We start from the raw sequence: 167,978 nt of genomic DNA on the forward strand, positions 1-167,978 counted from the left end.
TAGCGCCTTGTTCTACGAATAATTTAGCATGTGCGGCACCCATACCTTGAGCTGCACCTGTGATGATTGCGATTTTACCTGATAATCTTGCCATGTTAAAACACTCCTTAAGTTGAATTACTGATGTATTTTTCTTGAAAGATGTATGTGTTGTTTAGCATGTGCTTCTTCTGCAAATTTTATATCGGTATGGAAGCACGATTGTTTAATTAGTAGAGCATGATCGAACCACCGTCAACCATGAAGGTTTGACCAGTGATATACTTGGAATCTTCAGAAGCTAGGAATACGGCAACGCGACCGATATCTTGTTCTGGGTCACCAAATTTGCCCATCGGGATACCTGCTAATACTTCGTTGTAGTATTCTGGTTGAGCTTTAGCCCAAGCCTGCACTCCTTCTGAATTGGCAATTGGGGAAATTATGTTGGCAGTGATGCCTTCTGCACCGAACTCGTTAGCCACTACACGTGTAACGCCACGGATCGCTTCTTTTGCGGCAGCATAAGCAGCTTGTGTTTTGTGTCCTTTTATACCTGCGCCTGATGCAAAGTTGATGATGTTTCCTTTCGTCTCTTTCAAGTGAGGGATTGCCGCTTGCATCAAGTACCATGTTGGGTAGAAACCTGTATCCATGCATAGAGCTAGATTCTCTGGAGTTGTTTCTAAGAATGGCACTTGTTTAGCAGCCTGTGCATTGTTTACTAAAACGTCTAGACGGCCATATTTGGCAACGACTTTTTCCACTATGTTCTTCAAGTTCGCATGATCCGTTAAATCTGCTTGAATGAACATGGATTTTGGAGTAATTTGTTGTAATTCTTCAGCGACCTTTGCACCTGTTTCAGGGTTTACGTCCACTGCTACGATGATAGCGCCTTCTTTTGCCATCGCTCGTCCCATACCTGCACCAATACCACCGGCACCACCAGTGATGATAACTACTTTATCTTGTAATTTCATCGTTCATCCACACTCCTTAGTTTGGTTTCATTTTTCCGTCTAACGACTTCAAACGCATAGCTTTTACTCTTTGTGATTCATTGAGCTAACGACTTTACTACTTACAAGATAATCCTTTGTTTATAAAAAGGCAACTACAAAGGGTCCCGCATGCGACATGTTTTTCTAGAACAAGTTAGACACGCTATCTTCAGCCCTTGTCCCCACCCCTTCCGAACTAGTTGAAGAGGGAGTCTACCCACCACAAAAGAAATAACCAAAACATAATATACAATATTTTTTTGGTTAATGATACCTTAAAACGAAAATTCGCTTTTTTATGTAGAAATATTATATATCATTCGAATTGAAATAAAAGATTCCCATTTTGAAACTTTTGTTGCATAATAATCTTGTCTCTAATTGTTATGCGCCAAAAGTAATAAAGATATAACTATTTGTGCATATTACTCTTGTCACTCATTATGCGCCAATAGCTATTTAATATAACTGTTGTCATTGATGCGAATGACGAACCATTATATTCGCTTTAACTCTAAAACCTTAAGCCGGTTTTAATACTTGACGTTGCATACATCTAGAAGAAAACAAAAGGGGTTTTACGAAGATGACAAACAAGTCAAAAAAGGGAATTCATTATGCTTGGGTCGTATTGTTAGGTGTTGCGATTATGATGGGCTTTGCTCGTGGTGGTCTTAACAACGCAACAGGTTTATTTTTAACGCCTGTTTCAGATGATCTTGGCATGAGCTTATCCAGCTTATCTCTATATGTATCCATCATGTCGATCGTCACAATGGTTTTCTTGCCGTTTGCTGGTAAGTTGATTGCAAAAGCGGATATCCGCATTATTCTAATCGTAGGGGTTATTTTACATGCTGGCGCATTCGCGGCAATGGGATACATGAACAATGTGTGGGGCTGGTACGTTCTTGCGGTTCCGTGTGCAATTGGTTACGTGGTCGTTGCCCAAATCACCGGTCCTGTTATCATTAACAACTGGTTCAAGAAGTCAAAAGGGTTAGCCCTCGGGATCATGATGGCGACAGTTGGTGCATTCGGAGCATTCATCTCCCCATGGATTGGGAATTTGATCGCGAATAAAGGCTGGCGTTCGGCTTATACTACGTCTGGTTTAACATTAGGTGTAGGTGCCATTATCGTGATTCTGTTATTCGTCCGTTTTGCTCCAGGTAAAAAAGGTGCGTACGGGTCTGATGAAATAAACGCAGAAGACACAGAAGCTACAACTGTAAATGCAGATGCACAAAAGGGGATTGCATCTTCCATTGCAAAAAAATCACCGGCGTTCTTTGCCTTGATGGCGTTCTTCTTCTTCTTGACATCCGTTGCTGCGTTCGCACAGCACGTACCGACTTTTGCCATTACCAAAGGCTTTGATACAGCATTTGGTGGTACGTTAATGGGATTATTCATGGTTGGTTTATTGATTGGTTCGTTAACATTCGGCTTCTTGGCTGATAAGATCGGGGCAAAAGGTACGACATTTGTCGCCTTGATTTCCGGTTTAGTCACGTTCGTATTGTTCCTGTTATTCGGTGAGGTTAAAGCCATGATCATGCTTGGGGCCATCATTTTTGGTTTCTTATCATCATCGATCGGTACATTGGGACCTCTCCTTACCATTTCATTATTCGGTAACAAAAACTATGCAGACATTTACGCAACCGCATCTGTAGGTTTAGCGGTTGCAGGTATCGTCGCGTTACCACTTTACTCAGTCATTAAGGATTTAACGAATTCTTATAACATCGTATTGATTGCCATCATCGTTATGATCGTTATCTCCATGTTATTAGTGACAGTTGCCTTTAAGCAAAAAGATAAATTAGTGAAAGCTGGTCATTGGAACTAATGGGCTAGAGTCACGCAAAAAAAGGTTGTACACAGACATTTCTTCGTCTCTGTACAACCTTTTTGTTTATTTACTAAGAAGCTTATGTAAAAGACGGTTAAAGGTCTCCACTTCTTCTTGAGTCAATTTACTTGTATGAACCTGACCTCTCTCGTTCACTTCTTTCGATAGGACCTTAAGTAATTCGACCCCTGAATCCGCTAAGTTCACTAACACTAAGCGACGGTCCAGTGGTTTATACGAACGAAAAACGAGCCCTTTTTTTTCAAGTGTATTGGTTAAGCTGGTTACCGACGAAGGAGCTAATTGCAATCGTTGTGCGATAATTCTTGTTTCACTCGGTCCGAAAACCCACAGTATATACATCATTAGCATGGCCGTCCAAGATAGCTTGTGCTTCATTAAAAGTTCTTTTTCAATATCATGGCGTACAAGTAAAGAGGCGCTATACAAATCGGAAATGAGCAAACTTGATGAAGCATCAAATGCGTTTCCATGTTGTTTAGCTAAAAATTCTTGTACTTCGCCAGCGTTTTTTACATACTTCTCCAAAAACGTCCCTCCAAAAATCTATTTACCTATAGTATACAGCAAATATTAGAAAAGAGCGCCAATCTCTTGGGTAACACACCTGCGGACATACTTTTAACATCTTACATATTTCCGTTTGAAATTTTATCTCTTATTTTGTTTAAAATTTTTTGCCCTGTGTTTGCCTCTGTAAGAGTAATATCCCAAATCACAGCATTTGTAATGGGATTGGGGTTTTTGTTAGTTATTTTTATGGTAAGATCATGTATGCCATCTAAAGGGATTTGAAAATCCTCCACACCTGTAAATGATAACCCTAATGAATAAATGACTGTTCCTCCACTGATGAATTCTATGTCACTACCTTCTGTGCTTGCAGCGTTAATTACATCGTCCGGTATGGCGACATATCCAGTTATGTTTTTATATTTGCCATCTAAGTGATACGTGAATGTATTGTTTTTCGTATTATTTCTACTATACAGATTTATTTGAGGCGTAACCTCTTTTCGATTTACGGTAAAGCTGGACAAGCTTTCATCCCACTGTACAGACCCATCTTTTAAGATCAGTTCATTCAGAGATACAGTTTCCCCTTCTCCTTCTTCTAAATAATTATTAATACCGCCAATTATTATAATAGTGCCAAGTGCAAGAACAATAGCCATTAATAATATTCGGACCATTCCTCTTGGTTTATCTCGGTCAATGGTGACGATTCGCTGTGCCGCAAATCCTACCGAAGCACCTAATGAATTAATGATGATATCGTCTATATCAAAAATTCCCCAACCAGAAAACATTTGTAGGGTTTCAAGTATTGTTATAGATAAAATAAAAAAGGTTATAAAGCGTCTAAAACTACATCGAAACAGGAGTGGAATGATAATCCCGAAAGGTATGAACGCTCCAAAATTCCCGAACTGAAAAAACCAATTTTGAAAGTCTCTTCCCATTGGATAACGCAGTTGAATTCCTCCAGGTATTACGTTAAATCGTAAGCTAGAGTCTTGCCCTAGAGAACCTCTATTAAAACCAAGATACAAGAAATATAAGATCAAAGCTGTATATAATGTTAACAACACAATCGTTGTTTTTCGTAACTTTCCTTGATACATAATGATAACCCTTTCTTTTCTTAAGAATAAGTCTCGTTTACTATTTGCTAACCAACGACTTCTCCCTCAGGAAAACTCGAATCTTTAGAGGAACTTCAAATCCTCCTAACGCCACCATGACTAAAAGCAAATTTAAACTCAATAACCTTTATTGCTCTCACATTTTCCAATTATACCATTAATAAACATCTCCACTTGATAAAGTTATTTCATTAAAGGGCCAAATTGTGGAGTAACTTTAGGTAAGTAATGCATATACCCTTATATCACATAGTAAACAGGATTTCTTAACACAAATATTGAATATATAACTAGAATTTTTAAAAAATAAAGACTGGTTAACTAGAATGGGGATAATATTTAAACCCAAAAGTAGAAGACTTATAATTCTCTCAAGAACAAGGAATTGATTATGCATTGAACAAGTGCTATTGCCTTCCCTTCATATATGGGTCAACAATTAGTGCTAAAGCTGGATATCCATCCATAGCTGTACCAGCTGGGTATATGGAAAAGTGGAAGACCTTTTGGTATAACTTTTGCAGGTACTGCTTTTAGTGAAGGAATCTTAATAAAACTTGCTTTTGCTTTTGAACAGGCAACCAAGCTCCGGAAAGCCCCGAAGTTCTATAAAAAGTAAAAATTTCTTATTCAACAATCGAGCTCTTTAATGGAATAAGAATCACAGAAATGATCAAACCTTTTTATAAAAGTAACACTGGAGGGAGACTAATGATTAAATTAGTGTTAACGGATATGGACGGTACATTCTTAAATAACAGTGGGGACTTTAACAGAGAGCTATATCAGAGTGTAAAGAAGATAATGAAAGATAAAGGCGTTGTATGTGCACCTGTCACTGGAAAGCAATGTGAACGTGTAGAAGAATTATTCGGTGAGGATGCTGATGATTTATGGATATTAGGAGATAGTGCAACTAGGATTAAACACAACAAAGAGTTTATTTACGAATCTCTCCTAAGTAATAATCTAGGCTTGGAAATTATTCAATTCCTTGAAAAAATCAGCCCAGAACACACCATCATTGCTTGTACAAAAGACGGTGCAGTCATAAAAGATAATCTGTCGAGCGAAGAAGCTAATATTGTAAGAAGGTCTTATGCAAAAGTAAAGCAAGTTTCCACTTTTGATGAAATGACAGAAGATTTTATCAAAATTACAGTTCACGACCCCATGCTGAGATGCATCGAAACAAGAGAAAAATTAGCACCCTTTTTTCAATCAGCTTATATTGTTGCTTCGGAAATGGCTTGGATTGATATAACGAATGCGAATGTACATAAAGGGACGACCGTTAAACATTTACAAAGTTTATTGAATATTACTCCTGAAGAAACGATGGTATTTGGAGATTCATATAATGATATAGAACTTATGGCTTGTGGTATCTATAACTTTGCTGTCCGAAATGCAGTCAAAGAGGTAAAAGATGCAGCAAATTATATTACACGTTCCAATGAGGAAGATGGCGTATCGAATACAATTATTCATCTTTTATCTTTGCAATAAAGGTTAAAAGTAGGAATAATGTTCGTGTGATTATATTTTAATACAAGAATGCGAGGGGAATAAGAATGAAAATAGAACATATTGCCATGTACGTAAATGACTTAGAAGCTACAAAAGATTTCTTTGTCAAATTTTTCGGTGCTTCATCTAATGCCAAATATCATAATCACAAAACGGGTTTAGAAACGTATTTCTTATCCTTCGAAGATCGTACAAGACTTGAGATCATGACGCGTCCTGATCTGGTTTCTTCCGAAAAATCCCTAATGGCAACTGGATACATACATCTAGCATTTAGCGTAGGAAGTAAAGAAAGAGTAGACGCATTGACAAGTCAATTGGAACAAGAAGGATATAGGATTTTAAGTGGTCCGCGTACAACAGGTGATGGTTATTATGAAAGTTGTATATTGGGACCTGAAGGTAATCAAATAGAAATAACTGTATAAATAACTTTTTTCAAATTTATCTTTTTTTCTCGTCTTCCGTTCACGTGATGATTGCACAAAATTCCGAATAAAACTACTATTTTCCCCTTTAGAAGAGCCAATATATTTAGAACAATCATAGAGGAGACACATTAAAAGGATGGCTTTGTCATTTTCATTTAAACTATGTGCCAATTCTCCAATGTGTCTTATGAATCTTTCAAATGAGGTGAAACTGCTTCCTTCCTTAGTTTCAATATGTTCCTTAACCTCAACCTGCAATCGTGTGTATTAGCACCATCATAAAATCTTTAAGCTTGGTATTGTTTTTCTGGAATTTCTTTATGAACGTTAATTCTTCTCACGATAAAGATGAGGACAATAGCACCCAATAAACATGTTGCTCCTCCTGCTCCTATCAAGACGAAAGAAACTCCAAGCCACTTGGCAAGAAGTGATCCCAGTGCAGGTGCAATAAGCATAGAGAAGTTTTGTAATGATGTGGCAGCAGCAGATACTCTTCCCATCATCTGCTTGGGTGTCTCGGATTGTAAGACAAATCCATAGGGGACTGACTCACCGGAGCCCAAGAAACCAAGGAAAAATGCGCTAATCATCCAGGCTAATGCAGGTAGAGTTATAATTTCCATACCCCCAAGTCCCATTACAATAATTAGTGAACCACTAAACAGTAAGGCACTTGACATAAAATGAATAGGTTTTCTTTTCCAACGGGTCCAGTTACCCATTAAAACCGATCCTGCCAAGCTTCCCAGTCCTACAGCACTAATCAGTAATCCAAAATCCCCTTCCCTAAATCCAAGGTTTTGAGCAATAAACACAAATAAACCATCGTAAAGGAAAATGATAAAAAAGGCGACAGATGCTAGAATAACTGAGCTTTTTAATAATGGGGTAAACACAATGTGCTTAATACCATCCGATAGCTCTTTCCAATATTTTTCATTATTCCTATGTTTCTTATCAGTATTCATTTCTTTTTCATCCATGTTAGGAAGAGAAATTAAAATTAATATAGAGATTAAAAAACCTGCAGTTTCAAATAAAAATGGACTTTTTGCTCCAAATATAGCTATTACACTTCCTCCAAATGCAGGACCAATAATTTTCATCGTATTAACCGAAAGTTGGCTAAGTGTTACCGCCTCTGGAAGGTGGTTATCAGGGACTGTAAACCTAAGCATACTTTGTCTCGCTGGGTCGTAAATTGCTGCGACTGTTCCCTTCAAAAACACAAATAATAATAAGATATAGAGGTTAGGAGCAAGGAACAGCCCTCCTACAAATATAATTTTTAAAAATAAACAAATGATCATAATTTGCTTTTTTGGAAGTCGATCCACGAATACACTTGCAAATGGACCTATGATGACCCAAGGTAACCCTAATACAATAATCACTGAGGCAATGGCTGTTTCATCTAACCCCCAGTGATAAGCAACAATAACTTGCAAAGCGATAAAATCTAGCCAATTACCCAAATCAGAAAATAGTTGAGCGCCAAATAATGAACGATATGGACGGAACTTTAAAGGCACAAATATTCCAGCTTTCATGGATTAGTTCTCCTTTTCTCCTTGAATTGCCTCTCTTCGTCTCGCTAGCAATCTTTCTGTATTCCCATTTGGATCCTGGCCTTTTGGAAGTTGATTATTTTCTAATGCATTAATAGACTCTTCAATCCACATTAACTCAGCTTCCATTCGTAATTCGCCATAACGTATGGCTAGCATACCTACATTACTGATATAAGAACTTCCGTTTACTGGCCAGACTTTTACAAATTCTAATAACTCTTTGGTTGTCTCTTTTCTCTTTAATAGATGACTGATTAATACTGAGCTATCCATATCTTCATGCCAAGTGGACATCTTCATTAATAATTCGTCTCTAATAATTGGATAGGCAGGAGGAAGTAAAAGCCAGTTTTCAAATTCCTCCCACCCTTTTGGGGTAAGTTCATAAAGTTTCTTTTTACGTCCCTCTCCCTCTTGTTCAGTAGGATAAATAAGACCTTCTTCTTCAAGCTTCTTTAATTTCGGATAAATACTCCCATAGCTCATACCCCAGTATAAGCCGGCAGCTTTATGCTCAAACTCAGCTTTAATATCGTATCCTGTACTGGGCCAAAAGCTTAAAATTGCAAGAATAGAACTTTCATTTGACAATGTAAGAATCCCCCTTATATATCAACTTGATATATCAACATGATACGTTTTGTAACAAATAAAAACAACCATAAAATTCATTTTATTACATATTTTGTAATAGTTTTAAAAAGCTCACTATATCTCAGTAAATATGGATAAAAAAAAGAGGATACATGTCATAATTTCAACATCTTATCCCCTTATTCGTGGTTTCATTCCTCGATTATTAATTTATACTTCTTTAAAATGTTCATGGTGATGGCTTTAGCGTCCGTGCTGGTTCCAGCGATATTCGTAGCAAAACTATATGAACCATTATCTGTTTCAATGAAACCGACATACCAGCCAATGCCTGACCCTTGCCCTGTTTTTCCGTAAAGGGTGAAGGTATCCCCTTCTTGTTGAATCATCATCCGTTTTACGGTATTCATGACATTCTTATCAAAAGGAAGGTTCTCTTCATACAATGTTTCCATAAAGTCCACTTGCTCCATTGGGGAGATCTCAAGGGAACTGCTTAACCAAAACTGATCAATGCCTCCACTAATATCTTGGTTGCCATATGAAATGTTTTGAATCCATTCCTCCATTCGCTCTTCTCCAATGTCACGTGCCATCGCTTGATAATACCAAACGACGGAGTTTCTCATCGCAGACCCAAGCGTATGATCTCGGTTCCAGGCCTCGATTTCCCGCTCAACGCCATCCCAATATTTAATGTCGTACTCATCTTCTACTGCGCCTACCTGTAATCCAATCAATGAATTGGGCACTTTAAAAGTCGATTGAGGTGCAAACCGTTGATACGCGCGTTGCTGATTATAGACGAATGTTTTTCCCTTTTTCAACTCACGTAATATGAAGGTTCCATCACGGTTCGTAAAGAATTCATCGACTTCGAGCTTTTTAAGATTCTGGTTCCCCTTGGCAGCATCCGCTTCATTTGGTAGTTGGACACTTGTAATGAATAAAACCGCTACACCAATGACCGCTAAAAAAAGCGCCAAACTCTTTCGTTTTCTCATATTCGTTTCCTCCTATTAAAATTGTTTAAGTACAACTAATCACCATATTTCATCTAATTTATCAGAATAAAAATGAATGGCCTTTTTATAATCCAATATTTCCGTGTCTGTGGTGGTTTCTATCAAGCATTTCAATAAAATCTCCATGGCTTTGTTATGCTCACCTAGATTATACAAGGTCATTGAATGAAACACCTGAATGGCCCGATTGGTAGGAAATAACTCGATTCCCTTTTCGAACGTACGATTCGATTTTTCATATTCTCCTAGTGTTCGATACGTACTTCCAAGCCCCAATATGGCCCCTTCTAAATCCTTACCCGACAAGCCTAGCTCAATAGCCCGTTCATAGTAGGGTATGGCTTTTAATTCTTCTCCCAAAACATCAAAACTCCATGCACATTGGTAGTTAATCACCGCATCATCAGGATATTCCTCTACCAATTTTAACAGGATGCAGTTTGATTCTATCAACTTGTCATTTTTTCGTAATTCAAGTGCTCTTTCAAGTTGTTCTTCATTCAATGTGAATGTCCCCTTTTTAATCTAGTAATAACAAATTAAAAATCCTTCCTGAAAGGGTGTATAAATCATGTAATTCAACCACGATTCGCGATAATTCAACCACAGACCGGAATAATTCAACCACGCATCGAATTAATTCGACCACGAACCAGATTAATTCAACCACGCCAGGTTCTCTCAACTTATGTTTAAACTAAAACGGCGCAGGATCATACCGATATTATTTAGATTCAATCTGAAAATCGCGTTTGCTTTCATTCATGAACTTTGGCTCCCGAAAAATACTGTTTTTATCTTGAAGACTTTTCTTTTTATAGGCAGAGAACCCTATGATCTCTTCCGTTTTCCATATCCAACGTGCTTCTTTCTCTCCCCTATTTAGATAATAGATGTTGTTATCTATTTTATTCCCTTCGTTTTGCTTGAAAGGGTTGCTGATAAGGAGATTGGAATGACCCGCGACCATGATGTTTTTTTCGATTCGATTATTTTTTGTATGCGATTGGAGCAAGATTTGTCCGCCATCTTGATATTTTGTATCATTTTTATATAGGACGTTGTCGGTGATTATACTATTTACCGTGCTGCCTCTTTTGCTGTCATACCCACCTATTGCAATGCCAGCACTTCTATTTTCATAAATCGAATTGTTTCGTATCGTGATAGAACTTGTCACTTTGCCCTTATGCTCACTAGCCGCTTCTATTCCAATATCGTTTTTATATACCCTATTCTTTTCAATAACGATATCTTTACCACCGTCGACATAGATTCCCCCAGCCGCATACTGGTTTCCATAGGCTGGATTTCCGTAACTGGATATATCATAAACCGTGTTGTTGCTGATGAGACCGTTTCTTGCCTGATCAAATTTTTCAACAGGAGACACGTCTTCAAACCCAATGATATCGATGCCGATATTGTCATTTCTCTTTACAATGTTATTGGTAACCTGGAATTTCGATACATTCCCATTCAGCACCAACGTTTCACTGGCACCCAGTTTCATCTCTTCTAGTTTATTGCCTGAAATGATGATGTCTTCAATAGCCTGAGGTGCTTTGGTGCCATAAACGGCAATCCCATGAGCATTCCCGTTTTTGTGATGTGTTTCAATATGATGTATATGATTGCGCAAAATACGGATGCCCTTTCCGCTCCCGCTCACGGAAATCCCAATTGGCACTACATCTTCTTGTTCGGTTTTGTAGTTTTTGATTTCTAATCCATCGATGGTGACAAAGCTTTGATTATGAATCGATACCAAGCCCTGGTTGTCCCACGAAACCTTAAGGCCCTTTCCATCGATGATTGCCTTTTCTTTTGGATAAGCCTTAATGATGATCGGGGCGTTTTCTTTTCCAGACTTTTGTATAACTACTTGTTCATTGTAGATTCCTTTTCTTACAAAGACAGTTGTACCGGGTTTCGCTAAAGTGACGGCTTTCTGTATGCTCCTTAAAGGCTCTTTCTTACTTCCCACATTTTCGTCATCCCCAACAGGAGACACATACAGATTATTTTTCGGAGCAGCCTGATTTGCCATTCCAAACAGGACAAGCCCTACACACAAGGCCAACAAAATAACCATCGAGGTTCTCATTTTTTTGTTCATAGACGTTCCCCCCTTTTGTTTATTTCGGTTCAGAACATAACTTTTTCAGTTTCCTCTTTTTAGTTCCCTAAAAAAAGAATCGCCGGAGCAACCCCTTCTCTCACAATAGATAGAATCTTCGAATAATACAAGCTACACCTTCACCTGCTCATCGCTCACTTACGTTCCAAGCTGAATAAATTCTCTCAAAAACACTTTTAAGGATTTCCATATTCATGTACATAAAAAAAGAAGGAAAACAGGGAATTCCCTTATCCTTCTTTAATGGGTGTTTATGTTTTTAATGTACTAAATCATCTAAATCCGGTTGCAATTTATTCCGCAGAATATACAGCATGAAGGCACCCACAAGAAATGTGATGGCATCAGCAATGACAATGGACCAGACCACCCCTTGGAAGCCGTTCATTTGATTGGCGATAAACAACACAGGAATCAGGGTAATCCCTTGAATAATTGACATAATGAACGCGGCAGTTCCTTGCGCTGTTGCTTGGAAAATCCCGGTAAACAATGAGGTCATTCCTGTAATGAATAAGGATAAAAACGTCACATGTAGAATGTAGCTACCCATTTCAATTAATTGCGGGTTATTTGTAAATAAGCCAATTAAGTGGTCAGAAATCAAATAGACGATGATGCCGAACAAGACTGCTAACGCCATAATCGCTTTGATTGTAAAACCAACGGTATTCTTCATGCGTAATTTATTCGCTGTAAATGAGAAGGCAATCAACGGCACGACACCCTCACATAAACCCATCAGAATAAACTCAGGAAATTGCAATAATCGTGATGATATTCCGAATGCCGCTACAGCCTGATCTCCATATTCAACAAGAAAATGGTTAAAAATGAGCGACATTGCACCCATAAAAACACTCATAATAAAGATGGGAATACCGATTTTTAATACATTACTCAGAATGTCCTTAGTAGCCTTGAACCATTTTACGGAGACGGTTAAGAATTGACTCTTATATCCCATATGGAAGGCGTAAAAGATACTTCCAACCGCGTTGGAAATGACCGTTGCAGTCGCAACGCCGATTACGTCCAAATGTAATACGAAGATGACAAACGAATCAAGAATAATATTTACAACAACACTGAGAATCATTCCGATCATCGACGTGATTGCTGCACCCTCGGAGCGTACGATGTTCTCCAGCGTGAAGAATAATACGAGGAATGGTGAACCAATAAGCATAATCGTGACATATTCCTTCGTGAAGCCGAAGGACTCAGGTGTTGCTCCCAGCCCATGAACGATTGAATCGATCAAAGGAAGTCCGACGGCCATCACGATAAGACCGAGAACTAAACTACTGTAAAAGGCGAATGAAGACACATGCTTTACATCATCATATTTTTTCTCACCAAGCAGGCGGGAGATGAATGTACCGCTACCCATGCCAATCAAGTTGCCTAACGCCATAATGATCGCAAATAACGGCAAGGTCAGTGCGAGTGCGGTTAACATGGCAGTATTGTGTAGTGTACCAAGAAAATAGGCATTCAAGATTGAATATATGACACTCATTGACGTGCCTATCATCATCGGTACAGCGAAGTGGGTTACAGCTTTTGCTACCGGTGCTTTTTCAAAGTAATAGAGGTTTTCTGCATCCATGTGGGTCACCACTTTCATCATTTATTATAGCCATAAGTCTAACAGTGTTAGTTTGCCCCTAACAGTATTAGATGCTATCATAAACCTATGAACCTGTAAAGTATAAACTTACACTGTTAGTTACAAGGAGGCATACCGATGAAAAAGCAGCATCCACAGATTTCGGAAGATAAAATCTTAGAGGCTTCATGGGAGCTTCTGGGGGAAGAGGGGATTGAGAAATTCAGCTTGAGACGATTAGCAACCAGGCTTGGTATTCAGGCGCCATCTCTGTACTGGTACTTCAAGAGCAAGCAGAATCTCTACCAGCGACTGGCCAACCATGTATCCAAAATCATCCTAGAGGAGTTTCACTCCGAGGGGGACTGGAAGGAGCAACTGACGACGCTTGCGGTAACGATACGGAGTGTGCTTAGCCGATATCCCTGCTCTGCGCAACTCATGATGATGACGTTGCCCCACGAACCGGACATTATCCGGTTTACCAACCGTATGCTGGTTTGTGTGGAATCGACCACGCTTGAGCAAGAGCAGAAAATCCAAGTCGTTACTACGCTTGTAAATTATGTTTATTACTTCGTTCTAGATGATTATCAGCATGAGCGCAATGTTTCTGCTGTTATAAAGGACCAGGATATGGAGCCGGGTGAGGAGTTGAATCGCCTTCTGAACTCCATGAGCGAGACTGATGCAGGACTGTTCCGGAGGATGTTCGAAAATGGGCTGTTCGACCTGATGGGGACCGATAGTTCGTTTGAGTTCGGTTTGAAACTGATTCTCTCAGGGATTGAGCAAGTGATAAAGGATCAGGAGAATTAAAATATAAAACAACGTTCAGTCGGTTATCGGATAGCCGGTTTCAATGATGTTTACCAGTTACCCTAATGGAGAAATAATGTGGATTCTTGACTGAATTTTTCACAAGGCAATATAAACGCCTTGGATATAATGGGGAATCTATTTTAAAATTATCATCTTATCAAAAGCTATTAACCGTACATAAAAAGTGGACAACTAAAAATCTGATCATCATGTAAATATTAAGAAACCCATCTAATCTTCTCATGTGAAGATAGCTGGGTTTCTTAAAGTTGAATGTGCAAAAAAGGCACTTAAAGTAAGCGCAAATTTTCGCCTAAAGTGACTTTCAAGTAAACTACCCTATGAACATAACTTCGTTAACATAGAACGAATCCACCTTACTTCCCTTCACTTATTATCTTTACCTGATCATTTTCTCCAATGATCCCACTTTCGGGACCCTTCTTAAATTCACATTACCTTTAAAATTAAACAACAATTAAGATTCACGCAGGCGTTTTATATCACTTTTAGGTGGCAGGCCGAACATGCGGGCATATTCACGACTAAATTGAGATGGACTCTCATACCCTACATGGAATCCAGCATCTGCAGCATCCGCTGACTTAGAAAACATGAGATGACGAGCCTCTTGCAACCTTAATTGTTTTTGATATTGTATGGGGCTTGATCCGGTAACTTGTTTAAAATGATGGTGCAAGGAAGAAGAACTCATGTTTACGGTCCCAGCTAGTTCTTCAATACGTAAAGGCTTGTCAAAGTCCTGCTTTATTAGATGAATCACTTGGGCAATTCGTTGTGCATGACTCCCAATCATGGCTATCTGTTTTACGGATCCCCCCTGTTCATCTTGTAAAATCCGGTAAAGGATTTCACGGATAACTAATGGTGCGAGCAAAGAAACATCGTCTGGTGTATCTAAAAGACGAACAAGCCTCAATACCGCATCAAGAAGGGATGCGTTCATTTTACTTACAAATAAACCTCTGTGGGTTTCTTCCTCTTTATCATTAGCTGCCTCAGATTCCATCAGAATGTCGAAGATTTGCTTTGGACTGAAATCCAATCGTAAGCACAAGTACGGAGACTCGATATCCGCCTGTATGATTTCTCCTGAAATGGGTAGATCAACAGACACGACGAGATAATGAGCAGGATCATATTGATAACGATCCTGTGCTAACATAACTAGTTTTTTTCCTTGAGCGACAATACATAGAGCTGGCTCATGAATGGAATGTATGGGTGCTGATTTATAAGAAGCGCGGATAAAATGCAATGATGAAATAGCAGTAGAGTGGACCCCATCCTCTTGACAATATCTTTCCATGTATCGAGCTAATTCATTTTGGTGCTCCAAGACTTGATTGTCCATCATAATAAGGCGACCTCCTTATCTATGTATTTTCTAAAATTTTCTATTTAGATAACCTGATTTTATGAAACCTTGGAGGATTAGGCAAGAATCTCTCAGGATTTTTCTACCAGATTTAGTGCTTATTATCGGATAATTATACAAAAGGAGGAGAAATATATGGCAAATCAAACAAGCAAAAATCAACCTTCCTATATCGGTATGTGGGTTACACAAGACGGCTACATCCGTCATGAACTACAGCCTAACAACCGGTATGATGAGGCTCGCGGCAACAGAAAAAGCGCTTATCAAGGCAGTTACAAAATCACAGGCAATCATATAGATTATGTCGATGATACTGGTTTTACTGCGGATGGTGATTTCCGAGAAGGCATTCTCTATCATGGAGGAATGGTTCTCTATAAAGAAGAAAAAAAGTAGATTACTTGGTTAAGTTCTTGGAGAAAATTCGTGAAAAAATAAAGGGGGAAAATCATGTCTAACATTGCAGAGAAAGTCGTGATCATTACAGGTGCAAGCAGTGGAATCGGAGAAGCTACATCACGTCTTCTTGCCGAAAGTGGTGCCCATGTCATTTTAGGTGCAAGAAGAACAGAAAGATTAGAGGTTATTACATCCGACATTCGTTCAGAAGGCGGTTCATCTGAATATAGGGCAGTAGACGTAACGAAAAGAGAGCAAGTTGAAGAGCTCGTCAACTATGCGAAAAATACTTTTGGAAAAGTGGATGTGATTGTCAACAACGCAGGTGTAATGCCCTTGTCCAAACTGGAAGCTCTGAAAACGGATGAATGGGACCGGATGATTGACGTGAATATTCGCGGCGTTCTTCATGGTATTGCAGCAGGGCTCCCGATTATGAAGAAACAAGGATTTGGTCAATTTATTAATATATCCTCAATTGGGGGACACGAAGTTACCCCTACTGCGGCTGTGTATTGCGCCACTAAATTTGCTGTCCGGGCTATATCTGAAGGCCTTCGTATGGAGGTGGGCAAGCATATTCGTGTCACGACGGTTTCACCGGGTGTAACTCAATCCGAACTAGCCGACAGTATTTCAGATGAAGAAGCCATTGAGTTTATGAAAGAATATAGGAAAACCGCTATTTCACCCGATTCCATTGCCCGTACCATCCTTTTTGCGATTGAACAACCTGAGGATGTTGCTGTAAATGAAATCATTGTAAGACCAACTGGTACTTGATTAAAATTCATATGATACCGAGTATAAAGGCATTAACCATTTTTCCCTTTCAAAATGGTTAATGCCTTTGCCTTGGTAAGACGGTCATTTATAAGATCCTTATCTAACTTGCTTGATTTCCATCAAAGCTTCCTGATCAGCAATAATCATCACATTATCATGTTGTTTTAAAATGGAGGCTGGGACTTGTTCATTTGTTGGTTCAGTTAGTAGCTTATATAAAATATGTGCCTTTTGCTTTCCGGAAACAAGAAGCACGATTTGTTTACTCTTCATAATGGTCGAAATCCCCATCGTCACAGCATGTGTGGGTACGTCGAAAGGGTTATCAAAGTAACAGGCATTCTTTTCCCGCGTTGAGGCTGTTAATTCCACTACATTCGTCGTGGACGCAAAAGAAGTACCTGGCTCATTGAAACCAATATGCCCATTGACCCCAATCCCCAAGAGTTGAAGGTCTACCCCACCAAGCTTTTCAATAAGCTCCTCATATTTTTGACATTCTGCTTGTAAGTCTGTTGCCATGGCATTTGGCAAATGAGTTTGTTGGCTTGGGATATCAATATGTTGAAAGAGATGTTCGTTCATATAGGTATGATAACTAGTTGGATTTTCTTTTTCGACTCCGACATATTCATCCAGATTCACTGTATGAACATGCTGATAGGAGGTTCGATGTTCTTGATAATCTTTCACCAAGTGTTGATACGTCCCTACCGGCGTTCCTCCAGTAGCGAGACCTAACACAACAGAATGTGTCTGTTTTACTTTGGCCAGAATAAGTTGTGCCGCTTTCTCGCTCATTTCATCGTAGTTTTTCGCTTCAATGATTTCCATACTCAACCTCCATTCTGCTAAATGCAATCTGTCCTCTACAGATGGTCATGACCACTTCATTTCCTTCGTTTAAGATGACTAAATCCGCATCTTTCCCTACTTTAATGCTTCCTTTTTTATCATCAAGATGAAGCTGTTTGGCTGGATTCAGGGATGCCATTTCAACTGCTTCTTCAAGTGAACAACTTGCATAGTCTAATAGGTTCTTAAACGCCTGCCCCATCTTCAATATGCTTCCTGCCAGTGTTCCGTCGCTAAGTACCGCCTTACCATCTTTCACCGTTACTTCTTGGCCTCCTAAATCGTAGGTACCATTTTTCAAACACTTTGCCCGCATGGAATCTGTGATCAGAATCAATCCGGTCTGCGTTTTCTGTTTATAGGCAAGCTTGACGATTTCCGGGCGGACATGAATGCCATCTATGATCAATTCGGCTTTTAACTCATCCCGTAAAAGGGCAGCTCCCACAACTCCCGGTTCACGGTGATGCAGCCCTCTCATCTGATTAAAAAGATGTGTAACTTGAGATGCACCATCCGCAATGGCTAGATCCACTTCATCGTAAGTGGCATCCGAATGTCCAATGGAAGCGACAATTCCATGTTCTTTTAGATATTTGATGAGTTCACTTCCTCCCGGCTGTTCCGGTGCAAGCGTCACGACTTTGACCGTATTCTTGGATAATACGTTCCATTTTTCGAAGATATGTGGATCTGGATTCATCATATATTGTTCGGGTTGTGCTCCTGCCATCTTCGGATTGACGAAAGGACCTTCCAGATGAACGCCAAGTATTTCGGCTAATCCTGGTGGCTGATGATCATGAATATACTGACCGGCATTGATTAACGCATTTTCGATGGCTTGAGGTGCCTGCGTCATGGTGGTAGCTAGAAAGCTTGTTGTTCCTTCTCTTGGAAGAGCCTTCGCCATAGTATGTAATGCATCCTGTGTGGCATCCATCGTATCGGCTCCGTCTACACCATGTATATGAATATCAATCATTCCCGGTATGACTTTATAACCTGGAAGGGAGGAAAAATCGATGACCTTACCTTCTTCATGTATGTCATTTAAGTCTTCCATTGGCCCAAAGGCCACGATTTTTTCATCATTAGTAAGTAAATATCCACGTTCGATGATCTTTTCTTCGCTATAAATTGTAATATTCTTAAGAATCATGAACATATTCCTTTCCCTATCTATGTATTTTCACTACCGAGGATAAAAACCCTTTATTGATTTCCATTATGACAAGTAATGCTAGCCTTATCCATACAATAACTTGCTTTTCTTGAAAAAGTATGGAAATAGCCAATCATCTTAAATGACTGGCTCTCTCCTTTATATAATTCCGACACCTTATATTGCTTTAGACTTAGAGTGGGTAGACTGTACCTGAGGCTTTACATATTCTTCGTTCTTCGTATATATAGTCAGCCCTGTTGTATTCTTGTTGAACTTAGGGAATAGCAAACTTATAAAATACCCGAATCCAAAAGAAGTGAAGAATGAAACGATACTAACGATGAATGGAGTCAAATCCGTTTGTTGCACAAAATAAGACGTAACGGCACTTAATAGTAATCCGATCAATACTCCAGGTGTATTGGCCCGTTTTGTGAAGATCCCAAGAGCAAAGATGCCGGCAATCGGAACACCGAATAATCCCGTTATGGCCAAGAACAAGTTCCATGTCTCATCCTGATTGCTTGATATGAGGTATAAAGCAGCACCCATGCCTAGCACACCAGAAATAATAATGACAAGCCTAGCCAATAATACATCGCTTTTTTCATTTGATCCTAAGAATCTTTGTTTAAAGTCGACAGTTACACAAGCCGAAATACTATTCAAACTTGACGAGATGGTCGATTGGCAGGCTGCGAAGATTGCGGCGATCAGTAAACCCGCCACCCCTGCCGGTAAACTCGATACAATGAAATACGGCACAATGGCTGAAGTGTTGAATCCTTCTGGAAGGGCTTCAACATTCGTATAGTAACTATAAAGGACGGTACCGAATCCAAAAAAGACGGGTATCGTGATAAGAGCCAGGATTCCATTAGTCCATAAAGACTTATTGGTCTCTTTAATGGAACTAGTCGTTTGATAACGTTGAACAACGTCTTGACTGGCTGTATATTGATGTAGATTATTGAAGATGGATCCTAAGAAGATGATCGGGATGGCTGCCGTGACAGCACTGAATTTAAAACTGTCTGCCGTTACCAATTTTTTGTTTTGAATCGCATCATCGATTACGGTAGAAAGTCCGCCATCAATCGCACCAATTCCTAGAATGACAAGTAAAATGGCACCGCCTAAAAGGATGATTCCTTGAATGACGTCGCTCCAAATGACGCCTTCAATACCTCCTAGGAACGTATAAACTATACATAAACCTCCAACTGCAAGAGCGATGATGAAAGGATTTATATCGGAAACGAGTGTAATCGCAAGAGTTGGCAAGTAGATGACAATGGCAGTACGGCCAATGTGGAATAGTGTAAATAGTAAACTTCCTATAACACGAAGGGACACACCAAAACGTTCTTCCAAATACTCGTAAGCCGTCGTTACATTTAGCTTTCTGAAGAAAGGAATATAAAAATAGATCAAGACTGGTATAATGGCTAAAATTGATAGATTACCTGCTGCATAGGTCCAATTAGATAAAAATGCTTGTTCAGGCGTCGACATGTACGTAATCGCGCTTAACGTTGTAGCATAGATACTGAAACCAGCTGCCCAAGCGGGAATTTTACCGCCTGCGGTAAAAAATGCATCTGTATTTTTGCTAGATTTCTTTGTAAAATAAAGTCCCACTGCTAGCATTGCTAGTAGATAGACCACCATTACCGCCCAGTTAGCCATGCCAAAACTAATCTTTTCCATATATACACCCCTCATCATAAAATCTAATCAAAAGCGCTTTCTTAAAGATACTAAAGGTGACTGTACCCCACATCTCGGGGCACAGCCTTTTCTTCACAGAAAATTCAGATAGTTAATCGTGCAATTCATTCAGATACGTATGATCTATCTTATAAATTAAACTCTTTTACGAGTTGTTCCACTTCTTCCCTTTTGCTTGCATCAAATGATGACATTGGTTTTTTAACAGTGCCAGCTTGTATGCCTTTTACATTCAATACTTCTTTCAATGTTTGATATAATCCGAGATTCAGCACTTTTTCAATCAGGTCATTCGTAACATGCTGGATTTCATAAGCCTCTGCTACTTTGCCTGCTTGAGCCAATTCTAGAATTTGTCTCGACCGTTGGCCATTGATGTTATATGTACTACCTATCGCCCCATCCACTCCGGAAATCGCTCCATAAATCAGCATTTCATCGAATCCGGAATATATCAATTTATCTGGGAATCTCTTACGAAGTCGTTCCAATAGATAGAAGTCCCCATCTGTATATTTAACGCCGATGATTTTCTCATTTTGGAAGAGTTCCTCGAATTGATCCATGTTCATGGATACACCCGTTAGGAATGGTATCGCATAAATGATCATATTATTGCCCGTATTATCAATGATTGTTTCATAGTAATGCTTGATCTCTTCAAAATTGAACTTATAGTAAAATGGCGTGACGGCAGATAGACTATCATAGCCAAGCTCTGTCGCATACTGCCCAAGTTCAACGGCTTCATCGAGGTTGATTGACCCTACCTGGGCAATGAGCTTCACTTGACCTTTGTTTTCATCACTGACAATTTCGAATATTCGCTTTTTTTGATCGGTAGATAGCATGAAGTTTTCACCTGAGCTACCGTTGACGTATAACCCGTCCACTTTTTGAACATCAATATTTTGTCTAACAATCTCACGTAACCCTTGCTCGATGATCTTTCCATTTTCGTCAAATGGGATGAGTAACGCTGAAAATAACCCCTTCATATCTTAACCCCCTACTATGATTTGAAAAATTCAGATAATAAAGATATAATATTGTCAGACCAATTTAATTTACAAACTCATCATAAAATCCTTTCTTAAAAATGTCAACAAAATTTAGTAATGTCTTTCCTTCATTCCCTCAATATGGTAGACATAGATAAAGGAGTGGTTACGTGGCAATACATAAGACCTCACTGGTCACAATCGCGATGGAAAGAATCAAGAACCATATCGTAGAAAATAAGTTGAAGCCGAATGATAAGTTTCTCACTGAAAAGGAACTTGTCGAACAGTTGCAAGTGAGCCGGACGGTTGTAAGAGAGGCATTAATCTCCCTCCAAACGGTTGGGATCTTGACTATAAAGCCAGGAGGCGGAGTTTACATCGCTGAACCTACATTTGATTCCATCCATACGATAGTTAAACATTATTACGACACGTATGGCGTGAAAATGAAAGAGTTAATGGAAATCCGGGAAGTCATCGAGTTGGGGGCCTTGAGATTAATCATAGAGAAACAAGTCGACGTGGATACTGGTCACCTCCACGCCCTCAATGAATCCTATCATGAAGCGATCTTGAAAAAGCAAGACACGAAAAACTCCGACCGCTTATTTCATCAAGCCATCATTAAAGCAACGAATAATGAGACCTATTTTAAGTTTAGCGAAGTAATCAGTGAGTATTTCGCACTTGCTATAATCGATTTCTTGGAAAAAGAGGATACACTTATCGATTCATATAAACAGCATGAACAAATCATTGACGGAATTATCCAGAAAGATTTGCCACAAGCACAACGGGTATTGAAGGAACATTTCCAACCCATTTTTCGTTTTATCAATACTTTGGAGGAAACAAATGGAACCCATTAATACGGCTGAAAAAAAGCCACTAAAGAAAACGGTCATCCAGGAAATTAAACATTATATTATTTCGCAAAACTTAAAAGCAGGCGATCAACTCCCTACTGAGCGCAAGTTCACGGAAATGTTCGGCGTAAGCCGGTCTGTAGTCAGAGAAGCATTGAGTTATCTGGAAAATACGGATGTCATTCGCATCAGGCAAGGTCAGGGTGCGTTTTTAAATGAATCCAACATCGAAAACCTTTTAGATAATTTCTTCTTTTTATGGCAAATAAATAGCGGGAATATCCGTGATATCCTCGGTTTGAGAGCTATATTTGAATCAAGTGCCATCGATGAAATCATCAAGCATCACAAAATGGACGACTTGACACGTTTAAAGGAAATGGTTGAAGAAAGTAAAAACGCCACAACCCAAGATGAATTTAAAGAAGCTGATGCCTTATTTCACAAACAGCTTCTGCAAGCAACCAATAATGACTTATTCATTCAAATGACAAACATGATCACCAGTTATTTCTTCCAAATTCAACATCACAATATAACACTCGAAGAATATCAATTGTTAATCAATGAACATAGAAACATTGTCGAAGCACTCCTTAACGGGAACGGTGAGCAAGCCAAAACACTACTCATTAACCATATTAGACAAACGAAAGTGTAGGGTGATAAAATGGCTGATTATTTATCGATTGATATCGGCGGTACTTTTATTAAATATGCCCTCTTGAATGATCAGAAACAGTTGCATGGGCACCAAAAGATAGCCACGAAAGAAAATGATGATCACGCCATCCTTAAACAAGTGGAATCCATCATTTCCTCTGTTTCCGAACATACGGACATTAGCGGCGTAGGCATTAGTACAGCTGGGATCGTCGACCGAGAAAAAGGGGAAATCATCTATGCTGGTCCAACGATAAAAAACTATAAAGGCACCGCCTTTAAAGCTCATTTATCTCGACTATTCCATTTACCCGTTTCTGTCGAAAACGATGTGAATGCAGCTTTGATCGGTGAGCTTTGGCAAGGTGCTGCCCAAAACGAAAACGATGTCTTTTGCATCACGTTAGGAACAGGGATCGGCGGGGCCTATTATCATAATAAGATCATCGACGGGGCACATCATCTAGCACACTCCGTCGGTTATCTTTTATATAATCCGAATACACAAACCAACTATGAATCGAGGGCATCCACTTCTGCTTTAAATAGAATGATAGAAGGAGAACTCGGTGAAGGTATTTCAACAAAGAAAGTCTTTGAGAAAGCGAAGCTCGGTGAAGATCAATCTCTTGCCATTATTGAAGCTTGGAGTAAGGAAGTGGCCAAAGGATTGGCGCAAATCATCCTTATGGTGGACCCCACCTGTATCCTAATAGGCGGAGGAATCTCTCGCCAAGGTACCTATTTACTAGACCATATCCAGAAACAGCTGCCCATTTTTCTACCTAATGGGTTTGTAAAGACAGAATTGAAAATCGCTCAATTATATAATGACGCCTCCCTATACGGGGCGGTCTATCCATTTTTTCAAGGGGGAAACAGTTCATGTTAAATGAAGTTAAAGGTGGTTTAATCGTATCCTGTCAGGCCTTACCAAATGAGCCTCTACATAGTCCTTTCATCATGTCCAAAATGGCATTGGCCGCTAAACAAGGCGGTGCTAAAGGAATACGCGCAAACTCCAATGTAGATATTTTGGCGATAAAAAAAGAAGTGGATTTGCCTGTAATCGGTATCGTTAAACGGGATTATGACAATAGCTCCGTGTTTATAACCGCCACTTTTGCGGAAATCGATGAGTTGCTAGAAAGCGGCTGTGAAATGATCGCCATGGATGCCACAAATCGAGTCCGACCAGAAAACATTCCTCTACGTGACTTAGTGAAATACGCTAGAGAAAAAAATCCTTCCATTCAACTCATGGCAGATATAGCTACTTTAGAGGACGCCATCCAATCTGAAAAATTGGGATTTGATTGTATTTCCACTACATTATATGGCTACACGGAAGAAACGTCTGGAAGAAAACTCTATGACGATGATTTTGAATTTTTAAAGCAGGTCCTCCAGCATGTGAACATCCCGGTCATTGCGGAAGGAAATGTCATGACACCCGACATGTATAAAAGATGCATGGATCTAGGTGCTCATTCGAGCGTCGTCGGCGGGGCGATCACACGGCCAAAGGACATTACGCAACTTTTCGTCAATCAATTAGAAGCCTGACTTTTGATGTACTCGCACATTCACGGAATGTGCGAGTTTTATTGTTTCGGTTCCTTTTTCAGTCGAACTTGATAGGAACGCATATCCCTTGTATCACCGGTGTAGTCAAAAACTCCATTTTTGATCAACATACGTAAACGGTAATCAATCCAAGTATCACTTATGTCATGCTGACTCCACCCTAAAACATGGCCAATCAAACGGGTTGCGTTATAAAATTCGTCCACCCCATATTTAGATTGAAATTCGTTTGCATATTGGATGATGCTTTCATCATCTCTCGATTCTATATCCTCTATCATTCTTCCTCTAACCCATGTCCGAACAGTGGAATGTCCCTCCATTAATTGGAGCGCTTCGTTCTTTAATAGAGCTATCTTACCTTCAGTAAGTTGCTCTAATTCATTCAGCTTTAACATTTGCTTCATTTGGTCAGGGCTAACCTCACCGGAATGGCGGATATCAAATTGTGCATGTTTATCTTCATGGAAATACAGCATGGGGAAATATGTGTTACATACAGAAATCGCACATTTTTTCCCTGACAATAGATGACTTACTAAGCGTAAGCCAAATTGTTCCGCCGCATTTTCACAAGTCCAAATAATCACCGAATCCCCTTCTTCTATCTGTTGAATGCGGATTATCGCATCATGAAACAAAGCCACATACTGTTGACTCATCTTTTCATCGAAACGGTAGGCTTTCTGTAGCCATTCCAGCCTTTCTGTAATACCTTCTTCCGTCAATAAACGATGTATGGGCCCTGCACCCAAGGAGTCCGGAAAAGCAATGATGTCTACACGTTCACCTTTTAATGCATGCTTTAATGAGCCAGATGCTGCTTGGTTAAATAAGATATGTTTCACTGGGACTCCCCCTTCCGTTTTACTATTCTTAAGCATGAACTCAGCCATCTTATCTGCCTCTGTTGGAAGTCTTTTCGACCAGTAAATCCGCCCGTTAAAGACTATTAAAGAAATTCTTGTCATTTAGTTTTCGGTGCTATAATATCACCCTTTACTGGCATTGAACTACCACTTATCTCTTCAAAAAACAAAGGAAGTCCTTCTGCCAATACAGGATGAATAGTCTTAGATGGATTTTGTCTTTGATGGTGGATGTGCAAATGCGGCTCCGAAGACGAACCACTATTCCCTACACGCCCCAATAAATCACCTGGCTTCACTTTATCTCCTACCTTAACTACGACACTATCTTTCTTCAAATGGTTCAGTAGTAGATAGGTACCTGTCTCTTCTAATTCTATGTATACGTAATTCCCTTCTAGTGAATGAAAGTCTTCTGAACCTGGCGTAATATCCCCCTCACCATCATATGTGGCACTGATTACACCAGAAACGGGTGAATGAACTTCTTTATTCCAAATACCGTAATCTTCATTGTTATCACTGTTCATATTGAATGGTTCCATCACTAAGTCATATGCCCATCTCTCAGATGACCATATGGCATGCGGTAAATTATCTTTTACATATTGCCCACCCCAACCAATTACTGTCTGTTCCTTTAAAGGGAAATTTACAGTGACCGCTGGTTGCGCTTGTTCAACTGTATTAGGATAAGCAAAAGGAATGATGTTCATCGTCATTAATATAGGGAAAAACATCAATAGATTTACCATCGCATTAAAAACAACCTTTACTCCTTTCCTTTTTCTTGATAGTAGAATGATAAAAATGACTACATTTATTAGCAAACCAATTGCCCCTATAAAGGGTAGAATTAGTTTGAGTAGGGTCCATGAATAGGCGCCCACTATCCCTCCAATTAAAAAGACACCGATCCATAAAAATAAAAGGAATCCTATTACTATACAATTTATGTAACCAATTTTTTGAATGACTGCTTTCAAAATAAGCTCTCCCTTTATTAAAAGATGAGTAGAAAAAAAGCGCTAACCTTCAACTTGGATTTTAGGTCCTTGAGATGCATGTAAGTTTCTTTCCAACAAGTCAATAATTCTCACGTTTGAAAAGGTGGATGGAGCGTTTTCAAGGGGTAGCAACAAAATACTTGGATAATTACCTCTGCTGGTTCGGTTGGCTTCATTTAGGTAAAAAAATAGCATTGATGAACTGTCAAACAAATGCTGGTTTCTGCCTGTCGAAATTCAAATCATACAACGGTTGAAATGCTAAGATGTGCTTAACTAATTATTAGAAGTATATTTATTACTTCCAGGAAGTTTCTTGATTTCATTCCAGGCTTCAACCGCATCTTCTCGACTTTGCCCTTGGTTTTTCGAGTCAGCAAAAAAGTCACGAATGAATTGATTATATTGAAATTGAGGTGCAATATTTTTCTTGTACGAAGGGTCTTTCTTCCGTTCTTCTTCCTCATACCAAACATCTACAACATCACGATACGTTTTTCCTACGTTATTTTTAAAGTAGGTTTGTATATACGTAGAAAAATGAAATTTCGGGATAATCGTCTTAAAAAAGGCTCTCACATCTTGGCTACAACGATGGTTACCCGTAATGACTGTATCAAGGCTCATATCTAATTGAGATTCCAGCTTCTTAATAGGTTTTGATTTTCTGATAGGTTTCTGTATCTCGCCTGTCCGAAGAAATGTTTCAATCCTATTTGAAATCTCTATTTTAGAACCAGAAGCACTTATTCCATTTTTCCTACAAAAAGTTTGCAATTCTTCCTTTAACCAATAGAAATCTTTAAAACTTTTTACACTTATATCTTTCGTTAGGTTGGGTCTCATTAATTACACCTCCACACTTACTTATATTACATATTATAGAACAATTGTTCTTTTTTTACAAAAATACAAACAAAAACAACAAAGTTTACGAAAACAGCCATTCTCAATGATTTCCATTTCTCTATTGAACGAAAATGAGTTTTTACCACAAAAAACCTCATGATAGGATGAATTGTACTCTGCTCAACAGCAAAAGGACAAATCCATCATAAACATGAGGTCAATTATGACAGGTAACTAAACAAGTAAAGTAATCATTAGAATTAATGGGTCGTCCCGCCTACGGTATGGATATCCGATTCATATTTAGCAGCTGTGACAGCAGCTATTTTTATGCCTTTAACAATTGTCGCAAGGCTTAAACTAGGCGCTTCTTTATGAATGGTTTGCTCCAGAATGAAAGGAATATGGATAAATCCACCCCGGATGTCTGATTTGGTTCGTGTGATATGGTCCATTAATCTATAGAAGATATGATTGCATACAAAGGTTCCGGCAGTATGGGATACCGATGCAGGAATGTTGCTTTCCTTCATGTTTTCGACCATTCTTTTGATGGGAATCGTAGACCAATAGCCTACTGGTCCATTGTCTACAATCGGCTCATCAATAGGCTGGTTTCCCTGATTGTCTGGGATTCTAGCATCATTCATATTGATTGCCACTCGTTCAGGTGTAATGTGTTGCCGCCCCCCGGCTTGTCCTACACAGATCACGATGTCAGGATCATGCTTCTGGATGAGGTGCTCCAATACTGCAACTGATTTCCCGAATACCGTTGGAATTTGTTCAGCAACTAGAGCCACATCATCAATAACTTCTCCATGTAACTGTTTTACCGCTTCCCAGGAAGGGTTCAGACTCTCTCCGCCAAAGGGATCAAAACCGGTTAATAACACTTTTTGCTTCATGCCGTCCCCTCCTATACTTCTAATGAAACAAGTATGTACATAAGTAAGATATTGAACGCTAATACTGCTAAAGCTGTTGGAACTTGAACTTTTATGACATGGTTCTTATCTTTCAAGTCCAGCAAGGCTGCCGGCACAATATTAAAGTTGGCCGCCATCGGTGTCATCAAGGTTCCACAATAACCTGCAAACATAGATATGGCCGCTATATGATTGGGATTAGCGTCAAATTGATTGATCAAAAAAGGAATGGCGATTCCTGCAGCCATGACTGGGAAGGCAGCAAAGGCATTTCCCATGATCATCGTGAATATAGTCATCCCGAGACAGAAAATGATGACTATTAAAAATAGCGAATCTTCTGGAATGATGGCTGTCACCACTTTGGACACGACCGTACCAACCCCTGCATTCATGTAAATGGTTCCCAAAGTTGCAAGTAGCTGTGGCAGCAATACAGCCCAACCAATGGATTCAAGTAGGCGACGTGATTCTTTCACAGCTCCTGTAGGTGTTCCTCGAGTCATCCACATCGCAACAATAATGGCAATCAAACACGCCAGGCCTAATGCAACCATCGTTACATTAGATGGATCCAGCAATGCCTTACCACCAATTTCAACTCCGCTTAGTAGCTTAGAACCAGCCAAAGTTAAAATAGGAATCAAGATGGCAGGCAGAAAAAGCCGGCCGCCAAGTCGTTTTCTTCGCTCTTCCTTTACAGTAATGCTTTCTTCAACATGTTCGCTTTTCTTTAACCCGCCACCTACAATAATTAAAACCATAAAAATAACCATAAGCCCAATATAAAATGGTGGAATTACTTTACCGAACATTAATGTAATGGAATAAATCAAGTAAAAACTTCCCGTAGTCAACCGGCGACTGTTCGTCCGATCAGTGAAAATATATAGGGAGCAACCTAGAACAATGATGCCCATCAATATGTAAATCATTTCAACTGAGAATATCATAAACGATGCTCACTCTCTCTTCTGGCTGTTTTTTGTTATTTATCCCGACTGCCCAAACGCTTGTCCAGCCTTTTATCAAACATACGGAGGCGAATGGCATGTACTATAAAAGCGAATATGGCCGTAGGAATTCCCCATAATGCCATGGATATTGGGTCAGCAGGGATATTGTTCTGTTCAAAGAATCCATTCATCAATAAAATGGCACCAACCGCCACGAAAATATCTTCTCCGAAAAACAAGCCGATATTATCGGTAGCCGCTGCGTGTGCACGGATTTCCTGTTGCTCTTTCTCAGGTAGCTTCCCGTATTTTGTTAGGGCAGCCCCTTCTGCCATCGGGGCAATCAGCGGACGTACAGTCTGGGGATGACCTCCAAGACTGTTCAAACCAAGAGCAGCTCCGACTTCCCTGATCAATAAATACATGGTCAATACACGACCAACCGTGATAGCTTTAATTTTTGATACAATCCTTGAAGCTTGCTGCTGGAGACCATTCTTCTCAAGCAGCCCAATAACCGGAAGTGTGACTATGAGGATAGACATGTACCTGTTAGTTGTAAAAGCTTCACCAAATTGCGTAATAATACTGGTAATGGGAATACCGGCAATCATCCCTGTTACAAGTGCGGAAATCGTTACCACCACTGCCGAATTGATTCTAAGTAAGAATCCGATCATGATTAATAGAACACCAATGAGTACCATACATATCCCCTTTCTTCTTATTAATACTACTCTACAAAAATATTAACTACATGTATTGTACATTAAATTAAGAATTTTATAAATATTTACTATATACACAAGTGAATATTTATTCAAAAATATCAGTCTATTATTGGATTAACAAGCCCTTCAAATTAATTTTCAAAGCATAATCCCCTGAAGAATCATTTACCTGCATTTCATATGTAGCCTCTTTATATCTTATTTCACTATATTGTATGGATGGATATCACCATACTTATCCATACAAGAACTTAAAGGACATTATCATTCCGATGCTATTGAGAAAATACTTCAATGAAATAAAGCGTATCCCAGTTAGCAGGATACGCTTCCTATTTTGGTGCATTCTATGACACTCACATCGAATCCAGAACCAATGAGACGAGCAGGCCTGCCGCAGCGAAAATCCCCGTGATGGGACCTGAGTCTTCATACGCTTCGGGCATCATGGTGGAAGCAATCATGGCGATAATCCCGCCACCTGCAAAGGCTGCCATCCCTGCCATCATAGCTTCCGATGCATGATCGAGAAAAAGATAGCCTCCCATTGATGAGACCGCCGAAATCAACAATACAGAAAACCAGAGAGCCATGATTTTCTTCTTCGAATAGTCGCTATTCACTAACCCCGTTGTGCTGGAAAGTCCTTCTGGAATGTTGCTGATAAAAATGGCGATGACAAGCAACCAACTAACAGATCCTCCACTAATCATGCTCGCTCCGATCATGATCGACTCTGGTATCGCATCCATCACGGTCCCTATGAAGATTGCCATGCCTGCTTCCTTCGAAGAAGAATGATTGGAGCGTTTCCTTTTAGATGCCCCCTTCTTTGAAACAAGAAAATCCAAGACAGTAAACATCGCTGCACCGGCTATAAAACCAATCGATGTCGCTAGGATTCCCCCATCACGAACGGAATCGCCTAATAACTCATAGGCCGCTGCACCGATTAAAACACCTGTCCCAAATGCCATAATGTACCCAATTATCTGCTTCTTGATTGGAACGAAAAGAGCCACAAGGGCCCCGAGCAAAACGGCCGAACCTGAAATCCCACCCCATAAGACCGCGTTCCACATGAATTTTCCTCATTTCCTTTTTATAGGATAATACCCGTTACTGCCCTTGATAAAACGAGACCCGACCCTAAATGCCCATACGAGCGCTCACGAAGCTGTTTTACTTTTGACATCGAGTGGGATTGGTTATATCCATTTGACCATTCACACCCTCATTGTTTATCAATCTTAGTTTAACTATTCATTCTTTACTACCATTTTCAAATATCACGTATAAGAAAAGTTCTTTTGACACTCGTAAAATAGCATATTTTTTCTATGAATGACTACATTTGTTCGAAAAAGAGAAGGTATTATTCCTTATTTTACCAAATAAAACTTTCCTACAATCTATTCATTTTTAATCATGCAAGTTTACCGTCCCATAATACGACAATTTTCTCATTTAACGATTTGCTATCATTGGGGAGAACATCAGTGTTGTACATACTGGCCATCTATAAAGAATGGAGGTGGATTCTATCTGTAGACCGGCCAACGTTTTTGTTCTTTGAAAATAGAATAGGGGGGAATAATTTGCGAAAAAAAAGAAGAACAAAGTGGCTAGCGATGGGATTCGCTATCATGCTTACTGGGTCACTGATCATGCCAACAAACTCCAACGCTGTATCTTCCATCAAGCTCCATACCTCAGCTAAAGATGAAATAGCGGGGAAAAATCAAAAAAAAATTGCCTCTAAAGTCCTTAAACAGTTTGAAGAAAAAGAAAAGGTAACCTTTCTCGTTAAACTCAAAGAACAAGTGGACACCAAGGACATTTCCTCAAAAGCCGCAAAAACTGCCAAATCACAAAAGTTATCTGCAAATAATTCAAAGTTACTGAAGCGATCAAGCGTTGTCTCCGAGCTTCGTGCTACGGCGCTTCATACGCAAGGCAATATTAAGAGCTATATAGCAAAGCAAGAAAAAGCCGGTAATGCAAAGGACTTTCAATCTTTTTATATCGTGAACGCCATTGCCGTGACAGCCACGAAGGATGTCATGGAGCAAATTGCCGTGTTTCCAGAAGTAGAGAAAATCATGCCAAATGAAACAAGACAGCTTATTACACCGGCAAGCAAGACGCTTGAATCGAAAGCCTCTATGGGCTCAAGCGTGAGTAAACCGAAAGCCGAAACGTCTTCCATTGAGTGGAACATCGAAAAAGTCGGGGCCCCTGCTGTATGGGACATGGGCATTGATGGTGCAGGAACCGTTATTGCTTCGATCGATACAGGTGTCCAGTGGAACCACCCGGCATTAAAAACCAAATACCGTGGCTATAACCCGGCCAACCCAGATGTCGCAAACAATGAATACAACTGGTTTGATGCGGTAAGCGGGCAAGCTTCCGCATATGACGATTTAGGTCATGGAACCCACACAATCGGAACAATGGTAGGATCTGAACCGAATGGTGCCAATCAAATCGGTGTGGCTCCAGGCGCTAAGTTCATTGCAGTTAAAGCATTTTCTGCAAGTGGAGGTTCAGATATCGATTTATTGGAAGCCGGTGAATGGATAATCGCCCCAAAAGATGCGGCGGGTAATCCTCATCCTGAGAAAGCACCGGATGTTGTCAATAACTCTTGGGGAGGCGGAGCTGGTCTTGACGAGTGGTACCGTCCAATGGTACAAGCTTGGAAAGCAGCTGAAATCTTCCCTGAATTTTCTGCAGGAAATACGACATTAACAAATCCCGGCGGAGCTGGTTCGGTAGCTAACCCAGCCAACTATCCAGAATCCTTTGCCACTGGTGCAACAGACATTAACAACAGAGTCGGAAGTTTCTCTTTACGCGGTCCCTCTCCATATGGAGAAATCAAACCGGATATTTCGGCACCTGGCGTTAACATTCGGTCTGCCGTTCCTGGTGGTGCATATGAAGGCGGATGGAATGGAACATCGATGGCCGGCCCTCATGTCACAGCAGTTGCTGCGCTGTTAAGACAAGTGAGTGCAAGCTTAACCGTTGAACAACTTGAAGAAATCTTACTGACAACCGCTACTCCTTTGACAGACAGCAATTATCCAGAAACGCCTAATCATGCATATGGCTATGGCCTAGTAAACGCATTTGACGCCGTTTCTTCCGTTATAAGCGGACTAGGGAAAATTGAAGGTACAGTCACTAAGGCTGGAGATGACACCGAAGCAGCTGTCATTACTCATAAAGCACCAGAAAGCTCCTATCAAAAAATGAATCTCAAGCTCCAAGCTGAAGTGTCGGATAACGTAAGTGTCACCGCCGTTAAGCTTAGCTACAAAAAGGCAGACGGAAGCTGGGCTGAAGTCAAAGCCGAGAGAACGAATGGTGATTATAAATCAGGAACGTATGAAGCGACGATTCCTGGTTCCGAGCTGACTGGAGAAACCGCTACGTATAAATGGATCGCAACAGACTTCGGAGGCACAATTACAACTAGCGATGCTTATTCCACTGAACTATTGCCTGGTATCAGTGTAGGCTATACGCAGGATTTTGAAGAAAACCCAACTGGATGGACCTCTTACGGAACGAACAACAGCTGGGAATGGGGCGTTCCAACCTCTGGTCCGGGATCTGCAGCATCCGGCCAGAAAGTCTATGCCACAAACCTTGCAGGGAACTATGCGAATAGTGCCAACATGACTCTATCTATGCCGCCGGTAGATGTTCCAGAAGGCACGAGCTATTTACAATTTAAACAATGGTTTGAACTTGAAAAGAACTATGATTTCGGTCATGTATTCATCTCCACAGACGAAACGAACTGGGTACAAGCTGCCCGCCTTAACGAAAAATCAGATAGTTGGATCGATGGTGAAGTCAACCTAAGCGAATATGCTGGAGAACGAATCTATATTGCCTTTAACGTGACATCCGATGGTTCAGTCAATAAACCTGGCTGGTATATCGATGATGTTAAACTGGCCGATACTTCGATTCTACCGACGACAAAAGCAAAAACGGGATTAAGCGTCAATAAGTCTGACTCTTCGGTATCAGCTAAACCGCAAGTTAATCCTGATAAAATCAAGCCAGTTATGGAAAAAGAGCAAAAAGAACCTGAAAAAGAACAACCTGCTCCAGTGCTTCTTCCATTACAAGCACAGGTGAGTGTTTTGGAAACGGGTAGATCTGTATATGCAAACCCGCAAGATGGATCCTACACACTGACACATGCAACAGGTTCATTTACATTGCAAGCGGAAACATACGGCTATCAATCTCAAACAAAACGAGTCAACATCGAACAGGATGCAACATCAACAGCCAACTTCACGCTTCAGGAAATTCCTAAAGGAACCATCACTGGCACCATTACCAATAAAGTAACTGGCGAACCAGTCTCTGGTGCGACCGTTTACCTTCTTGAGGATGCCGCCATTCAACCAGTAACAACAAATGCAGACGGTGAATACTCACTAACTGCCTATGAAGGAACATATACGTTGAAAGTCATGGCTCCTTCTTATTACGGGAACGAGGCATCCGTGACCATTTCTGAAGGAACTAGCACGAAAAATATCGAACTCAAACCGTTCATCGGGTATCCTGATGAGATCAAGTATGACGACGGTACAGCAGAAAACGCCCGTGCCTATAATGCGGCCGGCAACAGCTGGGCTGTGAAAATGTCTTTAGCTTCAGGAAATAAAACGGCCAATGTAACCGGCGCTCTTTTACGCTTCTGGGATACAACATGGCCTGCCCCAGGTGGGACTGAGTTCCAAGTTTCCGTCTATGATGCTTCAGGAACAGACGGATCACCTGGCAAGAAAATCGCTGGACCTTTCAACAAAACAGCCTTACGTAACGGTCAATGGACACATGTTGATCTGAACGAACATGGAATCATGGTTGAAGGCGATTTCTTTATCGTTTATACCCAAACAAAAGCCAATCCAAATGCCCCTGGTCTAGCTACAGATGAAAATGGACCGAATGCAGGACGAAGCTGGCAGGGTGTAAGTGGCGCTTGGACTCAAACGCCAACTGAGGAAGGAAATTACATGATTCGGGCAACTGTCGATTACGAAGTAAAAGAACCTGTCATCACCTCTCCTAAAGACGGTGCTTATTCGAATCAAAAAGAAGTAACGGTTGAAGGTACATCCGCACCTACAACGACAGTAGATATCTTTAACAAGGACGAGAAAGTAGCCACTACAGATTCTACCAATGAAGGAACATTCTCCGTTCCTGTCACATTAAACAACGGGGAAAACACGTTGACAGCAAAAGCGCGGACTAGCCAAGGCTCAACCGAGGCATCTGCACCTGTAACGGTGATAGTGGATACCAAAAAGCCAACACTCGCCATTACTTCACCAACTGATGCTAGCAAAGTGAACCGCGAAACGGTAACCGTGAAGGGTACCATCTCGGATGAAAACCTGGATTCTGTTAAAGTGAACGGGAAGAAGGCCGATGTGAAAGAAAACACCTTCTCCTATCGCCTTCTACTTGACGAAGGAATCAATAAAATCAAGGTAGTCGCCCTAGATAAGGCAGGCAATACAGTCACTAAATCCATCTCCATCGATGTGAAATTCACAGCTCCAGAAATCTCTGGTTTAGTGCCAAATCAGGATAAGGTCTTAAAAAATGGGGAATCCGTCAAAATCGAATTTGACAGTGAACCAGGTCTATCCGCAGACTTCTCCATCTTGTTGCCGTTGACAAATGCCGGTGGCCTTGCCAATGCAACGGAATTACCAATGAAAGAAACATCTTCCGGACACTATGTCGGCTACTACACCGCCACAACGAATGTAAAAGCACCGGGTGCCGTCGTTGAGGTAAAAGTCGAAGATCATTATGGAAATGTTACAACACAAAGAGCAACAGGCAAGCTTTGGATTAACGCTCAAAAGTAAACATAAAAGCCATGCCTTCCAGTCTTACGGCTGGGAGCATGGCTTTTTTTACATGATCTTATCAATCTATTAACCTTTCAATACCTCAGAGCGAGATTTCTTGGCAAACAAATCTGTGTATATACATTTGCCCAGAAAAAGCAGTACAGCTGCGTCATCAACCTGTCCAAAACCTACTATAAAATCGGGAATGAGATCCGTCGGTACAATCACATATAAGATGGAAGCTACTAGAGCTACCTTTGTTTTCTTCGTTAATCTATTAAACACGGGCTGGTCAATCTCCTTTAAGACGAGTTTCATTCAGTATAACGCACAATTCATTCAAAATCGATTCTCAAACAGAGCTGAAATCGGTGGAATTCAACCACGGATAGGATTAATTCGACCACACAAGCTGATAATTCAACCATGAACGCCAATAATTCAACCGATACTCGCATTAATTCGACCGTCAGTCTAAAAAGCCGCCAATTGGCAGCCTTCTTATGGAGCTAGCGCCCCCGTTATTTCTATAAGAAACTTATGATTGATACATATAAAATAAATATAAATGCACATATACTTAACCAGCCGTACCCTTTGTGCCCCTTTTGAAATTCTCTTAATCCCATTACGAGCATCGATAAACTTAAAAATAACATCATATATGGTTGAATCGTATAATCATCAGTAATCAATGCATACCCTGCAAGTGACATGACAGTTATTGCAAATATAATATGCAAAAGCTTTAGCAATTATAAAACCCCCTTTACCCAAACTGATTGTTTAAGAAGGGTATTTTTTTACTTAAATTCAAATGTATGATTTTTGTAAGAATCATACGTTGAAATGGCCGCCTTCTTATGACGTTAACGCTCCTATTAGCCATCCATGAAGCGCGAAAAATCAGCGCGAACCTTTACCCATTCTTCACATCCACTAATTTAAAACGCTCACACACAAGGAGCATATCTTCCGAAAATTCACGTCCGACTGTGTTTAACTCATTTCTGAAGAACTTTTCATGAGCTTCCCACCAATATTTGTAGGTACTATCTCCTTCACCTTCTGCTATAGCAAACTCTTCAGTGACTTCATTCATAGGAGTTAGCGTAACTTCTACTGTCTTAATAATTGCTACAGGTTGATCTTCACTGTTTAAAATAATGCTATAATCCTCTTTTGTTGGTAGTGGTTCATTCTCCAATTCATAAAAAATATATCCTGAGCATGTTGCAGTTTTAATTCCATCTATCACTAATTGTGCGAGATAATCAGGATCTGCCCCGAATTTGCCATGCACTAACAGACTGAGGTTGATTTTGATTCTTCCAATATTCATTCCAGTATTTCTGAGTCGCCTGATTCATAATATTCCTCCATATACGTCTATGTCTTTTATTTTAGTAACATTCTATCAACAATAGTTTAAGTAATATAAAATCTATTCCATTAATTGGATCAAACATTGAATAAAACTCAATCTTGAACTAACCTTTCTATAGTTGAATAAGGGTATTTTTTTACCTAATTTTGAATATATGATTATTGTAAGAATCATACATTCAAATTGCTGCCAATTGGCAACCTTTTGATGGTGCTACGCACCCGTTAAGTTTTAAGAAGAAAAAGCTGTTTATTCATATAATTTTGAGCTAGACATTCTTTTATTCAATATGAACAAATATGAAATTAGCAATAAATTAACCACTAAGACGATAATACTGCCTTCAAGTTTATAGATACCACCTGATAATAATGGATTTCCTTGAAACGTACTTTTTAAGAGAGTTGGATAATCACTTGGCAAAGAAACACCACCAAATATAATCGCTCCAATAGTATTCCAAATGAAATGAGCAATTATTGGAGCTAATATTGTACCTGTGTATTCTAATAGTAATGTTACAAATATACTCATTGAGACAACATTAAGCACTGGGATAATACCTTCTTCAAATACTCCACCATGCATAGCAGTGAACAAAATAGTAGTTATAATGGTCGCTGTTATTACATTAAACTTATGCTTCCATAACTGATATAAATAACCTCTCACCAGCAATTCTTGCATTGCAACATTTAATAGTGATGCTAACATCCAAATCCATATGTAATCAATATTATTGTGACCTTTTACATCCATTGTTTTTGTAAGTAAAAGGACACCAACCACGCTACCCAACCATAAGACACTTATTCCAACACCTATTAGAGAATTTTTAAAGATTCTTGAAGCTATGGGGATCCTAATTTTCCCCATCTCTATTACTGAAACAAAAATAACAGTAAATAAAACCACTACAGCAAGTGGTGTAATTTCCCACCATAATCGTAATAATGACTGATTATTTGTTTCTATATCGGGGGTAAAAGAAATTAAAATTGCCCATCCAATAAAAAAGATAACTGTTTTTAACATTGTACTTATTAACCTTTTCATTATTGATTCCCCTATAGCTAGCATTGTAGACTCTCTCGTTTCTCTGTTTTCATATTTTAGCATTCTCCTCCTCTAGCATCTTACATGCTAAATTATACCATTTAGAAAAGGAGAACCACATATTTTCCAAAGCAACTAAACTAGCCCTTTAGTTCATTAATGGGAGTTTTTTTACATGAAATTGAATGTATGATTATTGTAATTATCATACATTCAAAACGTTGATTTCATTGACTTTTTCTAATTTCTCTCTTTATACTGAAAAAAGAGAAAAAATCGTACATTCAAATCCTTGATACATAAGGGTTCAGGAGGCCGATTTTAAGACGTGATAGAAAGGTCGATGAATCATGACAAAACAAAAAGATGTGCAGCCGATCCGGGATCAGCAGCAACTTGAAGATATGAAATGGGCGCTGAAGCGCCACTGTTCGGAGCGTGATTATATCCTGTTTGTCGTAGGGTGCGAGACCGGCCTGCGTGTCGGGGACCTACTCAAGCTCACCACGAAACAGATCCTGGACCTCAAAGGCAAACAACACAAGATCCTTCGGGTCAAAGAAGGCAAAACGCAAAAAATCCGCGACATGTATATCGCGAATTGCTTCGAGGAGGTCTTTGCGTACGCCAAAAACGTCCAGAGTCCCTATTTATTCCCGTCCAGGAAGGGCGAAGACCCCATTACCCCTACGCAGGCCTACAGGCAGCTAAACAAGGCCGCAGAGTTTGCAGGAGTGGAACATGTCGGCAACCATACGTTACGGAAAACGTTTGGGTACTGGTTTTATAAAGCCACAAAGGATATTGCCATGTTGCAACGGGTCCTACATCATTCCCATCCTTCCGTTACCCTGCGTTATATCGGTATTACGGAAGAAGAAACGAATAACGTCTTGAAAACATTTAGTGTCTTTCACTAAGAATATGTTCACAATCGCACTTATTAGTGGAAAGTTGACACATACCATGCAGTAAATAATTTCATTTTTTATTGAAGAAAATCATTATCCTTTTTTATTAAAGGAAAATGTTGTATTAGGTCGAAAGTAATATATTATACAAATATTTGGAGGATAAAGATGAAAAAAATACCTATTTTACTTGTATTCCTATTATTATTTTCTAGTGTATCAACCGTTACATATGCAAAAGAAGATTCACTTACTGCATTAAAAGCACAAATCACTTCACTTCAAAAGCAGGTTAAGGAATTAACCACCAAGGTAAAATCTTATTCAAGTGATAATAGTAAATTAAAAAACGATTTAAAGAAAACTAAAAAAGATAATGCTAGGTTAACAGATCAATTAAAGAAAGCTAAAAAAGATAATGCTAGGTTAACAGATCAATTAAAAGATGTAACAAGTCAATTAGATAAAGAAACAAAATCTAATATAACAGCAGAGAATGTATATAAAAAAATGATTGCCCTAAAGGAACAATATCCAGAGGGAATGAGATGGACCAACGATAATTATTACGAATGGAAGGGAGGTATTTATAGCGCCGGCTATGGCTGTGCGGGGTTTGCTTTTATATTAAGTGATAAGGCGTTCGGCAGTTTACCTGCTCGCAATCATAAGAACTTTGACAATATTCAAGTTGGAGACATTATACGTATCAATAATAATACCCATTCTGTCGTCATCCTCAGCATAGATGAGGCAACAGTCACTCTTGCTGAAGGAAATTATAATTCATCTATTCATTGGGGACGCGTGCTTACATTAAAGCAACTAAAAGATGCAGGCGATTACATTATGACGAGATACCCTAAGTAGAAATAAGGACGACTCCGCATAGGTGTCGGCCTTTCACCTCATATTCTGATAAAGTTCATAAAATAACATTGATGGCTGCACAGTCCGTTTAAACTGTGCTTCTCTATTAACCAGTTAAATATTAGCATCTAGTTTACATAAACCTCGATTATCGGTATTACCGAAGAAGAAACGAATAATGTCTTGTAAACCTTTAGTGTCTTTCACTAAGACTCTAATTCATTCATGAGGTCGTTAACAAAGAGAAAAGGACCACTTTTTGGTCCTTTAAGATGTCTCCTGTTCAACTAACGCCCCTGTTAGTTCAACAAGTAATTTGAAACCAGTCTGTTTCTAGTAGGAAATCTTTTCTAGTGAGACTTTGACCAGAAATCATTTGACGATAGGAAGTAATGGTACCGTCGTGTGACACTATATAAATCTTTTCTTTTTGTAGTTGCTTACAATTCACAATGAATTCTTCAGCTAGTTTTATGAATTGGTTTTCAGGCAAAGTATTTATACCATCAGACCATATATTTAGAGGAACCTTATTATCAATCTCAAAAGTTGGATAAACATTTTTAATTATTTCTAAATCAATTATTTTATCACAAGGCAATGAATGCCATTCTGAACAAACGGGAAACATCCTAGGAGACACTAATGGGCTTACAATCTTGCGACAGTCTATATTTTCACTCCAAATGAATGCTGTTTCCAACGTTCTTCTAATAGGGCTTATAATAATAATATCTTTTTTAGTTAAAGGAATTTGATTTCTTAATAATATTGCTTGTTCTACCCCTTTAGTAGTTAATGAAGGGTCTTTTATTTGCAGGCTACTAGGTATATCTAATGTATGTTCTCCTTGACCGTGACGAATAAATACCAACTCCATTTAGACTCTCCTTTTCGCTTATTATCATCAAAAAAAGTTACTACCTTTTTTAGTTAATTCCCCATTGATTCAGGATAATCCTTGTTGAACCATCCTGCCCCCGTTAGTGGAAGAGAGGGAAAAATGTCCGTCTAGTTAACATAATTCAACTTATAGGAACGAAAAATAGATAGTGTACTTGAACATAGCGTAAAAACATAGATGTGTTGTAGACCATAACTTTCTCGAAGCTGATTCTACATCCGAATATAGAATCATCTCGTTTTGTACAGTAAGTGAATTTGATTGGCAATATAATCTGTACTAAAATGAAGACCTTTCTTAATCCACCACATGATGATTCCAACCAATGAGGCTGTTTTAATATCAATCGTAACATAATCATCAGGGACATCTTTTGTAGTATTCTTCCTTCTTGTTTCTATGAGTTGCTTTATTAATAAAAACAATTGTTCCTCGAATTGATTTGTTTTAAATAAAGCGAGTAAATAATTTCGATGGATATATAAATAATCAAGTAACTCTGTTAGTTGTTGTTTTTCCGATAAATCTTTTGCATGTATTAAATCGACAATTTTAATAGAGAGGTCATGTACAATTTCATCGGTGATATGTGTTAGTAAATCTTGAATATCCTGATAATGCAAGTAAAAGGTTGTTCGATTTAATCCTGCTTTAGCTGCGACCTTTTGAACCGTCAAATTAGAAATTGCGTTGTCTTCAGAAAGAAGAGAAAAGACGGCTTTTTTAAACATGTCTCTTGAACGTATTGTACGAGGATCTTCTTTTTTAAGTGTAGACATTTTAAACTCCTTTATCGATATTACTTACACTTTCTCTACGCACCTATTATCTATGTCGAGTAGTGAACATTTTCAAAAAAACTGTTCATGGTCATAAACATATAGTTTTGTTACTATATATTTTATCGACACGACGTCGATAATGCAAATTTGGATTAAAGGGGTTTAGGAATGACTAAGGAAATAACAGAAAGAAATAAAACAATCTTATTAATCGTCCTGATTGCAGGCTGTTTTTTATCAACCTTGAATCAAACTCTATTAAATGTTGCATTGAGTAGTTTCATGGATATATTTCATGTAACCGCAGCAACAGTACAATGGTTATCAACAGGTTTTATGCTAGTAAACGGTGTGTTGGTACCCATTACGGCGTTTCTAATGAAACGATTTTCTACAAGACAGCTTTTTATTAGCTCGATGTTGTTTTTGTTAATCGGGTCTGTACTTTGTGCATGTGCGACGAATTTCGGCATGCTGTTAACAGGAAGAATGATTCAAGCTATCGGTGCTGGGATTATCATCCCTTTATTGATGACAGTTATTTTATATTTGTATCCTAGCGAAAAGCGTGGAAGTGTTATGGGGACGATTGGCTTTGCCATGATATTCGCACCAGCCATAGCTCCTACACTGTCTGGTTTTGTCATTGAATATTTATCATGGAGATGGCTATTTATTGGGTTAGCTCCATTCATAGTAATCGTCATTGTTCTTGCGTTTAAATATTTAATGAATGTTGTAGAAACAAAAAAAGCAAAATTAGACATCACCAGTGTCATTTTATCATCGATTGGTTTTGGATGTATTTTATTTGGATTCAGTAGTGCAGGAAGCAAGGGATGGGATGATTCCATTGTTATGACAACGATCATCGCCGGAATAATCGTTACGACTTTATTCTGTTTACGTCAGTTAAAATCAAACGACCCCTTATTAAATTTAACCGTTTTCAAGTATAAAATTTTCACTCTTACATCTTTCATTAATATCCTCATTACGATGATTATGTATGCAGATTTAATCCTTTTACCTATTTACTTACAGGATGGAAGAGGTTTTTCAGCTTTTGAGGCTGGACTGCTTTTATTACCAGGAGCAGTGATTAATGCCTTCTTATCACCTATCACAGGTAGGATGTTTGACAAATACGGTGCTAAACCACTCTTCATTACAGGTTTAATATTCATCATCATTTCCATGTGGGGAATGATTGATTTAACTGAATCCACACCTTATATATATTTAATGGTTCGGACCTGTATTTTACGAATAGGATTAAGCTTCATTACCATGCCTTTAAATACAGCTGGTTTGAATGCTTTGCCAAGGGAATTGGGTTCACATGGTTCAGCGGTAAATAATACCGTTCGCCAATTAGCAGGGGCGATTGGAACAGCAGTTGTCATCACTGCGTACACCATTCAAGCGACTTCCCATGCCTCTGAGTTATCTATCGAAAACACAAACATGACCGCTACACAACTCAATACATTAGCTTCAATCTTTGGCTCAAGTGATGCCTATCTATTTATGTTAGTTTTATCTTTTGTGGCGTTAATCGTTACATTCTTTATGCCTAAAAAAATGGTCACACAAAAAAGGCAAAGGTAAGAAATGGACTGTTTCATATATAAATCAATACAAACTAGAAGAGGCAAAAATGTTATTTCAACAACATTTCTGCCTCTTCATTATTTATAAGATTTCATTTTTCTTCTATACCCTACCAATTTGTGATAATCACGATAATATATAAAACAAACCAGATACACTGTAACAGAAGTGCAGCACTGAACAACCGGCTTTTCGTGTAGTCATCCCTGATGAAAAGCCTCCAGCTCAGCATCAGAACGACCGATACACCTGGAATCAAAATCGCGGTCATCATGAAATAGCTGGATGCAACATTCCACACAAGCTGAAAGACAATAATGATAATAGCGAGCAAATAATGAACCTTTTCCTTCCGTGCCCGGATGACCCAAAGTAAGGTAAGCGCCACTGTCGCGAGCAGAATGACTTCCGTTGCCACAATAAAGAAAATGTCATATAACGTTACTCCGTCCAAAGCAATCCTCCTTCTTATTACAAGATCGCTTCTATGTATATGCCACTTGGACGGAAGAGTTGACATGACTTCCCAAGTGAATCCATGCTAAAAAAGACCCTTTCGCTAAGCGAAAAAGATCTTCTATTACTACCGCTCAATAGTAAGAAAACGACCAAGTACCCGACCTCTTCCGTTTTCATAATATCCACTGTAAAAATTGTCAGAACGAAATAAAGGAACACGAAAAGTCTTCTTTAAGAGAAAACGCTTATTCATCTCCTGACCATTCTTTAATTTCATCTATTTCTTGTAGCACAATATCATTAGATATTCCAAATTCAGCTTTTTTCTTTGTAAAACTAGTACCATCTAAAGGTCCAGTCACTTCGCCTGTAGCCACTTCCAGTATCCAAAAGTTCACGTTTTTTTCATCAGGGATTTGATAGCCGTTGTTGCTAGCCTCGTCATCCTTCAAGCCAAGTTGCTTTGCGAGAATATAATGGTCATCCCAAGCAACTTCGGTAACTTTCGTGGGAATGACGGCGGTTCCCCAACTACCTTCACTTTCTTTTGGCGCAATCTTGACTTCGTGGGCTGATGTTCTTATTACAGAATATCCTCCAGGTAGGTCCTTATCAAAGTCAGATAGGCCTGGACAACCTGTTAAGAATAAGAGTGAAAGCAAGCTTAATAATAAATAACGCCATATTTTAATATGCATTACATTCTCCTATCCACAATAGATCAAAAAGATATCTTAAACGACGTTATATCTACATCTGCTAGAACAGTTGTAGTAGTTGGGTGATCAGGAAAATCAAGAACGATAATAGTAAAAATAATCCTATGAGAAGAAGTCAAATCATATCCCTAATTTTCCTACAAACATAGACCATCCCATAACTATCATTCGTTACAGGTGTTTCATTCCAATCCTCGAAGATATGGACGATTTCCAGTCCGTTAATCAATAGAATGCGTTCCATTTCTTTAGGAAAAACGTATCGTATCCGTATGTTCGTTCTTTCTTCATCTATTATTGTACCTTCGTCATCTACATACTTTCTGATCGTCGTGTAATGTTGGACCTGATTGAGTGAGTCATAGGTACTTTTTGTATAAACATCGATTTTTTTTGAAGTATCCTCATCCTCAATGGTTCTCCAATATTCTTCTGTGTCAGGTTGAAGTAATTCTTCTGTGCTTGGAAACCTCGTATCAAAAATGAATAACCCATCAAGTTCTAAATGTTTATTAACAGATGATAAGAATCCGTCCTGGTCTTCATTGGTAAGAAAATGCTGAAAGGAGTTCCCGACTGAAAAGATCAATGGACTTCTTACATTCAAGTTCAGCATTCTAGCATCCTGTTCGATCCATTCAATATGTACATTCAGGTCTGACGACTTCCTTTTGGCTTGTTCTAGCATTCCTTTATGAACATCCACTCCTATCATTGTATATCCTTTCCTCGCTAAAGGAATGGTCGCCCTCCCTGTCCCACAAGCTAAATCAAGAATGGGCCCTTCGGTTTTTGAAGCCCATTTCAATAGATAAGGAAGGTCTTGCCTATATGATTCATTTTCCTTATCATATAAAATCGGATCATCGTACTCTTCTGAATTTTCCTTAATGTTCTCCATGCATACCTCCTTTAACGAAATGATAGATCGCTGCTATTTAATAATTTTACCACATTACCCATAAATTGTCGTTATTGAACACTACTCCCTCAACAAGAAAAGGGCTACCGAAGTAGTCCCTTATTTCAGAATAACTAGATTGTAAAATAATTCATTCCAAACACCATAACCAACGCAAATATTAAGTATGTGAGTGTTATCAAATACTGTTTGGAAGGTTTCAAGTACTTCCACTCCAGAACTGATTGAAAACCAATTAATACGTTTAAGAATAATACCCAATACCACTTAAGTATATTTTCATATTCTAATACCATGGGAAGTGCACACAAAAAAATGCATAGGATGATCCCTCTTCCCCATCGGTCCATATTCTTACCAGGAGTTTCTGATATACTTTCTTTTTTTTCTACACCAAGCCATTTCGTTAGATACTTATTTATAAAGAGTGCAACAATAAAAATAAGAAAAAAAACCACTAAAAATGACACTAAGAATCTCATGAAAACACAACCCTTTTCAATCCACTCAATCCAGATATAGTGGCTTTACTCCACCAAAATATATACTTCCTACCCTCATGAATAAGCCCTGGTATTCATGAATCGCTCATATCTTACTCTCTTTTTTCCTTTTCAAGCAACTCGATGATTTTATCAAGTTTTTGTTCTACGGGATTAGAATTGCGAGATCTTGTGACGAGGGCCCGGACAAAAAAGTAAATGGCAAAGATTATGCCAAACAATAAAATAAACATAATTATTTGAAAAAGTATATCACCGAAAACACCCAAAAAATCCACCTCTTCCTTATTTATCAATGATAACATATGATGGTTGGCAATCATTTCATTGATTCATATAACATTTTCGCTATCATCTCTACTCCCACCCTACAAGCGAGTTATAAAAGTTTTGCCATATAGTACTCATTATAAGATTTTCCTTCTATATTAAATCTCTCTAAATAAAAAGAGCGCACGAAAAATCCGTACGCCCATCATTATTCACTTTGGTTGAGCTATCGGAAATGCTTTTTTCAAAAAGTGATACAGACCATCTTCTCGATAAGAGTACTCCGTCACTTCATCCGCCTGTTCCTTTACCAATTCGAGCGCATTTTTCATGGCTACGCAGTGGCCGGAGAGCTTGAATAGAGGAAGGTCATTTTCTCCGTCTCCTACGGCCAGAATATCTTCCGGTGATAGAGTAAAATGATCAAGTAAGACTTGGACGGCTGTTGCTTTCGAGACACCGTCCACGGTCACTTCCACATTATGATCTGTGGAGGATGCGGTCGTGAAGGCCGTTTTCTTCTTGAACTGTTCGAGATCTGCGATCCAATCTTTAATGGCCTTCATTTCTTTACTGAAAAAATAAATCTTGGCCACACTTAATTCTTCGAGCTCATCGACCCAGTTGATTTTGCTCTCGACTGCGACCTTTCTGGATAACCATTCGTTTTCATCAACCGTCTCCGGTTTTGTCCCCATCATTTGTTTAACCATATAGTCTTTATCTTTTTGCAAGGACATTCTGACGCCATCATTTGGATGAACTTCGTAAAATATCTCTCTTGCTGCCGCTTTATCAATCATGTCGTCCACAAGTTCAGACGGCAGTGCATGTTCGAATATCTTCTCCGCTCCAATAAAGGCGGACATGCCATTGGCCGTTACCATCCCGTCGACAATCAAATCCTCTGGCAGGACATCTCTTAATTCTTTGATCGTTCTTCCGGTTGCAATGAACACCTTCATTCCACTATTTCTAAGTTCGATTAAGTAGTTTTTCAGCGTATCGTTCACCGTGTTCACTTCATTCAATGTTGTGCCATCCATATCGAGCACGATTGCTTTGTATCCCATGTTTCCACCTCATCCGTTCGAATTTTGTAATAAAAATGCCAACAGCCTATGATCTATAAGATTGTAGGCTGTTGGCGAATCTATTTTTCTAGTAGATTAAGAAAATCCTAACATTTTCAAAATACTTAATATGAATAGACCTACCACACCGAAATCTGAGTCACCGAATGTCGTGCCTTCAAATCCTATATTACCTAATGATATCAGTAAAATGGCTGGTAGGAAACTAATCAAGATTCCATTGGCAAAAGAACCGAGCATGGCTCCGCGACGACCACCCGTCGCATTTCCGAACACCCCCGCGGCAGCTCCTGTGAAGAAATGCGGGACAAGTCCCGGAACAATAACCTTCAATCCTAATACCGGCAAGAGGAACATCGATAAGATTCCCGCGATGAAACTAAATAAAAAGCCGATAATCACTGCGTTTGGAGCAAAAGGAAAAATCGTCGGACAATCTAGTGCAGGCTTCGTATTGGGCGCAATTTTGTCTGCAATCCCTTTGAAGGCTGGCACGATCTCGGCAATCAACATCCGTACCCCAGCTAGAATGATATATACACCAGCGGCAAACGTAATGGCTTGTATAAACGAAAATACAAGGAAGTTGGAACCACCGGAAAGTGTCGATTCAATATAATCTTGTCCTGCAAACAGAGCGACAATCAAAAAGAAAATCGTCATTGTCAGCGATACAGCAACGGATGTGTCCCGTAAAAACCCTAAAGATTTAGGTACCTTAATTTGTTCCGTTGTCTTTTCCTTGTTTCCGAACCATTTCCCGATCGTAGCGGAAACGAAATACCCGATTGTCCCAAAGTGACCGATGGCAAAATCATCACTTCCGGTAATCTGTCTTACAAAAGGCTGCAGAATGGCAGGAAATACGACCATACATAGCCCTAATAAAATGGAGCCAATAAGGATAAGCGGGAAACCGTTCAGTCCACCAACCGATAAAGCGACAGCTAGTAGACAGGCCATGAATAATGTATGGTGACCCGTTAAAAAGATATATTTCAATGGAGTGAAGCGTGCCAATAAAATATTCACAATCATACCGAAGACCATAATCAGCGCCGTTGACGTCCCAAAATCACTTTGCGCAGCAGCTACGATGGCTTCGTTATTCGGAATGACGCCCTCTACATGAAACGCCTGGTCGAACATTTGACTAAATATGTTAAGGGCACCTGTAAGGACGGCTGCTCCTGCTCCAATGATAATGAACCCCATAACCGTTTTCAGCGTTCCTGACACAACATCGGCACTGGACTTTTTCTGTAACAGTAAGCCAATCAGAGCGAATAACCCCACGAGTATGGAAGGTGTGCCTAAAATATCGTTCATAATGATATCCAACATAGTCTTGCCCCCTTTTACCGAGCTTTAGTTAGACAAGTGATTCCAATTTGGATGTAATTTCAGGAATGCTCATCATATTTTCCAATGTAACAATCGTACGGGTTCCATCATCTAGCTGGCCAACAATATCTGCTGCCCCTAGGAAAATGTCCGCTTGGGCCGATTTAGCAGAAGTTAAATCCGTATGATCTACCTCAGCCGTTTTCCCCATTTCTGTTAAAGCCTTTTTCACATTCATCTCCATAATAAAACTACTGCCCAATCCATTTCCGCAAACTACCATGATTTTTTTCATTCTGTTTCCTCCTTAGAATATTTATGTACGTAACCCATAAGTATGGATGGATCCGTTGTCTCTAAAATCGCTTCAATATTAGCTCGTTCATTCAATAATTGAGTCAGCTGAATTAACGCCCGTAAATGTGAATCGTTATCTACGGCAGCCAGAACAATGATCAACCTGACGGGTTTATCGGGTGCAAATTCCACCGGCTCATCCAATTTCAATAGACTCATGGATAAGGAGCGAACACCTTGCTCTGGACGTGCATGAGGAATGGCCACATCAGGCGTGATCACCACATAGGGACCATTCGTTTCGATTCCTTCAATCATTGCATCCACATATCTCTCTTCGACCGTTCCTAAATCAACAAGAGGCTGGGATGCAACTCGAATCGCTTCTCTCCACTCTGAAACACGCGGCAGGATTTGAATCGTTTGTAGGTTGAGTAATTCATCTAACACTGGTTTCTCTGCCTCCTTTAAGGAATATTTATTGACCTTGGGTGCATATATGTACATCAGGGATTCAAGGGCCTTTTCAAGTTGATCAGGTTCATGGATGGTTGCATATTTTGAAATCACTTTTAACAGAGCGGAACCATCAACATTTTGTGTCGTATACCCATACAATTCCTGCATGACTTGCAGACGCAGCTTATGTTTGTCCTGCCTTTCCAAAATGGGCGGTACCACAAATAACGGAACTTTGGTTCTCATATGTACCGTTGAAAAAACGAGATCGTACGCTAATGGATACTCGGACGCATTTCGAACGGATAATACATCCAAAAACAATATATCCGGAAATAATTCCTTCAACGTGTAGATGAGAATATTGCTGATGCCAATCCCATTCGGACAAACCACGATGGCTCTTTTGCGGTCATCTAAAGTTGTCCCTTGCCTTCGCAGCCAGCCTCCAAAGTAAATCGTAAAGTATGCCACTTCCTCTTCAGGTACAGGACGCCCAATCTCTTTCTCTAGTACTCCTAAAGATTTAGTGGTCAGGTGATGCAGTTCAGGATAGACTTTTTGTACCTTTTCCGTCATCGGATTCATGGATGAAAGCCCGTATCTTAGACGATGATAAGCCGGTTTAAAATGAACATACAATTGCTGGCATAGCTGGTCTTTATCATGTAAATGAACAAAGGCTAATTTTTCGAACTCTTTTACAATCTCCTGCAAAAGCGTTTCGATCACTTCATCCTCCTTGAGCGGAGATAGATCCTTTGTCCGGTTCATGCTTAGCAGGTGGAGGGTTACATATAAATTTTCGGTTTCGCTCCAAACCGATTCGAACGCATCGGTTTTCGTCATTTGTTCCATCGCTTTAAATTCATCTGTTGCCACAAAAGGTAACCAACTCTGATTGACTTGCAATTCCTCTCCTTTTCCAATGAGCTGATCTGTACTCAAAAATAAATAGGTCAATTCATACAGCCTCTCATCCGTAAAGGTGATCCCCAATTTACGTTCAATCTGCTCCAGCTGATGCCGGATGGATTGAATGTTTGTGTGCTGACCTCCCCAAATACACTCAATAATCAGATTATTATTCGGACGATTAAGGACATCATGCACCAGCTGTTCAATCATGTAGCGCTTGACTCTGCTTTCTCCCTTTATCACGTAACCCTCTTGCTTGGAGTATTGAATCTTAAGGTTGACTTCTTGCGCTTTCTCCTTGAGCTGTTTCAAATCCTTTAATACGGTATTACGCGATAGCCCCGTGATTGATTGAAAATGATAGACAGATAACGCTTCAGGACTAAGCAAAATCATGAGATAGAACAATTGCTCTCTATCTGTCTCGGAAAATACATAATTACGTTTGGTTAGTTTTACGTTCAATTCATCCTCTTGAACTTCGACAGGAAGGGAATACCCTAATTCTTTATGATAGAGAATGGCTGGATACCCATGATCGTGAAGCCAATCATTCACTTTGCTAAAAGCATATTGGATTTGTCTTCGCGTCAAACCGGTTTGTTCTTCGATATCTTTCATTTTTGAAATGGGTGAGTGCTGTAATATTTTTATTAGCTTTGCGCTTCTTTCATCTAGAAACATCGTTTCTCCCTCTCCCTAATACCACGATACCTTACTTTTCATTTGATATATATGGTTTCTCAGTCCGATTGTTGTCCATATGCCTGCACAAAAATATATTGTACAAATGATGTGCACCTTGGTTTTTGAATCAGTGTACCACACCTCGTCCCTGTTTCATTTAAAAAAGCGGGAATATCCACCTCAGTGAACATTCCCGCTTTTTTTCACTCTTGTATCTTCAAAAAACTCAATCTCTTCTATCCTTTTCAAGCAGCTCAATGATTTTATCAAGTTTTTGTTCTACGGAGTTAGTATTACGAGATCTTGTTACGAGAGCCTGGACAAAAAAATAAATGGCAAAGATCAAGCCAAACAATAAGATGAAACTGACCAGTTGAAATATCATGTCCCCTATATTAAAACCCAAAGAATCCACCTAACCTTTTATAATATTTTTGCCATATAATATTCATTATAAGATTTCCCGTGTATGACAAGGGAGTTTCTCTTCGTGCCCTCGATCTCAAAGCCAACCTTCTTATATAGTGCTACCCCTGCCTCCATCAGCATAAAGTCAGATGAAGCTTCTACCTCTTTTACAATATGGGTAAATTCCTTGGCATCATCCACCCTTATTTCTCTTACTTTCACGCTAATCCCCCTTCGATATTTCCACCTAATTTTAACATTATTTCCACACATATGGTTTGCGGTGTTGTAATGAGCACAAAAAAACTGCCAACTATGTTGACAGCCCTTGCATTTAAAAAACCGCTTTATAAATTTCTTTCATCATAAAAATAATTATGTACACCGAGCCAATGATACAAAAAATGGACCAAACGATATTGATTAAATATTTTATAATGCTTTTTTCTTCCAAACTTTTCAACTCATTTTCTATGTATTTTGCATGCTGAAATAGGTTCCTAAGGATTCCACAAATAGGTTTAGAATAACCAACGTAAAGTGACAACTATTCCTATAATTCCGGTTATAAAGTTAAATAGCTTTGGCGCGAAGTCATCCAATGCCTTTGAGACGCGTTTTAGCTTTTTATTGAAGATTTGTATCTTTTCTGTCGCTTTTTCTAAATAATACAGCATCATTTAACCTCCTTCCATTGAAATAATTATACTAAAATAATAAGAATGTATATAAAACAATGTTATTTTCTTTCACAAATACGAATGGATGCCCACACATAGAGAAATAAAAAAGCGACAACATCACCTCAGTGAATATTGCCGCTTCTATCTATCTATCTATTTATTTCTTATCGACTACAATATAAGGTTGCAATTGGAATGGTTTTGGTGCGATGTTGCGGTCATTCCATTGTCCAAACCAACGCTCTAATGGATAGAAGTAATAGCCATCTTGCGAATGATCTGATGTATCGTAAGGATCAGCGAAGATTAGCGTATCATCGCCAATGCCTGGTGTACCGTTATTGTCATAGCCAATAATCGATTGCCAGTGGCCATCCCAGTCTCCCCATTCAACCATGATTGGACGATCGTTTTTCAGATGGTTCGTTAGCCATTTCACGAAGTAGCTATCTTTCGCATCTTTTACAAATGCATCTGTCGTATCGCTATTTTCCGAAGCATATAAGCTGTTCCATGTGAACGTTGCTGGCAGGTTGCCTACGTTATTCTCCGTCACTTCTTTACTCGCTTGAATTAAATCTTTGTCCTTGTAATCTTCGCGATAGCTTGATTCAACCACCTCGAAGCCTTTCAAGTTCGTGAAGAAATCATAGATTTGAGCAACATTCGTGCCGTATTCCGGGAAGTTATTCGCGGTTCCTGGTAATGCATCCTTCACATCTAAGTCCGTCATTGACTTCATTTGCTTCGCAATATCCATCTCCGATAATTCATCGTACCCGAAATGATTCGCAACCATCAAAGCTGTGGCAGGTCCACAAGACCATTCCGTCGTTTGTTGCATCGTTTGATAGTTTTCGATCAGGGTTAACTGGTCATCCGACTTCATATTGAAGAAGTCAGGTGCTTTATAGTAACGTGAATCGGCATGATCTCCCTTAGAGGCATAGGCATCCGCACCGCCGTTTTCATCGTAATCTTTTCCTTTAATCGTTGCCGCTTCATTCGTTTCAGCTGACACTTTCTTATCCGTCTTGATAACTTCCGCTTCTTTTTTAGTTGTCTCTTCAGCGCACGCAGATAATAATAGCATGGATGATGCTAAAGCTGCCGTAAGAATTCTTTTCATTAATCCCCATCCTTTTACTGTTTTTTTCACACAAGAATTGATTATAGTAGATGGGGGTGTAGCCGTCAAGAAGTTTTATAGATAACAAACTTCTCGGAAAATGAAAGGGTCATTAAACCTTGAGATATCAAGAAAATTCATTATTATTTCTATTAGTCTTTCTCCTTTTTCTAACAAAAAAAAAGAGAGGTTCCCCCCCCTCTTTTTTAATATTTATCATCTACAATTTTAAATTTGTTATGTTCTACCGATGGTTTATAAAGGTAGTCGTTTGGTTTGATGATGTCTGGTACCCTCCACCCTTTAATAGATGCAACAGGTACTTTAAATGTAACTCCAGCTTTGTAGTAGGAATACCATACTAATTCACTGCAATATGTGTTCGGGTCGATATCTTTAGGATTTTCAGTTACCTTATATTTAATTTTCTTATTATCTTTAAAATACTTCACAGCCATATCTGCCGCTTTTTCTGCTTTCTTAGAATCATTATATCTGACTACTTTGACTCTTTTCTTATATCGATTTGTCCAATCTTTTAATGACATAACAAAAGGATAAGGCTCCTTTTTCCAACCGGAAGTATGTAAAACTTTATTATCGCCGATGTAAATGGCAGAATGACCAAGTACTCCTTTAGATGAGGTAGTATCGGTTATCAGGATATCTCCTTTCTTATACTTAAAAGCGGCTTCAGTTTCACTAGCACTTAAAGGGTAAAACAAGCTAATGACTAGGACAAAGGACAACAAAAACTTAACAGTTCTTTTCACTTAGGCACCTCCCAATAATTTATTAATTATGGAATATTATCTCAATTTTATCTATTATTTTCATGGGTAATTTGTCGTAAATCCTGTCATTTAAATGTAATATTACAGGAGACATCTCACACTAGTAGACTTAAAAACATGGTATATCCAGTACAAATTCACTAGATTTGGTGAACTTCCCCCGTTTGTTTTCTAAGAAGAATTACACAGCTCTCGGTGATTTAGTACCGTCCTTCATAAGACCATGTATCCCGTGAATGAATCATTCCACACATGGGAAAGTGTCACGATGTTGAAAGAAATAAGGCAGTCAGCCCCTTTTGGAGGCGCTACCTTATTTACCTAACTGGAAAATACAGTAATCAAATTATGATACAATTTTAATGAAACGTGTAGAGGAGGTAGAGGAGAATTGACCATCAAAAAAGTTTCTATTATTGGGCTAGGTGCATTGGGGATTTTGTTTGGACATCATTTATCTAAGAAGATGAGACCAGAAGATTTAAGAATGATAGCTGATCAAGATCGTATATTGCGATATGAAAACGAAAAGCTCTATAGTAATGGGGAACTGTGCAAGTTTCATTATGTAACACCTGAAGAAGACTGTGGCCCAGCTGATTTGTTGATTGTTTCAGTTAAATTTAACGGGTTAGAAGACGCCATTCAATCGGTAAAGAAACACGTCGGAGAACGTACAATCATTATTTCCCTACTGAATGGTATAACAAGTGAAGACATTATTGGGGAAACGTATGGAATGGATAAAGTACTGTATTGCGTGGCACAAGGTATGGACGCAGTAAAGGTAGGCAATGAACTTACCTATGATCATATGGGTATGCTCTGCATTGGTTCAAAAGAGCCTGGTTTCGTTTCACCACAAGCAAAAAGAGTGGCGGAATTTTTCGAACAAATGGATGTACCTTTTGAGTTGGATACGGATATGTATAGAAGACAATGGGGAAAATTCATGCTGAATGTAGGGGTGAATCAAACGGTTGCTATCCACAAAAGTAATTATGGAGAAATTCAAAGAGAAGGAAAACCCAGAGAAATGATGATTGCAGCCATGAGAGAGGTTCTTGCTTTATCAGAAAAAGAAGGCGTTCATTTAACGGAAGAAAATCTGGATTATTGGCTGAAAGTCTTAGCGACATTAAGTCCAAAAGGGAAACCTTCAATGGCTCAAGATATAGAAGCCCAACGATTCAGTGAAGTCGAATTATTTGCCGGAACGGTTATTGAACTAGGAAAAAAGCATCAAATACCTACCCCTATCAATCAAGAACTGTACGACAAGATTAAATGGATTGAAAGACAATATTCTGTTCAGTGATGGTGAAGTTGTATAGTCGAATAAAGAATGAGAGAGGTTCTTGATATTCCTACGTATTCTGCACATTTTAAAAGTGTTGCACAGCTATATTAGAATAGGGCAGTGATACCTCTTGGGACGTGCTGCCTTATTCTAATAGCTAATCGGTTATTACTTATCAAATAAAACTCAGAAGTACAACGATTACACTCAAACCCTTCCTTAAAACGGGCCTCTCATAACTGATTAGACGACTACCAACAGCGGATGCCGCTTCGAAATAGCATTTCATCCATCGATACACTCGTTCATTTTTTGTATGCAATTGTTTGTCGGTGCTAATACAGAATGTATTGTCTTGGCTGGATATTGTCTTTGATGATACAAACGTGGCTCTGAAGTTGCAGAAGTATTATATTGTAGTTGATGGTATCCAGAAGAAATTATTAGATAGTGAAGTGTGCAAAGTCTTTCCCGAAGAAATAAAATAATCCAACTATTCAATAATTGATAATAGAGATGAAAATTGCGTTGAAAACGTTAAAACATACACTCCCTTGATGCAGCTTATTTGTAGAGTTCCACCGCCCCCTCCAAGAATTTCACATATTTCATGATAAAAACTTTCGGCTCCAAAATCTTAACCTTATTACCAAATCCGGCTAAAAATTGAAAGGCATATTGATTCTCAGGCAATTCAATTGTTGCGAGGTACCGTCTTGCAGTTTCCTTTATAACGGCATTTTTTCCGTACCTTTCGATAAATTGATCTCTTATAGAAACGTCTATCGATAGCTGTACATTAACCAAATTTTTTTGTTCATCGTGTTGTTTTACTTGTTTCAATTCTGGATCAGTCCTGGGAACAAAGGAACCGTCTTTTTGGAATCACCACAGGGAATACCGTCATAATCAGTATTATTGATGCGGAGCCAGAAATGAATAAGCAAATTTTTGAAGGGCTTTCTGAAGGTGGTACAGTGCTCATGCCGTTATACTCTACCCCATGGTCAGCAAGTTTTGGAATGTTAGTCGATAAGTTTGGTGTTATGTGGAAATTCAACAGTGAGGCAAGAAAATTCCTGGATAGCTTCGAAGATTGATTTTGCATGAGTAGTGTCTCAGTCTCTACCGTCCTTTTGACAGAACTAAAGTATCATTGAGAGATGTCAGGTCTGTTCAATATGGATGTTTTATAACAAGGACCTTATTGCTAGAGCCATGAAATTTTATATCAAAGAAGACCATAAAAGCCGATTCTTTCTTAACGTAGGAATAATCGGCTTTCTTTTTATCGTATTTGGCTTTAGAAACGGCTCGCCATCTTTATAAAAAATTTAGACTATCTGTAGAAAAACGTTTGACTGCTGATTTTATATGGACACCGTTAATTAGGAGCCGTTGTGATTAGTTTTTAAGTGAAGAAATGTTGAAAAAGATGGACGGTCAAAATGGTTGTTAACAGGCATGCAAAGGTAGTGAATACGATTATTTTTCTATGGTCGTGCTTTTCTTCAGGTTTAATGAATTCATACGTGAGAATAATACATACCGCCATAGTTATAAGAGCAAGAATCCCTATGGACAAACCAATCACCTCCGAAAAGACCATTTTTAATGTATAGATAGAAACCTACAACATTCCCCCAAATAAATTGGACTGAGCGGTAACGAAGCAAAGAAGCAATCCTATGGTAATCACTTTGATTATTTGTTTTGGAGACTGATATAAAACAAAAATCGTGGCTATCCAGAGTAACAATTCCAAAATATTTATAATATAAAAATACCAAAATCCAAATGCAAAAGCCTGTCTTGAAATAAACATAAAGATTATAGATGAAATAGAAATAGCAATTATGCCTTTTCCTTTTACATACCAGCATACAAAAGCAATAAATGGTGAAATAACAGTCATGACAATCCAAATCATCATATATGATTTAGGAAAAAAACCAGCTATCATAACGGTATATAGGTAATAGCTACCTACCATGCCTACAAAAAACAAAAAAACATTTATTGCAGACCTAATTGCTGATTTACTATACACAGATATTAGCACCGCAATGAAAATCCAAACTCCCATACGAGAAAAGAAGTTTCTTAAATCCAACACCTCAAGAAAATGCGGTAATAAATTACTAGCGGTTTCATCAAGTACCTTGGAAAGTACGCCTAAAATAACCCCTGCGATAACTATTAAAGATGAATATAAAAATTTTCTTGATAGCGAAATATTTATTGGTCTTCGAATTTCATTCAAAAAGTCTTTCATTAATTCCCCCCAAATAAATAATCTTTATTTCACACTTTCTACTAATGTACATTTCCCCCCCTGGTTTTTTGTTTTATTTTCTGGACACCAAACATTGATATGTGTAATTATATCTTACAATAAAAGAACATTCCTATTGTGACTTCTTGTTGAACTAAACTACCCCTTTACTTCCATAAGAATTCAACACAAAAAGGCATTAATCCTTCTTAGATCAATGCCTCTGTTTGTTGAAGCGTCATCTTTTTCATTTTCTTCTTTAATTTAACTCCAAACCTAGTAGATCATGATGAGTGTGTTAGCTTTGTAATATCATATCGACGTGAGGGATATTATCTTCTAAATATGTTTCGGATATAGGTTGAAAACCAAAGGAATTATAGAATTTTCTTAAATGATCTTGAGCTTGAATTTTAACCTTTGTTTCTTTTAATTCGTTTTGGATAAAATCTAGTCCTTTCTTCAAAAGTTCCCCTGCAATTCCTTGTCCTCTGTATTCTTTCTTTACTAAGACTCTTCCAATAGAAGCTTCTTGATAAGAAACACCAGCGGGTACAATTCTTAAATAGGCAACAATTTCTCCATTCTCTTCTTTAAAAAGATGATAGGATAAAGGATCTTTGCCATCAACTTCAAGATAGGGACAATTTTGTTCCACCACAAAAACCAAAGTTCTTTCTTTTAAAAGCGTATATAGTTCTAAATTTGTTAACTCATCAAATTTTTTGAGATTCCAATTCATAGTTTTCCACCTCTTATTTTTACTATCCATTTAAATCCATATGTTAAAAGTAATGGAACCCCGGCGTGGTTGCAACAAAAATCCTAGTTCTCCATAAAAAATAGATTGAATCTACGTGATGCTTATCTAATTCATCACATCTGATCCCATTTCCTTCTTTACCAAATTCCCCATTAGCTCCATAAAGAAAAAGAGCTACGAATGCAACTCCCTTTTTGAAGTAACGCCCCCGTTAACAGTACTAGTATTAGGTACTGGTGGCGTATCTGTTTTTGCGCTTCAAATGGCCTCCGCATTAGGTGCACGCGTTATTGTTACAACTCTGTTCAGTAATGGTGAATTTTTATAGTGGAATTAAGAATGAGAAAGGTACTTGATATTCCTACTTACTCTGCACATTTTGAAAATGTTGCGCAGCATATATTAGAATAGGGTAGTCAGCCCTCTTGGGGAGTGCTGTCTTATTCTAATAGCTAATTGGTTATTACTTATCAAATACAAATAATACGAATACCCAATAGAGTAGTTTTTCACTTGAATGTATGCTTATGCTTAATTAGCATACAGTCAAAGAGCCGCCAATTGGCAGCACTTTTCTTTCCATAGAGTCCTATTCGATCAAACTTACCAGGATGGAGTCCCTGTCATTTTAGATGATGGCTGTTCTTTTGGTCTCTTTTCGATTACTAAAATACTATCGTAATAACTAATCGACCAGACGGATGTAGTGAACTCGTTGACTGAAAACTGAGGTTCCCTCGAATACCATGCATTTAGATCATCAATCATTTTTTTGGAGTATTCAATGAAGTTATTCGGGACGCCATGCCCCCCTCCGTACTCCTCCCAGTAACTCGTATGCAAATCTTCTATAAGATAAACGCCATGGGGAGAAAGTTCAGGATACATCTCCTCGAACGTAACCTTTTGCTGACTCATGTGATGACCGCCGTCATCAATGATTATGTCGAACTTCGGAAGGGAAGGCTTGATCGTTTTCCAAAAGTCCCGATTTCCTTGGTCGCCGATGATGATCTTAATTTGATCCCCCTCAAATGACTTGCAGGCCGGTTCAACATCGATCCCATAGATCGTAGCTTTGTCTCCAAAATAATCCTTCCACATCTGAAGCGACCCGCCATGGGAAACGCCAATCTCCAGTATATTGATTTCTTTCCCGATAAACCGCTCGAAATGACGTTCATAAATATCGAAATAGTGCATCCATTTATGAATTAAGCGTCCATTATTCGATTCAAAAATATCTTGTAATTTACCCAAGTTACCCTTCCTTTCCTAGATGATTTTATATACTATGTGCAAGACATAAAAATGATTATCCATGGGACTGAATACGGCAGCCCGCTTCCCCGACTTGAAAAATGAAGTAAACTTATTGAAAAAGAAAACCTTCTTCTAGGCTCGGTCGTCTATATCTCTAGGAAAGGAAGTGCGAGCTGTTTTGGAGGAGTTTGTGTTGAAGTGTACTCAAATGAATGACGTTGACGCCTTATTTGATGAAATGATGACCCTTTATGGTCAGGATATCCTGCAGTTGGTCTATTCCTATGTAAAAGATGCTGTTGTCGCAGAGGACTTGACACAGGAAATTTTCATCAAATCTTATAAAGCGTTGCCTACATATAACCAACAAGCTAGTATACGGACCTGGCTTTGGAAAATCGCCAGTAATCACTGTAAGGATTATCAGAAAAGCTGGTACTTCCGAAACGTTTCGACTGCGGATAAGGAACATGAATGGACTTCTACCGACAATGTGGAAGACGTGGTCATTCAGCAGGATGAAGATAGGAAGCTTGCTGATGCAGTGATGGCCCTGTCCATTCAGTACCGAGAGCTGATATATCTTCATTATTTTCAGGAGATGAAGCTTAAGGAAATCTCCGAAATTACCGGGGTCAAGCTGGGAACGGTGAAGACCCGTATGCGCCAGGCAAAAAAACGATTAAAAACCTATTGGGAGGAATGCACCGATGGAAGATAAATTAACACGCTTGAAGTCGGCGATGAATAAGCATACATTTCCTGAATTGAAGTTCACCGAAAGTCATAAAAGGTCCATTCATGCATCTATTAAAAAGCAGGATGCGAGCAAGGATGACATCATGATGGCCATCTTTAGATCATTGGATACGGAGAAAAGTGGTTACCAAATTAATGAAGCACTCTACCAAAAAGGGATTCAGAATTTCGAAGGAAACGAAGGCTCCTTATATGCCACCTTGCATGAGCTCGAGAAGGAAGGCTGGCTCCAGACTGTTTGGGAAACGGACGAAAGGAAACTCTATTCTTTGGATGAACGTGGGAAAAAGTGGCTAAAGAAAAAGGAAGTGAAAAGTCGTTCTGCCTCTGCTCATTGGAGGACGGCCTTTGAAGGAGGAAGAATCGATTGAGAAGCACCCAATTCTTAGAACAGGTTTCATCGTATATTCGATCAAAAGAAGCCAAGAAATATATCGAAGCAGAATTAAAGAACCATTTGCATCTATCTAAACAACAATGGACCAAAAAAGGATACCATGAGGATGAAGCGGAGGAAATGGCGGTCAGGAATATGGGTAACCCCTCTGAAATCGGCCCGAAGTTGGACAAGCTGCACAGACCAAAGATTGATTGGAAGCTCTTGAGCATGTTTCTGTTCATGTCCGCTATGGGGCTATTTTTACTATCCTTCTTATTTAAGGATGGTCATACCTTTTCCGTGCAGAAGCATGTATTATCTGTCACAGGAAGTGTCATTTTCGCCTGCCTCCTCCTGTTTTTTGATTATCGTAAATTACAAAGATGGGGTTGGGTCATCTTTACGATAGGATGCCTGATTCTGGTTCAGTTTCAATATTCCCATATATATGTGTACGGGCGTCCTCAAATGAATATTATGGGGTTAATGTCGGTCGATTCTCTGATAGCTCTGCCCATCTTTCTGCTTGCCTGGGCCGGAATGCTGCAATCCAAGAAGATGAATGTGTATTTGGCCACCTTTTTATACATTTGTTCTGTCTTTTTGTTTATGAATACCGTCAACGTGCAAGCAGTGGGGCTGTATACATTGATGGTTGCTGTAATGGTCTGGCGAAGCGGCCTAAGTAAAAAGAAACTCCTGATCACGGCCGGGGTTCTGTTTACTACATGTGTTTCACTTCTACTAATCTCAATATCCTTGAATGATATAAAGACCTATCAATTTGAAAGGATACTAGCCTTCGTTACGCCTGAGAAATTTAGTAGGACTTCAGGATATACCTATCTGAAGTTAGAAAGGCTCATAGCGGATGCCGGATGGTTTGGTCATTTGGGTTCGCTCGGGTCGTTTGATTTTTCTAATGATATGATGACGGATTTTATCTTTGTTACGATTACCTATACATTTGGTTGGGCTGGGTCTCTGCTCATTGGTCTGCTGTTTTTATGGATGATTTGGCGAATTTCCCATATATTCAAAACGGTGAAAGACCCTTTTGGAAAAATCCTGATTTCTGGCTGTTTTGCCATATTCACTGCACAAGTATCCATCAGCATCGGAATGTCTCTTGGCTTATTACCGATCATAAACCTATCCCTTCCATTTATGAGCTATGGTGCATTATCTGCCATGATCAACGCCTTCCTGTTCGGTTTAATTTTAAGTGTGTATCACAAAAAAAATCTCATACGGATAAAGGCATGAAGTTTTGGAACCTTAATCAACGATTATAGTAGCCTCAATGAAAAGAAACCCATTTTGAAGATTGATTCCAATGGGTTTCTTTTTATGTAATTAAGTGAAGTAAAGCCCCAGCTCGTATTAATTTCGCTATTGAATAATTCACAATTAATAATTGATTAAGATATCCCTTTAAACATATAAGCAATAGCAATCTAAAACTATAAGCTAAACGGTTTCCAATTAGAATCTTTTGTATCTTTGTCATTTGGCTTTCTTACAAACTCACTAAAGCGTTTCTCGGATACCCCAAATTCAGTGAAGTTTTTTTGTGCTTGTCTTAATGAAACTTCATTAGCCCCACCTTCGTAATCAGGTTTTCGAAATTGAAGGCCGTCATCTTCCCAAAAGCATATTTTACAAATTTCATATGTATCGGTTGGTTCTTCATCCAATGTTTTATACCCACAACAAGGACAAGTATACTTTATGCAATCCACCTCAACCAAAGGTCCCATCATAAGCAATAGATAACCGGGGCTATCCATCCAGTTATAAAAAAGTTCATCATGGTGATAATCACCATCCCAACAAGAAAAATCCACGATATATTGGACCTCACCATTCATCTCAAAAGGATAAGTGGCTTCTTCCACCGGCACAGTTATGATTTCCTCGGGAGGGAAGTAGCTTATTTCAACCTTCATGTCATTCACCTCTCTCCAAAGGTTTTAATCGTTCATATTAATATATATAAAAAGGAGTCCTACACATGCCAATCCCCTTGGCGAATGATAGAGACCTAGCACTAAAATATTCGTTCACACAAATACAATTTTCGGATTATTATACTTAAACAATGGGTGCTTTAGTTCAATAACCCGAGACAGCAAAAAAAGAGCAGTCTCTTTTTCATACGAATTTCAACCAAACCGATGTTTATTAAAAGTCCTATTCAAAAGGATTAACTGTATACCAATGGGAAATTCTAATGTTAAGAAAACTTTCACATGACATTTCAGTTTAAGAAAGGAGTGAAAGGGATGGATTCAATATGGCTCGAGTATGCTTGGACATTGTTGATTCTAATCGGGTTAGAAGGGTTATTATCTGCTGACAATGCCCTTGTAATAGCAGTAATGGCCAAACATTTACCCGAAGAACAGAAAAAAAGTGCTATTAATTACGGAATTATTATAGCTTTCGTTTTCAGATTTGGTGCACTTTTTGCCATTTCTTTCATTGCAAATGTCTGGCAGGTACAAGCAATAGGAGCCCTTTATCTTCTGTACTTAGGTTTAAAGCATGTCATCAAGGCACGGTTTGGAAAAGAAAATGAGAAAATTCATAAGGACGATGAAAAGGCTACTGCTGGTAAAGGGTTCTGGCCAACAGTAGGGAAGATCGCATTAGCCGACCTTGCTTTTGCAATTGATTCAATTTTAGCTGCAGTTGCTCTTGCCCTTGGTCTTCCAGATTCACCACTTAACAATTTTGGTGGTATGGATGGAGGACAATTTATAGTTGTTGTTCTCGGTGGTATTGCTGGCCTTGTTTTAATTAAGTATGCAGCCACTTGGTTTGTGAAACTTCTTGAAAAACGTCCGGCATTGGAAACCACAGCATATGCCATTGTTGCTTGGGTCGGTGTCAAACTTGCGATGATTACCCTTGCCCATGAGGATGTCGGTATCATAGATCATGATTTCCCCCACAGCACCACTTGGACTCTAATCTTCTATGGAGTATTGGTCAGTATCGCTCTCATTGGTTGGTTTGCATCGGGTAATAAAACAGAAAAAAGTGGGAATAATCAACTCTGATAAAATCAAAATTAAAGAGGCAGAAACGTTGTTAAATAAACCTTTCTGCCTCTCACTATTTGTGGACTATGCATACTCCTCCATAAACTCGACTCTTGCATGAAGGATTGGCTTTTTTACGAAGTTCACTTCATTCTTTTATGCCTTTACAAATACGGTTTTAATAGACGTATAAAACTCTTTTGCCGCTTCCCCTTGCTCACGGGAATGGGAGCTGGATTGCTTCATTCCCCCGAACGGAGCTTGCAGTTCAACTCCGGCAGATTCAGCGTTTATGCGTACGAGTCCAGCATCCATCTCATTAATGAAGGAAAGCATGTGACCGATATTTTTAGTGAAAATAGAAGCACTAAGTCCAAACTTCACATCGTTTGCAATGTCGACGGCTTCTTCTAACGTATCCACTTTGATCAGGGCAAGCACGGGTCCGAAGATTTCCTCTTGGGCGATGGTCATGCTGTTACTAACGTTATCAAAGACAGTGGGTTCCATAAAGAATCCATCGGCTAATTCCCCATCCTCTATACGTTTACCGCCATGGATCAATGTTGCGCCTTCTTCGATTCCTTTCTCCACATACGAAAGGACGGTATTAAGCTGATTTTCACTGGCACATGGCCCCATCCATACATCGTCCTTCATGCCGTTGCCAACTGTTATTTCCTTTATCTTTTCAATCAGTTTATGTTTAAACTCCTCATACACTTCACTTTGCACGATAACCCGGCTTGTAGCTGTACATTTCTGCCCCGTAGATCGGAGGCCTCCGCTAATCGTTGCTTCTACGGCCTGGTCCAAATCGGCGTCATTCGCCACGATAACAGGGTTCTTCCCACCCATTTCTAACTGGTATTTGGCACCACGCTTGAGAGCCCCTAATCCAATCGTTTTACCGACCGAGTCAGATCCCGTGAATGTAATGGCTTGAATATCCGGATGATCGGTAATCGCCTGACCAATGACAGAACCCGGTCCTGTTACCATATTAATCGTACCCATCGGAAGCCCGGCCTCGTCAAAACACTCCATGACTTTGGCTGCGGTTACCGTAGCTTCTTGTGCTGGTTTCAAAATCACGGCATTTCCATAGATGAGTGCCGGCGCTATTTTCCAGATAGGGATAGCCACAGGGAAATTCCAAGGTGTGATGACCCCTACGACGCCAAGTGGAACACGAGTGGTGAACATCAGGGCTTCGGAATCCGATGGAGGGATTACATCTCCTACTTTTCTCATTCCCTCTCCTGCATAATAACGAAGGATTGCCACGCCTCTAGCTGTTTCCCCTTTCGCTTCAGGAAACGTTTTTCCCATTTCACGCGTCATCGTTTCAGCGATCTCATCCATACGTCGCTCGATTGCATTCGCGACCTTATACAGATACTCTCCACGGGCAGCACCGGATAGTTTCCTCCAGTACACTTGTGCCTCTTTCGCAGCAAGGACCGCATCATCCAAATCTTCTTTCCCAGACTGTTGTACATAGCCGACGACTTCATGACGATTGGCCGGATTGATACTCGTGTCGACCTTTTGGATAGAAGCAGATACCCATTTGCCATTGATATAGTTTAAATACGTTTTTTCATCAGTTTTTATGTTCATCTTACATACCCCCATATTCTTGTAATGGTTTAATCGTGAAATCAATTGCATGAATAGTTAGATTATTATGGTTGCACCGGTGTTCTCTGTTTCACTCAAACTAGAATGTTATTCGGTAACTTTACACTGTTTTTCAAGATACCAATGCCAGAGATTTCAATTTCAATCTGATCGCCATCCAATAAGGTAAAATCATTTTCCGGAATGATGCACGTGCCCGTCAACAATACTGTACCGTCAAAAATTTCATTGTCACGAGTGAGGAACGATACTAATTCATGATACTTTCTTTTTAACTGGTTGGTATTCGCTTTTCCCTCGACTTTAAGCTCGTCATTTCGGTAGATCCTACATGTGATGTCAAAGTCATAAGGATCCTCCACGGACTCGGCAAGGAGGATGGCTGGTCCAATGGAACACGAATTCTTCCATATTTTCGCTTGTGGTAGATAAAGAGGATTCTCCCCTTCTATATCACGACAGCTCATATCATTCCCTATCGTATATCCAAGGATGTCACCTTCCCGATTGATAACAAGGCCAAGTTCAGGCTCGGGTATTTGCCAATTGGAATCATTGCGTAAATAGACTTCCTGCCCAGGTCCAACTGTACGAGCAGCCGTTGACTTAAAGAAAATTTCTGGACGTTCTGCTTCATAGATCTTGTCATAGAAAGTGGTGGCATCAAGCTTTCCAGCTGTCGCTTCATAGTTACGGGCATCGAGACTACGTTCATATGTAACGCCAGATGCCCATACTTCTTCCGCCACAATGGGAACGAGTAACGATAAATCTTCTAAAGAGTTTTGAATGGGCATGGATTTAGAAAGGAAATTCTCTACGAAAGAGAGCGGGGACACGTTTTGTTCGTTTGCTTGTTGAATTAATTCAATCAACCCGTCTTGAGGAAGGGGGTATATTTCCCCCTCATTAGTAACAGCTGCTAGCGTTGCTTTTGAATGTTCATTGATATATCGGATAATACGCATTAAATAGCCTCCTTTTGTTTTATAATATAAAACACAGTTTCTATATATAGACAATAGAGAAGGGAACCACTCTATGAAATTGGTATCCCATTCCCCATTTGTTCTGATAATTCATAAGTTGCCTGTTTCAGTTGTTCAATGAAAACTTCCAGCTGGGCGTCATTTATACGACCGACCAGTGTCGAAAGGCTAATCGCTGCAATCACTTTGTTCTCATGATTTCGAATCGGTGCTGCAATACAGCGAACTCCAGGCTCGTTTTCCTGATTGTCAATCGCATACCCTTGAGATCGAACCTCATGTAGCTCACGCATGAATTCAGATTCATTTGCAATGGTGAACTCCGTTTGCTTTAAATAACTATATTCATGGAGAATCTTTTTTATTTCTTCCGGATCTTTAAATGCGATTAACGCTTTACCAACCGCGGAGCAGTGAAGTGGAATTCGTTTTCCTATTTTTGAATAAAGAATCACAGCCATAGGGCCTTCCACTTTATCAATATAGACTCCTTCTTTGCCGTCCAATATAACCAAGTGGGTCGTCTGTCCGGTTTTTGCCGATAAATCCATTAAGTATTTTTTGGATAAATCCCTGACGTCCAAAGACTGGATGACATAGTTCCCTCTTTCAAAAAGCTTCATTCCCAAACCATATTTCCCATTCTCGGGATTTTGACTGATATAGCCATGGTTTAAAAGCGTTTTCAATAAAGAATGAATCGTACTCTTGTGAAGTCCCATTTGATTGCTGATATCTGTTATCTTCAATTCTGTTGTATGTTCATCGAACAGATCGAGAATGCGAAGAGCTCGATCCACTGATTGAATAACAGGCATGAATGTCACCTACTTGTTTTAAATTATGAAACTCGATTTTATAATGACGAAATTTTCCTACAATTCAATATAATACTAGTTTTTTTAAAAAGTCAAGACTCATTACCAAATACAGAAAAATCTATAATGGGAGATAACTGAATAACAATAAACCTATCTCGGTTCACCCTCCCCTGTTTACCTCCATTTAGAAAACTAATTAGTATCATGGTAAAATGTCTTCTGAATAACATGATTTCTCATCAATCATTACTATTATAAAATTGATTGACTTTCATGTAAATATATGGTTATTTTAGATTACAACTTAAGTTCTTTATATATGAACGTTGTTTTATATTATAAAACAAAGGGGGTTTTCAGAGAACTTCATAGATTCATATAGGTCTTGGTTCTCAGATGACTGAATATTTTGTTTTTATAGAAAGTGAAAATCTTATTACGGAGGTAAATATATGTCATTTCAATCGATATTTGGCGAAGAGGATGTCTCTCTTTACAAAATTCAAACACATGCAAAAGGGGCAGATGGTTCACTCCCGCTTACCCCAGACATGTTGTTGGAATCACCCAGTGGTGACCTTTTTGGATTATCTCAAAATGTTGGAATGGGATGGTCAGCTTCAAACCTCCTTGGAAAACAAGTCCTCATCCTCGGTACACAAGGGGGCATTAGGGATCATGATGGTTCGCCCATTGCATTAGGCTATCATACCGGTCATTGGGAAATCGGTTTATTAATGAAGGCCTCAGCCGAAGAGATCAGTAAACAAGGAGGCGTTCCCTTTGCAGGATTCGTAAGCGATCCATGTGATGGCCGTACGCAAGGAACGACTGGCATGTTCGATTCCCTACCGTATCGAAACGACGCAGCCATCGTTTACCGGAGATTAATACGATCATTGCCAACGGGCCGGGCAGTTATTGGGGTCGCTACATGTGACAAAGGCCTTCCAGCCATGATGGTCGCTTTAGCATCCATGCACGATTTGCCGACTGTAATCGTTCCTGGAGGGGTGACGCTACCACCAACCAATGGAGAAGACGCAGGAAAGATTCAAACCATCGGGGCACGATATGCCAATAACGAAATCACGTTACAAGAAGCTGCCGATCTCGGATGTCGTGCGTGCGCTACACCAGGGGGCGGTTGCCAATTCCTTGGTACAGCTGGTACCTCCCAAGTCGTGGCAGAAGCCCTTGGAATGGCATTACCTCACTCGGCACTAGCTCCTTCAGGCCAACCAGTATGGGTAGAGATGGCTAAGCAATCAGCACGTGCAGCTTTAGTGATGGAGAAGAAAAAGATATCCACCAAGGATATTCTAACGGATAAAGCGATTGAAAATGCGATGGTGATTCACGCAGCCTTCGGAGGTTCAACGAACTTATTACTTCATATCCCAGCCATTGCCTATGCAGCTAAATGCAAGTTACCAACTGTTGAAGACTGGACTAGGATCAATAAGAAAGTCCCCCGCTTAGTCGACGTACTGCCAAATGGTCCGACTGGCCATACAACCGTCAAGGTATTCCTGGCAGGTGGCGTCCCGGAAGTGATGCTTCATTTAAGAAGATTAGGTGTCTTGCATGAAGATGTACTGACCGTCACAGGCGAAACTCTTGGTGCCAATCTCGACTGGTGGGAACAATCGGAGAGACGTACACTGATGAAAAAACAATTGATGGAAAATGACGGAATCAATCCTGATGATATTATCATGGACCCAGTCACAGCAAAAGAAAAAGGTCTAACTTCCACCGTTACATTCCCGAAAGGAAATATTGCTCCTGAAGGATCCGTCATTAAGTCGACTTCCATTGATTCATCTGTAGTGGGAGAAGATGGCGTATATCGCCACACCGGAATAGCTAAAGTGTTCACATCAGAAAAATCAGCAATTAAAGCGATCAAAACGGGAGGCATCCAAGCAGGGGATATCATGGTCGTCATGGGCGGTGGTCCATCGGGAACCGGCATGGAGGAAACCTATCAACTAACCTCGGCATTAAAACATCTGTCTTACGGAAAACATGTCTCCTTACTTACAGATGCACGTTTTTCGGGAGTTTCTACTGGGGCATGCATTGGACATATTGGACCAGAGGCCTTGGCTGGCGGAGCCATTGGAAAATTGCGTGACGGAGATATCATTGAAATCATTGTCGATCGGGTTCAATTGGCCGGTTCGGTCAATTTCGTTGGAACGGAGAATAAACGACTTCCTTTAGAAGAAGCAACGGCAGTCTTAGAAGGACGTGATTCTCATCCGGACCTTAGACCGGATCCTAAACTTCCAGATGATACTCGTTTATGGGCTGCCCTTCAAGCAGTAAGTGGAGGAACTTGGCGCGGGAACATCTATGATACCGATCGAATCATTGAAGTTCTACAAGCCGGAGTTAAAGCATTAGGTGAAGAAAAACCGCTCGTTCAAAATTAATAACTCTCCCAATCAGGAGATGTGTTATGTGTGCAGACTGAATTTTCATAGGTTAGAATGAAAGCGTTTTCTATCCTTTTGAACAACTACATGTCATGACTAGTAAACAAGACAGCATAAGCCATCCTAGAGTCACTGCCTATAGAAGTAAGTAGAGCAAACGGAAATAATTCAATTATTTTATGGGGGGTTTATTATGCCATTACTTATCGTAGCGTTTGGGATTATCTTGTTGCTCATTCTGATTACTGGTTTCAAGTTAAATACATTTGTTTCATTGATCGTTGTCTCTTTCGTTGTCTCTTTAGCACTAGGGACGCCTTTAAAAGATATCGTTACAACCATTGAAGGCGGATTAGGCGGTACACTTGGTCACATCGCTTTAATCTTTGGGCTTGGAGCCATGCTCGGTAGGCTAATTGCTGATGCAGGAGGAGCCCAGCGGATTGCCATGACCTTAATTAACAAATTTGGCGAAGATAAAATTCAGTGGGCTGTTGTGGTTGCCTCTTTTATCGTCGGGATTGCCCTATTCTTTGAAGTAGGATTGGTGTTATTGATTCCGATTGTATTCACCATGGCCAAAGAACTAAAAGTTTCGATTCTACACCTAGGTATTCCCATGGCTGCAGCCTTATTGGCGACACATAGTTTCTTACCCCCGCATCCAGGGCCGACCGTCATAGCTGGTGAATATGGTGCAGATATTGGATTGGTTTTACTTTACGGAATCATTGTTGCCATACCGACCGTCATCCTTGCCGGTCCCCTATACACGAAGTTCGCTAAAAAAATTGTTCCGGATGCATTCAAGAAAACGGGTAATATCGCTTCTTTAGGCGAACAAAAAACATTCAAGCTGGAAGAAACGCCTGGTTTCGGAATAAGTGTTTTGACTGCCATGTTCCCTGTTTTATTAATGGCCATCGCTACCATCCTTGATATGGTTCAAAAATCAGTAGGATTTGAAGATAATACATTAATAGAAATCGTTCGTCTGGTAGGAAACGCTTCGACTGCCATGTTATTATCTTTATTCCTTGCCTTCTATACAATGGGAATCGCAAGAAAGACTCCAATCAAAGATGTAATGGCTTCCTGTACTTCATCCATTGCAGCAATCGGGATGATGCTATTGATCATTGGAGGCGGCGGTGCCTTCAAGCAAGTACTCATTACTGGGGGAGTAGGAGATTACGTAGCAGAACTATTTAAAGGCAGTGCCATGTCACCGATCATCCTTGCCTGGTTAGTTGCCGCAATATTACGGGTTTCCTTAGGATCAGCCACAGTTGCCGCTATCTCCACCGCAGGATTAGTCATCCCCATCTTGGCGCAATACGATGTGAATCTAGCCTTGGTAACGCTTGCAACTGGAGCCGGCAGTGCCATTTGCTCCCATGTGAATGACGCAGGCTTTTGGATGATTAAAGAATATTTCGGACTAAGCATGAAAGAAACATTCTCCACATGGACCGTACTATCCACGATCGCTTCCGTATCAGGATTAGGATTCATTTTATTATTAAACTCATCCGTGATTATCGCAGGAATCATCATCGTTCTCATTATAATCGGAGCCGTCTATTTCAGTATGACGGACCGAACTAAAGACAAACGAAACACGGTCGGAATCTAAAGGAAAGAAGTGGATCCCCTATTAATGCGTAGGGGGTCCACTTCTTTGTTGTAAAAAAATGTAAATATATATTAAAATAAAAGTCTAGGAAAATATAAACCAAGGCAGGAGGTGCTTATAATGGAGAAAAGCGACCAAACAATTTCAAACGTAACATGGGGCATAGTTGGTGCAGCGATTGGTTCAACGATCGGGGCGATTTTAGGAATAATAGCTTACAATCATCAATGGCTAGGCTGAGATGCTAGTGAGCCCTAAAATCATCCATGTACAATGAACAATCCTGTCCTATTAGTAACATAACTTCATCGCTTAATCAATACCGACAATTCACCTGTAAATACCTTTTCTTTTTTGTCATTGTAAGTGGATAATAATACAGTAAGAATTCCCGATTCTTCTTTTATCGCTTTTTTATCTAGAACTTCAACAATCGTATATAATTCATCATCTGGATACACGGGTTTTATAAATTTAATATGATTCATCCCAGTTCCAGCAATAACATCCTCTCCATACATACCTTGTTCAATCCAAAGTTTAAACGAAATGCTCATCGTATGTATTCCAGAAGCAATAATTCCATTAAATCTCCCTTGATTCGCTTTTTTCTCATCCAAATGCATATACTGAGGATCAAATTCCCCTGCAAATTTCATAATATCCTCTTGTGTTAATTTCATGGACTTCGTTTCAAACACCTGTCCAATTGTAAACTCATCTAACTTCATACATACACCTCTTATATAGAAATCTTTGCGCTTGTTTATAATAGAAGAACATCACTTACTTAGCAAATGTTTATAAACTTACTTTACTACCCCGTTAGTCTTGTAATCCGGATACATAACAAAAAAGCCAACAGATTTTCTATCGACTTTATTTTTTCTATTAAGCTAAAACTCCTGTTAGTTGAACAATAAAAAAGAACGTATTATTCATTAAATCTACCCATTATTACAGTATTATAATAATTCCCATCCGATAGTAGTTTATCCTTCCTTAAGACTCCCTCATGTTCAAAACCATATTTTTCATAGAGCATGATGGCTTTTTTATTGGTTTCGAGTACGCTCAAAGTAATTTTCTTAATTCCTATTGTATCTGCCCATCTAATCGTTTCCTTTAATAAGTTCGTACCCATGCTATGGCCCCAGAACTCCTTCAATACACACACTCCAAACTCAACTTGATGGGCCTTTCTTTTCAACTGATTACCTTCACACCTGGAGAAACCAACAATCCTTTCGTTTACTTCGCAAACCAAAAAAAGATTATGAGGACTATCTGTATCCCTTTTGATTAATTTTTTAAAACCACCTTCATCTATATATCCTTCCCCCTTTTCTCTATCCATATTTTCTGTTTCACCGTCTATTTGCACCCGTACTTCAGCCAACTTTTTCGCATCGTTCTCTCTTGCTGCCCTAATCATATAGTTTACATCACGAATATGAAATTCTAGTGGATCTACTTTTATTTCAAACTCCTCCTTTCTTAAATGTAACCATCAAAAATTCGAGGAATGCCCCAGTTAGGTATTTGATGACTAACCCCTTCACCAAAAGTTCATGTATTTGCGGTTATACGGAGAGAGGATTAGTTTGTATTGGTTCACTACAAGACCTCTTCATGATCCAAGACGGAAAAAATCCTTGTCCGCATTTTACCAAGACAAGGGTTCTTCTACGAAAAACGATTATTCAGGGATTTCCTCATACGCCAGTTTCATGATTACTTCCTTATGTTGAGGATATTTCGACAATAGCTCTTCTTGGGTGAACAACTCAAAGTCTTGAAACTCAAAACCCGGCGAGACCATGCACCCAACCAATGAGAACGTATCCTCATCCCTGACGGAAGAGCCGAAGATGGAGTTTTTCGGAACCAATACTTGTGGGATTTCCCCATCGTCCAGGTTAATCCCCAGTTTACTTTCTTTATAGTGTCCATTCTCATCAATCACAGAAATCGTCAAAGGACTTCCAGCATGATAATACCATAATTCATCGGATTTCAGACGATGTAGATGGGAGATGTCATTCGAACCTAATAGAAAGTAGATGCTTGTATAAAGCTTTCTCTTCCCTTCAAACTCTACTGATAATTCTTGATCTGAAGTACGTTCCGAGGATTCAAATGTCCGCTTATAAAACCCACCCTCAGGATGTGGTTCCATCCCAAGCTTTGTCACATAATAGTTCGCATCACGCATAACAAATACCTCCAAGGCAATAAGTCCGCTCCATAATAAGAATAGCGTTGATATAATCATATCATATCTAGTCTGTAAGCTTATCCAACCCTTCTTCCTCGATAATCTGGTCTAATGAAATGCCACGTGGCATATCGAGTGGATAATCATTTTCCTCAAACGTATCACCGCATTGTGTCTGTGTAACAAAAAAGTAAGAACTGGAGTATTCATATTCTCCGTTCCCGAAACCTTCCGTACCTCCATAATTGATGCAACTCTCATCAATCTTTTCCCTATGGCCTTCTGTATCTACATAATAATATTGATTATGGATGATGCCTTCGCTTTCAGGAAACGGACTGAGTGTATAGCCTTTATTATTAATTCGATACACATCAAAGCCATCACTTTTCTCAGGTGGCGGCGCATCTTTAATATTGCGCACCACCCTTACTTCACCCTCATACCCTTTTGGAATGAGGAGCAATTCATTGGTCTGCTCTTCAAACAACGAACTCGGGATGGACATGGCCCCCCATGCAGCTAAAGAGAACAGAAGTATGGTAGATAGCGCATTCACGAAGAGCATCTTATTCGCAGGCTTTTGCCCCCTCCCGTTTCCTCTCGCTCTCTGCCATTCTTCTAGTAGGAAGAAAAGCAAAGAGCAGACAACGGCACATGCTCCAATTTCTCCCAATAAGGGAAAGGGTAGAAACCCAAACACCGAATAGATCAACGAAGCCAAAACAAAACGATACGGTCCGGCCTTTTTCGTGACAACATCCGATAAAAACGAAACCGGTATCCCATACACCGCACACCCGATGAAAGCATAGATCAACACGATTATAGAAATCCAGGGCTCCAGAAGAAGAAAGAAACCGCCGAGGATAACGCTGACAACTAGGACAGATTTGATTTTTCTACTGAGGATTTCTTGCATGGTATCCCTCCCTGGGAATGGATCATAAACATAAGTATTTCACTTTCATTCGTAATCTATTGATATGCGCAAACAGCAAATCAATCAATCAATCCATTCAGCTGCCTATTTTGCTCCTTTAGAGATAACCATATAATACCTATAATTGTAAATAAAACAAAGAAAAAGATAGGTAACTGAAAGAAGTCCCAATTAGTAGGTCCATAATATTTTAACTGATGTTGCCTTTCAACAGTACTTTCATAAGAACTCTTATATTCGTATTGAACAACCAAGTCTTCATTCGCCTTCACTACAGTTCCTAAATCATAATCACTTGGGGTAATTTGTTCTTTTCTCTCGATGACCCCCTCGCTTCCAATAACAAGCGTTGCCTTCTGGTAGTCAACTGGATAAATGGCAGTCGGTTTACTTCTTACCGCTTTATTCTCTTGAATCCAATCTTCTATATCTCTTGCTGGGAAAATAGCCAAGTACCTGAGTTTGTCTTCGTACGTATCAAAGAGTTGTAGAAGTTGTTCCTCTTCTTTTTTAGACACCTTATTCGTAGAACCAAGGATATGGAATACATCAGTCATAATCCCTTCTTTTTCTTTATCTACTACATCAAGCTTACTCAATTCTTGGTGATAAGCCTTCACGTCTGCCATCGAACGAGTTAGAAAGAAAATCCCTAACACTAATGTAATCATGGCGAGTAACAGAATATAGGAAGTTAGTTGATTCTGTCTCTTTAAAAATTCTGATAATCTCTTAAATGGCTTCTTCTCTTTCAATCTTTCCATTTGATTTAGCTCCTCGGGAATAGCAACTTCTGATTTCATAGTAACTAGTATATTTCTGCAAGAATCACACGATCCTACATGTTCCTCGACAAACTGTCTGCTCTCTTCACTACAGATATCATCTATGTAAGATGGCAACAAATCTCTTACGATCGCACAGGTATGATTAGTCATTACCTATCTCGCCCCTCTCCTTTAATTTCAGTTTAGCTCGATAAAACGTAACCCTAGCCCAGTTCTCATTCTTAAACAGAATTTCCCCAATTTCTTTGAAACTCAGATCACCTAAAATTCTAAGAAGTAAGACCTCTTTATAAGGATCTTCAAGTAGGTGTATGCTCCGGTATAATGCAATCTTATCCTCCGAATGAATCAATTCAATTTCAGGTGAAGTATGTAAAATATAGTCTTGAACAACATCTCCTTGTTCCTTTTTATTCTTTTCCAGGTACTTATAATAGGAGTGCTTCGCGATCTGGCATAACCAAACGGACATTTTACATTCGCCATTATATCGATCAATCGATTTCACAGCTTGATAGAATGTTTCTTGTGTTAATTCTTCTGCTAAATCGGCATTACGACAAAGACACATGAGATATTTAAAGACGTCTTGTTCATACCTATCATACATTTCATGGAGATCCCCCAAGGCATTTCCCCCTTTCGCTCTATATATCCGAAATTTCTTGAATTCGTTACAAAGAATAATGAAAAAATGTAAATTTCCCTACCAATATCAAAAAAACAGCTGCCAACTTTGTCGACAGCCTGAAACTACTAATTATCTAGCCTTCCGCTCAAAATGATAATGTAGCCGATATTCACATATATCTTTAGTCATATCAAATAAAAGCGACTGATCCTCTGCTGCAATATTGAAATTCAGCTTAAAGATATCATCTTCATACGAAATGAGCCCCTTAGAACTTCCACTCCACTTGGTCATCGGCATCGTTGCTATTAACCTACTAACTCCAGCTTCATCATACTGCCATAGTTTCTTAGAAGAGTTGTCCGCAAAATCGATTTGTTTACGATATTCGGTTTCAGTTAAGTAACCATGGAAGAAAGGAGCCGCTTGCCTAGATGTAATGGGTTTGGACCAATCATTCTGTCCGAGCTCCAACATCGCTAGTAGAACCACCATCTTATAACTCTTCGCCATACCTGTCTTTTCCACTTCCACCAACCATTGTTCATATTTATGAAAAACGGCTGATTCACTTTCTGAAAGCTCTCCCGCCCATTCTAAAAATCTATAATAAGAAGAGAACTCCTGCCGGTACTGCGGAGAGTCAGAGGCCCCTTTTAGATGCAATTCCAAATACGTCGGTCTTCTACCTAATTCCTGCTTTAATACTTGATAATCGCTCAGTAGTTTTTCCCGTCTAGGTTGCTTCTTCCTCGTCATTTCGTTTAAGAGATTGATAACTTGAACATCCAATTCCATTTCACATAATTCAGGAACGACTGGCTCAATGACCTTGTTTTTCTTTTTGCCGCTGAAGTCTTTATCAAACAAACTCAACTTAACATCTGCATTACGATAGTTGCCTATCAAATCAATGATTACGCAATGTTCCTTGGTATTATGGAGCCGTAGCCCCCTGCCAATTTGTTGGGTAAAGACCGTTAAAGATTCAGTCGGTCTTACAAATAAAAGCGTATCTACAGCCGGAATATCGACTCCCTCATTGAAGAGATTAACCGTAAAAATAATATCCAGAGTGCCCTCTGCAAGCTGACTTATAGCGTCATCTCGGTTAAGGCCCGCGGGCTTGGAATGAAGGCTAACCGTTCGATATCCCTTCCTATTAAAATAGGTAGAAAGAAAATCTGCCTGCTTAATTGATGAACAGAAGCCTATTGTTCGCGTTTGCTTTTTGTCTGTCCAAGCCTTCAGTACCTTTTCCGCCATTTCATCTCGTAATTGAAGCTGAAGCAATTCGGCTTCATCATACCGATTCCCAAGCCATGTAATCTGACTATAATCTGTCTCATCATATACCCCATAATACTTAAATGGTGATAGCCAGTTCCGCTCAATCGCCTCCAAGAAATCCAGTCGGAATGCAACATTCCCACCGCAAATCGCATACACATCCTTGTTATCGTTTCGATCCGGTGTGGCGGTTATCCCCAGCATGAATTTCGGCTTAAAGTACTCCAGTACCCGTTGGTAAGAATCAGCCGCTGCATGATGGAATTCATCGACCACAATCAAATCAAACTCTTCAGGATCGAACACTTGGAGATGCCGTTGCATGCTTAATGTGTAAATCGAGGCAAAAGTGGTGTGTCCGTTCGTTTCCTTCACCTTGCCATTATAGATTGAAAACTCCTGATCAGGCATGACAGTCTGGAATGATTTCTTTGCCTGATGCAGGATTTCTTCAAGATGGGCAATAAACAACACCCGTTTAAAGTTACGGGCAAAGAAACCAGCAAGATACGTTTTTCCTAATCCGGTCGCCATCACGACTAGTGCCTTATCATAATCTTCTTCCAGTGTTTTATTCAGTTCCTCAAGCGCCTCGATTTGTGCAAATCGTGGATAGATTTCTCCATACGAAGCCGGTGGATCATGAATGACCTCCGTGGTTGGAATGGGTTCTGTCTCGCTTGGAAGCATTAAATCCATTTCTTCTGTCTCTGTCCATTTTTGTGCAAGATTTGGCGTATGGATATGAAACTTCTCATACCGATCTTCGTACTCCTTCAGTGTTTCTTGATTCAATGGAATCGTCTGGTGGGCATAAAAGGTTTCTAAAAATAGATGCAAGCCTTCAGAAAACACTTCCTCATCATCACTAACAGAAAGACTCCACTCCACCCCATGACTTAAAGCCGACCTTGATAGATTGGAAGAACCAACAAACAAGCAATCCTGCTTCTCCGTTTGGAAAAGGTAGGCTTTTGGATGAAAGGACACGCCATTACTCTTCCACAGCCTGACCTCAATCCGAGGATCAATCTCTAAAAACATTCGCAATGCTTCTGGCTGCGTCACAAATAAATAATCCCCTGTACATACCTTAATCTCTGCCCCTCGTTCAGCTGCCATTTTCAAGGCCTCTCTCAGATACTGAACACCGGACTTCATGACAAAGGAAGTCAAAATACATATCGAAGAGGCAGACTGAATCTGTTCCAATAAGTGTGTGCCAAGTTGACGGGTGATTAACTGAACCTTACTCATCTTCAACCTCAATCAGATAAATCTTCTCCTTAAAACCACCACGTTTAGCAGCCTTACTTCTCCGCACTTCTTCCACTTCTTCAATAGAAGATCCATGATACTCAGCTAATGCATGCATGATTTCCAACACATCTGCCAATTCCTCAATCGCATCTTCTTTATTATCCGTCTCTACATATTCCTGAAGCTCCTCAAAGCTTTTCTTTTTCAATTCATCTATATATTCTTTATCGCTTAATAGTCGGGTTGAATATTTCTTACCGGTGGCTTCGATTATTTCTGGGATGCGATCACGGACTAGTTTGTTGTGGACTGGCATAAAATTGCCTCCTTCTAGGTTTATATCTTGATTATAGCAAAAGAACTTGTTTATTTTTGTCATTTTCACACAGACTCATAATCATGATATTATTTAAACATAGCTAAACCTTAGGAGGAGACCATGAAGAAGCTAGTGAAAGTAGTTGCAGCCATTATCGAAAACGAGAAAAATGAAATACTATGTGCGTTACGCTCTCCAGACATGAGCATCCCGAATATGTGGGAGTTTCCTGGTGGAAAAGTAGAAAAAGGTGAAGACGTTTTTTCTGCTTTAATAAGAGAGATTGATGAAGAATTGCAGTGTAAAGTTGAAACAGAAGGGGCGGTATTTAATGATAATACGCATGAATACGAAACCTTCATTATCAACTTATTATCAATAAAATGTAAAATCATTGAAGGTACCCCAACCGCAAGTGAACATTCCAAGTTTATCTGGTTAAAGCGAGAAAATTTAAACTCGCTAAAATGGGCACCCGCTGATATTCCAGCAGTTGAACAACTGATGAACGAAAAAAGTAGTCTTCTCAAATGAGAAGACTACACTCTTTTCGTGAATTCCGTATATAAACTTGCAGGAATTTCATTTTCCAATTCCATTTTAACGGTTATCGGCTTTTCTCCTTCATACTCTACGGTATTACCCTTGCCTATATAAATATAAGGTTCTACCTTCCCGTCTATTTCTTTATACTTTCTCACAAATAGGTGTAGATGAACTCCTCTGTCCTGGTTGAATACGATATTTTTTCCTCTATCAGAGCTTGGAGCTGTACTATTTGGAGTCTGCCATTGGAAATATCGCTCATTTATAAATTCATCATGATAGTTAATACTTTCTTTAATGTCGTCTTCCTTATGCAAATCAATAAATAAGAAATACTCATTCCCATTCGCAAGCAACCCTGATCCCCTAAAGGCACTATGGCTTTTACGATAATTTGAAAGAAGGGCGACATCCCCCATTTGGTATTGTTCATATAATTTCAAATGTGGCACACCATAGTACTCTTCCTTAAACTCTTTCTCGTATCTAAAAACCCCGTATATAATGAGATCTTCGATATATTTTCTATACTCTTCATTCTGAAGAACTGTTTCATATACAGGTGTCTTCGATAATAAACTATCCTGAAGTGTAAACAGTTTAAGATTTCTTTTCTTCTGACCAGGATCATAGAAATTCTGATTTAGACATTCTAAGGCGTGCAACACACTATCTTCATCCACTTCTTTAACCCACTTCAATATCTCATGTTTTGCGGTTTCTAAAGAGATCACATCATGATCTAATAAGTATTTAGCAATCACAAATTCGTATACCCTCTTAAGTGGCAACTTACTTGATAATTCTTTTAATGCTCCTTCAAATGCTTCATCTACTAATAAACTTTTTAAGTGATCATTTTTCTCTACTTTTGCAACGAATTGCAAATACGTTTTATCACGATTAATAAATTTAATAGGATCAGGAGCACCGTCGAATTTCATATAGTCCATTAAAAGCAATGGGATTTTCCCTTGATTCATCTTCTTAAATTCATAATACTCTTCCTTCAAGTATTTCAAAGAGTTAAAGTTCTCTTTATCAATTTGAGATAGAATTCGTTCTTCGGATATTTTATCCATTTGAATATGTGTACAACCTGGTATATTGGCAAAGCCAGTCGCGATTGCCACCTTCAAACTTTCTTTATCATAATAACGAGTCCCATTTAAAGCGATCGCAATCAAAAATGTTTTACTATGATTTCCGATAAAATCAAGAACGGTAAGGAAACTTTTATCTTTGTGCTTACGAAGACCACGGCCCAACTGCTGGATAAAAACAATCGGTGAATTAGTAGGCCTAAGCATCAACACCGTGTTAACAGAGGGAATATCTACACCTTCATTAAAGATATCGACCGTAAAGATAAACTCTAACTCATCCGCATCATCTTCTAGCTTATTCATATAATAAGCTCTCCGCTCGACTGAATCCTCTCCAGATAAACAGATACTATGATAGCCTCTATTATTAAACTCTTGGGCCATATATTGAGCGTGTTCAATCGTTACACAAAAGCCAAGACCTTTTCTTTTATCGCCGTCATGTCCATAGAAGTTCATATTCTTAATAATAAAGTCTACTCGCTCGTTAACCTTTAATCTCTTTGTTATCTCCGCTACATCGTCTATATCAACATCACTTAAATCGATACCTTCAATGTCGGTAATACCAAAATAATGAAAAGGAATAACAAGCTCGTCTTCTAAGGCTTCATGTAGTCGAACTTCTAAAGCTACGTTATTATCAAATAAATCAAAAACATTTTGCTGATCACTTCGTTCAGGTGTGGCTGTCATTCCTAAAGTAAATTGCGGTTTAAAGTAGTCCAACACTGCTTGATAACTTGGGCTTGTAGCATGGTGGGCTTCATCAAAAATTATATAATCAAATGTATCTCGTTCGAATTCCCCGAAGTATTTAGACATGGTTTGTATGGTTGAGAAAATATAATCCTTATCCTTTTGCTTATGGTTCCCTGTTAGTAATCCAAATGATCGTTTTTCATTAGGAAGAAGCTTTTCAAAGGTCTCTTTTGCCTTTTTTAATATTTCTTCTCTATGTACAATAAATAATAACCTTTTAGGTTTAACAGCCTTTACATCAAAAGCCGACATATATGTTTTACCTGTACCTGTTGCGGCGATCACCAGCGCTTTATTTTCCCCAATTGACCTAATTCTTTCAAGGTTTTCTACCGCTTGCCTCTGCATCTTATTCGGGACAATATATTCGGAGCTTTCATAAATAAATTGCTGTGTATTTGTATAACCACTTAATTTATTTAAGAACTCTTCATATTTACTAATAAAGGCGTCATCCGCTTTAACACTACTATTCCACAAGCTATCATATTCTTTTAAAACATCTTTAAGGAACTGTGCGTCCTCTTTAGCAATGATCTCTACATTCCATTCAATATTACTTTTGAGAGCACTCTGTGTAATATTTGAAGAACCAATAATCACTTTATACGAGTCCTTAAATTCAAAAATATAAGCCTTCGTATGGAAACCAACCGATTTTTCTGATTCAAAAACTTTTAAATCGATATGATTAAATTCATTTATTTTCTTAAGTGCCTTAGCTTCGGTGAAATTCAGATAAGTAGAAGTAATAATCTTCCCCTCTACGCCTCTTTTGCCTGCTTCCTTAAAGGTATCCAATAAAAGCTGCAGCCCACTATAATTAATAAAGGCAACACTGAAATAAAACCGTTCACATTCGTTTATAGATAGGATTAATTCATTTAATAGATTACCCTTTTCTGAATTAACGATTAATTTTTTCTCTATATTCATCACGCACTCCCTGACTACACAATATCTTACATGTCTGTAAAGTTAATGATAGCATATAATCCAAAAGAAAAAACAGCCAACCCAAAGGTCGACTGCTCTCCAATTTATTCTTTTTTTTCTTCCTTTTCCCTCACTCTATAATTAAGATCACCAGGCTCCTTACATAATGTAAATCCACTTTCCGGTTCATATAAAAACTTCTTAATCCCTTCCCAGCGTGCCACGAAGGTTGTGTGCAGGAAGGCTGATTGGTTTTTCTTGAGATCGATATGGTTGAGGCTCATGGGGACGGGTATACGATGCCCATTGCTTGTTATGACCATGGTTTCTTTTTTACTGATGGGTGATAATTTATGGATGTGTTTATAGGCTAACCAGATGCCTCCGCTTTTCCTGAAGGAGTTGGAGGAGAACCAGACCATTCCGAGTTCTGCGTTGATGCAGACTGGCACCATGTATTTTCCTCCAAGTACGGTTTTAGCTCCTTTGAGGGCTCCTTCCAGATCAAAGCCCAAGTGGATGAAGGTGTTGTTTAAGATAGCAAAGGGCGTTTCGTTCACTAGGAACATCTCTTTTCCTTCTATTACTCTCGTCATTTCTTCTCCGTTATGTTGGTATTCCCCTACCATTGCTTCTGTGTTCTGGTTGATTATATAGCTGGTTCGTATACTCATCTCATTGGCCTCCTATTTTGTTTTTTCTATAATAGGAGTATACTGGACATAGAGTCAGGTATACTCCTGATCGCAAGCCCTTAGGTGACGGTCCTCCAGACTTTCTCGCCTAAGGGTTTTTCCTGTTTGTACACATCACATTGCACTCACCTCCTTCCCTCTACGTTTGGTATAGCCATCTAACTAAATCTTGAATGTTCTTTTTGTCGTTGGTGATATGAAAGAGCAGTGGTCTCCCTTTGTAGGTACCCTTGAACTCTTTCCAATCTGGATTGGATGGACTCCAGTCCACTTCTTTTAAATGGGCCATTCTGGTTGTGATTCGTTCTTTTCTTTGTTCAAAACGCTGATTTTCCATTTTGTCATTGGCGTAAAGTGCGACAGACACGAAAACGGGATAGCTTGCGAGCATGCTTTGAGTGTAGTCCCCCATCGACTCCGCTGGATATAGTTTAAATAGTTCGTTGAGCCATAGATGAATGAGTGCTATATACTCACTGTTTGTTAGTGGACTGGATGAGACTTTTTCTTCTATATTCACATAGAGCTTTCCGGTCATGAATATCCCGATTATTTGCCTAAGTTGGGATAGAGATAGCAGTTTTTTGTTGGCTGGTCGGTTGATGGAGCGCTTTTCAAGTTCTACCCCGGCCGTTTTTAACAATGGATGGGTATGTAGCACCTGATTGGTAATGACGTTTAAATTGTTACGTGAGTCGAAGGATATTCGTTTCGATAGGGCCACTTTCTTGCCTTTTAGATTTAGGTCCAAGTAGAGTTGAGATTCTTCCGTTTCCGTTAGGTTTTCGAAGATCTGGATGGCCACTTGAGAATCCTTCATAAAGGAATCAAGCTTATAGGCCTGTTTCATTTTTTCCTCATCCCTCTTTAAGGCGTTAAGGATCGTGTCCTCTAATTGCATAAAGGCAGCTACTCGTTGTGATCCGTCAATAATATTCAATTGGATCGTTTCCGGTTGGTGTAGAGAGCCTTCTTTCAAAGAACCTACAAGGGGAGGCAAGTAGATATTTTCCGTTAGGGCATTTTCGAGAATGTAGTTTTTAATAGACCGAACCCGTACTTGGTTGATTTCACGAATGGAGATTTGCTGATTATGAAACATGTTAATTAATTCGTTTATCGAAAGGGAGGTCATGGTCCTTCTTTTTCTATCCAGTTCACTTAGTATCAAGCATCTGCACTCCTTCTTGTTCTTCTATTTTCCGCTTGAATCCCAAGGCCGTTCTTTGCATGGCATTTGTCGTGGAATGATTGATGATTCTTTTTTTAACCGGATCGTACATATGGGCATATAAGGGATCGTCATGCTTCCAAGAACAGGCGACCTTTAACAGCAACAGTTGGTTGATCGCTTCTTCATACGATACGTCGTAATGCTTGTGGATCTGATAGACCGTTTGGGCAAGGGCGATCTGGATACCTGTGTACCCTGCTGTGAACTTCTTTCGATCGGTCATTTTCTTCGGGAAAATGTCGAGCCATGATTCGAAAAACATCTTGGCAACGCTTACAACCTGCTCTCTCGTGAGCTCCCCGTAGTTCACTTTATTGTCATTGGAAGTTAAACTTCCTTCCAATAAGGCGATGAGGCAGCGGCGCATAACCGTTAAAGAAGTCAAAGCCGAGTTGTTGACCGTAATCCGGGAAAGCTTCGATTCAATTTCCATCACGTTTTCTAGTTGCCTGGCGATCAACCGTGTTAGCTCAGCGTACTCATCTCGTTGGTCGTATTGCATCACTAAGCCGACGTGCGGCTCTTTCCGCTTGGTGTTGATATCGTTGAATAGCTGCTTCTCATCCTTCGTTTCTAAGTCTAGATAGATCTGGATCGAGACTGGGTACGTTTTTAACTTATCAATCAGACTTTGCAGTTGCTCGGCTTCTTTGAAATTCCCAATCTCTTCTTCCGTCTCCTTGCGTGCCCTTAAATGGCTGACCGCCGATAACAGAGCATATGTTCGGTGCTGCCCGTCCAAAATATAGATCTTGCAGCCTGCTGGCAACTCTCCGCCCTCCGGAACTTCCCGGATATTCCCCCTGCTTGAAAAGATGAACGGTGAAAAGTAAAAATCCCCTTCCGCAACGGATTCGATGATGAACTCCCTGATCTCCGACCGCCGTTTAAGGTCCAGCTTCCTTTGAACCGCATCATCGACTTCGAATATGGCTTCCAGTGTTGAGAACTGGATTTGTGAGATTAAGATTTTCTTCCCAAATTGAGTAAACGTCTTACCTGGGATCGTCACTTTCATTTCTTGATATGTCATATCATCACCCCTTTGGATATTATCCTATTTTATGTAATATTTGTAAAACTCCTCTCATTCAGCATTCCTTCAAAACACTCATTCTTTTTGATTCTGATACATGTCCATTTGGCTTACTATTTACAAAAAGGAATGAACAGGGTAAACTATTTAGTTTCCTGAATAAATGCTTCACTTTTCCTAGTTATTTCGCTTCTAAGTTGTGACGTTTACTAGAACATATCGTTTTAAACTCCTCAAACATGACAAATTCATGAACCTTCACACATCACGCTAAAAAAAATTCTAGATGCATGGAAACTTTTCATTTTCACGATAAAAAAAAGCAACCCTAATGGCCGCTTTCCAACTTTCGTATATCTCGTTCCTCGTTCGTGTTGTTGCGTTAGTCTTCGTCATCTCACACGGTTAAGCCGCTTAAGAACGTATTCATAATTCTATCTATCCATCTTCTACGGTTTTTATTAAGCGTTCAGAGAGGTTTTCGATATGTTCTTCCATTGTATATAACTGCTCTATTTTAAATTATCCCCACCTCAAATTACGTTCAAAAGGCCACCAATTGGCAGCCTACTTATGACAAAGAACAAAATGAATAGAGGAATGAATAAATTCAGATGTCTTTTAACTTTTTCTCATAACAATTACATTCGTATACTCTTTTAAATCTTTTCTTTATTTGTTCCTTTTCTTCTCCAATGTAATGAGCAAAAGCTTGAACGGGTAATAGGTCAGGTAACTCACTCTTAATTGCACCTTTTAGTTCACTATTGCCATCAATAAACACTTGTAAGTATGATTCTACGTTCATAAATCCACTATTAACATACCATTTATTCACCCACTCATCATCTCGTGTCCAAGCTTCAAAACGATTTAGCCCTTTCATTTTAGCTATTTTTTCTGCTACTTTTAAAAGTTGCGTACCAATCCCATTTCTCCTGAAATCAGGATGAACGGCAATATGCCATATCATTCCTCCGAGACCAGTCCCCCTAGAACAAACTGTTCTCTCCCTCACTTCATATTCAATATCCAATAAGCCTACTATTTGATCGTTCTCAACAGCTACTAATTCTATCGCGGGATTTTCGTATACTTCTTTTTTCGGAAATACATTGTCGAAGTAGGCACTGTCTAAAAAAGATAGCACTCTACATCTAACCCATCCTATTTCATCTTCAGCTCGATATTCTCTAATTTCCATGCATTTAGCTCCTTAAATTTGTACGAGAATTTTTAAATAAAAAAATAAAGACCTCCGCAAGTATGGAAATCTTATTGCAAACATGAACAATCTATTTTCTGCAATTTAGGGGATGATAGAACAGTCACAACTTCACTTTTCTGTATAAATTTTGATTTAGTCATATACATCCCCTCACAACACGAATTATTTTTTATTCCAAATTATATTGAAATTTACTACGAATGTAAATCTCTTAAATCACTGACCTGTACCGATAGATAGTTGAACCATTTCAAGAATTGAACGTATGATTATTGTAAGAAATAAATTAATTATTAAGTATTTATCAATTTGCTAAATGAGGAAATAAACTAATGTTGCCAGAGCTGACCAATGCATGCGGGACCTTATAATCAAACCAGAGAGGGAATTCTTTTCTCTGCTTTTAAATGTTCTCTTACTATATTAGTCAAATCTTCTAATCCGGTTAGTTGCAAGCTGCTTGAAAAATCATTAAAAAACATAGTAAGGATAATTTTCAAAGTCCTATTTGGTAGTTGAATATTTGCTTCATAGTAACGTTTCCCGTTGGAAAACGTTTGCTTAGTAAATACAGGGTTATACTCATTAAAGACAGTCTTTATTGCCTTCATTTTGTCTTCAGGTGCTCCTATACCAAGCATAATAGGAAAATCAAAAGTCTCTATAACTTTTCTTAACAACAGTATTCTTTTGTACAACATCTTTAGATAAATATCTTCTTTGAAAATATCGGTTGTTATTTCACCACTTAACAATTTCTCGATTCGTTTTTGGTAATTGGATTTAAGATTGAATGCTTTGATATATTGTTTTTGATCTAATCCTTCAAATGGCCATACCTTTTCATCAAAGCGAGGAAGCGGTCTCCAATCTATTAGTGCCGCCTTAACTTTATGATTATTTTCATACAGTCCTTCTCTAACATAATCATTTATTGTATCCCACAATCCTTTATATTCTGGGGTACTAGTGTAATAATTGCGACGTTCAAACCAAGGATTTTCTGGTTGCTCTAATGCTAAAAGCATCCTAGAAGTAAAGGTTAAAAAAGGACCCCTATATCTTTTTTCATTCTTTTCATCCAAGTCTTGTCCTTGTTGCAATAGTAACCGTTTAGTTGCCTCTTTAAGTTGTTTTGTTCCTTCAACACCTGTTTCGTCCCAATATCCATCTTCCCAATTGTTTGAATTGATCCATGTCTCCTGATTTTTCCCATACACTTCACACCTTGCTATGGCGGCTTCCTTAGGTAAACCTCCTAATCCTTCTTCATTTCCCCAAAAGACCACATCGGCCTCTTTAAAATAGCCATACCCAAACCAAGCTAACAATTTATTAATTTGTTGATGATTTATCATACTTAATAACTCCTTCTAAAAACTTTCTTCTGTTTTCTCTGCTTAAGCGGAATAAAAGAAATGTACTTATGTTGATGATATTTTTTTAACTTTCTTTTTGGTGAAAAAAACATCTAAATAACCAACAATATTGGTTTTATTCTCTTTTATCCCAATTCCTGCAGCTAATTCAGTGGCCCTTAGAATTCGGCCATCTTTGGTTGTAAGGTTTTTAAAATATTCATCTTTTTCTAATAAATTATAAAACTTTTGTATTTTTATCTTTTTTTCTTTTTCTCTATATTCCTCTATTTCATTTAATAACTCTTGCTCTCTTTCCATTTTACGAAAATACATTTCGTCTAAATATTCCCTAGTGAGATTACTTAGTGCACTCTCTCCATCCTCTTCAATCTGCTCTACTAAGTCACTTTCCACAGCGACACTGAGAAGGATGCCATTATGAAATGTGAAGAAATTTGCAGTGATTAAATTTCCAATATTTCTTTTTACTAATTGGTTATATTCAATTGCATTTTTTTTGAAATTTTCAGCTTTAATTCCATAATCATCTTCAGTTATCCATTCAAGCTCTATTAAAGCATCTTCAGTAACGTTAGATGAGTAATAAAAAACATTTTTAATATTATTAAAAGTCAAATACTCAACAAATTCCCTTAAATCATTATCACCACTAAATAAAATTTCTTTACTGCTATATGTACTGTCAGCGGCAGAAAATAACTTAATATTTTCCTCTTCAAATATTTTCTTAATTTCTAATAACGTTTTCATTTTGCTGCCCTCCTTAATTGTAAATATGTAAATAATTTCATATTACCATATAACTATACTTTCAACTTGTATTAATTAGGAAGTCTATGGGGAAGAGCCGAAGTGGTTACTATCATTGGCTATAGGCTGCACTTAAGGCAGACAAAAACTTTGTATGAATTTATTACCAATTATAGAGGAACGCATGTCTTTTACCAACAAAACAGGCTTTTGTACTTGTAACGTTATACGGAACATTAGCTTGCATTCTATTGTGATTGAAAGGACATACGATGCTTCATCTGGAATATGTAAGTAAAGCCTGAACAGAGCATTATATTAGTAAAGGGTAGAGGGATGGATAAGTTATTACAAGAGGTCATAAATTGGGTCAGAACGACAGATGAACGGATTGTAATTGGCATTTCAGGACATGGTGCTGCTGGAAAAACGACGTTTGCCAATAGGCTCGCCATCCTACTAAATCAAAATGAAGTGAATTACATGAATACAGATCCATATCTTATTAGTTCTGAAGTTCGAAAGCATGCAGTTATTGACTATACATATCGAAACGAAAATCATCGTTATAAAATGACGGCCTGCCATCCGGCCGCTCATCATGTGGAATTGTTAGAAAGAGATGTTCGGATGGTTAGAGATGGTTTAGATTTCTATACAATTGATATGCCTTATATGAAAAGTGAAATAATTTCTTCCCAAAACCAAGTCACGATTGTAGAAGGAATGACTGTCGCCTTTATCAATCCAGAGTTATTTGATTTAAAAATTTACTTCTATACAGATGGTCAAACGGAATTAATAAGAAGGTCGGGCCGTGATATTGTTGAAAGAGGGACCAATATTCATGAGTTAAGGCAGTCTCATGATGAACGTCGGATTCAGTACGATGTATTCATGCATCCATAAAGTCAGCATTTTTATATCATGATCCAAACTGTTGATGTAGCAATATCTATAGAAAAAATACATTTGAATTTAAATGTGAATAAGTTATAAGTAGAGAGCTTATTCAGCATAGTAAAAGAATATGGAAGGATAAAAGTTATATGTCATTTGAACAATGTCAAAGAATGACTTCTTTCATGTCAGGATTCAATAAGCCGTGGTTCTTTGCAGGAGGCTGGGCCATTGACCTTTTTATTGGTCGAGAAACAAGACCACATCAAGATATGGAGATTGCCTTATTCCGGAGTGATCAATTAATCTTGAAAGAATATCTTAAAGATTGGGATTTTAAAAAGGTTGTTAAAGGTAGGTTCTATCCTTGGGGAAATGAGTTTTTAGAGTTACCTATCCACGAACTATACGCATTGAATACGACAAATGGAGATGAATTAGAAGTTCTTCTAAATGAAGAAAAGGATGGCGCTTGGACATTCAGAAGGGATCGAACGATTACGCACCCCCTTAAGTCCGTTTGGAGTTATTCTGATACAGGCATTCCTTATCTAAATCCAGAAATTGTCCTTCTATATAAAGTGAAAAACACAAGAGAAAAAGACCATCAAGACTTCATGTCGATAGTAGACCTTTTAGATGATGAGAGGAAACAATGGCTTCGGAATGCAATACAATTACACGAACCAGAACATACATGGCTTCGGTTCTTACTGTAACCTAGGCCAATCCTCAACGATAATGGTCTTATTACGGCCAGATCATTAAGAAACCCAGCTAATAGGAAGGTAGCTGGGTTTTGATATTGACAATATTTTCAGTTAAAAGACCTTCTTATTATAGATGCGGATTGACAGAAGCCATGACCCAGCGTACAAAAGCAAAATGATAATTGTTGCTGATCCGTACAGCTGAAGATCAGGTAATGCAGCTATCCACTGAACCAATTTTGCGAAAGCATCCCGGAAAACATAAAGAATAGTCTTGTAGGTGAACATGAATAGTCCTGTCAAAAATCCGAAAGCAATCAACAGAAATTGTTGCTTGAATTTATAAAAGAATGGAAAGATTACCGCGGTCAAGGTCATCGTCATGCCAAAGGTGAAAAGCACGTCCTTCAATGAAAACGGAACATCCTTTCCATTCACGATTAGGTTACTAATATAGACGACACCGATGATAACGGTCGTATAAAAAAGGGTACCGACATATCTGGAACTGACGATTTCTTTTCTCGTATATGGCAAGGAGTTGAACAAAACATGACTATTTCCTTTTTCCTCATAATAAAAGGCATTCATCATAAGCGATATGCTTAAGAGAAAAATAAGGAACGAAAGCGGCGTTCCCAAAAATAAATATACGAGTACAATAGCAAGATACAAGGGAATCAGTGACTTTTGGACCAATGCGTCCTTTTTAATCAGATTGAACATGTCATTGCCACCCCTGTTTTGTGTAATACATAATATGTTCGAGAGTAGGTTTTTCGATGATGACCGTATCTCCAAATAGGTCTGAAATGCGATTTTTGCAGGCCGCCAATGCCTCGAAGCCGCTGTTCGCCTTGCGAATCCCGATGAATTCCTTCTCTATGTCTCGGTCCAACAGATCGAGCGTTCCTTTCACAAGGGCGTATTCTTCCTCGATTTCATACAGCTCCTTCGTGAAAATCAATTCCCCTCGATGTATGAAGCTAATATAGTCGGCAATTTGGTCGAGATCTGTGGTGATGTGCGTTGAAAAGAATATCGTCTTATTTTCTTCCTGCATGATATCCTGCAATACACCCAGCAATTCCTTGCGGGAAATTGGGTCGAGGCCGGATGTCGGCTCATCCATAATAATCAATTCGGCATGATGGGAAAAAGCGATCGCCAAGGAGGCCTTCATCTTCATCCCTTTCGAAAACGTCTTGACCTTTTTCTTGAGTGGCAGCTCGAAATAGTCCACATATTGTTCAAAGACGGCATCATCCCAGTTATCGTAGGCAGGTTTGATAATGTTTTTCATTTCCTTCAGAGTCAAATGCCCATAAAAGATGTTTTCATCATAAACAAAGCCTATCCGCTGCTTAATCTCTCTTTCATGCTCCTTGTAATTCAGTCCGAATATCGAAATCGTTCCACACTCCTGCTTCAATAAATTCATAATTAGTTTGATCGTGGTCGATTTTCCAGCCCCGTTTCCACCTATGAAACCTGTTATGAATCCCTTCTTGACTGAAAGAGAAAAATCTTTCATTTGAAAATCCTTAAAGTTCTTTTCGATGCTCTGCAACTCTATCACATGTTCCATCATCATTCATCCTCCGTAAATAATAATGTAAGCATTTCCTTCAATTCCTTTAGGCTGAAACCTATTTCTTTCCCATTTTGGACCGCAATCATCAAATGCTCTTCTATGACCGCTATCTTCCTCTCCCTCATCATCTCCTTATTTTGTTCGGATACGAAAGAGCCTTTTCCGACAATCGAATAAATGAACCCGCTCTTTTCCAGTTCTTCATAGGCCCGTTTCGTGGTGATGATGCTGACCTGGAGATCCTTCGCTAGCTGACGCATCGACGGGAGGGAATCCCCTTCCTGCAAGTCCCCGCTTAAGATCAACTTTTTGATTTGATAATAAATTTGTTCATAAATTGGCTCCTTGGAGCCGTTCGAAATCATAATTTTCATGGTTTACCTCTTTACTCATTGTATATATACGTTATATACAATATATACTATATAACATTATTTTACAAGGTAATATTTTCTAAATATTTGAATTTCAAAAAAAGGTTTTCCTAATTTTTATTAAAAAACTCAATCACGTAAAAAGGAGATGCTCCATAACCGAAGCATCTCCCTCTCGTCTCATTTTTCCCTTTCAAATACGACCCTTCCCGCCACGACTGTTTTCAGGGCTTTGGCCGTAAGCAACTCGTCTGTCGTGCCATCGAATAGGTCACAATTTATCCTTTGGTCTGCTACATAGATGAGCGCCACCATTATCGTGCTCAAAAAAGGTAGCTTCTACTGATTCAATCGAATTGCCCCCAAATTTGATGCTGACTTTAGATTTTTAGTAACTATTGAATTGAACGAATTCCCCAACAGGCTTGCGGTAACCACGTGGGCGTTCTTTGTCGACACTTTTACCAATGGCAATCATCATAACTGGTTCTAAATTGGCTGGAATATTAAACTCTTTGCGAAGTGATTCAATATTATGCACGTGCATAGGGCATGTGTCGAAGCCGAAATTTTTGGCACTCAGCATAAATAACATCGCATGTAAACCTGCATTTCTCATAATCTCAACGTCGAAGTTAGCTGGATTTTTTTGCAATTCAGCATTAAAATTTTCGATTGTTTTCATCGTCGTATCATAATCAACCTCATCCATCATTTTTAACATTTTCATTGGACCGTAAATTTTTTCTGCATTTTCTCTATTTGCACCCTCTCGGTCACCCATAACAATAACGACCGCACTCGCAGTATGAATTTTATATTGGTTGAAGTTAAGTTCGCGTACACGTTCTTTCTTGCCTTCATCCATAATGACTAAGTAATTTGTATATTGTAAGTTGAAGGCACTTGGAGCCGTTTTCGTTAAGTCAAAAATATTTTTGAAATCTTCCTCGGTCATGACAAAATCTTTGATGAAATTTACTGCCGAGTGACGTGCTGTAACTAGTTGTTGAAAGTTCATAATATATACCTCATTTAAAATTTATTTTATCTCGAATTTGAGATATTTTAACTTAGTATATACTATTCACCTATAAAATCAACTAGTAATAAAGGCATAAATAGATTTATATTTAAGCGCATTATATAAACCGCATTTAGCTATGTTACGGAGAACCGTATCACAAGTTAAAGGGCGCGATTATTGAATAAGTGCCTCTTTTTCTTCTTCAACTAACGGAGGCGTTAGTTCAATAAGCCAATCAAATCAACACCTGATTTTACCAGATTCTATTACTTTAACATGTAAAAATTGCTCGCAATCTTGTCAAAAGGAGATGCTCGATAACCGAAGCATCTCCCTCTTGTCTCATTCTTCCCTTTCAAATACGACCCTTCCCGCCACGACTGTTTTCAGAGCTTTGGCTGTAAGCATCTCGTCTGTCGTGCCATCGAATAGGTCCCGGTCAAATATCGTGAAGTCTGCGACGTAGCCTAGTTTGATGTAGCCACGCTCATGCTCTTTGTTGATTGCCTGGCTGCTTCCGATCGTGTACAGTTGGATGGCTTCGAAACGGGATAGCTTTTGTTCAGGTATGTAGCCTTCATGCTTGGCGTCTGGCCTTTTCCGTTCGACTGCTGCATAGATGGTTAGAAGTGGATTGATGTCCTCCACTGGTGCATCCGTTCCTGCTGCACACATGATGCCCCGGTCCAGTAGCGTTTTCCATGGAAAGGCTAGGCGTACCCTTTCTTCACCAAGGCGGTCGATGATCCACGGGAAATCGGATGGGACGAATGCCGGCTGGATGTCCACGACAAGCGGTAGCTTCGCCATTCTTTCGACGAGGTCCTCACGCAGTAAAGAGCAGTGGATGAAGCGGTCCCGCTTGCCACTTGGTGCCGGGTATTTTTCAATGACCCGAAGAACTTGTTCCGTCGCTGCGTCTCCAATCATATGGACGGCAACGGCTTCGTTAAACTTGCGTGCCAGTTTCACCAACGCCTCCAGTTCTTCATCAGTCTGGATGAAGAGCCCATTGTTATCCGGTTGGTCGGCATAGGGCTCGGACAAGGCCGCCGTCGAACCGCCAAGGGCCCCGTCGGCGAAGATCTTCATCGCACCCGCTTCTATATAGGGCTCGGCAAACTCTGCTTTGTCTTCGATCATTTTTTCAAACACGACGTTGTGTCGTAATATATTCACGCGGAAATGCTTCTTCTCGCCAACGACGCGGTGAAACGCCGTGAGTGGGTTCCTGAAGTCACCGAAATAGTTCATTTCCTCCGTATGCCCACCCGTCAGGCCATAAGAAAGCATGTTATCCACAGCAAGGTTCAATGTGTTCGTCAGGGTATCAATGTACGCTTCCCCAACTTTAGGCACAGCATCTGTAACGGCGTTTATCGCTTGGTCGTAAAGCAGGCCATTCAACGTACCAGACGCATCTCTCCCGATTGCCCCGCCCGCTGGAGGTTCGCTGTCTGATGTGATACCGCCTGCTGCAAGGGCTGCTGAATTACCCAACACGACGTGATGGCAAACGCGCGTCAACAGGATCGGTTCACTTCGAATGGCATCCAGTTCGGCGATTGTCGGAATGCGCTGGTCTGGGAAATTGTTTTCGTTCCACCCTTCCCCGTATAACCAGCTGTCTGTAGGTGTCGTTTTCGCTGCCTCGCTCACCATGTCCAGCATCTCGGTTGCCGAATGGGCTTTCGTTAAATCGAGGCGAATTAACTTTTCGCCTTGGAACAGCATATGAAGATGGCTGTCAACGAACCCCGGATACATGGTGGACCCTTTCAAATCCACTAATTCGTCTGCCTGGACGCTCAGTTCATCGAATGACCCTGTAGCGAGTATGTTGTCGCCCTCGACAAGGACGGCTTCTACCGTTTCATGTTCTTTCTCCATTGTGTAAATTGTGCCGCCATACCAAAGTTTCTTCATTGGAAAGATCCCTTTCTCTCTGTGTGTTTTCCTATATTCTACAGTTACTTTCGCCACTTTTCTCGTTTTTACCTTTTTTAAAGGGCATTATTTTAGCTTCGAAATCATATAGCGCCGATGGGGGTAACCCTTTATTTTAGGAAATGATTAAAGGTATAATGGATATTATTACCTATTTTTGAAGATTGGAGGATAGTTATTTGAAGTTTATTACATTAGAAGACAACATTAGAAAAATGAAAACAGTATACAAAATGTCAGATGAAGTAATAGATAAGATTTTATATACGAACCACAACTTGTATCACACGCATCCAATAGAAATGAGTACCCTTTTAACAGCGATTGATTATGATGAAGAACAAAGATTGTGCATGATTATAGAAGGATTGCATAGAGACATAGGCTTAAGTTATGAGACGATAGCTGCATATTGTGAAATACCTACGGAAAAATTGGAAGAATTCTTGAGAAATCAAGAATCCTTGCCCGACAAGCAAAAATTTATAATAGCTGTGAGAATAATGTTTCTGCATCATGTTTTAAAGGAAAAATATCAGACTGAGGGCACTGTCGATGAGTAACCATTCTCCATTTATTTACGCATCAAAGCACCAAATCTACCTGTCCACCGGATGATACAAAATAGAACCATCGCAAAAACATTTGATGAGAGAGGAGAAAATACAATGAGTTTACAATCCACTATATTTCCGATGAGTGCAGATACTTTACAAACGGTTTTACAAGAAATGAAAATGGGCATCAGACCTTGGGATGAAGAATCGAAATATATAATAGTCAAATCCATGATCAAACATATTGGTACCACTAATGATGAACTGAGAGACCATTTGATATATGGCACTTTTTATTGGTTAATCGAGAATGATTACCTTGAGCATGCGTTGTTAGTTGACCTCCTAGATACTTGTTTAAACGACTTATTGTTTCTAGGAATCGGTGAAAAAGGAACGGATAGTGTTTTTACTAGAGCTTTTACCACGCTTTTAATGGCTCTTATCTTATACAAGGATAACAAAGATGATTTTTTAACAAAAAGCAAGGTGATGGAAATAAAAGAAAAGTTAATACTTTATATCAATCTTGAACAGGATTTAAGGGGATATGTCTCAGAAAAAGGATGGGCACATAGTGTTGCACATGTAGCTGACACCTTTAATGAACTGATTGAAAGTCCGAAAGTCGATCAAGAGTCTTATCCGGACATTCTCCATGCCCTTTGGTCAAAAGTATTCATTTCTGATAGTGTCTATGTCCACGGTGAAGATGAAAGACTCATAGTCCCTATTAAAGAAATGTTAGAAAGAGGATTGGATCAAAAGGAAATAATCGCTTTGATACAACACATACCTGTCGAATTAAACATTCAAAAAGATCAACTGGATCCAGAAGAGTATTGGTTCTTAGTATTCAACTGCAAGACATTCTTAAAAAGTCTTCATATAAAAATCAATGGAATACCTCAATTTGTATCCCTTCAAAAAAGGATTGAGGCATGCCTCACAGCAATGTAGAGCTATATGTATTCTTGAATGTTTTTTTGCTCTAAGGTCATCATAAGCTAACTTCCCAAAGCGACCTACAGCTTAATTGGATGATGCAAAAAGTAATCACGGATCATTTCTTGCATCTGTTCTTTATTCTCCGCGAATTGTCGGTGCCTGTGTCCATTGCCTCCTGAAGGATGCGGGAACCCTAGTAGCAGATTGTCGGCATCAAGGTAATTCTGTTCCGCCAAGTAGGTGAGGACCTTGGAGACGTTGACGCCCAGTGGAATGATGAGCGGCTGATCCATGTTGCTGATTTCGGTCGCAAACCCTTCCATGATATGTTTCCGTAGGAGATCCGTCTTTAAGATATCCGGCGTCGTCCCGCTATAGTTTTTTCCCTTATAAAACACCGGATAGTTCAGAACGGAGCCGGTATGGACCAAGGAATTGGCGTCGTCGAATAGCTCGATCGTGGAGGACAAACCTAGGTATTCGTGTAAACCTAGCTCGTCTAGCATCTTGACCAGGTTTTTCCGCATCGGCCCTTCAAAGCTGGACCGTTTCTTCACTTCATGCAGAATTTCTTCCTCGTTTAGTCGATCCTTCGTTTCGATGACGGTCGAAAAGGACTTCTTCATTTGATGTAATCCTGGTGTGATCCCGACGATCACGACTTTGGCGCGTTCATTCACATATTCAAAAGGTGCATAATAGATTTCGATTTTTTTCTTATCATCCCGATCAAGCAGGAAGTGCTTGTTTCTGATCATGTCCACAGTATATGAAGCCGGCAAGGCATATAGGAGATCCTTGTATTGCCGGAATTTCGAAAATCGTACGATACCCATGAATGTCATCCCTCCTTCTTGTAGTTGGTTGCCGCTAGAGTATTGATGTTCATGAATTAGGCTATCATCGAATATTTCCATATTCATCGCAACTAAATTCGACAGTGAAGGCTTTCTTTGTCGCTATCCGATTAAGAGTATACACCCCTTCAATAAGAAGGCTATATGTACGGCCATTATCCATCAGTTTGGCCTCAGAAAATGTTTGCTTCCATACTCCATTAGAGGAACTGGCTATGTGTGAAGTAATCTGGTCTACCTTTGAAAATACTTGGCCTTTGCGGTATTCACTGAATTGCGTATCAAATTCACCCGAAACCTCGACTGAAAAGATCTTATCACTAACATAAAGATACGCTGTTTTCTTCTTTTCTCCATTCGAACCTATAACGACTTCAGACATAGGTGAGGATAGATTGCTTAATGCCTCACGTTCACTTGCCAAGAAGGAATCGATATGTTCCTGAATTCTCTGTTCATATTCTTCCGGCTCAGCCCAATCTTCCGGTTCAAACTCCTCAATCGAAGGTACGCCTAGATTAATCCCTATTTTTGTATCGTTCGCCTGATTCACAATTTCCTCATACTGCTTGTGATACTCTTTCTTTTGTTCCTGCGTTAATTGCAGAGGACTTTTTGTTTCAACCACAGCATTAGTAGGCACAGGCACACTTTCTTTAGTTTGTTCATTAGCTAACACTTTAGACACTTCATCACTCTTTGTTTGAGCTCTCGTCTCCTCATTTGCACTACACCCTGCTAACACGACGGTTCCAAGTAAAACGCCTATGTATAAAGCCTGTTTCATATTGCCTCACCCCATATCTTTTGTCTTTAATAGATGCTCCAATTGTAAACTTTTGTAAAAATAATTAGAATAGATAATTTTTATATAATGAAATTCACAAGTCTCTTGCCGTCTGGATAGGAAATAGGCAGGATTTAAAGGATAGGACAAAGAACTTAATCATTACAAAGGTTTTTAAAGGAGGAATTGTAGATGGACGAGAGATATCCCATTGGTCATTTTGAATTGGATGGGGAGATGACTCCTAGTCTGATTGAGAGTTGGATATATGAGATTGAAGCGTTACCTAGATTATTACGGGAAGCTGTTCAAGACTTGGATGATGAACAACTTGATACGGCTTACCGTGTCGGAGGATGGACGGTTCGACAAGTGGTGCACCACATTGCGGATAGCCACATGAATGCCTATATCCGTTTTAGGCTGGCTCTTACGGAACACCAGCCAGTAATCAAGCCATATGAAGAAGCGAAATGGGCTGAACTTCCGGATTACACATTACCAGTTGATATTTCTTTATCGCTGCTAGGGACATTGCACCGACGTTGGAGCACACTTTTACATAGCCTAAGTCCTTCTGATATGAAAAAGACATTTATCCATCCGGATTCGGGCGAAGTTTCAGTCGGTGAAAATATAGGCATCTACGCTTGGCATGGTCGACACCATCTTGCCCATATTACTACTTTACGTGATCGTAAGGACTGGTAAAGGATCATAACCATTTAGCAAGAAACGGCTGGAGGTCATTGACATGATCAAAAGGATACGAGTGATTATTGGATTAATAAGTTGCCTTGTTATATGTATTTGGGGAGGCTATCGTTTGATAACTGGCTATCCCCAATCTAGTTCTTTATTTATTCCTCTATTATTTATCGTTGGTGGCTTTATCGGGTTTATTAGTAACATGATAGAACTAAAAAAAAATAATGTTTCCTGACTAACAGACGCATTCTTTGTTTAAAGCTCGTTAGTGGGAAGTAAAAAAACGCCAAGTGGCGTTTTTTTGTAAAACAGATTTCACCTGTTTCTTCCTATTAAATGGACTATTATTTTTTGTTTGAAATATCCAGCCATACAGCAAATATCAAAATCAACCCTTTAACGATGTATTGCCAAAACGTCTCGATATTCATCATGCTCATTCCATTATCAATGCTGGCCATGATAAGTGCACCAATAATCGCACCCACGATTTTTCCTTTTCCACCCATTAAACTGGTTCCACCGATGACACAGGCGGCGATTACATCTAATTCAAGCATGTTACCTGCACTCACTGTTGCCGCATTTAACCTGCTTGTTAAAAGCACGCCAGCCAACCCCACAAGTGCCCCCATTAAGATAAAGACGTACAAGACATTACGTTTAATGTTAATCCCTGAAAGTGCTGCTGCCTCAACGTTCCCACCGATCGCATATACATATCGTCCAAAAGACGTCTTCAGGGATACGAAAAGAAATAATCCGGCAAATGAAACAGCAATTAACATTGCAATCGGGATTCCTAAATAACGATTCAGCATATATGTAATGAATAGAGTGAAGAAGGAATAGACGGTCATTTTTCCATAGTCAACTAGAGTAGAAGGAACAGATAAGCCCATGCTTTGGCGTTTCGCTCTCGTTCGTGCTGTTAACACAAAAAGGAGGACAATGCCGATTGCCGCAATCAAATACCCCCAAATATATGGTATGTAGCTGTTACCAATGTGTTTAAAGCTATCATTCAACGGGGCAACTGTCTGACCTTCACTAATTCCGATCAGAATTCCACGGAAAATCAACATACCGCCCAGTGTGACAATAAAAGCTGGTACATTACGATAGGCGACCCACCAGCCTTGCCATAAGCCTGCAATGGCCCCAACTACAATGGCAGCAAGGACGACAACACCTGTACTCATCCCAAACCAAACTTGGAGAATGGCTGCGATACCACCCGTTAAACCAACTAGAGATCCAATGGATAAATCAATATGGCCGGAGACGATAACAAGCGTCATGCCAATCGCAAGGACGGCAACAACAGACATCTGCGTGAACAAATTGGATAAATTACGCGAAGATAAAAATTCGCCATTTGTAAAAAAACCGAAAATGACGGCGATTAAAATGAGTGCAATGATTAATGTATACGCTTGAAAATCCAGTTTAAAGCTCAATTTTTTGCTTTCTTTTGGCACTACATTGCTATTAGTCGGCAATGGACTGTTCACTAAACTTCCCTCCCGTGGCACATGCCATGATTTTTTCCTGTGTCGCTTCTTTTCTTGTGAATTCACCACTGATTCTTCCTTCTGTCATGACTAATACTCGATCCGACATCCCAAGAATCTCTGGTAATTCAGATGATATAAGGACAATGCCTACTCCTTGGTCTGCGAGCTCATTAATAATTTTATAGATTTCATATTTGGCGCCTACGTCAATTCCTCTTGTCGGTTCATCTAAAATAAGGATTTTGGGATTATTCAATATCCACTTACTGAGGACAACCTTTTGCTGATTCCCACCGCTCAACTGACCGACCTTAGTTTCAAGGTTAGGGGCCTTTAATTTCATTTTTCTTGTGATTTCATCCGCACGCTTCACCTCAAGAGCATCATCAATGATATTGAATTTCATGACTTTGTTTAATGCAACAAGTGTCGTGTTCTTCGCAATGTCCATCCCTAGGATAAGGCCGTACCTTTTTCGATCTTCCGAAACATAAGCTAAGCCTTCTTTAATGGCATCGGCCGGCTTTTGAATAGTGACTTCTTTTCCATCAATCATCACTTTTCCTTGCTTCTTCTCATTAGTTCCTCCAAAAAGGCCAGTGAATAGCTCGCTTCTTCCGGCACCCATCAATCCAGAAAAGCCAAGAATTTCTCCTTTTTTCAATCGGAATGACACATCTTTGATGACTGCTTTCCCAGTATGCGCTTCAAAGGAAGAATAGTTCTCCACTTCCAAGACTGGTTCTCCTATTGGTCGAGTTTTGTAGGGGAAAAGCTCCGTTAGTTCCCTTCCCACCATTTTGGTTACTATTTTGTCCTCTGACATATCAATAATGGAATCGGTGCTGATTGTTTTGCCATCACGCAAGATTGTTACGGTATCAGCTAGTTTCATGACTTCTCCAAGTTTATGAGAGATATAAATACATGTAACACCCTTCGATTTCAAATCCTTTAATAGCCCTATTAAAATCTCCACATCACTTTCTGTTAAAGCAGCAGTCGGTTCATCTAGAATTAAAATATCCGTTTTATTGGTAAGAGCCTTCGCAATTTCGATTAATTGCTGTTTTCCTACCGTTAACTCCCCAACCTTTGTGTGCGGATCAATCGACAATCCAATGTGGGTAAGCCACTTCTGCGCTTGTGCATCAATCTTGTTCCAATTAATCACTTTTTGTCTCATCAGGTCATGACTAAGAAATAGATTCTCGGCAACCGTCATTTCATTTACAAGGGCAAGTTCTTGGTGAATAATGGATACACCGCTCTCTCTCGACTCCTTTATTGATTTAAAGGATACTTCTTTTCCATTAATCACAATCTGACCACTATACGTACCTGCCGGGTATACACCACTTAAAATTTTCATTAACGTTGATTTCCCAGCTCCGTTTTCACCACACAACGCATGAATTTCACCCTTACGCACGGAAAAAGTCACGTTATCTAACGCCTTTACACCTGGAAATACTTTTGTAATGCCTTCCATTTGAAGCGCGAAAGTACCCATGTCGATTGATAACCTCCTTAGTAAGAATAGGGGAAGACTCTGCTCCCCCACATTCCTTGTTACGCTTTCACTTTTACGGTTTTTTGGGACGCTCGCTCTCAGGAACATTTTTATAAACATCTTCGTATGAATGGAAGCCGTCTTTCACAACTGTATCCATGATATTCTCTTGATCTACCATAATTGGATCAAGCTTAATGAACGGAACATCCATTTTCCCATTGTTAATGGATCCTTCCGCTTCAACCTTCTCTCCATTTGCAAGTTTAACCGCTACTTCTGCACTCGTTGTCGCAATCGTTTTAATTGGCTTATAAACCGTCATGGATTGCGTACCTTCTGCAATACGCTGAACCCCAGTGACATCTGCATCTTGCCCCGAGATCACTACTTTTCCATCCAAGTTTTGTCCTGATAAGGCCTGAATAGCTCCACCAGCCGTGTTGTCGTTTGAAGCAACAACCGCATCAATTTTATTTTTATTAGCTGTAAGTGCATTCTCCATAATTTTCAGTGCTTCGTTTGCATCCCAGTTCTTAGCCCATTGATCTCCTACGACTTCAATGTCGCCTTTATCTACAAGAGGTTGGATAATATTCATCTGTCCCTCTCTAAACATCTTTGCATTGTTATCCGTAGGTGAGCCACCCATTAGGAAGTACTTCCCTTTAGGCATTTTTTTCACTAAGTATTCTGCCTGCATCTCTCCAACGCGGATATTATCGAAGGAAACATAGGCATCGATTTCTGAGTTATTGATTAAACGGTCATAGGCTAATACAGGAATATCTTCCGCTTTAGCTTGATCCACAACAGGTGTTAGGGAATCAGAATTGATTGGAATGATAACCAGTGCATCAATTCCCTGTGAAAGCATATTCTGAATCTGCGACAATTGTTTCGCTTCGTCACCATCTGCTGATTGAACGACTACTTCCGCACCTAGTTCTTCCGCCTTCTTCACAAATAAATCTCTATCATGCTGCCATCTTTCTAAAGATAAGTCTGAAACGGAAAGACCGATTTTAATCGCCTTATCCACTTTCTTCTCTTTGGTACCGCTTACATTTTTACCTGTATCCTGCCCACAGGCTGCCAGGATAAATACTAATAAAGATACCATTAAAACATTTAGTAACCCCTTACGTGTACCCATTTAGTTAACCTCCCTTTTTTATCTAAAAAAATACCCAAATATTCCAAATATTTCAATTGATTATAGCATGGCGAATTTAGTTTGTCTATCCGATGAACAAACTTATTTTGGTTAAATCCCCACTGTCTGATTCCCTTCTTCAAGAAAAATTTACACAGAATTGAATAAATAACAAAAGGCAGAAACGTTGATATGACAACATTTCTGCCTCTTTTTAAATATACACTAGAACTTACGGACTTTTAGACAGTTATTCCTTTACTCAACTTACTCTTCACTTCATCAAGGAAAGCGTATCGCATTCAAATCAATGTTTATAGCACTTGATGTCGATATACTTAAAGCCGTCGTGAAGGCAATCCTAACATCATAGGTTGTGGTACCAGTGACCGTAGCCGGATTAACATTGGTGGACGAAACTGGAAATCTCGCCGTTTCAGCAACATTTAAACTCCTTTGAACCGAACGCGTGTCGATTAACGTTCCATTACGGTATAGACGAGTCTGCACGGTTAAATTGGCATTTGCCAATGTATTTACATCAATGGATACGGCATAGTCCACTTTGACGTTCTGTCCAACAGTAGTTGGTACATTCAGCGTAGCCACTGTTGTTTCACCTGTTAACGGAAGAGCGATTGGACCAGCTACCTCAGTAAAAAATACTTGTGGTCCTGTTCCGGTGGCCCCGGTTGCACCTGTTGCTCCTGTAACACCTGCTCCCGTCACTCCGGTCGCGCCTGTTACTCCAGTAAGGCCTGTCGCCCCAGTAACTCCTGTGGCTCCCGTGATTCCTGTTGATCCCGTTACACCCGTTGCTCCAGTAAGCCCTGTGGCCCCTGTTAGACCTGTCGCTCCAGTAACACCCGTGGCTCCGGTAATTCCTGTGGCTCCTGTTAAGCCCGTGGCTCCGGTAATTCCTGTCGCTCCCGTTAAGCCCGTGGCTCCGGTTAAGCCCGTGGCTCCGGCGAGACCAGTTGCTCCAGTAATTCCTGTGGCTCCTGTCGCTCCTGTTACTCCAGTAAGGCCTGTTGCTCCGGTAACACCCGTGGCTCCGGTGAGACCTGTCGCTCCTGTTAAGCCCGTGGCTCCGGTAACACCAGTTACTCCCGTGAGACCTGTCGCTCCAGTAACACCCGTGGCTCCTGTAATTCCTGTTGACCCTGTTAAGCCCGTTGACCCTGTTAGACCTGTTGATCCCGTAACCCCTGTTGATCCTGTTAAGCCCGTTGCTCCAGTAAGCCCTGTGGCCCCGGTTACTCCCGTTACACCCGTTGCTCCTGTTAATCCTGTTGCCCCTGTTAAGCCCGTTGCTCCCGTGAGACCAGTTGCTCCAGTAATTCCTGTAGCTCCTGTTAGACCCGTTGATCCGGTAATTCCTGTGGCTCCCGTGAGACCTGTTGCTCCGGTAACTCCCGTGGCTCCGGTAACTCCCGTGGCTCCGGTAACTCCTGTCGCTCCTGTTAAGCCCGTTGATCCGGTGAGACCTGTCGCTCCGGTTACTCCTGTCGCTCCTGTTACTCCTGTTACTCCAGTAAGGCCTGTCGCCCCAGTAACTCCTGTGGCTCCAGTAATACCCGTTATTCCCGTGAGACCTGTCGCTCCTGTTAAGCCCGTTGATCCGGTAATTCCTGTTGAACCTGTGAGACCTGTGGCTCCGGTAATTCCTGTCGCTCCCGTTAAGCCCGTTGCTCCGGTGAGACCAGTTGCTCCTGTTAAGCCCGTTGATCCGGTAACTCCTGTCGCTCCCGTGAGACCCGTTGCTCCAGTAATTCCTGTGGCTCCTGTTAGACCCGTTGATCCGATAATTCCTGTGGCTCCCGTGAGACCTGTTGATCCGGTAACACCCGTTGATCCGGTTACTCCCGTGGCTCCAGTATCACCTGTCGCTCCCGTTAAGCCCGTTGATCCGGTAACCCCTGTTGATCCTGTTAGACCTGTTGCACCAGTAACACCCGTGGCTCCTGTAATTCCTGTTGATCCCGTTAAGCCTGTTGCCCCTATTAGACCTGTGGCTCCCGTGAAACCTGTCGCTCCAGTAACACCCGTTGCTCCGGTAATTCCTGTCGCTCCTGTTATGCCCGTTGCTCCGGTTACTCCTGTCGCTCCCGTGAGACCCGTGGCTCCAGTAATTCCCGTTGATCCCGTTAAGCCCGTTGCTCCAGTAATTCCCATTGATCCCGTTAAGCCCGTTGCTCCAGTAATTCCTGTGGCTCCTGTTAGACCCGTTGCTCCGGTAATTCCTGTGGCTCCTGTTAGACCCGTTGATCCGGTAATTCCTGTGGCTCCCGTTAAGCCCGTTGATCCGGTGAGACCAGTTGCTCCAGTAATTCCTGTAGCTCCTGTTAGACCCGTTGATCCGGTAATTCCTGTGGCTCCCGTGAGACCTGTGGCTCCGGTAACACCCGTGGCTCCGGTTACTCCTGTCGCTCCTGTTACTCCTGTTACTCCAGTAAGGCCTGTGGCTCCGGTAACACCCGTGGCTCCGGTGAGACCTGTCGCTCCTGTTAAGCCCGTTGCTCCGGTTACTCCTGTCGCTCCCGTGAGACCCGTTGCTCCAGTAATTCCTGTGGCTCCCGTGAGACCTGTTGCTCCGGTAATTCCTGTGGCTCCCGTGAGACCTGTTGCTCCGGTAACACCCGTTGATCCGGTTACTCCCGTGGCACCAGTATCACCTGTCGCTCCCGTTAAGCCCGTTGATCCGGTAAGGCCTGTGGCTCCGGTTACTCCCGTGGCTCCTGTTAACCCTGTAGCCCCTGTTAAGCCCGTTGATCCGGTAATTCCTGTGGCTCCCGTGAGACCTGTTGCTCCGGTAACACCTGTTGATCCTGTTAGACCTGTTGCACCAGTAACACCTGTTACTCCGGTAATTCCTGCGGCTCCTGTTAAGCCCGTTGCTCCGGTAACTCCTGTCGCTCCCGCGAGACCCGTTGATCCGGTAATTCCTGTTGATCCCGTTAAGCCAGTTGCACCAGTATCACCTGTCGCTCCTGTTAAGCCTGTTGCTCCGGTAACTCCTGTCGCTCCCGTGAGACCCGTTGCTCCAGTAATTCCTGTGGCTCCTGTTAGACCCGTTGATCCGGTAATTCCTGTGGCTCCCGTGAGACCTGTTGATCCGGTAACACCCGTGGCACCAGTATCACCTGTCGCTCCCGTTAAGCCTGTTGCTCCGGTAAGGCCTGTGGCTCCGGTTACTCCCGTGGCTCCGGTTACTCCCGTGGCTCCTGTTAACCCTGTAGCCCCTGTTAAGCCCGTTGCTCCAGTAAGCCCTGTGGCCCCTGTTAAACCTGTTGATCCGGTTAAGCCCTTTGACCCTGTTAGACCTGTTGATCCGGTAACACCCGTTGATCCCGTGAGGCCTGTTGATCCTGTAATTCCTGTGGCTCCAGTAACACCAGTTACTCCCGTGAGACCTGTCGCTCCCGTTAAGCCCGTTGACCCTGTTAGACCTGTTGATCCGGTAACTCCGGTAACTCCTGTTGCACCGGTAACACCCGTTGATCCCGTGAGGCCTGTTGCTCCGGTAATTCCTGTCGCTCCAGTAACACCAGTTATTCCCGTGATTCCTGTTGCACCAGTAACACCCGTGGCTCCCGTTAAGCCTGTCGCTCCAATTAAGCCGGTGGCTCCGGTTAGACCTGTTGCACCGGTAACACCCGTTGATCCGGTAATTCCTGTTGCCCCCGTTACACCAGTTGGTCCTGTTTCACCAGTAGCTCCTGTAATCCCTGTTTCTCCCGTCGGTCCAGTGACTCCCGTTGCGCCGCTTGATACAAGCAAGGTATAATCTGCCGATTGGCCAGGAATTCCTGTAGGACTTGCTACATTCGCTCGATAGAGACTTCCCTCATATTCTACAATCTGGCCTGCCGGATAACCTGGTGCTGCAGCTGGATCAAATGCTACTGCATCATCTAAACCTGCTCCCGTCGCTCCGGTCGTACCTGTGGCTCCCGCATCTCCAGTTGCCCCTGTTGGGCCAATATCTCCTGTAGCTCCTGTTGCACCAGGTGATCCTGTTTCACCAGTGGCTCCTGTAATCCCTGTTTCTCCCGTCGGTCCAGTGACTCCCGTTGCGCCGCTTGATACAAGCAAGGTATAATCTGCCGATTGACCAGGAATTCCTGTAGGACTTGCTACATTCGCTCGATAGAGACTTCCTTCATATTCTACAATCTGACCTTCTGGGTAACCTGGGGCTGCAGCTGGGTTAAAAGCTACTGCATCACCTAGACCTGATCCTGTTGCTCCGGTCGTCCCTGTTATTCCTGTGGCTCCTGTGGCTCCTGTCTCTCCTGTAGCTCCTGTCTCTCCTGTAGCTCCAGTTACGCCCGTACCTCCACTTGACACAAGGAGTGTATAATCTGCGGACTGACCTGGGATTCCTGTCGGACCTGCCACATTCGCTCGATAAAGGCTTCCTTCATACACTACAATTTGACCTGCGGGATAACCCGGGGCTTCTGCTGGATCAAAAGCTACAAGATCATCCAAACCTGCTCCCGTTGCTCCTGTAGATCCAGTTATACCTGGTACTCCCGTTTCTCCCGTAGCACCTGTTTCACCACTCGGTCCTGTTGCTCCTATTTCGCCAGTTGCTCCAGTCGGTCCTACTATTCCCGTAGCTCCCGTTTCTCCAGTCGGTCCCGTTGGCCCGTTCGATACAAGTAATGTATAATCTGCCGATTGACCGGGAATTCCCGTAGGACCCGCTACATTCGCTCGATAAAGGCTTCCTTCATACACTACAATTTGACCTGCGGGATAACCCGGGGCTTCTGCCGGATTAAAAGTTACCGCATCCTCTAACCCTGATCCCGTCGCACCAGTAGAGCCAGTTACTCCTGTCGCTCCCGTTTCTCCCGTAGCACCTGTTACACCACTCGGTCCTGTTACACCCGTTGACCCACCCGATACCAGTAATGTATAATCTGCCGATTGACCGGGAATTCCCGTCGGGCCCGCTACATTCGCTCGATAAAGGCTTCCTTCATACACTACAATTTGACCTGCGGGATAGCCTGGTGCTGCAGCTGGATCAAAAACTACTGCATCATCCAAACCTGCTCCCGTAGCACCGGTAGAGCCTGTTATTCCTGTTGCTCCCGTTTCTCCAGTCGGTCCCGTTGGCCCGCCCGATACAAGTAATGTATAATCTGGCGATTGACCGGGGATTCCTGTAGGACCCGCAACATTTGCTCGATAAAGGCTTCCTTCATATTCTACAATCTGGCCTGCGGGATAACCCGGGGCTTCTGCCGGATTAAAAGTTACCGCATCCTCTAACCCTGATCCCGTTGCACCAGTAGATCCAGTTATACCTGGTGCTCCTGTTTCTCCAGTTGGTCCAGTTACCCCTGTTGCTCCCGTTTCTCCAGTTGGCCCTGATACTCCAGTAGATCCTGTTTCACCAGTCGATCCAGTTGTTCCTGTTGGTCCAGTAATTCCGGTGACTCCCGTAAGTCCCGTGGATCCAGTTGGACTTATCGGTTCACTTCCTCCAGGTAATCTTATATCCACTTTTACTTCTTGCCTTACATCATTTTGATTACTCTTTTTATGTTTACGGTTAGATTCACACTGACATTTTTTATGTCCACAATGCTTACACTTTTTATGTTTTTTATCTTTATGCAATTCATTTCCTCCTTAATTCACCTGTCTGTATACTATGAATCTGGCTAATAAAAAGAGTAGACGATTATCCAAGGTGCGGATTCCAAAGCCGAATATATCCTGTTTGTCTTAGACTGCAAGACATAGCTTCAGTGTTTGTTAAAGTGAACATATTTGCTCAATTTACAAAAGAGATCTTGCTTAGCTTATCCCCTATCCCTCAAGTAACTTTCGCTAAAATCTGGATAATGAATATAAATTATATCAGAATAGGTATTTACACCCACTTACTTAAGTAGTAGTATGTATTTATATTAATTGATATTTTTACCAGGAGGAACGGATGAAAAATAACAAATCATTAAAAATTATTATTGCTTCCTTATTACTATTGACTCTAATATTCAGCTTCTCTCCTCGATTAGAGGTTCAAGCTGCCAGTGGGAAAACAGCTTATGTTGATATTAAATCAGGGTACTTAAATGTCAGAAGCGGTCCAGGTAGCAAGCATAAATCAGTTGGAAAATTGTACAATAAAGATAAACTCAACGTTCTTTCTGTAAAGAATGGTTGGGCGAAATTCACCTACAAAGGAAAGTCGAGCTATACCTCGAATGATTATTTACGCTACTATAAAACAATGTCAAAGACAGAAGCAAAAAAGCTCACCGACAAGGCGATAAAATTACAGGATAGCCTTGATAAGTCGTATACAAAAAAACAGATTAAAGCGAAGTTGTCACCAGCCTTTACAGATGCCTTTATTAATAAGTTTATTAAATATGACTTTTGGAAATCTGGAAAAGATAAATCTGGAAACACCCTCTATCAAGTTATACCAACTGACTTTCCTTATTACTATATTATGTATGGATTCATCTGGGACGATGCCAAAGCTTACGAAAGAGCTCAGCCAGTGAAAGTCACATACTATAAGAAAAAAGGCAAAGAGTACTTATTAGTTTCCCAAAAGTATTATCCAGATGAACTGTACAGCAATGTCGAACAAAAAGTCTATTTCTCAAGATCCAGTTCGAACGCGAAATGGAGAGTATATAATACAAGATGGTAAATGGTCTATCGGCAAAGAATAACCTCTCAGTCTAGATACTAGCCATTTTTCAATCACGAAATGGATTCATCAAAAAAGCCGATTCACGTTCAAAATTTGAATGTGAATCGGCTTTTTTAATAGAAGGGCTTTATACTTTACTTTCTTTCAAAAATGTATCAATTTCCACAAATCATCTTCTGATACGAAAATACATACAGATAGGTGAATTGAATTTTTATATAACATTTCACCTTCACAATATGCTTTTAATGATGATTCATTTTCCTTGATAGAGAGGATTATTTTGGATAGATTCACTTTGTTCGCAACCCCCATGCTAAAATAGAGATAGTGTCAAATGCTTTTATACCGGAAAGTTTTATTATTGAAATGGGGATGAGAGGAATCAAACAGCTGCGGCAGATTGTAAAACGTAATAGAACGCCATTAGAGATGATCTTGGATATCATTTCTCTCTTATTTCTGATTGCTAGTCTCCTATACATAATTACGGAATGGTCGTCTTTACCAAGTCGGATTCCCTTTCAATTTAATTTCGGGGAAGTGAAAATTTGGGGCTCGAAAGGAAGCGTAATTGCTCTTCCGCTTTTTGGGGTAATCATTTGGATTGGATTAAGTATCCTTGAAAAATTCCCGCAGCACATTAACCTCCCTTTTTTTGTTCAAGAAAACAAGGAAATGGAGCATAGAAATAACCGGATCTTGTTAAATATGACCAAAAATGTAGTGGTCATCTTTTTTACTTATACAAATTGGACGAGCATCCAATTAGCTTTAATCTAGTATTGGATGGTATTCTAGTTAATTCGCACAATGTTAGTTTTTTTGATAATAGATGCTTACTAGATAAAAAACCCGGATATATATTAAACTGTAAGCAATACAAAAACTTTTATAGGCGTGATTAACATGGCTAACGATAACAAGATGAGTCGAGAAGAAGCTGGTCGTACAGGTGGAGAAGTCACTTCGAAAAATCACGACAAAGAGTTTTATCAAGAGATCGGTAAAAAGGGCGGAGAGGCCCTTAACAACAATGACAACAACTAAATGATTACATATAATGAATAATTGCCTACGCGGCAATTATTCTTTTTTTATCCATCGGAAGATATATCGGTCAATTTGTGGTTTTTATCGGTCCATTTCAATGATATATCGGTCAATATTCATTTTTATCGGTCTATGAACAGACCCTTCAAAACTATCAACATCCAGGCAACATGGTATACCGTGACTGCCGCATAAGTTGCCAAACAAAACACTGCTCCCCCGTTCACCATTTTCCGGTGCTCCAACCTCGGATAGATCCACAATAGAAGCAAAGGAAGGAAAAGCTTGCATCCGTAGAAAAAGATTCGGCTCCATTGATACACCTCTTTCATGAGGGGATTCAATTCTCTTATGTACCCTGCCTGGATACCAAAATCGGTTACCACAGCATCGAACAGACATAGTATGAAAATCCATACGAGCAGCTTCTTCATTTTTTCTTCAGAAATTCTTGCTTCTCTCACATGATCTCCTCCTACCTCTATCCTTTCAAAATACGATAGGAACATACCTTTTCAAGATGGAATGAAAATGCAGAGCTATCGAATGGTTAGTTCATTATAACGAACAATCACTTAAGAAGCATTGCATACATAGCACCCGATTATTTTCACATAGCTAAATCATCGGGTTTATCCACATAAGAACCAAGGATGTATCCACAATTTGAACAATAGTAATAGGGGATCCTAGACGGCTTTTTATTTTTTCCCCTCATTCTTCATAAGCTCTTCATCTATTTCTTTGACATTTTCTTCGCTGCCATCTTCCTTTACCGCTTTCACTTTAACGTTTTGTACATCGCTAATGGCATACCAAAACCTTTTCCCTTCCTCTACTTCAATGATTTCGGCTGGTTCATCACCTGCAAACACATTTGTAATAGAGTCGTCGGTAAGCGTACCTGAGTATATGTATGGTTCTTCGCTCATTGAAGACCATTGAACAGCGCTATCCCACTCGGCTCCCCGTGTTTGCTTCCACTCCCACTTCCCATTTTCTTTTTCAAAATAAGCAATGAAAATTTGATCTCCATTTGGATTATGCTCAGTGAAGATGGCTATGCTATCTTGATGTTGGTTCAACTTATGGACATTCGTATATACGAGGGAATAGGAATAATTAAACTCCTTTCCATACTCTTCCTTCGTTTTCTCCATCTCCGCGTGAAAAAAATCCTCGAATGTCGGTTCTTTCGACTTCGAACAGCCGATTAGAAAGAGTAAGCACAGGATGGTCATACCTATCATTCTTTTTTTCAATTTAATCCCTCCATCGGTCCAGTTATGTATCATCACCTTAATTTTACCATTTATAGAAGTCTAGGAAATGTTATTTTGCCACTCCACTTACTAATGAATTTTCACCCTTGAGCCGATATATAAAGTGGATAGGGGGTATTCGATGAAAATTTCTTTTGGAACGGAATCTGTTCCGTTATATAAACAACCTGAGCACCAACAAGTAAAGGCAGCGGCATCAGAAAGTTCATTTGCCAAAAAGGATACAGTCACGATTAGCGGCAGTTCGCTCCAATTATTCGGGCAAATGCAACAAAAGCAAACCTCCATGATTGAAGGTCTCATGAAGCAACGTGAAGGCATTCAAGAAATGAAAAGCAACTTAACCGAACGAACATTGGAAAAAGGACAAGACATTTCTTCCATTGAAGACCAACTTAAACAATTCGAGCTACAAATTACGGAAATCGATCAGCAAATAGCCGATATGGAAATGGAAGAGCGTCAAAAGGCACTAGGGAAAGAAAAGAAAACCGAAGAAGAGGAATTGACGGGAACTGACACACAGGCTTCCCTAATCAAATCTTCACAATCCTTGGACCGTATCGAAAATGTGTATCAAGTGAAGAACTCCATGGAACGTGAACATAGAAGCATAGCAAGTGAAATGAAAATGGACGCTTCACGGGGCGTGTTTAGCGAAGCGAAGTCTGAACGCTTAAACGAACTGGAAAACCGAATGGAAGATGTCGAACAAAACATGATGAAAGATATGAATGCGATTCATGAACCGTCAGAAGATGAGGAAGAAAATGAGCTAACAGATCAACAAGAAGACATACATAACAGCTAGTAACTTAAAAATGAGCTTGGCAAATCACTTCCAAGCTCATTCTTATCTCTCAATAAGGAATTCTTTCTTTTGGAGAAAAATAGAATCTGCTATCCAAAAAACAAGGGCGGTAAAAATTACTCGTCACTTCCCTGGCGTGATTTCAACCACGATAGGCAATAATTCAACCACAGAATCCATTAATTCGACCACGCAATGCGTTAATTCAACCACACTCCCCTTTACATGGAATCCCGTTTGGTCCCGAATAGGCTTGGAAAGAGCATCAACCCAGCTACAATTGGTATGATCTTGAAACCATCCCTAGAAAGCAGCCAATAGGGGTCGGGTAAGTGTTCTACGTTTGGGAAAAAGGTATAAACGCTTGGTACATATAATGAAAGAAGTAGACAGGGAATGGTCACGCATAAAAAAAGAGGCATATGGACTTTGAACGCCCACCCCTTCACGAAAAGCAGCGACAGGTAGACACCACACACAATTGGTGCAATGGTATCGAACCAAAATAGTGGCTCGATTACAAACGTTTCATCGACTTTCTTTTGAATGCTCCCATCAATTTTAGAGCTACTAATGATCAAGGCGAATAAGCCCGCTAACCAAAGTAATTTCCAGAAATACGATGACAAATGGTGACGCATTTACAAAACCTCCCCCGCTAAATATAGACCCTTTCCATCAGTTCCATTCATTAGCCAACAGTCCATAAATAACGTGATCTTCATAATGGTCATATAACCACTCTGCTTGTCTTATTCGTCCTTCTTCCATAAAACCGAACCTCTCAGGAAGCGCTCTACTTTTTCTATTTTCAACGGCGACCCTCACTTCAATTCGATTTAGCTGTAAGTCGATAAATCCGTAATCGATCAATGCTTTAAATGCTTTAGACATTATACCTTTACCTTGAAATTCTTCGCCTAACCAATAACCCACAACACCCATTTTATTAGCCTTGTTTATTGTATTAAATCCGATTGTACCTGCAATTCTTCCATTATAAATAATGGCAAACGATTGTGGATATCCCCCATTATCAATCAGCTCTCTATATCTTGATTGAATATTTTGGGCAGTATCTTCTACACGCTTTGTATGATCGAGCCATCCAAGCCACTCTTTTAAATAGGATTTAGATTGAATGATCAGGTTGTAGAACTCGACAGCATCATCTTTATTAAACATTCTCAAAGATACTTCTTCATCTATCTTATGTACTAACATAATCCCCACACCACTTTCTTTTTCTTATAGTTATAAAATATTTATCTAAATATTACCATAATTTAAAAACACTGCCTATCCTTGGTAGTAGGCAGTATTCCTATTTTCAGTCTAGTAGAACAACTTCATCTCCGACACATATTTCCCCGGTTCGAATGACAGAAACATATACGCCAAAATGATTATCTCGATTCTGTAGAACGTTTTTTTGCAAGGACGGATCTCGGTTGGCATTGTCATGATCCACCGTGCTGATCATGCACCTTTCACAGTGTCTTTTCATTTCGATTTCGACGCTTTTTCCTATCTTTAATCGTTTGCCGAACCATGTTTCTTCTATAAATGGGATGGGGTTTTTTAAGGAGATGAGGAAGTTGGGGCGAAAGCGTCTATAATCGAGAGTCGATTTTCCCCATATCGTTTGCAATTCATTCAGGGACGCATCCGTAACCAGTTGAATATGTTCAACTTCGATTGACCCTAAAGGTACTTGGGTAGGCAAATATTCAATGAGGGAAATCTTCCGTTTGGATTCGATTTCCATGTCCCTCATTAAGTCCACATCTCCCCAATCGACTACCTTCCCTTCCGGTGTGGTAATTTCAACTTTTGGATAAGCCTCCATCGACTCTTCCCCTACAAATCATGCTTGATACTTGAGTGATTGTTAAAAATTTACCTGGTCTGGTTTCATCCAAAAATGCATGACTACGATCTCCATAGATCCCATAATCGTTCTCCCCACGAAACGATTTAACAGGATGTTGCACAACTTCCTTGATATGACCCACTAACATGTTATTCCCGCTACTTACTTTCCATGGAAATCTTAATATATTATCAAGGTTGTTTATTGGAATCAAAAAGAACGGATTCTACCTAGCCGTAGAATCCGTTCTTTTTAAATATTCATTATTCTTACTTTATAGAACCCTTGTTTTTTTCATGATGAGAGAAATTGTTACAGAGAGTATGAATAGGAGCATGTTTTCCTAGTATGAACATGATGAGGGAGCGTATTAGATGATGAATTTTATAAAAGTGCACCAGTAAACCATAGATAAGTCCACGGAAGTTTTCAATTCAATTATTGAAGTAAGAACCTTGTTGTTCGAGGTCAGCAATCAGCCCAAGTTGCAAAGGCTTCCAATTCAAGAGTTCCTGAGTTGACGTGCTTGATTTTGGAATATCGAGTGCGGCAAGTGTGCCAAGGAATCCGAAGTGGTCATTTGCCTCTTCTCTTGAAATACTGACTACTGGAAGGTTCAGTTGTTGCCCGATTACCTGTGCAATGTCACGAAAGGGTATCCCTTCATCTGCAACCCCATTTAGCCTTGAACCGGCGGGGGCATTTTCTAAGGCGAGACGATATAAATGCGCGGCGTCAAGCCGGTGAACTGCGGGCCAGCGATTGGTTCCCTCTTCCACATAAGCTGAGAAGCCCTTTGTTTTGGCAATTTGGATTAATCTAGGCACAAATCCCGTGTCACCCTCACCATGTACCGAAGGACAAAGCTCGACAATCGATGTTCGCACTCCGCTCTCAGCTAGCGATACCATTACTTTTTCTGCTGCCAATCCGTTGTTATGGGTGGTGATGACGAACGGTTTACCGGACCCTTCCAGAGCCGACCCCATCGCCTCAACAGCGTGCAAATCTGCGGTGAGTGCCCCGTCGAAGTTTGAAAAGTCGTGATTAAATGCTAGATGAATGACGCCATCTGCAGTAGCTGCACCCCTGCGAAGACTGTCAAGATCATCGATATCGCCGCGGTGACTATCTACCCCAACCTCTTTTAGCTTCGCAGCACTATCGTCTGAGCGCGCAAGACCAACAACCTGATGACCGGCGTTTTTGAGTTCGCAGAGGACCGCAGAACCGATGTACCCGGTTGCTCCTGTTAAGAAAACACGCATTGAGCTCTCCCCCTTACCATGATATCCATCGTTTTATAAACGTTCATTACCATGCAACCGCACCATCCTCATCAGAGAACGTCCCCGTTGGGCCATCCGCATCAAGCATCGCCAGCCGGACTGCTTCACGTGCTCCTTGCTCGACACTACGAGCTCCGGAAAAATTATTAAGTGCAGTCGAAGTATGACCCGGACATGCTGCATTGACCTTGATATTTGTTGATTCAAGCGCAAAAGCAAAGGCAAGTGTCACCGCATGAACAGCCGATTTTGACGCTGAATAGGCTCCAAACATCGCACGGTGAGGATTTTCTGGAAGAGAATTCCAGCTAAGAGAGCCACCGGAGCTGCCCATGTTGACGATCCGAGCTGATGGGGCTTCACGTAAAAGTGGCAACATGGCCTGTGTGACAGCTATGACTCCAAAAACGTTCGTTTCATAAACTGCACGGATGTCTTCAAGCGAAGCAACAGTCATAAGCCCACTTGCCGGGCCACTGCTCGGAAACGGATCTCCAGGTTTGCCTGCATGTGAGATGCCTGCATTGTTCACAAGCACGTCGAGCCGACCAAATTCGTTCCGAATACGCTCTGCCGCAGCAAAGATTGATTCCTGATTTGTCACATCGAGCTGGAGAGCATGCGCATCAGGACCAATGCTAGCAGAGGCCGACTTTCCGTTCTCTAAGCTACGAGAGCCGATGAGTACAGTGTAGTCGTTTGCTGCCAGATCCTTTGCGATTTGTAATCCTATTCCTTTATTAGCTCCTGTAATCAACGCGACGGGCTTGTTCTGCATGGTTTTAATCTCCTTTGTTTTTGGAATAGTATCTATAATTTTCCCATCCGTTGTGGGATAATGATATTAAACCACACAATTACGGAACTGTAAAGTTCCGAAACTAACAAGTTTCTTATTTTGTTTAAAAGGGGTTAAATCTATGAAGAAAATAAGTGCAGAAACATCCGAGCGAAGCGAAGAAGCTGTGGTATTGACTGAAAAGCCTGCGCGAACATTAGGCCGTAAGCGCGACCACACAAAGGACGCAAAAATTCTTGAAGCAGCCATAGATATTCTTGCCGATGCTGGTTTCGACGGTATGACAATGGATATGGTTGCCACTAAAGCGAAGGCCGGAAAAGCGACAGTATACCGCCGCTGGTCTTCCAAAACAGAACTCGTCCAGGAAGCCTTGGCATGGATGAACAAAAGTCATCTTGAGTTGGAGCATTTGCCTGATACTGGTACACTACGTGGTGATCTTCTCGCCCTTCTGAAGCCGCAATCGATCGAAGAAGGAGAGAAAAAGCTTCGAGTCCTCATGGGGCTGGGATCTTTCTTGCAACAGATGGAAGTATCAGAGGGTGGGGGAATCGAGATTTTCGAGTCTTGGGATACCCGAAATCACGAACTCATTCACCGAGCTATAACCAGTGGTGAAATTCCCGCTCATGCGGATGTGGAGTTGGCATGCCAGGTTATTATATCCATGGCTGCTTATCAGGGACTTGTTCAACGGCGGACGTTCGACCCGGATTCTTACGCGGCTCTTATTGATGGGATTCTGTTGCCGGCTCTCAAGAACCCTCAAACGGCTTCACATAAGAAATGAACCTTGACTGGCTTCCAGCCTTTCAAGGTTTTTTTGCTCAATTGTTGAGCAAAAAAGAGACATTAGGTAAAAATGGGGTAGATTGATTTGGTGAAATTGATGTTTTATTACATATCGTGGCAATGGAATTTTTGGTGTTATGAGTTCGATTCGGATGAGCAAACTCGATGCAACCAAGTTTGCAGTTGAAGGTTTTTCTGAAGCATGAATACTTGAATTGTCAGGGTAAAATTGTTTTCAACCAGGTAAGTTACAAACCACAGAATTCTATCCTGTTACAGAGGAGAATTACCATTTAAATTGAATTTTTTCAAATAGGAGTCTTGAAAAAAATATATTAAAAGGAGATAATATTTAAATCAGTGTGTAGAGATATTGGCCATGATTATTGGCCAAAAATATATGTCTCACGATACGTCTGCCATCTGAAATATTTTTAATATGGAGATGGTCTCAATATGCACGAAGAAACAAGATTACCACGGAATGGAAAAGAATTTATATTATTCTTGGCGATCATATCCATTCTTTCAGTCAACATCATCGGACCACTTATTATGGGTTTCGAATTCGGATTCAATAAAGATGTGTATTTTGATACCTTACAAGTCATTCCAATCGTATGGGTTTGTGTCGTTATATTGGTAACCTTCGTTGCCAATCCACTCGTTACTAAACTCGTACCAAAGTTTGTTAAACCAACGGACAGCTTTAATGCCAGGGTGTTATTCACGATATTATTTAGCGTAACCATCCTGTCCATTCTACTGACAATTATGGGGTCTTGGATTGGCATGGGGGAAATCAGTTGGGAACCGTTTCAAAGGTTCTTTTATAGCTGGCCTCGTAACTTTTTCATCGCATTTTGGGTTGAAACGTTAATTGCACAGCCTATTGCTAGATTGGCCATGAAAAAATTACATGCAAGCCAAGTACGAAAAACGGTAAAAGCATAACGATTAAATATAGGAACGTCCATATAGCCGATTGGTTTAAATAAAACCAATCGGCTTTTTATTGTGGCTGTGCCCGCAATATTTTTGAAAATTAAATTAGACAGCATTTCTGCTGTCCTAGACTGTAGACAAATTCGATGAAAAGTGTGTTTGTCAATGTGAACGTTGATTTCCACTACAGGCACTCGCTTTCCGCGGGCGGTCGGGGAGCCCCGTCTGCTTCGCCTTCGGTGTCTCCCCTAGACGCGCATGTCCCGCAGGAGTCTCGTACCTTCCGTTCCAATCAACATTGCGTTATCAACAAGTGAAATCTATATATTCGAAGTGTTTCGCGGGCAAAAGAGTAGAGGTTGGATGACTAATCTAAGGGAATTTTTTTAAAAAGGTCGGTGCTCCTTTTGTCGACAAACTGAGACAGCATTTCTGCTGTCCATTTAACATCTACCTAATTTTAACTATATCAGTATATATTTTATCGTTAAGCTCCCAAACTACGGATACAGTTGTGCCTTTTGGTGGCTTAGGTCCTAAGTAAAAATCATCTGAAAAGGGATGCAGATCAGTAACTTTTCCATCTTCTGACCTGCCTTCTTCAAAACTATCGATACGTGTATTAATTGTATCATTTTCTTCGACTATAATAGATTTTACAGTTACGCTGTCGTTATTTCTTTGATGTAAATGACCCTCCCATCCATATGGTTCACTGGCATCTTTATTTTTTGAATACGTTACCTTCCACACTCCATTTTCTGAAGTTCCTGATATTACCTTATTAGAGAAATACCAATAAACGCAGATTACAATAAGAGCTAACGGTATTATAACTTTCAAATATTTGTTTCTAGTCATACTTCTTTTATCCTCTCAACATTTATTCATTTTAAATCCCGTCTACATTTTCCTATAAATCGGAAAAAGAAGGTTTATTATACAAATATTTTTGTTGTGCATGTACTATTATCAAAACAACATTCTTTACAAACAGCCTTTTGATAACACACAAGGAAAAAACCGAAAACCAAGATCGTTTTCGGTTTTTTCCTTGTATGACTGACCCATCATGACTGTACCTGTTGATTTTTCTTTAACTCACCCGTCGCTTTTTGATCAATCTTGATAAATATACGTTCTACCTCCCTTTTATCTTGAAGTAAATGGTTCCGGTTTTCTTTAAGCAGTTGATCAAAAGATATTCTTTTTCTCGGCATTCTTCATTCACCTCTTAGCTGATTGAATTCTTTTTGGAGGACCACAAATGGTAGTTCGTATAGTTGTTTATTATATTTTTTAAAAATACCAAATTTCAGTAGTTCTTGGATTATCTGATCTTTATTGACTTCTCCCTTTTTATCTATTTGGGTTCTCATGAAAACCCTCCTTCATAAATAAGCAGACCCATCGTATTTTGGAAAAAGTAACATTCCATTCAACGATAAAAATCTCCATTTTCTCTTTTTTCTCCCCCATATAAGAACATGATCTGCAAACTCTTCGCATTTCTTCACTTGATCATATATAGTAGGTTCTTGATGGACTTTTAAGATAGAATCATACACTTGAAATCCCCGTTCTTTCATTTTTTCTGAAAGAATATGTATCGCGGCACAAGGATTTTCATCATTTAAGTTACCTGAACCAAAATAGGCAACCTTCACGTTGGGAGGATGTATTTGTTCAATCTCTTCATAAAATTCCTTCGCTTCATAAGGTACTTCATCTTTATTCCATGTATATAAACCGATAAAGGCCAAATCATATTCCTTTAAGGTGTCTACTTCAACGGTATCCAATCTTTCCATATAGACTTTACAGCCAGCAGCCGCCAATCTATTCTTCATGATGATTGCCATTTTCTCGGTATTACCGGATAAACTAACATAGCCAATAAATACCTTCATCTACTCACCTACCTAATTGAGAATTGTTTTCATTACTTCTCTAATATAAATGAAAATGATTCTCAATGTCAATTATATATCCAAACTAATTCTTTGCAGGAGGTACCCAAAAGATACTTAGTCTAATTCATTTGTGAAAAGGCTCTGGAGACCACCAGTTACCCGATACGACCATCATGGTTAGTAATTTAACGACTGATTTATTTCATTGAAAAAAAGATAGTCGATCGACCCTTTACTTCCCCCCTGCTGATCAGCTCATAACAATGCATGTGCAATGTCCATATCTCCATCCGTTGCTAAATCTGCATCTCCTGGCGTATTGATAATCGCGTCCGTTTTATTTTCAGTAGAAAAAACTCGCTAAGTCTTAAAGCGAGTTTCCTAGTAATGAAAGGTAGCCTTTAAAATGAAACATGATGCGGGTTTATAACATAAGGAAGAGAACTTTTTATAAATAGACAATCATGCAGAAATTTGTATAGATTTCAAAATAATTCTCTTCTTTCTATTCATTCCTTACGTTCTTTACGTATATCAGAAGCAATTTTCTTTAAAGCTTTTTTAGATCCCCGTTTGAGATCGTGCTGTAATTTCCGTTCTTCATACCTGACAAATAGTGAATCTAGATCATAGACCTCTGGATATAGGTCGCTTGCTTTTAATGTAAGTTCTAGTCTTTTCGCTTGGATCTCTATAAAGGTATCTTCGAAAAACACCACGACATGGTTGTGGGCATCTTTTTTCTTATATACAATAGCCTCCCCGTTCAGTTCGTTTACCTTTACTCTATCTCCCACTTCAAATTCATACACGTCTTCTTTTGTTGGCGATTGGACCTTCGTTTTTTTGATTTTATGTGCTTCGACGCGGTCTAAATCATAGTCTTTATTGTCGATATAACGCCTTGCCTTTTGCAAGACCGTTTCACGAACATTCATTTTTCTAGCAATGTAAAGGGCGTTACTATCCCCCGATTCACCAATCAACAGTTTATACATGGGCTCTAATGTTTCATTATTGAACTGCATCGCCGCATTCATGAAATCACTATGTCTTTCCGAATGACGTTTGATTTCTCCATAATGAGTGGTTGCAACCGTCAGGCAGCCCATTTTATAAAACTCCTCCAGTATCGCAATGGCTAACGCCGCTCCTTCATTTGGTTCAGTCCCACTTCCTATTTCATCGAATAGAAGTAAAGTATGATTGGAAGCTGCACTCATAATATCCGAGATGTTTTTCATATGTGACGAAAAAGTACTGAGCGCGTTTTCGATGCTTTGATTATCGCCGATATCTACAAATACGTGATCAAAGACAGCGAGTTCTGTTCCTTCTTCTCCTGGGATGTGAAACCCCGACATCATGGCCAGTGTGAGGATCCCGATGGTTTTCAGGACCACCGTTTTACCGCCAGCATTAGGACCCGTGATAATGAGACTGCGATAATCCTTACCCAACTCGAAATCTAATGGAACACTATCTTGAGGCAAAAGAGGATGCCTGCAACCCTTTAACAGGATATATCCATGATGATTGATTTTTGGTTCGATGGCATCCATGCTTTTGCTGAACTTGGCTTTTGCGAAAATCATGTCGTATTGACTGATGAGTTCGATATTTACCTTGATCGGTTTTAGTTGCTCATAAATCGTACCGGAAAGGGTCGCCAATAATTGGTACACTTCCATTGATTCTTCAGCTTTTAAACTGGTTAATTCTACATTTAACTTCGTCACGGCAGCTGGTTCCATGAATACGGTGGCCCCTTTAGATGAAACTTCTACAATGGTTCCAGCCACCTGGTTTTTATAAGATGCTTTAATCGGAATCGTAAAGCGATCATCCTTTTTACTAATGAAAAACTCCTGAATGAACTCTTTATTCGCTCCACTTTTTAAGAATTTATTCAAGCGCTCCTCTATCTTGCTCTCGGTTTTACCGATTTGGTTTCGGATACGTTTCAATTCCTTACTCGCCTCGGAAACGACCATATTCCCCTTTATAACGAACTGAATCTCTTCTTCGATGCTCCTGAATTCAGTCATGGAATGGGCATAGGCATGCAGGGTGGGGGCGAAAAACTCTTTATCTTCCATGAACTTTTTAATATTCCGGCAACCTCTTAAGAAATCAGCGATGGCAACCAATTCAGCGGGTTCTAAAATCATTCCTTTTTCTAGCTTCACAATGAAGTTCCCCACATTCGTTATTCCTTTTAGAGGAATATGGTTGTCGGCATTCAATAACTGCCTGGCTTCGGTTGTTTCATTTAATCGAATCTTCACAACATTGAACAGGGAACTTGGCTGAAGTTGATCCAACAGCGCTTTACCTAACCCACTAACGCAATGGCTTTTGACTCGTTCTTTCAGTTCGCTATATTGTAATTTATCAAATGTCGTTGTATTCATGACATCATCCTCCTTGACTAAGTGAAATTCCAACCTCGATTTCAAAAAAAAATGCCCGCAAATGACCTCCTACCTATACAAATGAACAACTGTTCATTTGAGTAGAAAGCTCCTGCGGGCATCGGTCTTATCTATAATAAGGACCTTCATCACGAACATAATAGGCAGATCAAAGAGACTCATGTACAACAAAAAAGCATGGCAGGACAAATCCCACCATACTTTTCGCCGTAACACCTTCATGTTACACGATTATGGAAAAGGAAGCAGTCTTAAGGTAGGTATCTACAGTGCAGAATAACACTGTAAAAAAGGCACACTTAATACACTAATAAAAACAGTGATTAAACACCTTATTCAACTAAATTAGTTGATACCTACTCCCGACATAAAACACCACACCTTTTCTTAGATTGGAATAAATATACCACTTCAAAAAAAGAGAGTCAACGAAAAAATGTTAATTTTTACTAAAAAAAGTCGATCAGCTTTTTTTAAAAGCTAACCGACTCTCCATGCTATTTTTTTGATATCTTACGTAATAAATATAAACCGTATATAATTGCAGGAATAGCCAACACAGTAAGAACTATCTCCAATATCCCAAAAATAGCATACATAGGTGAAACACTTACATCCATGCTCATTTTTTGATTCTCTCCTTGCTCTAAAAATAGCTTAACATAAGCATTTTTCTTAGTTTTGTTCAGCTTAACCAATTTAATAGTACTTGTTATTCCTACATATCCATTATTTAAAGTACCTGTAAGTTTATATGTTCCTTCTCCGTTAATACTTTCCGCAAACGCAGTATTATATTACCATAGTAGATTCTAGGAAAGGATAATATTATCAAAAATGGATATTTAGTAACAATATTGGAGTTAGGAACTTAGGTGTGTGATGTGGGTGCTATTTATCAAAAACTTTACCATGTTAAACTAATTTTCTATAAGTCTTTATTCGGTATACTAGAAAATTTAAAAACCCTCAATCACATGGATGATTAAGGGTTTTAACTTCACGTACTTCAGAACTACATTTCCCTTCGCCGTTATCTTCTGAGCAAGATCCTTTAACGGTGTCTTATCCACACCTTAAGTATTTCCAGTTGTATCCGCTACTTCCCTAACCTTAACTCCTATTGGCACTTCCACTTTACCGATAGCCTTGCCTATATCCTTGATCGACCTTTAGCTTTCTGGACTTTAATTGTTTCATGGAAAGAACTGACTCAAGCCAATTATATAAAAAGGGGTTGCCCCTAAAGCCATTAACCTGGCTTTTGGGACACCCCCTTCCTATCTAACTGTATCAGGTTTGATTAATTGATTCCTACTGCTGTGAAAGCATTTGTTACGGCTGTCTTTTCTGCACTATTTGATCCATAAAGGTCAACAGCCGCTTGTATTGCTGCAGCTTTTGCTTGTGAGAAAGTGGCAGATGACGTCAGATAAACCGTGTTGGTACGATAGAAAATGGCTCCTAATTTATCAATGCCGACTCCATTAACTGTCACACCATGGAACGTGCCGCCAGCCGCTATCAGGTAGGCCGCTTTATTAATGATTCCGCTATTGGTATGGACACCGCCATTATCCGCTGTGCCTGTGTAACGGTTTGGATAGTAATCTGGATCGCCGGAAGCAGTCGGATTGGACATCGAACGAAGGGCATCGCCTGATACGCTAGGTGTGTAAATATCTTCACCAATTAGATAATCCGCTTTGGATGGCTGATATTTATATTCCACGACTGTTCCGAAGATATCAGAAATCGCTTCATTTAGTGCACCTGATTCTCCCTGATAAACCAGATTGGACTCAGATGACGTCACAGCATGTGTTAATTCATGGGCGACAACATCCAATCCGCCTGATAGAGGGATGAAAGTAGAGCCGTCTCCGTCTCCGTATACCATTTGTGAGCCGTTCCAGAAAGCATTATTATAATTTCTTCCATAATGGACGGTTGATTTTAACGCTGAGCCGTTGTCATCATAAGAGTTTCTATTGAAAGTAGATTTATAATAATCATATGTGTTGCCAGCATAATAGTGGGCATCTACCGCAGGAGCATCACTGGTTGCGCTGAATACGTTGTCCGCATCGGACCATAGAGTTCCCGGTAAGCTTGATGAGTTGTTTGCATTGTATGTAAAAATACCTTTGCCTCTCGTATTATCCTGTAAATAGTATTTTCCGCTTGATAGAGTTGTATTAAGTGAGACCGTATTTTTAAGAACTCCTGTACCTGTTCCAACAGAGTTTGTGCCGGAGACTTCATCCAGGGTATTATATTTATTTAGGATTTCCCCTGTTTTCACTGAGATAAAGTAATAGTAGTTTCCTGGTTCTGGGTCCAAAAAGTTTAAATTCACTTTATAGGCGAATTCAGCGTTATCATCTTCTGTAAACACTACCAATTCAGTATCTGGCTTTTGCTCATATTTTATAGTGAAGCCTAGGTCGCTTTCAGCTATTTCGACCGCTTGTGAAGCCTTCATGCCTTTTTTGTCTTTTTTATCAAGCTTTGTGTCAAGATCAGATACAACTGTACCGGACACTACATTCAAAACACCATCATCTTTCAGGACAACCGCCTGTGTGGATCCAAAAACAGGGACACCCTCAAATGTTTGCTGAAGCTTAAGCACTGTATTTCCAAACTCGTCCTTGCTTTTTTTCAGTACTTTGAAAGAATCCTTCGCTTTCTTACTGCCAAGTTTATAAGATTGTTTATTTTTATCTAAGAAGTTATATAAAATTGTTTCAGGTGCTTCGCTTGATGGAGAAGTCAGATTTCCTGACTTGAATTCAATAGAATCCTTTTCTTTATTGTATTTCTCTGAGCTCAATACATTCTTAGAAGCAGCCCATGTCTCAGATTGCGGAAGAACGGAGACCATCAACCCAAGTGATAACACAATGCCTGTAACAATTTTACCTTTCATATAACCCAACTCCTTTAATGTAATAAAATCAATGTAATATAAAATTATTAATTATGAAAATTCAAAAAACTTAAATTTTTCCAGTTTTATTAAATAATTCTCAGTTTAATTGAACTCTAATAATATTTTTTGAGCTTGAATATTCTTTTAGTTATATTGTTATAATAGATAGTGTCAATATTTTTGTGTATATGAATGTTAACGTTTTGGTTGTATTCATTTTTAGTGTGTTCAGAGTACTAATGGTGTTGTCCCCTCAGTCTTATTTCGAATAAATCAAAGAGGCAGAAATGTTGTTAAACCAACCTCTCTGCCTCTCTATGTATTCAGTTTAACTTCCCTTTTTGAGAAACCCGTACATTAAATTGTATTTTTAAAGTACATAAACACCGTAACGAATGGTTCTTATAAAATTTTTATAGTATATTATTTTTGTAATCTTAAACTAGTAATCAACTCATCTAATCGATTAAACGAACCTCATTCAGAATCATGGGACTACCTTCATGAGCTATGAATTTCACGAAGCATAGTCCAATGTTTCCTAAATTTAACGATTTTCCACACATAACAAAAACACCTGTTTCCAACTAAGACAAACAAGTGCTTGAATTCTAAAAAATAATCCTCAATACATCTTCGCCGTAATCTTCTGCGCAAGATCCTTTATCGGTGTCTTATCCAATCCAATAGCTTTATAAGTATTTCCAGTTGTATCGGCTACTGTCCTAACCTTCACTCCTGTTGGCACTTCCACTTTCCCGATGGCCTTGCCCATATCCTTGATTGACCTTTTAGCTTTCTGGACTTTATTATGTACATATTCTTTGCTGTAGGGGATGAACTTCGTTCCGCTTGCCATTTTGTCTGCGGCCTTGGCTGCGCCTGCTATACCGGTGATGCCGAGGGCGGTCATCAGGCTGGTTTGGCGCTGTTCTTCTGTGAGTTCGTTGCCAAACATGTCCTTGCCGGTGACGGCTTCGCCGAGTCCGTTGGCGGCGGTTAGTCCATAGAGGCCGGTTTCGGTTTGCTTGAGGATGTCCATGGCTTTTGTCGATTTATAGGCATCCAATGCATGGTCCGCAGCGTTGATTCCCTTTAATCAGCTGAAACCGGTAGAGGCCGCATTCTTCTTTTGCTTTAAAAAATATTTAATTTCATATATTTCATTTCCATTTAAAAAGGTGCTGTCTCATAAGTACTTATCAAAGTAAATTAACCCCAAAATTAAAGGGCAGAAATGCTGTTAAAAAAACAACGTTTCTGCCCTTGATTATTTATTCAATTCCTACTTATTTTCCCCTTGGAACAGTCTCATATATAACCTAATTATTGAAAAGCATTACTCTACATCTTCACTTTTCTTTTTTAGATATTCTTCTAAAATACTCTTATCATATTCAGACTCAGGTAAAAGATTCAAACGATTATATTCCCAAATGATTCTTCTTTCATGATCATCTGCTTCAGATAAATCTTCATAATCATAGTCAATTTTAAACTTCCCGGTACTCTCTAGAGTAAATGTTAAATTGGTCCATAGTTCTTGATTATTATTTTTAAATTCTTCCGATAACTCTTTTAAGCATTTTATTAATTTTCTCCACATATCTCTATATTCCAACCTACTAATGCTATATATTTCCGGTATATCGTGGCTATATATTAGCTGCTCATTATTATGAGTACTATAAAAAAAGAACGCTGTCCCTGTACCTTCACCTATTTCTCCATATAAAAATACTTTTGACCATTCTTCTGGAATAATCTCATTTATAGTTTTAGCTAGTTTTTGATAAAACTCATTTAATTTATCTTCATTCAATTCTATTATCCCCCTGGTTTATTTTCAAATTCCCTGATCTCCCAACGACCATTATCCACTTTATACTCAATATCAAAACTTGTAGGTCGAATAGAATTCCCTTCATACACCGGATATATTTTTACCTCAACTGTTTTCGGAGGATTACTATCTAAAGCTTTAGCCCAAGAACTTTCAAGCTTCTTCCATTCTCCCATATTTAGATTTGCATTCATAGGGACAAGGTTATCTAGTTGTCCTGATCCTTTGAATATACTAGCAATCAAGTGTCCCCCTTGATCATCAGGTAAACGATCTTCTCTTCCAGCAATGCGTTGCGCATACTTATTACGTTTACCACTGCCTAAGTCAAGCGAACCTTCGACACTTGATATCCGTCCTTTTTCGTCCGTTTTATATACGTGACCTCCAGGTGATGTATATTCAATATTCGGTTTTAGTACTTTCTTCATTTTATCTCTTGTATAATGCTGTCCATATTTCACTTTTATAATTTCTTGGGGTCCTTTAACAGGTAGTAACGACCCCTTACTTCCTTCACCCTTCGCCGTAATCTTCTGCGCAAGATCCTTTATCGGCGTCTTATCCAATCTAATAGCTTTATAAGTATTTCCAGTCGTATCGGCTACTGTCCTAACCTTAACGCCAGTTGGCACTTCCACTTTCCCGATGGCCTTGCCCATATCCTTGATCGAGTCTTGGGCTTTCTGGACTTGGTTTTGTACATATTCCTTGCTGTAGGGGATGAGTTTTGTCCCGTTTGCCATTTTGTCTACGGCCTTGGCTGCTCCGGCTATACCGGTGATGCCAAGTGCGGTCATCAGGCTGGTTTGGCGCTGTTCTTCCGTGAGTTCGTTGCCAAACATGTCCTTGCCGGTGATGGCATCGCCTATAATTGTTTTTTAATACTACCTAATTAAACCAATTCTATAATGGTACACCTTCATGAGATTTTGATTCAAAAAAAGCAACCATTCATGTTGTCTATACTTATAACGCCTAGTAAACAAAAAACACCTGTTGTCTAATGACAATCAAGTGCTTTAAGTTCATTTGATATTCACTACTCCTTGATATATTCCAAAATCGAGCATATTAATTGGAAATCTCCTCAAACCACTCATTAAAAATATGAGTGGCCGTTTTAATCTCATCGTGCGTATAAACTAAATCATACTTGTATTCTGCTTTGAAGTTTCTACTCTTAACATCATATATTAATTTCATCTCAGTTGGCATGTCTCTTTCGTATTCTTTGCACAATACTTGGATTTTTTCAATATTATCATTTATTATATCTAATACCATAAACCCTCGTTCGGCAGACACATCGTACCTTTCCTCCCCAATCTCCACTGCATCATTTAATTTATGAGACTTTACGTATTTATTGTTAATCAAATAAAAGAACCTGCTCGCAATAACTCCTTCTTCACATGAAGCATAAACATATACTTTATCAGCTCTATCTTCAACATATTCCATACATATGGATATCATATCTGCTTGCAATTCACTAAATTTATCTTCAAATTCTTTCATATTATTTTCCCTCCTTTGATTAATTTTTAAAACTTTCAGAACCAAATTCACCATCAATAGTATATCTAACTTTAAATCTATCTGGACGCATATCGTTACTAGAGTAAATTATTTCAACATCAACTGTTACTTTTTTGGGAGGTATTTCCTTTAAAGCCGCAGCCCACATATCTTCAATCTTCTTATATTGCTTCAAATTAACATCAGATAATTGCGAAACCAAATTATCAATTTTAGGTGAGCCTCCAAACCTATCACCTGCCAAATGCCCTGCATGGTCCTGACCTTTCACTTTACCTGGTGTATTTTTGCTGTGTGACAATCTATCTTTTCTCTCTGTTAATTGTAAATTTTCTGTTTCAAACTTTGAAATCCTACCTACATTATCTGTTTCATAAAAGTAATCATACTCTCCTGTTTTATACCTGATATCAGGCTTCAACCTATTTTTTCTACCATTCGTAAACTGTTGCCCTTTGTCCACAATTTTTTTGACTTCACTTACTCCAGAACTACCTTTACTAGCACCCTTACTACCCTCACCCTTCGCCGTAATCTTCTGCGCAAGATCCTTTAACGGTGTCTTATCCAATCCAATAGATTTATAAGTATTTCCGGTCGTATCGGCTACTTCCCTTACCTTAACTCCAGTTGGCACTTCCACTTTCCCTAGGGCCTTGCCCATATCCTTAATCGATTCTTGGACTTTCTGGACTTTATTTTGTACATATTCTTTGCTGTAGGGGATGAATTTCGTTCCGCTTGCCATTTTGTCTGCGGCCTTGGCTGCGCCGGCTATACCGGTGATGCCAAGGGCTGTCATCAGGCTGGTTTGGCGCTGTTCGTCTGTGAGTTCGTTACCAAACATGTCCTTGCCGGTGACGGCTTCGCCGAGTCCGTTGGCGGCGGTTAGTCCATAAAGGCCGGTTTCGGTTTGCTTGAGGATGGCCATGGCTTTTGTCGATTTATAGGCATCCAATGCATGGTCCGCAGCATTGAGTCCCTTTGTTGCTTTGTAGGCGACCACACCTGCTTTCGCAGCTTTTGCTCCCCAACCGAATACTGGGATGATACCGGCCGCGGCCATCGCAGCTGCGGCGATTCGTTCGGCTTTGGAAAGCTTGCGGCCCGTGACGGGATCGATGCCCGTTGTGGCTCTTAGGAAATCATAATATCCCGTCATTTCTCCTGCAAGTGTTTTAGTTGTATCCAAGGTTTTTTCTAAAGCTGACCGGTTTTCGAGTTCTTTCATTTCCTTTTCGAGTTTCCGCGCCTCTGCCTCTTGTTTCTTGAATTCCCGGTAGCCTTTCATGTTGGCAGCCACTTCGTCCTTCACTTGATAAGCAGCACTCGCTTGAAAGGCGCTTTGGTTGAAGTTCATCGGGGAAATGGTACCGTCCTGACTGGTGGCTTCAATGAGGGCCTGTACAAGGCCAATGGCCACTTTTTCCTGACCCTCGCTCACTTCGTATTCCTCGACCAGCTTGCTGTCAACTTCCTTCACTTTCTTGATGGTCGTATTCTTTTCCTTTTCAGCTTTTTCCATTTTCTCATGGAAATCATCTTGTTTGAACACCGTAAGCGGAAGAATATCATCAATGTTCTGAAATATCTTCTGAAGATCGTTCGCCTGCTGGTTCACCATGGACTTGGCGTTGGAGAGACCGTGGGTCACTTCCCCCTCTAAAAACGGCACCTCGACCACGGTCTCACCGGATAGGTCCGCTTCTTCCAATATGGCCGGAATGCCTTTTAGAAAGCTAATCTGTGTCGTGAATAATTCGATCCAGGCATTGGCCACGGTAACCTGTGCCCGGTAAAAGTTCTTGATGGCCGTCGCCCCGGCTCCCGCCAATTCTTCATCAAAGTCGACGATTCCCTGAAATTCCTTTTTCAGTGTCTCTACCTGCCCCTTGAGATCCTCATATTGCTTGGCCCGTGACTTGACGGCCGACTTCAGGGGCTTTGCTTCCAAGATGGTCATATTGGCTGATACCCCTGTGCAGTATGGGTGATGGCTTCATCCTGCTCTTTCAGTAAATCCACGTTCGCCTGGGTGTCTTCCAGATTCTTTTTGACGATCGTCAGGTATTGATTGAAGGTCTTTTCCAGATTGGTCTCCCGTTCTTCCCATTTCGAAGTGAAGTTCAGATCATTATTGCCGAGCTGGTCGGCCGGCAGTGCCCCAATTGCCGTCCCATCCACGGCCGTTTTCACCTGGCTTACTTGCTTTGTCACAACTGCATGTTTCAGTTTAATTGTCGTCATTTACAACACCAACTTCTTTAAATCGGATACTTTATTTTCTACTTGGTCAAGGAAGGCTTCCCCTTTAGCCAAAAGCTCACTCGCTTCTCGGGCAGCTGCAGCCGCTGCTTCCAACGTTGCTTTTTGAATCTCCAGGAAAATGATTTTCTCTTCAATTTTCACTTGATAGTCATCGTACTCATCCTGAACGATTGTCAACATGACCTTGTATGCTCCACTTCTTGACTCTTTAAAATCCGTTGCACGATTTCCGGTCCAACTTTTTCCTAACTCGGGTTTTTTAATTTCTTTGATTTCTACAAGGCTTGCTTCCTGTTCATTGTTGATCTGTGTTTTCGCCAGCTTCAATCGGCTAATTTGCTCCTCTAAATTAGCTATTCCACTAGAAAAGGACGAGCTATAATCGCTTAATACTTCTACAAGTCCCAAAAGGATCACCTCATCATTTGGTATCTGTTTTACCATTTGTCATATTTTTCATATTTTCTTATTATAAGGAATATAGTCCGAGAGATAAATAGGGATAAGTATGCTATTTATCTCCCTTGTTAGGAAATTGGACATACTTACTCCTTTAAGTAGTTCAGTCTTTTTACCCTAACTTTTCCAATATTAAACATTTATGCACAAAAAGAGAATATGGGCTGCATTCTCGTAATCTATTATCTGGACATCATTCACTGGAAGCAGCCTTTTCTTGTGCAGTTCTTCATCTTCCTTGAAAACTTGTCCAAACCAATTTGCACAATCTACATAGAATGATTACACGTACACTTTTATCGAAAGGGATGTAACCATTGATGGATAAAAATCTTCATGATTCTCCCACTGGGCCGAAAGGTAGACTCATAACAGGTCATACAAAGGAGTTTCAATCAGACACAATCGGTTTTCTTACACGGTTAGCTAGAGAATATGGGGAAGTTGCAAATTTTCGCTTGGGACCTTTCCAAAATGTTTTCCTGATTTCAGAACCGGATTTAATCAAACAGATCCTAGTAACCAAGCAAAAGTCGTTTTTGAAATCGAAAGACTTCGATAGCTTAAAGCCGCTCATTGGCGAAGGGCTCATTACGAGTGATAAAGATTTTCACATGCGCCAGAGAAGGCTCATTCAACCATCTTTCAAAAAGACCCACATTAATAATTACGCACAAGATATGATTGATCTAACCAAGGAATATATCTCAACCTGGAAAAACGGGGAAGAAAGAATCATCACTGAGGACACGATGAGCCTTGCTCTTGGTATAGTCAGCAAGACGATGTTCAGCACGGAACTCAAGGATGGGTATAACCTGATTGGGGAGCCGATAGATGAAGTGATGAAGGTTGTTCTTAAAAGAATGAGGAATCTCTTTCAATTGCCTCTATGGATTCCAACAAAAAGCAACCGGGAATATAAAAAGGTGCTCGAACGACTGGATACCGTGATATATAGCATCATTGAAGGACGTAGGAAAGATACAAAGAGCCATGAAGATATGTTGGGAATCCTGATGGAGGCCCGAGATGAAGTGGATAGTTTAGGGATGTCCGATCAGCAAGTACGCGATGAAGTGATGACGATCTTCCTTGCCGGCCACGATACGACCGCTACCTTACTTTCCTGGACACTCTACTTACTATCGCAGAATCCTGAAGTGGAAGCTAAGCTTTTCCATGAAATAGATACCGTAATCGGAAACCGCACCCCCACTCCTGATGATTTCATGAAATTACCATACACTCAGAATATTATCTGGGAATCGCTTCGCATCTATCCACCACTCTACGTCATATCACGGAAAGCGGCAGAAGATGTGTCCATCGGAAACTACCATTTCAAAAAAGGCGAGATGTTTTTGTTAAGTTCCTATGTCATGCATCATAATCCAGAGTATTTCGACCAACCCGAATCTTTCATTCCTGAGCGATTTGAAAACAACTATCTGAAGACCATCCCTCCATTTGCTTACTTTCCGTTTGGTGGTGGCCCGAGAGTGTGTATCGGCAATCATTTTGCTGTGATGGAAGCCGTGCTGGTCCTAGCCTGCATTGCCCAGCAATATCGAATCAAGCTCGCACCTGACCATCATGAAGTAAAACCCCTGCCCTTGCTTACACTCAGGGCGAAGAGTGGATTGCGTATGATAGTAGAGGAAAGGAATAATGGATAAGGAATTAGGCTTGTCATCGACAGTGGATACCATTGTCGTTGACAAGCCTTTTGTATGGACTGCTCCTTTTTCTTCGGATTGATCGTTTATTGTCGAAAAATCGATATATTGCCGATATCCGCAGATAAAAGTCCTATTAAAGGAGATAAATCACAGATTCCGCAGATATAAGTTCGTTTCGCATAGATAAAACTTAGAAATGCGCAGAAAATGATTTTCGTCACCAAAGTATAGTAGTAAAAAATCTACTACCTTCTACTTCAAATTCAGCTGTTCCCATTCACTTAGGTACATTTGCTTCGTGATTCCATGGGGATTTTCCATCTTACAAATAAACTCCAAGCTGTTTCCATCAGGGTCATTGAAATGAATCTTGGCATGGGCATAATCTTTGTGAGGCATCACAAAAGGTTCGATGGGCTCAAACCCAAAGGCTTCCCTCGCCTCCAATCCCTTATTCTTCAACCAAGCAACCGATCCTTTTAATCCATCTAAGGATACCTCAAAAGCGATATGCCTTAAGGAAGGATGGTACTCCACTTCCACCTTCTCGGTTTCCCATAACCCCAACCAGCTTTTATCCTTTTCAATCCATAAAAATGCCAAGCTGTCTTCAACTTTATGATCTAACTCCAAACCTAGCCCTTTATAAAATTCAATGGAACGATTCAAATCACGAACGGGTAAATGTGCTTCATATAAACCTTTGATCATCGGCAAATGCTCCTTATTATGTATGTCCCGTGTTTCATTCGACTCTAAAATAAGAAATCCTGCATACTCGCATGTGAAAGATGGACAAATTGCTCATGAAAAAGGCGCTCCCCATTGGAAACGCCCCTCATCGATCCTATTGAATTATTTAAAGCTACGTTTCAGGAATGCTTTAGTCCGGTCATGCTGTGGATTCGTCAAGACGTCGTCCGGGTGTCCGGATTCGATGATTTCCCCATTGTCCATGAAGATGACCCGATTGGCCACTTCTTTGGCGAATTCCATTTCGTGTGTGACGACGACCATCGTCATGTGCTCTTCAGCCAGGTCCTTCATTACTTTCAACACTTCGCCTGTCAATTCCGGATCCAAGGCGGAAGTCGGTTCGTCGAACAGCAGGATTTCAGGATTCATCATCAGAGCCCGGGCAATCGCTACCCTTTGTTTTTGACCACCGGAAAGCTGGGCCGGAAGTGCCGATGATCGATTCGAGAGCCCCACTTTCCCCAATAACTCGGTGCTTCGTTGCTGGATGACGTCATAAGATTCCTTTTTGGCCATTTTTGGAGCGATTTCAAGATTTTCTTTGACCGTTAAGTGCGGGAACAGGTTGAAATGCTGGAACACCATCCCCATTTTGGAGGTGATTTGCTTGAGTTCTTTCGGATTCGAGTAAACCCCATCCTTCACCATATATTCGCCGGAGACAGCAATGCTGCCACCATTTATTTCTTCAAGATGGACGAGGCTGCGGAGCATCGTGCTTTTCCCGGATCCCGAAGGACCGATCACGGCGACTACATCGTTCTTATTCACATCCAATGTTATCCGTTTTAGTACATCTAGCTTGCCATATGACTTTTTGAGGTTGGACACTTCAAGGATAGCCACATTCACCACTCCTTCTATTCGATTTTGTATCGTTTTTCGAGCCATTTAAAGAACATCGTTAATACGAGTGTAATCAACAGATAAATGATTCCTGCCAAGAAGAACGGAACGATCGTAAAGTCACGGTTCACCGCCGTCTGGGCAAAGTGTAACAATTCCGGTACAGCCACGGCATAAAGCAACGCGGTATCCTTGACCAGTGTGACAGATTCGTTCGACACCGCAGGAAGTGCGACACGGAACATTTGCGGCAGGATGATTTTTCTCATCGTTTGCCATTTATTCAAACCGAGCACTTGAGCCGCTTCGTACTGACCTTTCTCAACAGCCAACAGACCGCCGCGGAAGATTTCGGCATAATACGCTGCGTAGTTCAAGATGAAGCCTAAACAAGCAGCGACGAAACGATCCAATACCATGTATTCGCCAATCACGGGAATCATCGGCAATCCGAAGCAGATGAATAACAATTGTAGCAATAGCGGCGTACCGCGCATCAAGTATATGTACGCCTCAGCAAGCCAGGCGACAGGCTTGAATTTACTTCTAACCAGTAGGGTTAATAGAAAGCCCAGTGGGATGGAAACGACAATGGCGATCAAAAACAAGAGGACCGTTATTTGGGCCCCTTCCAGCATGGGCTTCAGAATGGAAGTAAGATAATCTATAGACATGAATCGATTCCCCCAAAAACAAAACAGGGTTCCCAAAAGGAAATCCTGTTTGCCTAATATTTGTTCGTTCTTATTTTAATACCTTATTTTCGCCAAACCACTTTTCAGAGATTTTGGCAGCTGTGCCATCTTCGTTCATTTCATCCAGTGCTTTTTGAAGGTCTTTCAGAAGATCTTCATTCCCTTTTTTCACACCCACTCCATATTGCTCCGGAGAAAGTGATTCATCCAGTACCTTGAATGTAGCTTCTTCTTTGGACATATAATAATCAATGACCACTTCATCAATGACGACGGCATCCAAACGGCCAGCCTTCAGGTCACTTAGGGCCAAGACGTTATCGGAGTATTCCGTGATCGTCTTGACCTCGGATTTAATCGGATTAGCATTCAATGCATCTGATGCGGAAGAAAGCGATTGAAGACCGACCACTTTACCTTTTAAATCATCAAGCTTAGTCAACTTGGAATCTTCAAGCGTCACGACCACCTGTGCATTTTCCAAGTACGGTTTTGTGAAAAGGACCTTTTCCTTACGCTCATCCGTAATGGTGTACCCGTTCCAGATAAGATCGATACGTCCACTACTTAACTCGGATTCTTTCGTTTTCCAGTCAATTGGTTGAAATTCAGCTTCTACACCCATTTTTTCAGTGGCGGCTTTGGCATAATCGATGTCAAAACCAGTAATTTCATTATCCTCGTCACGGAATCCCATCGGGGCAAATTTATCATCAATTCCAATCACTAACTTGTCCTCTTTTTCCCCATCATTGGAGGAACAGGCTGCAAGAAGTGAAAACATGGCTACTATAGTCAGAAGAAATATACTCGAACGTTTCATTTCAAAAAAACCACCTTTGGCTGATTGTTGTTCTTTTCACTTTACCTTGCTAATGTATTAAAGTTAACACACACTAAAACTGATTGTCAACGGAATTTTTTAGGATGTTAGTCCCACCTCGAAACCAAGACCATTCCCCCACTTCTGCCTGATTTCATTGTACCTTCACAATCAAAATTTCAAACTTCTTGCAAAAAGTATGGAAAAACGGCAACAAGAGTTTTACTATTATTCTTGGGTAGATATTCAATACCTACTTTGATTGAGCTAGATAGGAGAAGAGTGAGCATGAACAGACGCGAAATAATCGTGAAGGAATTTAAAAATAAGCCGTATAATAAGCAGTATCTCCTTTCTTTTCTAGAATCGTTGGGTTACAAAGACATAGAGGTTACGTTGACGGATGATAAGAAGTATCTGAGATACTATATGAAAGAATCGGAAGAGGACAGGACCTTATTCATCAAGCGTGACCCGGATGGAACGATCAACCAGATATCTTTATATAAAGGAAATCTTAAACAGTTTAAATCCGCTCCACTCGGCTACGGGTTATTATTACTCGCCATTGTCGTTGTAGCCATCGGCACATGGCTCTTGATGACCAGATTTTAACCATAATAAAAAGGCAGGCACCGATTGAGGCGCCTGCCTTTCTTTTGCATCAATCCACATCCCGGCCACGAGAGCTGACCCAAATTTCATACCATTGCTGCCTGTCGAGCTTAAGCGATAGGCTATTAACCGCTGATTGAATGCGTTCAATCCGTCCAGATCCCACGATTGGCATGATGCCAGCCGGATGCTTCATCAGCCATGCGTACAGGACTTCGTCAATATCGTTCGCCCCGATTTCAGCTGCGGTTTTCTTCAGGGCGTTTCGCACCCGGATTGCCTTTTCCGTTTCACTGGTGAAGACAAGTCCCTGATTGAGCGGCGACCAGGCCATTGGCGGCATCTTCTTCTCGATGCACTGGTCCAGTACACCATTCTCGAAGTTGTCTCGGTACATGACGGAAAGCTCTACCTGGTTCGTCACAAGCGGCATGTCCAGGGATGCCTGAAGCATGTTCACCTGTGATGGAAGATAGTTGGATACGCCAAAATGCTTGACTTTCCCTTGTTTTTTCAAAAGTGTAAAGGCTTCCGCTACTTCATCGGGATCGAGGAGCACATCCGGGCGGTGCAACAAGAGGACATCAATATAGTCCGTGTTCAGTTCCTTTAAGGATCGCTCGGCCGATTCGATGATATGCTCCTTGCTTGAATCATAGTGATTGAGCGAGAAGTCATTTTTGCCATTGGCGAGCTTAATGCCGCACTTCGTCACGATTTCCATTCGGTCCCGAAGGTCGGGTTTCGCTTTCAGCACCTTGCCGAAAAGTCCTTCGCATGTGTAATCACCGTAAATATTCGCGTTATCGAAGGTAGTGATTCCCAACTCGAGACATTGCTCGGTCAGAGTTAAGAATTCCTGTGTGGACTTATTCCAGTCCGCCGCCCTCCAGTGCCCGTGGACGATCCTTGAAAAAGACAATCCTTCTTGCAGTGTAACTCGTTCCATAACCGACACCTCTTCCTATTTATTAACCTTTCACCGCTCCGGCCGTCATGCCGGCGATGAAGTACTTTTGCAAAAATACATAGATAATGACCATTGGCGCTGAAGCAATGATGACTCCCGTAAACAGAAGCGGATAATTCGTCATGTATTCACCCTGGAATTCCAGTAAGGCAAGCGGCAGGGTCTTGTACTCGTCTTGCGTGATGAACAGAAGCGGATACAAGAGATCGTTCCAGTGCATCACGAACAGGAAGATGGCCGTTGCCGATAAGGACGGCAGGGATAGCGGCAAGACAATGCGGGTATACATCTGCCAGTTGCCGGCACCGTCCATGATGGCTGCCTCGAATATCGTCTTCGGCAGGGACTTCATGAATCCGGTCAGGATGAACACCCCAACTGGCATCGTCACCGCTATATTGACAATCATCAACCCGACAAGGCTGTTCGTCAATCCTAAATCATACATGAGCTGATAAAGCGGAATCATGTTCGTTTGGGCCGGGACCATCATTCCGAGTGCGAAGAAACTGAACAATAGTCCACCAGCCCAGCCACCCATCCTCACAATTGAAAAGGCAATCAGGCTGGCAAAGAACAAGGTCAGGATGACGGAGACCAACGTGACGGTCAAGCTGTTCTTAAAGTAGGTTCCCATCGACTGGTCGATGAACACATTGACATAATTATCGAACTGAAAGGATTCCGGCAATCCCAGCACATTGCTGTACATTTCAGAAATTGGCTTGAACGTCGACAGGAGAATCGTCAGGACCGGAATGATGATCAATGACGCATAGAGAAGCATCAGTACCGTTTTTGAAAGTTTCATAGCTGTGGTCTCCCCTCCCTAATAGTTTACTCGATCGGCCCGTAAGGCTTTGAATTGTATATATGTAATAACTGCCATCAGAATCATGAACAGTACCGATTCAGCTGAAGCGTAACCGAACTTGAAGCTACGAAACGCCGTGGTATAGATGAAGGTGGCCAGAATTTCCGTCGAGTAGTTTGGCCCCCCTTTGGTCATCGCGAAGATCAAATCGAACGCCTTGAACGACTGAATCGTCGTATAGGCAATGACGATCGTCGCTGCCGGTGCCACAAGAGGCCAGGTGACAGTACGGAACGTCTGCAAGCGGCTGGCCCCTTCAATTCTCGCCACCTCATACAATTCACTTGGAATCGCCTGAAGTCCGGCGACGAAGATGATCAGCATCTGTCCCGTATGGAACCAAACTTGAACGGCTGCAATCGAGAAGATGGCGATGTCCTCATCCCCCAGCCAATTCTGTGAAAGAGACTCGAGGTTCAGGCCAGAAAGCAGGCTGGATAATAACCCCATGTTCGGGTCATAAATGAAGGTCCAGATGAACGCGACCGATACCGAGGAAAGAATCGTCGGGAAAAAGTATAACGCCCGGAGAAACACATTGACCTTCGTATTCTTGATTAAAAACAAAGCGAACAGCAGCGACAGGACTGTCTGGAAAATCACGACGAACAGCATGAACTTGATGTTATTCGTAAAAGCCTTCGCAAAAATGCTGTCCTCCGTCACTAGCTTCACATAGTTATCAAACCCGACGAACTGATAATCGGGTGTGATGCCATCCCAATCGGTGAAGGAATAGAAAAGCGCGCTAAGCGTAGGATAGATGAAAAAGATGAGATACAGAAGTAAACCTGGTGCAATAAACAGGAACAATCGTTTATTCTTCAGCACGATGCATAACCTCCCCTAACAGACAAAAGAAAGAAAGAAAGAGAGAGAGAAAGATTCCCCCCCCTCCGTACGCTTTTCATTCATCGATATTTTGTTTAACGATTTTCTGGGCGTCACTTGCCGCTTTATCTGGTTCCGTTCCGCCGATGACTGCCTGGATGGAAGACAGGACGGCTTTTTCCACGTTCGCGTTGGTAATCGTATACCTCGGCTGGAACCTTGTATTTTTATCCATCCATTCCGTTGAATCTTTCAGAATATCGGACTTATACTCCACATCGTTCAATGTTAAAAGCTGACCCGTTTCATTGGCGTAGGCCGACGCGTTTTCCGGCTCTGTCAAGAAATTGATGAACTTCTTGGCTGCTTCTTGTTTCTTCGATTTGCTGTTCACCGCAAGCATGAAGGTTGTCGTATGGACCCCTTCGTACTTTGCCTCACCCTCGGAAACGGTAATTGGTGCCAGCATCTTCAGCTTGATATCCGGATTGATTGCCTGGATATTCGCCATCGCAAAGGATCCAGTCGCCAGCATCGCCGCTTTTTCCTGGGCTACCAAGGCAATTGCACCGTCATGCTTCACGCTTAAGGAGTCTTTGGAAATATAGCCTTTATCGACAAGCTGCTTAAATTGTGAAAGGGTTTTGACCCACCATTCTTCCGTCAGCTCTGTCTTGCCATTTACTAACTTTGTGAAAACTTCCTCGTCCGGCGCATTGTTCATGACCATCGAATTGATCAGCTGACCTGGTCCAATATCCGCTCCAGGGAAGGCGATGGGAAGGTAGCCTGCCTTTTTCAATTTTTCACACATGTCAAGGAAGCCATCCCAATCCTTTGCAGGTTCTAGTCCCAATTTTTCGAAAAGGCCGGCATTGTAAACGGGCTGGTTGAAGACGAGCTGAAGTGGAAGTGCCAATTGCTTCCCGTCATCCTTACCGACTTCGATCAGGCTTTCATTGAACTTCCCAACAAAGTCTTCACCACTAAGATCCGTGAACAGACCGGCTTTCTTCAGAATCTCGAATTGCGATCCCGGGAACGCCGCGAACACATCTCCCGTCGAACCGTCCTTCAAGATAGTCTGGGCAGTCGATTGGTATTCCTCGGACGGGTATACCGTCATATTGACTTTGATATCCGGGTTTTCTTTTTCGAATTTAGAAATTTGCTCCTTGAAGGCCTTGTTGTCTTCCCCACGCCAGTGGATGAAGCTGATTGTCGTTTTCCCGCCGTCATCTGTAGAACTTTTCGAAGAACATCCGATGACAAGCACCGCCATCATCATACAAACCAATAAAACCGAAAACTTTCTTTTCATGTGATTCCCCCCTATCTTTCTTCTCATTTCAATTCTTTAATTTTGGAAAAAGCAATTCCGCTACCCTATATGATTCTTCCAAGTGGGGATAACCAGATAGAATGAAAGTGTCTACACCCGCTTCCTGGTACTTTTTCATATTGCTAGCTACCTGGTCGGGATTTCCCACCAAAGCCGTTCCTGCCCCTTCCCGGGCCAAACCAATTCCTGCCCAAAGTCCAGGACTGATTTCAAGCGAATCCCTGTTTTTGTACGAGATATCGCTCATCCTGTTCTGCGCATTAGAATCGAAGCCAGCCATCTTCTTTCTCATTTCATCAATTGTATGTTGATCTACATACTTGATTAGTTCATCCGCTGCGGACCAGGCTTCCTCCTCCGTCTCCCTGACGATAACATGAAGCCTTATGCCAAACTTCACCTCTCGCCCTTGTTGTTTTGCCAACTCCCTTACAGTGTCGATTCTGTTTTTGACCACATCGACCGGTTCACCCCATGTCAGATAATGATCGACATGCTTCGCCGCCACTTCATAAGCAGAAGCTGATGTCCCGCCAATGTATAAGGCCGGAGATTGCTTTGGAGTGGAAGGGTGGAGTCGACTATTCTCAATATTAAAATAATTCCCTTTAAAGGTTACAGATTCCTGCTTGAATAATTGATTCCATATAGATAAAAACTCGCCACTCATTTCATAACGTTGATCATGAGTCAAATGGAGTCCGTCCCCGGCCAATTCTTTTGGGTCCCCACCCTGCACGATATTCAGCAGGAGACGGCCTCCGGAAATTTTATTCAAAGTGGCCGCCATCCGCGCAGCTACAGGCGGAGCGACGAATCCAGGGCGGACCGCAACCAGGAATTTCATCCGTTTCGTCAATGGGACAAGACTCGACGCAATCACCCAGGAATCTTCACAAGCAACCCCCGTAGGCAATAGCGCCCCGTCGAACCCGAGCGTGTCGACGGCTTTCGCCACCTGCTCAAGATAATCAATCGTGACCTCACGCTTACCATGCTCCGTACCCAAATACCTGCCTTCTCCCGCCGTCGGTAAAAACCAAAAAACCTCCATGCCTATATCCCCCTTTTACAATAAAAAAAACCAAACGCAAATCGCCCATAGATATGGGTCGATGCCTTTGGTTTTCCAATCAGCTGATTATTCTTATTTGTTTAGTGTGTTTTGTAATTACTAGCTAGTATAGTTGGATTATCCTACTGTGTCAAACCTTTTCTCAATTAGGCATCTCCCTATTATTTAATGCTCGGGATAAGGTTTGGTGAAGATGTTTTGCCAGGAAAAACGTGACTCCATGTACTAATTAAGAAAACAGTTCATCAGCGGATTTTTCGATAGGCAGATGGATTAGAGTTCCTAAAAAAAGGGTATTTTCATGGTAAGGTTTAAGTTGAGTTAGATAAATACTAAAGAAAAGAGGGATTATGCTGAAATATCTATTCGTTTTAACCTTCATGATGGTGACGATGACTGCTTGCGGAAATGAAGATAAAGAGGCGGTACAAAAACAAAATCCTGAACAAACGGTAGATGTTGAAACAGATAAGAGCCAGACGGAAGAGGTAAAGACAGAAACAAAAGAAGCGGATAAACCGAATACGAATGTAGCAAGTGATAGCAAAGCTGAAAAAGCCGATTTCCAGAGTATCATTCCAAGTGACTGGGGCGTTAAGCTACCAACAGATTTCCCTGTGAACAAAGGAAAACATGTAACGGCTATCGCGTCTTCAACACAGAATAAAGCGACTTTTACATTTTATAATACAGACAAACAACTAGAGATCAACGATCCAAAGATAAAAGAAACCGGGCAATTAGTTGGCAAGTTGGTCATTACTCAATATGAAACGGAAAAAGCGGCAAGTGAGGAAATCGATCAAACCGTTTTCACAGATGGTAAAGCTGTTGATTTAGGGCATGGCCTAACGGGGTATCAAGATGCAGGAGCAGGATCATTATTTACAAGTTGGAATGAAGGTCGCTGGGCCCTTATAGCCCGTTCCACTACGGAAAAGTCAGAAGAAAGCTTAGCGACAGCGAAGCAAACTGTCGAATTTTTGGAAACGCATATGATGCCAGTTCCTAAGAAGTATGGGCAATTGCATATCGATGCAAACGAAACAGGCAGCCTTGCAAAATGGCAAAAACAAAAGTTTGTTTATACACTAACTGATTTTGGTGACAACACGCTAAATTGGCTTGTAACCTTTCAATGAAAACATCCTGTCTCCATTAGAAGAAAAATAAGAACTACACTATTGAACTATAGCGTCTTAAGAAGGCCAATTGGCGGCCATTTTGTACAATTCCAATGGCCACTTTTGCAAATATCCGCAACAACAAATGAAGATATTTTCTCTTCTCCTATGTATGAAAAAAGGAACTGTTTCCAGTTCCTTAAACGAAAGAATAGACTCTTTATCTCAAGCAAGATTATGCAAGCTGTTCAATTACCATGGATGCACTCACAACAGCCGCAGATCCTGGGCCGCTTATCGTATTGTTCAGTACAGTAGCGCCGTCGAGATTCCGTAAAGTCAGAACAGTACCAGCAGCTAATGTCACGATAACTTGCCCGCTAAACGTTTGGTTACCAGATGTACTGCCATAATTGGAACCAGCGATTTGAATCCCATTGGCGAATAATGCGAATGCAGACGTACCTTGTTGTGGAAATACTTCATAAGTGATGAGGTACGTGCCTGTTTGTGAAATCGTAATGTCTGTAGATCCTGCAGTATGAACTACGAACCCTGGTGGTACAATTGGTCCGTTTGTGTTAAACGTGACGGATGCACCCGCTGCAAGAGTTTGAGAAGTTGTGTCATAAATATAAGCGAAACCAGGAATTCCACCTGTTGCCCCTGTTGCTCCTGTTCCTCCTGTTGCTCCTGTTGCTCCTGTTGCCCCTGTTGCTCCTGTTCCTCCCGTTCCTCCACCAGTTGGACCTGTTGGACCTGGTGCTCCCGTGGCTCCCGTGGCTCCTCTTACTCCTGCCGGTGCGTTCACTCTCACTCTAACTTTTTGATTAACATTTTGTTGTGATTTTCCTTCGCAACGGCACTTTTTGTGCCCGCAATCACGGCACTTCTTTGATTTGCATCGACAATCTTTATGCTTATTACATTTACCGCATTTGCTCAATTTCCTTCACTCCTTTAATAGTTTCTCATTATCTTATGAGTGAAGGAACCAAATGGCTTGGACCATGCACCAATACACTATTTTCCTTCCACAAAAACAGGAAACCCCCTCTTTATAAAAAGAAAGGGGGTAGTATTTTGCTTCCGGTAATTCACTAACTATGCAAACTTCCCTTCAACCAAGGACGTGCTCGATATGGTCCGATTGGAATTTGAATTAGGCTTGTTATTCCGAGTGAACCCATACTGTATATGTCATCACATACGTTCACATCGAAGCCGAGTAGCGGGTGGCCTCCCATCTCGAGTGCTGTCGCCACTAATAATAATCGCTGGACAAGCATTCCCGCTGCCATCTGTTGAATGCGGTACCCCCTGTATCCTAGCTCTGATTTGAGGTAATCCTTGTTCCCCACCACATGCAGGCAGAGTGGTACTTGCTGTAAATTCACGTTATCCAGTGACAGGGCATATTGCAGTTGGACCCGATAATCCCCTAGCCCCACCTGACATAAGGTATGCGCTGATCGATCATAATAATAGGCACCATCTAACACGCCTTCCACTTGATGCAGACAAGCATATATGGTGACAAGATCATTTGAAATTTCCTGTTCTCCATCCAGGTCATTTGTATACGAGTATGAGGATGTTGCTTCCTGTAGCAATGTCGCTAAATGGACCTGGCTAACCTTACCTAAAATGAAATCCATCTCCGGCGAAAACCGCTTTCGGCAAACATCTGCCAGGTCATATGGCAATCGCTCCGTCCGTGGCAGATGTATCTCATGCCCTTTTTTCTTCATCGCCTCCTTTGCCATCACTTTACGAAATGAGCGAGTCGAGTCGATCATGGATGCTTCATTTATTGAAATTAACATGGGATACTCTTTGATTTTCTTCGACCGGACATAGTGCGTACATGATATCGCCGGCAACTCTTTACATAATTCAGAAGCGGTGTCAGTTTGGCCCGGTCCACTTCCAAACGTACATTCATTTGTAGGTCCCGCATATAAAGGAATGATGGCATAGGTGCTTTCTTCCTGTTCCGATAACCCAATCAGATGATTAATGGCCCGGTCCAGGAACTGAAAGGCAACGCCCGTGGAGAAGCCGAACCTTTTGGTCACCTCCAGTAATTGACCAATCAGGACACCTGCGTCCAACCCTTGCAGGCGATAGGAAAAATCGTGGTATTTATAGAAGTTTTTCCAAAACATCGTCGACACGAAAACCGTTCCAAAACTAGCCGACATATCGCATCGATTGCCAAGAGCCCGGCCCAGGTAGTCATCAAAGTTTCCTTCTCGCAATAATACCAACCGATGGTGTGCCACATCATAATGGTACACACCAGCAGGTAGATCTTCGATTTTCAAGTAGATATACAATTCGTTTGGATACAGCGCTCCCCCAGAAGGAGCAAATCGACGAAAAGACTGCATGAATTCCACTTTTTCCGAGTCGTTCAAGAACTGACTCACTTGAGTAAGGCCGAATACATACCAAAGAAAATGACCGATGCCTTTGAAGTCAGGTCGGGAGGATGATTGGCATGTGTCCAGTGTCAGCGGTACTTCTGATGAGAACGGGTAGACAGGCAAGTCGCGATAGAGTTTATAAGAAAGCGGTGCATCCTCCCAATCCACTTCCCAGTCCGGCGGCCTTACCTTCTCTGTATCGAATTGAAGATTGTGCAGAAATTGATCTAGGCTCATCTCCTGCCTCCTAACCATCGCTTAAGGAAATGGATGCGGATCTTGATTCAGTTGTTCCAGTGTCAGCGGTTGTTTCACAAATCCTAGATCCATCGGGACCTTTAAAACCCTATCGAGCCCCGTTATGCGGGTGAGATGGTGACCGAATGTCATCGGCAACATCCCGGGAATCAATACTTTCACGCAATGCAAGTTATTCTTCCTAAGCTCTGGCGTCGTCTGATCCACCACAAGCACATCAAGGCCATGCTGCTGAAACTGTAACAGAACGCCCTCCAGGTCATCCTTTAAATCAGCATGATACTCCCAAACCTTGAATTCCTCTTCGAATGTACGCAATGGCCGATTTTCTTCGAGTAAAAAACGCAAACGTCCTTCCGCTTGCTTCAGTCCAAACAGCATGCCATGATCATCCATCTGCTGCACGAGAAATGGATCATCCAGCATCTTCTCATACTCTTCCTGATTCGCTTCGAATTTCTCGTCAAGGGTCAGCATCATGCCCGCCAACTCATGAATGGCACTTTTCGCCGCCCGGACCGGATCCAGATGGGCCCCGCCTGCGCAAATGAGGTTCAATCCTTTTTGTTTCCTATTTTTCGCCATCGCCCAAACACTCGGAATTCCATGCTCCATCGTTGCGTTATACAAATGGATATCATACCCCGCTGCTGCTCGCGCCCGGTCCATCATCAACGCCAATTCTTCATCTTTCGCTGAATACGGATCGAGCCGGGGAAGAGGGAGCTTTGCATACCAAGTCAACAGAAATGAATCTCGTTCCACCACTTCAAAAATCCCGTACAGAATCGCCTCTTCCAAACTGCCCCCTAACGCGCAGCCATTGGACGTTTCATAAACAAAACCCTCCCCACAGCCCAAACTGTAATAGGCAAGCAGCTCCGGAACTAAAATCGGGCGCTCCTGTAAAAATGAATAGCTCCAAACCCAATTGATCGGCGTATCTGGATGAAATGGCTTGAAAGGAAAACCAGGTATTCCGTACATTTCATTGGAGTGGACACCAAGCTTACTAGGATCAAGTGCTTCATCTTTCAGGTTGTTGTAGCTGTCATGGACGACGGTCCGCTTTCCCCTCGGTTCAAGGCCGCAATACCGCTCCAAGCCCTCAAGGATCGCCGTCATCTCGCTTATCGCATAGGAATTCGTCCGTCCTGCGGCTCCCTCATCACCCATGAACAGGGGGAGATTCACACTGACATCGGCAAAAGGCGGTACAAGATCGACCATCTTGCTATTTAAAAAGCCCATCCTGTGATCAAGATAATCTTTGGCCAGCACCTGACTCAACTCATCCATGGAGCGGCTACGGTAACTATGGGGTTCAACCTTCGGACTTGGTTGCAACGAAATGCATGCTGCACTTGAAGAGTCATCCCGTATTGAACTACAGACCGGACAGATTGGGTCAGGTAGAAAGGAATGCCGGGAGATGTTCAGTGTTTTCATATTGATGAGAGCTACAGAGTGTTCCGATTGAATAGGTTCTCCTTCGATCACTCTCTTTACCTCTTTTTTAATCAGATAGGCCATTTGCAAGAGTCCCGTGCGCGATGCCGCGGGATCATGGTGTATCCCTCCATTCTCCTGCAACTGCTTCTGGATATCCCACATCTCTTTACGGTCGCGCCCGGCCATGAGATGCCGTAAATCTGCACACTGCGAGCACCCTTCCTTCCCCTTTCGTACCAGTGGACCGACCATTCCCTCGCCAAATGACACAAAGCCTCGGAGCCAAGGAATATGCAGGTTTTCTTCCGCCTTTAGGTGAATAGAGGGATCCCAGGCATCCTGCAGCACGAGGGCCAGGTCAGCGGTTTCCGGTATCTCTACCATAAAATCCGGCTGGTGAATGACCTCATAGTCGTCTGACAATTCTCCATGCACCAGGTCCGCCAACACTCCTTCTCCGACAAGCAATACGACTGATTTCACCTTGATCCCTCCTCTCGCAGAACTACCCCAAACACGCCTGCCAGCTCCGCTTTCAAAATGGGTTCCAATTCTAGTTCAAAGGTCGACAGTTGCTTGCCATTCCAGTCCAACACTTGCATAGCCTCTTGCAACACTTCAAATTCTTTTGTTTCTTCACTCGCTGCAATCCTCAAGGCCAACGGTGTCCTTTTTTCCATAACCACGGACGATGCCTTCAGCCCTTGTGTCTTGAAACTTCCCGTTTTATCTTGGATGACCATGAGCGCCTGCTGTAACGCATTCCGTAATGCGAGGGTAATGTTCAGCCCTACACAGCCAAACCACGCCTCCCCCGTACCGACCCACATGACAGGAAAACCATGTACTTCTTCTCCTAAGCCGATCACCGGATTTCCTGCCATCGTTGTCAATGCTTGCAAATAATACCGGCAGCGCTCATCTTCTATGTGATCAAACTCTATTCGTGCACAAGAGTTGTTTTGCTTGCTTCGCTTGGATAATTCTTCGTCCAAACACTTTTGCAAACCGCGGCACACACATTCAGCGAATGTCTCTCCCGTACCGACACCGACAAATCCCGCTACACCTGCTCCGTCAAGTGGAGATAACGTCGGTAGAAGGTATTCGAGCGTTTCCGTAGCATACACTTCTATCCCGGTCAGTCCCGCTTCCCGCCTTGCTTCTTCATGCAGTAAATCAGAACAGACGATTTCCGGCAATAACGCAGCCGGACCCTCCGACATTGGATTGACCACTTGAACGCCGCACTGAGCAAGCGGCAGTTGCTTCACATCCCCTTCTTCCCAGCTATGAAAAATCCCTGATTGCTTAGATGTCAAACGGCTGAAGGCCCTGAACAACTTACCCGGCTCAACTCGGTTTGATTGCTGTTTCAATCTCAAATCAAAATCCTTTACCCATTTCGCGGCCGCCGTACCCGTTACAAACGGGTGGGGCAAAAATGGGTGCCACCCTCCTTCTAATGTTTCCATATTAAGCAAGTAAAATTGGTTACTTTGATCCGATTCGCTCACACCTGTACTTCTTTTAAATAACTCAAATGCCAATACATTGACCAGTAACGCTTCCGCAGTGGAGGAATCGGAAGAGTATTCCAGTTCTGTAGTCAAAACGGATTGGTGCAGCCGTCGCCACGCGGATTCCCAGCACGAAAGAGATTCCGCGTTCACCATCGGCCCCGCAAGACCGACATGATTAAGACTGATAGCGGGGAAAAACATCTTCTCCTCTTGCCTGCAAGCCGAGTGCAGTGCTCGTAATTCCTCCACATCGCCTTCTTGTGACACAGACACGATATAATCATATGGCCGGATTATTTCCTGCCAAGCACGTTGTTCCCCCTCTGGATTCTGGGGAACCTCCTCCACATCGACTTCCTCATCTGTTTTACGGGCATGGGCAACAAGTTCATCCAATCTCTTTCTATCGGTCGATTCCGTATCCGTTATGTGAATATGAAAGCCAGGCAATCCAGATTCAAGCAAAGCAGAAACCAAAGAATTGAAAAATGGGCCTGAGCCGATTGCCAAAACCTTTAGCTGGCGATACTCTTGAAAACGACGGGCACCCGAATCTCCTACGCTGTCCAAAAACGCAATTTGAGGAGCATACTTATCCACAATCCCATCCGTCAGTTGATGTGGTGCGTCTTGACTGACATCTCGAACGAACCCGTTCTTGTACAGAACTTCGGCAATCTCCATGACCCGATTCCTGTAAGGTCCAGGCAATCCGTCGGTCAATTCACTCAATGCATGATCCCCGTTAAACATCGGGAATAACTGTTCAATCCATTGAACGATGGTGCGGCCTTCCATACGGAACGAACTAACATTATTCCGAAAATACACTCCCCCGTTCGTTTCAGGGAGAAAAAACGTATCCCTATTCACTTTTAGACGCATAGAAGGGTTCAAGTTCTTCATTCCGATCCTCCTAACCAACAAGCTATACTTATGACTATCCCTCTAATCCTATGTATGACAATTTGTCTCTTATGTCTATTTCCACAGAGAAAAGCCCCTGCAGGAACTCTGCAGGGATTCGTTCTTCTCTGAAAACGATTAACGACCGCACCGTCCGCAGCGTCCACAACCTCCGCAGCGTCCACATCCGCCACACCCTCCGATACCACCAAAGAAAAAGCAGCCGAAACAGCCAAGACACCCAAAGCACCCAAATGGGATAAGACGTGAATCTTCCATAGAGTGCTGATTCTGAAATTGATTTGGATCCCAAGGCACCGGCTGACTGGCCTGAAACTGTGGATCCACATTCAACATTTGAAGCTGATTTTGAAACTCATTCATGTATAAAACCTCCGTAATTGAATTAATCAAAATAACGAAGGAGCACTGAAAAAAATAGTCTGTAAGTTTTTCAATCTTTCAAGTACTCCCTCCACACAAAATATGTACGCAGAATGGGTATTGCCACTGATTCAGATGCCCATTTTCACGCATTCCCGAAATGTCTACTCATTAGAGGCGAACAGGCTTATAGTGGCACACCCATTTAGTTGGAATTTCATTGACCGCTCTTTGTTAAATCTTTACAATATTTCTAAGGAGAGGATTTTGTACGATAGAGAGAAAGGAAATGGAGAAAATGCCAAAAAGACACGTGATAATCGGTTTCATCATGACCATACTCCTGGTCATGACAAGTGTTACGGGAGTAGGGTTTGCAAACGATCAAGAATCTACCAAACTAGATTCTTCTACTATTGATACGTTTATGACAAAGGAGATAGAGCGACTGAAGATTCCTGGTGCTTCATTGGCCATCGTTAAGGGAGAACATGTGGAATACTTGCAAGGGTATGGTATTTCGAAAACAGATGGAACGAAGATGACATCGAAAACGCCCATTGTTCTTGGATCCGTCAGTAAATCGTTTACGGCACTCGCCATCATGCAGTTAGTGGAACAGGGGAAAATTCGCTTACAAGATCCCGTTCAAGCCTATATTCCATGGTTTCATATTGCAGATAAAGACGAATCTAAACGAATCACCACCCAACACTTACTGAACCATACGAGCGGCCTTTCTACATATGATGGTCAAGTGGGTATCTCAAAAGGAGATACAACATCAGAAGACCATGTCAAAAGCTTGGCAGACCTTGAATTGAAACACCCCGTCGGTGACCGCTATGAATATTCCAATCTGAATTACAATATTTTAGGTGTAGTCATCGAGGAAGTTACGAATCAATCCTATAAAGACTATGTAAATGAATACATCTTCAAACCGCTAGACATGAAGCAAACATACGCTGACCCTAAAGATGATACAAACCATATCATCGCGGACGGATATCAGACGGCCTTTGGCTTTAAGGTCCCAACAAAGCAACTGAACCATCAGGGCACCGTCTCTTCTGGCTACATCATTTCCAGCGCGGAAGATATGGCAAATTATATGATTGCTCAATTGAATCGGGGAACATTCAACGGGAATAGCATTTTATCAAGGAATAGCATGAATACTTTGCATCATCCCTCATCATTCATAGGGGACGATATGTACTATGCGATGGGGTGGGAAGTGAAAGGGAATGAAATCTCCCATAATGGTTGGACAGAAAACACCTACTCCAAAGTGTTGTTAGACGGGGAGTATGGCATCAGCCTGCAGATCAATTCGATGGATTATTTCAACCTTAATGAATATGATACCATCATAAGCGGAGTGAACAAGCTGGTCCATAATGAAGAACCCCCCACTCCTACTAACCAACCATTTATGAAGTATGTCGTTTTTGATATGATTTTACTGGCCATCATGGCGCTGATTGTCTGGACAGTCTATAGAATTTTCAACCCTGGACGACGTAAAGTAAACAAAATTCTCCGGAATCTGGATGGGGTTTTTACCGTAATGGTTTACTGGCTGCTTCCGTTGGCGATTTTAATTGGATTCCCATACTTATTCGGCCCTTTGTCTACAGTTACATTGTTTGCTCCTGGAATAGGACATCTATTATTTCTACTCCCTTTGCTCCTTTTAATTGTGGGCATCGTTAAATTGGGTAAGGGGATACGCACTTTAAGGAAACCCACTATTTTGGAGAGTTAAGTGGAGTATCATAAAATCTCTATTCATAGAAAAATCCTTGCATTTGTAGCAAGGATTTTTCTATATTTTAGTATAGTCACTTATGTTGACTGGATTCTTTTTTTACTTGCATTCCCTTTCAGCACCATACAGGTACTCGTTGAATGACCAACTAGACTTTGTTTTTCATCATATATATGACATTCCAACAAGCCAACCGATCCACCTTTTTTAATCAAGGTCCCTTCCGCCCGAAGCCTCGTCTTGAAAATGGGTTTAAGAAAATTCAACTTTATCTCAACAGTCGAAAAAAGCTCATCATCTGCCAAAGTGGTTGCAAATGCATAGCCCATTGCCGCATCCGCTATGTCACACAGAATGCCCCCATGTAGTGTTCCCATCGGATTGTGTAGTCTATCCGTGGCTTCCATTTCAACCACGACCCTACCTTCTTCAACTTCCGTTACGTGAAAATCAAGCACCTGTGCAGCAGGCGAACCTGGTAACTCACCCGTTGCCATCTTCTTCAAACCCTCTAAATGATTCAATATTTTCACCATCCTACAAGATAAGTATATTTTTAGAACGCTCATTCTAAAAAGATCAATCCAATATAGCTATAGTTGTATCAATGATGTTTTGAAGTTTTTCTTTATCATCCGTTGTTTTGGCTAACACTCTTATACCAATCAATGAATTATGAATAGATGAAGCTACTTTATCTACATCGAGTTGATCAGATATTTCTCCACTCATTTGACCATGCACTAATAATTCATGGATCAGTGCCTCTGATTTATTAAAGCTTTTCTTAATTCTTGCCGCGATTTCTGGTTCATGTGATGTCATTTCTATGGCTGTATTTACCATTAAACAGCCTGGAGGTCTTTCATCTTTTGGAAAGACTATTGTTTCAAATATTCCTCTGATCGATGACTTGACTGATTGAATCGGCTTGATTTGCTGTATGATTCTTCTCTCGGTACTTTCTTCAAAGAGTTGTAAAGCCCTTAGAAACAAAGACTTTTTATCCCCAAAAGTGTCATAGATACTTCTACGGTGAATGTTCATATAGTCGACTAAATCTTGCATGGAGGTTTTTTCATATCCATTACGCCAAAAAAGCACCATCGCTTTTAATAAAACTGCTCCTTCATCAAACTCTTTGCTTCTAGACATGTTTTGCCTCCTCAAGAAAGATGATACCATTTTTATAACATTCAGTAAATAAATTCCTTTTTGTTTCAATAAACCTTTCCTTTGTCTTTTCAACAGTAAAACTGATAGGTTCGTGATATAATCAACATGAGTTATCAGGAAAAAAAAACCAAATAGAACAGATTGTTTTTTCGGAAAATTAAATCATTTAAGGGGCGAATACATTGGATAACAAAGAACAGACCATTTTTAATCATATGGGAAATACCATTCAAACAGAAGATAGAGAAGTGACCATCGTTTCAAGATATGAAGAACCGCTCATCGCAGTTTTAGGAAATGTTTTAAGTGACGAAGAATGCGATGAATTGATTAGCTTGTCTAAAGAAAAACTGAACCGCTCTAAAATCGGCGTGACACGTGAAGTAAATGAAATGCGAACAAGCAGTAGCATGTATTTTCAAGATGCGGAAAATGACCTCATCACCAAAATTGAAAAAAGAGTTTCTTCTATTATGAATGTACCGGTTGAACACGGAGATGGCATCCAAATTCTTAAATACACCCCTGGTCAAGAATATAAAGCACACTTTGACTTTTTCGCCTCTTCCAGTAAAGCCGCCAAAAACAATAGAATTAGCACACTCGTCATGTACTTGAATGATGTGGAACAAGGCGGAGAGACGTTCTTCCCTAAACTGAATCTTTCCGTATCCCCAAAAAAAGGAATGGCGGTCTATTTCGAATATTTCTATACCGATCAAATCATTAACGAACAAACCTTACATGGTGGGGCACCGGTCATCACCGGAGAAAAATGGGTTGCGACACAATGGATGCGAAAACAAAAAACGACGATCTAAATTCCGGCGTGTCATAAAGCTGTAAGTAGAGGATGGGTAAGTTGATGGAACGAACCACCATCTTTGAAAACAAACCCCTCTCTTCAGTCTTTAGTCCTAACAAAGGCTTTCCGTCCAAATTCGGTTTAGCCTTTTTATTTGGCTACGAAAGAATAGCAGAAGCCCCCTGTGTTCTCAGTTCTATGATTATATAAAATCCCTTTTTTGAATCCTTTAACTTACACCCCTGCAAACAAATGTAAAACACTACATATAAGGAGAAGATTATGTCAAGAAAAGTTCTAGGAATAACACTAGCAATCGTAGGTGCAATTACAATGATAATGAATGTTTCTTTTTTCAAGGAAACAGATTGGTATGATATAACCCGATGGATTTCATTTGCAGTATTTTTTATAGGCTCTGCTATGGTTCCAAACTACCCTAAACCAAAAGATAGTAATTAAAAATCAAGTGAGCTAAAAGGGAAGTAAACTGTTGCTTCCCTCGATTTATCATACTGACCACACTTGTCACCGACAATTCCCCCCTGCTCTTACAACCTACTGTCCTTTACTTCAACTTACACATCTCGATTTAAACCTTCCCTAATGAACAAAAATAATATTCCCCCTACATTTACCTAGCTGAACCTCTACCGACTCTCCAGTTAATGAAGTTTTCCATATGGTTATGTTGTTAATTTTTGTTGACTTTAAAAAAGGAATCAAGTAGACTAAGAAAGCGATCTAATTAAAGTACTCTAATTAAAGTAGTTTGATTAAAACATATACACAGAAGGATGGATGCAACAAATGAAGTTTAAATTTAAACATTTCTTGAAAACACAAGGTGCCATTGCTGCCATTTTCATGGGGATTTTCTATTGTCTATGTATGCTCGGCATTTTCTTACCCGGTTATACAGCGATTCCAGGGAATATCGACGATTTGCCGATTGCGATTGTCAATGATGATAAGGGTGAATACGGCGAAAAGATTGCCGGTCAATTAAAAGAAAACTTACCGTTTAAAGAAATAGAGACCGATGTAACAAATAAACAAGCATTAAAAGATCTCAATAAAAATGATTTAGCGTTAGTCGTACACATCCCGAAAACATTCTCTGCGGATATGCAAAACGGCGAAACATCTTCAAGTATCGACTTTACAATTAATGAAGCAAGCGCGACCGTTGTTTCTTCTTCGATGACTTCAATCGTTAAGGAAATCAATAATCAGTTGAGCACACAGTTCTCACAGCAAACCGCTCAAGGCGTATTGATGAACTTCAATCTGCCAGAAGAAAAAGCGGCTGAAATGGCCAAACAAATCGAAACGGCTTATGCAGGAAATCTAGTTACGATCAATGAAGTGCCAGACGGCATGCATAACAATATGCTGCCAATGTTCTTAACGATGGCGGGATATGTTGGAGCCATGATCGGTGCCATGCAATTGGTGTCCGCATTTAGACAAAGCCGTGGAAAAGCGAGCAAGACTCGTCTATTCATGTATGTACAAATGACTGCCATATTGGTTGCCGTTGTATCGTCACTCGTTGCTTTAGGCATCGCCTATTTAGTCAATGAACCAAGTGGTGACCTGTTCTTCAGTACGTTAGGTCAACAAATGTTAAATTATATGGTATGTTTCAACTTCACGGCTATATTAGTCTTCTTAGTCGGTGATGGCGGTATGGTGTTAAATATCCCCATCTTATTAACACAAACGATCGCAAATGGCGCTACGATTTCACGTGATATGATGTACGCACCTTATGAATGGATGAGCTACATTTCACCAATGTACTACTCAGTGCAAGCATACTTTGCCAACCTATATGGCAACACTAGTCCTGCTCCATACATTTGGTCCATGGTCGCGGTCGGTCTCGGTGCTATGCTGATCAATATTGTCATCGTCGCATTTGTCCACAAAAAGGTGCCTGTGGATAACCAAGTAGCACAACCTGAAACGGAATCTGGAAAGACTGCTTAATGTCCGTTTAGTTTGCTATAATAAGAATAATTCTTTTTTGAAGGAGCTAAATGATGCCCATTCAAGTTTTCATATTGAGCAAACTGATGGAGGATAACAATTATCCTTATAAGTTAAAAAAGCAACTTTCAGATCCCATACCCTTCGATCAACTAGGTGGGCTGACAGAAAGTAAACTGTATTATCATTTTGATTCGTTAGTCAAACAAGGCTTAATCGAGATCGTCGAAATCATTAAAGAAGAACATCGACCAGATAAACAAGTATTCGGGATTACGCCTAAGGGCCGTGAAGAACTTCCGAAAAAAATCTACAAGTTGTTTGAAAATGCCAGCTCCATTAGTGATATGGTGGTGGGACTTGCATACCTCAAGTATGCAGACCGTGATAAGGTCGTCGAAATCCTGAAAAACAACAAAAGGAAGTTCCTTGCAAAGTGGGAGCAAATTGCGGATTTCGAAAAACAGATGAAGATGAAAAAAGATCAAGATAAAGAAAAGCTAGTGGAATATTTAGGTGAATACTTTTCATCCAGAGCAGATCACACCATTCACTGGCTTGATGAGGTAATTAAACGGATTCAACAAGGGGAAATTTAAAGAATAAGTTCAATAAAAAACTGCACGCTCCATTGTTAGGTGACTTTAACAATGGGCGTGCAGTTTTTTTCATTTCCTACTCTAATTTTTCGGTAAGTCTAAATTCCTGAACTGATCGACAGGAACAATCTCTTCCTCCATGTCCATCACTTTCAAGATGACCCGGTCTCCCACCTTGGTCAAGACTACATCGGACAGTGCTTGAACGGAAGGGTCAATCGAGAATCTTTTGCTGCTGCCGTCCATGATTAGATAGAACACATACCCACTCGAGAGATTGGCATCGTTGATTCTGACAACTTTCCCCTTGACTTCTTTCATTTCAAATCCTTTTTGAGGCGTCACGCCATTGACTTTCCCCAAGGAAACAATCAGTTTCTTATAGTTCCGGAAGGCTTCATCTTTGTTTTTCCCAAAAGCTACTTGAGGATTGTCGCTATTGGCATAGACGATGGCCACCCCTTGGAACTTGCTTCCTTTTGTAACGGGAATCACATAGGTTGGCGCTCCGTATATCGTATAGAAAACACCATTGGTCGCTTTCCATCCTGGATATTTGGACAAAAACTCACTCGCATTGGCATTCGATTTTGCTTCTTTTCCGGTTAATACAGAGGTCACGCCTTTATAGTACGTCATTTCACCCGTTTTGGCGTTGAATACGCCGTATCCCACCAGCGTTTTCGAGTTTCCTTTTGATTTAGCCCTCGTGAAATCGACGACATAAATCAACTCGCCTTTTTCATTAAAGGTGACTTGCATATTATTCTCATTCGGAATCAATACATCTTTTTTCGGACCGATGAGCGATTGGTTTCTCCATCCGTGAACATATTTCCCCCAATAGCTCCAATATTCAAGTGCGGTTTCTTGGGTGAATGTTCGGTCAATCCACTTTGGCTCTTTTCCTAACGGATAGAATTTGGTGTTTCCCGTTTCAGGATTCACCAATACCACTCCGTCGACCACAGACCCACTGCGGTATGCCAAATGATGGCCAACCGAAGCTACAAAGTAAGACTTACCTTCTTCATCCGGCTCAAGGTACGTATCATAAATGATTTTGGTCGGATAGGTCTTACGGATTTGTCTTTCTACATCATAATCCAGGTATTGTGAAGGTGCATATACCATCTTCCCTTTCACCGTGCTTGCACCTTTATCCGTCGAAACGGCTGAAATCAGATTATAACCTGGCGTGTACTCAGCTTTTCCGGCTTTCATGAAGCCATCCATCTCAATCGGAGATGTGTATGTTAATTCGCCATTGATATTGGTCAGACGGTATTCACCTTCTGTGAAATACGACGCGTTTTGGATCTTATTGATTGCCGCGTCGCCTTTTGCGTCGGCCATTTTCACCGTCACAAGCGGCATGGTTTTGATATCTTGAACTTCCTCTAGTTTATTTTTCTTTATGACATCGGCTAAATCATGAAGCTTTCCGGCAACCGTGAGCGGATAAAATAGCATGATCACCCATGAAGCAATCAGCAAAAAACCGATTATATAGGTTGCATGGACATTCCAAGGCGTCTTCACACGCTTCGGATCACCTTGTTTCCGATCCCGTCTTTTTTTGGGTTCTTTACTCTTAGATATGTACAAGCCTGCATCTACGATAAGTATCAACCCAAACAATTCGGCCAAGTTTGAAAAGAACGCTGTGGCAGTATGGTCTAGCAGATTAATATCGATCAGGAAAAATAAAAGGATAGCGGCAAGTACTAGTCGCAGCACCTGCTCAATGAAAAAGGATCTATCCTTCTTCTTGACTGCTTTGGACCATCGTTGCGGAATGAGGGAAAGCCCCAATAAAGCAAATGGAATCTTCGTTGCAATCCCTTTTAAGATAAATACTAGTAATGATAATATCATGATTTCTAAAAAACTCCTCTGATGTATTTTTCTATCTATTCCCTTATTTTAACACAACAAATGTCCCACACCTTCCTCTTCTTCTAACCTATATTTCTTTCTGAAATTTTTTTTCCGGGCATGCTACTTTTTCCGTTTCAAAGTTTATATAGACAGTGAAGATTGTTCCGTTCGAGGGAGCAAAACTATTAATCTGAGGGGGAATGGATATGAAGTTTGTCAATCAGCGAAAAACGGTGATCTTGTACGTGGAGTTGGCCACAAAGATCGGGTTGAATGAGGCAATTGTCCTGCAGCATTTGTCCGCATGCCTGGAAGAAAGCATGTATAAAAGAGACGGGCGCTTCTGGGTACAGCATACGTATCAGGAATGGCAAGAGCAGCTTCCGTTTTGGTCACATGGAACGATCAAGCGCATTTTCACCACGCTTGAGAAGACGGGATATATACGGACGGCCAACTATAACCATTTGAAAATGGACCGGACAAAATGGTACAGCCTTAATTACAGCAAGCTGGCCTCTCTTGATGGTGCGGTACGAGATGAAATCAAAATCCTTCCTCAAAGTACGGACTCGGTTCCATACAAGGAGATTCTGAAATACTTCCATGATAAAACCAATGCTTCCTACCATCTCAATACGAGGAGGACGAAAACCTTGATTCAGTCCCGTTTCAACGAAGGCTTTACACTCGCTCATTTCTATCAAGTCATCGATTCCAAGTGTGCCGAGTGGCTGTACCATCCTTATTATCGTAAATATCTACATCCGGAGACATTATTCGGTCCCCGGTTCGAGACCTACCTGACCCAGATATCTGAATCTCCATGACAAAATCCGGCTGATCATGATGAAGAATATTTTTTTTGATCGCATGCTACTTTTTCCGTCTTAACGTTTATATAGACAGTGAAGATTGATCCTTTTGATACACACAAATTGAATCCTCGAAAGGTTCAATCCAGGGCATACGGGAGGGATGGAAATGGAATTGGAAACGTTACTGGATCAGGAATATAGCTTGGGATTCAATCCCGATTTGGCGGCAACGATCGGCTTATCGGAGGCATTGATGTTGGCTCACCTCCACACCTTAATTGAAGCATACGGAGTAGAACGCGACGGAAGGGATTGGATCGTCCATACCTATCGGCAATTGCATGAACAGCTACCGTTCTGGTCAGAGGCTACGATCAAGCGGACGATTCTCAGTCTTGAAAAAGACGGCTGCCTCATTTCGGAAAACTATAACCCATCGAAGATGAACAAAACGAAATGGTACAGCATCTGTTATGAAAAGTATATCGACATGCGCGAAGATGAAGAATGATTTTGGATGGATATTAAACCCTGCCCTACTTATGAAGGCGGCCACAAAAGGAGACGAAACCGTATGATTTATGAAGAAACGTACCACTATTTATTGAAACATGTATCTTCCACAGAATTTGATACGTGTTTGTACTCCTTGCTGCATAGTGATTGGGATGGGGTCATTCAAAGCCCGCTTCATATGATGGCAAATGGCGTGGGGACTTCGGAAAAATATATGAAACAGATCATCCGGAAATTCACTTCGCCAAAAGACGGAAGTCCCCAGATTTTCGTGCCATTTCAACAAGATGGTGAGATGTTGTACAAGTTCAACCTTGGGCCTACAAGTAACCTGGGCTTTAACTACAAAACCGACCGTTACTGCAAGAAATACCGTTTCTTTTTTCGTGATGCTTTCAAAGGATTGACGATTTCGGCAAAACGTCTGTTGCTGATGGGCGCTTATCGGATGTCAGTATCAAAGTCGGAAGAAGTGATGTTCGATTATCATGAAATCGTCTCGGAACCCACTCCCCTTTTCACTAGGCAGCGATTGTTGGAATCGATTGAGACAATTTATCGGGCAGGCTTAGGCGACTTAGTAAAGATTTCTTTCACATGCAAGTCTTTTTCCAAAAAAGAATTCATTGTGTTTACCTTTAAAGAAGGAACGCTTGGTGATTTCCTGGAAAATCGTGCCGAGCGGGCAGGTTTGCGCCGGACGATTTTCGATTCGGGCTTCCCCGGCCATATTAACGATGCCGTTTCCATGGAACTCGAACGGGTCGGAAAATACGTTTTCCGCTCGTTTCTTAAAGATGCCAAAAAAACGGATACTCCCAGGGATACTCAAAAAGAACTGCTGACCCTCGCACGCTTCGTTTATTCGCAAGCTCTCAAGAAGTTTGGCAAGGCTTTACTTGCCAACAAGCACCTACTAACTGAGCCAAAACAGGCCTCGGCCTATTTAAGCACGATTGTCTATAATGAAACGTTAGAACAAATGGCGAAGTATGCCCACAGGGCGGAATCCATCAAATCCCTCCTTGACCGCGAACATTTTCATAAAGAGATTTCCGAGAAGGCACTTGGACGTGAAGTGAACTATATGGAAGTGAGCCATCATGTCGAACCAATCCGCCTGAAGTTCCAGCAAGCTGACTTCATCCACACGATACTGAATGGCTGGTGCGAGGAGTGGCTCATTTCCCGCGTCAAGACGGTGACCGAGGAAGCGGTTGGGGATGTATCCGCAACCGAAAATCCTCATGACCAAAAAAGGACCGCATTCGACTATATCACCACTCTTAGAAATGATACATATGATCAATTGGACAAGCTGCTCGCTTTGATCGAAAAATTCGGGAATGCTGCAGTGGCGCCGTCCACCCAGCTCTATCCACTCACCAAGAAAAGGGAGACCATCCAATCCTACTTCGCAATCCATCGAGAACGGCTCGACGCACTTTCCGCATGCTCCTCTTGAAGCAACACTACCTTTAGTAAGCTAGTGTTTTTCCCCCTGCCCTTTTTTCTCCCTGTCATAGATTAGCCCAAAGAGAACGGATACCGTTCTCTTTTTTGTATCTCCTAAAGCGTCTGTGGATAAAAATACTTGGCTGTGAATTAAAGGATTCGACTTGTGGATTGTGGATAATCGGATGTTGATATTGCCTTGTTGCCTGTGAGTTGTGGATTGTGTATGTGGATAGTGATCCAAAGCTGTAAATTATGTTTTGAATCGCCCCAAAACCCAGTGATACCAAGGGTTTCCACACGTAGGTTATCTAAGGGTCTAAAGAATGGGTCTGAAAAGAAAGAACTGAAGAATGTCCTGAATAATCGTTTGAATAAGGAGATGAACCGTCACCCCCTTTAGGACAAAATGAATTCTATTAAGTAACTATTTTCTAAAAGACTGTTACTATCGGTGATACTAACTGTATAATATTACCAAACACTTAGAGATTTGTTTGGAGGTGTTTATATGAGATTAAAGAGCTTCTTGGTTACCTTTGGTTCATTTGCATTGACGACAGGAATGCTCTATCTGTTTGGTCATCTATTCACTATTCCTTCGTTAATGTTCCATATCGATTATACAGTGAACGGAGACGGCTTCTTCATTTCAGCTGGTTCGTTGGTTCCACTAACGATCGGTTTGATTGTATGTTTATTTGCAGAAAAGATTTATATTAACAAGTTCCGCTAAATTGGTTCATTCCATATGGCTCTTTTCGTAAAAAATTGCTCTAGACAAAGTAGAGAGTTCATTTTCATTTTATGTATATCACTTAACAAACAGGCAGGATTATTGAACAAGTTTTATGGACTATAGTGGCAGTAATATTAGTAAAAAGGCTTTATAACAAATAATAGGAGGGGTAGAATATGAGAAATAATTTTCAAATCTTTGCGTTACAAGAGAAGGAGTTTACTAACTTATTTCTAATGAATGAAGAAGAATTAAAAAGTATCGGGGCAGTTAAAATGATTGCAAATGTAAATCCTGGATACCCTTGTAGGATAAGTTTGAAGGATGCAGAGGTAGGGGAAGAAGTATTCTTACTGAATTACCAGTATCATAATGTTAATTCACCTTATAAAGCAAGTGGCCCTATATTTATACGAAAGGAAGCAACTACTGCTAAGCTAGATATAAATGAAATTCCGCAAATGTTACAACATAGGTATTTATCTGTGCGTGGATACAATGCTGACTCAATGATTGTAGAAGCAAAGGTTACAGAAGGTGAAAATTTAAGAGAAAATATAGATGAAATTTTTGATAATAAAAAAGTCGATTATATTCACATTCTTAACGCTAAACCAGGATGCTATAACTGCCTAGTTAATAGAGTGTGAAGAAGGAAATGAAAATGTAAATTATCCTATAAGTATAATTATACTTATAGGATAATTGGGTCTAATAAGAGCAAAGAAGACCCGATTCTTCAGCAATTTGGGAGCTTTTATTGAATATTTTGTTAATTGAGCACTATGAATTCTTAACAGAAATTATTTTCTTAAAAATAGAAAAGAAGAAAAGGACTGCTGAACCTAACATGAGTAGTGTATATATATTGAAGTAAAAATCATTGGTATACGTGTTTAACCATCCAAAACGGTATATTCTTGAATCCCTATTTTGTGGGGTACCTCCTAGTTCTTTAATAGAATCCAATACAAATTGATATTCTAAGTAAGAAAAGAGTAGAGTTACTACCAACGAACAAACGCTAATTAATCTCCACGTACTGAGATTCAACTTTAGGTGCTTTAAATCTCTCCATAGATTTTTTAAGAAAAAGAAGAAAAAAACAATGGCAACTGGAAAAAATAAAAAACCAACATTTCCGCCCCCAGTGGTTACATTTGGATCAGTCGTAAATACATTCACGATATAAATAACAATACCACTTAAAACTAACCAAAAATAAGATCGTTTTGTTAAAAATCGCATATATTTTCCTCATTCCTTTAATCTTACTCGTATAGATTGTTGCTTCTAAAATCAAAATCTCCATTAATTATATGGTCCCTTTTCTTTTGGATTTTGCGCCTCTAAAAAACTATCTTGTAACCCTTTCATGAACGCCCCTTGCAACTCTTCTTTATATGTTGTTAGCTCTTCCTGCGGTACAGGTGCTAATGAATAGCAACCATATTTGAAAAAACAGCCTTTAAAATACTTCTCTCTTTCTATAAAAAAACGCTGATGAAAAAAATCAGCGCGTACGTGGATATATCAACTATTATATATAAAAATCAAACGCTGATATCCTGATTTTCACTCGTCTGGATTTTTTTCAACCGGTTTATATCCAAACGAATCAATAAGGAAATAATCAAGGCAACGGCGAAAAACCCCGTAAAAACAATTAGGCTTTGAGAATAGCTCCCTGTCGTTTCTCTAATCCATGAAGCGAACATCGGACCCACTAATCCTGCAGCTGCCCACGCCGTCAGGATATACCCATGGATGGCACCCAACTGCTTCGTGCCGAACAAATCACCGATATACGCCGGGATGGAAGCAAATCCTCCCCCATAACACGTATAGATGATGGCTAGTAAAATTTGATAAATAACGGGGTGATCCGTAATGATCAAAAGTGGGAAGGCAATGACTTGTATGGTGAAAAATATCGTATACGTATTCGGACGACCAATAAAATCCGATACGGAAGCCCAGCCAATTCTTCCGAGTCCATTGAAGGCACCAAGCACTCCTACTAATGCCGCAGCCGCAACGGCGCTCAAACCAATGCTTTCCTGAGCAAGTGGAGAGGCCGCTGAAATGATAGCAATCCCGCATGTTATATTAATGAACAGCATGAACCAAAGATAATAAAAGCGTTTGGTCTTTACCGCTTCGTTAGCCCTAAGTTGTGAAAGATCCTGCAGCGCCTTCACCTTACCTGTTTTGATTTTCTCTTTATATCCTTCAGGGAGCCACCCTTTCTTCGGTGGTTCTAGGTAAAGAGAGGATGCTATCATAATAATGAAGTAAGCGCTTCCAAGAATAAAAAATGTATTAGCGATTCCGACAGAACCAATCAATCCTTGAATAATCGGTGAGTTGATCAGTGCCGCAAATCCAAAACCCATGATGGCTAGACCAGTCGCCAAACCCCTACGATCAGGAAACCACTTCACCAAGGTCGATACCGGAGCAATATATCCCACACCAAGACCGATTCCACCAAAAACGCCATAGGAAAGATAAAGCAGTGGCAAAGATTCCATACTGATCGCTACACCGGCACCCGAAATGCCTAAACCAAAAAAAATCGCTGACAGGATTCCTGCTTTTCTAGGACCATATTTTTCAACAAAATGGCCAAGAAAGGCAGCCGACAGCCCAAGAAACAGAATCGCAATACTGAAGGTTAAGCTAATGTTCGTTAAATCCCAACCGAATTCACTTGCCAGTGGCTTGGTGAATACACTCCATGCATACACCGAACCGATTGACAGGTGAATCCCCACGGCCGAGAGCGCAATCAACCACCTATTTTTTGTCTTTGTTTTCCCCATCCCCCAACATCCCCCTTACGAGTCAACCAAGTTATAATTAACAAAATATTCAGATAATAATTAAGAAAAAAAAGAACATCAATTTCGTTAATTATCCACAATAATAGTAACATATGGTTAATTTTTAGACAATTCATTTAAAGAAAGGGATACCCTGATTCTAGCAGGTGATAGAGTATAGGGCAGGTTAGGGCTTTTCAGTGGAGCACCTTGGATGAGTCCATTTCCCTATATAAAAAGTCCAATTTCCAAAGAGCATTAAAGGAAATTGGACTTCTCTTCAGTGGGGAAATCGGATTCTTACAGGTATAAGTAAACTAGCCTTTATTCGTTAATGGATTCTCAAACGTGAAATAGCCACGCGACAATCGGTCCTAAAAAGGAGCCAAGGATTGCACACAAGGTCATCGTAACAGAACTCATTGAAAAGGTCAGTTCACTGTATTCGGCAGCTTTAGAAGTTCCCATGGAATGTGAGGCACTTCCGAGGGCGATACCTCTACCAAGTGGGCTTTGCACACGCATGTATTTAAAGATAGTAGGTGCTACTATTACACCAAAGATTCCTGCAATCATACAGCTTACAATTGTCATAGAAGCATTTCCCTCCAACCCCCTAGCTACTTCTATGGCAACGGGAGTAGTAAGGGATTTAGGAATAATGGAAAGAATTAATGTATGATTTATCCCAAGTATCTTAGCAAGGAGGCCAACCGTGACCATTCCAGAAATGGCACTGACCAATACACCACCCAATATGGTGAATAAGTGATTTAGTAAAAAATAACGCTGTTTATACAAAGGGTAAGCAAGTGCTGCAACGGATGGACCTAAAAGGGAATTAATCCATTGACCACCAGCCATATAGCTTTTGTATGGAATATGAAACAATAATAGGATAAGGATAATCAAAGTAGTTGCCGTTAAAATGGGAATTAAAAAAGAAAAAGAATACCGTTTATATAATAGAGTCATCAAAGAATAAGCGACGACAGTTAATACAATCATGAAGAATGCGAAGAGAACGTGCTGCATTCTTTATCACCCTTTCTTTCTTGTGCTTTTTTCTCAAAAAATTGACTTACCGTTCCTGCTATTGCAATAGTAATGATCGTGCTTAATAGAACGGCTGCAACGAGCAATGCACCTTGAATCGAAAGTAAGGAAGGATAGTTCATGATGCCAACTGTCGAAGGAATAAAGAATAATATGAGTGTGCTTAACAGAAAACCTGCCCCATTCTCTATATACTTTACTGGCACTATTTTTAAGCATAAACAGGTGAACAGTAATAGGAGGGCTACTATACTCCCCGGAATAACTAAGTGAAATAGGTTGTGAATAACGGTTCCGATGTAAGAAAACATGTACAAAATGCATATTTGAAAAAGGATATTGAGAATTTTCTTCATGATTGTGTTGTTCCTCTTTAGGAGCAACTTCCCTTCTTTCTTTTAAATAATGAATCTCATCATATATAGGCTGATGATTCTCACCTTTTCGGATTTTCTTTTTAATCCTTAAGATTTTCTATTATGGTGTAATATGTGTTATCAAGATGGCTCAAAACAGCATCCGTTGTTTGGCGTAAATTCCTGGCTTTTAGCCCCTCAATAATTAATGTATGTTCGTTATATACCTTATCTAAGCTTAATCCTTTCTTTAATGCAGCGATTCCATACCAATTAAAATGGTCAATCAGGTTTTCGATTAATTGATAGAGTCGATTGTTTTGACTTAACTCCGCTAGGAATAAGTGAAAGGAAGTATCATGGTACACAAACTTTATAGGATCTTCCATAAGGTGGGCTAGTTGTTGATCCATCTTCTCAATCTTATCGATCGTTTCATTATCGAGAAGGGGAAGCAGTAGTTCAATGACCAATACCTCATTTGCCTTTCGCAACTGAAAAATTTCATCAACATCTTGCCTATTAATGGTTTTGACCAAAATCCCTTTTCTCGGTAAAGACTGAATCCACCCTTCTAGTTCTAGCTGTTGCAAAGCTAATTTCAAAGGGGTACGGCTAATTCCAAGGCTTTCACTAAGTGAACGTTCATATAACATCGATCCAGGTTCGACTCTTTGTTGAATAATACCCTGCTTAATTTCTTTATAAGCATGTTCTTTAAATAATTGGGGTTGTTCTGCCTTTAAGAAACTCATTATTATTTTCACCCTTTAGCAAAATAGTCGTTAGATAATTTCAGAAAATTATCAGTATGATTAATAATCCAAGAAAAGAAATCTGGCATCTGGTATACCAGATGCCAATAAAAAAAGTGTATCATTTGTTTCGTTTTTAGACAACATTTGATAAGGTTCGTAAATCATGGGGTGGGGTAATTCTTCATAGAAGAACCATGGGCGATTGAGCTTGGCTGATGACAATTCTTGTACATGCCCGGTTGCGCTTTGGCCCATGCCTGGACCTCTTATGCAGGCTATTATCCGACATTAGACCACTTTTCTTCTATTTATTCCAACTAACATGGAAGGATGTCCTTGTAAGCGTGACTACCACCAGGCTAAATAAAAAAAGGAATTAAAAAGGCATTTGAGGTAGTGACCCCTAAAAGTTAGAGTTTTCTTTATGCAGCTATTTGGCTGGCATGAGTTCGGTAGTTTACTGGACTCATGCTAGCCAGTTTTTGTTTAATTCGATCATTATTATAGTAA

Annotated in this window: 165 protein-coding genes and 6 pseudogenes (1 of these 171 running past the window's edge); 50 read left to right on the forward strand and 121 right to left on the reverse strand. The window is 40.5% G+C overall.

All coding sequences use genetic code 11. The features are described 5' to 3' along the window. Positions 1-94, reverse strand: the start of a protein-coding gene (locus tag ACIQXN_RS02420; protein WP_402961378.1) for a glucose 1-dehydrogenase. It extends 641 nt beyond the left edge of the window; the window shows 94 of its 735 coding nt (coding positions 1-94); the start codon lies at positions 92-94; the stop codon falls past the left edge of the window. 115 nt (positions 95-209) lie between these two features. After that, positions 210-962: an SDR family NAD(P)-dependent oxidoreductase gene (locus ACIQXN_RS02425; RefSeq protein ID WP_402961380.1), complete on the reverse strand. Its 753-nt coding sequence runs from the start codon at positions 960-962 to the stop codon at positions 210-212. Positions 963-1,569: 607 nt separating this feature from the next. Here ACIQXN_RS02425 and ACIQXN_RS02430 point away from each other — a divergent pair. Beyond that, entirely contained in the window at positions 1,570-2,838 is a 1,269-nt protein-coding gene (locus ACIQXN_RS02430) for an MFS transporter (protein ID WP_402961382.1), read from the forward strand. 66 nt (positions 2,839-2,904) lie between these two features. On the opposite strand, the gene ACIQXN_RS02435 is transcribed toward ACIQXN_RS02430, so the two are convergent. Together ACIQXN_RS02435 and ACIQXN_RS02440 are read right to left on the reverse strand one after the other, a co-directional pair. Beyond that, positions 2,905-3,390, reverse strand: a complete 486-nt coding sequence (locus tag ACIQXN_RS02435; RefSeq protein ID WP_402961384.1) for a MarR family winged helix-turn-helix transcriptional regulator — start codon at positions 3,388-3,390, stop codon at positions 2,905-2,907. Positions 3,391-3,491: 101 nt separating this feature from the next. Continuing rightward, the gene (locus ACIQXN_RS02440; RefSeq protein WP_402961386.1) at positions 3,492-4,487 is read right to left on the reverse strand and encodes a VanZ family protein; all 996 of its coding nucleotides are present in this window, start codon (positions 4,485-4,487) and stop codon (positions 3,492-3,494) included. A 357-nt stretch (positions 4,488-4,844) separates the two neighbouring features. Here ACIQXN_RS02440 and ACIQXN_RS02445 point away from each other — a divergent pair. From ACIQXN_RS02445 to ACIQXN_RS02455, 3 genes and pseudogenes are all read left to right on the forward strand, one after another. After that, a pseudogene (locus ACIQXN_RS02445) lies at positions 4,845-5,127 on the forward strand (amidase); the annotation flags it as partial. A 92-nt stretch (positions 5,128-5,219) separates the two neighbouring features. Next, positions 5,220-6,017 (forward strand): HAD family hydrolase, encoded by a 798-nt coding sequence (locus tag ACIQXN_RS02450; RefSeq protein ID WP_402961388.1) that lies wholly within the window; start codon positions 5,220-5,222, stop codon positions 6,015-6,017. Positions 6,018-6,082: 65 nt separating this feature from the next. Next, entirely contained in the window at positions 6,083-6,466 is a 384-nt protein-coding gene (locus ACIQXN_RS02455; protein WP_402961390.1) for a VOC family protein, read from the forward strand. Positions 6,467-6,756: 290 nt separating this feature from the next. Here ACIQXN_RS02455 and ACIQXN_RS02460 read toward each other — a convergent pair whose 3' ends face one another. From ACIQXN_RS02460 to ACIQXN_RS02485, 6 genes are all read right to left on the reverse strand, one after another. Continuing rightward, positions 6,757-8,022, reverse strand: a complete 1,266-nt coding sequence (locus ACIQXN_RS02460; protein WP_402961392.1) for an MFS transporter — start codon at positions 8,020-8,022, stop codon at positions 6,757-6,759. 3 nt (positions 8,023-8,025) lie between these two features. Next, positions 8,026-8,634, reverse strand: coding sequence for a PadR family transcriptional regulator (locus ACIQXN_RS02465; RefSeq protein ID WP_402961394.1), 609 nt, complete (start codon positions 8,632-8,634; stop codon positions 8,026-8,028). Between the two features lie 194 nt (positions 8,635-8,828). Then, complete coding sequence (gene blaOXA, locus ACIQXN_RS02470) at positions 8,829-9,641, reverse strand: class D beta-lactamase (protein WP_402961396.1); 813 nt, start codon at positions 9,639-9,641, stop codon at positions 8,829-8,831. 39 nt (positions 9,642-9,680) lie between these two features. Next, positions 9,681-10,166: a tetratricopeptide repeat protein gene (locus ACIQXN_RS02475; protein ID WP_402961398.1), complete on the reverse strand. Its 486-nt coding sequence runs from the start codon at positions 10,164-10,166 to the stop codon at positions 9,681-9,683. A 220-nt stretch (positions 10,167-10,386) separates the two neighbouring features. Then, complete coding sequence (locus tag ACIQXN_RS02480; protein ID WP_402961400.1) at positions 10,387-11,781, reverse strand: DUF1565 domain-containing protein; 1,395 nt, start codon at positions 11,779-11,781, stop codon at positions 10,387-10,389. Positions 11,782-12,061: 280 nt separating this feature from the next. Beyond that, a complete protein-coding gene (locus ACIQXN_RS02485) occupies positions 12,062-13,414 on the reverse strand; it encodes an MATE family efflux transporter (protein ID WP_402961402.1) in 1,353 nt (450 codons plus the stop codon). 138 nt (positions 13,415-13,552) lie between these two features. On the opposite strand from ACIQXN_RS02485, the gene ACIQXN_RS02490 reads away from it, so the two are divergent. Continuing rightward, positions 13,553-14,233: a TetR/AcrR family transcriptional regulator gene (locus ACIQXN_RS02490; RefSeq protein WP_402961404.1), complete on the forward strand. Its 681-nt coding sequence runs from the start codon at positions 13,553-13,555 to the stop codon at positions 14,231-14,233. Positions 14,234-14,714: 481 nt separating this feature from the next. Here the strand turns inward: ACIQXN_RS02490 and ACIQXN_RS02495 are convergent, their stop codons facing one another. Next, a complete protein-coding gene (locus ACIQXN_RS02495; RefSeq protein WP_402961734.1) occupies positions 14,715-15,611 on the reverse strand; it encodes an AraC family transcriptional regulator in 897 nt (298 codons plus the stop codon). A gap of 159 nt (positions 15,612-15,770) precedes the next feature. Here ACIQXN_RS02495 and ACIQXN_RS02500 point away from each other — a divergent pair, with 159 nt between their 5' ends. Further along, the gene (locus ACIQXN_RS02500) at positions 15,771-16,034 is read left to right on the forward strand and encodes an Atu4866 domain-containing protein (protein WP_402961406.1); all 264 of its coding nucleotides are present in this window, start codon (positions 15,771-15,773) and stop codon (positions 16,032-16,034) included. Positions 16,035-16,088: 54 nt separating this feature from the next. After that, positions 16,089-16,820 (forward strand): SDR family oxidoreductase, encoded by a 732-nt coding sequence (locus ACIQXN_RS02505; RefSeq protein WP_402961408.1) that lies wholly within the window; start codon positions 16,089-16,091, stop codon positions 16,818-16,820. A 99-nt stretch (positions 16,821-16,919) separates the two neighbouring features. Here ACIQXN_RS02505 and nagB read toward each other — a convergent pair whose 3' ends face one another. The 4 genes from nagB to ACIQXN_RS02525 form a co-directional block, all read right to left on the reverse strand. Next, entirely contained in the window at positions 16,920-17,657 is a 738-nt protein-coding gene (nagB, locus tag ACIQXN_RS02510; protein WP_402961410.1) for a glucosamine-6-phosphate deaminase, read from the reverse strand. Further along, positions 17,644-18,840, reverse strand: a complete 1,197-nt coding sequence (gene nagA, locus ACIQXN_RS02515) for an N-acetylglucosamine-6-phosphate deacetylase (protein WP_402961412.1) — start codon at positions 18,838-18,840, stop codon at positions 17,644-17,646. The genes nagB and nagA overlap by 14 nt, the downstream gene beginning before the upstream one ends. Positions 18,841-19,020: 180 nt before the next feature. Then, positions 19,021-20,556, reverse strand: coding sequence for a sodium:solute symporter family protein (locus ACIQXN_RS02520; RefSeq protein WP_402961414.1), 1,536 nt, complete (start codon positions 20,554-20,556; stop codon positions 19,021-19,023). A 149-nt stretch (positions 20,557-20,705) separates the two neighbouring features. Then, positions 20,706-21,575 carry an N-acetylneuraminate lyase gene (locus ACIQXN_RS02525; protein ID WP_402961416.1) on the reverse strand — a complete coding sequence of 290 codons (870 nt, stop codon included), beginning with the start codon at positions 21,573-21,575 and terminating at the stop codon, positions 20,706-20,708. 173 nt (positions 21,576-21,748) lie between these two features. Here ACIQXN_RS02525 and ACIQXN_RS02530 point away from each other — a divergent pair, with 173 nt between their 5' ends. The 4 genes from ACIQXN_RS02530 to ACIQXN_RS02545 are packed head-to-tail and all read left to right on the forward strand — an operon-like array spanning position 21,749 to position 24,676. Beyond that, positions 21,749-22,450 carry a FadR/GntR family transcriptional regulator gene (locus ACIQXN_RS02530; protein WP_402961418.1) on the forward strand — a complete coding sequence of 234 codons (702 nt, stop codon included), beginning with the start codon at positions 21,749-21,751 and terminating at the stop codon, positions 22,448-22,450. Further along, positions 22,437-23,108, forward strand: coding sequence for a FadR/GntR family transcriptional regulator (locus ACIQXN_RS02535; RefSeq protein WP_402961420.1), 672 nt, complete (start codon positions 22,437-22,439; stop codon positions 23,106-23,108). Before ACIQXN_RS02530 ends, ACIQXN_RS02535 begins: the two co-directional genes overlap by 14 nt. 9 nt (positions 23,109-23,117) lie before the next feature. Further along, entirely contained in the window at positions 23,118-24,002 is an 885-nt protein-coding gene (locus tag ACIQXN_RS02540; protein ID WP_402961422.1) for an ROK family protein, read from the forward strand. Then, complete coding sequence (locus ACIQXN_RS02545; RefSeq protein WP_402961424.1) at positions 23,996-24,676, forward strand: N-acetylmannosamine-6-phosphate 2-epimerase; 681 nt, start codon at positions 23,996-23,998, stop codon at positions 24,674-24,676. Before ACIQXN_RS02540 ends, ACIQXN_RS02545 begins: the two co-directional genes overlap by 7 nt. Before the next feature lie 38 nt (positions 24,677-24,714). Here the strand turns inward: ACIQXN_RS02545 and ACIQXN_RS02550 are convergent, their stop codons facing one another. Together ACIQXN_RS02550 and ACIQXN_RS02555 are read right to left on the reverse strand one after the other, a co-directional pair. Next, a complete protein-coding gene (locus ACIQXN_RS02550; protein WP_402961426.1) occupies positions 24,715-25,545 on the reverse strand; it encodes a DUF1835 domain-containing protein in 831 nt (276 codons plus the stop codon). 119 nt (positions 25,546-25,664) lie between these two features. Further along, the gene (locus ACIQXN_RS02555; RefSeq protein ID WP_402961428.1) at positions 25,665-26,552 is read right to left on the reverse strand and encodes a peptidoglycan DD-metalloendopeptidase family protein; all 888 of its coding nucleotides are present in this window, start codon (positions 26,550-26,552) and stop codon (positions 25,665-25,667) included. 113 nt (positions 26,553-26,665) lie between these two features. On the opposite strand from ACIQXN_RS02555, the pseudogene ACIQXN_RS02560 reads away from it, so the two are divergent. After that, positions 26,666-26,849, forward strand: a pseudogene (locus tag ACIQXN_RS02560) (IS1595 family transposase); the annotation flags it as partial. Here ACIQXN_RS02560 and ACIQXN_RS02565 read toward each other — a convergent pair. The 5 genes from ACIQXN_RS02565 to ACIQXN_RS02585 form a co-directional block, all read right to left on the reverse strand. Beyond that, complete coding sequence (locus ACIQXN_RS02565; RefSeq protein WP_402961430.1) at positions 26,850-27,419, reverse strand: DUF6434 domain-containing protein; 570 nt, start codon at positions 27,417-27,419, stop codon at positions 26,850-26,852. A 263-nt stretch (positions 27,420-27,682) separates the two neighbouring features. After that, positions 27,683-28,330 carry a pyroglutamyl-peptidase I gene (gene pcp / locus ACIQXN_RS02570; RefSeq protein ID WP_402961432.1) on the reverse strand — a complete coding sequence of 216 codons (648 nt, stop codon included), beginning with the start codon at positions 28,328-28,330 and terminating at the stop codon, positions 27,683-27,685. Positions 28,331-28,341: 11 nt separating this feature from the next. Next, entirely contained in the window at positions 28,342-29,304 is a 963-nt protein-coding gene (locus ACIQXN_RS02575) for a DUF979 domain-containing protein (RefSeq protein WP_402961434.1), read from the reverse strand. 35 nt (positions 29,305-29,339) lie between these two features. Beyond that, positions 29,340-30,014: a DUF969 domain-containing protein gene (locus tag ACIQXN_RS02580; protein ID WP_402961436.1), complete on the reverse strand. Its 675-nt coding sequence runs from the start codon at positions 30,012-30,014 to the stop codon at positions 29,340-29,342. Positions 30,015-30,394: 380 nt separating this feature from the next. After that, the gene (locus tag ACIQXN_RS02585) at positions 30,395-31,120 is read right to left on the reverse strand and encodes a ZIP family metal transporter (RefSeq protein WP_402961438.1); all 726 of its coding nucleotides are present in this window, start codon (positions 31,118-31,120) and stop codon (positions 30,395-30,397) included. A 516-nt stretch (positions 31,121-31,636) separates the two neighbouring features. On the opposite strand from ACIQXN_RS02585, the gene ACIQXN_RS02590 reads away from it, so the two are divergent. Then, the gene (locus ACIQXN_RS02590) at positions 31,637-35,962 is read left to right on the forward strand and encodes a S8 family serine peptidase (RefSeq protein WP_402961440.1); all 4,326 of its coding nucleotides are present in this window, start codon (positions 31,637-31,639) and stop codon (positions 35,960-35,962) included. A 69-nt stretch (positions 35,963-36,031) separates the two neighbouring features. Here ACIQXN_RS02590 and ACIQXN_RS02595 read toward each other — a convergent pair whose 3' ends face one another. From ACIQXN_RS02595 to ACIQXN_RS02610, 4 genes and pseudogenes are all read right to left on the reverse strand, one after another. Then, positions 36,032-36,232: a YkvA family protein gene (locus ACIQXN_RS02595; RefSeq protein WP_402961442.1), complete on the reverse strand. Its 201-nt coding sequence runs from the start codon at positions 36,230-36,232 to the stop codon at positions 36,032-36,034. Positions 36,233-36,474: 242 nt separating this feature from the next. Continuing rightward, entirely contained in the window at positions 36,475-36,702 is a 228-nt protein-coding gene (locus ACIQXN_RS02600; RefSeq protein WP_402961444.1) for a YczI family protein, read from the reverse strand. 164 nt (positions 36,703-36,866) lie between these two features. Further along, positions 36,867-37,317: pseudogene (locus tag ACIQXN_RS02605) on the reverse strand (ASCH domain-containing protein). A gap of 266 nt (positions 37,318-37,583) precedes the next feature. Next, positions 37,584-38,390: a CPBP family intramembrane glutamic endopeptidase gene (locus ACIQXN_RS02610; RefSeq protein WP_402961446.1), complete on the reverse strand. Its 807-nt coding sequence runs from the start codon at positions 38,388-38,390 to the stop codon at positions 37,584-37,586. A 350-nt stretch (positions 38,391-38,740) separates the two neighbouring features. Between ACIQXN_RS02610 and ACIQXN_RS02615 the strand changes: the two genes are divergently transcribed. Together ACIQXN_RS02615 and ACIQXN_RS02620 are read left to right on the forward strand one after the other, a co-directional pair. After that, positions 38,741-39,310, forward strand: coding sequence for a tyrosine-type recombinase/integrase (locus tag ACIQXN_RS02615; protein WP_402961448.1), 570 nt, complete (start codon positions 38,741-38,743; stop codon positions 39,308-39,310). Positions 39,311-39,469: 159 nt separating this feature from the next. Continuing rightward, positions 39,470-40,171 (forward strand): coiled-coil domain-containing protein, encoded by a 702-nt coding sequence (locus tag ACIQXN_RS02620; protein ID WP_402961450.1) that lies wholly within the window; start codon positions 39,470-39,472, stop codon positions 40,169-40,171. A 304-nt stretch (positions 40,172-40,475) separates the two neighbouring features. On the opposite strand, the gene ACIQXN_RS02625 is transcribed toward ACIQXN_RS02620, so the two are convergent. After that, positions 40,476-41,051 carry a histidine phosphatase family protein gene (locus ACIQXN_RS02625; RefSeq protein ID WP_402961452.1) on the reverse strand — a complete coding sequence of 192 codons (576 nt, stop codon included), beginning with the start codon at positions 41,049-41,051 and terminating at the stop codon, positions 40,476-40,478. Between the two features lie 254 nt (positions 41,052-41,305). Then, positions 41,306-41,854: a TetR/AcrR family transcriptional regulator gene (locus tag ACIQXN_RS02630; RefSeq protein ID WP_402961454.1), complete on the reverse strand. Its 549-nt coding sequence runs from the start codon at positions 41,852-41,854 to the stop codon at positions 41,306-41,308. A gap of 171 nt (positions 41,855-42,025) precedes the next feature. Between ACIQXN_RS02630 and ACIQXN_RS02635 the strand changes: the two genes are divergently transcribed. Beyond that, entirely contained in the window at positions 42,026-43,468 is a 1,443-nt protein-coding gene (locus ACIQXN_RS02635; protein WP_402961456.1) for a DHA2 family efflux MFS transporter permease subunit, read from the forward strand. A gap of 112 nt (positions 43,469-43,580) precedes the next feature. Here the strand turns inward: ACIQXN_RS02635 and ACIQXN_RS02640 are convergent, their stop codons facing one another. The 14 genes from ACIQXN_RS02640 to ACIQXN_RS02705 all read right to left on the reverse strand — a co-directional run bounded on the left by ACIQXN_RS02640 (position 43,581) and on the right by ACIQXN_RS02705 (position 54,136). Further along, positions 43,581-43,925, reverse strand: a complete 345-nt coding sequence (locus ACIQXN_RS02640; RefSeq protein WP_402961458.1) for a hypothetical protein — start codon at positions 43,923-43,925, stop codon at positions 43,581-43,583. Between the two features lie 250 nt (positions 43,926-44,175). Further along, a complete protein-coding gene (locus tag ACIQXN_RS02645) occupies positions 44,176-44,628 on the reverse strand; it encodes a DUF3997 domain-containing protein (RefSeq protein WP_402961460.1) in 453 nt (150 codons plus the stop codon). Positions 44,629-44,764: 136 nt separating this feature from the next. Continuing rightward, positions 44,765-45,550 carry a class I SAM-dependent methyltransferase gene (locus ACIQXN_RS02650; RefSeq protein ID WP_402961462.1) on the reverse strand — a complete coding sequence of 262 codons (786 nt, stop codon included), beginning with the start codon at positions 45,548-45,550 and terminating at the stop codon, positions 44,765-44,767. A 134-nt stretch (positions 45,551-45,684) separates the two neighbouring features. Continuing rightward, positions 45,685-46,053 carry a DUF4181 domain-containing protein gene (locus ACIQXN_RS02655; RefSeq protein WP_402961464.1) on the reverse strand — a complete coding sequence of 123 codons (369 nt, stop codon included), beginning with the start codon at positions 46,051-46,053 and terminating at the stop codon, positions 45,685-45,687. Between the two features lie 113 nt (positions 46,054-46,166). After that, positions 46,167-46,397, reverse strand: a complete 231-nt coding sequence (locus tag ACIQXN_RS02660) for a DUF4083 domain-containing protein (protein WP_402961466.1) — start codon at positions 46,395-46,397, stop codon at positions 46,167-46,169. 159 nt (positions 46,398-46,556) lie between these two features. Continuing rightward, positions 46,557-47,417: an HAD family hydrolase gene (locus ACIQXN_RS02665; RefSeq protein ID WP_402961468.1), complete on the reverse strand. Its 861-nt coding sequence runs from the start codon at positions 47,415-47,417 to the stop codon at positions 46,557-46,559. Positions 47,418-47,513: 96 nt separating this feature from the next. Further along, a complete protein-coding gene (locus tag ACIQXN_RS02670; RefSeq protein ID WP_402961470.1) occupies positions 47,514-48,782 on the reverse strand; it encodes a PTS ascorbate transporter subunit IIC in 1,269 nt (422 codons plus the stop codon). Between the two features lie 28 nt (positions 48,783-48,810). Then, positions 48,811-49,077 (reverse strand): PTS sugar transporter subunit IIB, encoded by a 267-nt coding sequence (locus tag ACIQXN_RS02675; RefSeq protein ID WP_402961472.1) that lies wholly within the window; start codon positions 49,075-49,077, stop codon positions 48,811-48,813. Then, a complete protein-coding gene (locus tag ACIQXN_RS02680; protein WP_402961474.1) occupies positions 49,074-51,140 on the reverse strand; it encodes a BglG family transcription antiterminator in 2,067 nt (688 codons plus the stop codon). Before ACIQXN_RS02680 ends, ACIQXN_RS02675 begins: the two co-directional genes overlap by 4 nt. A 229-nt stretch (positions 51,141-51,369) precedes the next feature. Further along, positions 51,370-51,549, reverse strand: a complete 180-nt coding sequence (locus ACIQXN_RS02685; protein WP_402961476.1) for a DUF4083 domain-containing protein — start codon at positions 51,547-51,549, stop codon at positions 51,370-51,372. 17 nt (positions 51,550-51,566) lie between these two features. After that, positions 51,567-51,773 carry a GNAT family protein gene (locus ACIQXN_RS02690; protein ID WP_402961478.1) on the reverse strand — a complete coding sequence of 69 codons (207 nt, stop codon included), beginning with the start codon at positions 51,771-51,773 and terminating at the stop codon, positions 51,567-51,569. A gap of 299 nt (positions 51,774-52,072) precedes the next feature. Then, positions 52,073-52,228, reverse strand: coding sequence for a hypothetical protein (locus ACIQXN_RS02695; protein ID WP_402961480.1), 156 nt, complete (start codon positions 52,226-52,228; stop codon positions 52,073-52,075). 163 nt (positions 52,229-52,391) lie between these two features. After that, the gene (locus ACIQXN_RS02700) at positions 52,392-53,363 is read right to left on the reverse strand and encodes a C39 family peptidase (RefSeq protein WP_402961482.1); all 972 of its coding nucleotides are present in this window, start codon (positions 53,361-53,363) and stop codon (positions 52,392-52,394) included. 206 nt (positions 53,364-53,569) lie between these two features. Further along, on the reverse strand, positions 53,570-54,136 hold the full coding sequence (locus ACIQXN_RS02705; protein ID WP_402961484.1) for a YiiX/YebB-like N1pC/P60 family cysteine hydrolase: 567 nt from the start codon (positions 54,134-54,136) through the stop codon (positions 53,570-53,572). Positions 54,137-54,548: 412 nt separating this feature from the next. Between ACIQXN_RS02705 and ACIQXN_RS02710 the strand changes: the two genes are divergently transcribed. Further along, positions 54,549-55,475, forward strand: a complete 927-nt coding sequence (locus ACIQXN_RS02710; RefSeq protein WP_402961486.1) for a ketopantoate reductase family protein — start codon at positions 54,549-54,551, stop codon at positions 55,473-55,475. Between the two features lie 546 nt (positions 55,476-56,021). Here the strand turns inward: ACIQXN_RS02710 and ACIQXN_RS02715 are convergent. Next, positions 56,022-56,300 (reverse strand): WCX domain-containing protein, encoded by a 279-nt coding sequence (locus tag ACIQXN_RS02715; RefSeq protein WP_483878333.1) that lies wholly within the window; start codon positions 56,298-56,300, stop codon positions 56,022-56,024. 92 nt (positions 56,301-56,392) lie between these two features. Between ACIQXN_RS02715 and ACIQXN_RS02720 the strand changes: the two genes are divergently transcribed. Continuing rightward, positions 56,393-56,557: a VOC family protein gene (locus tag ACIQXN_RS02720; RefSeq protein ID WP_402961488.1), complete on the forward strand. Its 165-nt coding sequence runs from the start codon at positions 56,393-56,395 to the stop codon at positions 56,555-56,557. 530 nt (positions 56,558-57,087) lie between these two features. On the opposite strand, the gene ACIQXN_RS02725 is transcribed toward ACIQXN_RS02720, so the two are convergent. The 3 genes from ACIQXN_RS02725 to ACIQXN_RS02735 form a co-directional block, all read right to left on the reverse strand. Further along, positions 57,088-57,732, reverse strand: coding sequence for a hypothetical protein (locus ACIQXN_RS02725; RefSeq protein ID WP_402961490.1), 645 nt, complete (start codon positions 57,730-57,732; stop codon positions 57,088-57,090). Positions 57,733-58,030: 298 nt separating this feature from the next. Then, positions 58,031-58,474: a GNAT family N-acetyltransferase gene (locus ACIQXN_RS02730; RefSeq protein ID WP_402961492.1), complete on the reverse strand. Its 444-nt coding sequence runs from the start codon at positions 58,472-58,474 to the stop codon at positions 58,031-58,033. A 624-nt stretch (positions 58,475-59,098) separates the two neighbouring features. Then, positions 59,099-59,755: a class I SAM-dependent methyltransferase gene (locus ACIQXN_RS02735; RefSeq protein ID WP_402961494.1), complete on the reverse strand. Its 657-nt coding sequence runs from the start codon at positions 59,753-59,755 to the stop codon at positions 59,099-59,101. A 193-nt stretch (positions 59,756-59,948) separates the two neighbouring features. Here ACIQXN_RS02735 and ACIQXN_RS02740 point away from each other — a divergent pair, with 193 nt between their 5' ends. The 3 genes from ACIQXN_RS02740 to ACIQXN_RS02750 are packed head-to-tail and all read left to right on the forward strand — an operon-like array spanning position 59,949 to position 62,162. Further along, a complete protein-coding gene (locus ACIQXN_RS02740) occupies positions 59,949-60,479 on the forward strand; it encodes a sigma-70 family RNA polymerase sigma factor (protein WP_402961496.1) in 531 nt (176 codons plus the stop codon). Further along, the gene (locus ACIQXN_RS02745; RefSeq protein WP_402961498.1) at positions 60,469-60,888 is read left to right on the forward strand and encodes a PadR family transcriptional regulator; all 420 of its coding nucleotides are present in this window, start codon (positions 60,469-60,471) and stop codon (positions 60,886-60,888) included. The genes ACIQXN_RS02740 and ACIQXN_RS02745 overlap by 11 nt, the downstream gene beginning before the upstream one ends. Continuing rightward, positions 60,885-62,162: an FtsW/RodA/SpoVE family cell cycle protein gene (locus ACIQXN_RS02750; RefSeq protein ID WP_402961500.1), complete on the forward strand. Its 1,278-nt coding sequence runs from the start codon at positions 60,885-60,887 to the stop codon at positions 62,160-62,162. The genes ACIQXN_RS02745 and ACIQXN_RS02750 overlap by 4 nt, the downstream gene beginning before the upstream one ends. A gap of 197 nt (positions 62,163-62,359) precedes the next feature. On the opposite strand, the gene ACIQXN_RS02755 is transcribed toward ACIQXN_RS02750, so the two are convergent. Beyond that, complete coding sequence (locus tag ACIQXN_RS02755) at positions 62,360-62,629, reverse strand: CPCC family cysteine-rich protein (RefSeq protein WP_402961736.1); 270 nt, start codon at positions 62,627-62,629, stop codon at positions 62,360-62,362. Between the two features lie 552 nt (positions 62,630-63,181). On the opposite strand from ACIQXN_RS02755, the gene ACIQXN_RS02760 reads away from it, so the two are divergent. Continuing rightward, the gene (locus ACIQXN_RS02760) at positions 63,182-63,961 is read left to right on the forward strand and encodes a TerC family protein (RefSeq protein ID WP_402961502.1); all 780 of its coding nucleotides are present in this window, start codon (positions 63,182-63,184) and stop codon (positions 63,959-63,961) included. 138 nt (positions 63,962-64,099) lie between these two features. Here the strand turns inward: ACIQXN_RS02760 and gucD are convergent, their stop codons facing one another. From gucD to ACIQXN_RS02775, 3 genes are all read right to left on the reverse strand, one after another. Further along, positions 64,100-65,566: an alpha-ketoglutaric semialdehyde dehydrogenase GucD gene (gene gucD, locus ACIQXN_RS02765; protein ID WP_402961504.1), complete on the reverse strand. Its 1,467-nt coding sequence runs from the start codon at positions 65,564-65,566 to the stop codon at positions 64,100-64,102. A 95-nt stretch (positions 65,567-65,661) separates the two neighbouring features. Beyond that, entirely contained in the window at positions 65,662-66,555 is an 894-nt protein-coding gene (locus ACIQXN_RS02770) for a fumarylacetoacetate hydrolase family protein (RefSeq protein WP_402961506.1), read from the reverse strand. Positions 66,556-66,626: 71 nt separating this feature from the next. Beyond that, a complete protein-coding gene (locus tag ACIQXN_RS02775) occupies positions 66,627-67,394 on the reverse strand; it encodes an IclR family transcriptional regulator (RefSeq protein ID WP_402961508.1) in 768 nt (255 codons plus the stop codon). A gap of 455 nt (positions 67,395-67,849) precedes the next feature. Here ACIQXN_RS02775 and ACIQXN_RS02780 point away from each other — a divergent pair, with 455 nt between their 5' ends. Both ACIQXN_RS02780 and ACIQXN_RS02785 read left to right on the forward strand, forming a co-directional pair. Continuing rightward, positions 67,850-69,838: a YjhG/YagF family D-xylonate dehydratase gene (locus ACIQXN_RS02780; protein WP_402961510.1), complete on the forward strand. Its 1,989-nt coding sequence runs from the start codon at positions 67,850-67,852 to the stop codon at positions 69,836-69,838. Positions 69,839-70,034: 196 nt separating this feature from the next. Beyond that, the gene (locus ACIQXN_RS02785) at positions 70,035-71,477 is read left to right on the forward strand and encodes a GntP family permease (protein ID WP_402961512.1); all 1,443 of its coding nucleotides are present in this window, start codon (positions 70,035-70,037) and stop codon (positions 71,475-71,477) included. Between the two features lie 305 nt (positions 71,478-71,782). Here the strand turns inward: ACIQXN_RS02785 and ACIQXN_RS02790 are convergent, their stop codons facing one another. The 8 genes from ACIQXN_RS02790 to ACIQXN_RS02825 form a co-directional block, all read right to left on the reverse strand. Then, positions 71,783-72,208 (reverse strand): MaoC family dehydratase, encoded by a 426-nt coding sequence (locus ACIQXN_RS02790; RefSeq protein WP_402961514.1) that lies wholly within the window; start codon positions 72,206-72,208, stop codon positions 71,783-71,785. Between the two features lie 203 nt (positions 72,209-72,411). Further along, positions 72,412-72,912 (reverse strand): GNAT family N-acetyltransferase, encoded by a 501-nt coding sequence (locus ACIQXN_RS02795; RefSeq protein WP_402961516.1) that lies wholly within the window; start codon positions 72,910-72,912, stop codon positions 72,412-72,414. Positions 72,913-73,176: 264 nt separating this feature from the next. Continuing rightward, positions 73,177-73,692, reverse strand: coding sequence for a cupin domain-containing protein (locus ACIQXN_RS02800; protein WP_402961518.1), 516 nt, complete (start codon positions 73,690-73,692; stop codon positions 73,177-73,179). Positions 73,693-73,759: 67 nt separating this feature from the next. Next, on the reverse strand, positions 73,760-74,617 hold the full coding sequence (locus ACIQXN_RS02805) for a DUF6843 domain-containing protein (RefSeq protein ID WP_402961520.1): 858 nt from the start codon (positions 74,615-74,617) through the stop codon (positions 73,760-73,762). An 80-nt stretch (positions 74,618-74,697) separates the two neighbouring features. Continuing rightward, complete coding sequence (locus ACIQXN_RS02810) at positions 74,698-75,576, reverse strand: zf-HC2 domain-containing protein (RefSeq protein WP_402961522.1); 879 nt, start codon at positions 75,574-75,576, stop codon at positions 74,698-74,700. After that, the gene (locus tag ACIQXN_RS02815; RefSeq protein ID WP_402961524.1) at positions 75,569-76,054 is read right to left on the reverse strand and encodes an RNA polymerase sigma factor; all 486 of its coding nucleotides are present in this window, start codon (positions 76,052-76,054) and stop codon (positions 75,569-75,571) included. The genes ACIQXN_RS02810 and ACIQXN_RS02815 overlap by 8 nt, the downstream gene beginning before the upstream one ends. A gap of 132 nt (positions 76,055-76,186) precedes the next feature. Next, complete coding sequence (locus ACIQXN_RS02820; protein ID WP_402961526.1) at positions 76,187-78,604, reverse strand: DEAD/DEAH box helicase family protein; 2,418 nt, start codon at positions 78,602-78,604, stop codon at positions 76,187-76,189. Further along, positions 78,597-78,923, reverse strand: coding sequence for a pyrophosphohydrolase domain-containing protein (locus ACIQXN_RS02825; RefSeq protein WP_402961528.1), 327 nt, complete (start codon positions 78,921-78,923; stop codon positions 78,597-78,599). The genes ACIQXN_RS02820 and ACIQXN_RS02825 overlap by 8 nt, the downstream gene beginning before the upstream one ends. 123 nt (positions 78,924-79,046) lie before the next feature. Between ACIQXN_RS02825 and ACIQXN_RS02830 the strand changes: the two genes are divergently transcribed. Further along, entirely contained in the window at positions 79,047-79,460 is a 414-nt protein-coding gene (locus ACIQXN_RS02830) for a (deoxy)nucleoside triphosphate pyrophosphohydrolase (protein ID WP_402961530.1), read from the forward strand. 5 nt (positions 79,461-79,465) lie between these two features. Here the strand turns inward: ACIQXN_RS02830 and ACIQXN_RS02835 are convergent, their stop codons facing one another. The 7 genes from ACIQXN_RS02835 to ACIQXN_RS02865 all read right to left on the reverse strand — a co-directional run bounded on the left by ACIQXN_RS02835 (position 79,466) and on the right by ACIQXN_RS02865 (position 88,601). After that, the gene (locus tag ACIQXN_RS02835; protein ID WP_402961532.1) at positions 79,466-82,276 is read right to left on the reverse strand and encodes a DEAD/DEAH box helicase; all 2,811 of its coding nucleotides are present in this window, start codon (positions 82,274-82,276) and stop codon (positions 79,466-79,468) included. Between the two features lie 104 nt (positions 82,277-82,380). Further along, entirely contained in the window at positions 82,381-82,950 is a 570-nt protein-coding gene (locus ACIQXN_RS02840) for a competence protein ComK (protein WP_402961534.1), read from the reverse strand. A gap of 160 nt (positions 82,951-83,110) precedes the next feature. Continuing rightward, positions 83,111-84,142 (reverse strand): DNA sulfur modification protein DndB, encoded by a 1,032-nt coding sequence (locus ACIQXN_RS02845; RefSeq protein WP_402961536.1) that lies wholly within the window; start codon positions 84,140-84,142, stop codon positions 83,111-83,113. Beyond that, a complete protein-coding gene (locus tag ACIQXN_RS02850; protein ID WP_402961538.1) occupies positions 84,129-85,238 on the reverse strand; it encodes a DNA sulfur modification protein DndB in 1,110 nt (369 codons plus the stop codon). The genes ACIQXN_RS02845 and ACIQXN_RS02850 overlap by 14 nt, the downstream gene beginning before the upstream one ends. Before the next feature lie 613 nt (positions 85,239-85,851). Beyond that, positions 85,852-86,445 carry a GNAT family N-acetyltransferase gene (locus ACIQXN_RS02855; protein WP_402961540.1) on the reverse strand — a complete coding sequence of 198 codons (594 nt, stop codon included), beginning with the start codon at positions 86,443-86,445 and terminating at the stop codon, positions 85,852-85,854. A gap of 395 nt (positions 86,446-86,840) precedes the next feature. Next, positions 86,841-87,827 carry a hypothetical protein gene (locus tag ACIQXN_RS02860; protein WP_402961542.1) on the reverse strand — a complete coding sequence of 329 codons (987 nt, stop codon included), beginning with the start codon at positions 87,825-87,827 and terminating at the stop codon, positions 86,841-86,843. A gap of 66 nt (positions 87,828-87,893) precedes the next feature. Further along, complete coding sequence (locus ACIQXN_RS02865; protein WP_402961544.1) at positions 87,894-88,601, reverse strand: hypothetical protein; 708 nt, start codon at positions 88,599-88,601, stop codon at positions 87,894-87,896. A 336-nt stretch (positions 88,602-88,937) separates the two neighbouring features. Here ACIQXN_RS02865 and ACIQXN_RS02870 point away from each other — a divergent pair. Further along, positions 88,938-89,507, forward strand: a pseudogene (locus tag ACIQXN_RS02870) (uridine kinase family protein); the annotation flags it as partial. A gap of 143 nt (positions 89,508-89,650) precedes the next feature. Beyond that, a complete protein-coding gene (locus ACIQXN_RS02875; RefSeq protein WP_402961546.1) occupies positions 89,651-90,220 on the forward strand; it encodes a nucleotidyltransferase domain-containing protein in 570 nt (189 codons plus the stop codon). Between the two features lie 102 nt (positions 90,221-90,322). Here the strand turns inward: ACIQXN_RS02875 and ACIQXN_RS02880 are convergent, their stop codons facing one another. From ACIQXN_RS02880 to ACIQXN_RS02905, 6 genes are all read right to left on the reverse strand, one after another. After that, on the reverse strand, positions 90,323-90,937 hold the full coding sequence (locus ACIQXN_RS02880) for an ABC-2 transporter permease (protein WP_402961548.1): 615 nt from the start codon (positions 90,935-90,937) through the stop codon (positions 90,323-90,325). A gap of 1 nt (position 90,938) precedes the next feature. Further along, positions 90,939-91,799, reverse strand: a complete 861-nt coding sequence (locus ACIQXN_RS02885) for an ABC transporter ATP-binding protein (protein ID WP_402961738.1) — start codon at positions 91,797-91,799, stop codon at positions 90,939-90,941. 2 nt (positions 91,800-91,801) lie between these two features. After that, positions 91,802-92,179, reverse strand: coding sequence for a GntR family transcriptional regulator (locus ACIQXN_RS02890; protein WP_402961550.1), 378 nt, complete (start codon positions 92,177-92,179; stop codon positions 91,802-91,804). A gap of 180 nt (positions 92,180-92,359) precedes the next feature. Continuing rightward, positions 92,360-92,506 (reverse strand): hypothetical protein, encoded by a 147-nt coding sequence (locus ACIQXN_RS02895; protein WP_402961552.1) that lies wholly within the window; start codon positions 92,504-92,506, stop codon positions 92,360-92,362. 61 nt (positions 92,507-92,567) lie between these two features. After that, entirely contained in the window at positions 92,568-93,200 is a 633-nt protein-coding gene (locus ACIQXN_RS02900; protein WP_402961554.1) for a nitroreductase family protein, read from the reverse strand. A 348-nt stretch (positions 93,201-93,548) separates the two neighbouring features. Continuing rightward, entirely contained in the window at positions 93,549-95,132 is a 1,584-nt protein-coding gene (locus ACIQXN_RS02905) for an amidohydrolase (protein ID WP_402961556.1), read from the reverse strand. A gap of 200 nt (positions 95,133-95,332) precedes the next feature. Between ACIQXN_RS02905 and ACIQXN_RS02910 the strand changes: the two genes are divergently transcribed. Together ACIQXN_RS02910 and ACIQXN_RS02915 are read left to right on the forward strand one after the other, a co-directional pair. Further along, the gene (locus ACIQXN_RS02910; RefSeq protein WP_402961558.1) at positions 95,333-95,716 is read left to right on the forward strand and encodes an HTH domain-containing protein; all 384 of its coding nucleotides are present in this window, start codon (positions 95,333-95,335) and stop codon (positions 95,714-95,716) included. Positions 95,717-95,821: 105 nt separating this feature from the next. Beyond that, complete coding sequence (locus tag ACIQXN_RS02915) at positions 95,822-96,670, forward strand: DUF2785 domain-containing protein (protein ID WP_402961560.1); 849 nt, start codon at positions 95,822-95,824, stop codon at positions 96,668-96,670. 65 nt (positions 96,671-96,735) lie between these two features. Here ACIQXN_RS02915 and ACIQXN_RS02920 read toward each other — a convergent pair whose 3' ends face one another. Beyond that, entirely contained in the window at positions 96,736-97,494 is a 759-nt protein-coding gene (locus ACIQXN_RS02920) for a uracil-DNA glycosylase family protein (protein WP_402961562.1), read from the reverse strand. A gap of 64 nt (positions 97,495-97,558) precedes the next feature. After that, complete coding sequence (locus ACIQXN_RS02925) at positions 97,559-98,302, reverse strand: hypothetical protein (protein ID WP_402961564.1); 744 nt, start codon at positions 98,300-98,302, stop codon at positions 97,559-97,561. 192 nt (positions 98,303-98,494) lie between these two features. On the opposite strand from ACIQXN_RS02925, the gene ACIQXN_RS02930 reads away from it, so the two are divergent. Then, positions 98,495-99,013 carry a YfiT family bacillithiol transferase gene (locus tag ACIQXN_RS02930; protein WP_402961566.1) on the forward strand — a complete coding sequence of 173 codons (519 nt, stop codon included), beginning with the start codon at positions 98,495-98,497 and terminating at the stop codon, positions 99,011-99,013. A gap of 43 nt (positions 99,014-99,056) precedes the next feature. Then, a complete protein-coding gene (locus tag ACIQXN_RS02935) occupies positions 99,057-99,245 on the forward strand; it encodes a hypothetical protein (RefSeq protein ID WP_402961568.1) in 189 nt (62 codons plus the stop codon). Positions 99,246-99,354: 109 nt separating this feature from the next. Here ACIQXN_RS02935 and ACIQXN_RS02940 read toward each other — a convergent pair whose 3' ends face one another. The 4 genes from ACIQXN_RS02940 to ACIQXN_RS02955 all read right to left on the reverse strand — a co-directional run bounded on the left by ACIQXN_RS02940 (position 99,355) and on the right by ACIQXN_RS02955 (position 108,833). Then, positions 99,355-100,524 carry a sugar ABC transporter permease gene (locus tag ACIQXN_RS02940; RefSeq protein ID WP_402961570.1) on the reverse strand — a complete coding sequence of 390 codons (1,170 nt, stop codon included), beginning with the start codon at positions 100,522-100,524 and terminating at the stop codon, positions 99,355-99,357. Then, positions 100,502-102,040: a xylose ABC transporter ATP-binding protein gene (locus tag ACIQXN_RS02945; protein ID WP_402961572.1), complete on the reverse strand. Its 1,539-nt coding sequence runs from the start codon at positions 102,038-102,040 to the stop codon at positions 100,502-100,504. The genes ACIQXN_RS02940 and ACIQXN_RS02945 overlap by 23 nt, the downstream gene beginning before the upstream one ends. A 73-nt stretch (positions 102,041-102,113) precedes the next feature. Beyond that, the gene (gene xylF, locus ACIQXN_RS02950; RefSeq protein WP_402961574.1) at positions 102,114-103,196 is read right to left on the reverse strand and encodes a D-xylose ABC transporter substrate-binding protein; all 1,083 of its coding nucleotides are present in this window, start codon (positions 103,194-103,196) and stop codon (positions 102,114-102,116) included. Between the two features lie 282 nt (positions 103,197-103,478). Continuing rightward, on the reverse strand, positions 103,479-108,833 hold the full coding sequence (locus ACIQXN_RS02955) for a beta strand repeat-containing protein (RefSeq protein ID WP_402961576.1): 5,355 nt from the start codon (positions 108,831-108,833) through the stop codon (positions 103,479-103,481). Positions 108,834-109,155: 322 nt separating this feature from the next. On the opposite strand from ACIQXN_RS02955, the gene ACIQXN_RS02960 reads away from it, so the two are divergent. From ACIQXN_RS02960 to ACIQXN_RS02970, 3 genes and pseudogenes are all read left to right on the forward strand, one after another. Beyond that, entirely contained in the window at positions 109,156-109,884 is a 729-nt protein-coding gene (locus ACIQXN_RS02960) for an SH3 domain-containing protein (RefSeq protein ID WP_402961578.1), read from the forward strand. Positions 109,885-110,262: 378 nt separating this feature from the next. After that, positions 110,263-110,670 (forward strand): DUF1648 domain-containing protein, encoded by a 408-nt coding sequence (locus ACIQXN_RS02965; RefSeq protein WP_402961579.1) that lies wholly within the window; start codon positions 110,263-110,265, stop codon positions 110,668-110,670. A gap of 126 nt (positions 110,671-110,796) precedes the next feature. Beyond that, positions 110,797-110,925: pseudogene (locus ACIQXN_RS02970) on the forward strand (KGG domain-containing protein); the annotation flags it as partial. A 137-nt stretch (positions 110,926-111,062) separates the two neighbouring features. Here the strand turns inward: ACIQXN_RS02970 and ACIQXN_RS02975 are convergent. Together ACIQXN_RS02975 and ACIQXN_RS02980 are read right to left on the reverse strand one after the other, a co-directional pair. Then, positions 111,063-111,404 (reverse strand): DUF5658 family protein, encoded by a 342-nt coding sequence (locus ACIQXN_RS02975; protein ID WP_402961581.1) that lies wholly within the window; start codon positions 111,402-111,404, stop codon positions 111,063-111,065. A 237-nt stretch (positions 111,405-111,641) separates the two neighbouring features. Further along, positions 111,642-112,202 (reverse strand): hypothetical protein, encoded by a 561-nt coding sequence (locus tag ACIQXN_RS02980; protein ID WP_402961583.1) that lies wholly within the window; start codon positions 112,200-112,202, stop codon positions 111,642-111,644. A gap of 142 nt (positions 112,203-112,344) precedes the next feature. On the opposite strand from ACIQXN_RS02980, the gene ACIQXN_RS02985 reads away from it, so the two are divergent. Next, positions 112,345-113,034 carry a hypothetical protein gene (locus tag ACIQXN_RS02985; RefSeq protein WP_402961585.1) on the forward strand — a complete coding sequence of 230 codons (690 nt, stop codon included), beginning with the start codon at positions 112,345-112,347 and terminating at the stop codon, positions 113,032-113,034. Between the two features lie 221 nt (positions 113,035-113,255). Here ACIQXN_RS02985 and ACIQXN_RS02990 read toward each other — a convergent pair whose 3' ends face one another. The 5 genes and pseudogenes from ACIQXN_RS02990 to ACIQXN_RS03010 all read right to left on the reverse strand — a co-directional run bounded on the left by ACIQXN_RS02990 (position 113,256) and on the right by ACIQXN_RS03010 (position 116,974). Next, positions 113,256-113,675: a hypothetical protein gene (locus ACIQXN_RS02990; protein ID WP_402961587.1), complete on the reverse strand. Its 420-nt coding sequence runs from the start codon at positions 113,673-113,675 to the stop codon at positions 113,256-113,258. 37 nt (positions 113,676-113,712) lie between these two features. Next, positions 113,713-114,258: a GNAT family N-acetyltransferase gene (locus ACIQXN_RS02995; RefSeq protein WP_402961589.1), complete on the reverse strand. Its 546-nt coding sequence runs from the start codon at positions 114,256-114,258 to the stop codon at positions 113,713-113,715. Positions 114,259-114,364: 106 nt separating this feature from the next. After that, positions 114,365-115,055 (reverse strand): annotated as a pseudogene (locus ACIQXN_RS03000) (MOSC domain-containing protein). A gap of 286 nt (positions 115,056-115,341) precedes the next feature. Next, positions 115,342-116,175 carry an SDR family oxidoreductase gene (locus ACIQXN_RS03005; protein ID WP_402961591.1) on the reverse strand — a complete coding sequence of 278 codons (834 nt, stop codon included), beginning with the start codon at positions 116,173-116,175 and terminating at the stop codon, positions 115,342-115,344. Positions 116,176-116,221: 46 nt separating this feature from the next. Beyond that, a complete protein-coding gene (locus ACIQXN_RS03010) occupies positions 116,222-116,974 on the reverse strand; it encodes an SDR family NAD(P)-dependent oxidoreductase (protein ID WP_402961593.1) in 753 nt (250 codons plus the stop codon). A 142-nt stretch (positions 116,975-117,116) separates the two neighbouring features. Here ACIQXN_RS03010 and ACIQXN_RS03015 point away from each other — a divergent pair, with 142 nt between their 5' ends. Together ACIQXN_RS03015 and ACIQXN_RS03020 are read left to right on the forward strand one after the other, a co-directional pair. Beyond that, entirely contained in the window at positions 117,117-117,788 is a 672-nt protein-coding gene (locus ACIQXN_RS03015; RefSeq protein ID WP_402961595.1) for a TetR/AcrR family transcriptional regulator, read from the forward strand. Positions 117,789-118,246: 458 nt separating this feature from the next. Beyond that, positions 118,247-118,744 (forward strand): hypothetical protein, encoded by a 498-nt coding sequence (locus ACIQXN_RS03020; protein WP_402961597.1) that lies wholly within the window; start codon positions 118,247-118,249, stop codon positions 118,742-118,744. Positions 118,745-119,185: 441 nt separating this feature from the next. On the opposite strand, the gene ACIQXN_RS03025 is transcribed toward ACIQXN_RS03020, so the two are convergent. From ACIQXN_RS03025 to ACIQXN_RS03085, 13 genes are all read right to left on the reverse strand, one after another. After that, a complete protein-coding gene (locus ACIQXN_RS03025) occupies positions 119,186-119,596 on the reverse strand; it encodes a hypothetical protein (protein WP_402961599.1) in 411 nt (136 codons plus the stop codon). 209 nt (positions 119,597-119,805) lie between these two features. Beyond that, positions 119,806-119,955 carry an FbpB family small basic protein gene (locus ACIQXN_RS03030; protein ID WP_402961601.1) on the reverse strand — a complete coding sequence of 50 codons (150 nt, stop codon included), beginning with the start codon at positions 119,953-119,955 and terminating at the stop codon, positions 119,806-119,808. A 3-nt stretch (positions 119,956-119,958) separates the two neighbouring features. Continuing rightward, positions 119,959-120,114 carry a Fur-regulated basic protein FbpA gene (locus ACIQXN_RS03035; RefSeq protein WP_402961603.1) on the reverse strand — a complete coding sequence of 52 codons (156 nt, stop codon included), beginning with the start codon at positions 120,112-120,114 and terminating at the stop codon, positions 119,959-119,961. Positions 120,115-120,126: 12 nt separating this feature from the next. Beyond that, a complete protein-coding gene (locus ACIQXN_RS03040) occupies positions 120,127-120,645 on the reverse strand; it encodes a flavodoxin domain-containing protein (protein WP_402961605.1) in 519 nt (172 codons plus the stop codon). Positions 120,646-121,157: 512 nt separating this feature from the next. After that, a complete protein-coding gene (locus ACIQXN_RS03045) occupies positions 121,158-123,062 on the reverse strand; it encodes an endonuclease MutS2 (protein WP_402961607.1) in 1,905 nt (634 codons plus the stop codon). Positions 123,063-124,386: 1,324 nt separating this feature from the next. Beyond that, the gene (locus ACIQXN_RS03050) at positions 124,387-126,015 is read right to left on the reverse strand and encodes a M4 family metallopeptidase (RefSeq protein ID WP_402961609.1); all 1,629 of its coding nucleotides are present in this window, start codon (positions 126,013-126,015) and stop codon (positions 124,387-124,389) included. 628 nt (positions 126,016-126,643) lie between these two features. After that, entirely contained in the window at positions 126,644-127,087 is a 444-nt protein-coding gene (locus ACIQXN_RS03055) for a hypothetical protein (RefSeq protein WP_402961611.1), read from the reverse strand. Positions 127,088-127,357: 270 nt separating this feature from the next. Further along, positions 127,358-127,840: an antitoxin YezG family protein gene (locus ACIQXN_RS03060; protein ID WP_402961613.1), complete on the reverse strand. Its 483-nt coding sequence runs from the start codon at positions 127,838-127,840 to the stop codon at positions 127,358-127,360. Positions 127,841-127,845: 5 nt separating this feature from the next. Continuing rightward, positions 127,846-128,706 carry a DNA/RNA non-specific endonuclease gene (locus ACIQXN_RS03065; protein WP_402961614.1) on the reverse strand — a complete coding sequence of 287 codons (861 nt, stop codon included), beginning with the start codon at positions 128,704-128,706 and terminating at the stop codon, positions 127,846-127,848. A 229-nt stretch (positions 128,707-128,935) separates the two neighbouring features. After that, the gene (locus tag ACIQXN_RS03070; RefSeq protein WP_402961616.1) at positions 128,936-129,382 is read right to left on the reverse strand and encodes a DUF600 domain-containing protein; all 447 of its coding nucleotides are present in this window, start codon (positions 129,380-129,382) and stop codon (positions 128,936-128,938) included. Between the two features lie 19 nt (positions 129,383-129,401). Next, entirely contained in the window at positions 129,402-131,366 is a 1,965-nt protein-coding gene (locus ACIQXN_RS03075; protein ID WP_402961618.1) for a T7SS effector LXG polymorphic toxin, read from the reverse strand. Further along, positions 131,363-131,650, reverse strand: coding sequence for a YwqI/YxiC family protein (locus tag ACIQXN_RS03080; RefSeq protein ID WP_402961620.1), 288 nt, complete (start codon positions 131,648-131,650; stop codon positions 131,363-131,365). Before ACIQXN_RS03080 ends, ACIQXN_RS03075 begins: the two co-directional genes overlap by 4 nt. After that, entirely contained in the window at positions 131,651-132,079 is a 429-nt protein-coding gene (locus ACIQXN_RS03085) for a YwqH-like family protein (RefSeq protein WP_402961622.1), read from the reverse strand. It abuts the gene before it with no gap. A 371-nt stretch (positions 132,080-132,450) separates the two neighbouring features. Here ACIQXN_RS03085 and ACIQXN_RS03090 point away from each other — a divergent pair, with 371 nt between their 5' ends. Then, complete coding sequence (locus ACIQXN_RS03090) at positions 132,451-133,809, forward strand: cytochrome P450 (protein ID WP_402961624.1); 1,359 nt, start codon at positions 132,451-132,453, stop codon at positions 133,807-133,809. A gap of 255 nt (positions 133,810-134,064) precedes the next feature. Here ACIQXN_RS03090 and ACIQXN_RS03095 read toward each other — a convergent pair whose 3' ends face one another. From ACIQXN_RS03095 to ACIQXN_RS03110, 4 genes are all read right to left on the reverse strand, one after another. After that, positions 134,065-134,523, reverse strand: coding sequence for a VOC family protein (locus ACIQXN_RS03095; RefSeq protein ID WP_402961626.1), 459 nt, complete (start codon positions 134,521-134,523; stop codon positions 134,065-134,067). Positions 134,524-134,667: 144 nt separating this feature from the next. Beyond that, the gene (locus ACIQXN_RS03100) at positions 134,668-135,414 is read right to left on the reverse strand and encodes an amino acid ABC transporter ATP-binding protein (RefSeq protein ID WP_402957679.1); all 747 of its coding nucleotides are present in this window, start codon (positions 135,412-135,414) and stop codon (positions 134,668-134,670) included. Between the two features lie 14 nt (positions 135,415-135,428). Next, positions 135,429-136,088: an amino acid ABC transporter permease gene (locus ACIQXN_RS03105; protein WP_402961628.1), complete on the reverse strand. Its 660-nt coding sequence runs from the start codon at positions 136,086-136,088 to the stop codon at positions 135,429-135,431. A gap of 70 nt (positions 136,089-136,158) precedes the next feature. Continuing rightward, entirely contained in the window at positions 136,159-136,932 is a 774-nt protein-coding gene (locus ACIQXN_RS03110; RefSeq protein WP_402961630.1) for an amino acid ABC transporter substrate-binding protein, read from the reverse strand. Between the two features lie 288 nt (positions 136,933-137,220). Between ACIQXN_RS03110 and ACIQXN_RS03115 the strand changes: the two genes are divergently transcribed. Beyond that, positions 137,221-137,547: a hypothetical protein gene (locus tag ACIQXN_RS03115; protein ID WP_402961632.1), complete on the forward strand. Its 327-nt coding sequence runs from the start codon at positions 137,221-137,223 to the stop codon at positions 137,545-137,547. A 49-nt stretch (positions 137,548-137,596) separates the two neighbouring features. Here the strand turns inward: ACIQXN_RS03115 and ACIQXN_RS03120 are convergent, their stop codons facing one another. The 5 genes from ACIQXN_RS03120 to ssuD form a co-directional block, all read right to left on the reverse strand. Then, a complete protein-coding gene (locus tag ACIQXN_RS03120; RefSeq protein ID WP_402961634.1) occupies positions 137,597-138,496 on the reverse strand; it encodes an aldo/keto reductase in 900 nt (299 codons plus the stop codon). A gap of 22 nt (positions 138,497-138,518) precedes the next feature. Continuing rightward, positions 138,519-139,328: a carbohydrate ABC transporter permease gene (locus ACIQXN_RS03125; RefSeq protein WP_402961636.1), complete on the reverse strand. Its 810-nt coding sequence runs from the start codon at positions 139,326-139,328 to the stop codon at positions 138,519-138,521. 18 nt (positions 139,329-139,346) lie between these two features. Next, positions 139,347-140,222: a carbohydrate ABC transporter permease gene (locus ACIQXN_RS03130; protein WP_402961638.1), complete on the reverse strand. Its 876-nt coding sequence runs from the start codon at positions 140,220-140,222 to the stop codon at positions 139,347-139,349. Between the two features lie 76 nt (positions 140,223-140,298). Beyond that, positions 140,299-141,543, reverse strand: a complete 1,245-nt coding sequence (locus tag ACIQXN_RS03135) for an ABC transporter substrate-binding protein (protein WP_402961640.1) — start codon at positions 141,541-141,543, stop codon at positions 140,299-140,301. Between the two features lie 28 nt (positions 141,544-141,571). Next, positions 141,572-142,618, reverse strand: coding sequence for an FMNH2-dependent alkanesulfonate monooxygenase (gene ssuD / locus ACIQXN_RS03140; protein WP_402961642.1), 1,047 nt, complete (start codon positions 142,616-142,618; stop codon positions 141,572-141,574). 371 nt (positions 142,619-142,989) lie between these two features. Here ssuD and ACIQXN_RS03145 point away from each other — a divergent pair, with 371 nt between their 5' ends. Next, on the forward strand, positions 142,990-143,781 hold the full coding sequence (locus tag ACIQXN_RS03145) for a hypothetical protein (RefSeq protein WP_402961644.1): 792 nt from the start codon (positions 142,990-142,992) through the stop codon (positions 143,779-143,781). Positions 143,782-143,998: 217 nt separating this feature from the next. On the opposite strand, the gene ACIQXN_RS03150 is transcribed toward ACIQXN_RS03145, so the two are convergent. From ACIQXN_RS03150 to ACIQXN_RS03170, 5 genes are all read right to left on the reverse strand, one after another. Continuing rightward, positions 143,999-144,709 carry a BclA C-terminal domain-containing protein gene (locus ACIQXN_RS03150; protein ID WP_402961646.1) on the reverse strand — a complete coding sequence of 237 codons (711 nt, stop codon included), beginning with the start codon at positions 144,707-144,709 and terminating at the stop codon, positions 143,999-144,001. A gap of 154 nt (positions 144,710-144,863) precedes the next feature. Beyond that, positions 144,864-146,429, reverse strand: a complete 1,566-nt coding sequence (locus ACIQXN_RS03155) for a SagB family peptide dehydrogenase (protein ID WP_402961648.1) — start codon at positions 146,427-146,429, stop codon at positions 144,864-144,866. 21 nt (positions 146,430-146,450) lie between these two features. Beyond that, entirely contained in the window at positions 146,451-148,385 is a 1,935-nt protein-coding gene (locus ACIQXN_RS03160) for a TOMM precursor leader peptide-binding protein (RefSeq protein ID WP_402961649.1), read from the reverse strand. Continuing rightward, positions 148,382-150,331, reverse strand: a complete 1,950-nt coding sequence (locus tag ACIQXN_RS03165) for a putative thiazole-containing bacteriocin maturation protein (RefSeq protein ID WP_402961650.1) — start codon at positions 150,329-150,331, stop codon at positions 148,382-148,384. Before ACIQXN_RS03165 ends, ACIQXN_RS03160 begins: the two co-directional genes overlap by 4 nt. Then, positions 150,328-150,567 carry a hypothetical protein gene (locus tag ACIQXN_RS03170; RefSeq protein ID WP_402961652.1) on the reverse strand — a complete coding sequence of 80 codons (240 nt, stop codon included), beginning with the start codon at positions 150,565-150,567 and terminating at the stop codon, positions 150,328-150,330. Before ACIQXN_RS03170 ends, ACIQXN_RS03165 begins: the two co-directional genes overlap by 4 nt. A 446-nt stretch (positions 150,568-151,013) precedes the next feature. Between ACIQXN_RS03170 and ACIQXN_RS03175 the strand changes: the two genes are divergently transcribed. After that, entirely contained in the window at positions 151,014-152,486 is a 1,473-nt protein-coding gene (locus ACIQXN_RS03175; RefSeq protein WP_402961654.1) for a serine hydrolase domain-containing protein, read from the forward strand. Positions 152,487-152,566: 80 nt separating this feature from the next. On the opposite strand, the gene ACIQXN_RS03180 is transcribed toward ACIQXN_RS03175, so the two are convergent. Both ACIQXN_RS03180 and ACIQXN_RS03185 read right to left on the reverse strand, forming a co-directional pair. Next, on the reverse strand, positions 152,567-153,022 hold the full coding sequence (locus tag ACIQXN_RS03180; RefSeq protein WP_402961656.1) for a PaaI family thioesterase: 456 nt from the start codon (positions 153,020-153,022) through the stop codon (positions 152,567-152,569). 46 nt (positions 153,023-153,068) lie between these two features. After that, complete coding sequence (locus ACIQXN_RS03185) at positions 153,069-153,644, reverse strand: TetR/AcrR family transcriptional regulator (RefSeq protein ID WP_402961658.1); 576 nt, start codon at positions 153,642-153,644, stop codon at positions 153,069-153,071. A gap of 236 nt (positions 153,645-153,880) precedes the next feature. Here ACIQXN_RS03185 and ACIQXN_RS03190 point away from each other — a divergent pair, with 236 nt between their 5' ends. The 4 genes from ACIQXN_RS03190 to ACIQXN_RS03205 all read left to right on the forward strand — a co-directional run bounded on the left by ACIQXN_RS03190 (position 153,881) and on the right by ACIQXN_RS03205 (position 157,064). Next, the gene (locus ACIQXN_RS03190) at positions 153,881-154,486 is read left to right on the forward strand and encodes a 2OG-Fe(II) oxygenase (RefSeq protein ID WP_402961740.1); all 606 of its coding nucleotides are present in this window, start codon (positions 153,881-153,883) and stop codon (positions 154,484-154,486) included. A 266-nt stretch (positions 154,487-154,752) separates the two neighbouring features. After that, positions 154,753-154,932, forward strand: a complete 180-nt coding sequence (locus tag ACIQXN_RS03195) for a hypothetical protein (RefSeq protein ID WP_402961660.1) — start codon at positions 154,753-154,755, stop codon at positions 154,930-154,932. A 348-nt stretch (positions 154,933-155,280) separates the two neighbouring features. Beyond that, a complete protein-coding gene (locus tag ACIQXN_RS03200) occupies positions 155,281-156,465 on the forward strand; it encodes a YhgE/Pip domain-containing protein (protein WP_402961662.1) in 1,185 nt (394 codons plus the stop codon). Between the two features lie 53 nt (positions 156,466-156,518). Next, on the forward strand, positions 156,519-157,064 hold the full coding sequence (locus ACIQXN_RS03205; RefSeq protein ID WP_402961664.1) for a PadR family transcriptional regulator: 546 nt from the start codon (positions 156,519-156,521) through the stop codon (positions 157,062-157,064). Between the two features lie 81 nt (positions 157,065-157,145). On the opposite strand, the gene ACIQXN_RS03210 is transcribed toward ACIQXN_RS03205, so the two are convergent. Further along, complete coding sequence (locus tag ACIQXN_RS03210) at positions 157,146-158,942, reverse strand: hypothetical protein (RefSeq protein WP_402961666.1); 1,797 nt, start codon at positions 158,940-158,942, stop codon at positions 157,146-157,148. Positions 158,943-159,151: 209 nt separating this feature from the next. On the opposite strand from ACIQXN_RS03210, the gene ACIQXN_RS03215 reads away from it, so the two are divergent. The 5 genes from ACIQXN_RS03215 to ACIQXN_RS03235 all read left to right on the forward strand — a co-directional run bounded on the left by ACIQXN_RS03215 (position 159,152) and on the right by ACIQXN_RS03235 (position 163,123). Next, a complete protein-coding gene (locus tag ACIQXN_RS03215) occupies positions 159,152-159,775 on the forward strand; it encodes a conserved phage C-terminal domain-containing protein (protein ID WP_402961668.1) in 624 nt (207 codons plus the stop codon). A 154-nt stretch (positions 159,776-159,929) separates the two neighbouring features. After that, positions 159,930-160,274: a hypothetical protein gene (locus ACIQXN_RS03220; protein ID WP_402961670.1), complete on the forward strand. Its 345-nt coding sequence runs from the start codon at positions 159,930-159,932 to the stop codon at positions 160,272-160,274. Between the two features lie 63 nt (positions 160,275-160,337). Further along, complete coding sequence (locus tag ACIQXN_RS03225) at positions 160,338-161,744, forward strand: hypothetical protein (RefSeq protein ID WP_402961672.1); 1,407 nt, start codon at positions 160,338-160,340, stop codon at positions 161,742-161,744. A 501-nt stretch (positions 161,745-162,245) separates the two neighbouring features. Further along, positions 162,246-162,470 carry a hypothetical protein gene (locus tag ACIQXN_RS03230; protein ID WP_402961674.1) on the forward strand — a complete coding sequence of 75 codons (225 nt, stop codon included), beginning with the start codon at positions 162,246-162,248 and terminating at the stop codon, positions 162,468-162,470. Between the two features lie 179 nt (positions 162,471-162,649). Next, a complete protein-coding gene (locus tag ACIQXN_RS03235) occupies positions 162,650-163,123 on the forward strand; it encodes a DUF1203 domain-containing protein (protein WP_402961676.1) in 474 nt (157 codons plus the stop codon). A 133-nt stretch (positions 163,124-163,256) separates the two neighbouring features. Here the strand turns inward: ACIQXN_RS03235 and ACIQXN_RS03240 are convergent, their stop codons facing one another. The 7 genes from ACIQXN_RS03240 to ACIQXN_RS03270 all read right to left on the reverse strand — a co-directional run. Then, the gene (locus tag ACIQXN_RS03240; protein ID WP_402961678.1) at positions 163,257-163,721 is read right to left on the reverse strand and encodes a hypothetical protein; all 465 of its coding nucleotides are present in this window, start codon (positions 163,719-163,721) and stop codon (positions 163,257-163,259) included. A 305-nt stretch (positions 163,722-164,026) separates the two neighbouring features. Then, positions 164,027-165,298, reverse strand: coding sequence for an L-lactate MFS transporter (locus ACIQXN_RS03245; protein WP_402961680.1), 1,272 nt, complete (start codon positions 165,296-165,298; stop codon positions 164,027-164,029). Between the two features lie 342 nt (positions 165,299-165,640). Continuing rightward, positions 165,641-166,333 (reverse strand): LrgB family protein, encoded by a 693-nt coding sequence (locus ACIQXN_RS03250; protein ID WP_402961682.1) that lies wholly within the window; start codon positions 166,331-166,333, stop codon positions 165,641-165,643. Continuing rightward, entirely contained in the window at positions 166,303-166,710 is a 408-nt protein-coding gene (locus ACIQXN_RS03255) for a CidA/LrgA family protein (RefSeq protein WP_402961684.1), read from the reverse strand. Before ACIQXN_RS03255 ends, ACIQXN_RS03250 begins: the two co-directional genes overlap by 31 nt. A gap of 101 nt (positions 166,711-166,811) precedes the next feature. After that, positions 166,812-167,465, reverse strand: coding sequence for a GntR family transcriptional regulator (locus tag ACIQXN_RS03260; protein WP_402961686.1), 654 nt, complete (start codon positions 167,463-167,465; stop codon positions 166,812-166,814). 60 nt (positions 167,466-167,525) lie between these two features. Further along, entirely contained in the window at positions 167,526-167,723 is a 198-nt protein-coding gene (locus ACIQXN_RS03265; protein WP_402961688.1) for a hypothetical protein, read from the reverse strand. 167 nt (positions 167,724-167,890) lie between these two features. Beyond that, a partial coding sequence (locus ACIQXN_RS03270; protein WP_402961742.1) for an IS3 family transposase occupies positions 167,891-167,978 on the reverse strand: 88 nt, incomplete at its 5' end.

The organism is Peribacillus sp. NPDC097295, from assembly GCF_044761665.1.
Taxonomy (GTDB): domain Bacteria; phylum Bacillota; class Bacilli; order Bacillales; family DSM-1321; genus Peribacillus.

Bases quoted from the DNA above. Each gene is read 5' to 3' on its own strand.
- ACIQXN_RS03050 (WP_402961609.1), bottom strand. From the start codon at position 126,015: ATGAAAGGTAAAATTGTTACAGGCATTGTGTTATCACTTGGGTTGATG.
- ACIQXN_RS02865 (WP_402961544.1), bottom strand. From the start codon at position 88,601: ATGAAAACGTTATTAGAAATTAAGAAAATATTTGAAGAGGAAAATATT.
- ssuD (WP_402961642.1), bottom strand. From the start codon at position 142,618: ATGGAGGTTTTTTGGTTTTTACCGACGGCGGGAGAAGGCAGGTATTTG.
- ACIQXN_RS03235 (WP_402961676.1), top strand. From the start codon at position 162,650: ATGAGAAATAATTTTCAAATCTTTGCGTTACAAGAGAAGGAGTTTACT.
- ACIQXN_RS02840 (WP_402961534.1), bottom strand. From the start codon at position 82,950: ATGAGTATACGAACCAGCTATATAATCAACCAGAACACAGAAGCAATG.
- ACIQXN_RS02835 (WP_402961532.1), bottom strand. From the start codon at position 82,276: ATGAATATAGAGAAAAAATTAATCGTTAATTCAGAAAAGGGTAATCTA.
- ACIQXN_RS02520 (WP_402961414.1), bottom strand. From the start codon at position 20,556: ATGGAAAAGATTAGTTTTGGCATGGCTAACTGGGCGGTAATGGTGGTC.
- ACIQXN_RS03065 (WP_402961614.1), bottom strand. From the start codon at position 128,706: ATGTTTGGCAACGAACTCACGGAAGAACAGCGCCAAACCAGCCTGATG.
- ACIQXN_RS03120 (WP_402961634.1), bottom strand. From the start codon at position 138,496: ATGGAACGAGTTACACTGCAAGAAGGATTGTCTTTTTCAAGGATCGTC.
- ACIQXN_RS02825 (WP_402961528.1), bottom strand. From the start codon at position 78,923: ATGCCAGTCCACAACAAACTAGTCCGTGATCGCATCCCAGAAATAATC.
- ACIQXN_RS02850 (WP_402961538.1), bottom strand. From the start codon at position 85,238: ATGACATATCAAGAAATGAAAGTGACGATCCCAGGTAAGACGTTTACT.
- ACIQXN_RS02565 (WP_402961430.1), bottom strand. From the start codon at position 27,419: ATGAGACCCAACCTAACGAAAGATATAAGTGTAAAAAGTTTTAAAGAT.
- ACIQXN_RS03015 (WP_402961595.1), top strand. From the start codon at position 117,117: ATGAAGAAAATAAGTGCAGAAACATCCGAGCGAAGCGAAGAAGCTGTG.
- ACIQXN_RS02860 (WP_402961542.1), bottom strand. From the start codon at position 87,827: ATGATAAATCATCAACAAATTAATAAATTGTTAGCTTGGTTTGGGTAT.
- ACIQXN_RS02545 (WP_402961424.1), top strand. From the start codon at position 23,996: ATGTTAAATGAAGTTAAAGGTGGTTTAATCGTATCCTGTCAGGCCTTA.
- ACIQXN_RS03135 (WP_402961640.1), bottom strand. From the start codon at position 141,543: ATGAAAAGAAAGTTTTCGGTTTTATTGGTTTGTATGATGATGGCGGTG.
- ACIQXN_RS02720 (WP_402961488.1), top strand. From the start codon at position 56,393: ATGAATAAGCAAATTTTTGAAGGGCTTTCTGAAGGTGGTACAGTGCTC.
- ACIQXN_RS02665 (WP_402961468.1), bottom strand. From the start codon at position 47,417: ATGGGATACAAAGCAATCGTGCTCGATATGGATGGCACAACATTGAAT.
- ACIQXN_RS02440 (WP_402961386.1), bottom strand. From the start codon at position 4,487: ATGTATCAAGGAAAGTTACGAAAAACAACGATTGTGTTGTTAACATTA.
- ACIQXN_RS03040 (WP_402961605.1), bottom strand. From the start codon at position 120,645: ATGAAGGTATTTATTGGCTATGTTAGTTTATCCGGTAATACCGAGAAA.
- ACIQXN_RS03080 (WP_402961620.1), bottom strand. From the start codon at position 131,650: ATGACGACAATTAAACTGAAACATGCAGTTGTGACAAAGCAAGTAAGC.
- ACIQXN_RS03110 (WP_402961630.1), bottom strand. From the start codon at position 136,932: ATGAAACGTTCGAGTATATTTCTTCTGACTATAGTAGCCATGTTTTCA.
- ACIQXN_RS03105 (WP_402961628.1), bottom strand. From the start codon at position 136,088: ATGTCTATAGATTATCTTACTTCCATTCTGAAGCCCATGCTGGAAGGG.
- ACIQXN_RS03230 (WP_402961674.1), top strand. From the start codon at position 162,246: ATGAGATTAAAGAGCTTCTTGGTTACCTTTGGTTCATTTGCATTGACG.
- ACIQXN_RS02945 (WP_402961572.1), bottom strand. From the start codon at position 102,040: ATGGGTACTTTCGCGCTTCAAATGGAAGGCATTACAAAAGTATTTCCA.
- ACIQXN_RS03215 (WP_402961668.1), top strand. From the start codon at position 159,152: ATGAAGTTTGTCAATCAGCGAAAAACGGTGATCTTGTACGTGGAGTTG.
- ACIQXN_RS02460 (WP_402961392.1), bottom strand. From the start codon at position 8,022: ATGAAAGCTGGAATATTTGTGCCTTTAAAGTTCCGTCCATATCGTTCA.
- ACIQXN_RS03245 (WP_402961680.1), bottom strand. From the start codon at position 165,298: ATGGGGAAAACAAAGACAAAAAATAGGTGGTTGATTGCGCTCTCGGCC.
- ACIQXN_RS02995 (WP_402961589.1), bottom strand. From the start codon at position 114,258: ATGTTAGTACATAAGATAGATGAAGAAGTATCTTTGAGAATGTTTAAT.
- ACIQXN_RS02655 (WP_402961464.1), bottom strand. From the start codon at position 46,053: ATGAGATTCTTAGTGTCATTTTTAGTGGTTTTTTTTCTTATTTTTATT.
- ACIQXN_RS03255 (WP_402961684.1), bottom strand. From the start codon at position 166,710: ATGAAGAAAATTCTCAATATCCTTTTTCAAATATGCATTTTGTACATG.
- ACIQXN_RS02700 (WP_402961482.1), bottom strand. From the start codon at position 53,363: ATGAAAAGAATTCTTACGGCAGCTTTAGCATCATCCATGCTATTATTA.
- ACIQXN_RS03115 (WP_402961632.1), top strand. From the start codon at position 137,221: ATGAACAGACGCGAAATAATCGTGAAGGAATTTAAAAATAAGCCGTAT.
- ACIQXN_RS02800 (WP_402961518.1), bottom strand. From the start codon at position 73,692: ATGCGTGATGCGAACTATTATGTGACAAAGCTTGGGATGGAACCACAT.
- ACIQXN_RS03095 (WP_402961626.1), bottom strand. From the start codon at position 134,523: ATGATCAAAGGTTTATATGAAGCACATTTACCCGTTCGTGATTTGAAT.
- ACIQXN_RS03075 (WP_402961618.1), bottom strand. From the start codon at position 131,366: ATGACCATCTTGGAAGCAAAGCCCCTGAAGTCGGCCGTCAAGTCACGG.
- gucD (WP_402961504.1), bottom strand. From the start codon at position 65,566: ATGAACATAAAAACTGATGAAAAAACGTATTTAAACTATATCAATGGC.
- ACIQXN_RS03210 (WP_402961666.1), bottom strand. From the start codon at position 158,942: ATGATATTATCATTACTAGTATTTATCTTAAAAGGGATTGCAACGAAG.
- ACIQXN_RS02575 (WP_402961434.1), bottom strand. From the start codon at position 29,304: ATGATATTCTCAGTTGAAATGATTTACATATTGATGGGCATCATTGTT.
- ACIQXN_RS02820 (WP_402961526.1), bottom strand. From the start codon at position 78,604: ATGAGTAAGGTTCAGTTAATCACCCGTCAACTTGGCACACACTTATTG.
- ACIQXN_RS02635 (WP_402961456.1), top strand. From the start codon at position 42,026: ATGACTAAGGAAATAACAGAAAGAAATAAAACAATCTTATTAATCGTC.
- ACIQXN_RS02495 (WP_402961734.1), bottom strand. From the start codon at position 15,611: ATGGACAATCAAGTCTTGGAGCACCAAAATGAATTAGCTCGATACATG.
- ACIQXN_RS03035 (WP_402961603.1), bottom strand. From the start codon at position 120,114: ATGAGAACCCAAATAGATAAAAAGGGAGAAGTCAATAAAGATCAGATA.
- ACIQXN_RS03205 (WP_402961664.1), top strand. From the start codon at position 156,519: ATGCCCATTCAAGTTTTCATATTGAGCAAACTGATGGAGGATAACAAT.
- ACIQXN_RS02880 (WP_402961548.1), bottom strand. From the start codon at position 90,937: ATGTTCAATCTGATTAAAAAGGACGCATTGGTCCAAAAGTCACTGATT.
- ACIQXN_RS02920 (WP_402961562.1), bottom strand. From the start codon at position 97,494: ATGGGTATCGTACGATTTTCGAAATTCCGGCAATACAAGGATCTCCTA.
- ACIQXN_RS03070 (WP_402961616.1), bottom strand. From the start codon at position 129,382: ATGAAAGAATTTGAAGATAAATTTAGTGAATTGCAAGCAGATATGATA.
- ACIQXN_RS02805 (WP_402961520.1), bottom strand. From the start codon at position 74,617: ATGCAAGAAATCCTCAGTAGAAAAATCAAATCTGTCCTAGTTGTCAGC.
- ACIQXN_RS03155 (WP_402961648.1), bottom strand. From the start codon at position 146,429: ATGAGCCTAGATCAATTTCTGCACAATCTTCAATTCGATACAGAGAAG.
- ACIQXN_RS02540 (WP_402961422.1), top strand. From the start codon at position 23,118: ATGGCTGATTATTTATCGATTGATATCGGCGGTACTTTTATTAAATAT.
- ACIQXN_RS02505 (WP_402961408.1), top strand. From the start codon at position 16,089: ATGTCTAACATTGCAGAGAAAGTCGTGATCATTACAGGTGCAAGCAGT.
- ACIQXN_RS02965 (WP_402961579.1), top strand. From the start codon at position 110,263: ATGAGAGGAATCAAACAGCTGCGGCAGATTGTAAAACGTAATAGAACG.
- ACIQXN_RS02425 (WP_402961380.1), bottom strand. From the start codon at position 962: ATGAAATTACAAGATAAAGTAGTTATCATCACTGGTGGTGCCGGTGGT.
- ACIQXN_RS02585 (WP_402961438.1), bottom strand. From the start codon at position 31,120: ATGTGGAACGCGGTCTTATGGGGTGGGATTTCAGGTTCGGCCGTTTTG.
- pcp (WP_402961432.1), bottom strand. From the start codon at position 28,330: ATGAAGCAAAAAGTGTTATTAACCGGTTTTGATCCCTTTGGCGGAGAG.
- ACIQXN_RS03165 (WP_402961650.1), bottom strand. From the start codon at position 150,331: ATGAAGAACTTGAACCCTTCTATGCGTCTAAAAGTGAATAGGGATACG.
- ACIQXN_RS02960 (WP_402961578.1), top strand. From the start codon at position 109,156: ATGAAAAATAACAAATCATTAAAAATTATTATTGCTTCCTTATTACTA.
- ACIQXN_RS03225 (WP_402961672.1), top strand. From the start codon at position 160,338: ATGATTTATGAAGAAACGTACCACTATTTATTGAAACATGTATCTTCC.
- ACIQXN_RS02745 (WP_402961498.1), top strand. From the start codon at position 60,469: ATGGAAGATAAATTAACACGCTTGAAGTCGGCGATGAATAAGCATACA.
- ACIQXN_RS03240 (WP_402961678.1), bottom strand. From the start codon at position 163,721: ATGCGATTTTTAACAAAACGATCTTATTTTTGGTTAGTTTTAAGTGGT.
- ACIQXN_RS02580 (WP_402961436.1), bottom strand. From the start codon at position 30,014: ATGGTACTCATTGGTGTTCTATTAATCATGATCGGATTCTTACTTAGA.
- ACIQXN_RS02785 (WP_402961512.1), top strand. From the start codon at position 70,035: ATGCCATTACTTATCGTAGCGTTTGGGATTATCTTGTTGCTCATTCTG.
- ACIQXN_RS02760 (WP_402961502.1), top strand. From the start codon at position 63,182: ATGGATTCAATATGGCTCGAGTATGCTTGGACATTGTTGATTCTAATC.
- ACIQXN_RS02450 (WP_402961388.1), top strand. From the start codon at position 5,220: ATGATTAAATTAGTGTTAACGGATATGGACGGTACATTCTTAAATAAC.
- ACIQXN_RS02485 (WP_402961402.1), bottom strand. From the start codon at position 13,414: ATGGATGCAGAAAACCTCTATTACTTTGAAAAAGCACCGGTAGCAAAA.
- ACIQXN_RS03030 (WP_402961601.1), bottom strand. From the start codon at position 119,955: ATGCCGAGAAAAAGAATATCTTTTGATCAACTGCTTAAAGAAAACCGG.
- ACIQXN_RS02625 (WP_402961452.1), bottom strand. From the start codon at position 41,051: ATGGAGTTGGTATTTATTCGTCACGGTCAAGGAGAACATACATTAGAT.
- ACIQXN_RS03260 (WP_402961686.1), bottom strand. From the start codon at position 167,465: ATGAGTTTCTTAAAGGCAGAACAACCCCAATTATTTAAAGAACATGCT.
- ACIQXN_RS02990 (WP_402961587.1), bottom strand. From the start codon at position 113,675: ATGCGTCACCATTTGTCATCGTATTTCTGGAAATTACTTTGGTTAGCG.
- ACIQXN_RS02680 (WP_402961474.1), bottom strand. From the start codon at position 51,140: ATGTTTCTAGATGAAAGAAGCGCAAAGCTAATAAAAATATTACAGCAC.
- ACIQXN_RS02795 (WP_402961516.1), bottom strand. From the start codon at position 72,912: ATGATTAGGGCAGCAAGAGAGAACGATGCGAAAAAGTTGGCTGAAGTA.
- ACIQXN_RS02790 (WP_402961514.1), bottom strand. From the start codon at position 72,208: ATGAAGTTAGATGAGTTTACAATTGGACAGGTGTTTGAAACGAAGTCC.
- ACIQXN_RS02630 (WP_402961454.1), bottom strand. From the start codon at position 41,854: ATGTCTACACTTAAAAAAGAAGATCCTCGTACAATACGTTCAAGAGAC.
- ACIQXN_RS02905 (WP_402961556.1), bottom strand. From the start codon at position 95,132: ATGAAGAAACTTTGGTATGGCGGCACAATTTACACAATGGAGAAAGAA.
- ACIQXN_RS02480 (WP_402961400.1), bottom strand. From the start codon at position 11,781: ATGAACAAAAAAATGAGAACCTCGATGGTTATTTTGTTGGCCTTGTGT.
- blaOXA (WP_402961396.1), bottom strand. From the start codon at position 9,641: ATGAGAAAACGAAAGAGTTTGGCGCTTTTTTTAGCGGTCATTGGTGTA.
- ACIQXN_RS02650 (WP_402961462.1), bottom strand. From the start codon at position 45,550: ATGGAGAACATTAAGGAAAATTCAGAAGAGTACGATGATCCGATTTTA.
- ACIQXN_RS02935 (WP_402961568.1), top strand. From the start codon at position 99,057: ATGATCAAAAGGATACGAGTGATTATTGGATTAATAAGTTGCCTTGTT.
- ACIQXN_RS02730 (WP_402961492.1), bottom strand. From the start codon at position 58,474: ATGAATTGGAATCTCAAAAAATTTGATGAGTTAACAAATTTAGAACTA.
- xylF (WP_402961574.1), bottom strand. From the start codon at position 103,196: ATGGGTACACGTAAGGGGTTACTAAATGTTTTAATGGTATCTTTATTA.
- ACIQXN_RS03190 (WP_402961740.1), top strand. From the start codon at position 153,881: ATGGGAAATACCATTCAAACAGAAGATAGAGAAGTGACCATCGTTTCA.
- ACIQXN_RS02670 (WP_402961470.1), bottom strand. From the start codon at position 48,782: ATGTTGGATATCATTATGAACGATATTTTAGGCACACCTTCCATACTC.
- ACIQXN_RS02725 (WP_402961490.1), bottom strand. From the start codon at position 57,732: ATGAAAGACTTTTTGAATGAAATTCGAAGACCAATAAATATTTCGCTA.
- ACIQXN_RS02695 (WP_402961480.1), bottom strand. From the start codon at position 52,228: ATGCTGTATTATTTAGAAAAAGCGACAGAAAAGATACAAATCTTCAAT.
- ACIQXN_RS03265 (WP_402961688.1), bottom strand. From the start codon at position 167,723: ATGGGCCAAAGCGCAACCGGGCATGTACAAGAATTGTCATCAGCCAAG.
- ACIQXN_RS02615 (WP_402961448.1), top strand. From the start codon at position 38,741: ATGACAAAACAAAAAGATGTGCAGCCGATCCGGGATCAGCAGCAACTT.
- ACIQXN_RS03145 (WP_402961644.1), top strand. From the start codon at position 142,990: ATGCTGAAATATCTATTCGTTTTAACCTTCATGATGGTGACGATGACT.
- ACIQXN_RS02500 (WP_402961406.1), top strand. From the start codon at position 15,771: ATGGCAAATCAAACAAGCAAAAATCAACCTTCCTATATCGGTATGTGG.
- ACIQXN_RS03175 (WP_402961654.1), top strand. From the start codon at position 151,014: ATGCCAAAAAGACACGTGATAATCGGTTTCATCATGACCATACTCCTG.
- ACIQXN_RS02535 (WP_402961420.1), top strand. From the start codon at position 22,437: ATGGAACCCATTAATACGGCTGAAAAAAAGCCACTAAAGAAAACGGTC.
- ACIQXN_RS02985 (WP_402961585.1), top strand. From the start codon at position 112,345: ATGAAAATTTCTTTTGGAACGGAATCTGTTCCGTTATATAAACAACCT.
- ACIQXN_RS03195 (WP_402961660.1), top strand. From the start codon at position 154,753: ATGTCAAGAAAAGTTCTAGGAATAACACTAGCAATCGTAGGTGCAATT.
- ACIQXN_RS02930 (WP_402961566.1), top strand. From the start codon at position 98,495: ATGGACGAGAGATATCCCATTGGTCATTTTGAATTGGATGGGGAGATG.
- ACIQXN_RS03200 (WP_402961662.1), top strand. From the start codon at position 155,281: ATGAAGTTTAAATTTAAACATTTCTTGAAAACACAAGGTGCCATTGCT.
- ACIQXN_RS02490 (WP_402961404.1), top strand. From the start codon at position 13,553: ATGAAAAAGCAGCATCCACAGATTTCGGAAGATAAAATCTTAGAGGCT.
- nagA (WP_402961412.1), bottom strand. From the start codon at position 18,840: ATGATTCTTAAGAATATTACAATTTATAGCGAAGAAAAGATCATCGAA.
- ACIQXN_RS03020 (WP_402961597.1), top strand. From the start codon at position 118,247: ATGCACGAAGAAACAAGATTACCACGGAATGGAAAAGAATTTATATTA.
- ACIQXN_RS02660 (WP_402961466.1), bottom strand. From the start codon at position 46,397: ATGATTGCCAACCATCATATGTTATCATTGATAAATAAGGAAGAGGTG.
- ACIQXN_RS02455 (WP_402961390.1), top strand. From the start codon at position 6,083: ATGAAAATAGAACATATTGCCATGTACGTAAATGACTTAGAAGCTACA.
- ACIQXN_RS02780 (WP_402961510.1), top strand. From the start codon at position 67,850: ATGTCATTTCAATCGATATTTGGCGAAGAGGATGTCTCTCTTTACAAA.
- ACIQXN_RS03090 (WP_402961624.1), top strand. From the start codon at position 132,451: ATGGATAAAAATCTTCATGATTCTCCCACTGGGCCGAAAGGTAGACTC.
- ACIQXN_RS03250 (WP_402961682.1), bottom strand. From the start codon at position 166,333: ATGCAGCACGTTCTCTTCGCATTCTTCATGATTGTATTAACTGTCGTC.
- ACIQXN_RS02610 (WP_402961446.1), bottom strand. From the start codon at position 38,390: ATGAAAAGGTTAATAAGTACAATGTTAAAAACAGTTATCTTTTTTATT.
- ACIQXN_RS02915 (WP_402961560.1), top strand. From the start codon at position 95,822: ATGAGTTTACAATCCACTATATTTCCGATGAGTGCAGATACTTTACAA.
- ACIQXN_RS03220 (WP_402961670.1), top strand. From the start codon at position 159,930: ATGGAATTGGAAACGTTACTGGATCAGGAATATAGCTTGGGATTCAAT.
- ACIQXN_RS02430 (WP_402961382.1), top strand. From the start codon at position 1,570: ATGACAAACAAGTCAAAAAAGGGAATTCATTATGCTTGGGTCGTATTG.
- ACIQXN_RS02900 (WP_402961554.1), bottom strand. From the start codon at position 93,200: ATGAACTTTCAACAACTAGTTACAGCACGTCACTCGGCAGTAAATTTC.
- ACIQXN_RS02925 (WP_402961564.1), bottom strand. From the start codon at position 98,302: ATGAAACAGGCTTTATACATAGGCGTTTTACTTGGAACCGTCGTGTTA.
- ACIQXN_RS02775 (WP_402961508.1), bottom strand. From the start codon at position 67,394: ATGCCTGTTATTCAATCAGTGGATCGAGCTCTTCGCATTCTCGATCTG.
- ACIQXN_RS02830 (WP_402961530.1), top strand. From the start codon at position 79,047: ATGAAGAAGCTAGTGAAAGTAGTTGCAGCCATTATCGAAAACGAGAAA.
- ACIQXN_RS02525 (WP_402961416.1), bottom strand. From the start codon at position 21,575: ATGAAGGGGTTATTTTCAGCGTTACTCATCCCATTTGACGAAAATGGA.
- ACIQXN_RS02890 (WP_402961550.1), bottom strand. From the start codon at position 92,179: ATGAAAATTATGATTTCGAACGGCTCCAAGGAGCCAATTTATGAACAA.
- ACIQXN_RS02855 (WP_402961540.1), bottom strand. From the start codon at position 86,445: ATGGAAATTAGAGAATATCGAGCTGAAGATGAAATAGGATGGGTTAGA.
- nagB (WP_402961410.1), bottom strand. From the start codon at position 17,657: ATGGAAATCATTGAAGCGAAAAACTACGATGAAATGAGCGAGAAAGCG.
- ACIQXN_RS03185 (WP_402961658.1), bottom strand. From the start codon at position 153,644: ATGTCTAGAAGCAAAGAGTTTGATGAAGGAGCAGTTTTATTAAAAGCG.
- ACIQXN_RS02675 (WP_402961472.1), bottom strand. From the start codon at position 49,077: ATGAAAAAAATCATGGTAGTTTGCGGAAATGGATTGGGCAGTAGTTTT.
- ACIQXN_RS03005 (WP_402961591.1), bottom strand. From the start codon at position 116,175: ATGCGTGTTTTCTTAACAGGAGCAACCGGGTACATCGGTTCTGCGGTC.
- ACIQXN_RS02620 (WP_402961450.1), top strand. From the start codon at position 39,470: ATGAAAAAAATACCTATTTTACTTGTATTCCTATTATTATTTTCTAGT.
- ACIQXN_RS02810 (WP_402961522.1), bottom strand. From the start codon at position 75,576: ATGACTAATCATACCTGTGCGATCGTAAGAGATTTGTTGCCATCTTAC.
- ACIQXN_RS03025 (WP_402961599.1), bottom strand. From the start codon at position 119,596: ATGACTAGAAACAAATATTTGAAAGTTATAATACCGTTAGCTCTTATT.
- ACIQXN_RS03125 (WP_402961636.1), bottom strand. From the start codon at position 139,328: ATGAAACTTTCAAAAACGGTACTGATGCTTCTCTATGCGTCATTGATC.
- ACIQXN_RS03045 (WP_402961607.1), bottom strand. From the start codon at position 123,062: ATGAATACAACGACATTTGATAAATTACAATATAGCGAACTGAAAGAA.
- ACIQXN_RS02885 (WP_402961738.1), bottom strand. From the start codon at position 91,799: ATGGAACATGTGATAGAGTTGCAGAGCATCGAAAAGAACTTTAAGGAT.
- ACIQXN_RS02770 (WP_402961506.1), bottom strand. From the start codon at position 66,555: ATGCGTATTATCCGATATATCAATGAACATTCAAAAGCAACGCTAGCA.
- ACIQXN_RS02645 (WP_402961460.1), bottom strand. From the start codon at position 44,628: ATGCATATTAAAATATGGCGTTATTTATTATTAAGCTTGCTTTCACTC.
- ACIQXN_RS02875 (WP_402961546.1), top strand. From the start codon at position 89,651: ATGTCATTTGAACAATGTCAAAGAATGACTTCTTTCATGTCAGGATTC.
- ACIQXN_RS03010 (WP_402961593.1), bottom strand. From the start codon at position 116,974: ATGCAGAACAAGCCCGTCGCGTTGATTACAGGAGCTAATAAAGGAATA.